A 193,035-nucleotide genomic window follows, 5' to 3' on the forward strand; every position below is an offset into this window, starting at 1 on the left:
ATTGGGAATCAGCACAATGGCATTCAACCTCAACGGTTTCAACTTCAACCAATCGGTAATTGACTCACAAGGTCGGGTTATCGGAACTTGGGCAGACGTACTCAACCGCGCTAACTTGGGTATGGAAGTAATGCACGAGCGTAACGCTCACAACTTCCCTCTCGACTTAGCTTCTGCTGAAGTTGCTCCTGTTGCTTTGAGCGCACCTGCGATCAATGGCTAAGGTTTTGAGATAATTTTATCTTGAACAAAAAAGCGTCTTCTGAAAAGAGGACGCTTTTTTGTTTTGGGTTTTTCGGGAATAGCTTAATAATTAATTAACTTAAAGTTGCCGTTCTAAGAGTTATAATTCAAAAAATTTAGGTAATAAGCTAGTATCTGTCAAGGTAATTAGAAGATTCTTAATTACTGCACTATTTTCTATTAAAAACATTCTGCGAGTATGCCGTCATCTTCAAGCAACAATCGAGCAAAAATTCAGCTGATTAGTAAAGCTGCATTAATTCGCTTAGGTGTATTTTTGAGTATATTAATAGTTATCTGCGTTTGGGTTTGGTTTACGCTATTTTGGATGCCAGGAAAAAGTTATAGCGGACAACTGAAACCTTTAAGTCAACAAGAGATTAGTTTGCGAAATTTGTTACAAGAAGATCTCAAAAACTTGGCTGATGAAATAGGTGAACGTAATGCTAACAATTATAAACGGCTTAATGCAGCAGTTGATTTCTTGAAAACGGGTTTTAGTCAAGCAGGTTATGAAGTTAAGGAACAAGAGTACAAAATAAATGGTAAGTCTTATTACAATATAGCTGCGGAGAAAATAGGAATTAAAAAGCCTAATGAAATTATAGTGGTTGGTGGACACTATGATTCAGTGTTTGGTAGTCCTGGTGCTAATGATAATGGTACGGGTGCAGCGGCTACTTTAGAATTAGCGCGGATGTTTGCTCAACAGAAAACTAATCGTACCATTCGCTTTGTTGAATTTACTAATGAGGAACCTCCCTTTTTCTGGACAGAAGATATGGGGAGTTTGGTATTTGCTAAACAATTAAAGGCGCAAAATGAAAATGTTGTGGCGATGTTGAGTTTGGAAACTATGGGATATTTTTCCGATCGCGTAGATAGTCAAAAGTATCCTTTTCCGATCGGCTTATTTTATCCTAACCAAGGTAGTTTTATCGCTTTTGTTGGCAATCTTAAATCGGGGGATTTGGTACGAAAGGCGATCGCTTCTTTTCGCCGCAATGCTGAATTCCCTTCCGAAGGTGCTGTTCTTCCTAGCGGCGTTCCTGGGGTTGGTTGGTCCGATCATTGGTCTTTTTGGCAACAAGGTTATCCAGCAATTATGGTGACAGATACCGCTCCTTACCGTTATGTTTACTATCACAAAGAAGAAGATACCAGCGATAAAATTGATTTTGATAAACTGACGCGAGTTGTTAGCGGTTTAGCAAAAGTAATTTCTAATTTGGCAGAGTGATGTCATAGTTATTAGCTATATAATCATCGGTTTAGGTAACGCAGAAGTAAAATAGTTTAGTTGTTAGCTAACCATGAGTATGAGGTAAAATCAAACAAGTGGTCGATAAAAAGCGTAAAATTTTAGAAAAGGTTCTGGCAGGTACAAAAAACATTAGGTTTAATGAAATGGTGACGTTGATTGAAGCTTTTGGATTTAGCCTTGCAAGAATTAACGGTAGCCATCACATTTTTACTCATCCAGAAGTGCGAGAAATTGTTAATATTCAGAATAAAAAAGGTGAGGTAACTTCCTATCAAGTGCGTCAATTCTTATCGCTAATTGAAGAGTACAATCTGTCGATCGAAGAGGATGAATCATGAAAGATTATCACATTAATATTTTCTACAGTGAAGCAGATGAGGGTTATATTGCTGATATTCCTGATTTAAAATATTGCTCTGCATTTGGTGAAACTCCAGAAGCAGCTTTGCAGGAAGTCCAAATTGCTAAAGAATCATGGTTAGAAGCTGCTAAAGCTGCGGGAAAAGTGATTCCTGAACCTAAATATCGACCCGTTATTTATCAGATTTAATAATGATGGCACTGAAGTTTAAGTGGGAGTCGAAAAGCTTTTTTTACCACAGATTTCCACAGATGAACACAGATAAACACAGATGTAGATTTAGATTTACTGTGGGTGAGCAAATATTTTTTGGGATTGGATGTATTGTTGGAATATGGGATTGATTTGAAAGTACGATCGCCCTTTCCCTTCCACTCTCTCAACTAAACTTCGTCGCCCTAATGATTGGATAGCTTGCCAAATTTCTGATTTCGATAATTCCAGATTAGCAGATTTTTGGGAAATGTCTACAGCTTCAGCTTGATTTGCTAACCAATAACTCACTTTCTTTTCTGATTCGGATAAACGCTCTAAGTGAGTTTCTAACAGTGGTTCTATGTCACCTAAATATACATCATTTGTTTCAATTCTACTGAATCAAAACGGTAATCGTTTACTAGTTCTGGTGATTCTCCCCACAATTCAAAAAACGTTTGCGGTATTTCTTTGAAAATACGGTAAAAGATGCGATCGGTTTTCATCTATGGTTAAATTTAAAAACTTTGGGATATGAAGTAGAATTTATCACACTTATATGTCAAAGGATTACAATTATCTACTTATTTAGTTCTTGGGTGGGTACGATCGCATACACAGTTCTGTATTGTAGAGACGTTATATATAACATCTCTACAAGTATTCTTTAGTTTCTGGAGAAGTCTATTAGCTATTTATCCTGATCGACGGTTTGGGTAACGGAGAAAAGTTTTACTTATCACTTGCATTATTCAGTCAGGCATCTATATGAATAAATTAATTTTGACTAATGTAGTAACATTTGGGTTAACTCATGGCAAAATATCCCTAAGTTTTACCTTTACCTGTTCCCTGTTATCCCCCGCTTACCGCAATGAAACATTCTAAGCAAAGCGTTCGCGATCGCAATAAGTTGCTAGAAGCCGTCAACACCGAAGTTACAGCACGGCTGGAACAATCATTGCACAAAGCTATTCAGATTCACATTCTCAAAGAAGAAAAACCGCAACCAATTCCGCGACTTTGGGATGTAGATGTCAAAATTGGCAAACGTCCAACTGTCAGATTATCACCTCAAATCACTATTTCTCAAGTCTTTAGACAGAGTAGCGGCAAATTACTGATTTTAGGTAGCCAAGGTGGAGGAAAAACTACCACTTTGTTAGAATTAGCACAGGATTTGGTAGAAATTGCTCAAGCTAATTTTGAACAACCTGTTCCAGTAATTCTGAACTTGGGAACCTGGAAAAATAATAAACAAAGTATTCCTGATTGGTTAATTGCTGAAATAAAAGCTAAATACGAGCTTCCCCTAAATTCTATTAAGTTATTAGTTAATAATCAATTGATTTCGCCTTTATTGGACGGGCTAGATGAACTAGATTTAGGTCAACAGGAATTATGTCTGAGAGCAATCAATCAATGGTTAAATTCTGAAAATCGCCCGAAAAATATGGCGGTTTGCACTAAGTTAGAAGATTACAAAAAATGCCGGACTAAGTTACGTTTACATGGCGCTACTTTTTTACATCCTTTGCATGAACAACAGATTCAAAAATATCTAGTCGGTTGTCGAAGTAAAGAACTTTGGGAAGTTTTGAAAGAGGAACCGCAATTTCTAGAGTTAGCCAAAAATCCTTTGCTTTTAAATATCATGATTTTGGCTTATGAAGAGTTGCTGATTCAAGCTTGGAAACGGCTTAACTCCGATCGAGAAAGACGGGAATATTTGTTAAATGCCTTTGTTCGACGAATGTTAACTTGGAATTTGAAATCGCTTTACTATCGTGAAGGAAAGGAACCTAGACCGGAAAAAGCTAGACCTTGGTTAGTTTATTTAGCAACAAAAATGAATGCGGCTAAAGAAACTGAAGTTGAACCCGATAAATTAGATAAAACTTGGCTGCAAACTTCTGGGCAAAAGTCTTTCTATCGGCTATGGATGATTTTAACTTTTGGCGGACTTTTGGGGATGAAAAAGTTTGTTTTACGCCGAATTCTGAGCAAAAATCAATGTATGCCTTGGAACTATTCTCAGTTTTACAATTATGCTACTGAGCGGTTTTTATTGCAAAAAGTTGGGGATAAATATCGCTTTGTTCATGAAGTTTTACAAGAACATATTGCCAAAATGTGATACGGATTTTCTTTTACTTGTGGTGAAAAAGCTTGGTTTTGGGGACTGGGGATTGGGGACTAGGGATTGGGATTCCTTATAGACTAGGAACTTTGCTAATTAATTTAGGTTGACTTAATTACCATGAGTGTGCGATCGCCGTGATATGTAGCCGAGAAATGAAGTTTTTGCTCGATCGAAATCCCAGTCCCCAATCCCCAGTCCCCAGTCCCTAATCCCTAGTCCCCAAAAGCAAGGTAAAATGCTTGTTTGGGGTATAACCTGCCCTGTCAATAACAAGAAGATTGTTAAATTTACCCAATGACCAAAACTTACAAAGTTGAAATTCAACACCAAGGCGAAACTTACGTTGTGGATGTACCAGAAGATAAACAGATTCTTCGGGCTGCTTATGCTGCGGGAGTAGATTTGCCTAGTTCTTGCAATGCTGGAGTTTGTACGACTTGTGCGGCGCAAATTTTATCAGGAGAGGTGGATCAAACGGATGGGATGGGCGTTAGTCCAGAACTTCAGGCGAAAGGTTATGTTTTACTTTGTGTGGCTTATCCTCGATCGGACTTAAAAATTGTCACCGAGAAAGAAGACGAAGTTTATGATTTACAATTTGGACAGCCTCAGAAGTAATTAAACTAATGACTACGCACTTTATCACCGCTGAAATCGATCTCCAAGAATCTCCGGCTAAACTGCATCAAGAAATTATTGCAGAGTTAGAAAATCGTGGGGAACCTCTACGTTGGGCTGTTACTAATGTAGATGTTAAAGAACAAAAAGCGACTGTGGAAGCGATCGTCACCACAACCACCGAATCAGAGAAAGTCTAACCTTGTTTGAGCGTCCTTATACTGTTGTGTTGCTTGTCCCTACTGGAATTGGGGCGGCAATAGGTGGCTATGCGGGGGATGCTTTACCAGTGGCGAGGGCGATCGCTTCTTGTTGCGATCGCCTCATCACTCATCCCAACGTCCTCAACGGAGCCATGTTATATTGGCCTTTGCCGAATGCTTTCTATGTCGAAGGTTACGCTTTAGATCAATTCGCCGCTGGAAATTGGGGACTGAGCCCAGTACATCAAAATAGAGTTGGGCTAATTCTCGATCGCGCCATAGAACCAGAACTGCAACTCAGACAACTACAAGCCGCTGATGCTGCTAGAGCTACTTTAGGATTAAATCTTACCGAATATATAGTTACCGATGCACCTTTAGGTGTGGAACTGCGAATTTCGCGATCGGGAATATCCTGGGGAACGATCGCTAACCCTGATAGTTTACTCAGAGCCGCAGAAAAATTGATTACTCAAGCTAGGGCAGAAGCGATCGCAGTTGTCGCCCGTTTCCCCGAAGATATAGAAAACGCCGCCCAAGATAACTACCGTCAAGGTAAAGGGATAGATCCGATCGCAGGTGCCGAAGCAGTTATTAGTCATTTAATAGTCAGAACATTTGAAATTCCCTGCGCCCACGCCCCCGCCCTCAACTCCTACCCCCCCGAACCTCACCTTTCTCCCCGTTCCGCCGCCGAAGAAATAGGCTACACCTTCCTACCCTGCGTCTTAGTCGGCTTAAGTCGCGCCCCGCAGTTTTTAAGCAGAGGGGCAGAGGAGCAGAGGGGCAGAGGGGCAGAGGGGCAGAGGGGCAGAGGGGCAGAGGGGCAGAGGGGCAGAGGGGCAGAGGGGCAGAGGGGAGGAGAATTCAAAACTCTCCCATCTCCCCAGTCCCCAGTCCCCAGTCCCCAGTACCCGACAGACATTTGGGCAAACCAAGTAGATGCTGTAGTCATACCCGCTACGGCTTGTGGTGGGAGTGCTATACTAAGTTTCAGCCAACTGGGAGTGCAAATTATTGCTGTTGCAGAAAACCAAACCCAGATTCAAGTCCCTCCAGAACCGCTGGGCATGAAAGTATTGCGAGTAAACTCATATTTAGAGGCATTGGGCGTTTTAGTCGCCCATAAAGCAGGTATTTGTCCATCTGCTCTTAGCCCAGCTATCTCGTCCATTCGTAGTCTTTAGAAAAAAAACTGGTGAAAGATCCATTATCGAACGAACCGGAAATTGAACCCTTGACGCGCTCCCAACTACTAGTAGCTATGGGAGTAACAGCTGTAATCTTGCTCGTAGTTGCTAAAGTATGGCTACAACTAGGTTCTGTTTCTCTTTTATCTATCAAACTAACAGGGTTAGACGCACTATTAGGCTTAGGTCTAGGCTGCGTAATTACTGGGGGTAGTTCTTTAGTTTATCGCCTGTGGCCTGGTTATCGCAAAAGTGCTGATTTATATTTGAATATGGTGCTTAAACCCTTATTTTGGCCTGATTTAATTTGGCTGGGGTTATTGCCCGGTTTAAGTGAAGAGCTATTGTTTCGCGGTGTAATGTTGCCTGCTTTGGGTTTAGATACTTCCGGTTTAGTGGTGTCTAGCCTCTGTTTTGGCATTCTCCATTTAAGTGGCTGGGAACAATGGCCTTACGCAATTTGGGCAACAGTGGTAGGGTTACTTTTAGGGTTCTCTGCCTTGACTACAGGCAATTTACTTGTGCCAATTGTCGCCCATATCTTTACTAATTTACTTTCTAGTTTCCTCTGGAAGCTAGACAAGGGGGGAACCTCTAATTCTCTTAGCTGAGCATTATTTCCAAGTTTAATCTGGGGTGTAGGGAATGACACCTCACCCCGGATTTAGAAATCTGTGGTTTATTGAGATATAGAAAGCTTGTTAGAGGTAGAAATAATTGAGTTTTAACTCTAGTAGGTTTTTCTTACAGGTGCTTTTTTAGGGCGTTTCCTTAGACAATAAAAAACGCCCGAAACTTGGGGGCGTCAATCATCAGGGTGCATCTACATTTATAAGTTTAACCTACTGAGGGGTGAAACCCCTCACCCCCTGTAAAATTTTACAAAAGTTAATAAGATGCCAGAGAGCAAGAAGGCAGAGGGGCAGGGGTGTAGGGGTGCAGGTGGACAAGGAGAATTTTTACTTGACTTGTGCCTTCTGCCTTGTGCCTTTCTTGACTTCTGCTTTTTTGTATTCCTTTAGACAGACAAGTTGTATGTAGGGGTGTATCGCCAGTAGGATGAGTGAATAAGATCACAGAGTTAGTCTAAAGAAGCAAGTTTGAAAGTTTCTTTAATAGCTCTAGGAGAGTAACAATGGCTAAAGTAAACCCTGTGCAGTTACAGAAAGATTTGAAAGGAATTAATTACCCTGCAAGTAAGCAAGATTTAGTGAAGCACGCTCAACAAAAAGGTGCTGATGAAAAGATTTGTGCAACTTTAGAAAAGTTACCCGATCGCGAATACGAAACTCCGACTGAGGTTAGCAAAGCTGTCGGACAAATAGAATAGTAAATTTCAGCTTTAGGGCAGTTAATTCGCTGTATTATATTCGTTTTTATAGTAGGTATCAGGAGTGAAAGACTAGAGATGTCAGTTTCTATTTTCTGTCTTCTGATTCCTGCTATAAAACTGTTAGCCTAAGTAAGCTTTTCTTACTTGTTCATTTTTGAGTAAGTCAGAGGCTTTTCCTGATAAGGTAATAGAACCAGCTTCTAAAACGTATCCGCGATCGGCATTTTCTAAAGCTAGATTGGCATTTTGTTCAACTAACAGGATAGTTACGCCTGTAGAACGCAGATTTTGGATAATTGTAAAAATTTCGCGGACAATGGCAGGGGCAAGTCCTAAACTAGGTTCATCTAATAATAATAGTTTGGGACGACTCATTAGGGCACGGGCGATCGCTAACATTTGTTGTTCCCCACCGCTAAGAGTTCCCGCTAGTTGTTGGCGGCGTTCTGCTAACCGTGGAAAGATTTCAAACTGATGTTTAATATCTGCTTTAACTTCTGCCTGATTAGACCGAATATATGCACCCAATTCTAAGTTACTTAACACTGTTTGTCTAGCTAAAATTCGCCTTCCTTCAGGAGAATGGGCGATCCCAAGTTTCACTACTTCATGAGGTTGGCGACGGTTAATGTTACGTCCTTCATAAAGAATATCGCCATTGGTAATATTAACTAAGCGAGAAATTGCCCGTAAGGTTGTGCTTTTTCCTGCACCGTTAGACCCAATTAAAGTAACAACTTCTCCAGCATTTACAACTAAATTAATATCTTTTAAAGCTTGGATTCCGCCATAGTTAACCGAAATATTGTTTATTTCTAAAAGTCTTGACATAATTGATTTAATCCTGTTAATTAATTGTACTCTGCCCCAGATCCCCGACTTCTTGAAGAAGTCGGGGATCTTGAATCTACTCGTCTCCTAAGTATGCTTCAATTACAGCCGGATCATTTCTGACTACAGCAGGTTCACCTAAAGCTATTAATTCACCGAAATCTAAGACGGCAATTCGATCGCATAAACCCATGACTAAGGGTACATGATGTTCGATTAAAATGATAGTTAAGTTGAAGCGATCGCGAATTTTCCGAATAAAGTCACTCAGTTGATGTTTTTCATTGGGATTCATCCCAGCCGCAGGTTCATCTAATAGTAATATTGTCGGTTCTAAGGCTAAAGCACGAGCAATTTCCAAGCGACGTTGATCGCCGTAGGGGAAGTTTTTGGCTTTTTCGGTGGTGCGATCGCTCAAGCCCATCATTTCTAACAATTCTAAAGCCTTTTGTTTCGTTTCCTTTTCTTGCTGATTAGCAGTAGGTAAAGCCAACATTCCCGACACCAAAGCAGGTAAAGGATGACTATTTCGACTGTGAATATGTCGCCCAATCATTACATTTTCCCAAGCCGAAAGTTCACCAAACAAGCGAATATTTTGGAAAGTGCGAGAAATACCTTTACTAGCAACTTGGTGCGGACGAAGTTGGGAAATTTCCTCACCTTGATAAATCAATTGTCCGCTAGAAGGCGGTAGCAAACAAGTAATCAAATTAAACAAAGTCGTTTTTCCCGCACCATTTGGTCCGATTAAACCAAATATTTCATGTTTCTGTACAGAAAAGGAAACATCATTTACCGCCACTAAACCACCAAAGCGACGAGTTAAAGCTTTGGCTTCTAGAATTGGATTGTCTTTCGATAAATCTTGTTGGCTCATAACTACTAAGTATATCCTAAGAACGATGCACTATATCACTAAATGCGCCTGTATAAAGATTGCTAATAAACAAGTTTGACTAATGCTAATACTGTAGTATTATTTGTTAAATAAAATTTTCAAATCTGGAGGAATAACAATGAAATTTTCATCCAATCATAAAAAGCTGACAGCATCTTTAGCATTATTAGGAGTTTTAACAATTACAGCTTGCGGACAAGGAAATCAACAAGCTACCGAGACTCCAGCTAATCAAACAACCACGACGACAAATACTCCAGCCGCAACTCCCGCAGCGAATACAACAACTACTACCGCAGGCGTTCCACCAACAGGAAATGATTGTCCTGCTGACGCACCAATTAAAGGTGTGGATACTACAAAACGCGGTAAAATTTATCACACTACTACCTATCCAGACTACAAACAGGTAAAAGCTACTATCTGTTTTAAAGACGTTGCTTCAGCAGAAAAAGCTGGTTATAAATTACCTCAAGCAAAATAGATTTTTGTCATTGGTCATTGGTTATTAGTCATTTACAAAACTGATTAATTAGTGACCAAGTTAGTAACGCAAGTTGCTAGTTATTAATTCTTTCGGAGTTACCCCCGTGATGTTAATAGCGAAGCTTCCTCTGGTTCCCCCCTTAATAAGGGGGGAACAGGAAATAATTAATAAGTAGTAAGTTCGTTACTACTTATTACCGATTACTTACTATGAAATTAAGTTTTCAAAAATTAATTTTATTAAAATATCCGCTTTCTCAGAGATATACTGATTAAAAAACTACTTAACTACTACAAGAGAAGATATGCCAATTTATTTTTATGACATTCATGAAAAACCATTCGGTTGCTTTTCTAACTTTTCTCCTCATGGTTTTGAATTGGATGGCGAGTGGTGGAAAACTAGCGAACATTTCTTTCAAGCGCACAAGTTTGTTGATACTCCTTACCTAGAACAAATTCGCAAGTTACCTTCACCAAAAGCCGCTTTTGATTTTGCCCGAAGTCGCCAAAGTGATGTGCGTTCTGACTGGCGAATGGTGAGAGATGACATTATGCGAAAGGCGGTAGAACGGAAGTTTCAATTTAACGCCGAAATTCGGGAAATTTTACTGGCTACTGGTAATGTTTTACTTGTGGAAGATTCGCCAGTTGATTTTTATTGGGGGTGTGGAAGCGATCGCCAAGGTAAAAATATGCTGGGCAAAATATTGATGGAAGTCAGAGAGAGATTACGCGATCTTTAGGAAGCAGGGGCGCAGAGGGAGAGAATTTTCCCTCTCTTTGTAACCCTATTTACTTGCTTTGATAACTATTTAACTTTATTGTGATTAACTATTTGATGAACTGCTATTCCCAACAATAAATTTAATTAAGATTAACACCAGTTTAAAATAGAGTAGCTTAAAGAAAATTATCATAAACTACTTGAACTCTTGTGGTAAATCCTTAATAGAAATGAATCAGTTTGTTGAAAACAACCTAATATAGAGCTTTCTGGAAAAATCAAGTAGGTATAAGTTGTCACTTAGATAGGATGATATAGGTGGAGACGAAAAATTGCAGCGTAGTTTTCCCAAAAAATTTTGCTGATTTTCCTGTAACTTCTGCAATTCAAGCTACAGGAATTAGTACCTAGTGAAAGAAGTTGTGCTTGCATTTTCTTTGGCTCTGGACTAAAATAATACCCTGATAAATTTTTGATTCCTAAAACCAAGAGATCGATCGCAAAAGTTATACTTACGTGATGGTAATTATTGCGATCGGTTGAATAAAGTCAGAAGCTAGAGGCATTACCAAACTTACCTCTTAGCCAACGACAAAATTCAAATGCAAATAGCAAGATTCTTCTAAAAATTTCCTGAAGTGAGTGTGTGAGTAGTGTAGTTTATGGCTTGGTGTAGAGATGAGGGGGGCGATCGAACAGTAAATCAAATTCTCGATGTCAATTAATGTTTGCAGATTGAACAGAAGTAGCTATCTTAATAGCATCTGCCGGATTTTGAACCACTACTAAGAACTGAAAACAAACCAACCAATCATAGCCTAACAATTAGTAAATTTCCGCTTTCTGTCTCACCGCTAAGGGAGACAATTCCCATTTCAGCCAACGATTTTGGTAGTCCGAAATAGGTATATAACTAAGGACAGATGAAAGAGGGAAACCTGCATAGACGATAAATTCTACCATTGTGGGCAACCGGGAAAAACTTGAGAATAAAATTTCCAATTTCCCCAAAACTTCCCGATTCCTTTGAATAATTCAAGTAAAGTCCAGCTAGTACCAAGGAGTAGGATGGAAGCGCAACCAATCATAAGCTTAAAAGAAGCTATTGAAGAACGCCGTGCAGCCCGGAGTTTTCGCCCCGATCCAATTCCTGAAGAAGTACTTTCCGAAATCTTACGCTTAGGAGTAAGAGCACCTTCAGGATACAATTTGCAACCTTGGCGCTTGATTGTAGTTCAGGAACAAGAGAACAAAGAAAAGCTAAAAGCCTGTGCATTTAATCAACGTCAGGTGAGCGAAGCACCAGTAGTTTTGATTTGTTGTGGCGATCGCCTAGTTTCTCAACCAGAATACATCGAATCAGTAATTAAATTAGGTGAACAAGCGGGAGCAATGAATGAAGCTTATGCTCAATTTATCCGAGAGCAAGTTCCAGTTTTATTCGAGTATCATCCCTGCTTTGAATCGGTAGAAGCTTGGACAAATCGCCACACAATGATCGCAGTTGCACATATTATGATTGCAGCTAAAAGTTTCGGGGTAGACAGTTGCCCAATGGAAGGATTTGTCACCGCCCAAGTTAAAGAAGCCTTCAAGATTCCCGAACATTTAGATGTTTGCTGTTTGTTACCCCTTGGTTATGCAGACGAACCATTCAAACTATACGGAGGTCGCTTTAACATTGAGCAAATTTCTTACAGCGAAACCTACGGTCAAAACTTCACAATTTAGGAAAATTTAAGTTTTCTACTTCTCTTTCTTTGGCAAAATAATCTGCCAAAGCACCAAAAATCCAGATAATTTCTCATCCTTCAGAATTGGCAAATAAACCAAATAAGTAACTATTACCAACAAGTGTGAGCGTATGATGACAACACCTTACAAAAATGCCGTATTGGACGATAAAGAACTACAAGCAGCATTGAGTCAAATTAACCCAAAATTTGGTGATTTTGTAACTCGTGTAGCTGGAGAAGCTTGGGGTTTACCATTAATAGATCAAAAAACCAAAGCTTTAATTACTATTGCTGTTGATGTAGTAAATCAAGAACAAGTAGGCCCAGGAAGCCCCTTCGGAGCGCACGTAAATATGGCAATGAAACAAGGAGCAACTCGCGCCGAAATTGAAGAATTACTGTTATTTATGTGCGTTTATGCCGGGTTTAACAAAGTAGCAGGTTGTTTTGGTGCATTGAATGAAATTTTAGGTTCGCAGTCCTAAGAAAAATCCCATTCCAATTGTCAAAAACTATTAAATTAAACTTATGCTGTTGGCGAAACAATCCCAAGACTCAACAATTACCAAGGCTGATTATTCAGCACGCGATCGCAACGGAAAAGTTACCTTTTACGTTTTGTTGTGGAAAAGAAAAGGCATCAGCTTAGAACTTTTCGACGACTATTGGCGCGATGTTCACGGCCCAGTTTGCGCCCGTTTACCCGGACAACATCAATATTGGCAATTTCATGTTGCCCATAACGAAGGCGGTATTTGGCCCACTTTAGGCGGATTAGTGCAATCTTCCCCAGAAGATGAATGTTTTGACGGAATTGCCGAGTTAACTTTTAGAAGCGAACAAGAGCGTCAAACTTGGTTTAAAGCTGCTGCCATTTTGATGGATGACGAGCACAATATCTTTAGTAAAGCGATCGGATATAACACTAGTCCGGGTAATTCTATCACTTATGTCGATCGCATCGAAAATGGCGCACCCAACGGCATAGTTGGCGCAGAAAAGTTTCACGTTATGGTGAGAAAAGCTGATGGCGTAAGCGTAGAAGAGTTTCGCAAATATATGAGAGAAACTTTTGCTCCCGCCATTGCTAATAATTCCAGAGTGGTAAAATTACGCCTTCACCTATTTGATGAAGTCGATCTTTCCCGCCCCGATGCAGCAGGAGTAGCTCACTCTGAGCCCAGAGAACAAGCTTATGATGCTGCTGCGGAAATTGCCTTTTGGAACCGCTTAGATCTAGAAATAGTTTTAAGCTCACCAGAATATTTAGCCGCAGTGAAAAACCACGCTAAATATGTTAAAGCTGTTAGACCATTTCCCGAAAGAACAGCTTACACATTCGTCTATAACGACGAAATGACCTTAGCAGGACAACGCAGTTCTTCAGTCGCAGAATTAATTGCCAACATCGGTGCAACCAACCAAATACAGGAGGATATTCAATCGCTTATGCTGTACCAACAACTAAATTCTACCTCTACAAACGGCAACGTTGCTAGCAACGGTCATCAAACTTCTAGTAATGGTCAAGTAGCAGTGAAAAAGCGCCAAAATTATTACAAAGACCTCTCAGCAGACTATTCTCGCCCCGGACTTGTTAGTTCTTACGTTGCCAAAAAATTGATTGAAGATGCCGAAAGATATGTGGCAATGAAAGAACGAGTTCTGCCAGAAATTAGCTCCAATTACACCTTAGAACAAATTGAAAGAGAAAACCGCGAATGGTGGCCGACTCACTGTGAAGCTTTACGCCAAGGAAGAGGCGATATCTTAACAGGTGAATATCGCGACGACCTGGTTTATTTGTGTCAAGATGGCCCCTATTTTGGCTTAGATCAACAAAAAGAACGGGAAAAACATTGGTGGGCTTTAATTGCTCAACCAGGGGTAACAATGTGTTGGCCTATTGTGATGTTCCACGGCGAAGTTACTTACTTTGAATGGAAGTGTGTTGACGACGAAACTAACGAAACTCTTGCCAAAGGAAACGTTACTTGGGTACGTCGCGGACATCGCGGAGCTTGTTATTTGAAAACCGAACAATTGACCTTCTATCGTGATGTTTACGCACCTAATGAATTGATTCAATTAATCACCACATAGAAGAGATGGGGAGATGGAGAGATGGGGAGATGGAGAGAATAAATTTCACCTTTACCCTTGAATATCGTTTACCCAAATGATTGATACAAATAAAGTAGGGGCGGGTTTAACCAGAAGTCTGGAATACCCAGCCATAAGATTAAAATCAAAACCCGCCCTTTCTCAAGCTTTTACCCTTTCTTCTCTTCCTCCTTTCTTTGCTGAAAAATGGTGCGATCGAGTACTGATTACGGAAATAAAAGTCTTATGCTTTTGTACAAAGAATCCACCGAAAAAGCTGATTATTCAGCACGGGATGCTAAAGGAAAAGTCGCATTTTACGTTCTTTTGTGGAAACGAAATGGAGTACCTTTAGACCTGTTTTTTAACTACTGGAAAAATGTTCATGGCCCCGTTTGTGCTCGTTTACCAGGACAATATCAATACTGGCAATATCATTTAGAGCATAATCATGGTGGGATTTTGCCCCATTTAGATGGGATTAATTATACTACTCTTGAAGACGAACAATTTGATGCGATCGCCGAATTAACTTTTGAGTCAGAAGCCGATCGGCAAACTTGGTTTGAAGCTTCTGCTATCCTGATGGATGACGAGCATAATATCTTTAGAAAAGCGATCGGTTATGTCAGCAATCCGGGCAATTCTATCACTTATGTCGATCGAATTCAAACCGGAGATCCCAACGGAAGTTTAGGGATTTTGAAATTCCATACCATGCTCCGCAAAGCTGATGGTGTCAGTACCGAAGACTTTCGCAACTACCTAAAAAATAGCTTTACTCCCGCTGTAATTCAAAACCATTCACTTCTAAAATTCCGACTTCACTTATTTGAAGAAGTAGACAATACTCGCCCACCAGCAGCAGGTGTAGATCATGCTGAAGATCCCAGTCAAAACTATCAGGCAGCGTTTGAAATTGCCTTTTTAAACAATCTGGAAATGGAGAAATTCTTCGCCTCCAAAGAGTACTTAACTGCTGTACAAAACCAGGCAAAGTATATCAAACAAATTAGTTTATTTCCAGAACGTGCTCCTTACACCTTTGTCTACAACAGTGAAATGACTTTGGCGGGAAAGCGCACTTCTCATGTTGCTGAACTAATCACCAAAATCGGTTCAAATCACCAATTAAAAGAGCATATCGAATCGTTGATGGTACAACAAAAATTAGTTGATGTTGCAACGATCGATAAATCTAAAAATTGGCTTTTTAAATAAGCAAAAATGACGAAATTTCACCTAACTAACCGATCGCTTACTCACCACCTAAGATGACAAATAACCAACCTTACAAAAATGCAGTATTGGATGATAAAGAACTGCAAGCGGGTTTAAAAAAGATTAACCCGAAGTTTGGTGACTTTGTGACTCGCGTAGCTGGTGAAGCTTGGGGTTTACCGTTAATTGACCAAAAGACTAAAGCATTAATTACGATCGCAGTAGACATAGTTAATCAAAGCCAATATGGTCCCGGTAGCCCCTTTCCTGCACACATAGATATGGCTCTCAAACAGGGAGTAACTCGCGAAGAAATCGAAGAATTACTATTATTTATGTGCGTATACGCGGGGTTTAATAAAGTTGCAGGTTGCTTCGGCGCACTTAAGGAAATTTTTCAGAAAATCGGCGGACAGGGGACAGCAGCAATGACACCTGATTATGCAATACGCGAACGCCAACAAACAGTCGCCTTTTACACTCTATTATGGAAAAGAAAAGAGCTAAATGTAGCACTTTTTAGCGACTATTGGAAAAATGTTAACGGCTCATTAGGAGCAACTTTACCTGGGCAATATCAAAATTTGCAACATCATTTAGATCCGCAAACAATTGACATTTGGCCCACGTTAAATGGGATTAGATCGACTGCTACAGAAACAGAACGTTGTGATGGGATTGCCGAAGTAACTTTTGCTAGTGAAGGCGATCGCCAAGCTTATTTTCAATCTGCTTATTTGCTAGAAGATGATGGGCAAAACTTATTTAGTAAAGCAGTTGGTTACACCACTAGTCCGGGGAATTCGATAACTTATGTCGATCGCCTAGAAAAAGCTAATTCAAATGGAGCAACAGACGCAATTAAACTCCATGTTTTAATGAAAAAAACTGATGGCGTAACTTTGGCAGAATTTCGTCAATACATCAGCGATTCCTTTGCTTCAGCTATTAGCAAAAATCAAGAAATCTTAAAATTTAGGCTGCATTTATTTGACCCTCGCCCTCATGCACCAGGCGATCCACATTATGAACCACCAGAAAAGCAATATCAAGCAGCTTTTGAAATTGCTTTTGCCGACTATCATCAAATGCAGCAATTTTTCCGATCGCCAGAATATTTAGCTGCTACTAAAGATCAGGGAAAGTATATCAAAGAAATTAACGCTCTACCAGAGCGAGCTACTTACACTTTTGTTGACGCAGGACAAATTACTCAAACCGGAAAAGGTAGTTCCAGGGTAACAGAAATGATCGCAAACGTTGGCACAAATAATCAAAGTTCAGAATCACCATTAAGTAATAGCAATCAAAACGGGAAATCGAGTTTAGCTCAATATCTCCAAGGTGTACAACACTTCGGAATTACTGTAGACGATATGGACAAAGCCATAGAGTTTTATACAGAAGTGTTGGGGGGGAAAATTGCGATCGGAGGCGACGGATTTTATGGCGAAGATTTGCATAATCTCCTCTTCCAAAAAGATGAATTAGAAGCCATCCAAAAAGGCATCGATCCTCGCAGTATTGGCGTTCCCAACATCAGAGATAATACCCAAGAATCACTAGATGTTAGATTTATTTCCTTCGGCAATACCTGCGTCGAAGTAATTCACTTCCGCGATGCCAAACTATCACACACAGCCCCCAATGTTTTCAGCAAAGTACCTTCTTCTGTAGGTTTTGCCAATGTCCCGCACATCTCTTTCCACGTCAAAGATGATATAGATTTAAATGAGTTCGCCCAATTGCTAGAAGACGAATGTCAAAAGCGGGGAATGACCAACGTTGTAGTTAACAAAACCATTCACGTTAACTCAGAAGCCGAAAGAAGAAAAGCCGGACTTTCCTTTGCTAAAACCGAATTTCCCGGAGACTTTGACGGCTGGGCATTGTTTTATTGCAAAGGGCCAAATGGCGAACAATTAGAATTTAACCAAGTCAGAAGAACCGCATTAAAAAATTTCAAACGAGCACAACAAGAATATAACCAACAAACTGGAAGAAACTTTCCTTGGGCATCAGACGCAATTAAGGAGAATGGAACTATGATGACAGCAACAGCAACCAAATGGGAATGGCCTCATACTAAGAAATGGCCCCAATTTTCCGGCTCAAAAGTTGATATTCTCAAGCAATTATTCCTGGCTGGCGAAGCGATGAATGTCAACAACTTTGTAGAATTCTTTACAGAAGATTGCCTCTATCAATTCGGTAATTTCCCAGCAGTTCGCGGCAAACAAGGGATTAAAGACTCTTCCACAGGCTTTCTAGAAAAATGCGAAGGTTTGCACCACCACATTAAAAATGTTTGGCAACCTTCCGAAGAATTAGTCATCATCGAAATGGAAGTTACTTATATTCGTCATGACGGCAAAGTATTTACCTTGCCTTGTGCTGATACCGTGCGTTTCCAAGGCGACAAAATCAGCGAACTAAGGATTTTCATGGACATCATGCCCATGTTTACCACTCCATAAATCCATAAAAATTCATCCCCTAATTTGTCAGAAAATACTAACGTCACGGAGGAATTTATGACTACTACAATGTTTCCCGGAACTAGAGCCGCGATCGTCAAAAATTTGATTGGGTTGTTTGAAAGAATGGATGTAGATACAGCCCTAAGCAACTTTACTGAAGACGCACATTACCGCTTTGGAAACTATCCCCCTGCCATTGGTAAACAAGCCATTCGGGAAGCAACAATGGCGAGTCACCTTGACTATATCAAAGGCATTTCTTTCGATATTAAATCAATGTGGGAAAATGCCGACTCAGTAATTTGTGAATTAGAAATTAACTACATTCGTAATGATGGCAGTGTGCTGACACTTCCTTGCACAGATATTTTCCGCATGGAAGGCGACAAAGTAAAGGAAATGTTGGTTTATATGGACCCAACTCCTTTATTTACAGCACCAGAAACTCAGCAGGAAACAATTTTAGATATCGCCAAGCGTTTGATCGCAGCTGTAGAAGCAAATAACGTTGAAGAATACGTTACTTATTTCACTCCTGATGGCGCTTACAAAATTGCTAACAATCCCCCAATAATCGGACCACAAGCTATCAAAGATTTTGCCATACCAATTATGGGAATGTTCAGCAAAGTTTCCCATGATGTGCATAATATGTGGCAAGTTGATGCAAATACGGTAACAGTTGAATTAGACGTTACTTACTTCCGAAAAGATGGCAAAGTATTTAAGTTTCCTTGTTTGAACATTATTCGTTTCCAAGGCAACAAAGTCCAAGAATACCAAGCATTTCTTGATGCTACTCCCGCTTTTTCATAAGCAAAAGCTCGGTTTCTGTAGTTTGTAGTTTGTAGGGTGCGTCAGACAGAAAAATTTGGGCAAGTAACAGTAATTTTTAGTTCTGACGCACCTTACGGATGATAACTAGCAACTTACGTTAGTAGACGATCGCCCAAAAAAATCAATTAAGAAACCGGGTTTTTACACACCAGTCTTAGCAGATAAAAACAATGACTGAACAGCAAAAAAAACTAAGCGGAAAAACTTCAATATCAGTGATTTTTCCGGGAGATAGGGCGAATATCGTTCAACGGTTTCTAACTACTACCAGAACTGCTGATGAATTTGCCTCTTACTTTACGGAAGACGCATCTTTTCGATTTGCTAATGCGCCAACAGTTGTTGGACGTAAAGCGATTCAGGAATCTTCGGTTGCCTTTCGCCAAAAACTGAAATCTGTCACCCACGACATTAAATCAATGTGGGAAATGGGAGATATAGTTGTCTGCGAAATGGAAGTGACTTACACTCGTCATGATGGAAAAGTTGTGACACTTCCCTGTACAGATATTATTCGCATGAAAGGCGAACTGTTCAGCGATTTGCGAGTATACATGGATATTTCTCCTGTGTTTGCTCCGTAAAATTTAGTAAATAGTCATCAATAAGGGGTTTGGAAAAATGACAACTCAAACTAAAGGTAAAATCGGCGTACTCATTGAAGAACATTTTGACCCAACTGAATATAAAAAGTTCAATGAATACTTTCCGCAACAAGGTTATGAAGTAGAATATATCTCTCATTTGTGGGGTAATTCTGCTATAACTTTTGGTTCTAATCCTGAAAATGACCAAATTGAATGTCATGTCACGGTTACTACAGAAGTGAATGACATCAATCCGGCAGATTATAAAGGGATAATTTGCATCGGTGCTTATGCAATGGATCGATTAAGGTATCAGGTAAATGTCAAGAAAGGCGAAAAAAATCAAGCGCCAGCAGTGGCATTTATCAGAAAAGTTATGAGTGCTGGAGATGTAAAAGTTGGCACAATTTGTCATAGTTTGTGGTTGTTATGTGCTGACAAAGATTTACTCGCAGGTCGTAAAGTTACTTGCGCCCATAACATTGTTTGTGATGTGGAAAATGCGGGGGCAGATGTGGTTTTTGATGGTGATGTAACCGCAGATTTAGTGATTGATGATAATCTGATTACAGGGAAGCATCCTGGGGTAGTCGATGAATTCATGGAAGCTTTCGTTGCGGAGATTGAGAAAACCGGAAAAGCCCAAAAAGTCGGGGTATAAACTTTAAATTTCCACTGGGTTATTAGCTTTAGTCACTTTGTTCAACTATCCAGGAGGCAATTCCAATGGAACGGATGAATTTTACCTTTTCTGATACGATCGGGGGATATATAACTCACTTCGATCGCCACAATAAATGCTTCGGCATTAAAACATCAGATGGGCGAGAATACACAGCATATTTAACACCAACAGCTTGGGGCAGAATTGCTCAAAATTTGGGTGAATCCTACATCGACGCTACCCAAAGATTAGGCGAATTACTCACACCTGGACAACATATTTTTGCTTACGGTGTGTTCTATCCTCAAGGTGATGGACACAAATTTGAAGTAAAATCTTTTGTGTTCCCTGGAGAAGCACCTAACAAGTATCGCCACGAAGAACCAGACTGGTGGGTAGCACAAATTAAATCCTTGGCAGATTGTTATTTAAAATGGCAATTTGATTATCCCGAAACGGAAATTGATTATCATAACTATCGCACCATGCTAAATTTAGCTGGGGCGAAAAAAGCTGATGATTACCTGCAAGAAACTGATACGATTTCCCGCATGGTTTATGGTTTAGCTTCTGCTTATTTATTAACAGGAGAAGACCGCTTTTTAGAAGCTGCGGAAAAAGGTAGCAACTATCTGCGGGAACACATGAGGTTTTACGATCCCGATGAAGATTTAATTTACTGGTATCACGGGATTAAAGTTCAAGGAAAACGGGAACAAAAACTATTAGTTTCTGAGTTTAGCGACGACTACGATTGTATCCCAGCTTACGAACAAATTTATGCTTTAGCTGGGCCAATTCAAACTTATAGAATTACAGGCGACCCGCGCATTTTAAAAGATGCGGAAATGACGGTAGATTTGTTTGACAAATTCTACTTAGATAAAGAGAAAGGCGGCTATTTTTCTCACATCGATCCAATTACTTTAGATCCCCGTGCTGAGTCTTTAGGACGTAACCGGGCTCGGAAAAATTGGAACTCAGTTGGCGATCATGCTCCAGCTTATTTAATTAATTTGTGGTTGGCAACTGGCGAACAAAAGTATGCTGATATGTTGGAGTATACTTTTGACACCATTGAAAAATATTTCCCGGATTACGAAAATAGTCCATTTGTGCAAGAAAAGTTCCACGAAGATTGGAGCAAAGATCAGGAATGGGGATGGCAACAAAACCGTGCTGTGATCGGGCATAATTTAAAAATTGCCTGGAATTTAATGCGGATGCAAAGCTTAAAACCCAAGGATCAATATGTTAGTTTGGCAGAAAAGATTGCTCAATTAATGCCAGATGTGGGTAGCGATAAACAACGTGGTGGTTGGTACGATGTAGTAGAACGGGTGTTAGATCCTGGGGAAGAACATTATCGTTTTGTGTGGCACGATCGCAAAGCATGGTGGCAACAAGAACAAGCAATTTTAGCTTACTTAATTCTCAATGGTGTTTTGAAACAACCTGATTATTTGCGCCACGCCCGTGAAGCTTCTGCTTTCTATAATGCCCACTTCCTCGATCATGATGACGGTGGAATTTACTTCAATACTTTAGCAAATGGCTTACCTTTCTTGATGGGTACAGAACGCTTTAAAGGTAGTCACTCAATGAGTGCTTATCACTCAACAGAACTCTGCTATTTATCAGCAATTTATCAGAATTTGCTGATCTTCAAATACCCAATGGACTTTTACTTTAAGCCAATGCCAGGAGCATTTAAAGATAATATCTTGCGGGTTTCTCCAGATATTTTACCTCCGGGAAGTATTAGCATTGGTAAAGTTTGGATCGACGGAGAAGAATACAATAATTTTGATGCTGAAGCCTTGACTGTGAAATTACCAGACACTAGGCAACAAGTCAAAGTTAAAGTACATATCGTTCCTCGCTAGGGAACAGAAAAATCATGAGTTTTGAGTTAAATAAATCGTTAATTCAAAACTCATTACTCTTATTTTGTTGCATTTACCAAATGCTGTAATCATCGGGGAAACTAAGCACAATGAATATTAATGTCAAAAATTCGCAAAATGTCACCGTGGTAGAACTTGCGGGTGAAATTGATGCTAGTACTGCGCCAGCAATGCAAGAAAAAGTTTTACCTTTAGCTCAAACAGAAAGTAAAATTCTGTTGGATATGACTAAAGTTTCTTATACTTCTAGTGCTGGGTTACGGGTGTTATTGTCTTTATTTAAGGAAGTCAAAAAAAACGATGGAAAACTGGTATTAGTCGGAGTTTCTGAGGAAATTCAAGATACGATGTCTGTGACTGGGTTTGCCGATTTTTTCGTATTTTGCGACCATGTTGACAACGGCATAAAAACATTAAGTTAATGTCATTTTGGCTTCGATTTTTATCAGAGTTCTTGATTAATTAGCTAGAAAAATGACAAAGTAAAAATGAAGTTTCACCATTAAACTATCTACATGGAACTAAGAATTGATAGTTATCCTACCCACACTTACGGCAAGTTTAAACTTCGCACTGGGCGACCTTTCCCTTTTGGTGCAACTCTAGTCCCTGGCGGAGTCAACTTCTCGATTTTTTCCTCTTACGCCAAATCCTGTACTTTGGTGTTATTTGAAAAACACGCCAAACAACCAATGGCAGAAATTCCCTTTCCTGATGAGTTTAGGATTGGTAATGTTTTTTGCATGATTGTATTCGATTTAGATTACGAAAATATCGAATATGGTTATCGCATGGAGGGGCCTTTCAATCCTCAAGAAGGTCATTGGTTTGACCCTGGTAAGGTTCTCATGGACCCTTATGCTAAACTGATTGGCGGTCGAGATGTTTGGGGAAAAACACCAGATTGGGATGATGTTTATCATCATCGGGCTAGAATTGTTCCTGATGATTTTGATTGGGAAAATGACCGACCTTTAGAAATTTCCCCGGAAGATTTAGTGATCTACGAAATGCACGTTCGTAGCTTTACTCGTCACTCTTCTTCAAAGGTGAAACATCCGGGAACTTTTGCGGCAATTCGGGAGAAAATTCCTTACTTGAAAGAGTTGGGTGTGAATGCGATCGAATTAATGCCCATCTACGAATTTGATGAGTTTGAAAATTCCCGTCCGAATCCTAGTAATCCCAATGAATTATTAGTAAATTATTGGGGTTATAGTACAGTTGGTTTCTTTGCCCCAAAAGCGGGATATGCCGCAACGGGTAAATTAGGAATGCAGGTAGATGAGTTTAAAGCATTAGTTAAAGACCTGCATAAAAGCGGGATTGAAGTAATTCTTGATGTGGTATTTAACCATACGGCAGAAGGCAATGAACAAGGGCCAACAATTTCTTTCCGAGGAATTGATAATAAAACCTACTATATGCTGACACCGGAAGGTTATTACTTTAATTTCAGCGGTTGCGGCAATACTTTAAATTGCAATAATCCGATCGTGCGGAATATCGTCTTAGATTGTTTGCGTTACTGGGCAAGTGAATATCACATTGACGGTTTCCGCTTTGACCTTGCTTCTATTTTAGGGCGCGATCCTTGGGGCGCACCTTTGGCAAATCCCCCGTTGTTGGAAACTCTTGCTTTTGACCCAATTTTGGCAAAATGTAAGTTAATTGCGGAAGCTTGGGACGCTGGCGGACTCTACCAAGTTGGTTCTTTCCCTGCTTACGGACGTTGGGCGGAGTGGAATGGCAAATACCGCGATGGCATTCGCAAGTTCCTCAAAGGCGATCCGGGGCGAGTGGGCGATATGGCGCAACGTCTGCAAGGTTCGCCGGATCTTTATGCTTGGGAAGGTCGAGGTCCGGCAACTTCGATTAATTTTATTACTGCCCACGATGGTTTTACCTTAGCTGATTTGGTTTCCTACAACTACAAGCACAATGAAGCTAACGGGGAGAACAATAACGACGGTTCCAACGATAACGATAGCTGGAATTGTGGGGCGGAAGGTTGGACGGACGATCCGGGTATTAATGCTTTGCGGCAACGGCAAATGAAAAATGCTGTGGCGATGTTGTTGGTGTCTACTGGTGTGCCCATGATTTTAATGGGCGATGAGGTGGGACGTTCTCAGCATGGGAATAATAATACTTATTGCCACGATAATGAGTTAAATTGGCTGGATTGGTCGCTTTTGGATAAAAATGCCGATTTATTCCGCTTTTTTAAGAATTGCATTGCTTTCCGCCACGCCCACCCAGTACTAAGGAGTAAGTACCACTTTAGCAATCAGGATTACAAAAATAGTGGCTATGCCGATATTACTTGGCATGGAACAACAGCTTGGAATGCTGATTGGTCTGATTCTAGTCGGGTTCTGGCTTTTATGTTGTGCGGCAAACACGCGAAGTCGGGAATGGTGGAAGATAACTATGTTTATGTTGCCATGAATATGCACTGGGAAACGCTATGGTTTGAAGTTCCTGGGTTAAAAGATGGGATGAAATGGCACGTTTTTGCTAATACTGGTGTTGCTTCTCCTGGTGATATTTGTGAACCTGGTAAGGAACCTTTGTTGGAAAATCAGTCGGGTTTGTTGGTGGGCGATCGATCGGTCGTTATCCTGGTAGGTAAGTAGCAGGTGAAACTTTAACTTTTTTGCCTTGCTTAATTTTTGAAAAATCATCTAGAAAACAGGAGAAATTTATGGCTTTTACTGCAACTTTGGAAACCAAAGATAGCACAGCTACAATCACTTTAACTGGTACATTGGATGCTAGTACTGCACCAACTTTTAAGGCAGAAGTTGAGAAGGCTGCTGCGGAAAATGTCAAAACTCTGATTTTGATGATGGAAGACTTGGAGTATATGGCAAGTGCTGGTTTGCGGGTCCTCATTTACACTAAACAAAAAATGGGAGCCCACAGTGATATCTATGTAGTTAAGCCACAGGAAATGGTAGTGGAAACTTTGGATAAAACCGGATTTATCCAAAGTGTAATTGTGGTTGACGATCTAGCAGCGATCGAAAAAGGATAAAGGATTAATTGTTAGTGGTTGGTGATGAGAAAAACTAGAACTAACCACTAACTAAACTGTCGATCTTTGAATTATTTACTCATAAGGAATCCCCATCCCAAGGCTTTCTATCACAGTTATAAAATAGCCCAGAGGTTTTGAAGATTTTCCGAGATTTTTTAAATATGCAAATTAAATGCCTACCAGCTGATTACTGGCAAATTTTATACTATGGAACATTTAACTGTACCCGGAACTTTAGATTCTTTGAGTGAGATTGCTAAATATGTCTTGTCGGCTGCTTCCGCTGCTGGATTGGATAAAAAGGCATCTTATAGATTGCGTCTAGCTGTAGATGAAATTGCCACAAATGTAATTATTTACGGCTATGAAGAAGCGAATTTACAAGGGAATTTGCATTTAGAAGCGAAGATTGATGATTCTAGTTTAACAATCCAAATGGAGGATAATGCTGGTGCTTTTGATCCAGTAACAAAATTAGCTGTAGAGGAAGAAAACATTAATTTGCCTATGCAACAAAGACCGATTGGCGGATTAGGAGTTTATCTGGCGATTCAAGGTGTGGATCGATTTTTGTATGAGAGAGTTGGCGATCGCAATCGCAACATCTTTATCGTCAATCTTCATTAAGTGATTGGTAGCAAGTTGGGGTGCAGGGTAGTGGGAGTTTTTTCTACTACCTCTTCGACAAATTAATCGCTATTAAAACGTTTTATCGGAAAAAGCAAATAGATTGTTATAGTAGAATTTGGCGGAAAATCTAAAAACTTGCAGCAGTGAATCAGCAATAGATTACAATGGAAATAATAAATTAACTAGGAAGCTTGAATTCTCTAAAGGCGATCGCAATATTTTTAGCATCAAGAAAAAGACAAGTTGAACTAGAGGCACAAGTGAGTATGATCGTGCAAAATCAATCTGTAGAACAACTACACCAAGAACTAGAATCTTTGCGCCAAGAAATAAATGAACTGAGAACTGCACAAGCTGCTTATCATGCACAAAGCGAACTGTTAGAAAACTTGGTGGCGATGGCGCGATCTTCCTCAGAAAAAGAAGTGCTCACAGCTACCTTAAAAAATACAATGGTCGTGTCTACTCGACTCACTGGTGCAGAAAGAGGTAGTTTGTTCATCTACAACAGCAGCGGTGCTGTTGTTGCTAGTATTTTGACTCGCGAAGGTGCTACCCCAGAGGAAAGTACGAAATTAATTGGTTTAGTGTTGAAGGATGGATTAGCAGGTTGGGTAAGTCGTCACCGGGAAATTGGATTAATTAGTGATACTAAAAAGGACGATCGCTGGGTAGATTTACCCAATCAACCTTACGTAGTCAGTTCAGCATTAGCTGTTCCCATTCTCCGCGGCGACAGATTATTAGGAATTCTCACATTACTGCACTCGAAACCTGGACACTTTACTTCTGAACACGCGCATTTGATGGAAGTAACAGCAGATCAAATCGCTTTAGCTTTAGAAAATGTCCAACTTTATACCAAGTTAGATAATACTAAAAAAGCACTAGAAAATGAATTAGAAAAAGGTAAACAAATTCAAAAAGATTTTCTTCCCGATCGGTTAATTCAACCCGCAGGTTGGGAAATTGCCGCATACTTTTCCCCAGCAAGAGATGTAGCTGGTGATTTTTATGATGCCTTTGAACTTCCAGGCGGTTATGTGGGTTTAGTAATTGCTGATGTTTGTGACAAAGGCGTAGGTGCAGCACTATTTATGGCTTTGTTCCGCAGCTTAATTCGGATATTTTCCGGTCAAATTCAATTACAAGAGTCAGATGTCCTAAATTTGGAAATCAAAGAAAATTGTGCTATTAACCCACTAAAACCTGATTACTCAGCGGAAGTAGATGCCTTAAAAGCCGTATCTTTAACTAACAATTACATAGCCAAAATTCACTGTCAATTATCTATGTTTGCCACCATGTTTTTTGGTGTTTTGAATCCGAAAACAGGCGTACTAACATATATTAATGGTGGTCATGAATTTCCCATAATTATTAATTCGGAGGGAATTAAGCAACGCCTGTCCAAAACTGGGCCAGCAGTAGGCATGATGGAAAATGTTAAGTTTAAATTGGAAAAAGTGCAGTTAGAACCGGGTGATATTTTGTTAACTTACACAGATGGTGTAACGGAAGCACATAGTCCTACAGGAGAGTTTTTCAAGGAAAAAAATCTCTTAACTTTAGTAGAAAAACCAGCGGCTTCTGCTGATGCTTTGCTGAGCAGAATAAATGAAACTTTGCGGTTACATATTGGAGAAGCAACCCAGTTTGATGATATTACTATGTTGGCAATCCGTTGGATGAAATAGTTGTTGCTTCTGGGGGTAAATACAGGTAACATGAATTAATTTAGTTGTTATCAATTAGTTCATAACCTGTTGCCCCCTTTGCTAAAATTTTGCTATAGCCTAAACTTTCTAAAAATTTCATCATTTCTTTTTCTTCTGCACTGTTTGCTGTTTCCCAAAAAACGGTTTTTATCGCTTTGGCAGCGAATAGAGATTTACAACTTTCTAGTATTTTCAAATCGTATCCTTCAGCATCAATTTTTAAAACATCAATACTGTGTTCATTATATTTTTCTAGGAGGGAGTTTAGGGTGAGCATTTCCGATCGCCTAACCCCTTCTTCTTCTTGATGTTCATCTGTAACTACTTTAGTTAACATTGTCGGATCTCCCAAGGTGTCTAAGAATGCTGTACCGTTGCGATCGCCAATACACCCCGGAAAAATTTCAAATCTCGACAGATAATCTTTTAAATTCTCATGCAATAATTCCACATATTCGGTAACAGGTTCAACCGCAATAACTCTAGTTCCCTCTTTTTGCAACCACAAAACCGAGTAATAACCAAAATTTGCCCCAATATCAACTAGCAAACCCCTCCTTCGTTCCGATAAAATTTCTTTAGTAAGCAACTCCTCATAGTACCCACTCATCACAAAAAATCTCGCGTGTAAACACTTGGGATTTACCTTAAGTTTAATCTGAGGAAACTTGCGAGGCGAACCGTAACTGTATAGTAATTCTGTTTCCGAATCTAAAGGAAACTCAGCCAGAGTTAACCAATTAATTGGAGCCGCATACTTAGGCGGCAAAATATGCAGTAAATACTTGAGAATTCCCAGAGAATTCTGCTCACCTAAGATCGAAGAATTAAATTTAATAAATTTCCTAACTAACCCTTGCTTTATACTCATATTATTTTCTTTGTGTGTCACTACAACTTTCCTAAAAACTCAGTGTAAACTTTTAATGTCTCTTCAGCAATCTTTCGCCAAGAAAACCTTTGTGCTACCTCCACACATTGTTGAGAAAGCTGAGAATATCTGATTTCATCTAAAGTGAGTAGCTTAATTATTTGATTACTAAAACCTATACTATCTCCAGGAGCAAACATAAATTGTTCCTCGAAATGACTCAGCATTTCTCTTGGTCCAGGCACATCATAAGCTACAGTAGGAAGACCACAAGCTAGTTTTTCTAATACAGCAAAACCAAAACCTTCTATATAGCTAGGAAATGCTCCTACTGTAGCTCCACTTAACAAATTGGGCAATTGATCGCTGGTAAATTGCGGAATTATTTCAACACTTTCATTTGCTGTTAAATTCAGGTCTTTTAACACAAATTCAGCACTAAAACCTGTTCCTAAAAATAAGAAACGAACATCAGGAACTTGCGCTTTTACAGTTTTAATAATTTCCGCCCAATCTCTCGAACCTTTGCGCGTTCCCCAAGTGCCAATAAAAACCACTTGTTGATTATTTAAACGTACCGTGGCAGGTTGGATAACTTGAGCGAATGCTTCTTGTCGTTGTCGGGAAAGCCCAAAAGGAAAAACAAAACTTTTATGATCTAAACCTAGAACATCACGCACATAGTTGAGCTCATCATGATTCGGCAAATTGACTAAATCGCAGGTTTGTAAACTACGAAAACATTCATAATTTACTTGTTTTGATTCCCAATAACGCAACCAATTTTTAATCCGAGTTCTCTTTTTTTTGGGAGGCCATTTAGTTTTTTCCAAGTTGGTAAATTCTTCATAAAAGGCATACAAACCGACAGAACGAGCAACTAACAAACCTGTAATCCCTAGTTCTTGTTTAGAAAAAGGTAAGTCGCCTTGATGAGCGTCAATAATATCAAAGCGATCGGCATTCCCCTGCACAAAAGCTTTAGCTTTTTCGGAGAATTTGGGACGGGTTAAATTTTCTATTAAAGGTGTTTTGTTAGGAGGAAAGGCATCGAAAAAGTCAAATTTCTCTACTTCATGTCCCATTGCTTGGAACTCTTCTGCTAGTTCTAATTGAACTCGTGACGCACCCAAATTTCGCTCCCAAGGTGCGTGAAGTATCATGAGTATTTTTAAGGGTTGGTTTGTTTTCATCTAATTACCGTGAAACCAAAATTTATGTCTGATTGGATTTACATAGTGTCTCAAGGCTATGTTTGAATTGTAATGTTTATCTTGATAGGCAAATTCATCATCCCGACTGACAACAAACTGCTCTGGGGGTAATGGTAAACCTTGATTGTAGTGCATAGCCAAATGCAGGCTAGTTTGTTCGCTAAAGTAATTAGGTTTTTCTGTTAAATTGGTTAATCGTTGCAGCGGAATTTCCCAGTGTAATGGTTTTTTTAGGATCATAAATCCACTGTTTACAGAGGTAAGATTTAGCAGACTTTTTTCAATCAACCTTTCGTCTAATGCAGTAGCACAATCTACTAAATATCGGGGTTGTAAGTCAGGTGATTTGGTGATTTTTAACAACTCTTTTGCACCGGGTAAAAAGAGAATATCTGAGTCAGCGTAAAGGGTTACTTTTTCAACAGGGAGTGAAATTAAAACTGCAAGTTTCTTACCTAAAGGATGAATATCAGCATACTTATATACAGATTCAGGAAGGTCTTTTTTAATGAATTGATTTAACTCTAGTACTTTGACGCAGGGGTTAATTTCTTCAAGTAGCTGACAGCTAGTAGGTGAATAACTACCGTCAGAAACGACAGTAAATTGCTGGGGAATACCTACATAACGAATGAATGAACGAATGCTAGCTACTTGTTCGGGTAAATCGCGATCGCATGAAAAAGAGTAAACTCTCATCCCAACTTTTTCGGGTTGAAGAATCGGACGCTTTACTATCCAAGGAAGTGCTGCATGATAGACTGCACGAATCAGATTACCCTGAATTCGGGCTGCACGGTAGCCAAAATTTACCATTGTTTGCAGTTAAGTTTCTTGAAACTGGTAATTTGTTTCGTTATTGTATCTCCTTTACTTACCTCCTTAACAAAGGTAATCTAAAAAATTTGGTATACCTCATTAATTACTCACGAACAGCCATACAATACATACTCATCCCTTTTAATTGTTTTAGTACCGAGGGAATAAAGATTTGTCCCATTTTTTGAACGACTTTTATCTTGAAAGCTATGGGTGATATATCAGAAAGGTTCAATCCTTTTAAAAGCAGGTTTTTAGCGACTAGGAATGTGGAGATGCCAAGCCAGTTAAATGGCTCCTCTCGATAATACATTAATTTCCAACCAAACCTTGAAAGAATTTCATTTGCTGCTTTCTTATTCCAACGAGTTTGATGAAGGGGTGGATAGTCCCACATACTACTTAATTTTACTTTATTTTCTGGTTCAAATTCGCTAGAAAATGTTTTTGAACCCGGACAAGAAAAATGTAGACTTGAACCAATAGGCATCATTTCTGCTAATTCAGCTAAAAATTTTTCGGGATATTCTAGATGTTCAATTACATGAAAAAATGCCACTACATCAAATTGTTTATTAGTGTATTTTCTCATTTCTTTGAGATCTCCAATATATGCCTCCAAGCCTTTTGTTCGGGCAACTTTAATAGCTTCTTCATTAAAATCAATTCCGACTATATTATGTCCTTTGCTAGCTGCAAGTTCTAAAAAGTACCCTTCGCCACGTTTTTAACCAAACTTCAGCAATTTTGATAGTTGGAATAGTTTCAATAGTTTCGATTTTTTTAGATTGACAAGCATAACAATATTCGCTTTTTCTCATATTTTCCTCTTGATTTATTGGCTAGCTTTTTCAAGTACTTGCTCTATTACATGATTAAATTCCTGAGCGCGATTTTCATAACTTAGTTCAGGGCGAAGGTAGTGGCGATCGATTTTAACTTCTTTAGCTGTAAATTTAGCACTTGCCAGTTCGCTAACAACTTTTGCCATTGCAGATACATCTGTTGGTTTAGCTAACCAAACTCCTGGTTTATCCTCTAAATAATCCCAGTTTTCACCTTGAGGAACTGCTGCTAAAATAGGTTTATCAGTCATCAAATATTCATAAGTTTTCGCTGAAATACGTCCTCCTGGTGAACCATCTGGTCTATCTGGTAAAGTTAAAAATAGTAAATCAGATTGGCAAGCTATTTGAATTGCTTCTGCATGAGAAACTGTTCCATGAACTTCTACAAGATCTGCAATTCCTTGGGACTCCAGTACTCTATCAGTGAGTGATTTGGGATAGGTGGAGCCATAAATTTCTACTTTGATTTTGCCCTGTAATTCAGGGTTTTGTGCGATCGCCTGTTTCACAGCTTTGCCAATAAAAACTGGGCTATGACTTCTCATATCAAGTTTTACTAACTCGTAACTTCCTAGCTGATTCCAAGCTGCCAACAACTTTCTGAGCCAGGGATAACTTTTTTGATTTGGCTCAAACTCAAACCAAGCTACCATTGCACCTATATAAGTAATTTTAAACAATTGGGATGAGTCATTATTATCAACATTTGAATAAGTAAATTCTTCTGGTTCTGCTCCACAACGAACTAGGTAGAATTTTGAGTGCTGATTCGCAGGTTGGCGATTCTTAACAGCTTCCAAATTTCTTTGAGATACATAAACTACTGCATCAGCTTGCCGAACATATAAGTCTTCCAGCCATATAGACATTTTGTAATGAAACCAAGTAACAAACCCTGGATTCATATCGGTACAAGTATAAGAGTCATCAAAGTTCAGCACTAGGGGTAATCCTGTAATCCATTTAAGGATAATGCCAACTATCCCAGCACCATAGGGCATAATAAAGACAACAATAGCGCTGGGCTTATGCTGCTTGATTAACATTCTGGCTTTCAGTACAGCAGGTAACATCCAAAAGATTACATCATCAGGCCAAACAAACAAACTAATTAACTTGTAAAGCCTTAATTTGTATATTAATTTGTATAAATATTCTGGTTTCCCTTTTCTCACAAAATGTACTGATAGTTCTGAATTTCCTTGTCCATCTTTGACCGATGTTAGCGCATCTATTCGCCAAGTTTTTTGCAGAATTTTCAGTAACTTTTCTATTTTGATTGCACCAGCTACTAATAGAGGAGGAAAGTCATAACAAAGACAAATTATCCTTTTATTTCGCATATCAATATATTAATTTGCCAGTTTTTTTAGCCATGAGTAAGCCTTTGTCCCAATACTATATTTTAGCAGTAATTTCCAAAAAAGAGGCCAGCGTACTATGATTGGACGAGATGCTAAAGATGAAAGTACCTGCATTGGTGTCAGAGAGTTAAAATTGTCCAGTAGAGAATGAATCACTGCATAATCTTTTAATTCATTTAAAAACAGATATCGCTGCAATAAAGGTAATTTTTTAGATTCCCATGTAGTTACCTGATAAAATTCTGATATTCCTCCTGGGTAATCAGACATTGTTTTATTTAGACCATGTTTTTTACAATTTGTCCAAGCTTGGTTTACATAAATTGACTTTGGTTGTTGACTAAGAACTCTCAAGAAAAATTGATAATCCATCAATATATAGAGTTGCCAATCTAAAGGAAAACATTTATCTACTATTTCTTTGGTGACAAAGACTGATGGTTGTGTGTAGTTACAATTTGATATCCAGAACTTGAGATAACGTTCAAATGTGGTGGGATAGCTGTAATATATATCATTTTTTCCATTTTCTTGTGTATAGGTGTCTTGGCAACCTCCGGCAATTAATTGATAACCTTGTAAGTAATAATTAACTACTTTTTGCAAAATTGTTGCTTCAATATATGAATCATCAGCGTTTAACCAAACAAACAGATCTCCTGTACAATGCTGATAGGCTTTATTAATAGCATCAGTCTGTCCTCGATCTTTTTCACTTACCCAATAGGCGAAATATTCCTCATATTTTTTAATGATTTCGACTGTATTATCATTTGAGCCACCATCAATAATAATAAATTCTAAATTTGGATAGCCTTGTAACAGGACTGAGCGAATGGTTTCTTCTATAAATTGTCCATAATTATAGCTAGGAGTCACAATACTAATTCGCGGCCATTCTGAACCATCAGGCATTCTTTCTGGTAATGGTTGATTTTCTTCTGTCCAAGGCCAGCCTATTTTATCTGATGGTGGAGTAGGTAGGTCTTTTAATGTTAAGGCTTTATTTATTGCTGGCATAATTGTGTTAACAAAACAAAGGACTTAGAACTTGTTGTCTATTTTTGCAAAATTTTATTATACAGTTCAATGTATCTTTGGGCTTGAATTAAGAGAGAATATTCTTGGATGGCGATCGCACGACACTGCTCACTCATATATTCCCGTAAATTTCTATCTTCCATAATTTCTCTAATCCCATTGCCAAAATCTTGGACATTTTCGACCTCAGCTAAATAACCAGTAATACCGGGACGGACTAAATCAGGAACACCACCTATTTTAACAGAAACTATTGGTGTTCCACAAGCCATACTTTCTTGTAGCACTAACGGTAAATTATCCGCTCTGGTAGGGAAAATAAACAGATCGGCAGCAGAATAAGCAATGGATTTTAGGCGATCGCTACTAACATAACCAAGATGTAAGCTTTCTATCCCAATTTCCTGAGCAATGCTTTCGCTGTCATTTCCGATCGTCAACAGCACAATTTCCGCTTTCAAACTTGCCGGGAACTTTTGCAGAGTTTGTATTATTAAATCTCCACCTTTCCGAGGATCTTTGACACTTACAGAGCCGAACATCAACACTTTTTTGTTATTTGGTATTCCTAGTAACTTTCTGCACAATTCTCGATCGAGAGGCTGATAGGCTTCTGTATCAATTCCGTAAGGAATATGATGAATTTCAAACTGCTTCAGCATACTCTGTTTTGCTTGTTCAGTCAACCATTTACTCGGAGTAACAATTGTGAGATTAGCTCGGCTATACACCCAATTTTTTAACTTCCATTCGATGTGAGTATTATCCATATTTACCGATGGATATGTATTTGGATAAGGGCATTTTCCGCAACCAATTTTCCAGCGATCGCAGTCATAACTATAAGCACAATGTCCCGTAAAACTCCACATATCATGCAGCGTATAAACGGCTGGCTTTGACTCCGTTAATGAAGGAATTGCCAAGTAATTAAAATAGTTACCATGCAGGTTATGAAAGTTTAAAATATCTGCTTCCTGATAAAAAGAATGTTTAGGAATATCAAAAGAACTTATAATATGTACATAGTGAAAACCGAGCTTCCAACTAAAGCGAAAAATTTGGTTTTCGATCCGTGGCTTTTGCGGAATTATAGATACGCGATCGCTACTAGTTTTTTGGATTCCCACTAATAAACGGGAGTTAATTCCTTGGTTAACTAAACCTTGATGGAGGCGATATCCAGCGATCGCCGCACCTCCTCCAATATCCAACTGATTAATTTGAAGTACATTCATATAACAAATTTATGTTTAATTTCATTAATCCAGCGTTTTCCCATTAAAATCAAATTCCCAAATACTCCCTTTCTAACTCTCCCAGAAAAATCGTATTTGAGCAATTCTTTATTTTGATAAAATGCTGTACTCAAATTATTTTGATGGATATTATTTCTAATAATATCCATCAAAAATATAATAATTGCTTTTTTAACTTGTGGCAATACTGTATTAGCTTTAGACTCTGGAAAATACGAGTTTAAAACCTCCAGCAACTTGTATCCTTCCGTAATAGGTATTTCAGACTTCAGTAAAGCAGATGTTCCCGATATTGATGTTTGAGAACGATAGCAGGCAAGTGGCTGAGGTTCATACCAAAGCGGATAGTTGAGAGCAATTCTTATCCACATTTCCATATCAAACATATACTTAAAATTTGGATAAAAACCACCTAATTTTTCATAAGTATTTCGCTTGACTACAATCGCTGGACATTGAATCGCACCCGGAATTATCAACCGTTCCAAACTATTAGTAAAAATCCCCGATGTTCGCATTTCTAGCAGTGATAAATATTGCCAATGACCATCCTCATCCATGTAGATGTGTCGGCAAAAAGCCGCACCTAAACTTGGCTCGTCTTCTATACCTGATTGCAGACGGTTATAAAAACCAGGTAAAACTAGATCGTCATCGTGTAAAATATGAACCCAATGACCGCGAGCGCGATTTATGCAAGTATTCCAGTTACCTATCTGACCAGTATTATACGATTGTCTATAAAAAGAAACTCTACCCTTACCAATCTCTTCAACAATTTTTTCTGTATCTACATCTGGCGAACAATTATCTATCACTTCTATTTGCATTTCTTCCGGGCTAGGTGCTTGTTTTAGTACGCTGATTATAGTTTCTTCTAGTAACTTTGTCCGGTTATAAGTAGGAATCATCACCGACCAAAAAGGTCTATTTACTCCTTCAGGAACAGGGTCAATTTTGGGAAACTCAATATATTCTGGTAATCCAACTTTTTCCGCCAGTTTATTCCAGTCCATAATTTTTCGCCTCATCTAAACCATTACCGTACAACCTAAATTATGACCTTCATAATCTTACTTGAGTTGCTTTCTTGGCGGCTTGCCAACCACTTAAAATACTATCGTCAGTCCAATAGTATGCCCATTCTCCATAGCGACCGCAACAGATAATTCCTTGCTCTGTTAAATAGTTTTGTACGATCGCTAAGTTAGCTGCCCGATTTAAGTCGAATAAAACATTTGCATAGGGAATTCGTTGTTCTTGAGCAACGAGAATGCGATCGCTTTTACTTAGCAAACCAATTTTATTCATGTCCTCGATCGTGCGATTCAACACATCATTGCATGATAGCGGAGAATATTTTGAATGATAAACTTCAAGCTGAATACTACCGCAACCAGAAGGCACATTATTCGGTGATAAACGATGAGGAAAATTAACCCGAGAAAAAATAACATCTTCATCATAAACATACATCCAGTGAGCATCAGGAAATTCTTCATCCCGTTCTATTCCCACATTTACTACAACCAAAGAAGTACAAATCAAATTTTGTGCTGCGGTTGCTACTTGTGCAGGTACATCCTTAATTCTACAAATTAATTCTGGCAAAGGTAAGGAAGAGATTAGCACCTCAAAATCAGCTTTTTTCCCATTAGCAAACTCCAACTCTCGGCGCAGCAAATCTATGCTGACTAATTCACAATTTAAATTAACTGATTGCCCATTTGCCACAGCATTTACATAAGCTCCAAAGCCACCATTTAAAGGGTAACGAAACCGAGTTAAATAGTGATATTTTTCATCATGAAAAGCCAGCGCACCTCGAACAACTTCTTCTAACTTCGGCGGGTACATTCTTTGCCCTACCCAATCAGTAGACATATTCCTAGCTTCGGTTGTCCAATATTTGCGTGTATAGCGAAAAGTAAATTCCTCGCTAAAGGTTTTTCCTAATCCTTGATAACACCAATCTGCATAAGTTTTAATCGAATTTTCTGTTTCGTATTGAGCTTTAACAAAATCAACAATACAACGCTCTACTATATCTATGGGTAAACCATATAAATTGCATTGAGCCGGATGTCGCACCCAATAACCTTGCCAGTAGTTAGTCACACTAGCATCTTGTTCGATAAACTTATCATTAACTGCTTTAGCAAATAAATCCTTAATTTCACTATTTTTAGTAAAGGATATATGTGGTCCTTCATCAAACACAAACCCATTTAATTCATGGCTATGAGCATGACCCCCTACACAATTGTTTTTTTCATATAAATCAACTTGACAACCCAATTGACGAGCGCGTTGTCCTGCGGCTAACCCAGCTAAACCAGCACCTAAAACAACAATTTGTGGCATTAATTCACCTCTAATAAAAGGCGATTTTTTATGTAATCTTCTAGGGAATCTTCCCAAGAACGCATTTGTAGTAAATTTCTCATTTTTAAATAAAAATTATCCAATGCTTCCCAAGCTGGTACTGGTGCAGGACGGACAAAAGCATCAGAACCAACAGGATAAACTTCAGTTTTTAAATCCAACAATTGCACAATTTTATTGACATATTCATAACGAGAAGCAAATCCTACATTAGCAATATGGTACAAACCAAAAGCTTCTGATTGAATCAAATCAACCAATTGTTTCGCTAAATCAGCAGTGTAAGTAGGAGAACCAAATTTATCTTTTGCACTCACTATTTTAGGTTTAGCAATTGCTTCCTTTCGTCTAGCTTCGACAAAATTTCGTCTGTGGGACGCTTTACCACCAAATAACCAACCAGGACGAACAATAAAATAATCTTGGCATAATTGAGAAACAATTTGTTCGCCTAAATATTTGCTCTGATGATAATGGGTGCGAGGCGCTGGTTGATCTATTTCTGTGTAGGGTTCTCCTTTGGTTCCATCAAACACTCCACAGCTACTAATATAAACTAATATTGCATTTGCTTTTTTACAACCAAGAGCAACATTCCAAGTACCAATTGTGTTTACAGAATGAGCTAATGCCTGGTTCTTTTGACATTCATCAACGTTAGTGATTGCTGCTGTATGAATAACACAATGCGGTTTTTCAGAAGTGATTATTTGTTTAACTTTGTCGAGTTCACAAATATCTAATTGATTTCGGGAAAATCCGATCGCCTCAATCCCACTATTTTGAAATACATCGCATAAATCGCTTCCCAGCATACCTTCTGCGCCTGTAACAATTACTTTCATTAATTCTCCTTTATCTATGCTTTAGTTCCCAATCGTAAGGGATAGAATCGTCAAACGGATCGAGTCGCACAATTTCATCTGGATAATGGGGAATTGTAGAGCAGTTTGCCACAATTGCTGGTGTGACTCCAATTCCTTTAAAACCGTTCCAAATTCCGGGAGGAATGCGGACTAAACAATAGTTTGATTCTCCAATAAAAAGTTCTTGCAATTCTCCTTTTGTGGGTGAGTTGGCGCGATCGTCGTACAATACTAACTTAATCATGCCTGACACTACAGCATAATTTAGAGTCATTTCTTTATGCAAGTGCCATCCCTTAATTACATTAGGGTAAACCACAGAAAAATAGATTTCGCCAAATTGCTCGAAATGTGGAGCATCGCAACGCATCATGTGCATCACTTTACCCCGTTCGTCGGGAATTTGTCGCAGAGAATGAACTAAAACGCCGTCTATCATGTTCAGTATTAACCAATAATAAAAACAAGTTTGAGTTTAATTTTGTGTGAGAAATTCTTTATACCATGCGATCGCCTCCCCCAATCCTGTTTCTAAACTAAATTTCGGTTTCCACAACAACAAGTTCCTTGCTTTTTCTGCCGCCAGATATTGAGAATGAATCTCCGCACGCACCTGATTACGAATATCTAATTCCACATCTAAACAACCCATTAACTTTTGAATACTTTTGACTAATTCTAGTACAGTTAGGGGTGATTCCATACTAAAATTAAATGCTTCACCCTGCACGTTAACATCATCTAAGCATTCTGCCAAACACATATATGCTTGCACCACATCCTTAACATAAATATAATCCCTTACATAAGTTCCATCACTGCGAATAATTGGGCGATTACCTGTCAAAAAAGCTCGAATTGTTCCCGGTACAATTCGGCTCCAATTTAAATCTCCACCCCCATAAATATTGCCACAACGAGTGATCGCCACTGGCAATTTATAAGTATGATAATAGCTCTGAGCAATTAAATCCGTACAAGATTTCGATACATCATAAGGGTGTTTTCCTAAAGGAGGCATATCTTCTGTATAGGGCAGAATTTCGCTATCTCCGTAAGCTTTATCACTAGAAGCAACCACTACTCGCTTCACCAAATCAGGATGTAATCTACAAGCTTCTAATAAATTATAAGTTCCCCGAATATTCACTTCAAAAGTATGGAAAGGATCGCGATATGCTGCTCCCACAATAGTTTGTGCGCCTAAATGAAAAACAGTTTCTATTTCCTGCTCGTTGATGGCTCTTTTGAGAGTAGAAAAATCCTCCAAGCTTCCATTAACTACAGAAATCTTATTAATATCTCCACTGCGATAAAGCTCTGATTGGGGATCGGCATCACGAATTAAAGCTATTACATTTGCACCTTTTTCTAACAGTTCTTTTACCAACCAAGAACCGACAATTCCCGTTGCACCAGTCACAAAAACTCGACGACCATCCCAAAATTCAGAACTCATAATTACCACACTTTCCAAGGTGCATTTTTGGTTTGCCACAAAGTTTCTAATAACTTAACATCTCGCAGCGTATCCATACACTGCCAAAAATCATTATGACGATAAGCTACTAACTGTCCATCTTCGGCTAATTTTTCTAAAGGTTCTCTTTCAAAAAAAGTTTCATCACCTGCAATATAGTCTAGCACTTCTGGTTCAAGGACAAAAAATCCTCCATTAATCCAACCCTCTCCAATTTGCGGCTTTTCCAGAAATCTGATCACATTATCTCCATCAAAAATGATTCCTCCAAATCGAGCAGGCGGACGTACTGCGGTCACAGTTGCTAGCTTACCATGTTGACGGTGAAACTCTATTAATTGCGGAATATCAATGTTAGCAACTCCATCTCCGTAGGTCATCATAAATGTTTCTTTACCAATCCAGGAAGTTAGTCTTTTTAGGCGACCTCCTGTTTCTGTATTAGCACCTGTATCTATCAAGTTAATCACCCAATCTTCCGGGGATTCATCATAAACTTCTATGCTGCCTTTGGCTAAGTTAATTGTAAAATTGTTTCGTAAGTAATAATAGTTTAAAAAGTAATTTTTAACTACTTCACCTTTATATCCTAGAGCAACAAAAAATTCTTTATGTGCAAAATTAGCATATATATTCATAATATGCCATAAAAGAGGTTTTCCGCCTATTTCCACCATCGGTTTTGGTTTAATACTTGTTTCTTCCGATAAGCGCGTTCCCAGTCCACCAGCCAAAATTACTACTTTCATGTTCCTATATTTATATTGTTAATTTATAGGGTTTAATTATCAAAAAAACACTCAGTAAAGGGCGATTCCTTCGATTTAATAATATAGAGGATTTTCACCATTTTCGATCCAATTCAAAATCTGATTTACTCTTTTTTCTACAGTGTGGAAATGCCTAAGTTTACGACGGGCATTTTCTACAAGATATTTGCCAAAATCTGGTTCCTTGATCAGGCGTTGTATATGATCCCCTAGCTCTGAAGGATCTTTTGGCGAGTAAAGAAGAATCTCTTTGCCATCCTCAAATAAAGATTTAGTTTCCAGGCGATCGGGAACTTCCCAGCTAATCACAGGCCGTCCTGCTGCCATACCCTCAAATACCCTTCCTGAGTAAGCTTTGAAATAAGTTGGCAACTGGACTACCGCGCAACCTATCTGCATTTGCTTTAGCCATAAAGCAAAACATTGTCTACGGATATGTCTTAGCAAGTAGAGATATACAGGAAGAATACTTGTCTCACCAGGCAACTTAGTCTTCAAAAAAATACCGACTGCACGATGCAGTTTGTTAAAAACCGCAGGATATAAAGTGCCATCTTCAGATGATGATTGACGAATCAACAACCCTTGCAATTCTGGATGTTCTAACCAATTTAGTCGCTCCTGATAAGCAAGAGAACCACAAAAAACCCCATAATTTTCCGGTGATATAGCAACTTCATCTGTGATAAATCGCTCTGGAATCGCTTGTGTCCACCAAATTACAGGCACAATTCCCTTCATTTTTATCTCTTCTACATCTTTCTCATCGCTGACAGCCAAATGAGTAATATAATTCAGCCAATTAGTGATACTGTCGCGTTTTTCTATTATTTGATATCCATACTCGTCAGAATTGTGCCAAATAGATTCTGATACCAAGCCAAGGCGGACTGGTGCTACGCTGGAAAGCCATTCCATCCATGCTTCATCAGGAGGAGAATGAAAAAGTTCCACCCAAACTTGATCGAACTTTTTTCCCGCACAAATTTCTTTTGCTCGGTTTAACCAAGGAGTAGTGATAGTAAAAAACTCTACTCCATTGGCATAAAATCCTTCCTCAAGACCAAGATAACTAGCATAAGATTGATGTCGCGCCACCCCCCAATAAGTGTATTCCAAAGCAATCAGTAGGACTCTTAACTTAGACTTTTTCTGCAAGTAAGCATTTGATGAATTTTTTGACACTTTATGTTAGTCCAGTTTGTTTTAATCAATTCTTTGGTCATCTTATTTATAGTTAGTGATTAATAGGAAAAAGATTAATCACTAACTATTACAGCAGACAAACTAGGCGTAAGCTCTTTCTAGTTTGTGAGATGTAGTTTGGCGGATATGTTCTGCCGTTTCCACGCCAAACTTTTGGGTAATCATTTCCAAATATTTGGGGCTGTTGAAATATATTTGAAAAGCCCGATCGCGAAAGCGCAATACCTCAGATGCAGATAAATACTTAGTTGGTAAAGGTAAAGTATCCACCGAATGCTGAGAATAACCAGACCAAGTTTTTGGTAATGACCAACCTTCTTTTATTGCCATATCATAAAGTTGGGAACCCGGATAAGCCATCGCTGAATAAAAATTGGCAAACTCGCAATTAAGTTCCAGGGCTAAATCCAGAGTTGCCTGCATAGTTTCTAGGTCATCTTCTGGCAAACCAAATATATAGTTACCAATTATATTTATCCCAGCTGCCCTGACTTTATCCAAAGTCTTGTAGACATCATTTTGGTCGATGCCTTTTTGTACGTCATTCCGAACTCGATCGCTCGCTGCTTCAATCCCAAAAGCTAACCAATTAACTCCTGCTCGTTTTAGCTTGTCCAGCATATCCTCTCGGACTGTATCCACACGAGCATAAGCCCAAATATTCAGCTTATAACCCCGCTCAATAATTAAATCGCAAATCCCTAAAACGTGCTTAGGATTCAAGACAAACATTTCATCCGCAATCTTGATATTTCGCACGCCATACTTATTCACTAGCGTGTCAATTTCCTTAATTACTGCTTGCGGACTCCATAACCGATAGCTATTAGTAAATGATTTATATCCTAACTCGCTTTCTCCACTCTTAAAAGGTGCTTGAATACAACAAAAACTGCAATGGAATGGACAGCCAAGGGAAGTGTAAATTGAGGCATAAGGTTGGCGCTGCAAATCACCAAAACAGTGCCAATTATGCGCCCGATATTTGTGCATCGGTAACAAATCCCAAGCAATTCCTGGCATTTCTTCTGCTACATTCATTAACAATGGAGCCGCAGGATTTGTTTTGGCTTCTTTCCCGTCTAAGTACCATAAACCACGCACTTTGCTAAAGTCTGGCTGGTCTGATTTTAAAGCTTGAATTAGTTCTAGCATGGTGTACAAACCTTCACCACCAGCGATAAAGTCAGCATCTTCTTCCCGTAAACTTCGTTCTGGTAAAGAAGCTACATGACCCCCTACTAAAATTACTTTCTGTTCGGGATAATCTTGTTTAATTGCTGTACAAACAGCACTTGCTCCTGCCATTACCTGAGTAGAAGCAGAAGGCTGTTGACCGTAAACAACTACTGCGGTTAATACTGGATTCAATTCAGCAACTCGTTCCGCAGTTTGGCTAGGTGTTAATTCATCGGCTGTGGCATCAATAATTGCTACAGAAAACCCTTTGTTACGCACAAAAGTAGCCATTAAACCTGCCCAAACTGGCGGTTCGATCGCAGAAACCGTAGAACCAAGAGATTGATAAATCTGGGTACGATTTCCCGGATTAATAAGTACTAAGTCCAACTCTTTTTTGTTAGCCATCGTTGTTTCCTAATTTGACAAGTTACAACGTTAAATTGGTCAATCATTATAATGATTGAAAAACTTTCCTAAGAATTGCTCGGTAGTTCGTTGAGAATCTGACAGAGCTTTAAAATTTTATCCTGGGGTAAATCGGGATAATTCCCAATATAAAAACCATAAAAGTGTACGTGGTCTACTTGGGGATAATTTTTCCATTCATTTTCCCCAACTAACTTTCGCAAATATGGTTGTCGTAGCTGATTTCCACCGCCAGCAGTTCCGCGGCGAAATTCAACTCCACATTCGCGCATAGTTTTCATCACAGTTTCACAAAGTACCGGATTAGGTTCTTTGAGAATCAGAGTAAAAGCGTAGTTACAACTGCCTTCAGTGGCAAAATCAGTCCGATATTTTTCTGGGTCTAGATTTTCCAGAAATAAATGCAGATTTTCAGTTCTAATTTTGTTGTTTTCATCCAACCGCTTTAATTGCGATCGCCCCATAATCGCGTTAATTTCCGTACTCCGCACGTTGTATGACGGAAAAGCAAAAATAAAATCTGGATTGAGGTCTGGATATTTTTCCCAATATGATTTTTTCAACTCATCGGAAGTAGATTCCCTCACCATGCCATGAGAGCGAAACATCCGCAGAGTTTGATACAAATCCGGGTCATTAGTTGAAACCATTCCTCCTTCGATCGTACTCAAATGATGAGCATAATAAAAAGAGAAATTAGACATCAACCCAAATGCCCCAAGTTTGCGTTCGTTGAAAGTCGCTCCGTAAGATTCACAGACATCCTCAATCAAAGGAATTTGACGCGATTCTAACTCATCCAATAAACGCTGATTCAACCCGTTGTAACCCAAAACATGAGTTAAAAAAACCGCTTTAGTTTCAGGAGTAATTTTCTCAATTACTTGGTCAATATCCATTCCCAATGTCCGGGGATTGATATCGACAAATACGGGTTTAAAACCGCATTGAATTACCGAAGCAATATCAGAAACCCAAGTTAAAGTTGGAACGATAATTTCCCCCAAACCATAAGTTTCTCTAAGGGTAGACATCGTAATTAAATTAGCTGAAGAGCCAGAATTAATAAAAACACTGTATTTAACCCCTAGCCAATTTGACCACTCTTGCTCAAATGCTTTAACTTGTTTTGATTGAGTTAATATCGGATCGTCTTGTTGCAAAAACTCAATCACCGAGTCTAAATCAGCCCTGGAAATATTATTTTGCATCAAGGGCCAATCTAGATTTTTTCTTGACACGATCGCTTGTTGATTCATTAAAAAGGCCCTTTAAATTCAATATCTTTTAAATCTTGCCGTTCCTCTGGTAGCCAGTTTTTTGTCGCCCCAGCTACCAAATCGTAAGCAGCAGCGGCAATAGTTTGCCCATTGGGATAGTAATCTGCTTCTAAATTGGGGGTAGTAGGACAAGTAACCGGGGCAAAACCCAAACGTCGCACCTGAATATCCCGCTTTCCTTGCAAACGTTCTGTGACTTGGGCAACAATTTCCGCACTCGCACCGCAGGTAGTCCAGCCATTATCCACCACGCACAAACGCCCGGTTTTTTCTACTGATGCGGCGATCGTATCAATATCTAGCGGACTTAACCAAATCGGATCGATCACCTCAGCACTTACGCCAACAGATTCCAAATAACGTTGTGCCCGCAGACATTCAATCTGCATAAAAGAAATACCGACCAAAGTGATATCTTCACCCCGGGCTGTAATCCTTGCTTGTCCCGGATTCACCGTATAAGCCTCCTCTGGGACTAAGCCTTTTTGGAAGTGTAAAATGCGGTGTTCTACATACATTACCGGATTATCGTCGCGGATCGCAGCAATCAGACAACCTTTAGCATCGTAGGGCGTAGTTGGTGCAACTACTTTTAAACCAGGAACGTGCATGAAAAAAGAATACAATCCTTGAGAGTGCTGCGCCCCTTGTCCCCAGCTTTTCCCAATCATCGAACGAACTACGATCGGGACAGATACCTGTCCACCATACATATAGTGGCTTTTGGCGGCTACGTTAATTAACTGGTTCATTGCCAGCATTAAGAAATCCATGCGGATATGAACGTGGATCGGTCGCATTCCTGCTAGTGCCATTCCGATCGCCGCACCTGTCATAGCATCTTCCGACAGCGGCGTACCAAATACCCTTTCCGATCCATATTTTTCCAGTAAACCGCGAGTCGTTCCCTGAATAGCTTTCGGGTCGTCAACATCCAGACCAAATACAATTACTGAAGCATCCCGTTCCATTTCCTGGTCGGTTGCCTCACGCACGGCCTCTACATAAGATAGAGTGCGATCCATATTTTAGTTTTCCTTAAAGACATCGGTAAATAATTCGCTAGATTCGGGAAAAGGACTAGCTTCAGCAAAGTTAAAAGCTTCCTGAATTTCCGATTCTACTTCTGTTTCGATCGCTTGACGCTTTTCTACTGCCACTAGCGCCGCCAAGCGTTTCACTTGGTCATTATCGAGCCAAGGTTGCGCCTCTTCCTGAGTGCGATAACCTAAATGAAAATCCTCATTTGGACCAACGTGCTCTTTCCAGCGGTAAGTTAAGCACTCAAAGAAAAATGGCCCAGGCTCTCCGGCACGTAGGGCTGCTACTGCGGCACTGACTTTTTCGTAGAGTTGCAAAACATTATCTTCGATTGTTTCAGCGGGGATGCCGTAGCTGCTGGCGCGATCGCAAACATTAGTCAAAAACTGTCTTTGTCTTTGGTGAGTATGAATCGCGTAAGAGTTATTTTCACAGATAAAAACGATCGGCAACTTTTTCAGCGCCGCAAAGTTCATACTTTCGTGAAAAACCCCCTCATCTACTGCACCATCACCAAAAAAACTCACCACGATCGAATCTTTTTGCTGGTACTTTAAAGCATAAGCATATCCGATCGCATTGGCGATCGTCGTTCCTACCACTGCTGACGCTCCCATCACATTAGCAGCAGTATCAATCAGGTGCATCGAGCCACCTTTACCTTTAGCGCACCCAGTAGCCTTACCGTACAACTCAGCAATCATCTGCTTCAAGTCACCGCCTTTCGCCAAGTAAACGGCGTGACCTCTATAAGTACCAAAAACAACATCATCAGAACGTAGCGCCTCACATACTCCCACCGACACCGCTTCTTGTCCGATGGAAAGATGCACTGGACTCTTGATTTTATCCGTCGGGTAAATCTTGGCGATTTCTTCTTCCACCCGCCGAATTCGGTATAAAGATCTATAGAACTGTTCGTACATCGTAATTTGGGATTTTAAACTTTAGACTTTAGACTGAGAACTAGCAATTGCCAATTCTACCGCACTGTTTGTCTCCCCTGATTCAGCAAGGGAAAGAAACCATTCATAAGTTGCTCTCAAAGCTGACACAAAAGGAGTTTGCAGCCCCCAACCCAACTCTGTAATCTCGCTCGCATCTAGAGCCTTAAGAGGCATACCATCTGGTTTGCTGCTATCAAAACGCAATTTTCCTTGATAGCCAACTACTTGTTTGATTAACTCTGCCAGTTCCTTAATCGAAACATCTTCGCCACCTGCAATATTAATCGGCGTAGTTGGATCGTGATATTTTGCCATGATGAAAATGCAACCATCTGCCACATCATCCGCAAAGATAAATTCCCTCCTGGGAGAACCTGTTCCCCAAATTTCTACTGTCTCTGCTTGCTGAATTTTCGCTTGGTGCATTTTCAGAATTAGTGCGGGAATCACATGAGAATCTTCCAAACTAAAATCATCACCAATACCAAAAGAATTAGCTGGTATCCCGCTAATAAAATTTACTCCGTATTGCTGATGATATGCTTGGCACAATTTAATTCCGGCAATCTTGGCTAAAGCATAAGCTTCGTTAGTAGGTTCCAGTGTGCCAGTTAGCAAGAATTCAGGACGCATCGGTTGAGGGCAAAGTTTTGGATAGCTACAAGAACTCGCTAGGTAAAGTAGCTTCTTCACTTCATAGCGATAGCTATTGTTAATAATGTGAGTTTCTACCAACAAATTATCCAGCATCAATTCGGCTGGGTATTTTTGGTTAGCTTGAATCCCACCCGATTTACCTGCTGCTAAAAATACATATTCAGGAGCATTCTCAGCAAAAAACTTTTCTACAGCCAAGGCATTCGTAAGCTCTGGTTCTTCTGGTGGAATTCCCACAATATTGGTATATCCCTGCTTTTTTAGTTGCCGCAAAATCGCCGATCCGATTAGGGTACTGCCTCCAGCAACATAGATTTTGGCATTTTTTTCCAATTTACTCCTCCTGATTAAATCTTCTTTTTAGGACTGAACTAAGGTCAGTTCTTTAAATGCTTCAACTGACTGTTGAGCACGCAGTTCTTCTAAAGCGGAGTAGTCTTCTTGGGGTTCGTAGAAGATAATTTGACTGCCGGAAAATTCAAATTTGAATGGGACGTGAATTAATTTATTCAGGTTTTCTCTCACTTTTAATTGCTTTTCAGGAGGAACAAAAAGCAACAAAAAGCCGCCCCCACCAGCGCCTGTGAGCTTACCTCCAATCGCGCCTGCCGATCTAGCCTGTTCGTAAAGCTCGTCCACGCTAGAATTAGAAACTGTTTTACTCAAGGAGCGTTTAGCTTGCCAAGCTTCGTGTAGCAATTCGCCAAAACCTTTGAGGTCTTGTCCACTATTCAAAATGCTGATACTCTCTTCTACCAAGTCTTTCATAATCCGTAACTGCCGTCTTTTGGCTTCAATGTCATTTACATAAGAGCCAGCTACATCTGATGCAGTACGTTTGATGCCTGTGTAGAACAGCATTAAATTGGAGTTTAGTTCCTGAATGCGTTCTTGATTGAGGGTAATTGGTCTGACAGAAATTTCCCCGTTTGGTAAAAATGTAACGTGGTTCAAACCACCATAAGCAGCTAAAACTTGATCTTGGGAACCAACTGTTTCTTTTAAAGATTCTTGTTCGATATAAATACTTTCTTGAGCTAGCTGTTGTTTGCTGGGCATTTTACCTAGTAGAGCGTATAATGCGTGCAGCAATCCAACGGTAAAAGCGGAACTCGATCCCATACCGCTGCGGGCGGGTAAATCTCCGTCGTGGTGAATTTCTATTCCTCGATCGATCTTCAGATAGCGTAAAGTTTCTCTAACTGCTGGATGGGAAATTTCGTCAATGGTTTGGCAATTCTCGATTTGGGAGTAAACTATTCGCAGTCGATGCTCGAAAAATGGTGGTAAATACCGACAAGTTAGATAGCAGTATTTGTCGATCGTTGTAGCTAGCACAGCACCTCCATGTGCGCGATACCATGCTGGATAGTCTGTTCCTCCGCCAAAAAATGACACTCTAAATGGAGTTCTGCTGATAATCATAGTTAGTTTTTAAAGGGTAATCGATCCTAAAGACAGGTAAATTTTAGGGGATTTTTGCCAAGTTAGCGGATGATACCACTTTCTTTGGCGATAAAGTCTTGCAAGGGTTGCCTAGCAGGTGGTACTACTTCTAAAGGTAAAGCTACAGGATCGAAAAATTGTAAGGCTTCACTTTCACTGCTACAAGAAATTTCGCCTCCCAAAATTTTGGCTTTCACCAAAATATCTACTAGGTGAACTACATCTCCGTTATCTAAAAAGGTGACGATTCGGTTTTCTGGCTGGGAATAAACTCCTAGTAGCTGGGTAATTTCTACGTTTAATCCAGTTTCTTCTTTGACTTCTCTAATCGCTGCTTGGTCGATCGATTCTCCTGGCTCAATTCTGCCTCCCGGTAGCCCCCACCAGCCACAATCACTCCTTTTTTCTAGTAAGATATAGCCGCGTGGGTCTTGGATGATGACACCAACGCCAACTCTAATGCGAGTATTTGCATCAGCAGTTTTTTTGGCGTACATCTTTTCTACGATAAGATTCATTAATAGAGTTTTCCTCCGTCACCAAATAGTTGATACTCAACTAAGCCGCACAGGATATGTTCGATCGCAATATGGCTTTCTTGAATATACTGAGTATCTGGACTGGGTACTACAATGGCAACATCAACTATTCCTGAAAGTAGTCCGCCATTGTTGCCAGTAATTGCGATCGTCTTCATATTTAAGGCTTTCGCTGTTTTAATGGCGCGGATAATATTCGGGGAATTGCCGCTAGTACTGATACCAATTAACACATCTCCGGGTTGACCGAGTGCTTGGATCTGTCGCTCAAATACTCCCTCAAAACCGCAGTCGTTGGCAAAAGCAGTTAAGTAGGAAGTATCGGTGGTAAGAGCGATCGCTGGGAGTCCAGGGCGATCGAAATCTTTGGTTAATCTAGAAACCAGTTCTGATGCCATGTGCTGACAATCAGCGGCGCTACCTCCATTCCCGCATAACAGCAGTTTGTTACCTAACTGGAATGTATCTGCAATTAAACAGGCTGCTTCTACTATCGAATTTAAGCATTTTTCTACAACCAGTTGTTTAACTGCGGCGCTTTGGCGTAAGTGGTTTTCTGCCTTCTGACAAAGATGCTCAACCTTTAGCTGCATCTGTAATAATCCTCTGTGATTGAAAAATAAGAAACTCGATTTTGTTTGCGGCTTCCTCTAAATCATCGACTATGTAATCTGGAGTAACTGTACCTTCAGCTGCGATCGCCGCACCATAACCTGTCTTGACCAAAAAAGTTGTTGCTCCCACTTTTTGACCCAACTGAATATCGCATGGTTTATCACCAATGACAAAGCTACGTTGCGGGTCAAATCCTAATTCTTTGGCTGCTAGCTGTACCATACCTGTAAGAGGTTTTCGACACTGACAATTATCCTCTGGTCTATGGGGACAATAATAAATCTGGTCTAAATCTACACCTTCTACTGCTAGCAGTTGGCACATTCTTTGATGAATTTCTGTTAAGCGTGCCAGAGAAAAGTAGCCTCGACCAATGCCAGACTGATTGGTAATCGCCGCTAAGCCTAGCCCCATTTTTTGCATTTTCCGCAAACCTCTAGCAGCACCAGGAATTAACTCTACCTGGGCTGGATCGGATAGATAATGGCGCTCTACAATAATCGTGCCGTCCCGGTCTAGCAATACAAAAGGTTTTGATTTCATTCTGATTTGTGAGCAGCAAAGAAATTTTCTGCTTGAGCGTAACTTTCAGGTGTTCCAATGTCAATAAAACGTCCGCTGGCTTGGTAGCCGTAGATACCCGACTCAATCCAAGTCGGAAACATTTCTTTCTCTAGGGATACAAACCTGTTTTCGGGAATTTCTTGGACTTTTTGCCTTTTTATAAGATAAATTCCGGCGTTAATCCAGCCAGATCCACTGCTATTTGCTTTTTCTGCAAAACTGATCAACTTACCATTCGTATCCAGTTTTACTTGCCCATAGCGACTGGTGTCGGATACTTGAGTTAAAAGTAAGCTAACTTCAGCTTTTTGCTGGCAATAGTCGGAAAAAAAATCGCTCAAGGAAGCATCACAAAAAGAGTCCCCATTCATTACCAGTATCGAATCGGATTTAACCAGCGGCAGTGCTAAACGTAATGCTCCACCAGTTCCTAAAGGTGAAGTTTCTTGTGAGTAAAAAAGGTTAAGGCTTTTATAGCTGTTACCAAAGATAGTCTCGATCTGTTCTCCCAAGTATCCGATACACAAAACTACATTTTTGATTTCGGTGGCAGCTAACTTTTCCAATAGGTAAGTTAAGAAGGGACGATCGCCAATTTTGGCTAAGGTTTTTGGGCGATCGACAACTACCGATCGCAAACGAGTTCCTAGCCCTCCGGCTAGGATCGTTGCTGTCACTCCTGCTAAATCTTTGGATGTTAACACATTAAGATTAACCATCAAAATTGACTTGCATCAGTTGCGTTACTAACTAAACATTTTTGAATATAGACCGTCCCATCATTCGATACCCTTTGAGTAATTCTTTAATGCCATCATCAAGCGATCGCTTAGCCTCAAATCCTGCTTCCCGCAAGCGTTGATTCGACACAATGTAATTACGCTTATCTGGATCGCTGCCTATAGGAGCAAAATGAATGTAATAATTAGGCACATACTCTTTTACTTTCAATGCCAATTCTTCCTTAGACAAATTAGCCGCATCTAACCCAGCATTGTAAGCTTTTCCTACCATCTTTTCCGAATTCTCAATGCAGTAGATCATGCAATCTGCCACATCTCGAATATGGATATAATTTCGTTTGAAATCCTTTTCAAACAACACCAGATATCCATCTGTAACTGCTGCATAAACGAAGTGATTCACCAACAAATCTAGCCGCATCCGCGGAGACATCCCAAAAACTGTCGCTAACCTTAAAGTTATACTGTTGGCAGTATCTAAAACTTCTATTTCCGCCTGTACTTTAGTTTGCCCATACAAAGAAATCGGTTCCAAGGGAGTATCTTCAGTACAATAAGTGTCACCTGTTTTTGTACCATAACCGCTATTAGTTGTAGGGTAAATCACTAATTGTTGCGGACTCCGTAAATTGTTAATTAATTGAATTGCTTCTAGGTTAACTGATTTTGCTAACCAAGGATCGCGTTCACAAGCAGGGGCACCAACAATTGCTGCCAGCGGGATAATCGCATCAGCTTTTTCGATTAAACTTTGCATTAATTCTTTATTCCGTGCATCGCCACGCACAAAATCAAAAGCTGGATTAGCACAAAGATGAAATAAAGAATTTTGTCCGTACATTAGGTTATCGATCGCTGTTACCTGATATCCCGCCAACAGTAAATGTTCGCACAATATCGAACCTAAATAACCTGCCGCACCAGTAACCAGAACTTTTGAACTCATCGTTTAGCCTTTTAATATTATTGACAGTCTAATTAAACAGTATCTTAATCACTTAGAGCAAGCACATTCTTAATCTTTGCCTAATACGCGATCGAATACACTTTTCCAAAACTTATCTGCTGTATATTTTTCCATTGCTGTCTTATACCCTCTAGCAGCTATTTCTTCCCTCTCTGAGTGGTTTTCTAAATAATATTTGGCTTTTTCTACCAAATCAGCAGTATCTCTAAATGGTACATAATCAACCATAGGTTCCAACCATTTAGCTGTTTCCGAATTTTCTGATTCTAATAACATCGCACCAGAAAGAGTAGCTTCAAATACCCTACCTTTACATTGTACTGTTGGTCCACCTGTATTATCATAACCAACATTGCTGAAGTTCAAAGTAATTTTTGATCTTCTAATAATTTCAGCATATTCATCTACTGAAAGTCTATTTTCTCTCTGACCTCCTGCCTGAAATACTTGTATCCCTTCAGCTTTCAACGCAGCTATACCATTTCGCCTCTCGGTGTCATTCTGTCTATGAATACTGCCGACAAAACTAATATCGATATCTCGTTCTCGATCGGAATTATAAAAAATCCTCGGATCTTGTGGTGTCCACAAAGGAAGATATTTTTCTGGATTATTCGTTGCTTCTAAGTAAGCTGTAGTTGAATCTAAAACTATGTTTAGATCTACTAAAGGTAAAAGTTTTTCAGCTATATTCATATTCAAAGATTTTGATATAGATTCAAACCAAATTGCTACAATCGGTATTTTTAATTTACTTTTGATTAATCTGAGTGTTTCCCATTTGGGATTGAAAATAGAACCCTCAGGCAACCAAGTTATTACAATTAGACTTGGTTGAAATTCTAAACATTTTTCTAACAAAGCTCGATCGGCCGATCGGTTATATTTATAATAATATTCGTCAAAGTGCAACCGATCTTGAGTTGCCAAATCAGATGCTTCTAGAGAACCAAATAAATTATGTTCGCTATTTGTAATCCCTGAATTTGGATTACAGTCACACCATTTTTCGGTCACGAACAATATCCTCGGTTTAATTTTCTCTGAATTTGTACTTCTTATATTTCGAGCAATATTTCTGTCGTCTGTACTCTCTATTTTCCTAAAACTTAACTTTGATTCGCTTCTTCTATCCCATTTTTGCTCCTTGAATAACATTAATAAAATAAACTGCCACCTAATTAACCAAACTTCAAAGATTAAGTAATTAATTTCAACTACAATTTTTTTAGCAAAATCTACTGTTTTTTCTCCTAGTATTTTTTTGATTGAATTTTTGAACATAATCCGGCAATTATCTTTTACCATTTGTCAATTTTAAGATTCAAGCATGATTAGCAAAACCTCGACCTGCTTACTCACTAATCCTTTATTTTTTATGCTCTGGTCATCGCTCGATCGAACGCTTTTTTTAGACCGTCATTCCAATTAGTAAGCGAAAATTTTAGTTCCACATCTTTCCGCGCATTTTGTCCTAGTTGTTTCCGTAAATCTGGATTTTCAATTAATCTAGAAAATGCCTCAACTAAATTATTAACGACAGCAGGATCTCCCGAAAAAAGAGATTGGTGATTTTCTCTTATTATACCTTTCTGTTCATCCATCCAAGATGATTTACCATATCTTCCTTTCACAACTATGCCATTCCAACCATCCTCAACATATTCCTGAATTCCCCAACCATCAGAAACAATTACAGGAATAGCATTTGCCATCGCTTGTAAAATAGCAACAACATGAAGACGGGCTGATGGCAAAACATAAATACTCGTATCTGCCAAAATCTTTTGCATACAGCTATTTGGGATAAACTGGTCAATTACCTTTATTCTCCAGTTATCTATAATTAAATTGTTATAATATTCATTTAAATCCGATGGAATTCTACTTCTAATAATTAACCTAATATTTGAATATTTTTTACACAAAATTGAAAATGCTTCCAATAAATCAAGACCTCCTCTTAAGTAAAAGTTATCCGTCCCTTGATGCCATGAATTTGTAAATAAAATGTTTATCGTCTCATCATCTTTTTGATGACTCGGCACTATCAAATCTGGCAGTTTGACTCCCAAGGGAATATGGGTAACTTTCTTCTTTAACGCCTCATTTTTAAATAAAACTGGTATCCCATCTGCGGTAGATTTTACATGAGAAATAATTCCCCTACAATCATCTGATTCCATTAAGGCTTTTACCGTTTTATATAACGGGCAATCGTCGAAATCTTCTATGGTTCTAGTTCCTCCAACTGCCATTAAAGGCGCAAAAAGGGTAGTAGCATCTTCTATTTCTACCACCCACGGAAGTTGGTTAACTATATAAGGCCAAGTTGGTAAAAAAGCTAACTGGACATCTAAAGGAACTTGTAATTGGGTTCGCAAACCTCTGGTTTTAATAAAATTAATTATATCGTCTGGTTTAGCACCTTTGGTAAGAGCATATCCAAAAAATTTGAGAGATGAAGCTGCTAAATGAGGTAAATTACCCGATCGCAAAACACCAGAATTGACAAATTCATAACCCGATGGTGGACTGGCAAGATGACCAAACTGAGGATGAGTACCAACTGAACCAAACTTAGGTAAAGAACCAGCGTAAAATACTTTTATAGGGTTGCCGTGACTCTTCATGTCTTGTTTCATAAATTACTGTTTATGTGATGAAAATTAGTAATGGGGAATAGAAGTATCAGATCTCGTTAGTTGTTCCTGCTCTTCGGTGCGGCTATTAAAATAATTTATTTTATTCCATAACCTTATTGATTCTGTATTAATTTTTTACTTAGTCTTGATGAATTAACCTGTGAAAATTTTTGGTGCTTTCCACGTTGAATTGCCTATAACTATTCCAGAGTTATTTTGTAATGGTACTTCTCCATTTTCGCTATGATCCAAGATTTCCACATTTATTATATCTAGCCAACATATATTCTTGCTAGAAGTGTGTCCTTGATCTGCTCCTATATGCAGCTTATATAAGCCAGGTCTTAAAGAATTTTCTAGTGTGAATTCTATGCTGTACTCTCCAGGTTCAAATTTCCAAAGTTGATGAGTTCCGTTATCATCATGATGGACAGTATAGACATGAGTTCCATCTATTGTCCTAATCCCTGCTCCAAAAGCGACTTCCTCAATTTGCTCAAAAACTTCTATATCCAAAGATATGGAAATTGGTTGTTGCCAATAGACGCGAAACAGGTTAGATACACTATTAATTAGCCTAATTTTTTGCACCCTTAGTTTACTAATTCCTGTTAAATGATCCTCATCTTTAACAATTTTTTCTGCTGTATCTGCTTGATTGAAATTCAGGTATTCACGAATCACACAATCAACTAGACCTATTGCCTTTACTTGTCCTTGTTCGAGAAGCACTGCCTTAGAACACAGTGCTTTTACTGTACTCATGCTGTGACTCACCACCAGTACAGTCCTTCCTTCTTCTGCTACTTTTTCCATCTTGCCAATACATTTTTTTTGAAATTCAATATCCCCTACTGCTAATACTTCATCTACAAGAAGAATTTCTGGTTGCAAGTGGGCAGCTACGGCAAATGCTAGCCTTACATACATCCCACTTGAGTAATATTTCACTGGCGTATACAGAAATTTTTCTACCTCTGCAAAGGCTACAATTTCGTCAAATTTTCTTTTTATTTCAGCCTTACTCATACCCAAGATAGCGCCATTGAGGTAAATGTTTTCTATTCCCGTAAGCTCTGGATGAAAACCTGTGCCTACTTCCAAAAGGCTGGAAACTTTTCCTTTAATGTAAATACGTCCTTTAGTAGGTTCAGTAATGCGGCTTAAAATTTTTAACAGAGTTGACTTTCCGGCTCCGTTACGACCAATAATACCAACGACTTCACCTTGTTTAATTTCAAAAGAAACATTGGTTAATGCCCAAAATTCTTTTCGATTTCGATCGTCGATATTGTTTCCTAATGGTTTCAATAATTGCTTTTTTAATGAAATTGCTTTTTCAGCAATGGCATCGCGCAAAGTTTTGTAATTTTGCTGCTTTTGATGCCCAATAATATATTTTTTTCCTAAATTTTCGACTCGAATTACAGGATCAGACACGCTTTTATTTCCCGCCTATATTACATCAGCAAATGTACGTTCCGTTTTGCGAAAGTGCCAAATTCCACTAACAAGTAATAGTATAACTAATCCTAAAGAAAGGAGAAATCCAGGCCAATAAATTTGCACGTTTCCTCCTAAGATCGCCCAACGAAAGCCATCAATTACACCTACCATTGGATTTAAAGAATACAACAATCTCCATTTTTCGGGAACTATACTACTACTAAAACCCACTGGGGATATATATAAGCCAAACTGAACAATAAAGGGGACTAGATAACGAAAGTCACGGTATTTGACATTTAAAGCGGCTAACCATAATCCTCCTCCCATTGCTGCGGCAAATGCGATCGCAATAAACATCGGCAAGGTCAGAATTCGCCAACTAGGTACAAAGTTATACCAAATCATCAATCCTAGCAAGATCATGCCAGAAATCATAAAATCAACAAAGCTAACAATTACCGCTGAAGCAGGTACAATTAATCGCGGAAAATAAACTTTGGAAATTAAGTTAGCATTATTAATTAAGCTGTTGCTACATCCCGAAAGGGAATTAGCAAAAAATTGCCAAGGCAACATTGCCGCAAAAACTAATATTGGATAAGGTACTCCTTGGTTAGGTAATTTGGCTAACTGTCCAAATACTATGGTAAATACAATCATGGTTAAGAAAGGCTGGATTAATGCCCAAGCAATACCAATTGCTGTTTGTTTATAACGTACTAATATATCTCGCCACGCTAGAAAATAAAATAATTCCCGATAACCCCAAAGGTCTTTCCAATATTGTTTTTCGGTACGACCTGCTTCGATGATTAACTCTGTTTTAGCTTCAGAAGGCATAAAGGTAAAAAATTATAAGTAACATTTTTGTCAAGTTTATGTGGGTATGCACTGGGTATAGAGGAAAAGCGATCGCTATGTTAACCCTAGTCTTACTACCCGATCGTAGTAGTCAATTCCAGCTACAAATTATTAAACTCTGTATAGTTTTGCTCCTTGATTAACAGACTAAGTTTCCGTACCCCACAATAACATAGCATCCTTTTGAGAGACATGAGTATTAAAACTTTCCTACAGAGCGATCGCAAAAACCTGCTGAGGTGATAAGTTGAACTGAGGAAAAGTCGGGGAAATAATCGGAGTATTTTCTGTAAATCGATTCATCTGATATTCTCCCTCCTCCAAATTACAAACAAAAAATGTAGGTTGCTTGGGGTTACCAATAAATTTTTTCCCTCCCAATGCTGCATAATCAACAATCCAATATTCCTCAATTCCCATCTCTTCATAATCTCGAAGTTTGTTGTAATAATCGTCACGCCAATTATTTGAAACAACTTCAACAATTAATTTGATTGACTCAGGATTTTGGATAATCGATTCGCTTTCCCATCGAGGTTCAGCTTTCAGAACTTCTTGATTCAAAACAATAATATCTGGTTCATAACCGGAGCGATCGCGTTTAGGTTTAACAATGGATTCTCTCGGAATAGTCCAAATGCCACCTTTGTCCATCTGCCTAATAATAATCAATAGTTGCTCGATTAGGGAACCTGTTAGAGTTGAATGTTTTCCCTTTGGCTTGGGCATTTCGACAATTACTCCATCATGCAGTTCGTAACGGACTTCAGAATTTTCTGGATACCAGCTTATAAATTCATCAAAGCTGTATAGTTTGGGTTCAGCTTGGGATTGAGTCATATATCTTTTTTAGATGATTTTGAGTGTTTGTAAAATAATTTTCCGTCAAATTTACCTATCCTATCTTCTATTATGTTTTAGCTTTTAAACTTAACCTATTAATTTTAAGATGATAATAACCCCCAAACTTCGAGATAAAATAAAAGATATTACACCCAGCCAACCCAACAAACTAAACGGCTATGGTACAACAACTCCCCGCCGAAACTACTTCAGAAATTATTTACCCAGACAGCGACGGTCAACCAATGTCAGATAATACTAAACAATTTCGCTGGATCGTTGTAATCAAGGAAAATTTGGAAATTTTGTTTGCCAATAATGATGATATTTTCGTCGCTGGAGATCTGCTTTGGTATCCAGTTGAAGGGAATAATAAAATTCGCCAAGCGCCTGATGCAATGGTAGTCTTTGGTAGACCAAAAGGCGATCGAGGTTCCTATAAACAATGGGCAGAAAATAACCTTCCTCCCCAAGTCGTTTTTGAAATCCTCTCCCCTGGAAATCGCGCCGGAAAAATGGCAGATAAATTGTTGTTTTATCAACGTTATGGAGTGGAAGAATACTATATTTATGACCCCGATGATATTGAATTAGTCGGATTACAACGTTCAGGTGATTGGTTAGAAAAAATTGAGCAAATGAATGGGTGGGTAAGTCCTCTTTTAGGAATTCGATTTGAATTAAAAGAAGATACTTTAGAAATTTATCGTCCTGATGGACAAAAATTTCTTACTTCTGTGGAATTGGATCGATTACGAGAAGCGGAAAAGCAACGGGCGGAACAGGAACATGAACGGGCGGAACAAGAAAGGCTAAGGGCGGAAAATGCGATCGCCCAACTCGAACAAGAAAGAAAGTCACGGGAACAAGAACAACAACGTTATCAAGATTTGGTCGAAAAATTACGCCAACAAGGAATTAACCCAGAACAACTTTGAGTAATCACAAAACTCTCGATTAAACAGCTATGGTACAACAACTCCCCGCTGAAACTACCCCAGAAATCATTTACCCAGACAGCGACGGTCAACCAATGTCAGATAATACTAAACAATTTCGCTGGATCGTTGTAATTAAGGAAAATTTGGAAATTTTGTTTGCCAACAATGATGATATCTTCGTCGCCGGAGATCTACTTTGGTATCCGGTTGAAGGCAATAATAAAATTCGTCAAGCTCCTGATACAATGATTGTGTTTAGTAGACCAAAAGGTGACAGAGGTTCCTACAAACAATGGTTAGAAAATAACATTCCTCCCCAAGTCGTTTTTGAAATACTTTCCCCTGGAAATCGTACCGGAAAAATGGTGCAAAAAGCAATATTTTATCAACGCTATGGAGTGGAAGAATATTACATTTACGATCCTGATGATATAGAATTAACAGGGTTTCTCCGTTCAGGCGATTTGTTAGAACCAATTGAACAACTTAATGGTTGGGTAAGTCCTCGTTTAGGTATTCGATTTGAATTAAAAGAAGATACTCTCGAAATTTATCGCCCCGATGGACAAAAGTTTCTTACTCCTGTGGAATTGGATCAATTGCGAGAAGCGGAAAGGCAAAGGGCGGAACAGGAACGTGAACGGGCGGAACAGGAACGTCAAAGGGCGGAACAAGAACGTGAACGGGCGGAAAATGCGATCGCCCAACTAGAACAACAACAACAAATTTACCAAGATTTAATCGAAAAATTACGCCAACAAGGAATCGACCCAGAACAGTTATAATCAAACCGGAAAATTATTTCAAAACAACCATGTCAACTCCCGCAGATTCCCCATCTCTCGCCAATTTAACCGAAATTCACTATCTCGATGAAAATGGCAAATTGCCTTCAGAATTTTCCAGTAAAATCGGCGTTTACGCAATTTTCGATCGAGCAAAAACTCTGCAATTTGTCGGTTACTCCCGCGACGTTTATCTCAGCTTAAAACAGCACCTTGTTCGCCAACCCCAAAGTTGTTATTGGTTAAAACTCCAAACAATTGAAAAGCCTAATCGGACAATTCTTGAAAATATGATGAATAATTGGATTGCTGAAAATGGTACAATACCCGTTGGTAACGATACAGATAAAACTAAATGGACCGATCCTATTGATGTTAAATTTTTAATGACAGATGAAGAAAAAGCGAATTATGAAAAAGCCGCAGGTGATGAATTAGCGCAGTCTAAAGTATTAAAAAATGTGGCTCGAAGAGTAGAAACAGAAATTTTAGAAACCCTCAAACAGCGTAATTGCCAAGAAGAAATTCGCTTTAATCCTAAACTTAAAGACAGTGGTTTACTCGACCTGAAGTAGGAGAAGAACACCAAAAAAAAGAGCCGTAATCGGCTCCTTTTAATGACATATCCAAAGCTAAACTTACTTAACAGAAACCTTTCCGCCAGCTTCTTCCAATTGTTTCTTGATGTCTTCAGCTTCTTCTTCCTTGATGTTTTCCTTGATCGCTTTAGGAGTAGCTTCTACTAAGTCTTTAGCTTCCTTCAAACCTAAGCCAGTAATACCACGAACTACTTTGAGAACCGCAATTTTCTTATCAGCGGGCACTTCTTCCAAAGTTACGGTAAATTCGGTTTTTTCTTCAACTGGGTCAGGAGGAACATTAGGAAGAATACCAGGATTTACCCCCACCATCCCTACAGGAGCAGCAGCACTAACATTAAAAGTTTCTTCGATTTGCTTAACTAAGTCAGCAGCTTCTAACAGAGTCAGAGTTTTTAGTTTTTCCAAAATTTCATCGGTTGTAGCAGACATTATAACCTCCTAATAAATTAAATATATTTGGTCGTTGGTTGTTTATTCTTGGTCAATGGAGAGGGCGAAAGCGATCGCAAAACAGCTAAGAATCGATCGCCTACAACCTAAATCTTTGCCCGAATGCTAACGCCAAAATTACGCGCTCACTTTCGCCCCTACCTGGAACTGAAAACTACTAAGATTACTTAACGGAAACCTTACCGCCAGCTTCTTCCAATTGCTTCTTAATATCTTCAGCTTCTTCTTTCTTGATGTTTTCCTTGATCGCTTTAGGAGTAGCTTCTACTAAGTCTTTAGCTTCTTTCAAACCTAAGCCAGTAATACCACGAACTACCTTAAGAACCGCAATCTTCTTATCAGCGGGAACTTCTTCCAAAGTTACAGTAAATTCAGTTTGTTCTTCCACTGGTTCAGCAGCAGCAGCACCAGCACCAGGAACAGCCGCCATCATCATGCCACCTACAGGAGCAGCAGCACTAACACCAAAAGTTTCTTCGATTTGCTTAACTAAGTCAGCAGCTTCTAACAGTGTTAAGCCTTTCAATTTTTCCAAAATTTCATCGGTTGTAGCAGACATTGTAAACTCCTAAAAATTAACTAAATTTGGTCATTGATTGTTAATCATTTGTAATTTGTCATTAGTTAAATGAATAACTCAAAACTAATGACGAATTACAAATAACTAAGCTGCTTCGCTGGCAGCACCATTGCTTTCTTTTTCTTTGTCGGCGTGAGCTTGTAAAGCACGCGCAACAGAAGCCGGAACTTCGTTGATTCCGATCGCAATTTTCGCCGTCACCGCATTTAAAGCACCAGCAATTTGTGCCATCAATTGTTCCTTGGATGGCAAATCTGCGATCGCCTTAATCTCATCCTGGCTTAAAGCCTTACCATCCATCACACCACCGCGAAGAGCAGTCTTCTTGGTCGCTTTTTGGAAGTCTTGGTAAGCTTTAATTGCGCCACCGAGATCGTCTTTCACCAGCAGAAACGCTGAAGGGCCCTTTAAGAACTCCTCCATCGGTTTCCAATTGGTATCGCCATCAACCGCAAGTCCCATCAAGGTGTTTTTTGTCACCTTGCAGCTAGCGCCTTTTGGACGCAAGCGCCGCCGCAAATCAGTGATTTCACTAACAGATAGCCCTTGGTAGTCAATGACGATCGCCATCTGGGACTCACTCAAGCTTTCCTTGAGTTCAGTGACGATCGCATCCTTGTTTTCTCTCGTTCTACCCATTTTCCTTTCACCTCCCGATCCCGTTTTTAATATCCTCACCAACTTAAAAACCCCAGCTACTCAGCCGGGGTCACGCTTAGCTTATTTTTCTGATAATCTGCCAGATAAATCGATCTGTAGCAAACAGAAAAGCTAGAAGGCGTTCACCTCGGCAGGAAATTAAGCCCTAAAGCACCTGCTGTCATTGGCTTTACCTATTTAGTTGTTGAGTTGGGGTAATTTTAAATTCCAGACCGGGAATCAAATCCCCAATCTAAAATTTCACTAAGCTGCCTCAGTTATTTTTAAATCTCGTAGGGCGTTAATGTCCACTTCAATGGATGGCCCCATTGTAGACGATACAAACACGCTCCGCCAATAACGACCTTTAGCACCAGAAGGACGGTTACGATCGATCGTCTCTTGTAACGCCTTCAAATTCACCAGCAAATCTTGAGCAGTGAAAGATGCTTTACCAAACAGGATATGAACAATCCCAGTTCGATCGGCACGAAATTCTAGTTTACCAGCTTTGAACTCTTCGATCGCAGCTGCAATATCAAAAGTTACTGTACCACCTTTTGGCGAAGGCATCAAACCACGAGGGCCGAGCAACTTACCCAACTTAGCCACCTGCGGCATCACATCAGGAGTAGCGATCAGCTTATCAAAATCCATTCTGCCTTTTTGGATTTCGTCGATCAACTCCTCCGATCCCACTACATCCGCACCTGCATTGCTGGCTTCCGTCACCTTTTCCCCACGGGCGATTACTGCCACCCGCACCGTTTGACCAGTACCCTTGGGCAACACCACCGTTGTCCGCAGTTGTTGGTCAGCATACTTTGGGTCAATACCCAAGCGAATGTGAGCTTCTGCTGACTCTGGAAACTTCGCCGTCGCTGTCTCTTTTAACAAATTCAGCGCATCTAACGGCTGGTAAGGTCTTTCTTCAACTTTTTTCCGCAGTTCTTGAAGTCTGCGCGATACTTTTTTCACCTTCTTATCTCCTGGGGTTTTTAACGAAGTCTCTCTTCTCCCCCGATATGGTTAACAAAAAAATTTGCCTTTTGGCTAATCGGAATTAATTTGGCCGCCAGTCCCTAATCAGTGACGGTAACACCCATATTTCGGGCTGTACCTTCCACAATCTTCATCGCTGCTTCAATGTCATTCGCATTCAAGTCAGGCATTTTGGTTTGGGCAATTTCTTGCAGCTGCGCTCTAGTAATCGAGCCAACTTTGTTCCGATTAGGTTGTGCTGAACCTTTGTCTACTCCTGCGGCTTTAGAAATTAAAACCGAAGCGGGAGGAGTTTTCAACACGAAAGTAAAACTGCGATCCTCATAAACGGAAATTTCTACCGGGATTACCATCCCAGCTTGATCGGCAGTTTTGGCGTTATACTCTTTGCAAAACGCCATAATATTCACCCCATGCTGACCCAATGCTGGGCCTACAGGAGGGGCTGGATTGGCCTTGCCTGCATTCAAGGCCAATTTAATTAATGCAACAACTTTTTTCGCCATCTATTTCGTTAGCTTTGTTTTTGAACCTGATTAAACTCTAATTCCACAGGCGTATCCCGCCCAAAGATCGATAGTAATGCTTTTAGCTTGCTGCGTTCGGGACTGACTTCAATCACCTCACCTTCAAAATCTTTGAAAGGTCCAGAAAGGACGATGATTCTATCTCCCACAGCCATATCGATTTTGACGACAGGCTCTTGTTCGCGTGCTTGCTTGAAGATTCTTTCGACTTCAGTATGGCTTAAGGGTAGTGGTTTAACGTGACCTCTCCCTCTTCCATAGCGGCGTTTTTGTTCTGCCCCGACAAAGTTAATCACATTTGGTGTGTTTTTGACAACCTGCCAGCTTTCATCGTCCATGATCATTTGCACCAGCACGTAGCCCGGAAAAACCTTTTCTTCGCTGTGCTGTCTGCTGCCATCTTTCCGAATTTTCACCGCAGGTGTCTGAGGAATTTCTACTTGAAAAATTCGATCGGCTACATCTAATGTTTCGATGCGCTGTTCCAGGTTGGTTTTGACGCGCTTTTCGCAGCCAGAAGCTACCTGTACCGCATACCAACGAAGTCCTTGATGAAAGTCTTCTTCGGATAATCCTGCGTCTAATTGTTCTTCTCGCCTTTCGCGATCGTCTGGTTCATCTGTCATAACACTCATCCGAACACCTGTGCCGATCCCCAACCAAAGAAGCTATCTACTAGATAAATCAAAAGTGCCGAGAGAATCACCATTAAAATCACCGCAGCGGATTCGCTGATCAACTGCTGTCTACTGGGCCACACTACTTTATCTAGTTCTTCTTTGGTTCCTTGTAAAAACTTGACGGCGCTAAACCCAGCTTGTTTTTCTTCAGTTTCTGCTTCACCTTTTTTCGCCACGTTCCTTAATTCCCCCGTTTTGCTTTTGATTTACAGAACTCTTAAACCATGCAAAAATACCCAAAATTAGCATTTTCGAGCTTTTTGGCATCTTTTAAGAATGCTATTCCTCACTGACCACTCAAACTACCATTTTATATTGTGTTTGACTTAATCACCAGAGATTCTGGATTTCTCCAGAATCGGGGAGAAACTCGGCTGATTTCGGTGAAATTTCCACTGCTGCTGGCTCACCTCCCCAGGCTCTCACAATAAAAAACCCAGACTATTATAAAAAATCTGGGTTGACTACGCGCCCTGGAGGACTCGAACCCCCGACATCAGGTTTTGGAGACCTGCGTTCTACCAACTGAACTAAGAGCGCCTACTTGTGAGTCTGCTCTGGGTATTTTTCCATTGCATTATCTTAGTTTAGCGCAAAAAGAGTTGGTTTGCTATAACTTTTTCCAAATTTCCTCCTCAATTTTTGCCGTCTAGTTCAAAATGAAAGGCGATCGGAAAAAAATCCTCCCCTTTTCCCCATCTCTTATGTAGTGGGGCGATCGAACCGCTGTTTCAGACGAGTTGCTTTACCAACGCGATCGCGCAGATAATACAACTTAGCCCGACGGACATCACCGCGACGGATAATCTTAATGCTAGAAATTCGGGGAGAATGCAGCAAAAACACCCGTTCTACACCCACATTTTGGAAAACTCGGCGCACTGTAATCGTTTCGTTGATCCCACCATTGCGCTTGGCAATCACCACACCCTCATAAGGCTGTGTCCGTTCCTTGCCACCTTCTTGAATCACCACGCCAACTTTGATTGTATCGCCGACGTAGATTTTCGGCAGATCCTTTTTCAAATATGACTCTTCAATCGATCGGATAACTTCTTGAGCGTGCATAGCTTTTCAAATAAACACACAATTTTTTATCTTACCTTGATTCCTCTTTCTCAGTCAATTGGTCATCCAAAAACCAAGAAAGAATGAAGCATGAAATTTCCCCCTCATGCTTCATCCTTATCTTTGTCACGAATTACCTCAAAGCTTAGAAAGTAAAGGTAGTCCGTATTACGCCTACCCAAATCGTATCATTGTCGTCGTTGTGTTCTGGGTTAAGAATCACAAACGCACCGGGAGTGATGGAAATGTTGCTACTAACTCTAAAGCGATAGAAAGCTTCTAAATGATAGGAAGTATCATCATCTTCCCGATTAGTAAAGTCATTATCAGTAACTCTTGGTGGAACGCCAGCCAACAGACCTAAGAAGTTACCGGGTTTACCTAAGTCAGGAAAACCTAAACTCACCGCATAGTTAATAATCTCAGCATCAGAACCTTTGCTTCCTTGACCTAGAGATTGAGCGTCAGTGTAGCCGAACCATCCAGCAATTTGAAAATACTTGCTGGGTCGCCAAGTAGCCTCTGCGCCATAGGAATTAGCAAAAGTCGCAATATTACCGAAAGGTCTGCGAGCAAAGTCACTACCCGTACTACCTAAGAGGTTAACCCTTGAACCTGGAAAGTAAGAGTGTGTATAAGTCAAGCCCAGGCTAAAGCTGCCTTTGGGGAAGAGAACTAACTGACCAAAAGCTGTATAGGAACCATCAAAAAGTCCATTTTTTTCTAGCGGACTGCTACCATTTAGAGCGAGGTAAGCTAAGTCTACACCGATCGCCCCAAAGTTCAAGTTTACCGCTGCCCCCACACCACCATCATTGGGACGGTAAAGAGGGTTGAATCTACCAAATCGAGAAATAGCGCCACTACCACTACTTTCAAAGCCTGGATGGAAGTTTGTTACTAAGTCGTTAAACTCACCGCTATTGGCGACGATGAAAGCTCTTCCGATGTTACCCAGAGGAAATCGATAGTACAGGTCATCAACTTCTACATTACCTCCCGTATCGCCGTCAAAGGAGAGACGAGTCATGTTGGTTCCGGTAACATCTCCAGAAAAGGAAGTAAAGTTACGTGCTTGCAAACGAATTCGCAATAAGTCTTTGCCAGTAAAGCTAGCGTCGAAGTTGAGGCGTGCCCGATAGCCAAAGATAGCATTGTCTTCTAAACCCTGATAAGTTTGGGGTCTTCCCGAAGGAACTGCTCTATCATCCCCAAACACGCTAGCTACGCCGAAGATTACTTCTCCTCTCAGTTTGGTGGTGGTAGAAAACTGATTAGCTTCTACTTCTGTGACTCTGGCTTCTAAGGCATCGACTCGACCGCGTAGGGTAGCTAGTTCGGCGGCGAATTCTTCTTGTAAGCGGCGTAAACGGTCTAAGTCTTCTCTACTTACGCCACCTGGTAATGCGGCAATTAATTCTTGAATCCGATCTAAACAACTATTTAAACCTGCGGCAAACTCATAACGAGTCATGGCGCGGTTGCCGCGGAAGGTGCGATCGGGATAACCTTCAATACAACCGTATCTTTCTACCAAAGATTGTAATGCTTGGAATGCCCAGCTGGTTGGGTCTACGTCCCGCAGTTGGGAAACCGAAGTTACTTGATCTAAACCTTCTGTTCCCTGAGTTCCTTCCATGCTTTGCACAGCAGGAGCAGGTTCTTGGGTGTATTGGTCAATTTGATCTAAGGTATTGTTAGCAGCTGGCTCATTACCTAATTCACTGTTCTGTGCTACCCGATCCAAGTTTGGTGAATCAACAGTCACATCAGAAGTTGGTAAGGCAGCTAGTTCGGAATTTAATTGGCTTAAAGAAGTACCTACAGATAAGTCACTAACATTAGCTGTATCATCTTTCAACAGTGGTTTGGCAGAATTTTCTGCTGCTACTGCTCCATTTGCGGCGATAATTACGGCACTTAATACGGCAGGACTCAGTTTTAGAGTATGCCAAAGACTTGTAGACATTTGTTGCTCTCCTCACACCTAAATTTTGCTTTTCGGAAAGTCTTTAAGTTTGACTTAAACCGATCGCTAACTTGTTCCACTTGATTTTTAATTTCAATTTTAGCTATACATGACTCGTTCCTGCATCAAGAATGTATAACTAAATTAAGTGGCATATATTACCAATACTTAAGGTAGCATAAAGAGGATTAAGCTTCGTCTACTTTAACGATCTATTTTGAGTTTCCAACTTAAACTTTTGCACTGGCTGACACAAAACCAAATAACGACCATGACGTTTTAAAATTCCTTCCTCTTCAAATTGTTTCAGCAATCGGGTCACGGTTACTCTAGTAGTACAAATAGCTTCTGAAAGAGCTTGATGGGTCAAAGGTAACTCAATTAACTTTCCTTGTTCCACATCCCGACCAAACTTTCGCGCCAACCAATCTAATAGTTGGAGTAATCGGGAAGGAACTGGTCTACAATGAACAATATTCAGCAATTCTTCACTCAGTCTAATATGGGCAATTGCTGCATCCATAAATTGATACCAAATACTGCTTGGGATCAAGTTCACTTCCACACTGGTCAAACATTCTATTTGATAAGGGTCTAGGCTAGAAAGAGGTTTCCCAACAATATCCCCTGAACCCCAAAACCCTAAAATAATCGGTTTTCCGTCTTCACTCCAAGTTAAAGTCCGAACAACTCCCCGTTCAATTTTCCACAAAATATCAGACTGTAATGATAATAGGTCGTAACGGCTGAAAGTCAGCTGTTTGAGCGGAGTAGAATTTACAGAAGGGGGTGAAGAAATCAACATAAATTTTGGGTGGTAAGTGATAGTTGGTTGATGATATTGATTAGGTAAATTACTCACTAAGAAATTGGTTGACCATCTAAGCGACGGATGGCAACTACCGCAGGTTTTGGGGGGTCGTTGACAGCTTTTCCGGGCCAGTTAGAACCAATGGGAGTAATGCGAGTTTGACTGAATTTTTCCCCATCGGTTGTGTGCATAGTAAATTTGCGAGTTTCCGCAGTAGAATTTTGCCTAATTCCGTTTACTTCTCCGGGATGTTGTACTGCTAAAAATAAGGTTTGTTGGTCTTCAGTAAAAAATGGCCCTGTAGTTTCACATTCCATTGGTCCCATGCCGAATAAATATGTATTACCAGCGTTAGCGCCAGTAGTGGGAATGAACCAAATAGAGTTATTGCCGAAGGAACCAACCTTGTCTTTGCTCTTAGGATTGTTATGTTTTCCGCTAGACATATCTGTTACCATCCAGACATTTTGATTGTTGTCGATCGCGATATTATCTGGATTAGAAAAACCCGCACCTCCTGCTATTGGTTCTCCGCCTACAGCCACCATTTCCCAGCGAAATGTTAAAGCATCAGGTTCATTTTCATCTTCAATTAAGCGCATTATCCAACCGTATTCCCAAGGAGTTTCGCCTTTTGGCCCTTGAAAAATCCGTTTGTCTGGCGCACCATCTCCACCGGGAGAACCAGAGGTAAAGGTAATATATAAAGAACCATCTGGGGCAATTTCCGTATCTTCGGGACGGGCGGTACAGGTGGCACCAGCAGCATTAGCGGCAAAGTGAGCATCAACGAGAATTGCCCCTTGTTTTTCCTCTGCCGTGCCAATGTAGAGGTCGCCCAAGGTTTTGAAATTTTGTTTAAATTTGGCAATTTCCGCGTCTGATTTCGCTTTGTAGATGCCTCCTTCGGGACGTTTGGGTAGGGGTACGAGTCTGCCAACTAAGTTACTGGGCAGAACTGGGTTTACCGGAGTACTTGGTTGTAGGGCTATCCATTTGCCTGTGCCGTCGGGGTTTAATTCGGCGGCGTAGAGCATTCCGTAGCGGAGGAGGTTGGAGTTGGCTTTGTCTTTGGGGTCTTGGACTTTGCCTGTGCTGACGAATTTATACAGGTGTCCGCCTCTGCGATCGCACCCCGAATAAAACGCCAACGGTTTCCCCGCTTCCGCTCTAACCCCTACAGCTTCATGTCTGTAGCGCCCTAACCAAGTATGCTTAATCCCATAATCTTCAGGATTTGCCGGATCGACTTCCACAATCCAGCCATATTTGTTACCAGACAACCCCAGTACATTTCCCAGACCAGACAATTGCCCATCACCAATCACAAATTTTCTCTCCCCCGGGTCGAAGGAAGTACCGTCAGGATAGACTGCTTCTACTACTTGGTCTTGAAAGTTTTCTTCCGCACTTAAAACTGTACCCCAAGGAGTTGTTCCCCCCGCACAATTAGCAAAAGTCCCAATAATTCTTGCCCCTAAATTATCTACATAACCTTGCCCAGTTTTCTTCCGTAAAACAAACACACCAGGGCCACTAACATCTAAATATTTACCATCTTTTAAACCACTAATTCCGGTAATCCGACGGTCAGCAGCAGAGTTAGTTCTTTCCCATTTTCCCTCAGCATTTTTCCGAATGGAAATAATCCCCATTCCTAGATCTATTAAAGCTTCTTCCGAAACTTGTTGAATTTTTGCTTTTAATTCTGCCTGTTCTGGTGGTAAAGCAAAAGCATTAATTCCAGTTTTCCCAGCTTTTTCCAAAGCAGCTTGAATTTCCGAATTAGGTAATTTTTTACCGATGACTTTCTCGAAAGTTTGAAACCAAGGTAAAGCACTAATATATTCAAAATTAATAGTCAAGAATCCTTCATCTGTACCTGTAGATACAAAAGATAAATAATCATTGTTATAACCAAACCGAGAATCACCGATTTGATCTCCCCAAGTGCCAACAATATCGTAGGTGTAGCCTTCTGGCAATACCAAATCATCTACTACTTCATAGTTATTAAAATCTACTATTTGCTGCGCTACTGGAATGTCTTGAGTTTCCAGAGGCATTGGCCCTTTTACTGGTTGAAAGCCAATTCCACTAAAAATACCTTTATTTTGTTTAACAAGATATGTACCTAGAGCTACTGTGGCAGCACCCGCTCCCAAAAATAACAGGAAGTCTCGGCGTTTGAGTTTCATAATCAAAAAGGTGATTAGGTAGTTAAATCAGCAGGGGGCAGCAAGAAATTATAATTTCAGCCTTTATTTTATTCCTCTTAGTTTAGCCGCAAGTAAGCATTTGGTAATCTTCAGGTTAAGCAACTTAGAGCAGGGGTGCAGGGGTGCTATTTTCAGTTTTTCCCTACCCCAGTCCCCAGTCCCCAGTCCCCCATCAAGACCGATGTCCCGTGACGATGTAAGCTACTCTTTGACCAATGTTGGTGGCGTGGTCTGCCATGCGTTCTAGGTGTCGGATGACTAGGGCTAGTAGTAGGATTGGTTCGACTACGCCTTTGATGTCGCGTTGTCCGGCTAGGCGTTGGTAAAAGGTTTCGTAGGCGATATCGACTACATCATCTTGTTGTTTGACTCTTTTTCCGGCTTCTGCGTCTAAGTCGGCTAAAGCAACTAGGCTCATAGCTAGCATTGCTTGAGCTTGATGGGACATGGTAGCGATTTCTGATAAGTAAGCGTGGGGAGGGTAAGGAAAGAGTTTGACGGAAATTTCGGCTAAATCTTTGGCATAGTCGCCTATACGTTCTAAATCTCGAACTAATTGCATATAGGCGCTCAGTAGGCGCACGTCTTGGGCTACTGGCGCTTGTAATGTGATTAAGGCAGCACAGTCTAATTCTATTTGACGGTAGAGTTGGTCGATTTGTTTATCGAGTAAGGGTATTGCTTCGGCTGCGGCTAAGTCCCGGTTAAATAGGGATTGATGGGAGAGACGGAAGGATTGTTCTACTAATGCACCCATTCTGAGGACATCACGTTCTAAGCGCCTGAGACTGCGCTCAAAGTGGATGCGTTCGGGTGGGGAGTTGAAGGAAGAAGAGTTCACCCTAAATTTATTTACCAAATAAGGTGTGAGTATCTAAATGTAATTCTATTGTCAGCCAAGCTCCTCCTGTTTGGGGATGATTTTTGGCGGTGACGGAACCACCATGAGCTAAGATGATTTGGCGGACGATCGCTAATCCCAAACCACTACCTGTTGTACTAGATTTTATCGTGCTTTCCTGCTCTAGATCGGATTTGTTTTGTCTTTTGCGCGAAGGGTCGCCACGGTAAAGTCTTTCAAAAACATAAGGTAAGTCTGGTTCAGGAAATCCAGGGCCGCAATCTATAATATTAACTTCTACAAATTTGGGAATATCTATCTGTGGTAAGAGTTTTGCTTCGACTCTTATTTCTCCGTCTGTTGGGCTATATTTGATACTGTTATCGAGAATATTTAAGAAAACTCGGTATAAACGAGACTCATCTGCTTCTATGGGTAGGGATTCGGGGCCAAAATAGTTTAAATTGAGATTTTTGGCATTAGATAAAGGTTCTAAGCTTTGCCAAACGGAACAAATTAATGAGTGTAAATCTAAGGGTTTCCGGCGGAGTTGATTGCTAGAATCGGTTTCTAGTTGGCTGAGTTCTAACCAATCTTGTACTAAAGTAATCAGGCGATTGACTTCTGGTAAAAGCCTTTCTACCCAACGGCTTAATGGTGGTTCTAAACGGTCTTGTAAGGCTTCTGCTACTAAGTGAATTGATGTTAGGGGTGTTCTCAATTCGTGTGCTAAATCGGACACCCAACGATTTTGTGCTTGGGAAAATTCGGCTAAGGCTTGACGATTTTCTAGGAATACTCCGACTCGCCCATTTGATAAGGGTAAACTGGTGGCTCTTACGGTAAGAGATTTTGGTTTGAGATGTTCTTGATATTCTCCAGTTTCTGTGTTGGAATAGGTGGGATGAAATACCCATTCTTGTTTGATAGGTTGTTGTTGATGACGAGTTTGATCGATTAATACGTCGAGTTCGTAAGAACGGACTACTTCTAGCAGCAGGCGGACTTGTCCAAGTTCCCACCTGTCTATATTTAACATTTGCCTTGCTTGTTCATTACACCAAATTAGCTGGTTTTCTTCGTCAAGCATGAGAAAGCCGCTGGGTGCGACTTGGAGAATTTGTTGCCAAGTTTGGATTTCGCTTTCTAGTAGTTGGCGATGTTGATTTACTAAAGTTACTCCTCGGCGCAAACGAGAAACTAAGGGTAAGGCTGAGTCTGTCCCTGGTATTTGCAAAGCTAGGAGTAATCGCTTCAAGTGTTGATTGAAGCGAATTCGCCAAAGTAGGCAAATTCCTAACCCTACTAATAAACCTATCAGAAATTCCAAGATGAACATTTGCGCGATCGGTGGCTAGCGATCAATGATAAATATCTACTAACCACATATCAACTATCAACCAAATTGCGATCGATTAACAACTATCCAAATCGATAACCAAATCCGCGAACGGTAACAATGTATTCTGGGCGACTGGGGTCTTTTTCCAGTTTTTCCCGCATCCAACGAATGTGGACATCGACGGTTTTACTATCACCAACAAAGTCTGGGCCCCAAACTTGGTCAAGTAGTTGTTCCCGTGACCAAACGCGCCGCGGATAGCTCATAAATAATTCTAGGATGCGAAATTCTTTGGGAGCAAGGTTGATTTCTTCTTTTCGCAATAAGACGCGACATTCTTGGGGATAAAGTGTAATTTCTTTATACTGCAACATTGGCGGTTGTGTTAAACCGCTGAGGCGTTGACGACGGAGTAAAGCGCGACAACGGGCGACAAATTCCCGCATACTGAAGGGTTTGGTTAAATAGTCGTCTGCTCCTACTTCTAAGCCTAATACACGATCGGTTTCGCTACCTTTGGCGCTGAGAATTAAAATTGGGACTGGATTACCTTGGTGACGCAATAAGCGACAAATATCTAATCCATTGACTAAGGGTAGCATGATGTCTAACACTACTAGGTCAATGAATGGTTCTGTGTTGTCGTTGCTAGCATTTTTCAGGATATTTACTGCTTTTTGTCCGTCAGCAGCTGTGAGTACTTCGTAGTCTTGTTCTTGTAACGCCATGAGTAGCATTTCACGAATTAGGTCTTCGTCTTCTACTACGAGGATGCGTCTTTTTTGTCCGATTTCGGTTCCTGATGGATTTTGAGTTATCTCAAGGGAAAACATGATTGAGGAAGTTGATTCACAGTTGTTCCATCAAAACAATAACGCGATCGGTGCTTGTTAGGGGAGAAGTAGAAGAAAATTTTCAGAATTGAACGGAAAATTTCTCAATTACAGCTACAATAAGGCGTTGAAAAGATATCCAATGCTGATAATCCCTAGAGTTACTAGGAAAATGAATACTGCTAGTAATTGGGGACGTAAGACTTTACGTAAAATTACGATTTCTGGTAAGGAAAGGGCGGTGACTGCCATTGTAAAGGAAAGTACTGTTCCTAATGCCATTCCTTTGCTGACTAGGGCTTCGGTAATTGGTAAAACTCCGGCAATATTAGCATACAAGGGAACGCCAATTAATGCGGCAATTGGTACGGCAAATGGGTTGTTATTTCCTGCCCATTTGGTAATTATATCTGCTGGTGCATAACCGTGAATTGCTGCACCAATGGCTATGCCGATAATTATGTAAGGTGATACGGTTTTAAAGATTTCGGTTGCCGAGTATTGTCCTTGGGCAATTCTCTGTTTCCAAGTTAAGGGAATTTCGGTTTCTGTTTCGTCTAGTTCTCGGTTTTGTCGAGATTTTTGTAGTTCCCAAACGAAGGGTTCTACCCAGTTTTCTAGTTTTAGTAGGCTGATTGTGTATCCGGCTGCGATCGCTAAAATCACCCCAAATCCAATATAAAGCAAAGTGACTTTAAAACCAAACAATCCCCAAAGTAATATTACCGCGACTTCGTTCACCATCGGCGCGGAAATTAAATAGGAAAATGTTACTCCTAATGGCACTCCTGCTTCTAAAAATCCCATAAATAAAGGAACTGCCGAACAAGAACAAAATGGCGTAACAATCCCAATTCCAGCAGCTAATGTATTGCCCCAAATCGTGCGTTTTCCTCCTAACCAATATCGCACTTTTTCCGGTTCTAAGAAGGTTTGCACTGTTCCCACTATAAAACTTATGACTAGCAGCAATGTGAGAACTTTGGGAACGTCGTAAAGGAAAAAATGCAGGCTTGCGCCTAAATGTGTTTCTAAGGATAAGCCGAATAATTTCGTAACGATTTGGCTGGCTAGCCAGTCGAAGGGATAAAATGGATCGAACATTTTGAGTTTACACCTGCAATAGTGGCTTGATTTCTTCGGGGGAAATTACTTTTCCTTTGCTGACTATTTTGCCGTTTACTGCTAATGCTGGGGTGGACATTACTCCCCGTTTGACTATTTCTATTTGATCGGTAATATGATCGAGTTCGGCAGCAATTCCTAAGTCATTTATGGCTTTTTTGGCGTTTTCTTCTAATTGATGACATTTCTTGCAGCCGGAACCTAGAATTTCTACTTTGATGTTAGTCATAATGGTGGGTTTAGGTGTGGAATTACTTTTTTATTATACCTCTTAACTAATTGGTTATAGAGTGTTTTTAATTATTTTATAATTAAGATGATTGGGCGATTGAAATCGCTGCTACACAAACAAAGTCCGCCTGCGCGGACTAAAGAATTAGGGCGTATTTAAGACGGATTTGGTATTAGTCAAACTTATAAGCTGTTACGCATTTAAAAGTCATATTGTAGGGTGCGTCAGATTTAGATATTTTCCTTTCTACATAGGCTTTACCGTCTGACGCACCCTACTCATTAATAAGTGATTTAAATGCGTAACAGCTTAGCAATTCTCTATGAAGATGGGCTTAATTCACCCCACCCCAAACGCCTCCCCGTCTACAGGGAGGGGCTATTATTAAGCACAATTTTACAGAGAATTAGTATTAGCTAAAGAAGAAGCAAAGAAGGGAGTTTCAGTTTAGGGATTGAGCTTGATTAGATTCGGCTAAGATTGACTTCATTAATTGTCTTGCCAATATCAATCATTGTTTCCTGAGCACCTTTTTCTTTTCGCTCACTGTAGCGATCGCACAAATAATCCACCTCTCCTCGCAACAGCAAAGTAAACTTAAAAAGTTCTTCCATGACATCAACAACGCGATCGCGATAAGGTGAATCTTTCATCGTTCCATCTTCATTAAACTCCTGGTAAGCTTTAGCTACCGAAGATTGATTTGGAATCGTGAACATCCGCATCCAGCGCCCTAAAATGCGAAGTGTATTGACAGCATTGAAAGATTGAGAACCACCACTCACCTGCATGACGGCTAAAGTTCTTCCTTGAGTTGGTCTGATTGCTCCAATACTTAGAGGAATCCAGTCAATCTGGTTTTTCATGATACCGCTAATTTGACCGTGTAATTCGGGGCTAGACCAAACCTGTCCCTCAGACCACTGGCTTAATCCCCGTAGTTCCTGTACTTTGGGATGAGTATCAGGAACGCTGCCGAAAATCGGTAGTTCTCGCGGATCGAAAAACTTTACCTCTGCTCCAAATTCCTGAATAATTCGAGCCGCTTCTTCGGCTAATAAACGGCTGTAAGAACGATCGCGCAAGGAACCGTAAAGAAACAAAATTCGGGGAGGATGGTCAAAATTGGTCATTATTAATGTTCTGTCAAGGACTGCAAAAAGGTGAGTTGAGCTTCTCGTAACTCAGCATTGGGATTGGCGGTTTGGATAATCTGCATTGCATCTTCATACGGAGTTCCTGTCACAATCAGATAAGCTGCTAGCATCGTTCCCGTGCGGCGATTGCCACTGGTACAATGCACTGCAACAGCTTTGTCTAATTGATTTTGCTGCTCGATGAAGGCTTGAAGTACCTGAATCTGTTGTACAGTGGGAGGTTTTCCGCCTTTTGTGGGTAGCCAGCGGTAATTGAGCTTTGCTTGTTGATACAAGTCAAGATTTGCCGGATCGTCCATTACGGAAACGATCGCTCCAATTCCCGCTGCTTTGAGTTGAGGAATTTCCTCTGGCAAAGGTTTCCGTACTCCGGCTAATTTTCCCGGAATCACCCACCAAAGGTTTTCTAGAATTGGTTGTGTTTCTTCCATTAGATACCTACGCAACAGAGGAAACTTGTAAGGTTTCAATCAGACGAATTACTCGATCGCGAATCTCATCCCGCACTCTGGGGAAAATCTCTGGTTGTTCGGCTGGATCGTCTAATTGCCAATCTTCAAATACTTCTCTTGTCAGCCATTGGGGGGGAAGATTTACTCCACATCCACAAAGGGAAATTACAACATCGAAATTTTCCGGTTTAAATTCACTCAAGGCTTTTGAAGTTTGGCGGCTAATATCTACACCTGCATCTTTCATTGTGGCGATCGCTTCTGGTCTAACTTCAGAAGCTTCTAATCCAGAACTGGTAACTTCAATTAAACCAACTCCCAGATGCTTGGCAAATCCTTCTGCCATTTGCGATCGAGCAGAGTTTTTTTTGCAAACAAACATCACTTTTTTCATGATTGATTTCTCTCTTTAATTAGTCTTACATTCTCAAACAACGAGGTTTGTAGGGTGCGTCAGACCGAAAATTTTGGGCAAGTAACAGTAATTTTTAGTTCTGACGCACCCTACGGATGATAACTTGCAAACAAACATCACTTTTTTCATTCTGCTAATCTTCTTATTGTGTATTTCATCTAATCCGAAAAGTCCTGAAAGTTGTTGGAAATTTGTCGATAAATAATTACGGCTAATTGTGCTCCTAAAATTGGTGCTATCCAATAAATCCAATGGTGTTGCCAAAATCCTCCAATAAAAGCGGGGCCAAACGATCGCGCTGGATTCATACTTGCTCCGGTAATTGGCCCCATAAATGCTGCTTCTAATCCTACGGTTAATCCGATCGCTATTCCCGCAAATCCTATGTGGGCTCGGCGATCGAATCCTGAGCCTAAAATTACAAACATTAAAATGAAGGTAAGAATGGTTTCTAAGACTAAAGATTGTCTCCAGTTTCCATTTAAAGGTAAAGTAGCTCCGAGTTTGGCAATTCTGCCAAAACTTAACCGTAATGCTGCGGAAGCTGCGATCGCTCCTAATATTTGTGCCAGAATATAAGGCAGGATTTTGTGTTTGGAAAAAACCCCTGTTGCAGCAAATCCTAATGTTACTGCTGGGTTAAAATGTGCGCCACTAATATGAGCTAATCCATAAATTAATGCTGCTACTACTGCGCCAAACACAAAGCTAATTCCCAGATGAGTTATTGCGCCTTTACTAATCTGGTTTACCATTATTGCTCCAGTTCCAGCAAATACTAGAATGAATGTGCCGATCGCCTCTACTACAGCTTCTCGCCAACAATAAGATATTTTGCTCCTCAAACCTTTAGAAAAACTCAATTTTGCCATTCTTTTTACCTTTATTTGTTCCTCCAAAACTAGAATTTTGCTTGTTTGCGTAATAACTCAGCTAATGTCAAATCTAGCTGGGCTTTACCATCAAATACTGTTCCAACTTTTGCTCGGTTAAAATGCACTTCGGCAAGGCGATATCCTTCTTCTGGTAAGGGTACATAACCGACGGTTTTTACTGCTTGAGGTGCATTCTTAATATAGAATTTTACAAACTCTCTTAATGCCGGATTATCTTGGGCTGCTTTGGCATTAACGTAGATAAACAAAGGACGGGCTAAAGGTTGATATTGACTGGCTTCTACGGTTTTTAAAGAAGGTGCGATCGGACCTTTTCCACTATTAACTGGAACTGCCTTTAACTTACTTTGGTTATCTTCGTAATAAGCTAATCCAAAATATCCCAAAGCATTAGGATCTTGGATTACTCCTTTGGCAATTACTTCGTCATCTTCACTAGCTGTATAATCGTTTCGGCTAGCATCAACTATGCCAATTACCGCTTCGGTGAAATAATCAAAGGTTCCTGAGTCTTTACCTGGGCCAAATAATTTTAAAGGTCGATCGGGCCATCCTGGTCTAACTTGATTCCAATTAGTAATTTTACCCTCTGCGGCTGGTTCCCACATTCTTTTTAACTCGGCTACAGTGATATCTTGCACCCAGTTATTTTGGGGATTAACTACGATAGTTAAAGCATCAAAAGCTACAGGTAATTCGATAAATCTTACCCCAGCTTTGTTGCAATTTTGCATTTCTTGGGCATTAATTGGACGGGAAGCATTTGCTATGTCTACTTCTTTGTTACAGAATTTTCTAAATCCTCCCGTAGTCCCAGAAAAACCAGTTTCTACTTTGGTGTTGGGATTGGTAGTTTGGTAGTTTTTGGCGATCGCATTCGTAATTGGATAAACCGTACTTGAACCATCAATTTTTATCGGTTTCTGCTGCGATTGTACCTCAGCACATGAGTTTAACAGTGCAGCTACACCAACAACTAAAGCAAATTTTTTTAATCTAAAAGCTTTGGGCTTTTCTGTCGTATTCATACAATAGCCTCCCCCAGTCAAATGAAGTAAGGGGTACTATCCATCATTTCAAAAAAACTTGATTTGTCAAGTAGATTTCAACAAAACTTGATGTTTGCCCTTTACTCTTGGCAGGTGCGGGCGGGGGCGATCGAACTAAAGCGGCGATAATCTGCTAAATACTGCTCTAAAGCTACAAATTGGGTTAAATTCAGGCTGTAATAAATCCAGCGTCCTTCTTGCTGCGAACGCACTAAACCCGCTTCCTTCAGGGTTTTCAGATGAAAAGAGAGTTTAGATTGACTGACCTCTAAATGTTCGCATAATTCACAAACACATAACTCTCTTTCCCGCAGTAGATCGATGACTTGGAGGCGCAGCGGGTCAGACAAAGCATGAAATCCGGCGCTGATTTGAGTTGGTGTGATTGAAGACTGTAGCATCAACTTTTTTTCATACATAACCTAATCTTAACCTTATTTTGGCATTTTTAGCACCGTTTATTTAAAATGAAACCTGTAACACAATTGAGAATTGGGAATGCTGCTACATTTAAGTACTTGGACAGAAGTAGAAGCCTATTTGGAAAAGTCTACAGGCATTATTATGCCAATTGGTTCCACAGAACAACATGGGCCCACAGGATTAATTGGTACAGATGCGATTTGTGCGGAGGCGATCGCTAAAGGTGTCGGTACAGAAATTAACGCAATGGTAGCACCGACAATTAATGTAGGAATGGCGCTACATCATACCGCTTTTCCTGGCACAATTAGCTTGCGTCCGAGTACAATGATTCTCTTAATTAAAGATTACGTAACTTGTTTAGCAAAAGCCGGATTTACCAAGTTTTATTTTATTAACGGACATGGCGGAAATATTGCCACAATGAAAGCGGCTTTCTCGGAAACTTACGCGCATTTAGCCGATTTAAATGTGCCTAATTATGAGCAAGTAAAATGCCAAGTTGCTAACTGGTTTATGTGTGGTTCAGTGTATAAATTAGCTAAGGAATTGTATGGAGATCGAGAAGGTTCTCACGCTACTCCCAGCGAAGTAGCTGTTACCCAATTTGTTTATCCCGAAGCCATTAAACAAGGGCAACTTTCGGAAGAAGTTGGCAAGGGACATAGTATTTATGGTGCGATCGATTTTCGCAAACGTTACCCTGATGGCAGAATGGGATCTAACCCTGCTTTAGCAACCCCGGAACATGGCAAACAATTTTATGATTTAGCGGTGAAAGAATTAAGTAATGGCTATTTGGAATTTCTCAATGCTGAGTAAGGGTTGACCTTTGTTTTTTCGAGGTTATACTCGTAATAGCTTTATTATGGTTAGCATGAACGCGATCGCTCCTAGTCCCAGTAACCTCGATGGATCTCATCAGCTTGTTGATTCGATCGGTAAAATCTTCATTATTGCCCACAAAGAACCAACTCAATTACTTGAAGAAAGTTTAACTAAAGAAAACTTTCAATATGAAGTTATCAGGCAAGAACACAAGCCAGAATATCAAACTTATTCTCGCAGTTATCTTTGCTTAATGAACCATCGTCACGCTTGGGAAAAAGCAATTCAGGAAAACAAACCAACTTTAATTATTGAAGCAGATTTTGTTCCGGTAATCGGTTTTGGCAAACTCCCCTTGCCTTTTAACCCGCATCAAAGCAATGTAGGAATTTCCTGGCTTTATACTTGTGCTGCTCAAGTTTATAGTGTTTCCAATGAAGGATATGCGGAAGGATTTTCTACTTCAATGGTGGCATATATTATTACCCCGCAATCAGCAAAGTACCTGATTGAATTAGCCGCAGAAATTAACGAAGAATACGGAACAAATGCTTATTCATCTTGGGATTCAGATATTGATAAAATTTTAAGGAAAAAAGGGCTAAGAAATTATATTCCATTTCGGAATTATGGCGAACATGGAGGATTACCGAATTTAGAACATTATCAAAATGGGTTGAGTAAAACTCATCGAGCCGATGTTTTATATGGAAAACTAGCATTTTTGCCTTTCTATGCTTGCGAAGAAAGGGGAGGAAAAGAGAAGTTATTAATCGTAAGAATTAAAGCTCGTTTCAAGGGAATCGCTCGTTTATTACTCGGTAAATTTTTGCGAATTCCGATAATTCAAGATTCCAGCACACCAGCAAGATTGATTAGTTTTGCTGTTCGCAGACATTTATCGTTTCGTCTATAAGTTTTAGCAACCAAATATGAAAATTTTCATTACTAGCGGCGCAAGTTTTGTTATTTATTTTTCGGAAATACCCAAGAAATTAAGATAGTTTTGGGTAGAATTATCTAAGGTGAATTGATTAAGCCATTCTGAATCAATTTGTTTAGTATTACCGGATAATATACTTAAAATTGCTTGTGCGATCGCACTACTATCCCCCACTGGTACTAAAAAACCATATTTCCCATTCGCTAAAATTTCATCAGAGCCACTCGGACAATTGGTAGCAACTACATTTGTTCCTACTGCCATTGCTTCAATAAGTACCGTTGGTAAACCTTCCCAAGCTGAAGATAAGACAAATACCGCGGCTCTTGCCATATAAGCAAAGGGGTTTTTCACAAAATTTAGCAAGGCGACATCATTTTCTAAGTTTAATTCGCTAACTAAGGATTCTAAGTTCGATCGCTCTCTCCCACCCCCCAAAATCATTAACCTCGCTAGTTGCTGTTTTCGTACTTCGGCAAAGGCTTTAATTAATGTGGGAAAATCTTTTTGTTTGACAAATCTTCCCACTCCTAAAATAACCGGAGGTTCCCCATTCGCAAACCAAGGATGATCTAAAGGTTCTTTTGCCATTTGCAAAATTTCCGGCGTAATTACTGGATTATAAATTGTTTGAATTCGCTCTTTAGGCAGTTTGGTAATATTAGCTAAATTCTGGGCAACTCCTTGGGAAACTGTGACAATTCCATCAGCCCAAGGGTAAAATATTCTAGAGGTTAAAGGTATTAGGCGAGCGGAAATTTGCTCTACTCTTTTCGCTTCTACAGAAACAGTAGTATGCTCAGTAACTACTACTCGTGTTGATGTTCGGGAAAGATGTTTGGCTAATATGGCTATTTCGTTAGTAAAGTGTGTAGCGGAAAGTAATATTTTTGGTTGTTCTTGTTGCAGATAATTTATCAATTTGGGCAAACTACTAGTAGATTGAAAACTAGTAGGCAATCGCCATCTTTTTCCTCGATCGAATTTGCTAGCGTTGAAGTCTACAATTCGCGCTTCTTTGCTGACTTGGGATAAATAGGTTCCTTCGGCTTTTAATAGTACCAAATCCATCTTTATTCCTTTTTCAGCAAAACCACTAACTAAGTTAACTATTACCCTTTCTGCTCCTCCTCCGTGAAGAGATCTCAGGAGAATAGCGATCGATGGGGATGTTTTCGTCATAATTAACTTTTGGAAAAACTAGTATATATGAGCGCACAGATTTCCATTATTAGATAATATGTCAAATCTCTCAAAAAAGCAAGAGAAAAAAGTAAACTTTTAGCCAATTTTTTCAAATTAAATTTTTATCGAAAACCACAGATAAATGCCAAAATAACTATTCTTATCTGCGTTCATCTGCGGTTAATTTTTGGTTATTCTTCTAACTCTTCTTCATCTTCTTCATCTTCTTCATAATCAGAAAATTCATCGCCACCGAAGCGAGGTTGAGCGGGAATAGCGGCGACGATCGCATCAATCACCTTAGAAACCGGAACAATTTCTAAACCGACATCAGGAAACTTTTGTCCTTTGGGAACGATCGCTCTTTTAAACCCAAGTTTCGCCGCTTCTTTTAACCTTAATTCCATTTGGGAAACGGCACGAACTTGTCCACCTAACCCAACTTCGCCAATTAACACAGTTTGCGGATCGACAATGCGATCGCGAAAACTCGCCACAACTGCGATCGCAATTCCCAAATCCACCGCTGGTTCTTCCACATTTAAACCACCAGCAGAAGCCACATAAGCATCCAACTTAGACAAAGGAATTCCCACCCGTTTTTCCAAAACCGCCAAAATTTGTAACAGGCGATTATAATCAACTCCCGTAGTTGAACGACGCGGACTAGAATAACTAGTTGGACTTACCAAAGCTTGCAATTCAACTACTAACGGACGAGTCCCTTCACAAGCAACAACGATCGCCGTTCCCGGTGCAACTTCATCCCGACTTCCTAAGAACAATTCCGAAGGATTAGCAACTTCTCTTAATCCCCGATCTGCCATTTCAAAAATGCCGATTTCGTTAGTTGCGCCGAAGCGATTTTTAACCGATCGCAACAACCGATGCGAAGCAAAACGATCGCCCTCAAAATACAATACCGTATCTACCAAATGTTCTAAAACTCTAGGGCCTGCGATCGCCCCTTCCTTAGTAACGTGACCCACAATTAACATCGTAATATCATCACGTTTTGCCACCTTCATTAACGCCGCAGTACATTCCCGAACTTGAGCAACCGAACCAGGAGCCGAAGTCATTGTCGGTAAAAAAATCGTTTGGATACTATCAATTACTGCTAAATTTGGCTTCAGAGATTCCAATTCCTTTAAAATCTCTTCCAAATCAGTTTCAGCTAACACATAAAGTTTCGGTTCATTTACTTCTACTTCCTCATCATTTTCTACTGAATTTGTCTGTTCTGTCTCTTCTTCCTCAGAATTAAAATTTTCACCAACTCCCAAACGAGACGCTCTCAACTTTACTTGTTGTCCCGACTCTTCGCCGGAAACATAAAGAATGCGCCGTGACTCAGAAAGTTGATTTGCCACCTGAAGCAACAAAGTAGATTTACCAATTCCGGGATCTCCACCAATCAAAACCAAAGAACCCGGAACTACTCCACCACCCAAAACTCGATTAAATTCTTCATAGCCAGAAGACCATCTCGCTTGCTGTCTTTCAGTAATCTGGGAAAACTTTAAAGACAACCTGGGTTTTGGTTCATCATTGGCGACTAATTTACCATCACTCCGAGTCTTTGCGGGCCAACTACCGCGACTGGGAAGCGTCGATGATTGGGTAATCAGTTGTTCTTCCAGTGAATTGTAAGTATTACAGGAAGGACACTTACCAAACCATTGTGGAGACTCGGCCCCGCATTCGTTACAGATATAAGAAGTTCGAGGCTTAGGCATTGTGATAATTGTAAAAAACTGTAAAGATTAGCTTGTAATTCTTAAGAAAGCTTGAAATCCAGCAAGCATAAGAATTTCGGCTAAAAACAACTGAACCCTTTAGGGTAATATCTTAATTAATGGTACTAAAAATTAATGAACAGAAACGCTACAGATTTAAGGAGCATTGAGTAACTTGGAAAGCCACAAAGAAAAGATTTTGGTGGTAGACGATGAAGCCAGCATTCGCAGGATTTTGGAAACTCGCCTGTCCATGATTGGCTATGATGTCGTCACGGCTGCCGATGGCGAGGAAGCCTTAGAAACCTTTCGTAACGCCACTCCTGACTTAGTGGTTTTGGATGTAATGATGCCGAAACTCGATGGTTACGGTGTTTGTCAGGAATTACGAAAAGAATCAGACGTGCCAATCATTATGCTAACAGCTTTAGGAGATGTAGCCGATCGGATCACAGGTCTAGAGTTGGGCGCAGATGATTACGTAGTTAAACCCTTTTCCCCCAAAGAGTTAGAAGCTCGCATTCGTTCCGTACTAAGACGGGTAGATAAAACTGGAATTTCCGGTATCCCTAGTTCCGGTGTAATTCATGTCGTAAATATTAAAATTGACACCAATAAACGCCAAGTCTACAAAGGTGATGAGCGAATTCGGCTTACTGGTATGGAGTTTAGCTTGCTAGAACTTTTAGTTAGCCGTTCAGGAGAGGCTTTTTCTCGATCGGAAATTCTCCAAGAAGTCTGGGGTTACACTCCCGAACGTCACGTTGATACCCGTGTCGTAGATGTTCACATCTCCCGCTTACGGGCAAAATTAGAAGATGATCCGAGTAACCCAGAACTGATTCTTACTGCTAGAGGTACAGGCTATCTCTTCCAAAGAATTATTGAACCGGGAGAGAAAGAATGAATTATTTGCTGTCTGCCATCTAAGGGAGCAAGGGAGCAGGGGAGGTGGATCGGATTTTACTTCGATTGGATGTTCCCCTTTGCTCTTTGCCTGGTAATTGCAGGTAACGATTAAGTTTTGTAGATGAATTTAGTTACGTTAAATCTAGGAATATTAGCAAATAATCGCTTTTGGTGCTAGGTTTTGGTTTACACTAAAGATCGCTAATAATTTCGCACAAGTTAGCGTCGGTTGCTTTTAAATAAACTATTACAAAAATTTAACTTGGCTAAAATTTGTTATATCTTAAAATAAGGTAGTAAAAATTAACAAACAGAAATTTTAGGTTAACAAATCTTGGCAATGGAAACTCGTAAAGAAAAGATTTTGGTGGTAGATGACGAAGCCAGCATTCGCAGGATTTTGGAAACTCGCCTGTCAATGATTGGTTACGATGTGGTCACTGCTGCCGATGGTGAGGAGGCTTTGGAAACTTTTCGTACTGCTAATCCAGACTTGGTGGTTTTGGATGTGATGATGCCGAAACTGGATGGTTACGGGGTTTGTCAGGAGTTTCGCAAGGAATCTAACGTGCCGATTATTATGTTAACGGCTTTGGGAGATGTCGCCGATCGAATCACAGGTTTAGAACTAGGTGCTGATGATTACGTGGTTAAACCCTTTTCTCCTAAAGAGTTAGAAGCACGGATTCGCTGCGTGTTGCGCCGAGTGGACAAATCAGGCGGTTCCGGGATTCCTAACTCTGGGGTAATTTCGATCGGTAATGTGAAAATTGACACCAATAAGCGGCAAGTTTACAAGGGCGATCGGCGAATTAGACTTACCGGAATGGAGTTTAATCTCCTAGAATTGTTGGTAAGTCGGGCAGGAGAGGCAATTTCTCGCTCGGATATCTTACAACAAGTTTGGGGCTATACTCCAGAACGGCTGGTAGATACCCGTGTGGTTGATGTTCATGTTTCTCGCTTACGGGCAAAATTAGAAGAAGACCCCAGCAACCCAGAATTGATTCTGACTGCGCGATCGATGGGTTATCAGTTTCAACGCTTGGGTGATTTCGGGGAAAACGAAAAATAATTATCTTAAATGGCAAGGGACAATAACCAAGTTTTCAAAACTCTCCCGATCGTTGTCGGTGCATTGGGGGGAACGCTACTTTTAGCCAACCGCTTTCTCACCCCAGAATTGACGGATTCTCAAGCTCGTTCCGATGCTTTAGGTGTATTGTTGAGTGCTTTGTTGATTTTCACTGGTTTACTTTGGCAACAAGTACAACCGCGATCGCCAGAAGCAGTAGAACTTAATGGTAAAGAAGGATTTGAACTCGCACCGGATTTACCAGAAGCAGTTAAATCAGAACTAGCTTGGGCATCCTTAATGTTGTTAACTAATAGCGCCACCCGCAGCGTCGTCGTTTGGGATCGAGGTAAAGTTTTATTACGGCGGGGAATTTTGGGCGATAACCCAGAAGTGAAACCTGGGGCAATCTTACAACGAGTTATTGAAAAACAAAAGCCAGTTTATTTAGTAGACCTGAAACTCTACCCCGGAAAGATTGAGTTTGATTATCTCCCCAAAAATACTCAAGGAGTAATTTGCCAACCTATTGGTAAACGTGGTGTTTTAGTCTTGGGTGCCAACGCACCCCGCAGTTACACTCAGCAAGATGAAAACTGGATTGCCGGAATTGCTGACAAACTAGATGTATGCTTCAACTACTACTTCAATAATGATGTTGCACCAGCTGAGATTTGATCAAAGTCTATGGTTATCTTGTATTGGCTGTTAATTGTCTTGATGGTTGTGGGAATTATTGGAGCTTTAGTTCCGGGAATTCCAGGCGCTAGCCTAATTCTAGTTTCTATTTTTGTCTGGGGCGCGATCGACGGCTTTACCCAAGGTGTCTGGATCGCTTTGGCAACTGCATTAGCTGTCCTGTTACTCAGTCTAGGCATAGATTTTCTGGCTGCTTACTGGGGCGGAAAACAAGCTGGTGCTAGTAAATGGGGCCAAATTGGTGCTTTTGTCGGCTTAACTTTGGGATTCTTTGGCTTTCTACCAGCCCTGCCTTTTGGCGGCCCACTTTTGGGGATTGTGGTTGGCCCACTACTGGGAGCTATTATTGGTGAATTCCTCTACCACGGGGAATTAGAATTGCCATCGAGAATTCAGCTGGCAACTAAAGCAGGTGTGGGTATCGTAGTTGGTACTTTGGTTGGTCGGTTGATTGAGGGTGTATTGGCGATCGCCTCAGTAGTAGTTTTTATCTTTACTACTTGGCCCCCTGGAGTTGCTTAGAGGGCAGAGGGACAGAGGGGAAATTCCATTAACTCCAAACTTTCTTCTGCCTGGGTTACTTCCTGGCTATTGAACACAGTTTTTCTGAAATAAATTAATTATTTTTTTAACAGTTTGTTCGCCAATTTGTGCAGTTATTTTTAAGTAAAAATTTAATTGTTTTTTAACAATCAAAAATTTTATTAATCCCTCTTAAGCATTGCTCAAGCCCGTAGTTTCCCTGAGTAAAAAAATTATAAAAAATAGGCTTTCAGCAATCGTTAAAACAGGTATTCAGTTATTTTTTAGTCGAACAAACTTCCTCCCATTTATTCAAGGAAAAAACTGTATTTAATAATACCAAAAATTGCAATTCAAGCAATGTAAGCTGCGAAAGACAACTTAAGCGAATTTAAGAAAAAAATTAAGTTGCGAAGGAGTTATCGATGTCGCAGACGAGTTTTGTTGGCAGCAGCTATGGCTTGGATCAACATGGGATATTACACACAGGTATACTTTTCTGGAATCTTTCCACCGCTGCACTTTATGAAGAATCAGCCCGTCGTCGGGAAGGGTTAATTTCTCATTTAGGGCCATTAGTAGTAAGAACAGGACAATATACTGGGCGATCGCCTAATGATAAATTTATTGTTAAGGAACCAGAAAGCGATCGACATATATGGTGGGGAAAAGTTAACCAACCTTTCGACCCCCTAAAATTTGAAAATCTTTATGCTCGGATGTTAGCTTATCTCCAAGGTAGAGATCTCTTCATTCAAGATTCTTACGCTGGAGCAGATCCAAACTATCGGATTTGTGTGCGAGTGATTACCGAAACCGCATGGCATAGTTTATTCGCCCGGAACTTATTTATTCAACCAAACCAAGAGGAATTAACTAACTTCATTCCCGATTTTACGATTATTAATTTACCCAATTTCCGCGCCGTACCAGATTTAGATGGTACTCGCAGCGATGCTTTCATTATTGTTAACTTTGCGCGTCGGTTGATTTTAATTGGCGGTACTAGCTACGCTGGCGAAATCAAAAAATCTGTTTTCACCATTCTTAACTACTTATTGCCACACAAACAAGTGCTATCGATGCACTGTTCTGCCAACATTGGCGCAGATGGCGATACCGCGATATTCTTTGGTTTGTCTGGTACTGGAAAAACTACCCTGTCGGCAGATCCTAACCGGACTTTAATCGGTGATGATGAGCATGGTTGGAGCGATCGAGGAATCTTTAATTTTGAAGGTGGTTGCTACGCTAAGGTAATTCGCCTCTCCCCAGTAGCAGAACCAGAAATTTACAAAACTACGCGCACTTTTGGCACAGTTTTGGAAAATGTGGCAATCAACCCAACTAACCGACGCTTAGATTTAGATGATGACAGTTTAACGGAAAATACCCGTGCGGCTTATCCCTTGTCTCATATTCCTAATGCTAGCCGTACAGGTTTGGGGAATCACCCGAAAAATGTCATCTTTTTAACTGCTGATGCTTTTGGGGTAATGCCTCCGATTGCTGAACTTTCTAAAGAGCAAGCAATGTATCATTTCCTCAGCGGTTACACTGCTAAAGTTGCCGGAACTGAACGGGGAATGGGTAGCGAACCAGAAGCTACTTTTAGTGCTTGTTTTGGCGCACCTTTTATGGCATTACATCCGAGTGTGTATGCTGAGTTGCTCGGAAAACTCATTTCTGACCATAATGTGAAAGTTTGGTTGGTGAATACTGGTTGGACTAGTGGCCCTTACGGTGTGGGACATCGGATGTCGATTAGGCATACTCGTGCTTTGCTAACAGCGGCGTTAACTGGCGCTTTGGATGATGTGGCGAAGGAGGAAGATCCGATTTTTGGTTTCTCTGTGCCAGAACGTTGTCCGGGTGTGCCAAAAGATGTGTTAAAACCACGTTTGACTTGGCACGATCCAGCGGCTTATGATTTGCAAGCACAGAAGTTGGCGAAGATGTTTATTAAGAATTTCCAACAGTTTACTGATGTGGTTGATGCTCAAGTAATGCAAGGTGCTCCGCGATTGGCGATCGCAGTTTAACCAAATTTGAACGAGGAGTCAAAGCCAGATTTCTTCAGCGAAAAAGTTTAATTCTTTGAGAAATCTGGTTTTTCCCATTAATTGAATCGCAGTACCCGCAAAATATTGCCAACACTCAACATCGATAAAATACTTCCGGCACTAAACACGCTTAAAATACTTCCGGCACTTCCGAAACTCAAAATACTGCCAACTCCGCCAATACTCAAGATACTACCAACGCTACCGATACTTAAAATACTTCCGGCACTACCAATACTCAAAATACTCCGGTAACTCGCTAAACTGAGAAAACCTGGTTCTGGTATCAACCAATTTTCATTCATATTTGTTCCTCCCGATCGAGAATCTCTTCAATGGTAAAAGGTAATTCCAATGGAAAATTTTCCATTGGTTGTTCCGTTTTCTTAGTAGCATCTGCTTGGTTTTTGAAACTCATAATTGGTAAACTTTGCGGTAATAAGTTTGATACTCTTGAGATAACAAAGGTTTCCACCAATCTTCATTATTTAAGTACCAGGCAACTGTTTTTCTCAAACCTTCTTCTACCGTAACAGAAGGTTGCCAACCTAACTGTGTTTGTAATTTGGTGGAATTAATTGCATATCTGCGATCGTGTCCCGGTCTATCTTTAACAAAAGTGATTAGTTGATTACAAGGACGCACTGGTAAATTAGATGCTAATTCATCCATTAATTTACACAAAGTATTTACTAAGTCAATATTTTTTACTTCGTTATTGCCACCAATATTATAAGTTTCTCCAGGTTTTCCACTATGAATTACCGTATCTAAAGCTCGACAATGATCTAGCACAAATAGCCAATCTCGAATGTTTTGTCCATCACCATAAACAGGTAAACTTTTTCCAATTAAGGCGTTAATACACATCAAAGGAATTAACTTTTCGGGAAACTGATAAGGGCCATAGTTATTTGAGCAATTAGTAATTATTGTGGGTAAGCCGTAGGTGTGGTAATATGCCCGAACTAAGTGATCGCTGCCAGCTTTGGAGGCAGAATAAGGGCTATTGGGTGCATAAGGTGTTGTTTCGCTAAAAGCTGGGTCGTTAGGGCCTAAAGTGCCGTAAACTTCATCTGTGGAAACGTGGAGGAAAATCGCTGAATCCAGAGAATTATTTTGCCAATGTTGACGGAAAGCTTCCAAAAGTGTGAAAGTTCCAACTACGTTGGTTTGGACGAAGGCATCGGGGCCTAAAATTGATCTGTCAACGTGAGATTCAGCAGCAAAATGAGCGATCGCATCAATCTTTTCTGACTCTAACAACTGATTTACTAAGGATCGATCGCAAATATTACCCTCTACAAAGCGAAAATTTTTTCTGCCCGCCAAAGATGCTAAATTATTACGGTTTCCGGCGTAGGTGAGTGCATCCAGTACGATTACTCGATCCTCTGGATAGCGATCGCACCAGTAAAGGACGAAATTAGCACCTATAAAACCTGCACCTCCCGTCACTAAAATCCGACGAGGTGTTCTAACTTGATTTTTCGGGAAAGTATGTGTCATTATTTGCTATTTTCTCCTCTCTCCGGTTTAAACTTTTTTCAGTCCGATCATAGAGAAGTCTATCAGTAGGTGTGAGGGAATAATTGTGACTCAGGTGGTTTTGGAACAGAAAAGCATTATAAATTTGGCGCAGGAAGGCAACCCAGAAGCGATCGCTGCCCTGATTAACCAGGTTATCGCGAAAAAGGGCATCACTGCGATCGCCAAGTGTAAAGATAATTGGTTGCATATCGTCCTGGTGGGTGATGAAATTCCCGATCGATCGGTTTATTGCCGTTTTATTATTGACGGAGTTAGCCGTCTTAACCCGCAAAACATCGATTTTGTGAGGATTTATGGACGTAAAAGCGACCACAAATGGCCCAGTTGGACGGAAGCATTTGATTTAGCCCAAATACCTTACTTTCCGCCCATTCCGCCCCAAATAACCACCGTTACTCGCCCCCCAGAACCGAGAAAGCGCAAACCACCAAAGTACAGAAAACTATCCAAAAAAAAGATTCGGTTACTATTAATGGGTGGTGTTACTTGGCTGATGGTAGCAGTATTAGGTGTAGTTTTCAGCTATCAAATTAACTCATCGAGTACCAATAAACGTCAGCAGTTAGAACCTTTAGAACAAAACGATCCCAACACTTCAGAAACCCAAACCCCAACTCCTCAAGCTACTAGAAAACCGACACCAAAACCTGCGGTTGTCACCTCACCTGCAATAAATAACAAAGATTTTATTACCATTAAAGCTGTAGGAGATATTGTTCCTGGGACAAATTTTCCTAATAATAGATTGCCCCAAAACCAGCAAGACTTATTTAAAAATGTCAAAGCATACTTACAAGGTGCAGATATCTTATTTGGCAATTTTGAAAGTACATTAACCAACTATCCCCGCACGGCAAAAGATACTAGCCGTCCAATGGTTCATGCTTTTCGTAACCCGCCAGAATATGCCAAACTTTTAAAAGAAGTTGGCTTTACAGTGATGAGTGTTGCTAACAATCACTCTTTCGATTTTACGGTGAAAGGTTTTGAAGATACTATTAAAAATCTAGAGAGTGTCGGAGTTAAAGCAGTTGGCAAGAAAGAACAAATTCTTTATAAAAACATCAAGGGTGTAGAAGTTGCTTTCATTGCTTTTAGTCACTTAGCTTGGCATAATTCTATAAATGATTTACCATCAGCGATCGCACTAGTCAAACAAGCTCAGAAAAAAGCCAGCATTGTGGTAATTTCTTTTCATGGTGGCGCAGAAGGAACAGGCGCGATGCGAGTCAGAAATCGCCAGGAAAATTTCTACGGCGAAAATCGGGGAAACTTAGTACTTTTTTCCCGCACAATGATCGATAATGGAGCAGATTTAGTATTAGGACATGGCCCTCATGTTCCCAGAGCAATGGAACTATATAAAGGCAAATTGATTGCTTATTCTTTGGGGAATTTTGTCGGATATAGAACTTTATCCACTAGAGGTGCATTAGGAGAATCATTGATTTTAGAAGTTAAACTTAACCCGCAAGGAGAGTTTATTTCCGGTAAAATTACCCCCGTACAATTAGATAGAAGAGGTATTCCTTCTCTTGATAAAGGTACTACGAGTATTCCGATAATTCGCAATTTAACTAAATTGGACTTTCCCCAAACAAATCTAAAATTTGAGCTAAACGGTCACATTATTAAAGAAGAAAAAAACAGTAAAAAGCCATAGCAAGCCCTAAGTTAGTAGTGGCGACTTCAGTCGTTCTCAGGTTAATTGGTAGGACTAAAGTCCCCACAACAAACTAACTTTCCTCATCCAATAAAGTTTCTAAAGCTGATTTAATTTCCCCTGGCGTAGTTGTGGAAGTTCCGAATTTACGGATTACAATACTAGCAGCTAAATTGCCTAAAACTGCTGCTTCCCAAACTGAAGCACCAGTACATAAACTTAAAGTTAAAGCAGCAACAACTGTATCACCAGCACCAGTAACATCAAAAACCTCTGTTCGATTAAAAGCAGGAATATGATCTGCTGATAAAGTATGACGATCGAACAAACTCATCCCAAATTCTCCACGGGTAATTAAAATTTGTTCTGCCTGAGTTAAATTCAATAAATCCTTTCCCGCTTGCGCCAAAACTTCAGGAGAAGAAATAGCATAACCCACAGCTTTTTCTGCTTCTGGTAAATTGGGAGTAAACAAAGTTGCACCTGCAAAACGGGGTAAATTTTTCTGAGAGTCAACAATAGTTAAAGAGTGACTCAAAGCCGCTGCAATTACAGGAGGAGTGAATACACCATCACCATAATCGGAACAAACTACTACATCAACTTTTCCTACTTGAGAACGAATGTAATCAGCTAATTGTAATTGCAAACTTTCCCCTGGTAAATCATCAGATTTGCGATCGACCCTAACAATTTGTTGCGTCACTGACTGACGGGCGTGCCCAGAAATTCTCGTCTTGGTCACCGTCGGACGATGCAAATCTAAAAAAATCCCACTAGTGTCAATTTTCGCATCTTCAAAAATGCGCCGCAAAGCTTGACCTTGTTCATCCTTACCTAATAATCCGACTACCTGAACTTGTGCCCCTAACTTGGCAAAATTATAAACTGCATTAGCTCCTCCACCAGGCACTTGTCTTGTTTGTTCGTGACGGATAATTAATACCGGAGCTTCCCGCGAAACTCTTTCTACTTGTCCAGTAAGAAATTCATCAAGAGTTAAATCTCCCACTACTAATACTTTAACTCGATCGAACTTCTCCAAAAATGAAAACAATCTTTCTGAAGAACTACGCAGTTGTTTAGCGAAAGATAAGTCCAAAGTCATAAATTAGGATTAAATCTGCCTTTATTTAACTAATTTGAAGTCCGCTAAGCAGGAGGTAAATTGTCCTGATTTATCTCAATTTCATAATGATAAACTTTGTACTTATACCTCTTTACTTCGCTATTTGTAGGAAAATCACGTTTTTTCACATTTTCGATCGCCAAGTCATCAAACTTCTGATAACCAGTACTGCGAGTTAATTTTGGTTCTCCGACAATTTTCCCTTTTGAAATATCAACTAAGACAGCAATTCCGGCTATCCCAACATTTGGTAATTTTTCTTTAAGCGGAGAACGAATTGTATCTGGAACTTTTTCCATTCCGGGTAGCAAGCTCTCTCCATAAGATTCTTTTTGAGTTTTCCACCAATTTAGATAATTTGTCTGTCCCTCCGCAACTGTAGTGTCCCGTTTGTTGTAAGCGTAAGTATTAGTATCTGAATTCGGAAGCACTCGTGGTTTCACTGGTGGCAAATCGCTTAAAGGAGTCGGATTATTTGGAATATCAGTTGGCGAATCACTAGAATCTAATCGGGCGAGAAATTGCTGATATACTGACATAAATTCACCACTGGAAGTTGGCGGATTTTTTTGAGTTTCAATTGGTGGTGGTAACTGCGTGTTTCTTGTCTCTTGAACCGAAGATGTTTCAGGTTTCAAGTCATCATTGTTAATATTTCTATTAGTTTCAGGTTTTTGCTTTCGCGAAGTTTCAGTATTTCTGCGATTATTTTTCGGGGTTTCTTGAGGAGACTTAGGAACCGTAGTCTGAGAACGACGGCGCGAACTTGGAGTTTTTGTCTCTGGAGTCGCTGAAGGAGTCGCTGAAGGAGTTGTAGGGCTAGGATTAGAGTTGTAAATTGGAAAACTTGGTGGTGGTGGTAAGGTAATTTCTGATTTTGCTTCCGGTAGAGAAGGTAAAAGATTTGTGGGAATTTGTCCCGGTGGTAGAGGTAAAGTAGGTTGGGTTCTCTGTTGGGCGTATTCTGGCAAACGCAGAATTTCCTCTGGTGTTAGTTGGACAACTTTCACGCTACGTCGATCGCTTGCTGCTACTGTTGGTTTATCAGCCATTGGTACTACTGGTTGATAAAACCAGAATAGCGAGTGCAATCCAACAGAGGTTAATGCTGCCACAACTAACGGCAAATTCATGGTTTCAGACAGGGTACTCATGCGTGAGATGTCAGACATAGCAGGTAACTCTAGCTAAGTGTTTCGCGATCGATTCTGGCGCTGGTCATATACGATATTAGCGACACAAAGCTTAGACTAACAGAAAAAGGCAAAAGGCTCCAAAGCTCCAAGACAGCCGGAAAATTTTTCCGTTCCTCCCAGTCCCCAGTCCCCAGTCCCCAGTCCCTAGTCCCCAGTCACCTTAACGATCAGCAAAGAGAAATAGTGTAATTTTAGGTCAGAGCGATCGCGCAAATCACAATAAACTAATTGCTCAGCTGTACTTGCCCGTTCCACCACATAACTATGCTGCAACAAATCTCTTTGCTGTAACATTTGCCAAACCTGCGGATAAACCGAACTCACCTTCATCAAAACCACCACATCCGCCCAATTTAAAATCGCCTCTAACTCTTCAACCCGATAAAGCGCAGGTAAAATCACCAAACGCTGATCCCGTAAAGTTAAAGGTAGCCCCAAAGCTGACGCTGCTGCCATTGGCGAAGCAACCCCCGGTACTGTCTGAATCTTGACTTCTGGATGTAGTTGCTGCAAAGTCGCCGCTAAATAATTAAAAGTGCTGTAAAAACTAATATCTCCCTCGCAGACAAAAGCCACATCCTCACCCCGCTGCAAATATTCCCACACCTGCTGCGCCGCTACTTGCCATGCAGAATTTAAAACCGCTTCATCCTGTAGGTAGGGAAATTTTAAAGCTAACTGCACCTGCTCAGATTGTAACCACTGGGAAACAATACCCTGCGCTATTCCCCGTTTGCCCCCAATCCCAGCCGGAAAAGCCACAACAGGTGTACTTTTCAGTAAATTTAATCCTTTCAGGGTAATTAATTCTGGATCTCCTGGGCCTACACTAATTCCGTAGAGAGTGCCTGTTTGCACGATGATTGACAAATTTTTGACTAACTATTTACTTTTCCAATCTAAGGCTAACAAAGCGTTTTTGAGATAATGTATCATTTTTGTCAAAAAAACCTAAGTAAAAATACTAAGATTAAATTAACCAAGCAAGCATAAAATTTTACTATAAGTTGAATAATCTGCTAATGTAGGATATTTTACACAGCAACTTTGTCAACTAAAACCCTGAAATTTCAGCAATTAGAACTAAAATGTCTTTACCTATTGTTATTTTACCTGGATATCTTGAGGGTGCAACTGCTTACATCCCCTTAGAAAAAAGCTTGCAAGCACTTGGTTTCCCTACCGTAACAGTACCATTGCGAAAACGAGACTGGTTGCCCACGGTGGGAGGTCGATCGATGATGCCAATTTTACGAATACTCGATCGCACTGTCAAACAAACATTAAAGCAACATAGAGCCTCTCAAATTAACTTAATTGGACACTCAGCAGGTGGTTGGATTTCCCGAATTTACATCGGAGAAAAACCATACACTATTCACGGCGATATTGTCGAATCCGAGCAACTTTGGGGCGCACATCCTCACGTTGCTACCCTGATCACATTGGGAACTCCTCATATTAGTTTAGAACGTTGGACAAAACGGAATTTAGATTTTGTTAAAGTTAACTATCCCGGCGCATTTTACCCCCAAATTAGTTATGTTTGTGTCGCCGGAAAATCGATTTTCGGAGCCAGAAAAAAAGGCAGTTGGTTAGCTTATAACAGTTATCAAATTACCTGTGGTAACGGTGAAACTTGGGGAGATGGAATTACACCAATTGAAGCAGCACATTTAGAAGGTGCAGAAAATCTCACTATTGAAGGAGTGAGACATTCTCCTAAATCACCTGGACTTTGGTATGGTTCCCCGGAAATTTTGCCATTGTGGACAAAGTATTTAATTTAATCGATCGAGGTCTTTTTGCTTTCAAATTTAGGCTTTTTCTAAAGAAGGTTCTCTGCTGGTATGAGCAATTGGCACTTCTTCCACTTTCGGGAGTTTCTCTACAGTTAAAGGAGAAGAAGGACTAGCACCAGATAAACGCTTGAGTAAATTCGGTCGCAAATCGTGTAATAAATAGATAATGCGATCGCCAACCTGCCATTCTTCCGCCGCCGCAACAATCATCAAACGTTCATCCCTTTCCATCAACAAAGGCACAAATTCCCCAGAATGAATTAACGCTTGTAAATGCGCTTGTTGAAAAGCAAAACCATCCTCTTTTAATTCAGTTTTACCCAACTTCGCTTTACCATCATTAAGATACTCATTCCAAGTTTTAATCTGTAAATGTTGTACAAAAGCTTGTTGAACTTTCTGATGATGGTTTTTATTATCATTACTTAATTGCGGATCGCGAGGAAATACCGCTAACACTCTTGGTGGGGAAAACTCTTCAGTTGCTCTTTGCGCCAACACCAAATTTACTTCCCCATTATTAGTCATCGAAACAAAGGTTCCCGCCGCAGCTAATCCGGCTTTTTCCAAAACTTCTGTATCTAAAGCACTACTTAAGAAAACCTGCAAATTTTCCTGTTCCGCTAGTTTACAAGCTTCAGGATCGGTATCAATTAAAGCAGCTGATTCACCCCTTTCTTGGAAAATTCGCGCAATCAACCTTCCTAAAGCATGAGAACCAACAATAATTACACCAGTTGCTTCTGTCGAAGTAATTTTTAGCGATTTAGCCAACAAACGCGCCGTTAATCCTTGGAAAAACACAGTCATAATAATTGTGAGAAAAACCAGCGCCTTAATTGAATCTCCCCCGTTAAAACCCCTTTGAGTTAACAAAATTGCAAACAAAGAAGCTACAGAAGCCGAAACAATTCCTCTCGGTGCAATCCAACTCACAAACAGTTTTTGTCGCCAATTTAGATCGCTATTCCAAGTACAAATAGCAATACTAATCGGGCGTACCACAAACATTAATACCAAAATGGTAAAGACGCTACCCCAACCTAAAACGAACAAACTAGCAATAGACAAATCTGCCGAAAGCAGAATAAACAACACCGAAATACTTAAGATAGTTAACTGACCTTTAAAGCGGCGAATCAAACGTTCTTCGGGAACAGAAGATGCTCGCAAAAGAATTCCCGCGACTACAGTAGTCATTAATCCTGATTCACTGCGGATCATTTGCGCCAGAGTAAATAAACCCCACAAACCCGCCAAAACGATTAAGTTTTTCAGTTCTTCCGAAATAAAACTGGCACGTTTGAGAATCCAACCTAGCAACCAACCCCCAGCAGCACCGATAATTCCCCCAATTCCCAAGCGCAAGAATAGACCGCTGAGAGCTAACAGCGGGTTAGCATTTGGGTTGAGGATGGTATCTAACACCACAACCGCCAGAATTGCACCTACAGGGTCAATTAACACGCCTTCGCCTTCGAGGAGGGTGGCAACTTGCCGATCGACCTTCACCTGCTTCAGCAATGGACTAACCACAGTCGGTCCAGTGACAACTACCAGAGAAGCATAAAGAAAAGCGATCGACCAAGGAAACTCACCCAACCAATGCGCCGCCATTCCCCCGCCAAGTAACGTAATTAGAGTTCCAATGGTCACCAAATTCCGTAAACTACCAGAAACCCTTCCCAGTTCCCGTAATTCCAGGTTTAACCCACCTTCAAACAGAATCACAGCCACCGAGAGTGCCACAATTACTTCTAAACCAGTACCCAACAAGTTTGGATGCAACACACCCAACCCATCTGGCCCTAACGCAATGCCAAACAGCAGCAAGAAGACGATGCTAGGAACCTTCAAAAATTCCGCGATCACCTGGGCGCTGATGCCTGCAATGATAGTAATTACCATCAACAGGGTGATTTCAAACGATCCTTCCATAAGTCTTCATGGTTGCAGGCCAACAATTCAAGTTAAAATGCCTCATTTTTAATGCACAAAAGCTTTGCGGATCTTGAGGGAGTTCACTGATTATTTGAGTGATGTTTGTTACGACTAAAATCACCGCAGAAAGGCACAGGGCAGAGGTTTTCAGGACAAAAGGGAAAATTTTGTTTCTTCCAGAAGCCAAAATTTGATTTAAAGCTTTTTTATTTTACTATCTGCTTAATCATTTCTTCATTATGCAACGATCCGTAAATATCTGCCAGTTGTTTCAGATAAGTACGTTGAGCCGCAAAGTCAGGATTCCGAAAGATCCCCGACTTGTTCAAAAAGTCGGGCATCTCCGATCGATCGGGCGTAAAAATCGAAATACAATCTGTGAATTTCTCACTGCGCCAAGTAAAAACTTCTTGAGCAATCACCCGTAAACCAACTGCTTCAGCAGCAGCACGGACACTCTCGGCGCTAACATCTAAAGAACGCCAACCAGTAAACTCATCAGGTTGCAGATTCGAGTACTCACCCATATTAGAATGATGAATCCAACCAAATCCTGTTTCTGTTAATTTAGCTGCCAATTCTTGCAGATAAGCGGTTAAAGTTGGGCGATCGGCATGAACTAAAGAATCAAAACTAAAAACAAAATCAATAGAATTATCCGCAATCATTGCCAAAGAAGAACCATCATTGACAAAATAGCGAATATGGCTGTATTTCTGAAACTTTTCTCGGCAAATTTCTATACATTTGTCCGATAAATCAACCAAAGTCAATTCCTGACACAAATCTTTGAGAAATCCTGTCCAGCGTCCCGCACCTGGGCCAATTTCCAAAATTCTTGCAGCTGGGACAAATGGATAAATCCGGGGCATTAAAACTGCATACCACTGAATCGGAATATTACCCCAGTTTCTCGACCATTCCGCCCCACCTTCAGACCAATCGTAAGTCTGATTCCAAGTCTGGTAGTTCTCCTCTAAAGTTGGCATGACACTCCTCTTGCTGTCTTGGAAATCCTGAAAGAAGAAAGGGAGTAGGGATGAGTACAATTGAAGGAACTTTTATTTACTATTCTCTCCCAGTCCCCAGTCCCTAGTCCCCTGTCCCCTTCATCTTCAATCTTTGAGCAATAAATAATAAAGTTGTCCTTTACTCTTCATTACTCCTGCCCGATCGCCAGCTGACCGACCAGTTCCCATAAACACATCCACCCGACCTGCACCTTTAATCGCACTTCCGGCATCTTGATCCAAGACAAAACGGCTGACTCGGCGAAATGTCATACCACCTCTGCCAGATGGGAAAGGTAAGGGAGTGCGAATAAAAGCTAAGGCACCGGGAGGCATTAACTCTTTATCGGTAGCGATCGATCTTTCTGCCGTCACCGGAACATTAGTAAAACCCATTGCTGGCGCACCACCACTGTCCCGAAAGAAAATAAACGGGTTATATCGTGGCAGATAAACGCTCAATTCTTGGGGATAACGGCGAAAAAAGTCGATCATGACCGGAATAGATAACCCAGCTAAGGGCAATTTCCCGTCTTTAGCCATTTCTCGACCCACACTAATGTATGGATGATCGGTTTTACCTGCATAGCCAACGCTCATAATTCTGCCATCAGGCAATTGCAAACGAGCAGAACCTTGAATGTGAATCAGAAAAGCTTCAAAGCGATCGCTCAACCAAGCTAGTTCTAAACCTTTTAGCGGCCCCTTGTCACCCTGTAAACCATCCTTGCCTTCCAGTTCCACCCTAGTTGGGTGCGGACGTTGCCAACTTTCAAAATCAGTTGGTAATCGGTAAATCGGATAGCGGTAAGTTGCAGTTGGTGTCAGACTAGCTCGATAAATCGGCTCATAATAGCCTGTAAATGTCACCGTTCCTTGATTATCGTGACCCACAGATTGGTAGAAAACAAACTCCCTTCTCACAGCGGCTTTTAATTGTGCTGCGGAACGAGAGTTAACTACCAACTGGCGAAACCTTACCAAACTGCGGCGTACCCGATCTAAAGTAATTCCCGGTACAGGATAATTAGCGTAAGCTTCCGCTGCTTTGGAAGTTCGCAAATATTTCAGGCTATTATCGATCGATCGTAGTAAAGCCTGTTTATCTCCCTTTTGACCGGGACGACCCCATAAGCGATCGTCCAAACCTAACTGTTGTTCCTGCGCTTCCGTAATCGGTTGCAGTGGTAGGCTACTGTTAGGAGTTGGCGTTGTCGGAGTTGGGATTTGAGCAAATATTATGCCCAAACTCAGGGCAAAAGAACCTAGCGTATTAATCATCAATCAAGTTTCTCGGTCAATACTGGATGTGAATATTGGTTCTACTCGAATTCCCACCACACGGGATGGTCGTACCACCATGTATTCTCCCTGAATGTTTTTAATTGGTACGTTAATAAAGTCCTGGGAGGAAGATTTTGGTACTAGTTCCCCGCTATACCACTTTTGAAAGTCTTGAATTGTCGGGAAACGCACCTCTTCCCTGTGACCACCTTCGATTAATAGGTGTACTGCATATTCAGAAGGAGTTCTGGGCATAATAGAAAACTATTCTCTACTGTATGGAAACATATTATGGGCAAAAGTTGCTTAAAGATCTGACAAAATTTCCCGGAAATGTCCCATTCAATCACTTAAGAAAATAAATTATACCTTCCCAGCTGCGCTTCGATCGCACTTGGCAGCATTTGATTTAATTCTTCAGCATCTTTAAACCACAACCTTTGGTACTTTGGCAAGTCAAAGGGAAACTGTCCCTTCATTTGCTCTCGTTCCATTTCCACTAACAAAATTTGTTCGCTACGCTTGCTTTGTAGCGCATAACCCAGTTCTAAGCAAACTTTCGGACTGGGAATTAATTGTGCTGGCGTTTTTCCCTCGCCTTCCCAACGGGTAATTGGTGTACTATCAGCAATAAATAACAAGCTTTTGCGGATTTTCCGCATCACAATCTCACTCAACCGCAGCGGGCTATCTGTGGGACGTTGTGATTCTACCAGTTTTAAGGTCAGGCGCGATCGCTCATTCAATTTTTCCACCGTATTCTGCAACCCTTCCCGTAACGCCTCACTCGCCAAAGCATATTCCTTTTGGTAACACAAAAAAATCGTCGGTTCTAAATCTGCCATCACCGACTGCTTAGTGAAATATATCTCATGGCTGCATAAGTCAATGTTGGCAATGGCATAGCCACCACTACCCTCAATATAAAATTCTACCGTTTCCCCATCCAAATATCTTTCAAACCAAGGCGATCGCTTGACCTCCTGGCTATCTTCCAAAAAATCCGCCCGCAACCCCGACTTTAACAAACTATTCTTACTGAGGCGCAAATCATGGGGACGCTTCTCCAGTTCTTTTAGTGGCTCATACTTCTGGAGATACCAAGCTCTCAGCGCAATAATCGCCATAATACTTAAATTTAATTTAAATAGCAAAGTTTTCAGATCTTATATTTTAAACTTTTTTCCCAAAACTTGCTTCTATACCTAAATCTCAAAAAAATTCTGTTTAAAACGACAACACCCAAGCCTTACTTGTCGAGTGATTTCCTTTAATTGGTAATACTATCTAGAGTTGCACTGATTTAAAATCTCCGATTCTCTCGGCTCAAAAACCAGTTCTATTGCTCTCAGTTAACCAGCTTAGGAAATATCAATGTTCCGGTTGGGTGTTGTGTTTGGACGAGACAGACGTAAATTAAACAGCTCTTTTTCCTCTTTTTTTTAACTAACTTGACACTGGGCTGTTCGATCTGCCAGGGAAGCTTTATTGCTTCTACTGTTAGAGTATCAGCACTCTTATAAGAGATCAAGTATGCGAAAAGAAACTTTACCTTAATTAGTGTCCACACTCTCGCAACTAGCAAATTAAATCTCTAGAAAGCTTTCCCTGCAAAGGTTACGCTGTTTTTAACAAATAACAAAATGTTAACTAACATGGCTAAATTTGACGGTTTGTAAAGGCAATTTACATTAATTTCTGCCTCATCAATTTCCCAAATTTAGCTTTTCATCACCACCTAATTGTTAAAAAAAACCGCCCTTCCCAGGCGGTGTAAAAGCAAGTATACCGAGAAAAATTAATCGCTAGTTAGCTAATTTCTAAGCTTCAGCTTGGTTAACAATCTACATACTTAACCAGAGCAAAAATTCTCTGAATAGGCGATCGCTAATTCCGAAAACTGAATCACATTACAACACTGCTAAGTTGGATCGATGGAAAAGCTAAAATTCGTTTTTTCTACTCTTTTTGTGAAGCTAAGGGAAGTAGAAATAGATAAAACTGACACCAAATAATCAGGCTAGTACAGCAAAATGAAGTTTAAGTTAGCAGAGTTTTTCGATCTATTTAATTCAGCAAATCGCATACAGAAGCCAATTATTTCCCTCGCAAACAATTATTCCAAATTTTTGCCGTAATAATTAACAGTAGAGCGATACATCCTCGCCACATTCATCAGCTAAGTAACACAACGCCCGAAACCGTAAGTTAGAAACTTCTTCGTAAAGCGGATTCAACTTACACAATGGCGGAATGTGAAACAAGGTACAACCAAAAAGCTTCACATCTCGTTCAAAAGGACATTGCGCCGGAATCATTTCACACAACCGATGTGCTAATTCGGGATCTCGAACATCCATATTGTCGAGTACCTGGCGCAAAGGTTGCAGCAAATCAAAGCGTCTTTTAGAACGGTGATGATTGCCTTGGTTTTCAACTGCTATATTTCCTGGCTCTGTCCAAATCCAGGTTGAAACCGATCGGTCTTCTATGGTAGAGTGAGATACATTCATTTACTTTATAACTCCTAGTTTCCCTAGAGGTACATAGATTCCTCTATTGGTTGACTACATATTCTCAAATGGTTTTACGGGATTTCCACCTCCATTTGAGTGATTTTTCACTGGTCAGAGTTCCGAAAAACTCCGACTTATGGATGAGTTGTGGCTTTAGCTTAGCTTTCCTCAACTCCATTTTATACTGCCTAGAATCAGGATGTTTTGCTTCCGTAGAACTAACGAACTTAGATGACAGCCCGGTTCAGTATACCGACTTTAGAGAAGCGGTGACAACCCAAAAAAATTTGAGTAATTCTACTCAAGACAAAAAGGCGATTGGTGAATAGGTAGAATTACCGGAATCACCAATCACTAACTAGCGAATACCCAAAATGGAGTATATCTGGAACTAGAATTTTCGAGCGAGAATTTTCCGAGTTTCTTAAGAAGCTACCCTAGCAGTAACGCGACGACGACGACCTGTAGTTTTCACTGGGGGTGCTTCTGGTGCTTGTAAGAGGAAGACTAACAGCGGACGACTTTGCAGTTCGCGCCGTAGTAGTCTAGCAATTGCTTGTTCTAGTTGCGCTTGCAACCCAGTCCAGTCTACCTCTACTTCTCCAGTATCGAAGTTTCGGGCAAATTCGCGCCAGCGATCGCTCAATAAATTTTCAATAGTTTGTTGCACCAATTTTTGCAGTAAACTTTGCTCAACCGCAGTCACCACACCGCGCAAATGCACTTCTGGTTTAGCAACTAATTTACCGTCCCAATCAATCGCAGAAGCTATAGTAACTACCCCATCTTCCGCTAATTGTTGCCGTTCTTTGAGAACATTATCGTGAACCACACCAGCACTATCTACCAGTTGTAAACCTGAAGGTACTTTACCCCCAATAGCAATACTATCTTCCGAAAGTTCCACAATATCGCCATTATCGATAATCACCATATTTTCTGCCGGAACACCCATACTTTGAGCAGTTTGGGAATGTTTTACTAACATCCGGTGTTCGCCGTGAACTGGTAAAAAGAACTTCGGACGAGTTAAAGCTAACATTAGTTTTTGGTCTTCTTGACAAGCGTGCCCAGAAACGTGAATGCCTTTTTCTCTACCGTAAATTACATTTGCACCTTGGATCATCAACTTGTCGATCGTATTCACTACTGCGATCGTATTTCCCGGAATTGGATTAGCAGAAAAAATGACCGTATCACCTTGGCGAATTTTAATATGAGGATGTTCCTGATTAGCAATTCGCGTCATCGCCGCCAAAGGTTCCCCTTGCGATCCAGTAGTCAGAACTAATACTCGATCGTCCGGTAAATTTCGCGCTACGTGCCAAGGTTGAAGTAAATTATCGTCACATTTGATATAACCTAAATTCCGTGCATGAGCAATCACATTTAACATGGATTTACCCAACAGCGAAACAGTGCGATTATGCTTCTTAGCTAATTGCAAAACGATATTGATTCGGTGTACCGAAGAAGCAAAAGTAGTCAGCATAATTCTCCCAGGTGCTTGGGAAAAAATCCGATCTAAATTAGGATAAACCGACATTTCCGAAGGTGTTTGACCCGGAACTTCCGCGTTAGTCGAGTCACTCACTAAACAAAGTACACCTTTTTCCCCATGTTCAGCTAACCTTTGGAAATCAAACCTTTCTCCGTCTACGGGAGTGTGGTCAACTTTAAAGTCACCTGTGTGAATAATCACTCCCACTGGGGTATGAATAGCCACAGTAAAACTATCAGCAATTGAGTGAGTATTGCGAATAAATTCCGCAAAAAAGTGAGAACCAATTCGCACAAGATCGCGAGGTAATACTGACCTTAATTCCGTGCGGTTACTCACTCCTGCTTCTTCCAATTTCCCCTGCAATAATGCCATTGCTAAACGGGGCCCATAAATCACCGGAATATCAAATTGTTTCAAGTGGTAAGGAATACCACCAATATGATCTTCATGACCGTGAGTAACGATCATGCCTTTAATTTTATGGCGATTTTCCTTCAGATAAGTAGTATCTGGTAAAACAATATTTACCCCGTGCATTCCATCAGTGGGAAAAGCCAAACCAGCATCTAAAAGGATGATTTCATCATCGTATTCAAAAATGCAGGTATTTTTGCCAATTTCGTGCAATCCCCCCAAGGGAATAATTTTTACTTTTGAATTTGTATCTTTAGTCATTTGCATCCTTTGATTTTAGTAACAAGAAACTTGGTATTTACTAATTAGTATTCGGTAATTGGGTAATTTAAACTTCAGATTGAATCCTCAATCTAATCTTCAAAAATTGCCCAGTACTCCTTACTTGTTAGCTGTGAATTTTTGTCTAACTATCCAGAGTTTTAAGGAAAGTAAGTATTCAATTGTCAAAAACTTTTCCCTATCATTACCTATGAAAGTAAGGAAAGTTTTTCTAAGGCTGTTTTTAGTTTTTGAATTTCTTCATTTGATGGTTCACAAAGCGGTGGGCGAACGCTACCAACATCCCAACCTTTTAATTTTAAAGCTGTTTTTACGAGAATTGGATTTGTGGTGATAAATAGGGCTTTAAACAAGGGAAAAAGTTCTAAGTGAATTTTTAATGCTTCGGCAGTTTTACCTGCTTCAAAAGCTTTTACCATTTGTTGAATTTGATTGCCTACTAAATGGCTAGCAACGCTAACTATTCCTGTGCCACCAATTGCTAACAAGGGCAATGTGAGAGAATCATCTCCAGAATAAATCTCGAATTCTGGTGGGGTGAGATGGCGAATTTGACTAGCTTGATCCATACTACCGCTAGCTTCTTTAATAGCAACAATATTAGGAATTTGTGCTAAACGAGCCACGGTTTCTGGCGCTAAGTTTTGCCCAGTCCGACCAGGTATATTGTAGAGCATTATCGGCAAATCGGGAGCAGATTTGGCGATCGCCTGAAAATGCTGATAAAGTCCTTCTTGGGGTGGCTTGTTATAGTAAGGAACCACTTGTAAAGAAGCATCTATTCCTAGTGTAGCGGCTTTTTGCGTCGCAGCGATCGCGTCTTTTGTAGAATTCGCACCTGTTCCCGCAATAATTTTGGCTTTCCCAGCTACCGCCTTTTGCACTACCTGAAATAACTCAAACTCCTCTTCCCATTTCAGCGTCGGAGACTCCCCAGTAGTACCACAAATCACAAAAGCATCTGTCCCATTTTCCGCCAAATGTCCCGCTAATTGCTCTGCAACTGCGTAATTTACACTGCCATCTTCTTTATAAGGCGTAACTAAAGCGGTAATTACCCGTCCAAACTTTCCCACACTCTTTTCGCTCCTAATAATTTTTCTGACTAATTATATTTTTAATTTTTGCCCGAAACAGCCAATTCAGGAGGAGAAGGCAAATTTTCTTTAACCAACAATTCGGCAATTTGAACAGCATTCAAAGCTGCACCTTTGCGAATTTGGTCGCCACTGAGCCATAATTCTAAACCATTAGGATTAGAAATATCTTCACGAATCCGACCCACTAAAACATCATCTTTACCGCTTGCTTCCATCGGCATCGGGAAATAATTAGCTTGCCAGTCTTCCACCAGTTTAACCCCTGGCGACTGACTGAGAATTTCCTTAGCTTTTGCCACCGGAAAAGGGCTACCAAATTCTAGGTTAATCGCTTCGGAATGCGCCCGTAAGACGGGAACCCGAACACAAGTTGCCGTAATTCGCATTTCGGGGTTAGCAAAAATTTTCCTGGTTTCGTTGACCATTTTCATCTCTTCTTCACAATACCCCAATTCGTTCAATTTGGAGTTATGCGTGAACAAATTAAATGCCAAAGGATAGGGGAAAATCTCTGTTTTTGCCTCTTCGCCTTGTAAAATTGCCTGTGCCTGTTCCTTCATTTCTTCCATTGCTCTGGCACCGGCACCGCTAGCAGATTGGTAGGTGGCGGCGACTATCCGTTGTACTGGCTCTACTTGGTGTAAAGGCCAAACTGCCACAGCCATTAAAATGGTCGTACAGTTGGGATTGGCAATAATTCCTTGGTGAGTAAATGCCGCTTGAGGATTAACTTCTGGCACTACCAAAGGCACGTTAGGTTCCATGCGAAAAGCACTGGAGTTATCAATTACCACTGCCCCAGCTGCCACTGCTTTCGCTGCCCAAAGTTTGGAAGTGGAGCCCCCAGCTGAAGCCAAGACGATATCTACATTGTTAAACGCTGCTTCGCTCACTGCTTCCACTGGCAGGCTTTCTCCAGCAAACTGGATAGTACGTCCAGCCGAACGGGGAGAAGCCAATAATTTTAAATCAGCCAGGGGAAACTGACGACTTGCCAGCAATTCTAGGAACTCAGTCCCTACGGCTCCAGTTGCGCCTAAAATTGCGACTCGATAAGTTTTTGACAAAGTACATTCCTCCGATGTTGGTGCTAAAAGGTTGAGATTTCGTTAAGTATAAGTTCTAGTTGTGAGTTTTTCTACAGTTATCCAGGTTTGGGTTTCAGGAATTCTACTGGGTATTTTAACTAGGTTTAGCAGACACTCTTAACCAATTGACTCTATGAGTAACCAGATTGCTTAAGTTGTTGAATGCGATCGACTACTTTATTGTTTAGCTATTCCGTAATTTAAAAACATATACACTAATTATGCAAATTTTACAAAATTCTCGATCTTATAGATTAAAGATTATCCTCGAATTTAGCAACAAATGAGTATGCTATATGTACTATTATCAGATACGAAACCAAAACAGAAAAGCACCACCTCACGCTTGAGGCTGAAGTCAGAACCGACTAATGCGCTTCCAGTTTGGCAAATATCCAGATTAGCTGGTTACTTGCACCAGCATATCACGGTGTAAGACCTGCGATCGGGGATAGTGCAAAAGTTGAGAGCAAAATAGCCTCAAAGTAGAGACTAAGGTAAGCTAACAGGCGTTTGCTGGAAAAGCCAGGGCAAGCATTGCTGAGAAAATAAAGCCCTAGCTCCTGTTTTAGCCAGAAAACACTAAATTTTAGTTATTCGGAACCAGAAAATTCATGAAAGTCACCCAGGAAAAGCTTCCCGCTAGCCAGATTGGTCTGGAAATAGAAATTCCCCCTGAAATGTCCAAAAAAGCTTACGAGCAGGTTCTACAAAACCTAGCCCGCACTGCCAACATTCCTGGGTTTCGCAAAGGCAAAGTACCGCGGCAAGTACTCCTGCAACGCTTTGGTACGGCGCGACTTAAAGCAGCCGCGTTGGAAGATGTGATTCGCGATGGTGTACAACAAGCTGTAAAGCAAGAGCAGATCGATGCTATTGGGGAATTTTATCTCAATACTTCCCAAGAGGAATTAGCAGAAAAGTTTCAACCAGGAGAAACTTTAACCTTCTCAGTCAAGGTAGATGTACCACCAGAGGTAAAACTAAACCAATATACTGGTTTAAACATTCAGGCTGAAGAAGTCAAATATGACCCAGAACAAGTTGAGGGATTTTTGACCGAACGCCGCCAAGAAAATGCTACTTTAGTTCCCGTAGAAGGCAGAGCCGCTGCTAAAGGAGATGTAGCAGTAGTAGATTTTCAAGGTCGGATAATCAGTGAAGGCGAGGGTGAGGATACCCCGATTCCTGGTGGCGAAGCTCAGGACTTTCAGGTAGAACTAGCCGAAGGAAAGTTTATTGAAGGATTTGTCGATGGCATTATGGGGATGAATCCAGGAGAAACCAAAGAAGTTTCCGTAGAATTTCCCCAAGAGTATCCCCAACAAGATTTAGCAGGTAAACCCGCTGTTTTTACAATTACCCTCAAAGAACTGAAGGAGAAAGAGTTACGGGAACTTAATGACGACTTTGCTCAAGAAATCAGTGAGTTTCAAACCTTGGCAGAGTTAAGAGAAAGCTTAGAAAAGAGATTTCAAGAGGTAGCACAAAACAAAACAGAAGCAAATAAAACTGAAGCGATTCTCAAAGAACTGCAAAAGCAGATAGAAGTAGATTTGCCAGAAACTTTGATTCAGCAGGAAGTTGATGCCATGCTGACTCAGACAGCGATTCGCCTGAGTAATCAAGGCGTGGATGTGAGAAAATTGTTTACTCAGGATATGGTGGCGCAAATGCGGCAAGCGTCGCGGGGAGATGCGATCGAACGCTTAAAACGTTCTTTAGCTCTCAAAGAAGTAGCAAAACTAGAATCTATTGAAGTAGAACCTGGTGCGATCGCAGCCAAAATTAAAGAATTAACAGAAGAGTTTGCCGACGACGATAATATCGATCCAGAAAGACTCCGCGAATTCGTAGAAGAAGACCTACTGAAAGATAAAATCATTAGCTGGCTAACAGAACATTCTCAAATTGAGCTAGTACCAGAAGGTACATTAAGCACCAGTACTTCCGAAGCAACCGAGTCAACCACAACGGAAGCAACAGAAACTCCCGAAGCAACCGAGTCAACCACAACGGAAGCAAGTTCAGAACCAACCAGTGCCACTGAATAATTGATGAATTGATACTAGTGGGAGAATTTTCCAGGTACGTTGTTGCCCTAAAGCGCAACAACGTACTTTTTGTAAATTTATTCTTTAGTTGTCTAGAGAACCGCGATCGCTGAAAATTGGCAGTTACAAAATAACTAAAATTTGATAAGTATTGCGAAGATTTTTCGCTGCTTAACTAGAGGTAGAATTAAAGAGAAGAATAAAGTTTCAGGAGATAGCCAAAAAATAGCGTTATTCGATATAACGGATATAGTTACCTAATTCACTTAGCAGTCTCAGTTAACAAAACTCATTGCTAGCTGTCACCCATTGATTATTCTTTTAGAGTTTGCGCCAAATGGAAATTTACAGCCAAAACCCAAAGCTTATGCTCCCAATGGTAGTCGAACAGTCTGGCATGGGAGAACGGGCTTATGATATTTACTCCCGTCTGTTGCGGGAAAGAATAGTGTTTCTGGGTACGCAAGTTGACGATGATGTAGCAGACTCCTTAGTAGCACAACTACTATTCTTGGATGCGGAAGACCCAGAAAAAGACATTCAACTGTATATCAACTCTCCAGGGGGTTCAGTGACAGCAGGGATGGCAATCTATGACACAATGCAGCAGATTCGCCCCGATATTGTCACAATCTGTTATGGTTTAGCTGCCAGCATGGGCGCGTTTTTACTCACAGCGGGAACTCATGGGAAACGGATGTCTTTGCCTAACTCCCGGATTATGATTCACCAACCATTAGGTGGTGCCCAAGGTCAAGCAGTGGACATTGAGATCCAGGCCAAAGAAATTCTTTATCATAAACGTAAGTTAAATGAGTTGTTGGCTTATCATACGAGGCAACCTCTAGATAAAGTAGAAGTAGATACCGATCGCGATTTCTTCATGTCAGCAGCTGAAGCTAAAGACTACGGTCTGATCGATCGGGTAATCGTCAAACAAAACATTCCCTTGTCGGGAAACGCCGTTAACACACTCAAATAAGAGGCAGTTATGTCTAAATACGACTCCCATTTAAAATGTTCTTTTTGTGGCAAGTCTCAGGAGCAAGTACGCAAACTGATTGCTGGGCCGGGAGTCTACATCTGTGATGAATGCGTTGACCTGTGTAACGAAATCTTGGAAGAGGAGTTGTTGGATACCAGTCCTTCCACTCCTCAACCAACTAACAGGGCAGAACCAGCACAGAAGCGGCGTTCCCGCTCGGCTCATCTTTCGCTCCATCAAATTCCTAAACCAAGAGAGATTAAAAAGTATTTAGATGAATATGTAATCGGTCAGAATGAAGCCAAAAAAGTTTTATCGGTAGCTGTCTATAACCACTACAAACGTCTCAGTTTTATCCAGTCGAAAAACAATGGCAAAGTCAGCCCTGACGACAGCGTAGAATTACAAAAATCTAACATTCTGCTGATGGGACCCACTGGCTGCGGCAAGACACTGTTGGCGCAAACCTTAGCAACTATGCTGGATGTGCCGTTTGCAGTGGCAGATGCAACAACTTTGACCGAGGCAGGTTACGTAGGGGAAGATGTAGAAAACATCTTACTCCGGTTGCTTCAGGTGGCAGATTTTGATGTAGAAGAAGCCCAACGAGGGATTATTTACATCGATGAAATTGACAAGATTGCACGAAAGAGCGAAAATCCTTCGATTACCAGAGATGTGTCTGGGGAAGGAGTACAACAAGCTTTACTGAAAATGTTGGAAGGAACGGTGGCTAATGTACCGCCCCAAGGTGGACGGAAACATCCTTACCAAGACTGCATCCAACTTGATACCAGCAATATCTTGTTTATTTGTGGTGGTGCGTTTGTTGGTTTAGAAAAGATTATTGAACAACGCATTGGTAAACGCAACTTTATGGGGTTTGAAATTGATCCCAATGGGGCGGAGATTAATAAACCACGAGAAAAGAGAACTGCCGATCTTCTGAAGCATCTGGAACCGGATGATTTAGTGAAGTTTGGCATGATTCCAGAATTTATCGGTCGGATACCTGTGGTAGGAATGGTGGAACCGTTGGATGAGGAAACCTTGACGGTAATCTTGACTGAACCCAAGAATGCTTTAGTTAAGCAGTATCAAAAACTGCTGAAGATGGATAATGTCCAATTAGAGTTTAAACCGGATGCGGTGAGAGCGATCGCTCAAGAAGCCTATCGCCGCAAAACTGGTGCCAGAGCATTACGGGGCATCGTCGAAGAGATTATGCTCGATGTCATGTACGAGTTACCCTCCCGCAAAGATGTTACTCGTTGCCTGATTACCAAGGAAATGGTAGAAAAACGCTCTACTGCCGAACTCCTGCTCCATCCTTCCTCTTTACCAAAACCAGAATCAGCTTAAAATAGTCGTTGGTCGTTGGTAGTAGCTAAGAACAAATTAAATCTAAAGCAAGTTGCTAGTAGAAATAATTGGGATTAAGATCGAGTACGTTGTTGCGCTTCAGCGCCATTAGTGCTGAAGCACAACAACATACCTGATGACCAATAACTAATGACCAATGCCATTAATTAAAATTCGTGGTGTCGAGCATTTTTACGAATGGATTCGCAGCCAAACTGATACAAAAAAACCAGTAATGGTTTTTGTTCACGGTTGGGCGGGTTCTGGCAGATATTGGGAAAGTACGGCTGAAGCTTTAGCAGAAGATTTTGATTGTTTACTCTACGATTTACGCGGTTTTGGTCGTTCCCGGTTGCCTTTATTACAAGTAGAGGATGCAGCTACTTTAACTTATGAATTAGAAGAATATGCGGAAGATTTAGCAGCATTATTAGATGCCTTTCAGTTAGAAAGAGTTTATCTTAATGCTCACTCAATGGGTGCTTCTGTGGCTACCCTATTTTTAAATTTGTATCCCCAGCGCGTGGAAAGGGCAATTTTAACTTGTAGCGGCATTTTTGAGTATGACGAAAAAGCTTTTGCTGCTTTCCATAAATTTGGCGGTTATGTGGTGAAGTTTCGTCCTCGCTGGTTAGGAAAAATTCCCTTAGTGGATAAACTTTTCATGCAGCGGTTTTTACATCGTCCCTTACCAACTGCGATTAGTCGAGCTTTTTTAGAAGATTTTCTTACAGCAGATTATGAGGCGGCTTTAGGAACTATTTTTACTTCTGTGAGTAAGGAAGCATCGGAAATAATGCCGCAAGAATTTACTAAATTAACAGTGCCAACTTTGTTAGTTTCCGGGGAGTTTGACTTAATTATTCCCGCAGAAATGGGGCGACAAGCGGCAAATTTAAGCGATCAGGTTGAGTATGTCTTAATTCCGAAAACTGCTCATTTTCCGATGTTGGAAGATGCAGAAACTTACTTGGAAAAAGTGAGAGAATTTCTGGGAGTTGGTGACAAAATTAAGGCTTAGTTGTAGGGTGCGTCAGACTATAAATCTGCTTGAGAGCATCAAGGTTTGGATTTCTGACGCATCCTACTAATTGTGCTATTTCAGCCAAATTTGGTATTATATTATTTTTGTTGAAATTGAGTTAATAACCAACTATAAACTTGTCCTTGATCCATTTGTCGAGTTCGCCGGAAAGCTTCGTTTAATAGAGAAATTTCTAATCCAGGTAATACGTGAGATTGAGTAATCCGGCGACTGCCATTATTTTCAATTAAAAAAGCAATAACTTGGACATTTGGCACATCGACAATCCAGTATTCAGTTACTTTTAAATCTTCGTAGATTAGTCGTTTTTCGCCTTTATCATCGGCTAATGAAGTGTTAGCAACTTCTATAACTAAGGTTGGTGGAGGATAAATGTCTAAGTCAATAATCGAAGTTCCATAAGGAACTATGTTTGCGTTTTCACCAATGTAATAAGATACGTCTGGTTGTACGTCTTGAATGCCTGTTTTACGGTAAGTGCAGTTATCTTTGCCATTCAAAGTAATACCATTGGTAGCTGCAAATAAAGTGACAACAGCAATAATAATTGTATGATCGCTGGCATGATCGTTTCCTATTGGGGGCATTTCAATCCTCATTTTTCCGTTGTGATAGTAGGATTTTGCTCTTTGATAGTCGGGATTGTCAAGTATTTTTATGTATTCATCCCAACTAGTTTTGATCCAGTTGTCGATCGCTATTTCCCGCTGAATTTGCTGCATAATTCACCTCGTTTAAAATCAAGGAAGAAACAGTTGAGAAAAAGGTATTTCAATTGTTGGAAAAGCTAGGGGAGAAATTGCACGATCGGCAGTTAAAATCATTTCTGCTTGATAACCTGACGGGGTGGGATTTCGGAAAATATAAACGCATCTTTCAATAACATCCAAAATCCAATAATCGGCTATATTTGCTTTGGCATAAATTGGTGCTTTTTCTTGGCGATCGATATTTAAAGTAGTGTAAGCTACTTCAATTAAAAGTAAAATATCGTTAGCATTGGGGTGGCGATCGCCATAACCATTTGGATCGATGCGAACTACCGCAATATCTGGTTCTGGTTCTGAGGTTGACAGAGTAATAGGTAACTGCATTCTCACATGAGCTTGATTTTTCAGTTGTTCTTTTAAGTAATCAGATGCTCTTTGAGTTGTACCAGCATGAGGTGGACGTTGCGGAGTCATTTTAATAATTCGACCTTCTAAAAGTTCAACTTTATCCTCAGTATTCAGAATACCAACATCAATCATGCGGTGATATTCTTCCACAGTCCACAAGCGAATTTGGGTAATCATAGATTCTTCACCCTAAACCTAATTCTCGTTTAAGTAAGTTAATCGAATTAATCCCAATGTAGTTTTCACAACAAACTAATTGCGGGGGACGAATCAAATCATCTCTTGCTTCAGCAACCACAGCTTTAACAGTAGCAAAACTAGCTTGATCGCTAATAATAACTCTGGCGCTGCGAACCAAAGCATTTAGTTTATAAGTGTCTCCTTTTTGCGCTGTCATTACTAGTAAATCTTCACCGCGTAAACTGTGAATAATTACTTCAGAAGCTCGGAGAATACCAGAACTGAGACTAACTAAACCCAGACAACTATCTTTTGGTAAAGTGCTAACAATTTGAATTTCTTTGCTGTAATCGTAGATATCGATCGGGATTACTCGCACCGCTTGAGGAGCAACGATCGCTTCAGCTTCACCAATAAAATAACGACTAGTAACAACTGTGCCAGAATGAGTTTGTTCTAAAGATTTTGCCAGTTGTTCTAAAGGTACTAATTGCACCGGAATTCCTAAAGCTTGCTCTAATTCCTGTACCATTAATTCCCCAACTCCAATATCGTAACTGGGAGCAGTAACCAAAACGCGAGCACTACAACGCAATCGCCAATCAATTTCTCCTAAAAATAACTCTCTAGCTTGACTAAGACTGCAACCTTGTCCTAAAAGTTTATCTAAACTTTCTTGGACAATTTTACTAGCTTCGGGATATTGTTCTAAGATAGGGGATTTTTTAGTTTTGGTTCCGCCTTCGTGACCTTGAGCCCGAACATAAATTCCCGATCCAGCTTGGGAATCAACTAATCCAATTTCTTCTAAATGACGATAGACTTTGCTAATAGTGTTACGGTGTAAACCTGTTTGCATTGCTAATGCTCTGGTGCTGGGAAGGCGATGTCCAGGGGGAAATTGACGGGATGCGATCGCAAACCTAATTTGATTAAATAGTTGGGTAGAAGCCGGAATTTCACTATCCGGCTGAATATGAAATTGAACCATAGTAGAGCCTCCAGGGACTCCAATCAATAAATTAACAGAGATTTAGGTAGACAAAAAAATTCCTACTTATTGTCTGTATCTCCAGTTTATGGTTATCCTGCCCAAAATGGGATATCAGAAAATAGGGATAACAGCATCTTACCTAATACTGGTACCTAACAAGTTGACTAAAATGGGTGATCGATCGATGATGGATGCTTGCTATGCAGATTAATCAACTAAAATCTAAACGGTGATATCAAGACGGTCAAAATCATCATGACAGACCTAGAGATTCGCACAAACCATGTCAAAGTTCCTCATGGCGATCTACAAATAGATGCTTACTTGGCTCAACCTGTGGGTCAATTGTCTTTTCCGGGGGTAATAGTAATTCAGGAGATTTTTGGGGTCAACGCTCATATTCGGGAGGTAACAGAACGCATTGCTAAGGAAGGTTATGTAGCGATCGCCCCCGCTATTTACCAACGCCAAGCACCTGGATATCAAGCAGGTTACACTCCCGAAGACATTCAAGAAGGGAGAAAATATAAGGAGCAAACCAAAGCGTCAGAATTACTCAGCGATATCCAAGCCACAATTAATTATTTGCAGAAACTCCCCGAAGTCAAAGCCGAAGGTTTTGGTTGCATTGGTTTTTGTTTTGGTGGTCATATTGCTTACTTAGCAGCAACTTTACCTGATATTAAAGCTACCGCTTCTTTTTATGGTGCTGGAATTACCACTATGACTCCGGGTGGTGGTGAACCAACTGTTACTCGCACTAAAGACATTAAGGGAACAATTTATGCCTTTTTTGGCATGGCTGATGCTAGTATTCCGTCAGAACAGGTTGCCCAGATTGAAGCGGAGTTAACAAAACATCACATTCATCATCGTATCTTTCGCTACGATGGAGTAGACCACGGTTTCTTTTGTGACCATCGAAGTAGTTATGATGCAGAGGCGGCTAAAGCTGCTTGGCAACAAGTTAAACAATTGTTTCAAATGAATCTCTCTTTAGAGACTTGATTTGATGGAAAATGTGGTAAACCTTTCGCAAGTGTTTGCCACTGTTAAATAATACTGAATTAATCAGCCAAACAAACAGTTGTTAGTGGTATTTATATAATTATGCCACTGGCACAATTACAACAAACTAATTTAGATTGCAAAATGAATTCCAATTCGACTCCTTCTCCCGCAGAAAATCTATCCTTTTCTAGAGATGATTTTGCCAAAGCTCTAGAAGCCCAAAATTATGGATTTGAGAAGGGCCAAATAGTTCGAGGTAAAGTCTATGAATACACTAGTGATGGCGCATTTGTAGATATAGGTGGTAAATCTCCGGCTTTTCTACCTGTGAGAGAAGCTTCGCTGCAAGGGATTACAGATTTATCTGTGTTGTTACCTTTACAGACAGAAAGGGAATTTTTAATTATCCGGGAACAGGATGCAGAAGGACAAGTTACTGTTTCGGTGAAGCAGTTAGAAATTAAAGAAATGTGGGATAGACTGCGGGAATTACAAGATAGCGGTCAGTCAGTTCAAGTAAGAGTTAGTGGTGTGAATAAAGGTGGGGTAACTGTCGATCTTGAAGGGTTGCGAGGGTTCATTCCGCGATCGCATTTGATCGATCGCAACAACTTAGAAGACTTAATCGGTCAAGCCTTAACTGCTACTTTTATCGAACTAGACCAAAGCCGTGGTAAACTTGTACTTTCCCAACGTTTAGCCAGTCAATCTGCTCGATTCAGCGAAATAGAATTAACCCAATTAGTAGAAGGAACAATTTCTAGTATTAAACCCTTTGGTTTATTTGTAGACTTAGGCGGAACCAGTGGTTTACTGCACATTAAACAAATTAGCCAAAACTACATTGAATCTTTAACTAACTTATTCCAAATCGGTCAACCAATTAAAGCAATGGTTGTCAACTTAGATGAAGGTAAAAGCCGAATTTCTCTTTCCACTAAAGTATTAGAAAACTATCCCGGAGAAATGTTAGAAAATATGGCTGAAGTTATGGAATCAGCAGAAGCCCGTGCCCAAAGAGCCAGAAAGAATCTCTTAGGTGGTTAATCTACTATAGTAGAGTGCGTCAGATCAAAAATCGAAAAATTAACAGTTGATTTCTCAGTTTTGACGCACCAAACAAATTAGCGATCGCCCAGGAATAAGCAATCCTGGGAAATTCCTCATTTTATTTGATAAGGCTCAACAATTAAACGAGCAATAATAAATTAAATCTTAATTTTCCTAAGTGATTATTAAAATTCTTTCCCAATCAAACCCAATTTTCGATATTTGATATAACATCATAATTTGGTTATACTAATTCGCCTGACTCTTGAAAGGAAAAATTTCCCTATCATAACCCCACAATTGTAGCAAGCTTCTCACCGCGAATTAGTATTTCTTCCAGAGCGATTTGAGTGAAAATAAAACTCACCAAACCGCTAGTTATTCCCTGCCTAAAGTTCGGTACTACTGCACTCCCAGCAGCAGGGAAGTTATATTGCAGAGCCAAGAAACAGTGAATTAGATTGGAAAAGGTAGAGCAATCATGGCTGATACTCGTTTAAGAATAGAAGATATTTTCGACCCAAATTACTATCGCCAGCAAAATCTTGACTTAGGAAATTTAAGTAATAGCCAAGCATTGTTTCATTTTCAGGTATATGGGATAGAGGAAAGAAGGAATTTTTCCCAATTTTTTGATTGGAATGTTTTTACAACTCAAAATCCCGATCTGGTAGAACTTACTAATGCTCAAACATTACAAAACTTCTTTGACGTAGGGTTGCCGCAAGGGAGACAATTTTCTAATATTTTCGATGTCAACTACTATCGGACTGCTAACCCAGATTTAGGAGGTTTAGATAATAACCAATTATTTCGACATTTCCTCAACTCTGGACTGGAAGAAGGGCGGAGTTTTAACCCTTTAATTGACCTGAATTTTTATCGGCAAGCCAACCCAGATTTAGCGGGTTTGAGTAATCGGGACTTGTTAACTCAATTTCTTAGTGAAGGTATCGTAGAAGCTAGACCTTCGTTACCATTATTTGATGTCGATTTTTATCGGGCTAATAACCCTGATTTACTAGCAGAGGATTCTTTTTTAAGAGGGGTTAATTCTCTAGGGGGTACGTCAGTAACTAATGAGGAATTAATAAATCACTTTCTCAGCAATGGTTTAGATGAGCCAGGACGAAGATTCAGCCCATATTTTGATGCTGATTACTACTTACGTAATAACCAAGATTTAAACATTGCACTCAATGGAAGTAGACGAGAAGGTTATGAGCATTTCCTAAACATTGGATTTAACGAAGGTCGCCGCTTTTCTCAATATTTTGATGTTAACTATTACTTAGCTAACAACTTAGATTTGCGTGCGGCTGGATTAAGTCCCGGAGAAGCATTTAACCACTTTTTAAATTTTGGAATTAACGAAGGTCGTCGCCCATCGGTGATATTCGATCCGGTTTATTATGTATTTAATAATCCTGATGTGGCAGCACCTCAACCTTCTTTTGCCGAAGCGTTTGCTGACTTTCAAACTCAGTTTGAAGTAGGTGCGTTAGCCCGTTCTTCGTCTTTGTTCTTCGATCCAGAAGCGATCGCACCCTTATTAAATACCATACTAACTCAAGAAGAACTAACAGACGGAATTCCCTTAAATGAGTGGCTAAAAAGAGCAGACAGATGGGAAAATGTCCCCGTTGGCGGCACATTAACCTACAGCTTTGTTACCGCTGCTAGCGCACCTTTGTATGAAGGCCCGGAATCTGGAGTTAGGGAAGTAACACCAGAAATTAAAAATAACGTTCGCAATATTATGCGAACTCTTTCCCAATCTATTCCGATTAATTTTGTCGAAGTTCCTGATAGACCGCCTAACGTTGGTAGGCTCCGATTTATGTTTTCTAATGGGCCAGCAGGTCGATCTCTTGATGGAAATGTGCTTGCTTATGCTTACTTACCTTCAGACTCTCCAGGTTTTGGTTTGCCGGGAGATGTACATTTAAATCCCGATCGCAGTTTAGCTGATTTTGGTACCGGGCCAGGTAGCTTAGGCTATGAAATACTATTGCATGAAATTGGTCATGCTTTAGGACTAAAACATCCTTTCCGAGACGAAGAGGGCTTCACCTATGTACTTCCCCCAGGCAAAGATAACGATACAAATACTGTAATGACCTATAGCTTTTTGCCTTCTAGCAACTATACCGGATCTTACAGTATTACACCAATGGCTTATGATATTCGTGCTTTGCAATATTTATATGGCACGACTTATTACAACCAAGGCGACACAGTTTATGCCTTTGATTTCAACAACTTTATCGGGCCAGATCAAAGAGATGGCAGAAACAGTTTCAAACAAACAATTTGGGATGCTGGTGGTGTTGATACCCTAAACTTTGCTGCTGTACCAGCAATTACAGGCGGCTACTTTTTCAACATGAATGAAGGTGGACAAAATACCACTCAATTTGCCCTCAATGGTTCTACTTATAACATTCCTAATCCTGGTAGTACTGAGGCAAACCCTCTCCCACCTATTCCAGTACTTACTGATAGTTTCGGTACCACAATTGGTTTTGGAGTGAAAATTGAAAACCTGGTTGGTTCACAGGGAGACGATGAAATTTTAGGTAATGATTTGCCTAATAATATTATCGGTGGGCCAGGTAATGATAGTATCACAGCTTCTCGTGGTACAGATATTGTGACTGGTGGTGATGGCAGTGATGTATTTATTTTCGCATTAGGAGATGGCAATCAAAATCCTGCCGCAACAAACGTAATTACTGACTTCCAACCAGGCATAGATAAGATTGGTTTAAGCTTAGGTTTACCATCATCATCAGTATCCATTACTCAAGGAACAGGTGCAAATGCTGCTGATACTTTAATTTGGGTTCCTAGCACAGGCGAATACTTAGCAGCATTACGAAATATTCCCGCAACTTTAGTAGGATTTGCTGATTTAATTCCTGTTTAGAAGTTAAATTTTCCGGGTGCATCTCATCTTTTTTCGCTGTGTTTTTTGACTGAAAAAAACCAGCAAATTGATTTGTATCTTTTCATTTGTCGATTATTAACAGAGGAAATCTAGATATGGCTACAACAACTTTGCCATTGAGTTTAGTAGATATATATGATGAGAATTTCTACCGCACTAGATACCCAGAATTAAATAGTTTAGGTAGTCGAGAACTCTACCAACATTTGTTAACCGTGGGAATTCCCGAAGGTCGGGATTTTTCGCCCTATTTCGATTTAAGTTTTTATAGAAACAATAATCCAGAGTTAGCAAATTTCAGCAATCGGCAATTAATTGATGATTTTCTTACTCGTGGAGTTGACGCTGGATTAAAGTTTTCTCCCTACTTTGATTTGGATGTTTATCGGGCTAGTAATCCAGACATAGCTCCATTGAGCAATAGAGAATTATTGTTACAGTTTCGCGACTCCGGTGTAAATGAAGGGCGCAAATCTACCCTGATTTTCGACCCTTATTTTTACCGCTATGTCAATCCTGATTTATCCCAATTAACTAACAGACAAGCGTTTTACCACGTCCAAAGTGCGGGGATTCAACAAGGACTAGAAATTTCTCCTTTCTTTGATATAACTTTCTTTCGCGCCGCTAATCCTAGTATTGCTCAACCAACTACAGATTTTGTCTTAAACAACAGGCAATTACTAGAGCAATTTTTCTTGGTTGGATTACCGGGTAATGCGAGATTTTCACCTTTTGTCGATTTAAATTACTACAAAGACCGCAATCCTGACTTAGTAAATCTCACCAACACTCAGTTACTTACTCATTTGGAAAATGTGGGAATTTTCCAAGGACGGTCTTTTTCTCCTGTAGTGGATTTGAATTTTTACCGGACTAGTAACCCAGATTTATTAGGGCTGAACAACAAAGATTTATTTGAACATTTGCAAGTTTTTGGGTTAAATGAAGGTCGTCCTTTTTCGCCAGTTGTTGACCTAAACTCTTATCGGAATAGCGATCCCACATTCCAAAATTTATCCAACAGGGAGTTATTTGAAAGATTCCAACTTTCTGGTTTGTCTGGAGGAGTAGCTTTATCTGATTTATTCGATTTGGAATTTTACAAAGATAATAATCCAGACTTAATAGCCGCAGGATTAACCGATCAAGAGTTGCGGGAACATTTCCAAAATTCTGGCTTGAATGAAGGGCGGAGATTTACTCCTTATTTTGATGTCAATTATTACGTCAATAATAACCCTGACTTACTTGCTGCTGGATTTGACACAAACAAAAGTCAAGCTTTTGAACATTTCCTCAGATTTGGGTTAGAAGAAAACCGCGCTTTTTCTCAGTTTTTTGACCTGAATTATTACCGAACTAACAATCCTGATTTGCGAGGGTTAACTCCTGGGCAAGCATTTCGGCATTTTATTGACTACGGAATAAAAGAAGGTCGTCGTCCTTCGGTTTTATTTGATCCAGTTTTCTACTTAGCGAATAACCCTGATTTATTCGCTCAACAATTGACATTTGAAGAGGCTTTTAAGGATTTCCAAACCACTGGATTCACTGGCCCTGGTACTTTTCCTCGTTCCGCTTCAATTTTCTTTGATCCTGAAACAATGGCTCCTTTAATAGAAGGGCCAATGACCGACCCTAATTTCATATCAAAATGGCGTGATATACCCGTTGGTGGAACCTTAACGTACAGTTTTGTTACCACTGCTAGTGCATTTTTGTACGAAGGGCCTGAGTCAGGTGTTGCTGAAGTATCTCCCAAAATTAAGGAAAATGTTCGCAATATTATGCAGGAGTTTGCCAAAGTAATTCCCATTAATATTGTGGAAGTTCCTGATAGACCTCCTAACGTTGGTCGAATTAGAATTATGTTTTCTGATTTACCAGAAAATACAGCTGGCTCTACTAGCATTACCTTTGGCCCTTCAGATTCTCCTGGCGATGGTCGTGCTGGTGATATGCACTTAAATCCGGGAGATATTGAATTCTATGAACAGCCTGCTGGCAGTTTAGGTTATGAGCTTTTGCTTAATGCTGTTGGGAAAGCATTCGGGATTAGAGATTACCAAGATGAGAGGGGACAAACAGGGGAAAACATTGAGCCAGACCTTGCCTTTGGTAAAGATAACAACACAAATACTAATTCTTCGGAAAACATTTTTCCTGGTGAGTACGATGGCTTGTTCACAACTACACCAATGCCTTATGACATTCGTGTATTGCAGTATTTTTATGGAGCTAGTACTTTCAATAATGATGATACTGTCTACAACTTTGGTAACAATAATCTCCTTGCAAAAAGAACAATTTGGGATGCAGGTGGTATTGATACTTTAAACTTTTCCGGTTGGGGTGCTTTGCCAGACAGTGTTCGTGTTAATGGTTTGGACTATTACTTTGATATGAATGAAGGCGGACAAAACACAGCACAAATTGCGTTACCTCGCCAAAGTCCTCCTAGTCCTTTTCCTACAGGTGCTACTTATACAGTTACACCTGTTGATAGTAATGGTGGTAATGAAGAAACTCCTCCTTTGTCTTTTAAAACGACTAGTTACGTTACTAGAATTGCTTTTGGAACTCAAATTGAAAATTTGGTTGGTTCTCAAGGCAATGATGAAATTTTGGGTAACAATTTAGCCAATAATATTATTGGTGGGCCTGGAAATGATATCATCGCGGGTGCTAGAGGGCCAGATATTATTTATGGTGGTATTGGGGCGGATACTTTTGTAGTTGCTGCTGGTGATGGGGGTGCAAATCCGACTTTGGCTGATGTGATTGCGGATTTTAGAAAGGAAGAGGGAGATAAAATTGGTTTGGCTTTGGCTTTACCCTTTAGTTCTTTAACTATTTCTCAAGGTACTGGTGCTAACGCTAATGATACTTTGATCCGAATTACTGCTACAGGTGAATATTTAGCTGTGTTGTCAGGTATTCCAGTAGGATTGCTAAATGCTAGTGACTTCATTAGTGCGGATGTTCAACAATTTATTTCTTAATCAATGAGCTAAAGTTTAACCCGCTAGAAAATTAATTATCTGGCGGGTTTTTGGTAGTCAATGGGATGTTACTGGTGAGTTTTTCATTGCTGTTTGGATTTTTTCTATTTGTTTAGGTGCGTCCATTTCTTCGTAGAGTTGAATTGCGGCTTGAAAGTTACTGTTGCTCTTTTCAATTTCTCCGATTTTTTGATAGGTGCGTGCTAGTTCGTAGTAAGCGTCGGCTAGGTCTTTTTTAGCTGCGATTCTTTGTAAAATGCCGATCGCTCTATTATGCTGTTCGATCGCTTCTTCATACTTACCTTGATTGCGATTCACCATTGCTAAACCTGTGACAATTTGACCGATCGCTCTTACATAATTGCTATTTTCGGCGTAATTTAAGCCGCGATTAAACATGATTAATGCTTGTTCATTTCGCCCTAAATTAGTATAAGTCATTCCCATAGAAAAGCAACTGTATACATGACTCCATGCACCCAGCATTCTTTCTGGAATTTCTAGATAACCTTGGTAGCTTTTCTCTATTAATTCCAAAGCTTTATTCTGTTCAGCTTCTAACTTACTATGAGAACATAATAAGGCTATACTAAACTGAGAAAATATGGCGAATATATGCCAATTGGTATTTTCCGCTAAAGCAATAACTTCTTTGTAAGACTGAATTGCTGCTTCAACTTCCCAGAGAGCTTCTTTACAAGAACTAGTTGTAAATAGAATCCCTATTGTGAATTTTTCTAGGAGACTTTTAGTTTTACCATCAATAGCGTCTTTAGGTAGAGAATTGGCATATCTTGTGACGGTTGAGCCAGATGTTTGATAATATTCAATGGCACCTTGAATATTACCAAGTTGATGGTACAGTCCACCAATATGACCATAAAGCATCGCTAGAGAATAGTCATTTTTAACTTTATTTAGGATGGCAACAATTACCGAAAGAATATGTTGAACTAAGCCTATTCTTCCAAAGTAAACTATTAGGGCTTCTGGTTCACCGTGATAATTTAATTTGTACTTTCTTTCTTTTATAAGCACGCTTGCAGCTAACTCAAATTCTCCAACATCAACATAATGGTAATAAGCTTCCAAGGCTTTGATTGCATCTGCTGTAGTATCTACTGTTTCTACACTTTGCGTCCAAAATTCCGCTGCTTTGATGTTGGCAGTTTTCCAATCTTCACTAACTTTAAGTCTCGTTCTCGCTTCGGCCCGAATTACTGGGTGTAACCAATATTCTCCTTTGATAAAATCTACCAAAGATCGATCGCGCAAAGACTTCACCACTCGAATCCTTTGCGACTCTGGAACATCCCAAAGCAAACACATCATGCCATCTCGATAAATAGAACGTACATCTTGATAGCGGAAACATCCCAAACGGCAAAGCAATTTATAAGCATCTGGATCGACTTGTTGTAAACGATTAAATTGACTCACAACTAAATCCTGTAAATCAGATTCAATTAACAAATTCTTCTGATTCGCTTGCCAATAACTTTCCACATCACCTGACCAGTCCGTTTGAATCACTCCACTCAGGATGTGCATCGCTTTCGCATTACCACCATAAGCTTGGTGCATCGCCAACAAAACATCAGAATTAGCTTCAATTCCCCGATTTCTAAAAAATTGTTTCCAAACCGATATTTCTAATCCTTCTAATCGATAATCCTGAAAAGTGACCGCAGATTCCCCAAGCCTTTCCCGACTAGTAATTAAAGTTACACAATTTCCGGCTGGATCGGCTAACACGCGGAATAACTCTACATAATCTCGATGAGCAGGAATCAACCGCCCATTTTTATCTAAAGCGGGTTCCAAATTGTCAATTAATACTCCTACCCGACGATTTGGATCGCGTAACTTTTGCCGCAATAACTCCAACGTCACCCCGAAATCTCCTCTGGGTTCCTCCTGAAAATATCGCTTTAACCATTCTTCAACAATACTTTTAGCATTAGTGATCTTTTCTGTCTCTTTTGCCATCCACACTTCCAGAATTAAGTCAAAATTCTGACTAGTGAAATACTCCCAAGACAACCAAGACTTACCCACACCACCCTTACCATAAACCAAAATGACTTTCGCCCCTTGTTGAACAAAAGAATTCAGGTCGGCAATTTCCCTCTGTCGTCCCATGAAATAAGGGTTATGAGACAAGGTAGTACGTTCTGGTTCAGACTTGAATTCCGATTCAGCTACTTTTGGTGCAGACTGGGAGGGAAGGGGTTTTTCTTCAATCTGGAGTTCAGGTTTCGATTGTCGTTGTCGTTCCCACTCCCGTTCCACTGCTGCCTGAAGATTAATCTTACTGACTGGTTCGGCCAAAACTTCGCTCAGCAGTTTCCATAACTTAGAACCAATATCTTGTCTGATGTAGGTCAGGGTATAACCAGATTCTTTGGCAATCTCAGCATAACTTTGCCGTAACCAAGCTCCCTTGAATACTACTCTTTCGACGTGCTTTAAACGCCTTTTTTTCTTAGCAAACACCGCTTGATCGACTATTTTTAGTGCTGCTTCTGCATCCATGAGAGCCAATTTATGATTAATTCTTACTGTTTCATTCATAGTATAACCTGACTTTTCCTGACTTTTACATACTGCTACCTGAACCGTCCTGAATTTTCCTGAGTTTTTCTGTTTTTTTCTTACTTAAACTGAGGTTGGGAAACTACCTACTTTTTCCTTATCGACAAATCTTTGAATTTGAAACAAACTATATTCATAAGGTGAAAGAGTAGTTATCGGGACTTTACTAGATATGAATAAAAAACTATCTCCTTGGTTTCCATTGTATTTAAATTTTGGGGAAACATTGCATAATTTTTCCGAACGGAAATTATTGTAAGTTAGCCAGAGCGAGAGTTTTAGCCAGGAAAACCAGGCATTAAATACTAAACCAATAGGTAGTACTTCCTTGAATAACTGCAATTTATCTTACCTGTTGGATAAGTACTCAACAATTGATTCAATTAACTGTTTAAGCATTCTTGAAGTCCTAGCCCTATTAAATTTATCGCTCGCTAGTGGTTAGCATAACGATCGGTAGCTGGCTTCAGAAAATCTTCAAAAATCTTCTCCCTTAAGTAAAGTAAACATAAACTTATCTGTGAGAAAAGCACCTGAAGTTAATTGAATGTACTCCAAACGAAGTTTCTAGGTAAAAATTTTCATCTTCGGTGTCTACTGTCAATATCTAAATCAGATCAAAAAGTTAAATCACACAAAGGGGCGATCGCACCTCAGATAAATTTCCTAACTGTTAATGCAATTTGTAAATCTATACTTCGGGGCAATACCATGCAGAATCAAGCTGATACTATTCCAAACGTAACTACTTCCGTTAGCGACAATTGTCCGGATCTTTCGCAGCAAAATGATGAGCCAAAATTACAGGAAGTTCTCCTGGAAGAACTTTCTCAAACCGTTGGTTCTCAACGAGAGAGCGTTTTAGGAGTTGCAACCAGAATAGCTACAGAAGTAGAACGGATGTGCTACAAAAGTCCACGCATTCAGACTTCTGGCGAAGTTTACACTTGGCAACTGATTTTGGGACGTAATAGATTACACAAATGCTTGTCTTACTACCGCTTAGGAGCAAAGCAGGGACGTATCGAACTTCATAGCAATTTAACAGCGATGATTTATCGTTACGTCGCGCCGTCTCAATCTCAAATGAGTTTCCAAGGTCGGAAAAATCTGATTGACGACTTTTTACAAGAATTTTACGCTGCTTCGATCGCTGCTTTTCGTCGGGAATACGAGTTACCCAGATTTCAACCCCGAACTCAGTTAGAATTAGCCGAGTACATGACGTTTACAGAAAATTATGCCAAACGCCGCATCACCTTACCAAACGGCACCAGTCAACAATTAATAGTGTTGCGAGTTCAAGCTTTTGTCAAACGTCAACCTGCGGAAACTTCTGTAGATATCGAACAAGCAGTAGAAACTTCCAAAGGAGATTACGATCAACAAACTACTTGGTCTGCTTCGACAATGCAGCAGGTCCGATCGCAAATTATGACCGAAACAGTCGATCCTTCGGAGGGGATGTTGCGCGATCGAATCATCACAGAACTGTTAAACTATCTAGAATCTCAAGGTCAAAAAGACTGTGTAAATTACCTAGTCTTAAAACTACAAGACCTTTCTGCCCCAGATATTGACGGATTTCTCAAATTAACTCCTCGCGAAAGAGATTATCTACAACAACGCTTTAAATATCACGTAGATAAGTTCGCCCGTGCATCTCATTGGAAACTAGTCCATCAGTGGTTAGGCGCAGACTTAGACCAAAAATTAGGAATGTCCTCTCAACAATGGCAAGAGTTTTTAAATCAACTTTCGCCTCAACATCGAGAATTGTTGCAACTAAAAAAAGTCAACAAATTTGATGAGGAAATTGCCAAAGATTTAAAATGGTCACTCAAACAAGTCCAAAAACAATGGATGGATCTCTTAGAACTCGCTTGGAAATATCGTAACTGGGACGGACAAAAATTGCCGGGAAAAAAATCTCCTCTCCATTCCGTTAAAAATTCCCCAAAAGTGAGGAATATCTCTCTTGAATCCCCATTGTCTTTAGCAGTTTCACAATGAAAAAAGGGAACAGGACAAGGGGACAAAGTGAATTACTGAACTAAATTTCCCCTTTCCCCTCTGCCCCTCTGCCCCTCTTTCTAGACTTTGCTTAATAATTGGCTAATCATGCGATTTGCTTGGGATTCGTAACTACCACCAAACAAATTAAAGTGATTAATAATGTGGTAGAGATTGTATAAGGTTTTGCGTAATTCATAGCCAGAATCTAAAGGCCAAATGGCGTTATAACCCTGATAAAAACTACCAGGAAATCTACCGAATAATTCGGTCATGGCGAGATCAACTTCGCGATCGCCATAATAAGTCGCTGGGTCAAAAATCACAGGTTCACTTGCTGCTGTAACTGAAGCATTTCCTGACCATAAATCCCCATGAACTAAAGATGGTTGGGGATGATGATTTGCTAATAATTCAGGAATCGCTTTCACTAAACTTTCCCCTTGGCTAAATTGTCCGCCGCGGCGTTTAGCTAATTTCAGTTGATAACTAATTCGATGTTCAGCAAAAAACTCTGCCCAATCTGATTTCCAAGTATTAATTTGGGGAGTAGAACCGATCGTATTATTTCTCTCCCAACCAAACCCTTGATTACTAGTAGCTTTGTGCATTGCTGCTAGTTTCTGCCCCATTTCTAACCAAGCATTATTACCGCCATTTCGTCCTAATTCTAAATATTCCTGAACGATGTAAGCCGAATTATTAGCTGTACCGTAACAAATTGGTTCAGGAACTCGAATAGTTTTAGTTGACCACATTTCTTTTAATCCCAAAGCTTCCGCGGCAAACATATCAACTTGGTCAGCTTGGTTTATTTTGACAAAATAAGATCGATCGCTACGCGAATCGCTAATTACATACCCTTGGTTAATACAACCACCACCGACAGAACGGCGGTTTTCTCCAAGAAATTTCTCGCCTGTTATTTCGCTAATATGTTTAGCAATTGTTGTCCACATAAGCAAACTCTAAATGTAATATCAGAGGGGCAGGGGGATGGGGAATTGGGGAGAAATTTTACCCTTCTGCCTTTCCCATTATTCTGGTTTAACAATTACCACCCCATAAGCTTCTGGAGATAGGAAACTGTTAGCAGAAAATTGTAATTCTTCCTCGCTAACGGCTTGAATTTTGGCGGGATAATTGAGCATTGGATCTAAATCTTTGACCATTGATTGATAGTAACCGTACATTCCGGCGCGATCGCTAGGAGTTTCTGAAGCAAAGACAAATCGATTTGCTACTTGAGTTCGCACGCGAGAAATTTCCGCTTTAGTGACAGGTGATTTTTGTAAATTGCGGATGTGTTCGGCGATCGCCAATTCTGCTGCTTCTAGATTTTCTACTGGTAAATGAGCCGAAATCTGGAAAATTCCTTGGTAATTATGAGTTGAATTACTCGCGGAAATATGCGTTACTAAATGTCGATTTTCTCGCAAATCTCGCACTAACCTAGAACTGCGTCCTTGTCCTAAAATTGCCGCCAAAATATCTAAAGGATAAGTTTCCGCTAACTGCGTCATTCCCGGTACTCGCCACAGCATAATTAATCTAGCTTGCTGTAAGCTTTCATCCACATATTCCCGCCTCACAACTTCCGAAAAAGGTGCTTCTGGTTGCCATTCAGGACTAGCAAAAGTTACAGGAATCCCACTTGAACTTGAATTTCTTTTAGCAAAACTTTCGGCAACAATATCAATCAATTGTTCTACTGGTAAATTACCTACTACCGATGCTGTAATTGATTGGGGTTGATACCAACCAAAGTGAAAATCTCGCATTTGTTGCGCTGTGAGAGATTCGATTACTGATGTTGGGCCTAATACTGGACGACGGTAAGGTAATTGAGTAAAAGCTGTTTCGATCGATCGCTGATAAACCCGCCGTCGTGGATTATCTTCCGCACGGCGAATTTCTTCTAAAACTACTAATCTTTCTCGCTCAAAAGCTTCATCGGGAATACTAGGATTTAACACTACATCAATTTGTAAAGGTGCTAAATCAGCGAAATCTTTCGGCGCAGTTGTAATGTAAAACTGAGTATAATCCTGACTGGTAGCAGCGTTAGTAACAGCACCTCTCTCTTCCACCAAACGCTCAAATTCGCCACTGGCTAAATTTTCCGTTCCTTTGAAAACCATGTGTTCTAAAAAGTGAGCCATGCCATTAATTTGATCTGACTCTACCGCAGAACCAACATTTAACCAGATACTCAAATTTACAGCTTCGATCGGCATTTGTTCGGCAACGATCGTCAGCCCATTAGGTAACTGATAAACAGTGGGGGCATTGAGAGAAGGAGATTTGAGCAAAATCGAGGTCATCAAATGTAGGGGTAAGTAACGCTTTCTTCATCTTAACTAGAGAGCCGGGAACGGGGAACAATAAATGCAGAGAATTCCCAGATGATTTAAATTAAAATAAGAAATATAAAGAAAAGTAAATTTATATGACAAAGCATCACGATAACAAAGTCATTGCGATCGGTGCCGGAATTGGAGGATTAACTGCTGCGGCTTTACTGGCTCATCGAGGCTACCAAGTTTTAGTTTTAGATCAAGCCCTAGTTCCCGGAGGGTGTGCTTCCACATTTCAACGTCGCGGTTTTACTTTTGATGTTGGCGCTACCCAAGTCGCTGGTTTAGAACCAGGAGGCATTCATCATAAAATATTTTCAGAATTAGAAATAGATTTGCCAGAGGCGACAGATTGCGATCCTGCTTGTGCGGTATTTTTGCCTGGAGAAACTGAGCCAATTAATGTTTGGCGAGATCCGCAAAAATGGCAAGCAGAACGTCAGCGACAGTTTCCCGGAAGCGAACCATTTTGGCAATTATTGAATAATTTGTTTCGTTACAGTTGGGCATTTCAATCTCGCGATCCAGTTTTACCACCACGGAATTTATGGGATTTGTGGCAATTAACTAAAGCAGTTAGACCGGATACTTTATTAACTTTACCCTACACTTTCTCGACGGTGGGAGATGCGTTACGTTATTTTGGTTTAGCAAAAAATCTGCGATTAAAAACTTTTTTAGATTTACAATTAAAGCTTTATTCGCAAGTCGATGCCGAAGAAACAGCTTTACTTTATGCGGCGACTGCTTTGGGTGTAAGCCAAGCCCCACAAGGATTGTATCACTTAAAAGGTAGTATGCAGGTGTTGAGCGATCGCCTACAAACCGCCTTAGAAAGAGATGGCGGAAAATTATTAATGCGCCACACAGTCAAACAAATTTACACAGAAAAGGGCATTGCCACAGCCGTTCAAATCTACAATCAAAAAACCGGAGAATATTGGATCGAAAAAGCAGATCGCATCATTGCTAATGTCACCGTCCAAAACCTAATTCAACTATTAGGAGAAACTGCACCTAAAGGATATCGCGATCGCGTCGATCGACTACCACCAGCATCAGGCGCATTCGTCCTCTATTTAGGAGTAGATGAAACAGCTATTCCCCCAGAATGTCCGCCACATTTACAATTTTTCTACGATTACTCTGGGCCAATAGGCGAAAATAATTCCCTCTTTGTTTCCGTTAGTCGTCCGGGAGATGGACGTGCCCCAAAAGGTAAAGCCACAATTACAGCTTCGACCTTTACAGATACCCAAATTTGGTGGAATGACTCAGATTACGAAACTTTAAAAAGTAGATACACCCAAGAAGCTATCTTCAAACTCTCCCAATATTTCCACCTCACCCCAGAAAAAATCATTCACACCGAAGCAGCTACACCGCGCACTTTTGCTCGGTTTACGGGTCGCGATCGAGGCGTAGTTGGTGGCATCGGTCAACGCATCCCCACTTTTGGACCCTTCGGATTTGCCAATCGGACACCCATTAACCACCTCTGGTTAGTCGGTGACTCCACCCATCCAGGCGAAGGAACTGCTGGTGTTTCCTACTCTGCCCTCACCGTCGTTAGACAAATTTTGCAAGCAGAAGGCAGAAGTTAAAAATTTCCTCAGTCCCCAGTCCCTAGTCCCTAGTCCCCAAAGAATTTTAAGGATTAGTTTCAGGAAAATTAAACTGAACTGGTGCTTCCGCTGGTGGCGAAGCTTCTGGAGTAACTGGAGTAACCGGAGCTTGTTCTACAGGAGGCGCGAAGTATTCTGGACTTGGGGGTGCGGGAGGATTCAAGATATTCTGCCAGACTTCGATTTGGGCTTTTGCCTCTGCGTAAGCACTAGTCCCAGAGGGAATACTTCTGGCAAGAGAAATTGCTCCTGGCAAGTCATAGTTAGCTCGATCTTGCGCTTGGGAAAGAATTTGGTAACTCCATTGATTCATTGCGCTTTCAGCTTCCGATCGCAAAGCCGAACTTCGCGGAATACTCCTTAAAGTCTGAATTGCCGATATTAAAGAATCTGGCGTACCAGCACTTGCCAACTGTTGTGCTTGTTGCCAGTTCTGTTGCGCTCTCGCTTGCCCTTGCCAATCTTGAATTGCCGACTGTGCCTGAGTAGACAGCGCCCTACCCGGTCTAATTTGCTGAGCCGTATTAATTGCAGCAGCAAAATTACCTGAACGAGCTAATTGTCTTGCCTGATCTAAATATGGTTGATCTTGAATTCGTTGAATTCGGTTAGTCCATTGAGCAATTTTACTTTGAGCTTCAGGATACAACGCCCGACCTCTAGCAATTTTAGAAGCTTCGTTAATTGCCGCTACCAAAGAAGTGGGATCTCCCAAGCTGGCTACTTGCTCAGCCCGATTCAACAGCGGACGATCTTCAGTTGTTTGAATCTGAGCTTGCCATTGCGCTACTTGTTGTTTTGCTTCCTGTGCTCTGGGATTATTATCTGGAATTTGTTGTGCTTCTCTAATTGCCGCTTGTAAGTCATTGATTGTACCCATACCTGCCAGCTGACGGGCTTTATCTAACCGGGCGACATCCTGTTGTTCTTGTTGCCAACGCAATAACCAATCTTGCGCTTTATTATACAAAGGTCGATTCGGGGCAATCTTCTGCACTTGGTTAATTGCCGCATCTAAACTGGTGACTGTTCCTTCTTGCGCTAATGCTAATGCTTGTGCCAAGTTGGTGAAATCATCTATATCGCCCCGCAAGTTGATAATCGAAGGAATTCTTCTGACTATAGACAAAGCTCCATCTACATCCTGATTATCTAACTGCGTTTCGGCTAAATCGAGCATTTTTCGCCCAAATTCTACGATCGCAGCTTTAGAAGCTTCGTACAGATAGCTTTTTGAACTGATACTTTGGGCTAGTTTAATTGCTTCTAAAAGATTGTCTATCCCACCAGCCCTTGCCAATCGCCGAGCCTTTGTTAAACTTTCGCCATCTTCCCTAGCTGAGGCAATAACTTGGGTAATTTCCTCATATTTTGTAGTTTCCCAATATTTATTGCCAATGTAAAGCAAGCGTGTGGCTTCCCGGAATGCTTGCGTCCAATTTTCTTTTCTTACTTCTGCTTCGGCGGCTCGATAGTAACCTTCTGCTTTTGTCCACAAAGCTCGCCAGCGTTCTATGCGGTTTTCTACGAGGGCGTATGCGGGAACTTCGCTAGGAATTTTTTTGGCGGTAGCGATCGCTTCATCTAATCTACCTGTCTCAAAAGACTTATCTGCCAAATTTAAAATATCTTGCGACCATTCTTTAATCAATGAATTTGCTTCATCCCGCAATGGGTGATCTTGCGGTAGAGTTTTTACCAGGGAAATTGCTTCCAGCAAGCCTTTCACTGTCTGCTTATTCGCGGCTAGTTCTGCACAGGAAATCCTTTCTGATGCTGAACTTGTCATCATATTAATCGACGAGCAATTAGGCTGTGCTGGCAGCGTCAACAATAGTGTGACTGCTAGTGTTCCCACTCCGCCTGCGCTAACTGTTGCTAACGCTACCCAGAATTGCCACTGTCCTGTTAACTGTTGTACTGCCGGAGGCATCTTAATCTGCACTTGTTTCAACTTCTTACTTATTTGCCTAAGTTTCCCATTCTTGCCTTTGTGGAGAGCTTCTTTTTCGCCAATTTTATCAGTTCGCTCTTCTAGTGCGACTGGTGCTTCTTTTTCTTTGCTCTCTGGCGAAACTGAAGCTTCAACTTTTAATTGTTCGTGCAGATTGCCATGAGGCGTAACAGTGTTATTTGGAATCAGAGGTGGAATTGGCGATCGATTTTTATTTCCCTGCTCTGAAGCTTTTATCGGCGACCTGATGTTTGGGCTTTCCGCGTCTCTCATAGCTCACACCAAAATAATCCTGCATTAACCTGGCTAGCTCGAATATGCAGTGGTAGCTATCCTACCCCTCTAATTCCAAAAAAGCTAGATCTTGGGCAATATATATTCTAATTACCATCCTCCAAACATTTTGTCATCCGTTTTCAGCCTGACGATTCGGCTCGTAAATCTAAAATCAGTTGCGCCAATTCGTCGCTACTAGCTTGATAAACTTCTCCACAAAAATGACAAGTTGCCTCAGCACCATTATCTTTTTCGATCATGTCCTGCAATTCCGCTTCTCCCAAAAGTTTCAACGCACCTAAAACTCGCTCGTAAGAACAGTTACATTGAAAACGTAGCAGCTGCACTTCTGGTAATAACTCTAGCCCCATATCTCCCAGCAATTGCTGAAAAATATCTGGTAATGTATTACCTGCCTGTAGCAAAGGTGTAAATCCTGACAATGCGTTTACCCTAGAGTCTAAAGTTTCAACCAAGGCTTCATCTGTTGCTGCTTTCGGCATCACTTGAATCAAAATCCCTCCCGATGCAGTCACTACACCAGCCTCGACAAATACTCCAACTACTAAAGCTGAAGGTGTCTGTTCCGAAGTAGCCAGGTAATAGGAAATATCATCTCCGATTTCCCCAGAAACCAGTTCTACTGTACTAGAGTAAGGATAACCATATCCTATATCTCGAACTACGTACAGATATCCGTCCTTACCTACTGCTCTCCCTACATCTAGTTTCCCTTTGGCGTTCGGTGGGAGTTCGATTCCCGGATTGTCTACATAACCCCGCACTGTACCATCTAATCCAGCATCAACTAAAATTCCCCCTAAAGGACCATCTCCTTTCACCCGAATATTTACTCTTGATTCAGGTCGCTTCATACTGGAAACTAACAACAACCCAGCAGACATCGTGCGCCCTAAAGCTGCTGTCGCTACGTAGGAAAGTTGATGTCTCCGTCTCGCTTCCTCTGTGAGGCGCGTGGTAATTACGCCAACGGCGCGAATTCCTCCATCAGCAGCAGTAGCTCTAATTAACTGATCGGCCATGTAAATTCCTTACATTTCTTAACATCTACTATTGTAAGGACTCTCACTCAAACCAGTGAGCGAAAGAGAAAATTTTCTTGATTGTTTAGTTTTTCCTTCTTTACCTCGCTAATCTCTCCTTGTCCCAAGAGGACAAAGGAAATGTTAAGGTACAAAAAAATATCGTTAGTTTGGTAATTGATTTAATTTATGCTGGGTAATTTTCAACAAAGTAAATTGCGAATTGAGGTGGAAGCAGAGGAAAGTACAATTCGAGAGAGTCTCCTCTATCCCCGGAAATTGCAACAGTGGTTATGGCCGCAAAGTTTTGATGCTAATTTACCAGAGGAACTTCATACTGGATTAAAGTTTACTAGTTGGCTCGGTCCGATCGCCATTCAACACCAAGTTGACATAGCAGAACCCAACCATCTTCGCTTAATTTTAAGTCAAGGAATTGACGGTTTTCACGAATGGTATTGGGGTAATGGTTGGGTACAATCTCGCTTGGAAGGTATCTCTTTACTCCCTTTGAATTTAGCCCAAACTTTCGGTTTGCTCAGATTAAGAGAATTTGTCACCAATAATCAAACTGAACTCTAGTGATAAGTTTGTTGTGAGCGATAAATTGTTCACAACAAACTTTTTATTGTTGGCGCTCTTTTTTGGTGATTTCATTTAGTCCTACTTGATCTAATAAGGCAAGAATATCAGAGTAGGTAGATTGATTAGGATTAGCTGTAAAAGCAGTACTAAGTGTTTCTAAGGCATCATACCAATAACCTCTTTGGGCAAAAACTCTTGCTTTGTCTTGAGAGGTATTTGCTTGGGATAATTGGTTAGTTAATTCTGGTGTAGGTGCTACTCGCTTAATTCCTGCTTCTACAGATATTTTACGTCTTTTTCCTTCACTAACACAGGAGACTGATACTGACCAAATGTATTCTTCTCCTATTTCTAATTTCGCTTTATCTTTGGGGAGTTGCATTTGAATTATTCCGGCTGAAGGTTGTAATTGTTCTGCATAAATCGGTTCTTTTTCTTCAGCTTTTCGCAATTCAAATACCATGATTTCTACATCTTTGCTTGGTAAATACCACAGAAATGTGGGATTACTAGAAGTAGTTAATCCTAGATGATTTTGGGGTACTAGAAGAGTTGGTGTGGTAGAAATACATTCTTTTGGTATAGTTTGAATCGGTTTTGGATCGGGTGTGGGAGTACCTCTAGTTCTTGTCCAATTTTCTTCTGATTCTAAAATAGTGGGTGTTTCGTGCGCTCTAGCTCCGCCGGAGCCTGTGGATCTTGGGGCTCCTCGATCGGGCGGACTATATTGAATACCTCCGGGCAAAGTTTGTGCTAAAGCTGGGGCATTAAATAGTTCTATTGATAGGCGCTTAAATAGCGGATTATGAGAACTATTAGTGGTAGTAACTAAGTGAAGTAAAAAAATTGATACTATACTTAAAATCCAGGGATTTTGTTGCCGATCGTTAATCATAATTTTCCAGCTTTATTCTACGAAAGCCACCCTAAATGAACCAGACCAACTTTTTGAGCTAGTATACTGTAATCTGACTCAATTCCAGCAAAAATTGTTTCAGATATTAGGTATTTTGAGTAAATGTTTCCGCCGATTCATCTCTAAATTGCCCAAAGTCAGTAACTAACATCTTTGTTAATAGTCAAGATTCCGATTAGGGATTGTTGCCTTTAATTTACTTGCTGACTTTGGTAACTACACCTCCTATTGTTAATTCCCCGGATATCAACTTACTTGTTCTTTCTTAGACAAGTTTTATACTTAGTTTGCCGATCGCCTATCACTACCTTGGCTTAACTAGTAACACTGAGCAAGGAGCATCTTCGACAACTTGACTACTGACCGATCGCTCTAAAATCCGTTTTAGCCCAGTTAATCCCCGACTACCAATCACAATTAAATCAGCATGGTAAATATTAGCCAGACGGACTATTTCTTCTGCCGGATCGCCTGTAACTATTTCTAATTCACTCTCGTAAGGCAGTCTAGTTTGGTAAGACTGCAACTGCTTCTCAACTTTGCGGTAGGGAATTTCCTCACTAATACCATGAGGTCGATCGGCAGACCATTCTACATCCTCATCCGGGGGCGAAATAACGTGAGAGAGGATAATTTTTGTTTCTGCCTGTAAATTAACTTCATCAAGACTATCAATTACCTGTTCCGATAGTTCTGTCCCATCTAATGCCACCAAAATTGTTTTCAGCACAAACCATGCCTCCTGAAAGAGTAGTTGCTAGTTTTGAGTTTACTGTCGTGAATTATAAAAATATCTTCAATTACCAATTAAATGAAGGCGGGTTTATCAATTTTTATGATTTCCCACTGGCCTCACGATCAAACCCTAGCCGACTCAACTCAAAACCTGGGAGAGGCACACTGGCAGTAAATCGATTTCAGAACGTAACTACATGAGTTCAGAGAATCGTTATTTCTCCTAAAAGGTAGGCCGATCGCGATCGAAAGAGCAACCGAACAGAATTATACTGATTTAAGGTTTAGCAATCAATGATTTCCGGCATTCACCTACCTAGCAATGGAGATTAAATAAACTTAATTCAACTTTGGGGTCAATAGTCTTTAGGTTGAAGATTTAGGATTGCCATCTTGACCAGACTCACGTCGAGAAACTCTTAGTCGCACTGAGTCTGCATGGGAAGGTAGTCCTTCTGCATTTGCCAAGACATCGATCGCACCAGCTACTTTATGGAGTGCGGTAGCTGAATATTGAATCAAGCTAGAGTGTTTCATAAAAGTTTCCACGCCCAAAGCCGAGGCGTAGCGGGCGGCACCAGAAGTGGGTAAGGTATGATTTGGCCCAGCTAAGTAATCACCGACGGCTTCCGGTGTCGAATGACCCAGGAAAATTGCCCCAGCGTGACGAATTAAATCCAAGGTTGACCAAGGATCTTCCACTTCTAGTTCTAAGTGTTCGGGAGCAAATTCGTTAGACAGTTCCGCAGCAATAGCTAAGGACTCCACAAACACGATTAAGCCATAGTGAGCGATCGCTTTTTCCGTCAGCGTCCGTCGCGGGTGATCCACTAATTGCAGTTCTACTTCCGCTTGGACTTTATGTGCCAAAGTTGAATCCGTAGTTAACAGAATTGCTGAAGCCATTGGATCGTGTTCCGCTTGCGCCAACAAATCAGCCGCTATATGGACAGGATTAGCACTTTTATCGGCAATTACCAGCACTTCTGAAGGCCCAGCTAAAGAATCTATGCCCACAGTGCCATAAACCAATTTTTTCGCCAAAGTGACGTAAATGTTACCTGGCCCAGTAATTACATCTACTTTCGGGATCGTTTCGGTTCCGAATGCTAGGGCGGCGATCGCTTGCGCTCCTCCCACGCGGTAAATTTCTGTAATACCTGCTTCCTGTGCTGCTACCAACACAGCTGGAGAAATCGCTTTATCTGCCCCAGGCGGTGTCACCATGACAATGCGGGATACTCCAGCCACCTTAGCTGGAATCGCATTCATCAACACCGTACTCGGATAAGCCGCACGACCACCAGGAACGTAAATTCCAGCCTTATCTACTGGTCGGTAACGTTTACCCAAAACCACTTCGTCTTCTTTAAACTGTACCCAGGATTTGGGTACTCGCTGTCGGTGGAACGCTTCGACCTGTTCTTTTGCCAGAAGAATTGCATTTAGCAATTCTTTCGAGACTTGCTGATAAGCAGCATCCATTTCGGAACCGCTGACCCGCAACTCTTCTGGTGTTAAGTTTTGTTGATCGAATTCCGCCGTATAATGCAATACTGCTCGATCGCCCTGCGCCTTAACGCGCTGAAGAACTTCTCGAACTGTTGCTTCTTTATGAACAATCTGGTCAGTAGAAGTGCGATCGCGGATACGTCGCAATTCTGCTTCTGCCTCAGTCCGCTCAGTAATGATTCGCAGCATGGAGTTAGGAATGCCAATCTTAGGAAGTTACCCGTTTGTGTGTGGGGCACAGACACCCTGGTAATTTTGCGGGGTTGGTTGTCAAACCATCTGTTTTTAGATTCAGTATGCTTGGTCAACTCATCCCAATTTTCCAGGCTTGCCCAATATTTGTTTCTCTAGCTTAACTTGAGATCTCGATCGCGGATCGCTCCCACGTCAGCATAGATGTTATATTAGTTTTTCCAGGACTTTCAATGTTTATTAGATAGAGTAGCTTCGGAACAACAGCAGTGGCTAATATTAAATCCGCTATTAAGCGCGTCAAAATTGCCGAACGCAACCGTTTGCGTAACAAAGCTTACAAATCAGCAGTCAGAACGCTGATGAAGGGATATTTTGCAGCAGTAGACAGCTATGCTGCTAATCCTACCCCAGAATCGCTCAATGATGTACAGCAGCGGATGTCAGCTGCTTACAGCAAAATCGACAAAGCCGTGAAAAAAGGCGTACTGCATCCCAACACAGGGGCAAGGAAAAAATCTCGTCTAGCTCGTACCTTAAAACGCCAAACTAGCCAAGCAACCGCTACGGCTTCCTGAGCAGAGGAGGCAGGGGGGTAGGGGAGCAGGAGAGCAATAAAACTTCTTAACTCAAAACTCAGAACTGAAAACTCAAAACCTAAAACTTCCCCCTAACCATGCAGTTGATTGATACCCATGTACACATCAACTTTGATGTGTTTCAGGCAGATTTGGATGCGATCGGGCAACGCTGGCGCGATGCAGGAGTGGTTTCACTAGTACACTCTTGCGTCCATCCAGATGAATTCCCAGGCATTCAGCAGCTTTCTAGGCGGTTTCCTGAACTGTTTTTTGCTGTAGGTCTACATCCGCTAGATACCGAAAAGTGGACAGCTAACACCTCTGAGCAAATTACTGCCTTGTCTAGTTCAGATCCGAAAGTAGTCGCTCTAGGCGAAATTGGACTGGACTTTTACAAGGCCGAAAACCAACAACAGCAGGAAGAAATATTGATCGCTCAACTGGAAATAGCCCGAAAAGCGCAAAAACCAGTGATTATTCATTGTCGCAATGCCGCCGAGCGAATGCGAGAACTAATGCAGGATTTTTGGGCAAACTCTGGCTCAGTCAACGGAGTGATGCACTGTTGGGGCGGAACTCCCGAAGAAACCCAATGGTTTTTAGACTTAGGTTTCTATATTAGCCTCAGTGGTATAGTAACATTCAAAAACGCTACCGCAATTCAAGAATCAGCCAAAATGATTCCTCAAAATCGGTTGCTCGTGGAAACAGATTGCCCATTTCTGGCCCCAGTTCCCAAACGGGGAAAACGGAATGAACCAGCTTACGTTCGCTATGTAGCGGAATTTGTGGCTGAGTTACGTGGCGTGTCCCTAGAAGACTTCGCCAACACCACAACTCAAAATGCTTGTCAATTATTTGGTCTGCCAATTATGGCTAATCAGGTGTAAACTGCTACTTGTTACAACCGATCGGTGAAAAAATTCTCATTCCCATACTAAAAAAACCGTTTTAGGTCAACAAATATGGGTAACATTGCGCCATAATGTTTAAGGGGGAAAACACAGTGGGGGAAAGCGCCGTGAATCAAGGAGTTAACCTAAACACTATTGCTACGCTACAATATCATAGCCACAAAAGAACTACACAGGCAAATGACTGCTACCGATCGCCAGAGGTGAAAAGCCTGATATTTTTAAATTTGCTCGCCTAACCACCAAGATTTAACTTTATGAGAGCAGCTTTTCCAGCGATCGATCGAGGCAAAATGCCAAAGGCAAACTTCAAAAATTGACCAGGATTTACAGATTTACCGAATTTCTTGATTAATCCCGATCGTCGAAGTAAATCAATAAATAAATCCGGTTGTGCTTTTTGAATTTGGGATTGTTTTAGTGATAATCTACAAAACCTTTGTTGAGATTCAAGACTTGCAATTAACCAACTACAGAGATTTTCATACTTTTGATTTAGGATTGAGAATGCTTCGTCCCGAAGATTTTCGATTTTAGATTTTCGATTAATCAACAAATCCCACATCGAAAATCCAAAATCACTTGACTGACTGATGTTCTGTTTGCGATCGCGCAGCGTTGCGCTCTTCACTATCGCCTAAAACTTAAAACTCGCTATGCTTCTTGACCAAATGAACGACACCACCCAAGACTCTCCTACTAATGTTACACTACCTGACCTAGTAGAAATCCAACGCTCCAGCTTTCGTTGGTTCCTAGAAGAAGGATTAATCGAAGAACTCAATAGCTTCTCCCCAATTACCGACTATACAGGAAAGCTAGAACTACATTTCTTAGGCAAAGACTACAAATTAAAAAGACCAAAATACGACGTAGACGAAGCCAAACGCCGGGACAGCACTTATGCCGTACAAATGTACGTTCCCACCCGTTTGCTCAACAAAGAAACAGGTAGAATTAAAGAACAAGAAGTATTCATCGGCGATCTACCTTTAATGACCGATCGCGGTACCTTCATCATCAACGGTGCCGAACGAGTCATCGTCAACCAAATCGTCCGTTCCCCCGGAGTTTACTACAAATCAGAAGTAGACAAAAACGGTCGTCGTACCTACTCCGCCTCCCTCATCCCCAACCGCGGCGCATGGCTGAAATTTGAAACCGACAAAAACGACTTAGTTTGGGTCAGAATCGACAAAACCCGCAAACTTTCCGCCCAAGTCCTCTTAAAATCCTTGGGACTAGCAGACAACGAAATCTTCGATGCCCTGCGTCACCCAGAATACTTCCAGAAAACCCTGGAAAAAGAAGGCAACCCTTCCGAAGAAGAAGCCTTGATGGAACTGTACCGCAAACTACGTCCAGGGGAACCACCCACCGTATCTGGCGGTCAACAACTCCTAGATTCCCGCTTCTTCGACCCCAAACGCTACGACTTAGGAAGAGTGGGGCGCTACAAACTCAACCGCAAACTGCGCTTGAGTGTTCCAGACACAGTGCGAGTACTTACACCCCAAGACATTCTTGCCAGCATCGACTACCTAATCAACTTGGAGTTTGATATTGGTAACACAGACGACATCGACCACTTAGGCAACCGTCGCGTTCGTAGCGTCGGCGAACTCCTGCAAAACCAAGTCCGCGTCGGATTAAACCGTCTAGAACGGATAATTAGAGAACGGATGACCGTTTCCGATGCGGAAGTTTTGACACCTGCATCTTTAGTTAACCCCAAACCTTTAGTTGCGGCAATTAAAGAATTCTTTGGTTCCTCCCAACTCTCGCAGTTTATGGATCAAACCAACCCCCTAGCAGAATTAACCCACAAACGGCGACTTTCTGCACTAGGCCCCGGAGGATTGACCAGAGAAAGGGCAGGGTTTGCCGTTCGAGATATTCACCCCTCACACTATGGTCGAGTTTGTCCTATTGAAACACCTGAAGGGCCAAACGCTGGCTTAATTAGTTCCTTGGCTACCCACGCGAGGGTGAATCAGTACGGTTTCTTAGAAACTCCTTTCTGGCGAGTAGAAAACAGCATAGTCCTATCGCACCTGCCCCCAGCCTACATGACCGCAGACGAAGAAGACGACAAGCGGGTAGCACCAGGGGACATTCCCTTTGACGAAAACGGCAGAATTTTAGGAGATACCGTCCCAGTACGTTATCGCCAAGAATTTACGACCACTACTCCAGACCAAGTAGACTATGTAGCCGTTTCTCCAGTACAAATTATTTCCGTCGCTACTTCTTTGATTCCCTTCTTAGAACATGACGACGCAAACCGGGCTCTGATGGGTTCCAATATGCAGCGCCAAGCGGTGCCATTACTCAGGCCAGAACGACCCTTAGTAGGTACGGGACTGGAAGCCCAAGCAGCTAGAGATAGCGGGATGGTGATTGTTTCTCGGACGGATGGAGAAGTTACTTATGTTGATGCCGAAAGAATCAGGGTTCGTCCTGCGTCATCAATAGGAAGCGACGGGAAAGAAGAACAGCCCAAAGAAATTGAATACGTCCTGCAAAAATATCAACGTTCTAACCAGGATACCTGCTTAAATCAAAGACCGATCGTCCACGTAGGCGATAAAGTACAAGCAGGTCAAGTAATGGCAGATGGTTCAGCCACAGAAGGCGGCGAACTAGCATTAGGACATAACATCCTAGTCGCTTATATGCCTTGGGAAGGCTATAACTACGAAGACGCAATCCTAATTAGCGAACGTTTAGTTTATCAGGATATTTACACTTCAATTCACGTTGAAAAATTTGAAATTGAAGCCAGACAAACCAAACTAGGCCCAGAAGAAATTACCCGTGAAATTCCCAACGTTGGGGAAGATGCCCTCAGACAACTCGATGAAACCGGAATCATTCGCATTGGTGCTTGGGTAGAATCGGGAGATATTCTCGTTGGTAAAGTTACACCAAAAGGTGAATCTGACCAACCCCCAGAAGAAAAACTCTTACGGGCAATTTTCGGGGAAAAAGCCAGAGATGTGCGAGATAACTCCCTGCGCGTACCTAACGGCGAAAAAGGTCGGGTTGTGGATGTGCGGGTATTTACTCGCGAACAAGGGGACGAACTACCCCCAGGTGCAAACATGGTCGTCCGCGTTTATGTTGCCCAAAAACGGAAAATCCAAGTAGGCGATAAAATGGCAGGTCGTCATGGGAATAAAGGGATTATTTCCCGGATTCTGCCTTTGGAAGATATGCCTTATTTACCCGATGGTACTCCGGTGGATATCGTATTAAACCCCTTGGGTGTACCTTCGCGGATGAATGTGGGACAGGTTTTTGAATGCTTGCTTTCTTGGGCAGGAGAAAACTTGGGTTATCGGTTCAAGATTATCCCATTTGATGAACGTTATGGACAAGAGGCTTCACGGGCAACAGTGCATGGCAAACTAGACCAAGCCAGGGATGAAAGTGGGAAAGAGTGGCTGTTCCGACCAGAACACCCTGGTAAGATTGTCGTCTATGATGGGCGCACTGGGGAACCGTTCGATCGTCCAGTGACCGTAGGAAAAGCTTATATGCTCAAACTAGTCCACTTGGTCGATGATAAGATTCACGCCCGTTCCACTGGCCCATACTCCTTGGTGACACAGCAACCTCTGGGTGGTAAAGCCCAACAAGGTGGTCAGCGGTTTGGAGAAATGGAAGTGTGGGCGCTAGAAGCATTCGGCGCAGCTTACACTTTACAAGAATTGCTGACAGTAAAATCTGACGATATGCAGGGGCGGAATGAGGCGTTAAATGCGATCGTTAAAGGTAAAGCAATTCCTCGTCCTGGGACACCAGAATCTTTCAAAGTATTAATGCGCGAATTACAATCTTTGGGATTGGATATTGCGGTGCATAAAGTGGAAACCCAAGAAGATGGTAGCACCAGAGATGTGGAAGTTGATTTGATGGCAGATGTGGGAGGTCGTCGGACTCCTAGCAAGCCAACTTATGAGTCTTTGACTCGTGAGGATTTGGTAGAAGAAGAAGAATAAGTAAAAGATGCCCGACTTCTTGAAGAAGTCGGGCATCTCAAGACCAAAAAACTAAAATCTCAAATCGAAAATTGGAAAGATGGCAAAGCTGGAACAGCGTTTTGATTATGTAAAAATTGGCATTGCTTCACCAGACAGAATTCGCATCTGGGGAGAAAGAACTCTACCTAACGGGCAAATTGTTGGGGAAGTAACTAAGCCAGAAACTATTAACTACCGCACCCTAAAGCCTGAAATGGATGGCTTATTTTGCGAGCGAATTTTTGGGCCGGCAAAAGATTGGGAATGTCATTGCGGTAAATATAAAAGAGTCAGACATAGAGGTATTGTTTGCGAACGTTGCGGCGTAGAAGTAACTGAATCTAGAGTGCGGCGACATAGGATGGGCTATATTAAATTGGCAGCCCCAGTAGCTCATGTTTGGTATCTCAAGGGAATTCCTTCTTATATTGCAATTCTCTTAGATATGCCCTTGCGGGATGTAGAACAAATTGTTTACTTTAATGCTTATGTAGTTCTAGATCCGGGTAATGCTCCTAATCTCACTTATAAGCAACTGCTGACTGAAGATCAGTGGATGGAAATTGAGGATCAAATTTATAGTGAGGATACCCAACTTGCAGGGGTAGAAGTGGGAATTGGTGCCGAGGCGCTGCAAAGATTATTGCAAGATTTGAATTTAGAAAAGGAAGCCGAACAACTACGCGAAGAAATTGCTTCCGCTAAGGGACAAAAACGCGCCAAATTAATTAAAAGATTGCGCGTTATGGATAACTTTGTTGCCACTGGTTCGCAACCAGATTGGATGGTTTTAGAAGTTATTCCTGTGATTCCGCCTGATTTACGCCCGATGGTGCAATTAGATGGTGGTCGGTTTGCGACTTCGGATTTAAATGATTTGTATCGTCGGGTAATTAATCGAAATAATCGCTTAGCTAGATTACAAGAAATTTTAGCTCCTGAAATCATTGTCCGTAACGAAAAACGGATGTTGCAAGAAGCAGTAGACGCTTTAATTGATAATGGTCGGCGGGGTAGAACGGTAGTTGGAGCAAATAATCGTCCGTTGAAATCTTTGTCGGATATTATTGAAGGGAAGCAAGGACGTTTCCGGCAAAACTTGTTAGGTAAACGGGTGGATTATTCCGGTCGTTCTGTAATTGTGGTGGGTCCGAAATTAAAGATTCACCAGTGTGGGTTGCCGCGGGAAATGGCGATCGAACTTTTCCAACCCTTCGTCATCCATCGCCTAATTCGCCAAGGTTTAGTTAACAATATTAAAGCCGCAAAAAAATTAATTCAACGCAACGATCCAAGTGTTTGGAATGTTTTGGAAGAGGTAATCGAAGGACATCCAGTATTACTAAACCGGGCTCCTACATTACACAGATTAGGGATTCAATCTTTTGAACCAATTTTAGTAGAAGGAAGGGCAATTCAATTACACCCATTAGTTTGTCCAGCATTTAACGCTGACTTCGACGGCGACCAAATGGCGGTTCACGTTCCTTTATCTTTAGAATCTCAGGCAGAAGCAAGATTGTTAATGTTAGCTTCTAATAATATCTTGTCTCCGGCAACTGGTAGACCAATTGTTACTCCTAGCCAAGATATGGTTCTCGGTTGCTATTATTTAACCGCGGAAAATCCCGCTTATGCCAAAGATAAAGACCGCTATTTCGCTACTCTTGATGATGTAATTGTTGCCTACGAACAAAAACAAATTAATCTGCACTCCTACATAATGGTGAGGTTTAATGGCAAAACTGTACATTCAGAACCAGAAAAACTCGCAAGTGAAGAACGTTCCGACGATGGACAGATTGTAGTGAAAACATACATCGGCGAAAAAAGTGGTGCGGTTTTGCGCCGAGTTCGGGAAGATGCAGAAGGTAATTTAATTAGCCAATATATTCGCACTACTCCGGGAAGGATTATTTTCAATAAGACCATTGAAAATGCCATCCGCTAATTGTAGGGGCGGGTTTTGTTGTTGACTTCTCTGTTATGACAACGAAATTATCTGCTAAACCCGCCCGTACTGAGTTATGAGTTTTGAGTTATTGATTTCCCGAAAACTCAAAACTTAAAATTCATAACTAAACTTAAAACTCAAAACTTAGAATTCATAACTCAAAACGCCATGACAGAAGAACAAGTATTTCGTAATCACGTTGTAGATAAAGGTCAATTAAAAAGATTAATTACCTGGGCATTTACCAACTATGGAACTGCCAGAACTGCTCAAATTGCAGACAAACTTAAAGATTTAGGTTTTCGCTATGCTACTAAAGCTGGAGTATCTATATCAGTAGATGATTTGCAAGTACCTGATAGCAAACGCGACCTTTTAGAAGCAGCAGAAGAAGAAATTCGGAATACTGAACAGCGTTATTCCAGAGGGGAAATTACCGAAGTAGAACGCTTCCAAAAAGTAATTGATACTTGGAACAGTACTTCAGAAATTTTAAAAGATGAAGTTGTGACTAACTTCCGCAAAAAAGACCCCCTGAACTCCGTTTACATGATGGCGTTTTCGGGTGCTAGAGGTAACATTTCTCAGGTTCGTCAGTTAGTAGGAATGCGGGGATTAATGGCAGATCCTCAAGGACGAATCATTGACTTACCAATTAAAACTAATTTCCGGGAAGGATTAACTGTTACGGAATACATTATTTCTTCTTACGGTGCGCGGAAGGGTCTAGTAGATACTGCTTTAAGAACGGCGGATTCTGGTTACTTAACTCGCCGTTTGGTGGATGTTTCCCAAGATGTAATTATTCGGGAACTCGACTGCGGAACTAATCGGGGGATTTCGATGAAGCCGATGACAGATGGCGATCGCGTCCTCATCCCTCTGAAAGACCGCCTACTCGGAAGAATGTTAGCCGCCGATGTCACCCACCCCCGAACCGGAGAAATCATCGCCAAACGCAACCAACACATTGACGATGACTTAGCCGCCGAAATCGGCAAAGCCAAAGTAGAAGAAGTCATCCTCCGCAGTCCCCTTACCTGCGAAGCCGCCCGTTCCGTCTGTCAAGCTTGCTACGGATGGAGCTTAGCTCACGGCAAAATGGTAGATTTAGGGGAAGCTGTAGGTATTATTGCGGCCCAATCGATCGGCGAACCCGGAACCCAGCTAACCATGAGAACCTTCCACACCGGAGGCGTATTCACCGGAGAAGTAGCAAGAGTCATCAAATCCAGCATCGAAGGCACAATCAAATATAGCCGCAGCCTCCGTACCCGTCCCCATCGTACCCGTCATGGAGAAGAAGCCTTCATCGCCGAAACCAATGGCGAAATCACCATCACCGGAACAGACAACGCCGAAACCTTCCCAATTATCCAAGGTTCAATCCTCTTAGCCGCAGATAACAGCAAAGTCAGACCCGGAAAAATGCTCGGAGAAGTCCCGATTACTGGGCGCAACGTCCGACGCAGCACCGAAAAAGCTGTAAAAGACGTGGCATCTGACTTAGCCGGAGAAGTCAAATTCGCTGACTTGATACCGGAAGAAAAAACCGATCGCCAAGGCAACACCACTAGAATCGCCCAACGCGGTGGACTAGTCTGGGTACTCTCAGGAGAAGTATACAACCTCCCACCCGGAGCCGAACCAGTAGTTAAAAACAACGACAAAATCCAAGCAAACAGCGTCCTCGCCGAAACCAAACTAATCAGCGAACATGGTGGCGTAGTCCGACTCCCGCAAGAAAACACCACAGGCGGAGCCCGTGAAATCGAAATTATCACGGCTTCTGTCCTCTTAGACACCGCCAAAGTTCGCGCCGAAAAATACCAAGGCGTTGACCATTACCTGATTGAAACCCAAAGCGGACAACTGTTTTCCTTGAAAGCGGCACCGGGTACAAAAGTGCAAAATAATCAGGTAGTAGCTGAACTGATAGACGATCGCTACCGTACCCACACAGGCGGCATCATTAAATACGCCGGAGTAGAAGTAGCCAAACGCGGCAAAGCTAAACAAGGCTACGAAGTCATCCAAGGCGGCACGCTCCTTTGGATACCAGAAGAAGCCCACGAAGTCAACAAAGACATCTCCCTACTACTAGTCGAAGACGGACAATTTATCGAAGCCGGAACTGAAGTAGTCAAAGATATCTTCTGTAGTACTTCTGGGGTGATTGAAGTCGTACAGAAAAACGACATCTTGCGGGAAATCGTAATTAAACCGGGAGATTTGCATTTAATTGATGATTTAGATGCGATCGCTCCCGATCATCGCACCATCATCACCGAAAACACAGGCAGCCTAGTCCACCCAGGTCAAGAAGTCTACCCCGGCATCACGCCTCAAGAACTGCGCTACCTAGAATACATCGAAACCCCAGAAGGCCCAGCCCTCCTACTCCGTCCAGTACAGGAATACCACATACCCGACCAACCCAGCGTCCCTACCCAAAGAGCCTCATCAGCGGCAGGAGAACAAACACAGATTAAAAACCGAGAAATCCCAGAAGAGGAAAACTCATTAACCCAAAATACAGAACTCACCCAATCCTTAGAACTGCGAGCCGTCCAAAGACTACCATATAAAGACGGAGAAAGAGTCAAATCTGTAGAAGGCTTAGACCTACTGCGAACCCAACTAGTACTAGAAATTGGTAGAGACGCACCCCAACTAGCCGCAGACATCGAACTCATCCCCGACCAAAATGACCCCGAAGTCATGCGACTTCAACTAGTGATCCTAGAATCATTAGTAATTCGTCGCGATGTAGCCGCAGATGCCACCCAAGGCAGCACCCAAACCCGCCTCCTAGTCCAAAACGGACAAGAAATTCCTCCAGGGGCAGTAGTCGCCCGCACCGAAATTCAATGTAAAGAAGCTGGAGAAATTCGCGGGATCAAAGAAGGTGCAGAAGCAATCCGCCGCGTGTTAATAGTCAGAGAAACTGACTTAATCACTATCGAAACCACCGTTACTAGCAAAAAAGAGCTTTCCGTTAAAGTTAACGACCTGATTACCGACGGCTCAACGATCGCCCCAGAAGTAGTAGCACCTTCCTCCGGCATGGTAGTTGCCCTCAACGAAACCGACAAAGGCGTTGCAGTCGTAATGCGAATCGCCCGACCTTATCGCGTATCTAACGGCGCAATCTTACACATAGACGACGGCGACTTAGTACAACGGGGAGACAACTTAGTACTACTGGTATTTGAAAGGACAAAAACTGGAGACATCATTCAAGGTTTACCGAGAATCGAAGAACTCCTAGAAGCCAGAAAACCAAAAGAAGCTTGCATCCTCGCCCGTCGCCCCGGAACAGTACAAATCGTTTACGGAGATGACGAACCTCACGAAATCAAAGTAATCGAATCCGACGGCGTAATCGCGGAATATCCCATTGGTCCCGGACAAAACGTTATCGTTGGTGATGGACAAGAGGTAGATGCTGGGGAACCTTTAACTGATGGCCCATCAAATCCTCATGAAATTCTAGAAATTTTCTTCGAGTTACATCGGGAAAGTCGCGGTATTTACGAAGCTTCTTTAGCTGCGTTAAGAGCTTGCCAAACCTTCTTAGTCAATGAAGTTCAATCTGTATACCAATCACAAGGGATTGAAATTTCCGATAAACACATCGAAGTAATCGTCCGCCAAATGACCTCTAAAGTCAGAGTTGATGACGGAGGCGACACGGTAATGCTGCCAGGGGAACTAGTGGAACTGCGGCAAATTGAGCAAGTAAATGAAGCGATGTCGATTACTGGTGCTGCTACTGCTCAGTACACTCCCGTCCTGCTAGGAATCACAAAGGCTAGCTTGAATACGGATAGCTTCATCTCTGCTGCTTCCTTCCAAGAAACAACCAGAGTCTTGACAGAAGCCGCTATTGAAGGTAAGTCTGACTGGTTGCGCGGACTTAAAGAAAATGTCATCATCGGACGTTTGATTCCTGCTGGTACAGGATTCAATGCTTATGAAGAAGCGATGTCTACTCCTGATATCGATCTAAGTTATGACGGCAGTGGCGTGTTGGATGATGAAGTAAATTTGTCTGAGGTGGTTTTGGACGATCGAACAGCACGTAATTACCGCATGGAAATGAGCAGAGAAGACAGAGAAATCGAACCTACTAAAGGTCGTAATGGTTACTCTTTCCTAGCTGATGGTGATGAATTGATCGATGATGAAATCTACGGAGATGATGACATGGAAGATGATGAAGATGATGATGATGACATGGACTAGATAAGTAAAAAGTAAAAAGTTAAGAGTCAAAATTCTTTCTTTTGACTCTTAACTTTTTACTTTATGGGCAAGTTGCTAGGAATTTTTTGTTAAGTTAATTGTGCTGTCCGAATCGAGAGTTTCTGAGTTTGTTCACCACGTCGGATAACTAATTGTAGTGTTTGTCCTACCTGAGAACTTTCAACAACATTTTGCAAAGCTGTTGCATTAGTAACAGGTTGACCATCAATTTCTACAATGACATCTCCCCGACGCAAGCCACTTTGAGCCGCGGGAGTATTAGGCAAAATACCCATGACTAATACTCCAGAAATTTCTGGAATGGTCAGGGGAGAATTAGGATCGCTGTTGTTTTCTTTGGCTAATTGTGGTGTTAAAGTCACCATTTGAATGCCGATGTAAGGGTGAGCAACAGTTTTTCCTTGGGCTAATTGACTACTGATTTGCTTGGCTTTATCGATCGGAATAGCAAAACCAATTCCCATTGCTCCGGCACGAATTGCGGTGTTAATTCCGATTACTTCTCCCGAACTATTTAATAATGGGCCACCAGAATTACCAGGATTAATCGCGGCATCAGTTTGAATAAAATCAAGTCTTTTGTCGGGAACTCCTACTTCTACGGAGGGTCGTTTTAAAGTGCTGACAATACCAAGGGTAACGGTGTTATCTAATCCTAGTGGATTACCAACTGCGATCGCCCAATCTCCCACCTGCACTGTAGAAGAATCTCCTAAAGGTGCCACAGGTAAAACTTTACCTTTGGGGTCAATTTTTACCACCGCTAAATCAGTTACTTCATCAACTCCCTGCACTTTCCCCGCAAAAGTGCGTCCATCTTTCAGAGTTACAGTAACCTTATCCGCTTGGTCAACTACGTGAGCATTGGTGAGAATTACACCATTTTTATCGATAATAAAACCACTACCTTGACCTCTCATTAGTCCTTGTTGCGGGCCCCTTGGCATAGCAAAGTCTTCACCAAAAAAACGCCGGAAAAATGGATCGTCGAAAAAGGGATCGACATTGCGGGTAATGGTACGTTCGGTATCAATTCTTACTACTGCTGTGCCAACGCGATTAACAGCGTCGGTAACAAAGCTGCTGTTCCGTTGCTGGGAAGTTACTTTTTGGGGAACTTCCGTAGTCGATGAGTTGGGTAATGTAGGTAAAGAGTTTTCCTGAAACGTCTCTACTTGATTTTGAGCAATTGCCTCAAAAGGTAATCCTGCCATTGCACTCCAAAAAATTACGGCTCCCAAGAGAGTGGCAAGGCTATATTTGAGCAAACGACTGGAAAAGGAAAGAATCTTCGTTATTTGCATAATGTTGCTTTTTTAACTCCACTGTGCTATTTAAAGCTTCAGTATTTGCGGCGCAGAGTTTCCATCACTATTTTTACAGATTCTAGATGCTACTTCTGGAGGTGGCTCTCAACTTTGATTTTGGTAGTTTTGTTGTCATTTAAGTTAGGATTATCAATATTGATAGCTTGTAAGTGATGATTGGATCTAAAGACGAAATTTTTCCTGGTTCTGAGACAGAAGCAGAAGCAGGTTTGATTAATACAAATAAAACTCGGAAACGATCGCCCGTAGGTAAGAGTGTAGACCATACCCACACTCATCATTCCCACCCGGACGATTCCTCACATCACGATCGCCCAACTCATCATCATGTACACTCAGAAGAATCTTTACGAAGAATAATTAATCGCCTGTCTCGGATTGAAGGTCACATTCGCGGCATCAAATCAATGGTACAAGAAAGCCGTTCCTGTCCTGATGTATTAGTGCAGATTGCCGCTGTTCGAGGTGCTTTGGATCGAGTCGCCCGAATGATTTTAGATGAACACTTGACTGATTGTATTGGTCGGGCAGCAAAAGAGGGTAACATCGAAGCGGAAATTGAAGAGTTGAAGGCAGCTTTGGATCGATTTCTGCCTTAATAAAATTCCGCCAAAAATTTTGTTGTTTTTCCCGGATTCAGGTAATCTCGATGGGTAGAAATAATACTAGATGCACCCTGATAATTCTAGCCCCAGCCTAAAAACTGGGGTTTTTTGGTGGTTTTGGAGTAATTAATTTTGGCTAGCTATCTGTAGCTCTTCTTTAAGCATTCTCTGATAGATTTCTGGTAAGTATTGGCTCATTGAGTTATCTTCTATACCATATCCTAAACTTGTCCAAGTCCCAGAAAGCAGACGTAATACTTCCTCAATTTTTCCCTGACGTAGAAGCTTGGCAATATCGACTCCCCAGGCTTGGCGATCGCTTAACCAAGCGTAGACGATCGCATCTTGATACTCAGGTTCAAAACTATACCCAGTCCAAAATAAAAAAGGTGAAGGTTTCGGGTGATAACGTTCCGCTTTTTCTACCCATGTCTTGTACAATATTTGATATCGTCCGGCTGCCGTACTACATCGACCCCGATTAGGGCCAGTAACTATAGTTACACATAACTGCGGATGGTGACTCAAATCATGTACCTGTTTCCCGCCATAAAGTACCGCGTAGGGATTTGGTACATTTGACTCGCTGGCTGAAATAGTTCGCATCAAAGCGCGAATATAAGGATCGCCTCCAGTCATCATTAACGGTTGAATCATAACATCTGCTGGACTGGTAACAGTGTTAGTCACAAGCGTATCTGCAAGTAAATCTATGGCTAACCTTGGTTCGGAAAGCTGTTTTTGACTACGTTGCCAACTAAAATAACCTGATGACTGTCGTTGGATAGCTTGGCAGCTAATTAGCCAGAAAACCAGCGCCACAGCTGCTACTGAACTGGCTACTGTCACCCGCTTGAGAGTGAAATCTGACTTTTTTTTGCCTCTTGCAGAACGCTGGCGAGCCAATTTTCGAGCCAAAATGCCCACTCCTCAACTCAATAAAACCCTGTTTCCATAATGCGATCTCATATCACACTAGCAAACAGTTCCTGCCAATTTTCCTGGTTCGCTTCCGGCTGAGCCACAACTTCCACAATTTTATTCGCCGCTGCTGGTTGAAGTAATGCCTCGACACAAGTTTGCGCTACTTTAGTTCTGGGTATTCTACCTTCAAATAAAGTGTCAGCGACAGACATCACAACTTGTTGGGGATTTTCCTCATTAGTCAGACCACCAGGGCGGACTATTGTATAGGTTAGACCACTATTTTGGAGATATTCCTCAGCTTGTTTTTTCCAAACTAAAATCAACCAAAACAAATTTAGTGGATGAAAAAACTTGGACACACAAAGGGAAGTAACCAAAACAAAGTGCTGAATGTTATTAGCCTTAGCAACATCGACTAAGTTTTTGGTGCCTTCGTAGTCTACTTTGTAAGGGCCTGTGGGGTCAAAACTAGGACTAGCGCCAGTGGCACAAAGTAGGACTGTACTATCTCCGATCGCCTGAGCTAAACTCTCAGGTTGTAGTACATCGCCAACTACTAACTCTACTCGATCTGGCAGTAATCCTTTGGCTTTTTCCAAGTCTCGCACTAAAGCACGGACAGGAATTTGCCGCTTCACCAATTCTTGGACAATTCGGCGACCAGTTTGGCCTGTTGCCCCGGCTACAAATGCTTTCATGCTTCAAGCTATATTAGTTAGCATCGTTTTTACCATGAGATTCTTTTTGAGTTACCTAACCCAAATGGAGATAGGACTCGCTCCAACGATCGTCCGGTGTGTGGAGCAGATCTGGATGGATTTTCTAAGCGTGCTGATTTTACCAGGATATGAAAGTTATATGCAACCGCTTTCTCTCTAGAGGAGTATTTATTACTGTCAAAGGAGTGTCCCAGAGAAGGAGATATTTCTAGAATCAGAACTTAGCAATTATTGATTTTCTACGTTAAAATTCACAACTTAGATGTAACTTTTTTCCTGGTGAATGGGCATCCTGAAAATAGACAACCTATAAACAATTTAGGATAGCATCTATGCAATCACAATACAGCGAGTATCAATCGATCGAACTATCTGAGACGCTTTTGGATTTTAGACAAAATTTTTCGGAAGCAGAAGAGCAAAATCTGCAAGCTGCTGAAGAATTAGAGCCATTTCGCTTTCATGGTTATTTTGAAGATTGTATGGAGATGTCTGCGCCGCCGCAGGTAGTTGCTGAGTATCTGAATGCTCATCATGAGTGGTTTCGCCGCTGTGCTCAACCGATGAAAGCTGAGCCGTTAGGGGAAAATGGCTATGCTTTAGTAATCGGAAAGTTTGGTTCTTTTGGTTATGAAGTAGAGCCAAAAATCGGTTTACATCTGTTACCACCGGAGGCTGGTATTTACCGTATCCGCACAATTTCTATACCTGGTTATGTAACTCCTGGTTATGACGTGGATTTCAATGCAGCGATGAAATTAATTGAGGTAAATGCTGACTTAGTTGAGGGAAATACACAGACAAACGCGGATTCACCTAGTACAATTACCAGGATAGAATGGCAACTTGATTTAGCTGTGTTTATTAAGTTTCCCCGGTTTATTTATCGTTTACCTAAATCTTTAATTCAAACTACGGGCGATCGCTTATTAGCCCAAATTGTCCGTCAAGTAAATCGCCGCTTAACTCAAAAAGTCCAAGAAGATTTTCACAGCAGCTTAGGACTACCTTTACCCCAAAAATCTAAAAGGCAGTAATCGGGAATTTCAGATTAAATATAAATTAGGGTTTTATTTCTGAAATTCCCTGTATTTTTGGTTACATTTTGCTGATAATTCTTTGTAGGATTTCAACTCCAGTAAATGCCTGCCAACCAAACAAAACCAAAAGTACAACGTTTAAGAAGATATGGCTGTAGCGTGCCCAATTTTGCCCTTTTTGCATTAAGGGAGAAAGTGCAGCTGAAGTAGCAATTAAACCTGTCATGCCTAACCCTGCAAGCAAATGCGGGCCAACAAACAATTTGCCATTATTGATATACGTAACACCCATGCCAATTAGGGTAATAATTATCATCCCTGCTAAAAGTAGAGAGCCTACTTGGTAATGTTTGATGTTAAACTTACCCTTGATTAGCTCTTTTTTCGCTTCCCCTTCTGCGCTTCTGGTACGTCGCACTAAAACGCCCAAGTATAGGGCATAAAGGGACAAAGCAAAGAGAATCCACATCAAAGTGGGGTGAATAAATTGGCTCCAAACTTTTACAGAGGTAGGTATTTCCAAGCTCATAGACTCTTACAAATGGGAGGAACTTTATAAAACTTAGCATATATTGTTCCCCTTCTTTGTATAGTTCAAATTATCTCCGATGTTTCTTTTGTAACAAATCGCCTTATTTGCATCATATAGCTGCACAATTGGCATAACATCGGGGGTATTGCCTTCTCAAATTTGAGATTTAACGCTAAGTTGTCAGTGAGTGGAATGGAAAGAGGGACAGGCATGATCTCCACTAAAGATAAAGATGTCTTATTAAGACGGGCAGCACAGACTGGTGACATTAATGGAGTAAAAGCTTTACTAGCTCAGGGTGCAAATCTTAATTCTACTGATAAAGATGGCACTACTCCTTTAATGTTTGCGGCTCGCAATGGCTATATAGAAATAGTCAGGCTTTTGTTAGAAGCTGGGGCTAATGTTAATAAGCCAAAAAAACTTAATGGATTGACGGCTTTAATATTGGCTGCTACTAGCAATCAAGTGGATGTAGTTAAGGCTTTAATTGTTGATGGCGCTGATGTAAATGCCAGAAATGATGAAGGAAGCACGGCATTAATGGCAGCTGCTTTTAAGGGAAACTGGGAAGTGGTACAGCTGTTGCTGGCTGCTGGTGCAGAAGTGAATCTAAAAGATCGCGATGAAGATACGGCACTTACTCTAGCAGCTAACAGTGGTTTTACGGATGTGGTAGCGGCTTTATTGTCGGCTGGTGCGAATGTGAATCAAACTAGCGGTGGGGAAACGGCTTTGACTTTAGCAGCTGACCAAGGACATTTGGGAGTTGTTCAAGCACTGTTAGCTGCTGGTGCGGATGTGAATGTAAAAAATCCTGATGGATGGACGGCGTTAATTTCCGCAGCGGCTGGGGGTCATACGGAGATTGTGCGAAGTTTACTGGATAAAGGTGCCGATCTTAATGCTCAGGATTCCGATCGGGAAACAGCTTTGCATTTAGCTGTGGTGGAAGGGAATATTTCTGTGGTGGAACTTCTGTTAGATAAGGGAGCAAATTTTCAAGCAGAAAATCTACTTGGTGATACGCCTTTGCTGTTAGCAGCTTTGCATAATCATGACCAAATTGTAGCTATTTTACAAAATTTTGGGGCTGATTGTAATGTGAGTAATTTTGATGAAACGGCTTTAACTTTGGCTGTTTCTAATGGTAATGTCAGGATGGTTCAGCTTTTATTAGAGGGTGGTGCGGATATTAATTTGGCTGCGGATGGTGGTAAGACTCCACTAATTAAAGCAGCAGAAAATAGTAGTAGTGATATGTTGGAATTGTTAATTTCAGCTGGTGCTGATGTTAATTTACAAGATAATTTGGGTGCGACTGCTTTAATTTGGGCAGTTTCTAGAGGTTATGGGGAAGCGGTGGAGGTTTTGTTGGCTGCGGGTGCAGATGTGAATCAGAAACGGGATGGAATGACGGCTTTAGCGATCGCTAAATCAAACGGTTATTCTGATATCGTGAGATTACTGGAAGCCGCAGGATCTCAAGAGTAAATAATTCAACACTCAAAGCTCAAAACTGAAAACTTTCGTCCCGACGCACCCAACCGTTAATAGTGAATCTACTATCAGCAAATGCTTGAGAAACACAAGTTACTGGCAAGACTTCGTGATAGCATTGGCTGGGAAAAAACACTATGCTGTTGTTACGTGGTTCTATGGTATGAAAGCGATCGCTTGGATAGTAGGAGGAGTTATGAATTATCCGATCGTAAAGTAGTAATTCTCCGCCAGAAAAAGGTTTAGGTTCCCGATAAAAATAGTAGGAATAAGTCAATTCTCTAGTAGCTGTTTCGGGAGTTCCGTTATCACTGTGTAAGCGGAAGTAATTATTATCATTATGGGCGGTTAGTTGTGCTTCAATGTGGGAAATTGGAAAGAATCCCATTCCCAACTTATTGAGGACAAAGGGAATGATTTCTCTTAACCGCCGCAGAAAGATTTCCGAAACTTCTGGGAACTGATATAAAACCACAGATTTTCGATGATCTGGATGATAAGCGGTGTTAGTTATAGTGCCAGTATCTACGAAATTTGCTTGTTTTTCTAAACTATAATTAATTAATTCTAACTTCTCTGTTTCACTTAAAAAGTTGTCAATTTGAATGTAGGGAGAAGTCAAAATATTTGTTCCTTGCAGATCGTTTGCAGCAGGATTGTGTAATAGTAATGGGGGTTCAGTTACTAAGCCAACGAGGGAACTTTGGGGGAAAGATAAAGCGGTATTACCTTCTTCTAAGGGTATATGAAACCATTGTGATGATGGCTCTGTTTGCTGTTGAGATTTCCCTCTAATTACAGCTAAAAGACTGTGTAAGAGTGGCGAATTTGTCTTTAGCCAAATTGTGTAGTTATGCCCTCCATTTAGGAGAATATTAACTTTAACTTTTGCAGATGCGATCGCCTCTAAATGAAATTCCATAACTAAATTCTCAATGACAATCTACCAAGGGAGGTGAGGAGATAAGGGAAGTAATTACCTACTTTACTTCCTCTCACTTCCTCTACTCCCTATCTTTCTACCTCTTTATTTACTACTGCTTGAAAAACAAAAGTTCTAGTGGAGAAAATGACGGATACCTGTCAATACCATAACTATACCTAATTCGTTAGCGGCTGCGATCGAATCTTGATCGCGGAGACTACCGCCTGGTTGAACGATCGCCTTAATTCCCGCAGCCGCAGCGGTTCTTACCGAATCATCAAAAGGAAAGAAACCATCACTAGCGAGAAAAGCATTTTGGGCTTTTTCACCTGCTTCTTCTAAAGCAATTTTCACCGAACCGACGCGATTCATTTGACCTGCACCCACACCAAGAGTAGTGTTGTCTTTTGTCACTACAATAGCATTAGATTTAACGTGCTTACAAACCTTCCAAGCAAATAATAATTCTGCCAATTCTTCAGGAGTTGGTTGCTTTTCTGTGACTACTTGCCATTGAGTAGTATTTTCTTCCGCATCATCGGAACTTTGCACCAACAAACCGCCAGCAATTACCTTAACTGTTTGCTTTGGCCCAGTTTTCAAATCTGCTAAAGTTAACACGCGCAAATTGGATTTTTTGGCTAATATTTCCTGTGCTTCTGGTTCGCAACCGGGCGCAACAATACATTCTAAAAATGTTTGCGTCATTGCGGTTGCTGTTGCTGCATCGATTGGTTGATTTAAAGCAACAATTCCCCCAAAAGCGGAAACTGAATCAGCATTAAAAGCTTTTTCATAAGCTTCAGCTAAACTATTACCTAAAGCAACACCGCAAGGATTAGTATGTTTTAAAATTGCCGCAGCGGGAGTGTCACTAAATTCGGTAATAATTCTTCTAGCGGCTTCCAAATCTACTAAATTGTTGTAACTTAATTCTTTACCTTGTAATTTAGTAGCAGCTGTCCAACCAGTAGCAACGGTTCCTGTTTGATACCAAGCAGCTGGTTGATGGGGATTTTCTCCGTACCGCAAGGGTTGTAACTGTTTTCCTGAAACATTAAAAAAGGACTCATCAGTTGCTAAATAATTAGAAATTGCTAAATCGTAAGTGGAAGTATGTCTAAATGCTGCTAAGGCGCAAGCTTGGCGAAAAGCAAAACTTGGTTCTCCGTTTTGGCGCAATTCTGTTAGATAATTTTCGTATTGATCGGGATTAGATAATACGGTTAAATGAGCAAAATTTTTCGCAGCAGCGCGGATCATTGCGGGGCCACCGATATCGATTTGTTCTACTGCTTCTGCTAAACTTACGTTAGGTTTGGCAATGGTTTGTGCAAAAGGATAAAGGTTAACTACTACCAAATCTATGGGGCGAATTTGGTGAGTTTCTAAATCTTTAATATGTTCTGGTAAGTCTTTTCTGGCTAAAATACCGCCATGAATTCGCGGATGGAGAGTTTTCACTCTTCCGCCTAAAATCTCAGGGAAACCTGTATAGTCGGAAACTTTTGTAACTGGTAAACCCGCTTCTTTCAAAGTAACAGCGGTTCCTCCACTGCTGATTAAATCGAATTGAAATTCTTCTACGAGAATTCGGGCAAACTCTACTAATCCAGTTTTATCTGAGGTACTCAGCAGTGCTAGACGCGCCATGACCTTAAAATTTCCTATAATTGATAGACCATTAGCGATCTTACCTGATAACTGGAAATTGAAAAATTATTAATTTATTAAAACTTAAATACTGTCGTCTAAGATGCGGGGATTTGTTAAGGTAATGTCGTAAGTTTCTAAGCTTGCTTGTTTGCGTAACCTTAATATTTGCCTTGCTTGTAAGTCTGCATCCAAGTTAGCTAATGCTTGAGCTTCTTTATCTAGTAATGGTGATTGGGGGGCGTTTAGTACTTGTAATCTAGCATCTTTGAGTAGTTTACTTGCCATTTCGTAATCTCCGCGATCGAGATGTCGTACCGCTTCTTTTTTCACCCTGGCTACCATCATTAATAACATTCGTTGTTGAACTTCTAAATTGGGAGGAAATTCACTTATTGATGCTGAGTTAATCACGGGTAAGCGCAGACTTGTCCAAATTTTTTGTGGTTCTTCTTGTTTGGGATTTTTCCAGTTTAAGCGGAAATAGCACAGGTCTGTAGTTTGTGGTACTGGGGGAACTTGCAATTTTACCACTACTTCCATTGGATTACCCATAATTAAATTTGGTAATTGAAATCTGCCTCTTTGATCTGTTTCTAAATCGTTAAGAACATCTTCAATTTCCACTGCTCCTTGCGGATCGATTCCTAAACTAACAGTATGTCCTACTGTTGCCATTAAATCTTGTAATTCGGTGCGGAAAATAATCGGTAATTTTTCGGGAGATTGAATGTAATAATAACCGCCATTTCCTCGTCTTGCCATTGAGGTGAGTAAGTCTTCATCATAATGATTACCGACACCCATTGTGGTGGTACTTACGCCATGTTGGGCTAAACCATAAACGTCTGTAGCAATGGTGTATGGGTTTTTTTCGCCAACGCTGCTAAAGCCGTCGGAAAGCAAGATTACCCGATTTAAATGTTGGGAATTAAGATGTTTAATCACTTGAATTGCTCCAGCTTGCCAACCTGCGTGGAGGGCGGTTCCGTATCCTGGTTGAATTTGCTGAATTTGATGAATAATATCAGCTTTGTCAACCGCAAATGTACTGTCTACTAAGGTACAAACTGCCCGATCGAATACTACTACACTGACGCGATCGGTCATTAAAAGTTGTTGAACTGCGTAGCAAGCTGCTCTTCTAACATAATCGATTTTTCTTCCTTTCATGGAACTAGAGCGATCGATTACTAAGCACAAATTCAAAGGTGGTCTTTGTAAGTCTTGTTCAGGTGCGGGTGGGATAATTCTAATCAGAACATCCAAATCTGATGGCACGTCTGAACAAATAGCAGCACGTAAGGGAATTAATTCAATTTGTGGTACTTGCATCCACGGAACTCCATTGGGAACGAAAGGTAACGATCAATTTAAGCAATCATAAATAGTTCAAGTATATAAACAAAATTACTCGGAAAATTTATGGATGAAACCGAGTAAAAATCTTTAGCATTGTCGATCGTTTCATGTTAAAGTACGTAGGACAATTTCTGGTGATAAACCAGATATTTTTCCGTAATAATCTTGTAGATTCATCACCCAAGTTGGAAATAATAGTAGTTAGTGAAATAGGTATAATTTGACTAAGTGAAAAAAGTCTTACCTGCTGGTTCACAGTATTTCTACGGTCAATTCTACAAAATAAGTTTCATAAATATACAATCTGGCAAAAAACTTCACTGAATCTTCACAATACTGGGGTTTATGTGTATTTACGTAATAGTCATTCTTAAGATTGATTTAATAATCCTACGGAAACTAAAATTGGCGATCGGCTTTTCCAAAATCTTGCTCTAAAATCAAAAGCGTTAGTCTGATTTTTAGGAGCAAACTTCTGTCACTTCAAGTAATTTCCATTCCACCAACAACCGGACAAGCGCCAATAGGGGTGATTGTCGCTTTACACGGCTGGGGTGCTAATGCAGAAGATTTAGCTGACTTAGCACCTTTTTTAAACTTACCGGATTATCAGTTTTTCTTTCCTAATGCGCCTTTTCCTCATCCTTACTCATCAGTGGGAAGGGCTTGGTACGACTTTCAGCAAAATGAGGGTATTCACGAGAGTCGCCAACTTCTTACGGATTGGCTTTCTGACTTAGAAAGTGAAACTGGTATCCCCTTGTCGCGGACGATTTTAAGTGGATTTTCGCAGGGTGGGGCGATGACGCTGGATGTGGGATTAAATTTGCCATTAGGGGGTTTAGTCAGTCTCAGCGGCTATTTGCATCCGATTGCGGAAGGAACAAAAGCTGATGCTTTTCCACCAACTTTAATTGTTCACGGAACGAGGGATTCAATTGTTCCGGTAACTGCTGGTGAAAATGCTAGGGATATGCTGACTAGTTTAGGGGTAGCGGTACAGTATCAAGAGTTTAATATGGGGCATGAAGTTATACCAGCAGTTCTGAACTTAATGCGAAGTTTTGTGTTGCAGGTGATGTCTCAGGAAGTCCCCAAAGCTTGATTCAAAAGGTATCTGCGACTTGTTGCAAATAATTGGTAATTATTTACGCTTAGTTAGCTAAGGGTAAGATAGTAGCGGTAACTGTATTTGACCAGTTGACCAATTTTAGGTTCAAGATCGCTGACGGAAGATTTTGTAGATATGTGACTCACCTCCAATGGGTGTAGCCTGTCTAGAATCCAAAATCTAAAATCCCAAATCTAAAATCGATTGACTCTAAGCTGCGACGGGAGGTGCCGAGAGATGACTACAGCAAGCATTGTGAAGCGTGATATAGCTGCGATGACTCCAGCAGATGTAGCTGAACTAGCTGCGCGTTTAGAGGAGGATGACTACACTAATGTCTTTGAAGGACTGGATGATTGGCATCTACTAAGAGCGATCGCTTTCCAACGTCCAGAGTTAATTGAACCTTACATTCATCTGTTAGATATGGAAGCTTATGATGAAGCCTGACCATGTAGAATTTTAGATTTTAAATTAGAGTTAATCTGAAATTCTCAATCTTACAAATGGCAAAGGTTCTGATTGGCATTGGTGGTGGAATTGCTGCTTATAAAGTCTGTGAAGTAGTTTCTGCATTAGCAAAATTAGGGGTCGAGGTCAAGGTTATTTTAACTGCTGCGGCTTGCGAGTTTATCACTCCCTTGACCCTGGCTACTCTTTCTCGTAATCCGGCTTTTACAGATCGAGATTTTTGGCAAGCAAAACATGGTCGTCCGCTACATATTGAATTAGGTGAATGGGCAAATGTTTTCGTAATTGCGCCTTTAACTGCGAATAGTTTAGCGAAACTTGCTCATGGTTTTGCGGATAATTTATTAACTAATACGGTTTTAGCTTCTACTTGTCCGATTTTGTTAGCACCTGCGATGAATACGGATATGTGGGAACAATTGACAGTACAACGCAATTGGCAACAGGTTTTTGCCGATCCCAGATATCACAGTGTTGGGCCTGGGGCGGGGGTTTTGGCTTGCGATCGCATTGGTTCTGGTCGCATGGCTGAACCTTCAGAAATTATCGCACACATTAAAAGTTTATTACATACTAAAGGCAAAAAAGATTTAACTGGAAAACGAGTTTTAATTAGTGCTGGGGGAACGAGGGAATTTTTAGATCCGGTGCGATTTATTGGTAATCCTTCTACTGGCAAAATGGGATTAGCTTTAGCAACCGCAGCTTTACATCGAGGTGCGTCAGTAACCTTAGTTCATGCGCCAATAAATGGGGAAATTCCGTTAGGTGTAAAAACTGTAGGAGTAATGAGCGCCGCCGAAATGCAAAAGGCAATGTTAGAGCATTTTTCTAGTGCTGATTTAATTATTATGTCCGCAGCTGTGGCAGATGTGAAACCTGCCAATTATGCCAGGGAAAAGTTACCAAAAAAAGCTCTTCCTAGTTCGTTAGATTTGGCATTTGTCCCGGATATTGTGGCAGAGTTAGGCAATTTAAAACAACCGCATCAAAAGTTAGTTGGTTTTGCAGCACAAACAGGAGATATTGTGACACCTGCATTGGAGAAGTTGCAGCGGAAAAAACTGGATGCGATCGCGGCTAATCCCATTGATAAATTAAACAGCGGTTTTGCTAGTGAAAACAATCAAGCTATCTTGTTAGATTCCCAAGGAAGACAAGTAGAAATCCCTCCCTGTTCTAAATTAGAAATGGCACATCTTTTGTATGATTTTGTTCAAGAATTAGGTTAGGTTTTTATGACGCAGGAACTCACCGACTTAAGAAATAGCATTCTTGAAGGTCGTTACCATGATGCTTTAACAATTGTTGACGAATTAGAAGGAATGAGTAGACAAGCTATCCTGCGAAATATCCAATCCTATTTACTGAGATTGCTAATTCACCTAATTAAAAACCAAATTGAACAGCGATTAACAAAATCTTGGGCAGCTTCCGTTCGAGGTTCAATTCGAGAAATTAAAAAGCTAAATTTACAAGATAATAAAACATCTTATTATGTCAAGGAAGATGAATGGGAATCAATGTTAGAAGATGAATTTGAAGCAGCAATTCGTGATGCCAGCGTAGAAGTAATGAATGGTGCTTATACTGAGTTAGAATTGTTAGAAATGGTGAATAAACAGCGACTTATCCAAATATCCCAAGGCTTACTGAATTTAACATATCAATATTCATCTAGAAATTTACCTGCTATAATTGATGAATATTTAACTCAATTACCAGGTGGAGAAGATTGGAAAGCAGGGAGAAGATGATTGTTTGTCTTGAATTTTTTCAGTAAGAAGGTGTTGTTATGACTCAGGAATTAATTGATTTAAAAAATAGCATTCTTGAAGGTCGTTATGACGATGCTTTGTTCATTGTTGATGAATTAGAAGGAATGAGTAGACAAGCGGTTATACGAAATATAAAATCGTTTCTTGTGAGATTGTTAATTCACTTAATTAAAAACCAAATTGAACAGCGTTTAACTAATTCTTGGGTTGCTTCGATTTCTGATTCTATTATTAAAATTAAAGATTTGAATCTCCAAGATAATAAAACATCCTATTACATCAAACCAGATGAATGGGAACCTTTGTTAGAAGAATCAATATCAGCAGCAATTCGTCCGGCAAGTGTGGAAGTGTTAAATGGAAGATTAAAACCAGCGCAACTTTCCAATATGCTGGATAAAACCGAGTTAACAGCCACAGCAAAACAGTTAGTTATGCTAACTTATGAGCATTCAATAACTGTTTTACCTGACATTATCGATCGATATTTAATTCAGTTACCTGGCGGTAAAGATTGCTTGGAAGGTCAAGAATAATTCCGAAAAAGTTACTTTTCCATACGAACATTTCTGCCACTATTATCAGTGCGATAAACCCAAGTTTTTTGCCCATTAGTTATAGTAACTCGCCATCCCGGAACTAATGCTTGAGTACAGATTCGATCTGGTTCAGAAATGCCTAAACAACCATTAGGCCAAGTTTCTTGTTTATAGTTGGTAATTCTTAGCTTTTCAGAAGCAATTCCAGTGCGTTTAGATAAGTCTTTTTTCACAGCATTAGCTATAGCATCTGGTAAAGTATTTGTCGGACGATTCGAGATATTTTCACTAACCAAACTACTGGGAAAATTCCCAATTTTCCCAGGAAGTCGATCGCTAATTTCTGGATAAGCAACCGCAGAGTTAACCAGGGTTAAATTAGCACCTAAATAAAAGATTGCTGCTAAAAGAAATACTGGAAAAATGCGACCTTTAATGGTTGAATTTGTTGAGAATTGATGAGTAAAATGTTTCATGGCAGTGTCAAAAGGCTTTAATTATCTAATTTGGTTGTAGCGTATGTGTTAGCACGTACCGCTTCTCAATACAATAATTCTAGACGCTATTTACCCATTCCTTAGTTCCCGGAGATTATTCCTCCCCAAGGAGTATGGCTGAAAATTGCTGATTAATTAAGATGTCAGAGTAAGCATCAGGTAGAAATCAAGGAATTGCAAGTGATGAAAGTTACTAAAAATTGGCGGCAGATTGGTAAAATATTTTTGGCTGGATTGTTAATTCTTAATTTTTGGATATTCAATTCGCCAAATGCGATCGCAGCAGTTAATACTCCTCACGAAGATACTCATCTCACTCAGGGAGATTCCAACATTTCTAAAGCCAGAACTCAACGCATTGATACTATTGCTGAATGTAGAAAATATTTAGAACAAGGAAATAATAATAGCACTGCTGATTTAGACAGACCATTAGATAAAATGGGAAACGATCGCTTAGTAGGGGCATTAAAAGCAACAGATAACCCCAATCCGACTGAAGCAGAAGTCGCATTTAAGCGTTGTCTGGAAGCTAACAAAATTGTCCCTCAACCTACAGAAGGCGACAAGCCTTCAATGTTCTAAAATTACTGTAATTAAAATCGGGAAACATGGAAAAAGCCACTTTTGCAGCTGGTTGTTTTTGGGGAGTTGAAGAGACTTTTCGCCAAGTTAAAGGCGTTATTTCCACAGCAGTTGGTTACACAGGTGGACATTTTCCTAATCCTTGCCATTTAGATGTTTGTTCTCGAATTACGGGTCATGCAGAATCAGTACAAATTGATTATGACCCGTCTCAAATTACCTATAATGAATTATTAGAAATATTTTGGACTTGTCACGATCCAACCCAATTAAATCGACAAGGGGTCGATCGAGGCGAACAATACAGATCTGCTATATTTTTTCATACCCCAGAACAGGAAGCAGCCGCCCAAGCGTCTAAACAAAAATTGCAAAATTCGGGAAAATATGATAAAGATATTGTTACAGAAATAAAGCCTGTGGGAGAATTTTATTTAGCAGCAGCGGAACATCAACAATATTTTGCCAAGAAGAAGTTGTAGGGTACGTCAGATAGTCAAACCCTAATGCTTTGTCGATTAGATTTATAATCTGGCGCACCCTACTAATGGTGTCGAATATTTTTAGATATCAGGATCATCAGGATTATTAGAGTCAAAGCATTGAATATTTTCTAACCATATAGTCAAAATTTCCTGCTTGCTAAATAAGTTTTAGTGCTAATCTACTGATTGTTTCTCATTACAGTGACCAAGTTATCCTATTTTCCAGTAGGTTGTAACCGAGAACTGGCGTAATTCTCAATCAAGTTGAGAAAGTGGTTTTTGCAACCTAATTTTTAGGTGCGATCGGAGCGAACAATATGTTAAAAAAACGCAGATGGTTTCCCCTTTTAATAGCTTTAAGTATGATGGTAGCGGTGTTAATACCCAGCCGATCGTACTCGCAAACAAAACTTGCTGATATTCAAGGACATTGGGCACAACCTTGCATCAAAGAACTAGTAGAAAAACAAATTATTACTGCTGATGAAAATGGCAATTTTCGTCCCGATTCCCAAGTCAATCGAGCCGAATTTGCTACTATAATTAGTAAAGCTTTTCCTGACAAACCTGTAATTAGAAAGCCAATTCGCTTTGCCGATATTCCCTCCAATTATTGGGCAGCTAACGGGATTCGTCAAGCTTATCAAACAGGATTCGTTTCTGCTTATATTGGTGAAAGTTTTAACCCATTGCGAAAGCTGACGAGAGAACAAGTTTTACTATCTTTGGTTAAGGGGTTGAAATATTCACCCAGTCAACCAGTTGAAAAAACCTTAAAAACACTATTTGACGACGCACCAGAAATTCCCAAAAATTCTCGAAATGCCATTGCTGCTGCCACAGAAAAACTACTAATTGTTAATTATCCGAATGTTCGCCAACTCAAACCAAACAAAATAGTTACTCGTGCAGAAGTAGCAACTTTTTTATGTCAAGCGTTGGGAAATTCTCAAGTAATTCCCGAACAATATATTGCTAGAATTAGTTCTCCTAGCACAACTACAACCGCAGTTAGAAATCAAACGCCTCAAACTACACAAACAACTGAAATAAAACCGAATCCAGCACCAAGTCCTACATCACAAACAACTGAAATAAAACCAAATCCAGCATCAAGTTCTACATCACAAACAACTGAAATAAAACCGAATCCAGCACCAAGTTCGGCGACTACTTCGAGATTATCAACCTCTGCGGAAGCAACATCTCCAGCAGCAGTTTCGATCGAAACACCAACTTCGCAGACAAATATAAATAGAACTGCTGAGACAACCAGAACTACGGCAAATGTAACTAACACCCCCCTAAATCCCATAGCTGTAATTAGAAAACCTACTCCGCAAACATTAGAAAGAACAACGGAAATTAGAGGTGTTTGGCTGACAAATATTGATAGCGATGTGATGTTTTATCGAGACAAACTTTCGGATGCGATCGCTAATCTAAAACAGCTAAATTTTAACACCTTGTATCCCACAGTTTGGAATTGGGGTTACACACTTTATCCCAGCGAAGTAGCAGAACCAATAGTAGGAAGTCGTCAACGTTTAGTCACACCAACAGACGAAAATATTGACCCAGAATTAGGGATCGATCGGGACGTTTTGCAGGAAGTAATTACCCAAGGACATAAACAAGGTATGGCTGTAATTCCTTGGTTTGAATTTGGCTTTATGGCTCCAGCAGATTCCCAAATAGCGCAACTTTATCCAGATTGGATTCTCAAACGTCAGGATGGTAGCCAAATTTGGAATGAAGGGCCACATCAAAGAGTTTGGATGAATCCTTTTCACCCGGAAGTGCAGCAGTTTATTGAAAGTTTAATCCTAGAAATTGTCACCAAATATGATATTGATGGCATTCAATTTGACGATCATTTTGGTTTCCCTTCCCAGTTAGGTTATGACGAATACACTGTGGCGCTTTATCAACAAGAACACGGAGGACAACCTCCCCCAGATGATTTTCAAGACCCCGAATGGGTACGCTGGAGAGCAGACAAAATTACTCAATATATGCAGCGCATTCACCGCGCAATTAAACAGCGTAAACCTAAAATTGTGATTTCTGTATCTCCCAATCCTCAAGAATTTTCCTATAAATACTTTTTGACTGATTGGCAAAGATGGGAAGAACAAGGATTAATTGAAGAACTAGTTTTACAAGTTTATCGCAACGATTTGAATCGCTTTATTGCAGAAATTGAACGTCCCGAAGTGGAAGCAGCAAGACGGCGTATTCCGGTAGCGATCGGCATTATCACCGGAGTAAAACCTCAAGCTGTTCCAATGTCACAAGTAATAGAACAAGTAGAAGTTGCCAGAAATTGGGGATTCTCAGGAGTTTCTTTCTTCTTCTATGAAAGTTTGTGGAATCTAACCAAAGAACCCCCTGCATTAAGACAGTCAGCTTTGCAAAAGATATTCCCAAATCAGATGCCAAGACCTAATATTTTTGTAGGTTGGAAACCTCCTCGTTAAGGAAGAGGAAGTGGGGAAGTGGGAAGATGGGGAAAAATATTTCAACTATAGTGTTTCTCGTTTGGATGCGGTACTTCAAGGGGCGGGTTTTGATTGGTATATCTTTCACACAGCAAGGATTTCAGCTAAACCCGCCCCTACAATATGTATGCCGCACCATTATGAGAACTGCTATATATCCAAAATTTCCCACTTCCTCCCAGTACCCAGTACCCAATACCCAATCACCCATGACTAATTGATGAAAAATAGCTCGCAAAAGCGTTTCCTTGATTATGGTGTTTAGGTGTAGTATCACCGTTGTCTAGTTTCAACATTGAACCAGAATTATTTGTGCGATACACCCAACGTTTTTTTCCGCTAGCTATAGTGATTTGCCACCCTGATATTTCTGACTCAACACAGAGGAAGTTAGAGTTTTTGCTGATTAAACAGCGATCGCTCAAAACCAATTGTTGAGCATTAATTATCTTTAATTCTGATTTTGGCAACCCCGATCGTTTCGACAAATCTTTCACTACTGCATCAGCAACCGACTTAGATAAAGCTGTTTGTGAAGCACCAGAAGTAACAGCAACCTTACTACTTCCAGTAATTGATGGTTTAACAGCAAAGCATAATATAGTCGTGAAAAACAAAGCTAAAACCAAGGGATTTGGTTGCCTAGAGGTTTTAGCAGTTTTATTAAGCGTTGCTTTAATAGCGCCAGTATTAAATGTATTTTCCATAGCAAGCTTGGCGAATCTATGGCGTTAACAAAGAGCATTCTCAAGAGTAGAGACTACACCCCGATTCCTAAAAACTCCAGAAAACTTTATAAAGTTTCTTATCGGGTGTGCTTATAATGCTATTGCAATATAGCTTTAAGCTTGATGGAGAGCGATTCAAATTTAGTAAGAGTCGCACTGGCATCACAAAAGGGTTTCAGAACAAGCAAGCAATTGCACCCAGTAGTAGATCCGTAAAAGGTTGGTTTTTGAGGGAACTTAAACTGAAATCCTATAGTAATAGTTTGCTTTTTATTTCGCTATTTTCACACCTAGAAAATACGGAATTTAGTGTAAAAAAGCTGACATTTAATCATAAAAAATGTTAAGTTGGCTGCGATCGACAATTAAGCGGCTGATAATTATATCAGTATTTATCTTCTTAGTCAATCCCTCACAAAGCAGTATTGGCAGTAACAGAGCTTTTAGTTATGTAATAAATTATAAAAAGTAGCAAATTATGTAATTGTTTCGTATATTTCTAAAGGTAAATCATCTGGATCTTTGAAAAAAGTAAATCGTTTACCAGTAATTTCATCAACTCGAATATTTTCCACAGCCACACCCTGAGATTGAAGACTAGCAACCGCTGCATCAAGATTGTCCACTTGAAAAGCTAAATGTCGAAGTCCACAAGCTTCAGGATTATTAATTCTTTGGGGAGCATTCGGAAAAGAAAAAAGCTCTATTTGGTCACTTTCACCAACCCGTAAATCTAACTTATAGGAATTGCGTTCCACCCTAAAAGTTTCCTGAATCACCGAAAAACCTAAAACTTCCACATAAAATTTTTTCGACTTGGCGTAATCGGAACAAATAATCGCCACATGATGAAAGCCTGTAGTTTTCATAATCTCATTAAGCTACAAAAATATTACCCAAGGCAGATTCAAAAGCAGCTAATCTAGTCGCTTCTGCAATTTTAGGAATCCCAAAAACGCGAGGTAAACGTTTAGTTTCCGCTAAAATTTGTCTAACTTCTCGGTTGGTTATATCTGCCAAATTTCTGTTAGTTAATAAAGCCGTAATTGCGGCAATACCTAAAGCTTGACCAACACCAGAATTATATTCTACGATTCTCCCGGAAGCAGAAGCCATACCAGTAAAACCGGAACCTGGACTAACAACAGCTAAGTTACGTACATTCTTAATTAATGTGTGTTGAAAACCAACATTGTAAACAGGTAATGGAAAACTCAATTTGGTAAAACCATTAGCATAAGCTTTGGCAGCAATGCCTTCAATTCCGCCACGGACATCAAAATAATAGCCAAAAGTACCCAAAGCTTCACTATTAGAAACGCCACCCATTAACATATCTGCACCATCAAGAGATTGCACCACATTAGTCACATTGCCAGCGTGTCTAATATAAAGTTCAGAGGCAACAATTAAATTAGTTGCTCCAATACTTTTAAACCATCTTTCTAGGTAATTCATTTCTGACAGCATGGCAGAAGTTGGTTGAGCGCCATTTTTCGCTAAAGCTTCGGCTTCGGAAGCAGTTGCAGGGAATAATAAAGAATTCCAAGAAAGTCTTCCTCCGGGAAGAATGGCAACATTTGCTTTATCAAAAAGCATTCCTGATTCATACAGGGAAAACTTTAAATTGCGGAAAGAATGGTAAGCTACAGAAAGTGCAGGAGAACGTACTAAAAGATAATCTGCACCTACCCAAAGAGTTTTCAAGTTTCCTTGAGCATCTACCATATCTTTTCGCAGTTGTTGTACTAGCTGGTCGTTGTTTCCCGCAGCTGTCCATAACCATTTTTGGGCTTCTATATCTGCGAAATTAGTAAAGCGTTTAAGCAACTGTAATTCGTAATTTCTCAGTTCGGTAATTGTTAATCCTTGAGTTTCAAAAACTAAGGTAACGGCTAGTTCGGATTCCGGTAAACCAAAAGTTTCAAAACCTCTTAATTTTGGTACTCCTGCTGCTTGAGCTAATTCGGCATTGACTGTGGCATCAATAAACTGTTTGGCGCTGAAAGTTTCGTCAGTAAAAGTAATAATACTAACCAATTTATCAGCTTGTTTATTAACAGCTTTAATTCCGACATTGCTAATAAAATCAACATTTGCTTCAGTTAGCATTTGTCTTAGAACGGTGCTAGCTTGAGCCGGGTCAAGGGAAACTAGACTGACATTAGCTTTTTGCAGAAATTCTTCATAAATAGCTGGAGGATCTCCAAAGGCTTCTAAATTGAGAGCATCTCGCACTGATTTGTCAATTTGGCTTCTATCTAAATAGGCGAGTTTGCCTCTGACTAAATGACCGCCAATACCTTGCTGTAAATTACCTTTTGATAGTAAAAGAACTCTGGGATATTTGTTAGTACGACGACGGTATTCTCGCGCCGCAGTGACTACAGCAAATACCCCAGGAAGTTCATCTCCAAAACCGATAATGTCGTAGGTTTTGACTCGACTGGGAGAGGTTTGAGTTGGGAATAAAGAGCCAAAATTAATCAAAGTAATTAACTCCCATCAATTCAGTAATTACTGGCCCGGAAGTGCTGGTAAACCAGTTTGTCGCCAAAATTGATTGAAACTTTGTGGTTGAATGAAACGCCATGCTGTTAACCCTAATACAGCTAGGATAATTAAAGTTATTAAACTACTAACTATTTTTGTTAGTAAACCGCTGCTGCTAGGTCTTGTTTTTGTTGGGGTTTGGGCAGCTGAGGCGGGGCCAGTCATTACTGGGGAATTTGGGGGAGAAGCAGTTGGTTTTGCAGGTATTTTAGGGAGAGGTTGGGGTTGAGAAGTTTCTCCAGAGATAGGGGAATTGTTAAAAGTTTGTAGTTGTTGAGTTACTGCTGGTGGTTGCTGGTTTGTGCGTACCCATTGCAATAATGCTGCTCTGGTAATGCCGCAAAGATTGGGTGTTTTTAATGCGGGAATTCGTTGCAGTATTGGTTGAGAGTTGGAGACAAAAACTACTAATTTATCGGGGTTTTCTTGGGCGAAACCGTACATACATTGAGCTACGGATATTACTAGTCTGGCTTGTTTGCTTAGGTCTTTGCCAGCAGCGGGGTTGAGGGTGGGATGTACGGCGTGGGCGTTGGTTAGTTGCCAACCGCTTTCGGGAAAGAAGCGGGTAAATTCTCTGGCGGTTTTTTCTACTTCTGGTTCTGGGGCTCGACCTGTGAGAAATTCGATTTCTTCATAGATGATTTGGGGGAGGTAGCAGTTGCCAATGCGGGAGTATTCTTGCCATTCGCGGATGCTGCTACCGACGATCGAACTGAGGTCGAGAAGAATTGCAATAGGCGGTGTTGTTGCCATGACTATCACAGGATTTTAGATTTTTGATTTGAGATTTTGGATTGTTTTTAGTCATCAATTAAAGAATTGATGACTGTTAACGATCGCAAATCTAAAATATATTATTTGCGCCGCCAATTCCCAATCTTCCCGCTAGTCCGGGAGTCAAGGGAATTAAGGTGGTAATCATCAAAAACAAGGCTAACAAACCTAATGCGGCTCTGGCATCATCTGGTTCGCTAATTTCGTTTAAGCTGGGTCTTTCTAAGTCTCTTTGCAGGAACAAAATAATGATAGCCCAGTAGATGGCAATTGGGTTAGCGAAGGCGGCGATCGCTAAAAAGATAAAAGTTGCTAATGTGGCTCTAGAAGCAATTTTCCGTCCGTAAATTGCGTGAACTATTCGTCCCCCATCTAATTGTCCAGCTGGCATGATATTCAGGGCGGTAATTACTAAACCTAGCCAACCAATTACGGTGAGGGGATGAACATCAACTAAAGGTTTTTGCAATGCGGAACCTAAAACAACTTTGGCTAGAGTTCCGACTAAAATTGAACCTTGGAAAAATTCGGCGGGAACTTGGAAAAAACTGCCTTCATGGGAAAGAACTAAGCCAATAATTAACATTAACAAAGAAACTATTCCTCCGGTAGCTGGCCCAGCTATGGCAATGTCAAACATGACTTTCCGGTTGGGTAAAAGTGATTCAAACCGGGTAACTGCGCCGAACGAACCTAACTGCCAAGCGGGAATAAAATAAGGTAAACTTAGGCGGATATTATGGCGTTTTGCCATGACTCTGTGACCGATTTCATGGGCGAATAAAACAGCTAAAATTCCGGCGGCAATTGGTAAGACTTCGTTAATTCGGTTCCAATTATTAAACAAATCAAATCCCAAGAAGAAACCAGCAGTTTCTAAACAGGTGAATATAGTAGCGATCGCCAAAACCACAGCTAAAATCTTTTGAGTAATCGTCGAAACTTTCGGGTCGTTGCTGCTAGGTAAAACCACCATTGTGGGTTTTCCTTCGGGATTTTCGATCATGAATAAACGATAGCGATCGCTCACTCTTTCCTTTAAAGCAGCGGATAGGCGATCGTGCGAACTTTCCGCTTCTCCGCGCAAATTTCCCTTAAAAATTGCACCTTCTTGATAAGGAATTGTTTCAGTAACAAAAAAGGTATCAATACCAAAAATTCCTTGAATTGCCTTTAAATCTTCCTCTGGAATAGGCAGCGGTTCTTTAATACCCAAGAATTCTGATTTTGCCTTACCATTGTCGGAGCCAGATGCTTCTGGGGTAGTTTCTGCGGGTGAATGTGGCGAATCTTGATTATTTTGACTCATTTTTGCCGCTTTTTCTTGCAGTAAGGCATCTTGTCCGGCAGCGCGGAGTTGTCTACCTAAGTAAATATATAACCCTGATGAAACTACCAACATTAACAAAATAGCGGCTAAGTTAATATAAATTCCTGCCGCAAACAACCCAAAGAATAATAGCCAAGGAGCCATTAATACCACTGATTGTAACCAAGCTAAAATCCCTAACTTACCGAAAGGTTTAGCTCGGAGAAATCCCCAGATTAATATTACCAAAGCGACGAAGACAATAATTGCTATTACAGGAGTTTCTGATGCAGTAAACATTTCCAAAATTTTTGCTCCTTAAACACTCAACTTAAATTGATATCAATTTATAAGGGGAATTTCAAAATTGATTTTCACAGTTTTGGACAGCTTTTCTGAGATTTCCTTGATTGGCAATTAAAAGTTTTTCACCTTGTTCTCGATCTAATCCTGTCCAGTGCATTAATAAGGCTAATTTCACCTTTTTGCCACTGCGTTCTAATAAATTAGCAGCAGCATCTCTGTTTAAATCGGTAAGGTCTTGAATAATTCGCCAAGCTCGATCGCGCAATTTAGTATTAGTAACTGCCACATCGACCATGCGATTGCCGTAAACTTTCCCCAACTGTACCATTACGCCAGTGGAGAGAATGTTTAAAGCCATTTTAGTCACTGTTCCGGCTTTTAATCTCGTAGAACCTGCTAAAATTTCTGGCCCAACTAGCAACCGAATGTCAATATCAGCATCGCAGCTAACTTGTTCTTGGGGGACGCAAGCCATGAAAATAGTAGTAGCGCCACGACTTTTGGCAGCTTGTAAAGCGCCGTGAACAAAGGGCGTAGTTCCTCCAGCGGTGATTCCCACTACTACGTCTAACTGGCTGATTGCTTGTTGTTCGATCGCCGCTGCACCATCCGAGGCCCGATCTTCCAAATCTTCCGAACTCCGCACTAAAGCACCTGCACCCCCAGCGATAATTCCCTGCACCAACTCTGGAGGCGTGCAAAAGGTGGGGGGACATTCAGCAGCATCTAAAACGCCTAAACGTCCGCTAGTACCTGCGCCAATGTAAAATAGCCTTCCGCCCTGGCGTAATGCTTTGGCTGTAACTGCGATCGCTTCCGCCAAAGGGAGACGGGCTTGTGCGATCGCGGCAATAGTTTGCCGATCTTCTTGATTGAATAGATCTACTAATTCTAAACAGCTTAACTGATCTAAGTTTTGACTCTTGGGGTTAATCTGTTCTGTCAAAAGATGACCGCGTTCTTCTAATTGTGTCATTGCACCTCGCAAATTTTAAAGTAATCCTTCCAGCCTACGGCGAATACTATCCAATTCGGCATCGGACATTTCTGAGGCTTCAGTTTCTTCAGACTCAACTAAATCTAGATCGTCATCGAACTCATCCTCAAATTCATCATCAAATTCATCATCTATTTGCCAGTCAGTTTCTTCGACGCTGGCTTCTGGAGGGAGAGTTAAAGCGCCTTCTGGGACAAGTTCCCAGTCGTAATCAGCACTTTCACAAAACGCCTTGATTTCCCGATCGTCCATTGATTCCACTGTTGCTTCGGGAAAGTCTTGGGCTTCCAGCATCAAGCCGTAGCGGGTAGCGTCGTCTTCTGACTCGAACATCAGGACTTTATTGCGATCGCCAATTTGCAGGGTATGAATTCCCTCATTGTCCGTACCAGCATTGAATAACAGAACGAATACACGCATAGTCACTAGATTTATTGTTGCGCTCATCAGTTATTTATATTACTAACCAATGGAACCTGAGAAGAAGTCCCTTAGCTAATTCAGTAACTCGAAGTATCATAACAGTTTAAAGATTTCTCATATTTACGAAAGAGAAGTAAATATTGCAGCAGCTACTTGAAAAAAAGTGAGAATTTTACCATGAAAAAAGTCACAGGAAATGTTGGATTTTGCTGAATTTTTAGGGAACAAATATTTCTATTAACTTGTCTTGGTGATAGTTGACGGCTAGCATTTTTACTTAAATTACTCAGTTTCGATTTAATTCATCCCGTTTCTGTTCAAATATGTAACAGCTACAAATGCAGAATGTGGGCTAAAATGCTCTTCAGCTAGATTGTGGCGTTGTCTTAGCTTGGCGGGTGTGAGGTTGAAATGACAAATTCTCCAAATTCCAATAACGAAAACAACGAAAACGAACCAATTAGAAATCGCCGGGTGTGGCTGTTATGGCTAAGTCGTGCTGGGCTCGGTTTTGGTGTAATTGCACTTGTTGGTATCGGGCTAGGTGCTTGGTGGGCGTGGGTTTTTATTAATCGAGATTTAGCGCCACTGGTGCAAAAAAATGTGAGCGATTTATTTCAAAGACCTGTAAAACTTGGTAAATTAGAAAGTTTTTCGTTAAATAGTTTAAGATTTGGCCCTTCTAGTGTACCGCCAACCGCGACAGATCCCGATCGCGCCACCACCCAAGCAGTAGATGTAAATTTTAATCTCCTAGACTTCCTTTTTACCAGAAGTTTAGATCTCGATATTACTTTAGTCAATCCTAATGTTTACATTGAACAAAGTCCTGACGGTCGTTGGATTACTACTCAACTTAAACCAGCTGAAGAACCAGGGCCAATTACTATTAATGTAGACTCAATTCGGGTTAATAATGGTAATGTGGTGCTACTTCCCAACGCTCAACCAACTAAACCGAGAATACCAGTTACAATTAATCCGATCGCCGCTACAGTAAACTTTTTAGATGATAATCAAAGATTTCAGTTTAATGCTGAAGGGCGAATTGTCCAACCTACTAATAATCAATTAGCTCAAACTACTCCGGCTACTTTTAAAACTAATGGGGAATTTTTATTACCATCGCAACGGTTAAATGCTCAAGTACAAGCGCAAAATATTCCGCTTACAGAGATCGATCGCCTAGTCCAAATTCCCAATGCTGATATTGTAGCAGGTCAAGTCAGCGGTAATTTAACTGTTAGATACAATCCCCAAGAATTGCCTTTTGTTTCGGGAGTCGCCAGCTTACAAAATGTTGCTGTCACTAGCCCCCAATTACCTGCACCAATTGTTAACACTAACGGTATTGTAAACTTTACGGGTAGAGGATTAAACTTAAATAATTTCTCTGCTTCTTTAGGACAAATTCCCGTTCAAGTTGGGGGAAGTGCTGACTTAGATAAAGGGTTAAATTTAGATGTTACAGTTCCTAATGCTACTCTGGCAAATTTAACGCAAACTTTTAAAGTTAAACCACCAGTTCCCGTGAGTGGGGCAGTAAGATTAGCCACCAAAGTAACTGGTACTATTGAATCACCAACTATTTTAGGACGAGTTAGTACCACCAAGCAAACCCAAATTGATAAACTGAATTTTCGGGATATTAGCACTAACTTTGCTTTCGCACCACAAACGAACGAATTAATTATTTCTAATATTCAAATTGTCCCGATGGCGGGAGGGAGAATTACCGGAAAAGGTAATGCTAAATTAGGTCAGCCTGGAGTAGTTGCGATCGATTTACAAGCACAAAATTTACCGGGAGATGCGATCGCTCAAATCTACAACTTAAATCTCCCTGCTAACATTAATCTAGGCAACATTAACGCCCAAACCCAAATCACCGGGCCATTAAATAATATTCGCATCGCCACTAATTTTCAAGCCCCTCAAGCTACCTATCCCTTAACCGGACAAGCAGTAATTAATAACGGCGAAATTCGCCTAACAAATGCCACAGCCCAAGTACCAGGCGGCAACGTTCAAGCATCAGCAAGAATCGCAAATAATCGTTGGCAAGCCACAGTTCAAGCCAACCAACTCCCAGTAAATAGCATCCTAGCAATTACCCAAACAGCCAACCAAAACCAACAACAAAAACCACCCGAAATTCCCCAACCAATTCGCCAAGGAAAAATCAGCGGAACCGTAAACTTAGCCGGAACTCTTGACTCTTTCCAACCAGAAAATATTCAAGCAAACGCCCAAGCAAACTTACAAGTTGCTGGCGGAAACATTCGCGTTAGCCAAGTACAATTAAACCAAGGAAATTGGCAAGCATTAGTCAACGCTTCCGGCATTAACCTAGCACTTTTTCCCCAAGTTCCCCCACAATTTAGATCCAACTTTAACGGACAATTCCGCGTAGCTGGAAACCTCAACGCCCCCACCACAAACATTCAAGCAACTGGACAAGGAAACCTCAATGTTGCCGGGGGAAACGTGCAAATTTCACGAGTAGCATTGAATAACGGAAATTGGAGTGCCACAGTTAGAACCAATAATATCAACTTAGGACAATTAGCCGAAGTTCCCAAAGAATTACAAGCACCTTTTAACGGACAATTCCAATTAGCAGGAAACTTAAACGAACCTGGAACTAATAATATTACAGCAGTAGGTTCGGGAGATATTCGAGTTGCGGGCGGTAACGTTAACATTCGCAGTTTACAACTAAATCAAGGCAACTTCCAAGCCACAGTAGCCGCATCAGGAGTACAATTAGATCGCCTTCCTCAAGTACCCAATAACTTACCAGTTGGCGCATTTAACGGACAATTTCAAGTAGCAGGAAACTTAGATAATCTTACCGCCGAAACAGGTCAATCTCCCCTCAACCAAATTCAAGTTTCTGGGCAAGGAAACTTACAACTTGCTGGCGGAAATGTGCAACTGCGCCAATTTCAATTAAATCAGGGAAATTTTCAAACCTTAGTTGATGCAAATAACGTCCAAGTAGCCCGTTTTCCCCAAGTACCAAATAACTTTCAAGGTACATTTAACGGACAACTACAAGCTAGAGGAAATCTTGCCAATTTAACCGCAGAAAATGCCCCATCTCCCCTCAATCAAATTCAAGCAACTGCAAGAGGAACTCTGCAAACTCCCACCGGAAATCTCCAACTTCGACAAGTACAATTAAATCAAGGAAATTTCCAAGCAAACATAGCAGCAAATAACCTACAATTATCTCAACTTCCCCAAGTACCACAAGGATTGCAAGGAACATTTAGCGGTGAATTACAAGCGAGAGGAAATCTTGATTCACTAACTAATCTTCAACCAAACGAATCTCCTTTATCGGAAATTCAAGCCAACGCCCAAGGAGTTTTAAGAATTCCCAATGATGGCACAGTTCAAGTACGCCAACTAACATTAAATCAAGGAAATTGGCAAGTAGCTTTAGATGCTAATCGCTTACAATTAGCCCGGTTGCCCCAAGTTCCCCCGCAGTTTGACGGAATCTTTAGCGGACAGTTACAAGCTTCGGGAAATCTTGCTAGTTTAACCCAAGAAACTGAAACTCCGCTATCAGGAATTGAGGCAATTGGTAGCGGAAGATTGCAAATTGCTGGCGGTACAGTTGACATTGAACAATTACAAGTAGACGACGGACGTTGGGCGGCGGCTGTTGATTTAGCCCAAGTACAATTAAGTGAGTTTTCTGACCAACTTAAAGGTAGAGTTAGCGGTGATTTAAAAGTAGGAGGAAGTTTAGCTGCATTAACTCAACCAAAGGGTTCTCCTTTAGCGGATATTCAAGCAACTGGTGATTTAAACTTTACGACAACACCTTATTTAAATCGCCCGTTAAATGTAGCATTTCAATGGACTGGTCAACAGTTACAAATTCAACAAGCGACAGCGCCAGGATTAACTGCAAGTGGCACAGTTACGGCAAGTTTTGACCAAAAGAATGTACCCCAAATTGCTAACTTGAATTTGAATGTTCAAGCGGAAGATTTTAATTTACAAACTCTGCCCGTAGATTTACCGGGAAATGTGAATGTAGCAGGTTTAGTTGATTTCAATGGGCAAATTTCAGGACAGTTAAATGCTTTAAATATTGATGGTCAAGTTGGGTTACAAAATTTAGCAGTTGGTGACTTTAAGTTTGACCCAAATTTGCGAGGAAATATTACTGCAACAGCGGGTAGGGGAGTGAGTTTACAACTGCAAGGAGAACAAGACCAAATTGCTGTTCAACTAGGCCCAAATTACCGACCAGAAAGTTTACTATTCCGCCAGGGTGAAACTTTAGTACAGGGAAGAAGACAGGGCGATTTATTTTCGTTAGATTTGGCTAGTGTTCCTGTAGCAACTGTGAAAAATTTAGCCCAAAATTTTGTGAATTTACCGCCAACAGTAGCTAATCAACAAATTAGCGGGCAACTTTCGGGAAATTTGGCGATTAATTTTGATACATTAAATGTAATTGGGCGGAATGTGACGATCGCCCAACCCCAAATCGGAGATTTACAAGCAGATTCCTTAACCGCTGATTTCCGCTACGCTGACGGTACATTACAAATCCTCAGCAGTCGATTACAACAAGGTGAAAGTATTTACGCCCTAAGCGGTACAGCAACTCAACTATTAACTCAAACTCCCCAAGTTCAAGGAAAAGTTACTATTGAAAAAGGCAAAATTCAAAACGTTTTAGCCGCAGTTGATTTCTTGAATTTACAAGGTTTTGGTGGTATTGGTACTAGAGAAGGAGAAACTCTTGGTAACGCCACTAATGTGCAAACTACTCCAGTAGGAATACCAAATGCTTCCTTATGGACGCAATTAGAGAGATTTGCTGAAATCACCTCTTTACTAGAACAAGAACGTGCAGCAAATCAAAGAGCTTTTTCAATACCAGATATTACTCAATTGCAGGGTAATTTTAGCGGTACAGTTGACTTTGCTGGAACTGTACCTACAGATATTCAAGCTAGTTTTAATCTCAGAGGTAATGATTGGAAATTAGATACTTATACAGTAGATCAAGTAGTTGCTCAAGGAACTTATAATGATGGCAATTTAAATGTACAAACCTTACAACTCCAATCCCAAGATACTAGAGTAGCATTTCAGGGAACTTTGGGAACTCAAGCTCAAAATGGAGTTTTACAAATCCAAAACTTCCCCTTAGAACCAATCAACAATATTTTAAATTTACCTGTTTATGTAACTGGAAATCTAGATGGAACAGTTAATATAACGGGAGATTTAAATAATCCTTATGCTAGCGGACAATTAAATATCGAAAAAGGCACTTTAGATGGTACGCCGATTCAATCCGCAGTTGCCAGTTTCACTTATGAAGATGCCCGGTTAAACCTTGATTCTCAAGTATTAATTTATCCACCACAACCAGTTGAGATTGCTGGTAGTATTCCTTTTAAGTTACCCTTTGCTAACGTCCAACCTGCTAGCAATCAAATTAGTCTCAGTGTCAATGTACAAAATGAAGGATTAGCATTAATTAATTTGCTGACAAATCAACAAGTGCAATGGGTAGATGGTACAGGACAAGCACAGTTAACAGTGGGGGGAACTTTAGAACGTCCGATACCCAAGGGATTTGTGAATTTACAAAATGCGACTCTGGGTGGTCAATTACTAGCAGAAAATCTGCAAAATGTGAATGGATTAATTCAGTTTGAGGGCGATCGCATTATCGTAGAAAAAGTTACAGGTGATTTCCCGCAAGGACAAGTAATTGCCCAAGGAACGATTCCCATTTTTGCACCTCTCGATTCTTTAGATCCAGCTAGTCAAAATCCTCTATCTATCAATCTTGACCAAGCAAGAGTTAATTTAAAAGGATTGTATGGGGGTGTTGTTGATGGCACAGTATTAATCAGAGGTTCGGCACTCACTCCTCAATTTGGTGGGCGAGTTAATTTACTTAATGGTCAACTTTCTTTACCCCAAACTCCTGCTACCGTCGCCGCTGTAAATGACACTACTACCACTAACCAAAATGTAGTTATTGAATTTAACAATTTCCAAATCGGATTAAGCAATAATGTTAACATTTCTCTACAACCAATTCTCGCTTTCCGCGGTAGTGGTAGCTTAACACTTAATGGTTCTTTAGATGAACCTCGCCCAGAAGGTACGATCGAATTACAACGAGGTACCGTCAACTTATTTGCTGCCCGGTTTAGATTAGAACGTGATTACGATAATGTTGCAGTTTTTGTTCCCGATCGCGGATTCAATCCCTTTTTAAATGTTAGATTAGCCACTAACGTTTCGGAAGTAACGGGTAATCGTTTACCTGTTTCACCTTTCGCTTCCGAAATTAATGATGCTCCCGCTACAGGTTTTGGCAGTTTACAATCAGTGAGAGTACAGGCGACTGTCCGCGGCTGGGCGAGTCAGTTAGGCACAAATCCCGATACTAATGCGGCATCATCTCAAATTATTGAATTAACTAGCGATCCTCCCCGCAGCGAATCAGAAATTGTGGCTTTAATTGGTGGTAGTTTTATTAATAATCTCGGTCAAGGTAGCGATGGTCTTGCGGGGTTAGCAGGGCTGGCTAGTTCTGTAGTTTTGCCCGGTTTAGAAGGATTTTTCGGCGATATTGGCGAAAAAATTGGTTTAAGCGAGTTTCGCATCTTCCCCACTGCTGTAACTTCTGGAAGAGAAAACGCTTCAGTATTAGGTGTAGCCGCAGAATTTGGCGTTGATATTACTGATAGTTTATCTGTTTCAGTCTTGCGGATTTTAACTGCCGAACAACCTACTCAATTTGGTTTACGCTATCGTTTTAATCCATATTTTACTCTGCGAGGTTCTACCGATTTCTCTGGTGATTCTAGGGCAATTCTTGAGTTTCAAAGAAGATTTTAGTCAGTCCGTTGTGAGGACTTTAGTCCTTCTCTTTGGGAGAAAAATCCGACTGAAGTCGATACAACGAACCTCAGTGTTATGGGTTATTATTAATAGTGTTAAGCCTTGGCTTTATCCCGGCAATTTGGTTATGAAGTCAGTTATCGCAAGTTCGATCGCAGAATTTCTTTCTCAACCTAATATTGAAGCTTCTCCAGCCTGGGAATTAATCAACGGGCGGGCAATTCAAAAACCAATGCCAACTTTGTTTCACTCACGGTTACAACGCAATTTGGTTAATTATATTAATGTTCATAGTGAAACTTTAGAAGCGGTGCAAGAGTGGCGTTGTATTATACCTCCTTTATCACCAGTACCGGATATTTCTGTGGTTTTCCGTTCTCGTATTTCTGAAGAAGATGGGCCTTTGAATGGCGCACCAGATTGGTTAATTGAAATTCGATCGCCCGATCAAAGTACGATAGATTTACAAAATAAAATTCTCCATTGTCTTAATAATGGAACTCAACTTGCTTGGTTAATTGATATAAATCGCCAACAAATTTGGGTTTGGCAAGGAGATGATTTGCCAAATATTTATTCAGGTGCGGATATGTTACCAACTTTGAGTGATGTAGCAGCACTTTCGGTTAATGCGGTGATGGCGATGACTGATAGATAACGCAAGTTGCTAGTTATTAATTCTTTCGGAGTTCCCCCCGCGCTAGTTCCCCCCGCGCTAGTTCCCCCCTTAATAAGGGGGGTTAGGGGGGATCTAACGCTGTGATTACATAAGTTTTGATCCCCCCCAACCCCCCTTATTAAGGGGGGCTTTTGATCCCCCCCAACCCCCCTTATTAAGGGGGGCTTTTGATCCCCCCAACCCCCCTTATTAAGGGGGGCTAAGAAAGAGAGACTTGGGTTAGATAGTAATATGGTGCGTTGCTAACTACGAATACATGGAAGATGAATTGTTAAAGATAATTCGTAAGATTGAGAGGCTGAAAATTATTAAAAATAGGACTAAGCCAATGGTGCAAGCGTAGCTAATTTCTAAGTTGCGAAAGGCTTGATCGTAAAGGTAATATACTACAGTTTTAGAACTGTTTCTTGGCCCTCCTTGGGTCATAATGTACACTTCTTCAAAAACTTTAGTTGCTGAGATTGCGGAAATTACTGCTACTAATAACAAATAGGGTTTCATTAAGGGAACGGTAATATCCCAATGTTTTTTTAGTCCGTCGGAACCATCGATCGCAGCTGCTTCATAAAGCTCATTAGGAATAGATTGTAACCCGGCTAAATAAATCACCATGTAATAACCTAATCCTTTCCAAATTGTCACTGCCATTACACTAAATAATACCCAGTTTGGACTAGTTAACCAAGGAATTCCTTCGCTAAAACCAATGATTTTAAGTATTTGGTTTAGTAAACCATTTTCCGCATAAAGCCATTTCCAAGCTAGTCCAGCAACTACCATTGAAATAATTACTGGTGTGTAATAAGCGGCGCGAAACCAACTAATTCCTCGCAGTTTTTGGTTAACTAAAATTGCCAATCCTAATGGTAAAACTACTAAAGTTGGCACTACTCCGATTAAGTAAATTATGGTGTTTCTTAAGGTTTGCCAAAATATTTTATCGCCGATTAATCGCTGCAAATTGGCTAATCCTACCCATTCCGGCGCTTGGGTAATATCATATTCATAACGAGTAAAACTTAGGTAAAATGCTTGTAAAGCAGGCCAAATTACCGTTAATCCTAAAATTATTATCGCTGGGAATAAAAATAAGTAAGGAGTAATTTGTTTTTGGTAATTAGTCATTTGTTAAATTCAATTCCCTGCTATCTCAACTAACAATTTAATAACTAATTTTACTAGCGATCGGCATTCGCCAACCAGTACCAAAGGCGCGATCGGTTATTTTTAATCCAGGGGGTGCTTGGCGGCGTTTAAATTCTGCCCTTGATACTAACTTTACTACTTTTTGGACTATCGCAGGATCGTGACCGGAAGCAACTATTTGATCGATCGACTGATGGTTATGAATTAGCTTTTCTAAAATATCATCTAACACATCATAAGGTGGTAAAGAATCTTGGTCAACTTGTCCGGGTTTTAGTTCGGCGCTAGGTGGTTTTTCTATCACATTTTCCGGGATAATTTCCCTTTGTCGATTTAGCCATTGACAAATTGAGTAAACGCGAGTTTTGGGGACATCTGCGATCGCAGCCAATCCCCCATTCATATCACCATATAATGTACAATAACCCACTGCCATTTCTGATTTATTTCCGGTAGAAATTAGCAGATAACCAAATTTATTAGCTATTGCCATTAATAAATTTCCCCGAATTCTAGATTGGATATTTTCTTCGGCAATTCCAAACTCAGTTCCGGCGAAGATATTGATTAGACTATCATCATAAGCGTGCATTAAATTGGCGATCGGTAAAGTATGAGTACTAATTCCCAAATTCCTCGCTAATGCTAAAGCATCTTTAACTGAATGATCCGAACTATAAGGGGAAGGCATTAACACGCCTAAAACATTTTCTGCACCTAACGCTTCTCTGGCGATCGCAGCGACTAAAGATGAATCAATTCCGCCACTTAACCCGATTAAAACTTTAGAAAAACCACATTTATGAGTGTAATCTTGTACTCCTAAAACCAAAGCCAACCAAATTTCTTCGTCCGAATTTTCTGGTTTATGGGCTATAGTTCCAGGGAGAAAGTCTTGGTTTTTTTCATCAAATTCTACAGTAGCCAATTCGGTTTCAAAACTAGCTAAAGCACAGATTAATTCCCCTTGGCGATTGACCGCAAAACTAGTACCATCAAAGATTAAATCATCATTTCCGCCAACTTGATTTGTGTAAATAATTGGTTGTTGATATCTAATGGCGCTGTGACTTAGCATTGCTTTGCGTAAATCTGGCTTTCCTACGGAATAGGGAGAGGCGGAAAGATTGACTGTAAATTTTACCTGCAACTTGGCTAAATCTGCGATCGGATTTACCGCATAATTCCGCTTTCCCCAAAATTCTTCATCATTCCATAAATCTTCGCAAATAGTTACGCCAATTGGAGTTTCATCTAAAATTAAATAATTCGATTCTAAACCTGGCTCAAAGTAACGATCCTCATCAAATACATCATAAGTTGGCAATAACCGTTTATGAAATACCTGTTTAATTTTGCCATTTTCTAATAAAGCGATACTATTAAATAAAGGTTTACCTCCGGTAACTTCTACTTGTGAATTTGCTTGCACAACACCCACTAAAACAGCTAAATTTTCTGGTAAATCTTGCGCTAATTTATCCAATACATTTGCCATTCCCTCAACAAAACTAGGCATTAATAATAAATCTCTGGGTGGATATCCACAGAGAGAAAGTTCTGGAGTTAACAACAACCTTGCACCCAACTCAGCGGCTTTTTTCGCAGCTTTCAGAATCGCTTGGGCGTTACCAGTCAGATCCCCAATAGTGGGGTTAAGTTGAGCGATCGCTATTTTCATAAATTATCACTCTTCATTGGTCATTTGTTATTAGTAATTAATCAATGACTAATAACTCAAAACTACTAAATAAACACCAAAGGTTTATCCTTAAAAGGGACAAAAGCCTCGGCATCAAATCGATATAAACTAGCCGGACGACCTGCGCCACGAGAAACTTTAATTCCCGTATCGCATAAAAAACCTAGCTTTAACAAACGAGAGCGAAAATTAGAGTAATCAGAAAAATTTTCGCCCAAGACAGTAGTATAAAGCTGATAAAGGTCATTTAACGTAAAAACATCTGGTAGAACATCAAAAGCTACCGGACTATATTCTAGTTTATTTCGTAACCTTTGATAGCCATATTCCAAAATTTTATTGTGATCGAAAGCCAATTCAGGTACTTGTTGAATAGGATACCAAGCAATCCCACTTACGCCATCAGCAATTAACTCTGCTTCCGCAAATCTAACTAAAGCAAAATAACTTACTGACAGATAACGCACACCAAAACTATCTGGTGCCTCTCTGGGGTCGCGACCTGGCCCACCAAAGGTATATAATTGCTCCAAATAAAGATTTTTGACTCGAATTTTTTCCGCTAAAATGCGATAGGCTGCATCCTCTAAAGACTCTCCATTTCTAACTAAAGTTCCCGGTAAACACCACTGACCTAAAAAAGGTTCATCATGGCGCATTACTAACAACACTAATAAGCGATTTTGTAAGGTATCAACGGAAAAAATCGCGTTATCTACCCCGACTTTAAAATCAGCTAATGACTGTTTTTTTAACGGATATGCAATTTTTCTCGTCTCGCGTCCTGACATGCGTATAATTGCTCTCGATCGATATATTCTTCAATAGTCGGCGTTAAATTTGTCGTATCTTTATTTTGCCGATAAGCTGTAGAAGAAACATTTGGGCCATTTAGAGAAGCGATCGCTACTTTCGCCCCCAATTCCCAAAGTTCTCCCAAAGTTACCTCTTCTAAAGGAGATCCTGGACGAGGTATTACCAGTAATTCCACTTGCCGCAACAAATCTTCAACTCTGTACCAACGGGGTAGCTGCGTCACCAAATCCGAACCTATTATTAATGTTAGTTCACCATCAGGCCACAAAATTTTCGCTTTTTCCACAGTTTCCAAAGTGCGCGGACTGCTTAATTCTTGATGTAAACCAATATTATATCTCGGAGGGGCAATATCCTTAATTAATAATCTCAGCATCGCCGCCCGATGTTCCAAAGGCGTTTGATGAGATTTAAAAGGATTATCTGAAGCCCAAACTGCTACCCAATCAAAATGTTGCGATAGCCAATTAATGATTGCTTGATGTCCGGTAGTTGGGGGATCGGCACTAGTGCCAAAGAGAGCGATTGTAGTCATAGGTAATAGGTAATAGGTAGTTGATAGTTGGGTTTTTAGCGTTTAGTTTTTTCGGTTAATTCTTGAAGTGCAGGAGAGATTTCTACTGGTAACTGTTGGGGTTTATTTAATTGGCGAGTTGCGGTTGGTAAACTGGCAACGGAATTGCTAGTGCGATCGCGAATTTCCGCCAAACTTGCGGGAGATTTTACCCTTTTTCCTTGTTGTAAAAATAGTTCTAGCAAACCTGTTTCTCCTGCTAAACTTTCACTCATTAAACCCAATCGATCGGCATAAATTTCTCCCTTTTCCCAACAGCGAAAAATTTGTTTTCGCCCCGGATAAGTAACTTTATTACTCGACTGTTTCATTGTGGGAATTCCATCAATTTCCACCAATTTATAAACACCACCCACAGGAACACCTGTAACTAATTTTGTCCCTAAACCATAACCATCAATACAAGCACCAGCCGCCTTTAATTTAGCAATTTCCCATTCATCTAAATCTCCACTCGCCAAAATCGAAACTCCAGGTAAAAGCGATCGCACCTTTTGAGATAAACTCACTAAATCCCCCGAATCTAATCGCACTCCCGACAACTGCATTTCCCCAGCATTGATTCTTTCTAACAACTTTTCGGCAGCTGCAACAGTATCGTAAGTATCGATTAGCAAAGGTGCCCCCGGAAAATACTCATGAAACGCCTGAAAAGCTTCTTCCTCACTTCCAGAAGTCGCCGTCACAGCCATCACCAAAGCATGAGCCATTGTCCCACTAGGCTTTTGTCCCAACTTCAGCGCCGCCAACACATTCGACGTACCATCAAATCCCGCCGCTAAAGCCGATCGCGCCGCCCACAACGCCCCTTGCGGACTAAAAGCCCGTCGCGTGCCAAATTCCAGCAAAGTCGCCTCCGAACCCGCTATATCTCGGATTCGCGCCGCCCTAGTCGCAATCAAACTTTGATAATTCAGCGTATTCAGCAAATAAGTTTCCACAATCTGCCCTTGCCATAACGGTGCTTCCACCCGCAACAAAGGCTCATTCGCAAACACAGCCGTTCCCTCTGGCACTGCCCAAACATCCCCAGTAAAACTGGATTCTGCTAACAGCGACCAAAATTCATCAGGTGCGTGCTGAAAAATCCCCGTTCTCCGTAAAGCATCAATTTGAGCCGAACTAAAGCGCAATTTTGCCAAATAATCTAAGGCTTGTTCTAAGCCCATTGCAATTAAATAACCAAAACCTTCTGGTAATTGGCGCACAAATAATTCAAAACTAGCCCTTGTTCGATCTAAACCTTTACCCACGTAACAAGCCGTCATCGTCAGCTGGTAAAGGTCTGTCAACAAGCTATAATCTTCGGGATAGAGCGCAAGTTCCCTATCCTCAAAGCTTTCTGCCAGTTGAGTGCTTTCTGGCGCTAAACATTTCCAGTCCGGGGCAACCGTCATAGCCCAACTTCCTAGTAAAGTTTTATTACTTCAATTATAGTAACTTTTACCAAAATGATGTCAAGCTATTTTGGGAAATTCGTTTGAAAAGGGGACTGGGGACTGGGGACTGGGGACTGGGGATTGGGATTTTTTTGGGAAAGGGGAAAGGTTAAATTCTCCTCGTCCCTAGTCCCTAATCCCCAATCCCTAATCCCTAATCCCCACCTATGAGAACTTCTTGTTCACTAATCAACAAATAATACAGAATGTTTAGTTTTAGTAGTTTAAGTAAACAATTAGGGGTAGTAAGGACAAAGTATTGCAAACATAATCAAACAAGTGTTGCGATCGCGGTTGCTCGATCGAATTTTGTAGATAATAAAAATCAGATAGACCAAGAAACTATCTTAACTTGCTCAAAAGGGAGAACAATTTTATGGCTAAGATACCTGAAATGTTTGACCGCGTAACTCAGTTCTTCTCTGAAGCTTTAACGAGAATTTTCAGCCCCCCAGAGGATAAGGATTATCCTGAAATTGGCGTACAACCTTTTGAAGGAGATGCTTACAAGAAAACCTCTAAAGGTTCAGATTAATAACAGTGCAAATCAGTAGTCAAATTAATAAACGAGGTCAAACACTTTACTTTCTTTGGCTAGGTAATTCGCCTGTGGGAAATTCTGCGATCGCCTAGCCTCCCGTTATCATACAACTTTTTCATGGAAATTCTTCCTAGAGAAAATGGGTAGCGAAATTAATTCCCTACCCATTTTCAGCTGAACACTTCAGTTTTTATAACGAACTGGGCAATATTTCCATCAGGAAAAAGCATAAAGCAGCACTACCAACCGGAACAGTGATATTATCTACACCTAACTTAGAAAAAGCTTCTAAACCAGTAGCAATTAAAGCTACAGCGATCGGCACTACATAAACTTGCCAAATGTTACCTTCAACAGCAAATAAAATCAAACTAGCCACTAAATAACTAACTAAAGCCATTGTTAAAGAACCTTCCCAACTTTTTTGGATACCACCAATTTTGTAAGGATGTTTGCCATATTTTTGTCCAATTAAAGCCGCTAGTCCATCGCCCCAAGTCATGACTAAAATACCTATAGCTGCATATTGAGGCTGTTCGATCGCCCAAAACCAAGCTACTAAAATTCCAATACTTGCAGCATAAAAAAAAGTGCCTAAACTTTTCCGCCCTACACTATTAATCCCCGGAAGAATCGGAAATTTATAAGATAAAAGAGTAACCACACTCGCTAAAATAGAAGCTGTAATTCCTACCCAAGCTGGGATTTCTAACCACCAAGCTAGAAGAATTACTTGCCCTGTACCGATATGAACTACTTTCCGAATTTTTTCAGGATCGGTGCTGGTGTAAAGGTGCAATAATTCAGCAATCAGGACGATCGCACCCACCCAAACCCCAGCGATCGCAATCTTAAACCACAAACTAGACATGAATGGAAAAATTGACACAGTTTTTAATTTAATCAAAGTTTTACTAATTTGGCTAATTCGTGGCTATCGGATGTTCATTTCTCCTTTGTTCCCACCTTCCTGCCGTTATCAGCCCACCTGTTCTCAGTATGCCATGCAAGCGATCGAACGTTTCGGCCCTTGGCGCGGAACAATAATGGCGATACGTCGCATTTTACGCTGTCACCCCTTCCATCCCGGAGGTTACGATCCTGTTCCCGAAGTTGAAGCTTGTAATTGTCACCCAAAAACCAGAGAATTTGCCGAAAAAACAATAAATAACAATTTAAAGTAGTTTTTGTTTAACCGTGACCATTATTACGTTCATTATCGCTAAAATATTGGGTTATCGATAAACTTTTCTGGTTTCAATCCCTGAAAGGGATTAATTGAAGTTTCAACGTGAAGCAGTAGCAATTAATTGGGGGAAAATTTCCCCTGTTTCAATCCCTGAAAGGGATTAATTGAAGTTTCAACTCGCTTTCTCCCGAACCATCCCCAAAACTTGAGGAGTTTCAATCCCTGAAAGGGATTAATTGAAGTTTCAACCATCCTTTGTCTGAGCATTTAAAAATCGCGCTAGTTCTTGTTTCAATCCCTGAAAGGGATTAATTGAAGTTTCAACCTTATTGTTTGTCCTACTCACGGGTTAGTCGTTGGTTTCAATCCCTGAAAGGGATTAATTGAAGTTTCAACCTGCTATTATCAACGCTAAAAACGATAATGCTTATCCGTTTCAATCCCTGAAAGGGATTAATTGAAGTTTCAACCGTAGTAATAGCCAGCGAATACAGCCTGCTCTTCTTGGTTTCAATCCCTGAAAGGGATTAATTGAAGTTTCAACGAATTTCGCTCAAAATGCGTTCCGATCATTGATTTGATTTGTTTCAATCCCTGAAAGGGATTAATTGAAGTTTCAACCTCGATCGCTATCAGGTCGCTAAGAGGTACGCCCAGTTTCAATCCCTGAAAGGGATTAATTGAAGTTTCAACGAACATAGCTTGTGCAGCAGCGCGATCGTCATTGTTTCAATCCCTGAAAGGGATTAATTGAAGTTTCAACATATTGCGGTGAAACGAGCCAATTTAGCCCCATCAGTTTCAATCCCTGAAAGGGATTAATTGAAGTTTCAACGATTGAGCTTAGATGACATTGCGTTACACTTCCCCCGTTTCAATCCCTGAAAGGGATTAATTGAAGTTTCAACAATTGTTCTGTTGGATGCGTTCAATTCGTTCAAGCGTTTCAATCCCTGAAAGGGATTAATTGAAGTTTCAACAATATTGTTGCTACTGCCAATGTAGTAGATTTCGGTTTCAATCCCTGAAAGGGATTAATTGAAGTTTCAACGCAACTTGAGTCTCAAGTTAAAGCGAAAAGATAACTACGTTTCAATCCCTGAAAGGGATTAATTGAAGTTTCAACAGAGCGAAGTTGGTTCCCCGACATTCTCTCCTGAGGTTTCAATCCCTGAAAGGGATTAATTGAAGTTTCAACCAATGATTAGCTATTCCGTATTCGGTCAATGCCAGTTTCAATCCCTGAAAGGGATTAATTGAAGTTTCAACAAGCTTCAGGACTTGCTACCCCTAATTCCTGTAAATTTCGGTTTCAATCCCTGAAAGGGATTAATTGAAGTTTCAACTTACTGCGAGATGGGTCAATGCCCAAGTCAGTCAGTTTCAATCCCTGAAAGGGATTAATTGAAGTTTCAACTTTCCTGGTAGAGGGCAGCGTGAAACACCTGTTACCGTTTCAATCCCTGAAAGGGATTAATTGAAGTTTCAACCTTAAATCAATTCCATCAATCGATTGGATCGATCACTCTTCTCGATGTTTCAATCCCTGAAAGGGATTAATTGAAGTTTCAACTTTAGCATTCTCCCTAAAGAGTTCCGGGAAACACAGTTTCAATCCCTGAAAGGGATTAATTGAAGTTTCAACAATTTTTGGTTTCGTCGGTGCGATCGGCACTGGGAAGTTTCAATCCCTGAAAGGGATTAATTGAAGTTTCAACTCACAAGGACCATTCTTGAGAATGCGACCTTCAATGCGTTTCAATCCCTGAAAGGGATTAATTGAAGTTTCAACATTATTTGCTGCTCCCGCGAGAGCAGATTTCGCGTTTCAATCCCTGAAAGGGATTAATTGAAGTTTCAACAGTTAT

175 protein-coding genes, 1 tRNA gene, 4 pseudogenes, 1 CRISPR repeat array and 1 other annotated feature are annotated in these 193,035 nt (G+C 40.7%); of the genes and pseudogenes, 72 read left to right on the forward strand and 108 right to left on the reverse strand.

Translation table 11 applies throughout. The features are described from left to right. From ACE1B6_RS14425 to ACE1B6_RS14440, 4 genes and pseudogenes are all read left to right on the forward strand, one after another. Positions 1-223 (forward strand): annotated as a pseudogene (locus ACE1B6_RS14425) (photosystem II q(b) protein); the annotation flags it as partial. 219 nt (positions 224-442) lie between these two features. After that, positions 443-1,483 carry a M28 family peptidase gene (locus tag ACE1B6_RS14430; RefSeq protein WP_413257938.1) on the forward strand — a complete coding sequence of 347 codons (1,041 nt, stop codon included), beginning with the start codon at positions 443-445 and terminating at the stop codon, positions 1,481-1,483. 98 nt (positions 1,484-1,581) lie between these two features. Further along, positions 1,582-1,845 carry a type II toxin-antitoxin system HicA family toxin gene (locus ACE1B6_RS14435; RefSeq protein ID WP_413257939.1) on the forward strand — a complete coding sequence of 88 codons (264 nt, stop codon included), beginning with the start codon at positions 1,582-1,584 and terminating at the stop codon, positions 1,843-1,845. After that, complete coding sequence (locus ACE1B6_RS14440) at positions 1,842-2,057, forward strand: type II toxin-antitoxin system HicB family antitoxin (RefSeq protein ID WP_413257940.1); 216 nt, start codon at positions 1,842-1,844, stop codon at positions 2,055-2,057. Before ACE1B6_RS14435 ends, ACE1B6_RS14440 begins: the two co-directional genes overlap by 4 nt. 96 nt (positions 2,058-2,153) lie before the next feature. Here the strand turns inward: ACE1B6_RS14440 and ACE1B6_RS14445 are convergent, their stop codons facing one another. Then, the gene (locus tag ACE1B6_RS14445; RefSeq protein WP_413257941.1) at positions 2,154-2,372 is read right to left on the reverse strand and encodes a hypothetical protein; all 219 of its coding nucleotides are present in this window, start codon (positions 2,370-2,372) and stop codon (positions 2,154-2,156) included. A 59-nt stretch (positions 2,373-2,431) separates the two neighbouring features. Further along, positions 2,432-2,569, reverse strand: a complete 138-nt coding sequence (locus ACE1B6_RS14450; protein WP_413257942.1) for a DUF2887 domain-containing protein — start codon at positions 2,567-2,569, stop codon at positions 2,432-2,434. 368 nt (positions 2,570-2,937) lie between these two features. On the opposite strand from ACE1B6_RS14450, the gene ACE1B6_RS14455 reads away from it, so the two are divergent. The 6 genes from ACE1B6_RS14455 (at position 2,938) to ACE1B6_RS14480 (ending at position 7,547) form a co-directional block, all read left to right on the forward strand. Beyond that, on the forward strand, positions 2,938-4,200 hold the full coding sequence (locus ACE1B6_RS14455) for an NACHT domain-containing protein (RefSeq protein WP_413257943.1): 1,263 nt from the start codon (positions 2,938-2,940) through the stop codon (positions 4,198-4,200). 300 nt (positions 4,201-4,500) lie between these two features. Beyond that, positions 4,501-4,824, forward strand: a complete 324-nt coding sequence (locus tag ACE1B6_RS14460) for a 2Fe-2S iron-sulfur cluster-binding protein (protein WP_413257944.1) — start codon at positions 4,501-4,503, stop codon at positions 4,822-4,824. Between the two features lie 8 nt (positions 4,825-4,832). Then, a complete protein-coding gene (locus ACE1B6_RS14465) occupies positions 4,833-5,024 on the forward strand; it encodes a hypothetical protein (RefSeq protein WP_413257945.1) in 192 nt (63 codons plus the stop codon). 2 nt (positions 5,025-5,026) lie between these two features. Next, on the forward strand, positions 5,027-6,214 hold the full coding sequence (locus ACE1B6_RS14470) for a DUF3326 domain-containing protein (RefSeq protein ID WP_413257946.1): 1,188 nt from the start codon (positions 5,027-5,029) through the stop codon (positions 6,212-6,214). Between the two features lie 77 nt (positions 6,215-6,291). After that, positions 6,292-6,828, forward strand: coding sequence for a CPBP family intramembrane glutamic endopeptidase (locus ACE1B6_RS14475; RefSeq protein ID WP_413258103.1), 537 nt, complete (start codon positions 6,292-6,294; stop codon positions 6,826-6,828). Positions 6,829-7,352: 524 nt separating this feature from the next. Beyond that, positions 7,353-7,547, forward strand: coding sequence for a DUF2795 domain-containing protein (locus ACE1B6_RS14480; protein ID WP_413257947.1), 195 nt, complete (start codon positions 7,353-7,355; stop codon positions 7,545-7,547). Positions 7,548-7,670: 123 nt separating this feature from the next. On the opposite strand, the gene ACE1B6_RS14485 is transcribed toward ACE1B6_RS14480, so the two are convergent. Together ACE1B6_RS14485 and ACE1B6_RS14490 are read right to left on the reverse strand one after the other, a co-directional pair. Further along, positions 7,671-8,381 carry an ABC transporter ATP-binding protein gene (locus tag ACE1B6_RS14485; RefSeq protein ID WP_413257948.1) on the reverse strand — a complete coding sequence of 237 codons (711 nt, stop codon included), beginning with the start codon at positions 8,379-8,381 and terminating at the stop codon, positions 7,671-7,673. Between the two features lie 76 nt (positions 8,382-8,457). Continuing rightward, positions 8,458-9,261: an ABC transporter ATP-binding protein gene (locus ACE1B6_RS14490; RefSeq protein ID WP_413257949.1), complete on the reverse strand. Its 804-nt coding sequence runs from the start codon at positions 9,259-9,261 to the stop codon at positions 8,458-8,460. A gap of 139 nt (positions 9,262-9,400) precedes the next feature. Here ACE1B6_RS14490 and ACE1B6_RS14495 point away from each other — a divergent pair, with 139 nt between their 5' ends. Together ACE1B6_RS14495 and ACE1B6_RS14500 are read left to right on the forward strand one after the other, a co-directional pair. Next, positions 9,401-9,766 (forward strand): sunset domain-containing protein, encoded by a 366-nt coding sequence (locus tag ACE1B6_RS14495; RefSeq protein WP_413257950.1) that lies wholly within the window; start codon positions 9,401-9,403, stop codon positions 9,764-9,766. Positions 9,767-10,073: 307 nt separating this feature from the next. Next, positions 10,074-10,514 (forward strand): NADAR family protein, encoded by a 441-nt coding sequence (locus ACE1B6_RS14500; RefSeq protein ID WP_413257951.1) that lies wholly within the window; start codon positions 10,074-10,076, stop codon positions 10,512-10,514. Between the two features lie 806 nt (positions 10,515-11,320). Here the strand turns inward: ACE1B6_RS14500 and ACE1B6_RS14505 are convergent. After that, entirely contained in the window at positions 11,321-11,497 is a 177-nt protein-coding gene (locus ACE1B6_RS14505; protein WP_413257952.1) for a hypothetical protein, read from the reverse strand. A gap of 66 nt (positions 11,498-11,563) precedes the next feature. Here ACE1B6_RS14505 and ACE1B6_RS14510 point away from each other — a divergent pair, with 66 nt between their 5' ends. The 16 genes and pseudogenes from ACE1B6_RS14510 (at position 11,564) to ACE1B6_RS14575 (ending at position 27,400) form a co-directional block, all read left to right on the forward strand. Further along, positions 11,564-12,226 carry a nitroreductase family protein gene (locus ACE1B6_RS14510; RefSeq protein ID WP_413257953.1) on the forward strand — a complete coding sequence of 221 codons (663 nt, stop codon included), beginning with the start codon at positions 11,564-11,566 and terminating at the stop codon, positions 12,224-12,226. Between the two features lie 133 nt (positions 12,227-12,359). Next, complete coding sequence (locus ACE1B6_RS14515) at positions 12,360-12,716, forward strand: carboxymuconolactone decarboxylase family protein (RefSeq protein WP_413257954.1); 357 nt, start codon at positions 12,360-12,362, stop codon at positions 12,714-12,716. Between the two features lie 43 nt (positions 12,717-12,759). Continuing rightward, a pseudogene (locus ACE1B6_RS30085) lies at positions 12,760-13,464 on the forward strand (EthD domain-containing protein); the annotation flags it as partial. Positions 13,465-13,767: 303 nt separating this feature from the next. Beyond that, on the forward strand, positions 13,768-14,334 hold the full coding sequence (locus ACE1B6_RS30090) for a hypothetical protein (RefSeq protein ID WP_459563032.1): 567 nt from the start codon (positions 13,768-13,770) through the stop codon (positions 14,332-14,334). Between the two features lie 246 nt (positions 14,335-14,580). Continuing rightward, positions 14,581-15,555 carry an EthD domain-containing protein gene (locus ACE1B6_RS14525; protein ID WP_413257956.1) on the forward strand — a complete coding sequence of 325 codons (975 nt, stop codon included), beginning with the start codon at positions 14,581-14,583 and terminating at the stop codon, positions 15,553-15,555. Positions 15,556-15,608: 53 nt separating this feature from the next. Continuing rightward, positions 15,609-15,953, forward strand: a pseudogene (locus ACE1B6_RS30095) (carboxymuconolactone decarboxylase family protein); the annotation flags it as partial. A gap of 480 nt (positions 15,954-16,433) precedes the next feature. Beyond that, a complete protein-coding gene (locus ACE1B6_RS14530; RefSeq protein ID WP_459563033.1) occupies positions 16,434-18,032 on the forward strand; it encodes a nuclear transport factor 2 family protein in 1,599 nt (532 codons plus the stop codon). Between the two features lie 57 nt (positions 18,033-18,089). Beyond that, a complete protein-coding gene (locus ACE1B6_RS14535) occupies positions 18,090-18,851 on the forward strand; it encodes a nuclear transport factor 2 family protein (RefSeq protein WP_413257958.1) in 762 nt (253 codons plus the stop codon). 191 nt (positions 18,852-19,042) lie between these two features. Beyond that, on the forward strand, positions 19,043-19,456 hold the full coding sequence (locus tag ACE1B6_RS14540) for a nuclear transport factor 2 family protein (protein WP_413257959.1): 414 nt from the start codon (positions 19,043-19,045) through the stop codon (positions 19,454-19,456). A 37-nt stretch (positions 19,457-19,493) separates the two neighbouring features. Beyond that, positions 19,494-20,120 carry a DJ-1/PfpI family protein gene (locus ACE1B6_RS14545; RefSeq protein ID WP_413257960.1) on the forward strand — a complete coding sequence of 209 codons (627 nt, stop codon included), beginning with the start codon at positions 19,494-19,496 and terminating at the stop codon, positions 20,118-20,120. A gap of 65 nt (positions 20,121-20,185) precedes the next feature. After that, the gene (locus ACE1B6_RS14550; RefSeq protein ID WP_413257961.1) at positions 20,186-22,009 is read left to right on the forward strand and encodes an AGE family epimerase/isomerase; all 1,824 of its coding nucleotides are present in this window, start codon (positions 20,186-20,188) and stop codon (positions 22,007-22,009) included. Positions 22,010-22,119: 110 nt separating this feature from the next. After that, positions 22,120-22,452, forward strand: a complete 333-nt coding sequence (locus tag ACE1B6_RS14555) for an anti-sigma factor antagonist (RefSeq protein ID WP_413257962.1) — start codon at positions 22,120-22,122, stop codon at positions 22,450-22,452. 93 nt (positions 22,453-22,545) lie between these two features. Continuing rightward, positions 22,546-24,669 (forward strand): glycogen debranching protein GlgX, encoded by a 2,124-nt coding sequence (gene glgX / locus ACE1B6_RS14560; RefSeq protein ID WP_413257963.1) that lies wholly within the window; start codon positions 22,546-22,548, stop codon positions 24,667-24,669. A 68-nt stretch (positions 24,670-24,737) separates the two neighbouring features. Next, the gene (locus tag ACE1B6_RS14565; protein WP_413257964.1) at positions 24,738-25,070 is read left to right on the forward strand and encodes an anti-sigma factor antagonist; all 333 of its coding nucleotides are present in this window, start codon (positions 24,738-24,740) and stop codon (positions 25,068-25,070) included. Between the two features lie 210 nt (positions 25,071-25,280). Beyond that, positions 25,281-25,700: an ATP-binding protein gene (locus ACE1B6_RS14570; RefSeq protein WP_413257965.1), complete on the forward strand. Its 420-nt coding sequence runs from the start codon at positions 25,281-25,283 to the stop codon at positions 25,698-25,700. A 194-nt stretch (positions 25,701-25,894) separates the two neighbouring features. Then, a complete protein-coding gene (locus tag ACE1B6_RS14575) occupies positions 25,895-27,400 on the forward strand; it encodes a PP2C family protein-serine/threonine phosphatase (RefSeq protein WP_413257966.1) in 1,506 nt (501 codons plus the stop codon). A 40-nt stretch (positions 27,401-27,440) separates the two neighbouring features. Here the strand turns inward: ACE1B6_RS14575 and ACE1B6_RS14580 are convergent, their stop codons facing one another. The 30 genes and pseudogenes from ACE1B6_RS14580 to ACE1B6_RS14725 form a co-directional block, all read right to left on the reverse strand. Then, positions 27,441-28,292: an FkbM family methyltransferase gene (locus ACE1B6_RS14580; protein WP_413257967.1), complete on the reverse strand. Its 852-nt coding sequence runs from the start codon at positions 28,290-28,292 to the stop codon at positions 27,441-27,443. Positions 28,293-28,312: 20 nt separating this feature from the next. Continuing rightward, on the reverse strand, positions 28,313-29,455 hold the full coding sequence (locus tag ACE1B6_RS14585; RefSeq protein WP_413257968.1) for a glycosyltransferase family 4 protein: 1,143 nt from the start codon (positions 29,453-29,455) through the stop codon (positions 28,313-28,315). Positions 29,456-29,485: 30 nt separating this feature from the next. Then, positions 29,486-30,322: a hypothetical protein gene (locus tag ACE1B6_RS14590; protein ID WP_413257969.1), complete on the reverse strand. Its 837-nt coding sequence runs from the start codon at positions 30,320-30,322 to the stop codon at positions 29,486-29,488. A gap of 106 nt (positions 30,323-30,428) precedes the next feature. Continuing rightward, positions 30,429-31,034, reverse strand: a pseudogene (locus ACE1B6_RS14595) (class I SAM-dependent methyltransferase); the annotation flags it as partial. A gap of 126 nt (positions 31,035-31,160) precedes the next feature. Continuing rightward, positions 31,161-32,516, reverse strand: a complete 1,356-nt coding sequence (locus tag ACE1B6_RS14600) for a glycosyltransferase (RefSeq protein WP_413257970.1) — start codon at positions 32,514-32,516, stop codon at positions 31,161-31,163. A 9-nt stretch (positions 32,517-32,525) separates the two neighbouring features. Next, positions 32,526-33,557, reverse strand: coding sequence for a glycosyltransferase family 2 protein (locus tag ACE1B6_RS14605; RefSeq protein WP_413257971.1), 1,032 nt, complete (start codon positions 33,555-33,557; stop codon positions 32,526-32,528). 38 nt (positions 33,558-33,595) lie between these two features. After that, positions 33,596-34,816, reverse strand: a complete 1,221-nt coding sequence (locus ACE1B6_RS14610; RefSeq protein WP_413257972.1) for a glycosyltransferase family 4 protein — start codon at positions 34,814-34,816, stop codon at positions 33,596-33,598. Next, positions 34,813-35,868: a glycosyltransferase family 2 protein gene (locus ACE1B6_RS14615; protein WP_413257973.1), complete on the reverse strand. Its 1,056-nt coding sequence runs from the start codon at positions 35,866-35,868 to the stop codon at positions 34,813-34,815. Before ACE1B6_RS14615 ends, ACE1B6_RS14610 begins: the two co-directional genes overlap by 4 nt. Positions 35,869-35,902: 34 nt before the next feature. Continuing rightward, a complete protein-coding gene (locus ACE1B6_RS14620; RefSeq protein ID WP_413257974.1) occupies positions 35,903-37,201 on the reverse strand; it encodes a protoporphyrinogen/coproporphyrinogen oxidase in 1,299 nt (432 codons plus the stop codon). Continuing rightward, positions 37,201-38,067, reverse strand: a complete 867-nt coding sequence (gene rfbD / locus ACE1B6_RS14625; RefSeq protein WP_413257975.1) for a dTDP-4-dehydrorhamnose reductase — start codon at positions 38,065-38,067, stop codon at positions 37,201-37,203. Before rfbD ends, ACE1B6_RS14620 begins: the two co-directional genes overlap by 1 nt. Positions 38,068-38,077: 10 nt before the next feature. Next, entirely contained in the window at positions 38,078-38,527 is a 450-nt protein-coding gene (locus ACE1B6_RS14630) for a dTDP-4-dehydrorhamnose 3,5-epimerase family protein (protein ID WP_413257976.1), read from the reverse strand. Between the two features lie 36 nt (positions 38,528-38,563). After that, positions 38,564-39,547 (reverse strand): GDP-mannose 4,6-dehydratase, encoded by a 984-nt coding sequence (locus tag ACE1B6_RS14635; protein ID WP_413257977.1) that lies wholly within the window; start codon positions 39,545-39,547, stop codon positions 38,564-38,566. A gap of 2 nt (positions 39,548-39,549) precedes the next feature. Further along, complete coding sequence (gene rfbF / locus ACE1B6_RS14640; protein WP_413257978.1) at positions 39,550-40,317, reverse strand: glucose-1-phosphate cytidylyltransferase; 768 nt, start codon at positions 40,315-40,317, stop codon at positions 39,550-39,552. 75 nt (positions 40,318-40,392) lie between these two features. Next, the gene (locus tag ACE1B6_RS14645) at positions 40,393-41,523 is read right to left on the reverse strand and encodes a glycosyltransferase (protein ID WP_413257979.1); all 1,131 of its coding nucleotides are present in this window, start codon (positions 41,521-41,523) and stop codon (positions 40,393-40,395) included. Positions 41,524-41,625: 102 nt separating this feature from the next. After that, a complete protein-coding gene (locus tag ACE1B6_RS14650) occupies positions 41,626-43,131 on the reverse strand; it encodes a B12-binding domain-containing radical SAM protein (protein WP_413257980.1) in 1,506 nt (501 codons plus the stop codon). Between the two features lie 68 nt (positions 43,132-43,199). Further along, positions 43,200-44,363, reverse strand: coding sequence for a DegT/DnrJ/EryC1/StrS family aminotransferase (locus ACE1B6_RS14655; RefSeq protein ID WP_459563034.1), 1,164 nt, complete (start codon positions 44,361-44,363; stop codon positions 43,200-43,202). A 47-nt stretch (positions 44,364-44,410) separates the two neighbouring features. After that, positions 44,411-45,457 (reverse strand): alpha-ketoacid dehydrogenase subunit beta, encoded by a 1,047-nt coding sequence (locus ACE1B6_RS14660; RefSeq protein WP_413257982.1) that lies wholly within the window; start codon positions 45,455-45,457, stop codon positions 44,411-44,413. Between the two features lie 3 nt (positions 45,458-45,460). Then, a complete protein-coding gene (locus ACE1B6_RS14665; RefSeq protein ID WP_413257983.1) occupies positions 45,461-46,399 on the reverse strand; it encodes a thiamine pyrophosphate-dependent dehydrogenase E1 component subunit alpha in 939 nt (312 codons plus the stop codon). Positions 46,400-46,420: 21 nt separating this feature from the next. Further along, entirely contained in the window at positions 46,421-47,410 is a 990-nt protein-coding gene (locus ACE1B6_RS14670) for a GDP-L-fucose synthase family protein (RefSeq protein WP_413257984.1), read from the reverse strand. 27 nt (positions 47,411-47,437) lie between these two features. Continuing rightward, positions 47,438-48,502 carry a GHMP family kinase ATP-binding protein gene (locus tag ACE1B6_RS14675; RefSeq protein ID WP_413257985.1) on the reverse strand — a complete coding sequence of 355 codons (1,065 nt, stop codon included), beginning with the start codon at positions 48,500-48,502 and terminating at the stop codon, positions 47,438-47,440. Positions 48,503-48,564: 62 nt separating this feature from the next. Then, positions 48,565-49,041 (reverse strand): NUDIX domain-containing protein, encoded by a 477-nt coding sequence (locus ACE1B6_RS14680; RefSeq protein ID WP_413257986.1) that lies wholly within the window; start codon positions 49,039-49,041, stop codon positions 48,565-48,567. After that, positions 49,041-49,655 carry a D-sedoheptulose-7-phosphate isomerase gene (locus ACE1B6_RS14685; protein WP_413257987.1) on the reverse strand — a complete coding sequence of 205 codons (615 nt, stop codon included), beginning with the start codon at positions 49,653-49,655 and terminating at the stop codon, positions 49,041-49,043. The genes ACE1B6_RS14680 and ACE1B6_RS14685 overlap by 1 nt, the downstream gene beginning before the upstream one ends. After that, positions 49,639-50,220 (reverse strand): D-glycero-beta-D-manno-heptose 1,7-bisphosphate 7-phosphatase, encoded by a 582-nt coding sequence (gmhB, locus tag ACE1B6_RS14690; protein WP_413257988.1) that lies wholly within the window; start codon positions 50,218-50,220, stop codon positions 49,639-49,641. The genes ACE1B6_RS14685 and gmhB overlap by 17 nt, the downstream gene beginning before the upstream one ends. Continuing rightward, the gene (locus tag ACE1B6_RS14695) at positions 50,217-50,960 is read right to left on the reverse strand and encodes a nucleotidyltransferase family protein (protein WP_413257989.1); all 744 of its coding nucleotides are present in this window, start codon (positions 50,958-50,960) and stop codon (positions 50,217-50,219) included. The genes gmhB and ACE1B6_RS14695 overlap by 4 nt, the downstream gene beginning before the upstream one ends. 31 nt (positions 50,961-50,991) lie before the next feature. Further along, complete coding sequence (locus tag ACE1B6_RS14700; RefSeq protein ID WP_413257990.1) at positions 50,992-51,930, reverse strand: NAD-dependent epimerase/dehydratase family protein; 939 nt, start codon at positions 51,928-51,930, stop codon at positions 50,992-50,994. A 69-nt stretch (positions 51,931-51,999) separates the two neighbouring features. Continuing rightward, positions 52,000-53,259, reverse strand: coding sequence for a glycosyltransferase family protein (locus ACE1B6_RS14705; RefSeq protein WP_413257991.1), 1,260 nt, complete (start codon positions 53,257-53,259; stop codon positions 52,000-52,002). A gap of 68 nt (positions 53,260-53,327) precedes the next feature. Continuing rightward, positions 53,328-54,596: a glycosyltransferase family 4 protein gene (locus tag ACE1B6_RS14710; RefSeq protein WP_413257992.1), complete on the reverse strand. Its 1,269-nt coding sequence runs from the start codon at positions 54,594-54,596 to the stop codon at positions 53,328-53,330. Positions 54,597-54,749: 153 nt separating this feature from the next. After that, positions 54,750-56,036, reverse strand: a complete 1,287-nt coding sequence (locus ACE1B6_RS14715) for an ABC transporter ATP-binding protein (RefSeq protein WP_413257993.1) — start codon at positions 56,034-56,036, stop codon at positions 54,750-54,752. A gap of 15 nt (positions 56,037-56,051) precedes the next feature. Beyond that, complete coding sequence (locus ACE1B6_RS14720; protein ID WP_413257994.1) at positions 56,052-56,885, reverse strand: ABC transporter permease; 834 nt, start codon at positions 56,883-56,885, stop codon at positions 56,052-56,054. A gap of 231 nt (positions 56,886-57,116) precedes the next feature. Further along, positions 57,117-57,746, reverse strand: coding sequence for a Uma2 family endonuclease (locus ACE1B6_RS14725; RefSeq protein WP_413257995.1), 630 nt, complete (start codon positions 57,744-57,746; stop codon positions 57,117-57,119). A gap of 182 nt (positions 57,747-57,928) precedes the next feature. Here ACE1B6_RS14725 and ACE1B6_RS14730 point away from each other — a divergent pair, with 182 nt between their 5' ends. Genes ACE1B6_RS14730 through ACE1B6_RS14740 form a run of 3 tightly spaced genes read left to right on the forward strand, consistent with a single transcriptional unit; the run spans position 57,929 to position 60,050 of the window. Further along, positions 57,929-58,687: a Uma2 family endonuclease gene (locus tag ACE1B6_RS14730; RefSeq protein ID WP_413257996.1), complete on the forward strand. Its 759-nt coding sequence runs from the start codon at positions 57,929-57,931 to the stop codon at positions 58,685-58,687. A gap of 29 nt (positions 58,688-58,716) precedes the next feature. After that, the gene (locus tag ACE1B6_RS14735) at positions 58,717-59,475 is read left to right on the forward strand and encodes a Uma2 family endonuclease (protein ID WP_413257997.1); all 759 of its coding nucleotides are present in this window, start codon (positions 58,717-58,719) and stop codon (positions 59,473-59,475) included. 29 nt (positions 59,476-59,504) lie between these two features. Then, a complete protein-coding gene (locus ACE1B6_RS14740; RefSeq protein WP_413257998.1) occupies positions 59,505-60,050 on the forward strand; it encodes a GIY-YIG nuclease family protein in 546 nt (181 codons plus the stop codon). A gap of 63 nt (positions 60,051-60,113) precedes the next feature. Here the strand turns inward: ACE1B6_RS14740 and rplL (ACE1B6_RS14745) are convergent, their stop codons facing one another. The 23 genes from rplL (ACE1B6_RS14745) to ACE1B6_RS14855 all read right to left on the reverse strand — a co-directional run bounded on the left by rplL (ACE1B6_RS14745) (position 60,114) and on the right by ACE1B6_RS14855 (position 78,765). Continuing rightward, positions 60,114-60,506, reverse strand: coding sequence for a 50S ribosomal protein L7/L12 (gene rplL, locus ACE1B6_RS14745; RefSeq protein WP_413257999.1), 393 nt, complete (start codon positions 60,504-60,506; stop codon positions 60,114-60,116). 184 nt (positions 60,507-60,690) lie between these two features. Continuing rightward, positions 60,691-61,086 (reverse strand): 50S ribosomal protein L7/L12, encoded by a 396-nt coding sequence (gene rplL / locus ACE1B6_RS14750; RefSeq protein ID WP_413258000.1) that lies wholly within the window; start codon positions 61,084-61,086, stop codon positions 60,691-60,693. A gap of 105 nt (positions 61,087-61,191) precedes the next feature. Further along, positions 61,192-61,746 (reverse strand): 50S ribosomal protein L10, encoded by a 555-nt coding sequence (rplJ, locus tag ACE1B6_RS14755; protein ID WP_413258001.1) that lies wholly within the window; start codon positions 61,744-61,746, stop codon positions 61,192-61,194. A gap of 35 nt (positions 61,747-61,781) precedes the next feature. Beyond that, positions 61,782-61,952: a sequence feature (ribosomal protein L10 leader region), on the reverse strand. A gap of 58 nt (positions 61,953-62,010) precedes the next feature. After that, positions 62,011-62,724 (reverse strand): 50S ribosomal protein L1, encoded by a 714-nt coding sequence (gene rplA, locus ACE1B6_RS14760; protein ID WP_413258002.1) that lies wholly within the window; start codon positions 62,722-62,724, stop codon positions 62,011-62,013. Positions 62,725-62,828: 104 nt separating this feature from the next. Then, positions 62,829-63,254: a 50S ribosomal protein L11 gene (gene rplK / locus ACE1B6_RS14765; protein ID WP_413258003.1), complete on the reverse strand. Its 426-nt coding sequence runs from the start codon at positions 63,252-63,254 to the stop codon at positions 62,829-62,831. 8 nt (positions 63,255-63,262) lie between these two features. Next, positions 63,263-63,910, reverse strand: coding sequence for a transcription termination/antitermination protein NusG (nusG, locus tag ACE1B6_RS14770; RefSeq protein WP_413258004.1), 648 nt, complete (start codon positions 63,908-63,910; stop codon positions 63,263-63,265). Beyond that, on the reverse strand, positions 63,907-64,131 hold the full coding sequence (gene secE, locus ACE1B6_RS14775) for a preprotein translocase subunit SecE (RefSeq protein ID WP_413258005.1): 225 nt from the start codon (positions 64,129-64,131) through the stop codon (positions 63,907-63,909). Before secE ends, nusG begins: the two co-directional genes overlap by 4 nt. Before the next feature lie 291 nt (positions 64,132-64,422). Beyond that, positions 64,423-64,495, reverse strand: a tRNA-Trp gene (locus ACE1B6_RS14780). Positions 64,496-64,657: 162 nt separating this feature from the next. Next, complete coding sequence (gene rplS, locus ACE1B6_RS14785) at positions 64,658-65,023, reverse strand: 50S ribosomal protein L19 (RefSeq protein ID WP_413258006.1); 366 nt, start codon at positions 65,021-65,023, stop codon at positions 64,658-64,660. A 145-nt stretch (positions 65,024-65,168) separates the two neighbouring features. Further along, complete coding sequence (locus ACE1B6_RS14790) at positions 65,169-66,992, reverse strand: iron uptake porin (protein WP_413258007.1); 1,824 nt, start codon at positions 66,990-66,992, stop codon at positions 65,169-65,171. 199 nt (positions 66,993-67,191) lie between these two features. Next, positions 67,192-67,797 (reverse strand): Crp/Fnr family transcriptional regulator, encoded by a 606-nt coding sequence (locus ACE1B6_RS14795; protein WP_413258008.1) that lies wholly within the window; start codon positions 67,795-67,797, stop codon positions 67,192-67,194. A gap of 56 nt (positions 67,798-67,853) precedes the next feature. Further along, positions 67,854-70,001: a PhoX family protein gene (locus ACE1B6_RS14800; protein WP_413258009.1), complete on the reverse strand. Its 2,148-nt coding sequence runs from the start codon at positions 69,999-70,001 to the stop codon at positions 67,854-67,856. Between the two features lie 193 nt (positions 70,002-70,194). Beyond that, the gene (gene phoU / locus ACE1B6_RS14805) at positions 70,195-70,863 is read right to left on the reverse strand and encodes a phosphate signaling complex protein PhoU (RefSeq protein ID WP_413258010.1); all 669 of its coding nucleotides are present in this window, start codon (positions 70,861-70,863) and stop codon (positions 70,195-70,197) included. 7 nt (positions 70,864-70,870) lie between these two features. Continuing rightward, positions 70,871-72,202, reverse strand: coding sequence for a sensor histidine kinase (locus tag ACE1B6_RS14810; protein WP_413258011.1), 1,332 nt, complete (start codon positions 72,200-72,202; stop codon positions 70,871-70,873). Positions 72,203-72,285: 83 nt separating this feature from the next. Further along, positions 72,286-73,038 (reverse strand): winged helix-turn-helix domain-containing protein, encoded by a 753-nt coding sequence (locus ACE1B6_RS14815; RefSeq protein WP_413258012.1) that lies wholly within the window; start codon positions 73,036-73,038, stop codon positions 72,286-72,288. Positions 73,039-73,152: 114 nt separating this feature from the next. Further along, positions 73,153-74,142: a permease gene (locus ACE1B6_RS14820; RefSeq protein ID WP_413258013.1), complete on the reverse strand. Its 990-nt coding sequence runs from the start codon at positions 74,140-74,142 to the stop codon at positions 73,153-73,155. A 7-nt stretch (positions 74,143-74,149) separates the two neighbouring features. Then, complete coding sequence (locus ACE1B6_RS14825) at positions 74,150-74,392, reverse strand: thioredoxin family protein (protein WP_413258014.1); 243 nt, start codon at positions 74,390-74,392, stop codon at positions 74,150-74,152. A gap of 467 nt (positions 74,393-74,859) precedes the next feature. Then, positions 74,860-75,528: an arsenical resistance protein ArsH gene (arsH, locus tag ACE1B6_RS14830; RefSeq protein WP_413258015.1), complete on the reverse strand. Its 669-nt coding sequence runs from the start codon at positions 75,526-75,528 to the stop codon at positions 74,860-74,862. 2 nt (positions 75,529-75,530) lie between these two features. Continuing rightward, the gene (locus ACE1B6_RS14835; RefSeq protein WP_413258016.1) at positions 75,531-75,983 is read right to left on the reverse strand and encodes a phosphatase domain-containing protein; all 453 of its coding nucleotides are present in this window, start codon (positions 75,981-75,983) and stop codon (positions 75,531-75,533) included. Positions 75,984-75,990: 7 nt separating this feature from the next. Beyond that, positions 75,991-76,398, reverse strand: coding sequence for an arsenate reductase, glutathione/glutaredoxin type (gene arsC, locus ACE1B6_RS14840; RefSeq protein ID WP_413258017.1), 408 nt, complete (start codon positions 76,396-76,398; stop codon positions 75,991-75,993). Positions 76,399-76,577: 179 nt separating this feature from the next. Beyond that, positions 76,578-77,291 carry an MIP/aquaporin family protein gene (locus ACE1B6_RS14845; protein ID WP_413258018.1) on the reverse strand — a complete coding sequence of 238 codons (714 nt, stop codon included), beginning with the start codon at positions 77,289-77,291 and terminating at the stop codon, positions 76,578-76,580. A gap of 29 nt (positions 77,292-77,320) precedes the next feature. After that, complete coding sequence (locus tag ACE1B6_RS14850; protein WP_413258019.1) at positions 77,321-78,343, reverse strand: PstS family phosphate ABC transporter substrate-binding protein; 1,023 nt, start codon at positions 78,341-78,343, stop codon at positions 77,321-77,323. Between the two features lie 101 nt (positions 78,344-78,444). After that, positions 78,445-78,765: an ArsR/SmtB family transcription factor gene (locus ACE1B6_RS14855; RefSeq protein ID WP_413258020.1), complete on the reverse strand. Its 321-nt coding sequence runs from the start codon at positions 78,763-78,765 to the stop codon at positions 78,445-78,447. A 97-nt stretch (positions 78,766-78,862) separates the two neighbouring features. On the opposite strand from ACE1B6_RS14855, the gene ACE1B6_RS14860 reads away from it, so the two are divergent. Together ACE1B6_RS14860 and ACE1B6_RS14865 are read left to right on the forward strand one after the other, a co-directional pair. Next, entirely contained in the window at positions 78,863-79,609 is a 747-nt protein-coding gene (locus ACE1B6_RS14860; protein WP_413258021.1) for a creatininase family protein, read from the forward strand. A gap of 46 nt (positions 79,610-79,655) precedes the next feature. After that, a complete protein-coding gene (locus tag ACE1B6_RS14865) occupies positions 79,656-80,531 on the forward strand; it encodes an LPS biosynthesis glycosyltransferase (RefSeq protein WP_413258022.1) in 876 nt (291 codons plus the stop codon). A gap of 54 nt (positions 80,532-80,585) precedes the next feature. On the opposite strand, the gene ACE1B6_RS14870 is transcribed toward ACE1B6_RS14865, so the two are convergent. Together ACE1B6_RS14870 and radA are read right to left on the reverse strand one after the other, a co-directional pair. Next, positions 80,586-81,740 carry a glycosyltransferase gene (locus tag ACE1B6_RS14870; protein ID WP_413258023.1) on the reverse strand — a complete coding sequence of 385 codons (1,155 nt, stop codon included), beginning with the start codon at positions 81,738-81,740 and terminating at the stop codon, positions 80,586-80,588. A gap of 194 nt (positions 81,741-81,934) precedes the next feature. After that, entirely contained in the window at positions 81,935-83,482 is a 1,548-nt protein-coding gene (gene radA, locus ACE1B6_RS14875; RefSeq protein ID WP_413258024.1) for a DNA repair protein RadA, read from the reverse strand. Positions 83,483-83,657: 175 nt separating this feature from the next. On the opposite strand from radA, the gene rpaB (ACE1B6_RS14880) reads away from it, so the two are divergent. From rpaB (ACE1B6_RS14880) to ACE1B6_RS14900, 5 genes are all read left to right on the forward strand, one after another. Next, the gene (gene rpaB / locus ACE1B6_RS14880; RefSeq protein WP_413258104.1) at positions 83,658-84,389 is read left to right on the forward strand and encodes a response regulator transcription factor RpaB; all 732 of its coding nucleotides are present in this window, start codon (positions 83,658-83,660) and stop codon (positions 84,387-84,389) included. Positions 84,390-84,731: 342 nt separating this feature from the next. Beyond that, positions 84,732-85,466, forward strand: a complete 735-nt coding sequence (gene rpaB, locus ACE1B6_RS14885; protein WP_413258025.1) for a response regulator transcription factor RpaB — start codon at positions 84,732-84,734, stop codon at positions 85,464-85,466. A gap of 9 nt (positions 85,467-85,475) precedes the next feature. Next, positions 85,476-86,144: a cofactor assembly of complex C subunit B gene (locus ACE1B6_RS14890; RefSeq protein ID WP_413258026.1), complete on the forward strand. Its 669-nt coding sequence runs from the start codon at positions 85,476-85,478 to the stop codon at positions 86,142-86,144. Between the two features lie 9 nt (positions 86,145-86,153). Next, entirely contained in the window at positions 86,154-86,687 is a 534-nt protein-coding gene (locus ACE1B6_RS14895) for a DUF456 domain-containing protein (protein ID WP_413258027.1), read from the forward strand. 425 nt (positions 86,688-87,112) lie between these two features. Beyond that, positions 87,113-88,729 (forward strand): phosphoenolpyruvate carboxykinase, encoded by a 1,617-nt coding sequence (locus ACE1B6_RS14900; protein WP_413258028.1) that lies wholly within the window; start codon positions 87,113-87,115, stop codon positions 88,727-88,729. Between the two features lie 77 nt (positions 88,730-88,806). On the opposite strand, the gene ACE1B6_RS14905 is transcribed toward ACE1B6_RS14900, so the two are convergent. Further along, the gene (locus ACE1B6_RS14905; protein WP_413258029.1) at positions 88,807-89,055 is read right to left on the reverse strand and encodes a hypothetical protein; all 249 of its coding nucleotides are present in this window, start codon (positions 89,053-89,055) and stop codon (positions 88,807-88,809) included. Between the two features lie 109 nt (positions 89,056-89,164). Then, complete coding sequence (gene rfbB / locus ACE1B6_RS14910; RefSeq protein ID WP_413258030.1) at positions 89,165-90,259, reverse strand: dTDP-glucose 4,6-dehydratase; 1,095 nt, start codon at positions 90,257-90,259, stop codon at positions 89,165-89,167. Positions 90,260-90,344: 85 nt separating this feature from the next. Between rfbB and ACE1B6_RS14915 the strand changes: the two genes are divergently transcribed. After that, positions 90,345-91,964, forward strand: coding sequence for a CapA family protein (locus ACE1B6_RS14915; protein WP_413258031.1), 1,620 nt, complete (start codon positions 90,345-90,347; stop codon positions 91,962-91,964). A gap of 73 nt (positions 91,965-92,037) precedes the next feature. Here ACE1B6_RS14915 and ACE1B6_RS14920 read toward each other — a convergent pair whose 3' ends face one another. The 3 genes from ACE1B6_RS14920 to ACE1B6_RS14930 form a co-directional block, all read right to left on the reverse strand. Further along, positions 92,038-93,072 carry a bifunctional heptose 7-phosphate kinase/heptose 1-phosphate adenyltransferase gene (locus tag ACE1B6_RS14920; protein ID WP_413258032.1) on the reverse strand — a complete coding sequence of 345 codons (1,035 nt, stop codon included), beginning with the start codon at positions 93,070-93,072 and terminating at the stop codon, positions 92,038-92,040. A 44-nt stretch (positions 93,073-93,116) separates the two neighbouring features. Continuing rightward, positions 93,117-94,265: a hypothetical protein gene (locus ACE1B6_RS14925; protein ID WP_413258033.1), complete on the reverse strand. Its 1,149-nt coding sequence runs from the start codon at positions 94,263-94,265 to the stop codon at positions 93,117-93,119. Between the two features lie 168 nt (positions 94,266-94,433). Further along, positions 94,434-95,147, reverse strand: a complete 714-nt coding sequence (locus ACE1B6_RS14930; protein ID WP_459563035.1) for a precorrin-2 C(20)-methyltransferase — start codon at positions 95,145-95,147, stop codon at positions 94,434-94,436. Positions 95,148-95,377: 230 nt separating this feature from the next. On the opposite strand from ACE1B6_RS14930, the gene ACE1B6_RS14935 reads away from it, so the two are divergent. Continuing rightward, positions 95,378-96,079: an esterase/lipase family protein gene (locus ACE1B6_RS14935; RefSeq protein ID WP_413258035.1), complete on the forward strand. Its 702-nt coding sequence runs from the start codon at positions 95,378-95,380 to the stop codon at positions 96,077-96,079. Positions 96,080-96,106: 27 nt separating this feature from the next. Here ACE1B6_RS14935 and ACE1B6_RS14940 read toward each other — a convergent pair whose 3' ends face one another. From ACE1B6_RS14940 to ACE1B6_RS14965, 6 genes are all read right to left on the reverse strand, one after another. Further along, a complete protein-coding gene (locus ACE1B6_RS14940; RefSeq protein ID WP_413258036.1) occupies positions 96,107-98,029 on the reverse strand; it encodes a cation:proton antiporter in 1,923 nt (640 codons plus the stop codon). Positions 98,030-98,238: 209 nt separating this feature from the next. Next, positions 98,239-99,021 carry a class I SAM-dependent methyltransferase gene (locus ACE1B6_RS14945; RefSeq protein WP_413258037.1) on the reverse strand — a complete coding sequence of 261 codons (783 nt, stop codon included), beginning with the start codon at positions 99,019-99,021 and terminating at the stop codon, positions 98,239-98,241. Positions 99,022-99,147: 126 nt separating this feature from the next. After that, on the reverse strand, positions 99,148-100,323 hold the full coding sequence (gene mltA, locus ACE1B6_RS14950; RefSeq protein ID WP_413258038.1) for a murein transglycosylase A: 1,176 nt from the start codon (positions 100,321-100,323) through the stop codon (positions 99,148-99,150). A gap of 3 nt (positions 100,324-100,326) precedes the next feature. Beyond that, a complete protein-coding gene (locus tag ACE1B6_RS14955; protein WP_413258039.1) occupies positions 100,327-100,581 on the reverse strand; it encodes a hypothetical protein in 255 nt (84 codons plus the stop codon). A 95-nt stretch (positions 100,582-100,676) separates the two neighbouring features. Then, complete coding sequence (locus ACE1B6_RS14960) at positions 100,677-101,453, reverse strand: hypothetical protein (RefSeq protein ID WP_413258040.1); 777 nt, start codon at positions 101,451-101,453, stop codon at positions 100,677-100,679. Between the two features lie 1,014 nt (positions 101,454-102,467). Beyond that, complete coding sequence (locus tag ACE1B6_RS14965; RefSeq protein ID WP_413258041.1) at positions 102,468-102,839, reverse strand: Mo-dependent nitrogenase C-terminal domain-containing protein; 372 nt, start codon at positions 102,837-102,839, stop codon at positions 102,468-102,470. A gap of 50 nt (positions 102,840-102,889) precedes the next feature. On the opposite strand from ACE1B6_RS14965, the gene ACE1B6_RS14970 reads away from it, so the two are divergent. Continuing rightward, on the forward strand, positions 102,890-103,171 hold the full coding sequence (locus ACE1B6_RS14970; RefSeq protein ID WP_413258042.1) for a hypothetical protein: 282 nt from the start codon (positions 102,890-102,892) through the stop codon (positions 103,169-103,171). Between the two features lie 95 nt (positions 103,172-103,266). On the opposite strand, the gene ACE1B6_RS14975 is transcribed toward ACE1B6_RS14970, so the two are convergent. From ACE1B6_RS14975 to ACE1B6_RS14985, 3 genes are all read right to left on the reverse strand, one after another. Beyond that, on the reverse strand, positions 103,267-105,021 hold the full coding sequence (locus tag ACE1B6_RS14975; RefSeq protein ID WP_413258043.1) for a ribonuclease J: 1,755 nt from the start codon (positions 105,019-105,021) through the stop codon (positions 103,267-103,269). A 209-nt stretch (positions 105,022-105,230) separates the two neighbouring features. Next, positions 105,231-106,118, reverse strand: a complete 888-nt coding sequence (gene dapA / locus ACE1B6_RS14980; RefSeq protein WP_413258044.1) for a 4-hydroxy-tetrahydrodipicolinate synthase — start codon at positions 106,116-106,118, stop codon at positions 105,231-105,233. A 41-nt stretch (positions 106,119-106,159) separates the two neighbouring features. After that, the gene (locus ACE1B6_RS14985) at positions 106,160-107,209 is read right to left on the reverse strand and encodes an aspartate-semialdehyde dehydrogenase (RefSeq protein ID WP_413258045.1); all 1,050 of its coding nucleotides are present in this window, start codon (positions 107,207-107,209) and stop codon (positions 106,160-106,162) included. A 635-nt stretch (positions 107,210-107,844) separates the two neighbouring features. Here ACE1B6_RS14985 and tig point away from each other — a divergent pair. From tig to ACE1B6_RS15005, 4 genes are all read left to right on the forward strand, one after another. After that, on the forward strand, positions 107,845-109,284 hold the full coding sequence (gene tig, locus ACE1B6_RS14990) for a trigger factor (RefSeq protein ID WP_413258046.1): 1,440 nt from the start codon (positions 107,845-107,847) through the stop codon (positions 109,282-109,284). Between the two features lie 337 nt (positions 109,285-109,621). Next, the gene (clpP, locus tag ACE1B6_RS14995; protein ID WP_413258047.1) at positions 109,622-110,266 is read left to right on the forward strand and encodes an ATP-dependent Clp endopeptidase proteolytic subunit ClpP; all 645 of its coding nucleotides are present in this window, start codon (positions 109,622-109,624) and stop codon (positions 110,264-110,266) included. A gap of 9 nt (positions 110,267-110,275) precedes the next feature. Continuing rightward, positions 110,276-111,631 carry an ATP-dependent protease ATP-binding subunit ClpX gene (gene clpX, locus ACE1B6_RS15000; protein ID WP_413258048.1) on the forward strand — a complete coding sequence of 452 codons (1,356 nt, stop codon included), beginning with the start codon at positions 110,276-110,278 and terminating at the stop codon, positions 111,629-111,631. A gap of 157 nt (positions 111,632-111,788) precedes the next feature. Then, a complete protein-coding gene (locus ACE1B6_RS15005; RefSeq protein ID WP_413258049.1) occupies positions 111,789-112,652 on the forward strand; it encodes an alpha/beta fold hydrolase in 864 nt (287 codons plus the stop codon). A gap of 101 nt (positions 112,653-112,753) precedes the next feature. Here the strand turns inward: ACE1B6_RS15005 and ACE1B6_RS15010 are convergent, their stop codons facing one another. The 3 genes from ACE1B6_RS15010 to ACE1B6_RS15020 are packed head-to-tail and all read right to left on the reverse strand — an operon-like array spanning position 112,754 to position 114,965. Continuing rightward, a complete protein-coding gene (locus ACE1B6_RS15010) occupies positions 112,754-113,398 on the reverse strand; it encodes a Uma2 family endonuclease (RefSeq protein WP_413258050.1) in 645 nt (214 codons plus the stop codon). 18 nt (positions 113,399-113,416) lie between these two features. Beyond that, positions 113,417-113,971, reverse strand: coding sequence for a Uma2 family endonuclease (locus tag ACE1B6_RS15015; protein WP_413258051.1), 555 nt, complete (start codon positions 113,969-113,971; stop codon positions 113,417-113,419). A gap of 7 nt (positions 113,972-113,978) precedes the next feature. Next, the gene (locus ACE1B6_RS15020) at positions 113,979-114,965 is read right to left on the reverse strand and encodes a GntR family transcriptional regulator (protein WP_413258052.1); all 987 of its coding nucleotides are present in this window, start codon (positions 114,963-114,965) and stop codon (positions 113,979-113,981) included. A 258-nt stretch (positions 114,966-115,223) separates the two neighbouring features. Here ACE1B6_RS15020 and ACE1B6_RS15025 point away from each other — a divergent pair, with 258 nt between their 5' ends. The 4 genes from ACE1B6_RS15025 (at position 115,224) to ACE1B6_RS15040 (ending at position 122,984) form a co-directional block, all read left to right on the forward strand. After that, on the forward strand, positions 115,224-115,976 hold the full coding sequence (locus ACE1B6_RS15025; RefSeq protein WP_413258053.1) for a dienelactone hydrolase family protein: 753 nt from the start codon (positions 115,224-115,226) through the stop codon (positions 115,974-115,976). A 144-nt stretch (positions 115,977-116,120) separates the two neighbouring features. After that, on the forward strand, positions 116,121-117,026 hold the full coding sequence (locus ACE1B6_RS15030) for a S1 RNA-binding domain-containing protein (protein WP_413258105.1): 906 nt from the start codon (positions 116,121-116,123) through the stop codon (positions 117,024-117,026). Positions 117,027-117,510: 484 nt separating this feature from the next. Continuing rightward, positions 117,511-119,958 (forward strand): M10 family metallopeptidase, encoded by a 2,448-nt coding sequence (locus tag ACE1B6_RS15035; protein WP_413258054.1) that lies wholly within the window; start codon positions 117,511-117,513, stop codon positions 119,956-119,958. 116 nt (positions 119,959-120,074) lie between these two features. Next, entirely contained in the window at positions 120,075-122,984 is a 2,910-nt protein-coding gene (locus ACE1B6_RS15040) for a hypothetical protein (protein WP_413258055.1), read from the forward strand. A 57-nt stretch (positions 122,985-123,041) separates the two neighbouring features. On the opposite strand, the gene ACE1B6_RS15045 is transcribed toward ACE1B6_RS15040, so the two are convergent. Continuing rightward, positions 123,042-125,558: a tetratricopeptide repeat protein gene (locus ACE1B6_RS15045; protein ID WP_413258056.1), complete on the reverse strand. Its 2,517-nt coding sequence runs from the start codon at positions 125,556-125,558 to the stop codon at positions 123,042-123,044. An 84-nt stretch (positions 125,559-125,642) separates the two neighbouring features. Beyond that, positions 125,643-125,921: a hypothetical protein gene (locus ACE1B6_RS15050; protein ID WP_413258057.1), complete on the reverse strand. Its 279-nt coding sequence runs from the start codon at positions 125,919-125,921 to the stop codon at positions 125,643-125,645. 369 nt (positions 125,922-126,290) lie between these two features. Here ACE1B6_RS15050 and ACE1B6_RS15055 point away from each other — a divergent pair, with 369 nt between their 5' ends. Further along, complete coding sequence (locus ACE1B6_RS15055; RefSeq protein ID WP_413258058.1) at positions 126,291-127,592, forward strand: hypothetical protein; 1,302 nt, start codon at positions 126,291-126,293, stop codon at positions 127,590-127,592. Between the two features lie 80 nt (positions 127,593-127,672). Here ACE1B6_RS15055 and ACE1B6_RS15060 read toward each other — a convergent pair whose 3' ends face one another. Both ACE1B6_RS15060 and ACE1B6_RS15065 read right to left on the reverse strand, forming a co-directional pair. Further along, positions 127,673-128,551, reverse strand: a complete 879-nt coding sequence (locus ACE1B6_RS15060; RefSeq protein ID WP_413258059.1) for a fructosamine kinase family protein — start codon at positions 128,549-128,551, stop codon at positions 127,673-127,675. 78 nt (positions 128,552-128,629) lie between these two features. Beyond that, a complete protein-coding gene (locus tag ACE1B6_RS15065) occupies positions 128,630-129,916 on the reverse strand; it encodes a M16 family metallopeptidase (protein ID WP_413258060.1) in 1,287 nt (428 codons plus the stop codon). A gap of 125 nt (positions 129,917-130,041) precedes the next feature. Between ACE1B6_RS15065 and crtD the strand changes: the two genes are divergently transcribed. Further along, the gene (crtD, locus tag ACE1B6_RS15070; protein ID WP_413258061.1) at positions 130,042-131,553 is read left to right on the forward strand and encodes a C-3',4' desaturase CrtD; all 1,512 of its coding nucleotides are present in this window, start codon (positions 130,042-130,044) and stop codon (positions 131,551-131,553) included. 46 nt (positions 131,554-131,599) lie between these two features. Here the strand turns inward: crtD and ACE1B6_RS15075 are convergent, their stop codons facing one another. Beyond that, positions 131,600-133,801 carry a hypothetical protein gene (locus ACE1B6_RS15075; protein ID WP_413258062.1) on the reverse strand — a complete coding sequence of 734 codons (2,202 nt, stop codon included), beginning with the start codon at positions 133,799-133,801 and terminating at the stop codon, positions 131,600-131,602. Between the two features lie 143 nt (positions 133,802-133,944). After that, a complete protein-coding gene (gene hslO / locus ACE1B6_RS15080; RefSeq protein WP_413258063.1) occupies positions 133,945-134,847 on the reverse strand; it encodes an Hsp33 family molecular chaperone HslO in 903 nt (300 codons plus the stop codon). Positions 134,848-135,036: 189 nt separating this feature from the next. Between hslO and ACE1B6_RS15085 the strand changes: the two genes are divergently transcribed. Continuing rightward, complete coding sequence (locus ACE1B6_RS15085; protein WP_413258064.1) at positions 135,037-135,429, forward strand: hypothetical protein; 393 nt, start codon at positions 135,037-135,039, stop codon at positions 135,427-135,429. Between the two features lie 43 nt (positions 135,430-135,472). Here the strand turns inward: ACE1B6_RS15085 and ACE1B6_RS15090 are convergent, their stop codons facing one another. From ACE1B6_RS15090 to hisD, 3 genes are all read right to left on the reverse strand, one after another. Next, the gene (locus ACE1B6_RS15090) at positions 135,473-136,327 is read right to left on the reverse strand and encodes a DUF928 domain-containing protein (protein ID WP_413258065.1); all 855 of its coding nucleotides are present in this window, start codon (positions 136,325-136,327) and stop codon (positions 135,473-135,475) included. Between the two features lie 325 nt (positions 136,328-136,652). Further along, positions 136,653-137,078: a universal stress protein gene (locus ACE1B6_RS15095; protein ID WP_413258066.1), complete on the reverse strand. Its 426-nt coding sequence runs from the start codon at positions 137,076-137,078 to the stop codon at positions 136,653-136,655. A 371-nt stretch (positions 137,079-137,449) separates the two neighbouring features. Continuing rightward, positions 137,450-138,784 carry a histidinol dehydrogenase gene (gene hisD / locus ACE1B6_RS15100; RefSeq protein WP_413258067.1) on the reverse strand — a complete coding sequence of 445 codons (1,335 nt, stop codon included), beginning with the start codon at positions 138,782-138,784 and terminating at the stop codon, positions 137,450-137,452. A gap of 272 nt (positions 138,785-139,056) precedes the next feature. On the opposite strand from hisD, the gene rpsT reads away from it, so the two are divergent. Both rpsT and ACE1B6_RS15110 read left to right on the forward strand, forming a co-directional pair. Then, a complete protein-coding gene (gene rpsT, locus ACE1B6_RS15105; RefSeq protein WP_413258068.1) occupies positions 139,057-139,365 on the forward strand; it encodes a 30S ribosomal protein S20 in 309 nt (102 codons plus the stop codon). A gap of 98 nt (positions 139,366-139,463) precedes the next feature. Further along, positions 139,464-140,258, forward strand: coding sequence for a TatD family hydrolase (locus tag ACE1B6_RS15110; RefSeq protein ID WP_413258069.1), 795 nt, complete (start codon positions 139,464-139,466; stop codon positions 140,256-140,258). A 259-nt stretch (positions 140,259-140,517) separates the two neighbouring features. Here the strand turns inward: ACE1B6_RS15110 and ACE1B6_RS15115 are convergent, their stop codons facing one another. Further along, entirely contained in the window at positions 140,518-140,913 is a 396-nt protein-coding gene (locus ACE1B6_RS15115; RefSeq protein ID WP_413258070.1) for a hypothetical protein, read from the reverse strand. A 25-nt stretch (positions 140,914-140,938) separates the two neighbouring features. Between ACE1B6_RS15115 and rpoB the strand changes: the two genes are divergently transcribed. The 3 genes from rpoB to ACE1B6_RS15130 all read left to right on the forward strand — a co-directional run bounded on the left by rpoB (position 140,939) and on the right by ACE1B6_RS15130 (position 150,509). Next, the gene (rpoB, locus tag ACE1B6_RS15120; RefSeq protein WP_459563030.1) at positions 140,939-144,286 is read left to right on the forward strand and encodes a DNA-directed RNA polymerase subunit beta; all 3,348 of its coding nucleotides are present in this window, start codon (positions 140,939-140,941) and stop codon (positions 144,284-144,286) included. 79 nt (positions 144,287-144,365) lie between these two features. Next, positions 144,366-146,258 (forward strand): DNA-directed RNA polymerase subunit gamma, encoded by a 1,893-nt coding sequence (locus ACE1B6_RS15125; RefSeq protein WP_413258071.1) that lies wholly within the window; start codon positions 144,366-144,368, stop codon positions 146,256-146,258. Positions 146,259-146,381: 123 nt separating this feature from the next. Next, positions 146,382-150,509: a DNA-directed RNA polymerase subunit beta' gene (locus ACE1B6_RS15130; protein WP_413258107.1), complete on the forward strand. Its 4,128-nt coding sequence runs from the start codon at positions 146,382-146,384 to the stop codon at positions 150,507-150,509. Between the two features lie 89 nt (positions 150,510-150,598). On the opposite strand, the gene ACE1B6_RS15135 is transcribed toward ACE1B6_RS15130, so the two are convergent. Further along, a complete protein-coding gene (locus tag ACE1B6_RS15135) occupies positions 150,599-151,834 on the reverse strand; it encodes an HhoA/HhoB/HtrA family serine endopeptidase (protein ID WP_413258072.1) in 1,236 nt (411 codons plus the stop codon). Between the two features lie 176 nt (positions 151,835-152,010). Here ACE1B6_RS15135 and ACE1B6_RS15140 point away from each other — a divergent pair, with 176 nt between their 5' ends. Next, positions 152,011-152,457 carry a metal-sensing transcriptional repressor gene (locus tag ACE1B6_RS15140; protein ID WP_459563031.1) on the forward strand — a complete coding sequence of 149 codons (447 nt, stop codon included), beginning with the start codon at positions 152,011-152,013 and terminating at the stop codon, positions 152,455-152,457. Positions 152,458-152,589: 132 nt separating this feature from the next. Here the strand turns inward: ACE1B6_RS15140 and ACE1B6_RS15145 are convergent, their stop codons facing one another. Together ACE1B6_RS15145 and ACE1B6_RS15150 are read right to left on the reverse strand one after the other, a co-directional pair. After that, complete coding sequence (locus tag ACE1B6_RS15145) at positions 152,590-153,381, reverse strand: glycoside hydrolase family 24 protein (RefSeq protein WP_413258073.1); 792 nt, start codon at positions 153,379-153,381, stop codon at positions 152,590-152,592. 47 nt (positions 153,382-153,428) lie between these two features. Beyond that, positions 153,429-154,088, reverse strand: a complete 660-nt coding sequence (locus tag ACE1B6_RS15150; RefSeq protein ID WP_413258074.1) for an SDR family oxidoreductase — start codon at positions 154,086-154,088, stop codon at positions 153,429-153,431. Positions 154,089-154,441: 353 nt separating this feature from the next. Here ACE1B6_RS15150 and ACE1B6_RS15155 point away from each other — a divergent pair, with 353 nt between their 5' ends. After that, positions 154,442-155,146, forward strand: coding sequence for a DUF1997 domain-containing protein (locus tag ACE1B6_RS15155; protein ID WP_413258075.1), 705 nt, complete (start codon positions 154,442-154,444; stop codon positions 155,144-155,146). A 61-nt stretch (positions 155,147-155,207) separates the two neighbouring features. Here the strand turns inward: ACE1B6_RS15155 and ACE1B6_RS15160 are convergent, their stop codons facing one another. Next, positions 155,208-155,678 (reverse strand): DUF4079 domain-containing protein, encoded by a 471-nt coding sequence (locus ACE1B6_RS15160; RefSeq protein ID WP_413258076.1) that lies wholly within the window; start codon positions 155,676-155,678, stop codon positions 155,208-155,210. Between the two features lie 213 nt (positions 155,679-155,891). Here ACE1B6_RS15160 and ACE1B6_RS15165 point away from each other — a divergent pair, with 213 nt between their 5' ends. Then, positions 155,892-157,175 carry an ankyrin repeat domain-containing protein gene (locus ACE1B6_RS15165; RefSeq protein ID WP_413258077.1) on the forward strand — a complete coding sequence of 428 codons (1,284 nt, stop codon included), beginning with the start codon at positions 155,892-155,894 and terminating at the stop codon, positions 157,173-157,175. Positions 157,176-157,194: 19 nt separating this feature from the next. Here the strand turns inward: ACE1B6_RS15165 and ACE1B6_RS15170 are convergent, their stop codons facing one another. The 3 genes from ACE1B6_RS15170 to ACE1B6_RS15180 all read right to left on the reverse strand — a co-directional run bounded on the left by ACE1B6_RS15170 (position 157,195) and on the right by ACE1B6_RS15180 (position 161,094). Next, positions 157,195-158,103, reverse strand: a complete 909-nt coding sequence (locus ACE1B6_RS15170) for a 2OG-Fe(II) oxygenase (RefSeq protein WP_413258078.1) — start codon at positions 158,101-158,103, stop codon at positions 157,195-157,197. Between the two features lie 135 nt (positions 158,104-158,238). Next, a complete protein-coding gene (gene purH, locus ACE1B6_RS15175; RefSeq protein WP_413258079.1) occupies positions 158,239-159,759 on the reverse strand; it encodes a bifunctional phosphoribosylaminoimidazolecarboxamide formyltransferase/IMP cyclohydrolase in 1,521 nt (506 codons plus the stop codon). A gap of 84 nt (positions 159,760-159,843) precedes the next feature. Beyond that, entirely contained in the window at positions 159,844-161,094 is a 1,251-nt protein-coding gene (locus ACE1B6_RS15180; RefSeq protein ID WP_413258080.1) for a vWA domain-containing protein, read from the reverse strand. A gap of 502 nt (positions 161,095-161,596) precedes the next feature. Between ACE1B6_RS15180 and ACE1B6_RS15185 the strand changes: the two genes are divergently transcribed. The 5 genes from ACE1B6_RS15185 to ACE1B6_RS15205 all read left to right on the forward strand — a co-directional run bounded on the left by ACE1B6_RS15185 (position 161,597) and on the right by ACE1B6_RS15205 (position 165,017). Beyond that, the gene (locus tag ACE1B6_RS15185; protein WP_413258109.1) at positions 161,597-162,226 is read left to right on the forward strand and encodes an alpha/beta hydrolase; all 630 of its coding nucleotides are present in this window, start codon (positions 161,597-161,599) and stop codon (positions 162,224-162,226) included. 243 nt (positions 162,227-162,469) lie between these two features. Next, positions 162,470-162,682: a protein IsiD gene (gene isiD / locus ACE1B6_RS15190; RefSeq protein WP_413258081.1), complete on the forward strand. Its 213-nt coding sequence runs from the start codon at positions 162,470-162,472 to the stop codon at positions 162,680-162,682. Positions 162,683-162,738: 56 nt separating this feature from the next. Further along, positions 162,739-163,935: a bifunctional phosphopantothenoylcysteine decarboxylase/phosphopantothenate--cysteine ligase CoaBC gene (gene coaBC / locus ACE1B6_RS15195; protein WP_413258082.1), complete on the forward strand. Its 1,197-nt coding sequence runs from the start codon at positions 162,739-162,741 to the stop codon at positions 163,933-163,935. A 6-nt stretch (positions 163,936-163,941) separates the two neighbouring features. After that, positions 163,942-164,460 (forward strand): DUF29 family protein, encoded by a 519-nt coding sequence (locus ACE1B6_RS15200; protein WP_413258083.1) that lies wholly within the window; start codon positions 163,942-163,944, stop codon positions 164,458-164,460. A gap of 38 nt (positions 164,461-164,498) precedes the next feature. After that, positions 164,499-165,017, forward strand: coding sequence for a DUF29 family protein (locus tag ACE1B6_RS15205; RefSeq protein WP_413258084.1), 519 nt, complete (start codon positions 164,499-164,501; stop codon positions 165,015-165,017). Between the two features lie 11 nt (positions 165,018-165,028). On the opposite strand, the gene ACE1B6_RS15210 is transcribed toward ACE1B6_RS15205, so the two are convergent. Then, positions 165,029-165,496, reverse strand: coding sequence for a hypothetical protein (locus ACE1B6_RS15210; RefSeq protein WP_413258085.1), 468 nt, complete (start codon positions 165,494-165,496; stop codon positions 165,029-165,031). 204 nt (positions 165,497-165,700) lie between these two features. Here ACE1B6_RS15210 and ACE1B6_RS15215 point away from each other — a divergent pair, with 204 nt between their 5' ends. From ACE1B6_RS15215 to ACE1B6_RS15225, 3 genes are all read left to right on the forward strand, one after another. Continuing rightward, positions 165,701-166,102 (forward strand): hypothetical protein, encoded by a 402-nt coding sequence (locus tag ACE1B6_RS15215; RefSeq protein ID WP_413258086.1) that lies wholly within the window; start codon positions 165,701-165,703, stop codon positions 166,100-166,102. 26 nt (positions 166,103-166,128) lie between these two features. Further along, a complete protein-coding gene (gene msrA / locus ACE1B6_RS15220; RefSeq protein WP_413258087.1) occupies positions 166,129-166,584 on the forward strand; it encodes a peptide-methionine (S)-S-oxide reductase MsrA in 456 nt (151 codons plus the stop codon). A 320-nt stretch (positions 166,585-166,904) separates the two neighbouring features. Beyond that, a complete protein-coding gene (locus ACE1B6_RS15225) occupies positions 166,905-169,067 on the forward strand; it encodes a family 10 glycosylhydrolase (protein WP_413258088.1) in 2,163 nt (720 codons plus the stop codon). 224 nt (positions 169,068-169,291) lie between these two features. Here ACE1B6_RS15225 and ACE1B6_RS15230 read toward each other — a convergent pair whose 3' ends face one another. The 7 genes from ACE1B6_RS15230 to ACE1B6_RS15260 all read right to left on the reverse strand — a co-directional run bounded on the left by ACE1B6_RS15230 (position 169,292) and on the right by ACE1B6_RS15260 (position 176,178). Then, positions 169,292-169,795, reverse strand: coding sequence for a hypothetical protein (locus ACE1B6_RS15230; protein ID WP_413258089.1), 504 nt, complete (start codon positions 169,793-169,795; stop codon positions 169,292-169,294). A 497-nt stretch (positions 169,796-170,292) separates the two neighbouring features. Then, the gene (gene gloA2, locus ACE1B6_RS15235; protein WP_413258090.1) at positions 170,293-170,685 is read right to left on the reverse strand and encodes an SMU1112c/YaeR family gloxylase I-like metalloprotein; all 393 of its coding nucleotides are present in this window, start codon (positions 170,683-170,685) and stop codon (positions 170,293-170,295) included. A gap of 7 nt (positions 170,686-170,692) precedes the next feature. Continuing rightward, on the reverse strand, positions 170,693-172,306 hold the full coding sequence (locus ACE1B6_RS15240) for an FAD-dependent oxidoreductase (protein WP_413258091.1): 1,614 nt from the start codon (positions 172,304-172,306) through the stop codon (positions 170,693-170,695). Between the two features lie 27 nt (positions 172,307-172,333). Continuing rightward, positions 172,334-173,125 (reverse strand): PIN domain-containing protein, encoded by a 792-nt coding sequence (locus ACE1B6_RS15245; protein ID WP_413258092.1) that lies wholly within the window; start codon positions 173,123-173,125, stop codon positions 172,334-172,336. A gap of 91 nt (positions 173,126-173,216) precedes the next feature. Next, complete coding sequence (locus ACE1B6_RS15250) at positions 173,217-174,755, reverse strand: site-2 protease family protein (RefSeq protein ID WP_413258110.1); 1,539 nt, start codon at positions 174,753-174,755, stop codon at positions 173,217-173,219. Positions 174,756-174,816: 61 nt separating this feature from the next. Further along, on the reverse strand, positions 174,817-175,737 hold the full coding sequence (gene murQ, locus ACE1B6_RS15255) for an N-acetylmuramic acid 6-phosphate etherase (RefSeq protein WP_413258093.1): 921 nt from the start codon (positions 175,735-175,737) through the stop codon (positions 174,817-174,819). 15 nt (positions 175,738-175,752) lie between these two features. Then, complete coding sequence (locus tag ACE1B6_RS15260; RefSeq protein WP_413258094.1) at positions 175,753-176,178, reverse strand: DUF3110 domain-containing protein; 426 nt, start codon at positions 176,176-176,178, stop codon at positions 175,753-175,755. A 414-nt stretch (positions 176,179-176,592) separates the two neighbouring features. Between ACE1B6_RS15260 and ACE1B6_RS15265 the strand changes: the two genes are divergently transcribed. Next, positions 176,593-183,078 (forward strand): translocation/assembly module TamB domain-containing protein, encoded by a 6,486-nt coding sequence (locus ACE1B6_RS15265; protein WP_413258095.1) that lies wholly within the window; start codon positions 176,593-176,595, stop codon positions 183,076-183,078. A gap of 130 nt (positions 183,079-183,208) precedes the next feature. Beyond that, positions 183,209-183,739 (forward strand): Uma2 family endonuclease, encoded by a 531-nt coding sequence (locus ACE1B6_RS15270; RefSeq protein ID WP_413258096.1) that lies wholly within the window; start codon positions 183,209-183,211, stop codon positions 183,737-183,739. 267 nt (positions 183,740-184,006) lie between these two features. Here the strand turns inward: ACE1B6_RS15270 and ACE1B6_RS15275 are convergent, their stop codons facing one another. The 5 genes from ACE1B6_RS15275 to ACE1B6_RS15295 all read right to left on the reverse strand — a co-directional run bounded on the left by ACE1B6_RS15275 (position 184,007) and on the right by ACE1B6_RS15295 (position 189,395). Beyond that, the gene (locus tag ACE1B6_RS15275) at positions 184,007-184,885 is read right to left on the reverse strand and encodes a carbohydrate ABC transporter permease (protein ID WP_413258097.1); all 879 of its coding nucleotides are present in this window, start codon (positions 184,883-184,885) and stop codon (positions 184,007-184,009) included. 37 nt (positions 184,886-184,922) lie between these two features. Next, complete coding sequence (locus ACE1B6_RS15280) at positions 184,923-186,587, reverse strand: NAD+ synthase (RefSeq protein WP_413258098.1); 1,665 nt, start codon at positions 186,585-186,587, stop codon at positions 184,923-184,925. A 65-nt stretch (positions 186,588-186,652) separates the two neighbouring features. Further along, positions 186,653-187,399 (reverse strand): NUDIX hydrolase, encoded by a 747-nt coding sequence (locus ACE1B6_RS15285; protein ID WP_413258099.1) that lies wholly within the window; start codon positions 187,397-187,399, stop codon positions 186,653-186,655. Next, positions 187,360-187,959 (reverse strand): nicotinate-nucleotide adenylyltransferase, encoded by a 600-nt coding sequence (locus tag ACE1B6_RS15290; protein WP_413258100.1) that lies wholly within the window; start codon positions 187,957-187,959, stop codon positions 187,360-187,362. Before ACE1B6_RS15290 ends, ACE1B6_RS15285 begins: the two co-directional genes overlap by 40 nt. Before the next feature lie 35 nt (positions 187,960-187,994). Continuing rightward, the gene (locus tag ACE1B6_RS15295) at positions 187,995-189,395 is read right to left on the reverse strand and encodes a nicotinate phosphoribosyltransferase (protein ID WP_413258101.1); all 1,401 of its coding nucleotides are present in this window, start codon (positions 189,393-189,395) and stop codon (positions 187,995-187,997) included. Positions 189,396-189,813: 418 nt separating this feature from the next. On the opposite strand from ACE1B6_RS15295, the gene ACE1B6_RS15300 reads away from it, so the two are divergent. Then, positions 189,814-189,972 carry a hypothetical protein gene (locus ACE1B6_RS15300; protein ID WP_413258102.1) on the forward strand — a complete coding sequence of 53 codons (159 nt, stop codon included), beginning with the start codon at positions 189,814-189,816 and terminating at the stop codon, positions 189,970-189,972. Between the two features lie 196 nt (positions 189,973-190,168). On the opposite strand, the gene ACE1B6_RS15305 is transcribed toward ACE1B6_RS15300, so the two are convergent. Then, positions 190,169-190,849 (reverse strand): diacylglycerol/polyprenol kinase family protein, encoded by a 681-nt coding sequence (locus ACE1B6_RS15305; RefSeq protein WP_413258111.1) that lies wholly within the window; start codon positions 190,847-190,849, stop codon positions 190,169-190,171. A gap of 31 nt (positions 190,850-190,880) precedes the next feature. Between ACE1B6_RS15305 and yidD the strand changes: the two genes are divergently transcribed. Then, positions 190,881-191,162: a membrane protein insertion efficiency factor YidD gene (gene yidD / locus ACE1B6_RS15310; protein ID WP_413258112.1), complete on the forward strand. Its 282-nt coding sequence runs from the start codon at positions 190,881-190,883 to the stop codon at positions 191,160-191,162. A 70-nt stretch (positions 191,163-191,232) separates the two neighbouring features. Further along, a CRISPR array of direct repeats spans positions 191,233-193,029; the repeat unit is 37 nt; unit sequence GTTTCAATCCCTGAAAGGGATTAATTGAAGTTTCAAC. Positions 193,030-193,035 lie beyond the last annotated feature (6 nt).

It is taken from the genome of Floridaenema fluviatile BLCC-F154, assembly GCF_041929135.1.
Classification (GTDB): Bacteria; Cyanobacteriota; Cyanobacteriia; order Cyanobacteriales; family Aerosakkonemataceae; genus Floridanema; species Floridanema fluviatile.

What these genes read in the sequence shown, in the direction of transcription:
- ACE1B6_RS14430 (WP_413257938.1), top strand. Translation starts at nt 443, where the DNA reads ATGCCGTCATCTTCAAGCAACAATCGAGCAAAAATTCAGCTGATTAGT.
- ACE1B6_RS14440 (WP_413257940.1), top strand. Translation starts at nt 1,842, where the DNA reads ATGAAAGATTATCACATTAATATTTTCTACAGTGAAGCAGATGAGGGT.
- ACE1B6_RS14450 (WP_413257942.1), bottom strand. Translation starts at nt 2,569, where the DNA reads ATGAAAACCGATCGCATCTTTTACCGTATTTTCAAAGAAATACCGCAA.
- ACE1B6_RS14455 (WP_413257943.1), top strand. Translation starts at nt 2,938, where the DNA reads ATGAAACATTCTAAGCAAAGCGTTCGCGATCGCAATAAGTTGCTAGAA.
- ACE1B6_RS14460 (WP_413257944.1), top strand. Translation starts at nt 4,501, where the DNA reads ATGACCAAAACTTACAAAGTTGAAATTCAACACCAAGGCGAAACTTAC.
- ACE1B6_RS14465 (WP_413257945.1), top strand. Translation starts at nt 4,833, where the DNA reads ATGACTACGCACTTTATCACCGCTGAAATCGATCTCCAAGAATCTCCG.
- ACE1B6_RS14475 (WP_413258103.1), top strand. Translation starts at nt 6,292, where the DNA reads ATGGGAGTAACAGCTGTAATCTTGCTCGTAGTTGCTAAAGTATGGCTA.
- ACE1B6_RS14480 (WP_413257947.1), top strand. Translation starts at nt 7,353, where the DNA reads ATGGCTAAAGTAAACCCTGTGCAGTTACAGAAAGATTTGAAAGGAATT.
- ACE1B6_RS14485 (WP_413257948.1), bottom strand. Translation starts at nt 8,381, where the DNA reads ATGTCAAGACTTTTAGAAATAAACAATATTTCGGTTAACTATGGCGGA.
- ACE1B6_RS14490 (WP_413257949.1), bottom strand. Translation starts at nt 9,261, where the DNA reads ATGAGCCAACAAGATTTATCGAAAGACAATCCAATTCTAGAAGCCAAA.
- ACE1B6_RS14495 (WP_413257950.1), top strand. Translation starts at nt 9,401, where the DNA reads ATGAAATTTTCATCCAATCATAAAAAGCTGACAGCATCTTTAGCATTA.
- ACE1B6_RS14500 (WP_413257951.1), top strand. Translation starts at nt 10,074, where the DNA reads ATGCCAATTTATTTTTATGACATTCATGAAAAACCATTCGGTTGCTTT.
- ACE1B6_RS14510 (WP_413257953.1), top strand. Translation starts at nt 11,564, where the DNA reads ATGGAAGCGCAACCAATCATAAGCTTAAAAGAAGCTATTGAAGAACGC.
- ACE1B6_RS14515 (WP_413257954.1), top strand. Translation starts at nt 12,360, where the DNA reads ATGATGACAACACCTTACAAAAATGCCGTATTGGACGATAAAGAACTA.
- ACE1B6_RS14525 (WP_413257956.1), top strand. Translation starts at nt 14,581, where the DNA reads ATGCTTTTGTACAAAGAATCCACCGAAAAAGCTGATTATTCAGCACGG.
- ACE1B6_RS14530 (WP_459563033.1), top strand. Translation starts at nt 16,434, where the DNA reads ATGAAAAAAACTGATGGCGTAACTTTGGCAGAATTTCGTCAATACATC.
- ACE1B6_RS14535 (WP_413257958.1), top strand. Translation starts at nt 18,090, where the DNA reads ATGACTACTACAATGTTTCCCGGAACTAGAGCCGCGATCGTCAAAAAT.
- ACE1B6_RS14540 (WP_413257959.1), top strand. Translation starts at nt 19,043, where the DNA reads ATGACTGAACAGCAAAAAAAACTAAGCGGAAAAACTTCAATATCAGTG.
- ACE1B6_RS14545 (WP_413257960.1), top strand. Translation starts at nt 19,494, where the DNA reads ATGACAACTCAAACTAAAGGTAAAATCGGCGTACTCATTGAAGAACAT.
- ACE1B6_RS14550 (WP_413257961.1), top strand. Translation starts at nt 20,186, where the DNA reads ATGGAACGGATGAATTTTACCTTTTCTGATACGATCGGGGGATATATA.
- ACE1B6_RS14555 (WP_413257962.1), top strand. Translation starts at nt 22,120, where the DNA reads ATGAATATTAATGTCAAAAATTCGCAAAATGTCACCGTGGTAGAACTT.
- glgX (WP_413257963.1), top strand. Translation starts at nt 22,546, where the DNA reads ATGGAACTAAGAATTGATAGTTATCCTACCCACACTTACGGCAAGTTT.
- ACE1B6_RS14565 (WP_413257964.1), top strand. Translation starts at nt 24,738, where the DNA reads ATGGCTTTTACTGCAACTTTGGAAACCAAAGATAGCACAGCTACAATC.
- ACE1B6_RS14570 (WP_413257965.1), top strand. Translation starts at nt 25,281, where the DNA reads ATGGAACATTTAACTGTACCCGGAACTTTAGATTCTTTGAGTGAGATT.
- ACE1B6_RS14580 (WP_413257967.1), bottom strand. Translation starts at nt 28,292, where the DNA reads ATGAGTATAAAGCAAGGGTTAGTTAGGAAATTTATTAAATTTAATTCT.
- ACE1B6_RS14585 (WP_413257968.1), bottom strand. Translation starts at nt 29,455, where the DNA reads ATGATACTTCACGCACCTTGGGAGCGAAATTTGGGTGCGTCACGAGTT.
- ACE1B6_RS14590 (WP_413257969.1), bottom strand. Translation starts at nt 30,322, where the DNA reads ATGGTAAATTTTGGCTACCGTGCAGCCCGAATTCAGGGTAATCTGATT.
- ACE1B6_RS14600 (WP_413257970.1), bottom strand. Translation starts at nt 32,516, where the DNA reads ATGCGAAATAAAAGGATAATTTGTCTTTGTTATGACTTTCCTCCTCTA.
- ACE1B6_RS14605 (WP_413257971.1), bottom strand. Translation starts at nt 33,557, where the DNA reads ATGCCAGCAATAAATAAAGCCTTAACATTAAAAGACCTACCTACTCCA.
- ACE1B6_RS14610 (WP_413257972.1), bottom strand. Translation starts at nt 34,816, where the DNA reads ATGAATGTACTTCAAATTAATCAGTTGGATATTGGAGGAGGTGCGGCG.
- ACE1B6_RS14615 (WP_413257973.1), bottom strand. Translation starts at nt 35,868, where the DNA reads ATGAGGCGAAAAATTATGGACTGGAATAAACTGGCGGAAAAAGTTGGA.
- ACE1B6_RS14620 (WP_413257974.1), bottom strand. Translation starts at nt 37,201, where the DNA reads ATGCCACAAATTGTTGTTTTAGGTGCTGGTTTAGCTGGGTTAGCCGCA.
- rfbD (WP_413257975.1), bottom strand. Translation starts at nt 38,067, where the DNA reads ATGAAAGTAATTGTTACAGGCGCAGAAGGTATGCTGGGAAGCGATTTA.
- ACE1B6_RS14630 (WP_413257976.1), bottom strand. Translation starts at nt 38,527, where the DNA reads ATGATAGACGGCGTTTTAGTTCATTCTCTGCGACAAATTCCCGACGAA.
- ACE1B6_RS14635 (WP_413257977.1), bottom strand. Translation starts at nt 39,547, where the DNA reads ATGAGTTCTGAATTTTGGGATGGTCGTCGAGTTTTTGTGACTGGTGCA.
- rfbF (WP_413257978.1), bottom strand. Translation starts at nt 40,317, where the DNA reads ATGAAAGTAGTAATTTTGGCTGGTGGACTGGGAACGCGCTTATCGGAA.
- ACE1B6_RS14650 (WP_413257980.1), bottom strand. Translation starts at nt 43,131, where the DNA reads ATGGCTAACAAAAAAGAGTTGGACTTAGTACTTATTAATCCGGGAAAT.
- ACE1B6_RS14655 (WP_459563034.1), bottom strand. Translation starts at nt 44,363, where the DNA reads ATGCAAAATAATATTTCCAGGGCTGATTTAGACTCGGTGATTGAGTTT.
- ACE1B6_RS14660 (WP_413257982.1), bottom strand. Translation starts at nt 45,457, where the DNA reads ATGGATCGCACTCTATCTTATGTAGAGGCCGTGCGTGAGGCAACCGAC.
- ACE1B6_RS14665 (WP_413257983.1), bottom strand. Translation starts at nt 46,399, where the DNA reads ATGTACGAACAGTTCTATAGATCTTTATACCGAATTCGGCGGGTGGAA.
- ACE1B6_RS14675 (WP_413257985.1), bottom strand. Translation starts at nt 48,502, where the DNA reads ATGATTATCAGCAGAACTCCATTTAGAGTGTCATTTTTTGGCGGAGGA.
- ACE1B6_RS14680 (WP_413257986.1), bottom strand. Translation starts at nt 49,041, where the DNA reads ATGAATCTTATCGTAGAAAAGATGTACGCCAAAAAAACTGCTGATGCA.
- ACE1B6_RS14685 (WP_413257987.1), bottom strand. Translation starts at nt 49,655, where the DNA reads ATGCAGCTAAAGGTTGAGCATCTTTGTCAGAAGGCAGAAAACCACTTA.
- gmhB (WP_413257988.1), bottom strand. Translation starts at nt 50,220, where the DNA reads ATGAAATCAAAACCTTTTGTATTGCTAGACCGGGACGGCACGATTATT.
- ACE1B6_RS14695 (WP_413257989.1), bottom strand. Translation starts at nt 50,960, where the DNA reads ATGGTTAATCTTAATGTGTTAACATCCAAAGATTTAGCAGGAGTGACA.
- ACE1B6_RS14700 (WP_413257990.1), bottom strand. Translation starts at nt 51,930, where the DNA reads ATGAGTTCAAAAGTTCTGGTTACTGGTGCGGCAGGTTATTTAGGTTCG.
- ACE1B6_RS14705 (WP_413257991.1), bottom strand. Translation starts at nt 53,259, where the DNA reads ATGGTAAAAGATAATTGCCGGATTATGTTCAAAAATTCAATCAAAAAA.
- ACE1B6_RS14710 (WP_413257992.1), bottom strand. Translation starts at nt 54,596, where the DNA reads ATGAAACAAGACATGAAGAGTCACGGCAACCCTATAAAAGTATTTTAC.
- ACE1B6_RS14720 (WP_413257994.1), bottom strand. Translation starts at nt 56,885, where the DNA reads ATGCCTTCTGAAGCTAAAACAGAGTTAATCATCGAAGCAGGTCGTACC.
- ACE1B6_RS14725 (WP_413257995.1), bottom strand. Translation starts at nt 57,746, where the DNA reads ATGACTCAATCCCAAGCTGAACCCAAACTATACAGCTTTGATGAATTT.
- ACE1B6_RS14730 (WP_413257996.1), top strand. Translation starts at nt 57,929, where the DNA reads ATGGTACAACAACTCCCCGCCGAAACTACTTCAGAAATTATTTACCCA.
- ACE1B6_RS14735 (WP_413257997.1), top strand. Translation starts at nt 58,717, where the DNA reads ATGGTACAACAACTCCCCGCTGAAACTACCCCAGAAATCATTTACCCA.
- ACE1B6_RS14740 (WP_413257998.1), top strand. Translation starts at nt 59,505, where the DNA reads ATGTCAACTCCCGCAGATTCCCCATCTCTCGCCAATTTAACCGAAATT.
- rplL (WP_413257999.1), bottom strand. Translation starts at nt 60,506, where the DNA reads ATGTCTGCTACAACCGATGAAATTTTGGAAAAACTAAAAACTCTGACT.
- rplL (WP_413258000.1), bottom strand. Translation starts at nt 61,086, where the DNA reads ATGTCTGCTACAACCGATGAAATTTTGGAAAAATTGAAAGGCTTAACA.
- rplJ (WP_413258001.1), bottom strand. Translation starts at nt 61,746, where the DNA reads ATGGGTAGAACGAGAGAAAACAAGGATGCGATCGTCACTGAACTCAAG.
- rplK (WP_413258003.1), bottom strand. Translation starts at nt 63,254, where the DNA reads ATGGCGAAAAAAGTTGTTGCATTAATTAAATTGGCCTTGAATGCAGGC.
- nusG (WP_413258004.1), bottom strand. Translation starts at nt 63,910, where the DNA reads ATGAGTGTTATGACAGATGAACCAGACGATCGCGAAAGGCGAGAAGAA.
- rplS (WP_413258006.1), bottom strand. Translation starts at nt 65,023, where the DNA reads ATGCACGCTCAAGAAGTTATCCGATCGATTGAAGAGTCATATTTGAAA.
- ACE1B6_RS14790 (WP_413258007.1), bottom strand. Translation starts at nt 66,992, where the DNA reads ATGTCTACAAGTCTTTGGCATACTCTAAAACTGAGTCCTGCCGTATTA.
- ACE1B6_RS14795 (WP_413258008.1), bottom strand. Translation starts at nt 67,797, where the DNA reads ATGTTGATTTCTTCACCCCCTTCTGTAAATTCTACTCCGCTCAAACAG.
- ACE1B6_RS14800 (WP_413258009.1), bottom strand. Translation starts at nt 70,001, where the DNA reads ATGAAACTCAAACGCCGAGACTTCCTGTTATTTTTGGGAGCGGGTGCT.
- ACE1B6_RS14810 (WP_413258011.1), bottom strand. Translation starts at nt 72,202, where the DNA reads ATGTTCATCTTGGAATTTCTGATAGGTTTATTAGTAGGGTTAGGAATT.
- ACE1B6_RS14815 (WP_413258012.1), bottom strand. Translation starts at nt 73,038, where the DNA reads ATGTTTTCCCTTGAGATAACTCAAAATCCATCAGGAACCGAAATCGGA.
- ACE1B6_RS14820 (WP_413258013.1), bottom strand. Translation starts at nt 74,142, where the DNA reads ATGTTCGATCCATTTTATCCCTTCGACTGGCTAGCCAGCCAAATCGTT.
- ACE1B6_RS14825 (WP_413258014.1), bottom strand. Translation starts at nt 74,392, where the DNA reads ATGACTAACATCAAAGTAGAAATTCTAGGTTCCGGCTGCAAGAAATGT.
- arsH (WP_413258015.1), bottom strand. Translation starts at nt 75,528, where the DNA reads ATGACCAATTTTGACCATCCTCCCCGAATTTTGTTTCTTTACGGTTCC.
- ACE1B6_RS14835 (WP_413258016.1), bottom strand. Translation starts at nt 75,983, where the DNA reads ATGGAAGAAACACAACCAATTCTAGAAAACCTTTGGTGGGTGATTCCG.
- arsC (WP_413258017.1), bottom strand. Translation starts at nt 76,398, where the DNA reads ATGAAAAAAGTGATGTTTGTTTGCAAAAAAAACTCTGCTCGATCGCAA.
- ACE1B6_RS14845 (WP_413258018.1), bottom strand. Translation starts at nt 77,291, where the DNA reads ATGGCAAAATTGAGTTTTTCTAAAGGTTTGAGGAGCAAAATATCTTAT.
- ACE1B6_RS14850 (WP_413258019.1), bottom strand. Translation starts at nt 78,343, where the DNA reads ATGAATACGACAGAAAAGCCCAAAGCTTTTAGATTAAAAAAATTTGCT.
- ACE1B6_RS14855 (WP_413258020.1), bottom strand. Translation starts at nt 78,765, where the DNA reads ATGCTACAGTCTTCAATCACACCAACTCAAATCAGCGCCGGATTTCAT.
- ACE1B6_RS14860 (WP_413258021.1), top strand. Translation starts at nt 78,863, where the DNA reads ATGCTGCTACATTTAAGTACTTGGACAGAAGTAGAAGCCTATTTGGAA.
- ACE1B6_RS14865 (WP_413258022.1), top strand. Translation starts at nt 79,656, where the DNA reads ATGGTTAGCATGAACGCGATCGCTCCTAGTCCCAGTAACCTCGATGGA.
- ACE1B6_RS14870 (WP_413258023.1), bottom strand. Translation starts at nt 81,740, where the DNA reads ATGACGAAAACATCCCCATCGATCGCTATTCTCCTGAGATCTCTTCAC.
- radA (WP_413258024.1), bottom strand. Translation starts at nt 83,482, where the DNA reads ATGCCTAAGCCTCGAACTTCTTATATCTGTAACGAATGCGGGGCCGAG.
- rpaB (WP_413258025.1), top strand. Translation starts at nt 84,732, where the DNA reads ATGGAAACTCGTAAAGAAAAGATTTTGGTGGTAGATGACGAAGCCAGC.
- ACE1B6_RS14890 (WP_413258026.1), top strand. Translation starts at nt 85,476, where the DNA reads ATGGCAAGGGACAATAACCAAGTTTTCAAAACTCTCCCGATCGTTGTC.
- ACE1B6_RS14895 (WP_413258027.1), top strand. Translation starts at nt 86,154, where the DNA reads ATGGTTATCTTGTATTGGCTGTTAATTGTCTTGATGGTTGTGGGAATT.
- ACE1B6_RS14900 (WP_413258028.1), top strand. Translation starts at nt 87,113, where the DNA reads ATGTCGCAGACGAGTTTTGTTGGCAGCAGCTATGGCTTGGATCAACAT.
- ACE1B6_RS14905 (WP_413258029.1), bottom strand. Translation starts at nt 89,055, where the DNA reads ATGAATGAAAATTGGTTGATACCAGAACCAGGTTTTCTCAGTTTAGCG.
- rfbB (WP_413258030.1), bottom strand. Translation starts at nt 90,259, where the DNA reads ATGACACATACTTTCCCGAAAAATCAAGTTAGAACACCTCGTCGGATT.
- ACE1B6_RS14920 (WP_413258032.1), bottom strand. Translation starts at nt 93,072, where the DNA reads ATGACTTTGGACTTATCTTTCGCTAAACAACTGCGTAGTTCTTCAGAA.
- ACE1B6_RS14925 (WP_413258033.1), bottom strand. Translation starts at nt 94,265, where the DNA reads ATGTCTGACATCTCACGCATGAGTACCCTGTCTGAAACCATGAATTTG.
- ACE1B6_RS14935 (WP_413258035.1), top strand. Translation starts at nt 95,378, where the DNA reads ATGTCTTTACCTATTGTTATTTTACCTGGATATCTTGAGGGTGCAACT.
- ACE1B6_RS14940 (WP_413258036.1), bottom strand. Translation starts at nt 98,029, where the DNA reads ATGGAAGGATCGTTTGAAATCACCCTGTTGATGGTAATTACTATCATT.
- ACE1B6_RS14945 (WP_413258037.1), bottom strand. Translation starts at nt 99,021, where the DNA reads ATGCCAACTTTAGAGGAGAACTACCAGACTTGGAATCAGACTTACGAT.
- mltA (WP_413258038.1), bottom strand. Translation starts at nt 100,323, where the DNA reads ATGATTAATACGCTAGGTTCTTTTGCCCTGAGTTTGGGCATAATATTT.
- ACE1B6_RS14955 (WP_413258039.1), bottom strand. Translation starts at nt 100,581, where the DNA reads ATGCCCAGAACTCCTTCTGAATATGCAGTACACCTATTAATCGAAGGT.
- ACE1B6_RS14960 (WP_413258040.1), bottom strand. Translation starts at nt 101,453, where the DNA reads ATGGCGATTATTGCGCTGAGAGCTTGGTATCTCCAGAAGTATGAGCCA.
- ACE1B6_RS14965 (WP_413258041.1), bottom strand. Translation starts at nt 102,839, where the DNA reads ATGAATGTATCTCACTCTACCATAGAAGACCGATCGGTTTCAACCTGG.
- ACE1B6_RS14975 (WP_413258043.1), bottom strand. Translation starts at nt 105,021, where the DNA reads ATGACTAAAGATACAAATTCAAAAGTAAAAATTATTCCCTTGGGGGGA.
- tig (WP_413258046.1), top strand. Translation starts at nt 107,845, where the DNA reads ATGAAAGTCACCCAGGAAAAGCTTCCCGCTAGCCAGATTGGTCTGGAA.
- clpP (WP_413258047.1), top strand. Translation starts at nt 109,622, where the DNA reads ATGGAAATTTACAGCCAAAACCCAAAGCTTATGCTCCCAATGGTAGTC.
- clpX (WP_413258048.1), top strand. Translation starts at nt 110,276, where the DNA reads ATGTCTAAATACGACTCCCATTTAAAATGTTCTTTTTGTGGCAAGTCT.
- ACE1B6_RS15005 (WP_413258049.1), top strand. Translation starts at nt 111,789, where the DNA reads ATGCCATTAATTAAAATTCGTGGTGTCGAGCATTTTTACGAATGGATT.
- ACE1B6_RS15010 (WP_413258050.1), bottom strand. Translation starts at nt 113,398, where the DNA reads ATGCAGCAAATTCAGCGGGAAATAGCGATCGACAACTGGATCAAAACT.
- ACE1B6_RS15015 (WP_413258051.1), bottom strand. Translation starts at nt 113,971, where the DNA reads ATGATTACCCAAATTCGCTTGTGGACTGTGGAAGAATATCACCGCATG.
- ACE1B6_RS15020 (WP_413258052.1), bottom strand. Translation starts at nt 114,965, where the DNA reads ATGGTTCAATTTCATATTCAGCCGGATAGTGAAATTCCGGCTTCTACC.
- ACE1B6_RS15025 (WP_413258053.1), top strand. Translation starts at nt 115,224, where the DNA reads ATGACAGACCTAGAGATTCGCACAAACCATGTCAAAGTTCCTCATGGC.
- ACE1B6_RS15030 (WP_413258105.1), top strand. Translation starts at nt 116,121, where the DNA reads ATGAATTCCAATTCGACTCCTTCTCCCGCAGAAAATCTATCCTTTTCT.
- ACE1B6_RS15035 (WP_413258054.1), top strand. Translation starts at nt 117,511, where the DNA reads ATGGCTGATACTCGTTTAAGAATAGAAGATATTTTCGACCCAAATTAC.
- ACE1B6_RS15040 (WP_413258055.1), top strand. Translation starts at nt 120,075, where the DNA reads ATGGCTACAACAACTTTGCCATTGAGTTTAGTAGATATATATGATGAG.
- ACE1B6_RS15045 (WP_413258056.1), bottom strand. Translation starts at nt 125,558, where the DNA reads ATGAATGAAACAGTAAGAATTAATCATAAATTGGCTCTCATGGATGCA.
- ACE1B6_RS15055 (WP_413258058.1), top strand. Translation starts at nt 126,291, where the DNA reads ATGCAGAATCAAGCTGATACTATTCCAAACGTAACTACTTCCGTTAGC.
- ACE1B6_RS15060 (WP_413258059.1), bottom strand. Translation starts at nt 128,551, where the DNA reads ATGTGGACAACAATTGCTAAACATATTAGCGAAATAACAGGCGAGAAA.
- ACE1B6_RS15065 (WP_413258060.1), bottom strand. Translation starts at nt 129,916, where the DNA reads ATGACCTCGATTTTGCTCAAATCTCCTTCTCTCAATGCCCCCACTGTT.
- crtD (WP_413258061.1), top strand. Translation starts at nt 130,042, where the DNA reads ATGACAAAGCATCACGATAACAAAGTCATTGCGATCGGTGCCGGAATT.
- ACE1B6_RS15075 (WP_413258062.1), bottom strand. Translation starts at nt 133,801, where the DNA reads ATGAGAGACGCGGAAAGCCCAAACATCAGGTCGCCGATAAAAGCTTCA.
- hslO (WP_413258063.1), bottom strand. Translation starts at nt 134,847, where the DNA reads ATGGCCGATCAGTTAATTAGAGCTACTGCTGCTGATGGAGGAATTCGC.
- ACE1B6_RS15085 (WP_413258064.1), top strand. Translation starts at nt 135,037, where the DNA reads ATGCTGGGTAATTTTCAACAAAGTAAATTGCGAATTGAGGTGGAAGCA.
- ACE1B6_RS15090 (WP_413258065.1), bottom strand. Translation starts at nt 136,327, where the DNA reads ATGATTAACGATCGGCAACAAAATCCCTGGATTTTAAGTATAGTATCA.
- hisD (WP_413258067.1), bottom strand. Translation starts at nt 138,784, where the DNA reads ATGCTGCGAATCATTACTGAGCGGACTGAGGCAGAAGCAGAATTGCGA.
- ACE1B6_RS15110 (WP_413258069.1), top strand. Translation starts at nt 139,464, where the DNA reads ATGCAGTTGATTGATACCCATGTACACATCAACTTTGATGTGTTTCAG.
- rpoB (WP_459563030.1), top strand. Translation starts at nt 140,939, where the DNA reads ATGCTTCTTGACCAAATGAACGACACCACCCAAGACTCTCCTACTAAT.
- ACE1B6_RS15125 (WP_413258071.1), top strand. Translation starts at nt 144,366, where the DNA reads ATGGCAAAGCTGGAACAGCGTTTTGATTATGTAAAAATTGGCATTGCT.
- ACE1B6_RS15135 (WP_413258072.1), bottom strand. Translation starts at nt 151,834, where the DNA reads ATGCAAATAACGAAGATTCTTTCCTTTTCCAGTCGTTTGCTCAAATAT.
- ACE1B6_RS15140 (WP_459563031.1), top strand. Translation starts at nt 152,011, where the DNA reads ATGATTGGATCTAAAGACGAAATTTTTCCTGGTTCTGAGACAGAAGCA.
- ACE1B6_RS15150 (WP_413258074.1), bottom strand. Translation starts at nt 154,088, where the DNA reads ATGAAAGCATTTGTAGCCGGGGCAACAGGCCAAACTGGTCGCCGAATT.
- ACE1B6_RS15155 (WP_413258075.1), top strand. Translation starts at nt 154,442, where the DNA reads ATGCAATCACAATACAGCGAGTATCAATCGATCGAACTATCTGAGACG.
- ACE1B6_RS15160 (WP_413258076.1), bottom strand. Translation starts at nt 155,678, where the DNA reads ATGAGCTTGGAAATACCTACCTCTGTAAAAGTTTGGAGCCAATTTATT.
- ACE1B6_RS15165 (WP_413258077.1), top strand. Translation starts at nt 155,892, where the DNA reads ATGATCTCCACTAAAGATAAAGATGTCTTATTAAGACGGGCAGCACAG.
- ACE1B6_RS15170 (WP_413258078.1), bottom strand. Translation starts at nt 158,103, where the DNA reads ATGGAATTTCATTTAGAGGCGATCGCATCTGCAAAAGTTAAAGTTAAT.
- purH (WP_413258079.1), bottom strand. Translation starts at nt 159,759, where the DNA reads ATGGCGCGTCTAGCACTGCTGAGTACCTCAGATAAAACTGGATTAGTA.
- ACE1B6_RS15180 (WP_413258080.1), bottom strand. Translation starts at nt 161,094, where the DNA reads ATGCAAGTACCACAAATTGAATTAATTCCCTTACGTGCTGCTATTTGT.
- isiD (WP_413258081.1), top strand. Translation starts at nt 162,470, where the DNA reads ATGACTACAGCAAGCATTGTGAAGCGTGATATAGCTGCGATGACTCCA.
- coaBC (WP_413258082.1), top strand. Translation starts at nt 162,739, where the DNA reads ATGGCAAAGGTTCTGATTGGCATTGGTGGTGGAATTGCTGCTTATAAA.
- ACE1B6_RS15200 (WP_413258083.1), top strand. Translation starts at nt 163,942, where the DNA reads ATGACGCAGGAACTCACCGACTTAAGAAATAGCATTCTTGAAGGTCGT.
- ACE1B6_RS15205 (WP_413258084.1), top strand. Translation starts at nt 164,499, where the DNA reads ATGACTCAGGAATTAATTGATTTAAAAAATAGCATTCTTGAAGGTCGT.
- ACE1B6_RS15210 (WP_413258085.1), bottom strand. Translation starts at nt 165,496, where the DNA reads ATGAAACATTTTACTCATCAATTCTCAACAAATTCAACCATTAAAGGT.
- ACE1B6_RS15215 (WP_413258086.1), top strand. Translation starts at nt 165,701, where the DNA reads ATGAAAGTTACTAAAAATTGGCGGCAGATTGGTAAAATATTTTTGGCT.
- msrA (WP_413258087.1), top strand. Translation starts at nt 166,129, where the DNA reads ATGGAAAAAGCCACTTTTGCAGCTGGTTGTTTTTGGGGAGTTGAAGAG.
- ACE1B6_RS15225 (WP_413258088.1), top strand. Translation starts at nt 166,905, where the DNA reads ATGTTAAAAAAACGCAGATGGTTTCCCCTTTTAATAGCTTTAAGTATG.
- ACE1B6_RS15230 (WP_413258089.1), bottom strand. Translation starts at nt 169,795, where the DNA reads ATGGAAAATACATTTAATACTGGCGCTATTAAAGCAACGCTTAATAAA.
- gloA2 (WP_413258090.1), bottom strand. Translation starts at nt 170,685, where the DNA reads ATGAAAACTACAGGCTTTCATCATGTGGCGATTATTTGTTCCGATTAC.
- ACE1B6_RS15245 (WP_413258092.1), bottom strand. Translation starts at nt 173,125, where the DNA reads ATGGCAACAACACCGCCTATTGCAATTCTTCTCGACCTCAGTTCGATC.
- ACE1B6_RS15250 (WP_413258110.1), bottom strand. Translation starts at nt 174,755, where the DNA reads ATGTTTACTGCATCAGAAACTCCTGTAATAGCAATTATTGTCTTCGTC.
- murQ (WP_413258093.1), bottom strand. Translation starts at nt 175,737, where the DNA reads ATGACACAATTAGAAGAACGCGGTCATCTTTTGACAGAACAGATTAAC.
- ACE1B6_RS15260 (WP_413258094.1), bottom strand. Translation starts at nt 176,178, where the DNA reads ATGCGTGTATTCGTTCTGTTATTCAATGCTGGTACGGACAATGAGGGA.
- ACE1B6_RS15265 (WP_413258095.1), top strand. Translation starts at nt 176,593, where the DNA reads ATGACAAATTCTCCAAATTCCAATAACGAAAACAACGAAAACGAACCA.
- ACE1B6_RS15270 (WP_413258096.1), top strand. Translation starts at nt 183,209, where the DNA reads ATGAAGTCAGTTATCGCAAGTTCGATCGCAGAATTTCTTTCTCAACCT.
- ACE1B6_RS15275 (WP_413258097.1), bottom strand. Translation starts at nt 184,885, where the DNA reads ATGACTAATTACCAAAAACAAATTACTCCTTACTTATTTTTATTCCCA.
- ACE1B6_RS15280 (WP_413258098.1), bottom strand. Translation starts at nt 186,587, where the DNA reads ATGAAAATAGCGATCGCTCAACTTAACCCCACTATTGGGGATCTGACT.
- ACE1B6_RS15285 (WP_413258099.1), bottom strand. Translation starts at nt 187,399, where the DNA reads ATGTCAGGACGCGAGACGAGAAAAATTGCATATCCGTTAAAAAAACAG.
- ACE1B6_RS15290 (WP_413258100.1), bottom strand. Translation starts at nt 187,959, where the DNA reads ATGACTACAATCGCTCTCTTTGGCACTAGTGCCGATCCCCCAACTACC.
- ACE1B6_RS15295 (WP_413258101.1), bottom strand. Translation starts at nt 189,395, where the DNA reads ATGACGGTTGCCCCGGACTGGAAATGTTTAGCGCCAGAAAGCACTCAA.
- ACE1B6_RS15300 (WP_413258102.1), top strand. Translation starts at nt 189,814, where the DNA reads ATGGCTAAGATACCTGAAATGTTTGACCGCGTAACTCAGTTCTTCTCT.
- ACE1B6_RS15305 (WP_413258111.1), bottom strand. Translation starts at nt 190,849, where the DNA reads ATGTCTAGTTTGTGGTTTAAGATTGCGATCGCTGGGGTTTGGGTGGGT.